Genomic DNA, 227,084 nt, shown 5'->3' with positions numbered 1-227,084 from the left:
GATGCGACAAATATGTGAACAATTCTTTTAAAAAAAAAATCAAATAGTCATTGAAAGTTCTGTTTTTTTTTCGCATGTTACTCTCAAAATCAACGAGCCTCTAAATATATAATTTTTAAGTTAAAAATGGGTTTAAATTCACATTCTTTTCGGGTCCGATATGCAGAAACCGACCAAATGGGAGTCGTTTATCACGGCAATTATGCACAGTATTTTGAGATGGGCCGGGTGGAGTGGTTAAGGGCCTTGGGAATTACTTACAAAAGTATGGAGGAGAATGGGGTTATGTTGCCCGTAATTTCCTTACGTATTGATTACAAAAAGTCTGCGCTTTACGATGACCTTATTACGGTTAAAACAAAGCTGAAATCCAAACCCATGGTCAAGATAGAGTTCGATTACGAGCTAATAAATGAATCTGGTGAGCTGTTGGCCGTTGCAAATACAGTTTTGGCCTTTATGGACAAGAAAACGGGAAGACCCATTAAGTGTCCGGAATATATCTTGGAAAAACTGAATGATGGATTCTTAGGTGAACCGTAGGAGGAATTCAGATGTCAGTAATGGGTAAAGGCTTTGAGTTACTGGATATTTTATCAATTATGTAATGGGCGTTATGGCCACAGCTTGCATTTCATCGAAAATTTGAAACACGTCTTCGGACTCACTTAACCGGACGGAAATAACAAAATCACAATCCAACTCCATTTTTTGTGAAACAAGGTCCAGATTTTTCTGTTTGATGATACGCATCACCTTATCCATGTCTGCATAACCAAATTGCAACCGGTATTGCGACCTAATGATTTTTTTTACGATTTTGGAATTTTCCAGGGCCATTTGTGCTGCAGTTTTGTAAGCCTGTATCAACCCTCCGACCCCAAGTTTGGTGCCGCCAAATATGCGGGTCACGGTGATGAGTACATTGGTAACATCAAAAGATTGTATTTGGCCATAAATGGGCATGCCGGCGGAGTTGTTCGGCTCCCCATCATCATTGACCCTATAGATTGGATTTTCCGTTCCCAATTGCCATGCATAGCAAACATGGTTGGCCGTATGGTATTTTTTTCTCAGCTCCTCTACGATGGGTTTTACATCATCTTCGGATCTAATGGGGAAAACCTGTGCATAGAATTTACTCTTTCTATCCTTATATAGTATCTCCTCGGAAGGTCGATGTAAAGTTTTGTAGGTATCCGGTCGCTCCATTAAAACAAAGCTACCAATATTATACTCAAAACGGAGAGTGCTACACCTGCCCAGTTTTTAGGTGTCAGTTTTTCCTTGAACAGTAGAATACCGATCAAGGTAGATAGCATAACGATCGCCACATTGTTTATGGTAAATATAGCGGCACTGCCCAATAGGTCCGACCGTAGCGCACGGATAAGAAAATAGATGGAAAAGTAATTGGGTATGCCCAAGGCAACTCCGCCCAGTACATTTTTCATGTTCAATTTCATTTCCTTTTTGTTGGGTCTAATAGCGATAAATACCAATCCCGATAAAGCTGCGAACCCAAAGATCATGGATGAAAAAATTGGAATTTCAGGGTCCGATAAATGTTCTTCTTCAAAATACTTAATGCTGGAATCAATAACCCCGGAGCCTAAAAATACCAATATGGGCAGTATTAAATGTTTATGGTCCACATGGATTCCCTTTCCCTTACCGGACACCAAATACACTGCGGCCAATGCCAACAGGATACCTATGGTCTCGAATGCACTTAACTGCTCCCTATATAATAGAACGCCTAGCAATACCGGTATTACAAGCGACATTTTTGTGGCCACAGATGCTACCGATACACCGGCAACCTGCGATGTTTTTGCCATTAAATTAAAAATAGTGATGAAAAGCACCCCCATAAATATGGGTCCCCATATCCAAGATGCGCCCAAAATTTGTTGTATTTCCAATGGTTGGTCGTACAGGAGCAATCCAACCGAGCAAGCCGTAAAGTAATTCACTATAATGGCGATCAGGGTTTGTACTTTGTACACATCGTACAGTTTAAATACCACAAAAATCCAAGTGGAACTCAGTACACTAAGGGCTAGGTAGAGCATTTATAATTTCGATTTTAATTCGGTTATGTCCTCTTTCCCTATAGCTAAGTTCCAAGTATTTATGCCCAATGCGGCGGCGGCATCGGTATTCTCGCTCACATCGTCCACAAAATAAGTTTCTTGGGGCACTAGGTTGTTTTCCTGTAATACAAATTCGAATATTTCGCTGTCCGGCTTTCGCATGCCAATTTCGTAGCTTAGGTAGAACACATCAAATGCATTTTTGAACCTATTATAGCGTTCCATCCCCATTTCTTGCTTTACACATTCTATATGTAAGTCGTTCGTATTGCTCAGCAATAACAGTTTGTATTCGTTTTCTGCGGCCAACTGCTCAATAAAGTTCAATCGCCTTTCGGGAAAATCCAGTAATATGGAGTTCCAGGCATCCACTAAATATTCTCTGCTAGCATTTGGGAAATAGGAGGAAACAGTGTCCAAAAACTCCGAAGAATCCAATAGTCCTTTCTCATAATTCTGAAACAGCTGTTCCAAATCTGGCGTTATGCCTCTAAAACCATGTTGGACCATGGCTTTTGCGGTGGCAGGTTTATCTAAATTAATAAGTACATCACCAAAATCGAGAATTATATTTTTAATCATTTATATATATGGATAGGGTGTCGGTTAAAATTTGTGTTCTTTTTTGCAATATTCCTTGATGTTTTGGTGCGGGCAATCCATTTTTAAAGCGAACGGAACCTTTAAAGACCCGTGCTTCGTCCCATAAATTTTCATCTATAAAGGTTTGAAGTGTTCGTGAGCCTCCTTCAACAATTACACTGTTGATGTTGTGCCTGTATAGAGCATTGCAAATTTGTTGAGCCAAAGGTTTTGAAAAATCAACCAAGGCGTAATCCACTCCTTTAATATATTTTTTTTCATCGGTAACCTCGGTCAACACGATTGTTTTTACGGAGGCATCCAATACGTGAAAACGTTGGTCTAATTTTAAATCACGGTCCAATATCACACGAACCGGGCTTTTGCCTACCCAATTGCGAGTGGTCAAACTTGGGTTGTCTTCCAAAACCGTGTTGGTACCGACCAAAATTGCTTGTTCTTGACTTCGCCATTGGTGCACCAACTGTTTGGAATGGGCATTGGTGATCCAAAAAGGTTCAGGGTTGTCACTTCGCTTAGCGGTATCTGGAGCTAAAAAACCATCATCGGAAGCGGCCCATTTTAGAATTATGTAAGGCCGTTTTTTCTCCATATAGGTCAGAAACCGCTTGTGGTGTGCCCTACATTCGTTTTCAAGAATGCCGACCGTAACCTCACATCCGGCAGCTTGTAATTTTTTGATGCCTTTTCCGGCTACTTTATCATGTGGATCCTGTAACCCAATAAAAACCTCTTTTAGTTTATGTTTAGCAATTAAATCCGCACAGGGAGGTGTTTTTCCATAGTGGGAACAGGGTTCTAAAGTAACATATAAAGAGGCTTCTTTCAGCAAAGTTTTGTCCTTTACCGAACGTATGGCGTTTACCTCTGCATGTGGACCACCATAAGGATCGGTAAAACCCTCTCCAATAATTTTGTTATTATGCACGATAACACAGCCCACCAGAGGGTTTGGAGCTGTAGTTCCCAGACCTTTTTTGGCCAGTTCAATGCAGCGAAGGATGTATTTTTGATGTATCTTCACCCGGCAAAAATAGAACAATAATAGCACAAAATGGGAGATATGGCGATTCGTGAAATAACCCCCGATGACAACCCTCAGGTGGCCCAGGTAATACGCAAAGTTTTTGAAGATATGGGAATTCCCAAAGTGGGCACTGCCTATGCCGATAAATCCTTGGATGATATGTTTTCAGCTTACAATGTGCCCAAAGCAGCTTATTTTGTGGTGGAGCACCAAGGAAGGATTGTCGGATGCGCCGGTGTAGCACAACTGGACAACTACGATGGCAACGTATGCGAGTTGCAAAAAATGTATTTTTTGGAAGAGGCCAGAGGGAAAGGGTTGGGCGCGCAAATGATCCATGTATGCTTGAAAAAAGCAAAGGAGTTCGGTTTTGAGGCATGTTATCTGGAAACCATGCCTTATATGGAAGCGGCGCAAAAACTGTACAAAAAGAACGGATTTGACTATATCGATGCCCCAATGGGCAGTACGGGACATTATTCCTGTCCGGTCTGGATGCTTAAAAAATTATAATGCAACTAAAAGAAGTCAAAAACATTTTCCATAAGGAATTGGGCGAGATTTACCCAAAAGAAGAGATCGATTCTTTTTTTTACTCTTGTATAGAGCATTATCTAAATCTGCAACGTTTTGTTTTGGCCATACAGCCCGGTTTAACCGTGTTAAAAGAAGAGGAGCAGCCGCTTTTTGAAGCTTTGTCCGAACTAAAAATGGAGAAACCCATACAGTATATATTGGGAACTGCCCATTTTATGGACCTGGAATTACAAGTAAATAAAAATGTACTGATTCCACGGCCCGAAACAGAGGAATTGGTTCATTGGATTCTGGATGATTTTCCAGTGAAAAAACCGTCTAAAAAGGACGCTGGGCGAAGTCGAAGCGTAATTTCGACCCCGCTCAATGACCGTTCGTTTAAAATTCTTGACATTGGAACAGGAAGCGGGTGCATTGCAATAGCATTGGCCAAACATCTACCGGGTGCTAAAGTATATGCACTGGATGTTTCCGAGGGAGCGTTGAGCGTTGCTCGAAAAAATGCGGAAATGAGCGAAGTGGATATTACATTTTTGCACCATAACATTCTGAATCCTGGACTTGAACTTGAGCCTGAACTTGTGTTTGATGTAATTGTATCCAACCCACCCTATGTCAGGGAGTTGGAAAAAAGTCAAATCCATAAAAATGTGAAAGATTTTGAACCCCATACGGCGCTATTTGTCCCAGATAACGACCCATTGGTGTTTTACAGGGCAATTACAGATTTTGCTGAAAAATATTTATCAAAAAAAGGAAAGTTGTATTTTGAGATCAATCAATATTTGGGAGACGAGACCAAAGCGCTTTTCCACACCCAGCACTTTTCAGAAATTGAAATGCGCAATGATATTTTTGGTAACCCGAGAATGCTAAAAGCTGATAGAAAATGAACATTCAAGAACAAATAGCATCGCTTCGTAACGAACTTCGAGAACACAATTATAAATATTATGTGCTCGACGAGCCTTCCATTTCCGATTATGAGTTCGATATGAAGCTCAAGGAACTCCAAAAATTGGAAGAAGAACATCCGGAATATTATGATGCCGCATCACCAAGTCTGCGAGTAGGTGGTATGGTCACCAAAAATTTTGAAACCGTTGCCCATGAACATCGTATGTATTCTTTGGACAATTCGTATTCCAAGGAGGATTTGGAAGATTGGGAAAAACGTATCCAGCGGATTTTGGGCGATGTGGAAGTAGAATTCACATGTGAACTCAAGTATGACGGGGCCTCTATCAGTCTAACCTATGAAAATGGAAAATTGGTCAAAGCCGTTACCCGTGGCGATGGTTTTCAGGGGGATGATGTAACCAACAACATCAAGACCATAAAATCCGTTCCCTTGCAGTTAAAAGGGGATTATCCATCAAAATTTGACATTAGGGGCGAGATTATTTTGACACTCGAAGGTTTTGCTAAAATGAACGCCGAGCGGGTGGAAGCAGGGGAAGACCCCTACATGAACCCGAGAAATACGGCTTCCGGCAGTTTAAAATTACAAGATAGTGCCTTGGTGGCACAGCGTCCGTTGGAATGTCTGCTATATAGTGTGGTTGGCGACAATTTGGGAATCAATTCGCAGTTCGAGATGTTGGAGAAAGCGCGTTCTTGGGGATTTAAGGTCCCAACCGTGGCCAAATTGTGTAAATCCACCGATGAGGTGCTTCAATTTGTAAATCATTGGGACACAAACCGCCATCATCTGCCCTACGAAACGGATGGTGTAGTGGTCAAGGTGAACAGTTTGCAACAACAAGAGGAATTGGGTTATACGGCGAAGTCGCCCCGTTGGGCCATGGCCTATAAATTTAAGGCTGAGCAGGCCGTAACCATTCTCAATAAGATAACCTATCAAGTGGGGCGTACCGGCGCGATCACCCCTGTTGCCAATCTTGAACCGGTTTTGCTGGCAGGGACTACGGTAAAGCGCGCATCCTTGCACAATGCGGACCAAATAGCCAAGTTGGACGTTCGCGAAGGGGATACCGTTTTTGTGGAAAAGGGAGGAGAGATTATTCCAAAAATTGTGGGGGTTGATTTTACCCAACGCAGTCCAGACTCAAACCCCACCCAGTATATTGCCCATTGCCCTGAATGCGGAACGGAACTGATCCGAAAAGAGGGCGAAGCCCAACATTTTTGCCCCAATGATGTAGGTTGCCCGCCGCAGATAACCGGCAGGATCCAACATTTTATTTCGAGAAAAGCCATGGATATTGAAGGTTTGGGGGGAGAAACCGTGGAATTATTGTTTAAAGAGGGTTTGATTCAGAACTATGCTGACCTTTACACGTTGACCAAAGAACAAATTCTACCATTGGAACGAATGGCGGATAAATCTGCTGAAAATTTGGTGAATGGAGTGCAAGCTTCAAAAACCATTCCGTTTGAACGTGTCCTTTTTGCTTTAGGAATTAGATATGTTGGAGAAACCGTGGCCAAAAAATTGGCAAAGGCATTCAAGGATATTGATGCTTTGATGACTGCTTCTCACGAAGAGCTTGTGGCTGTGGATGAAATTGGTGATAGGATAGCGGAAAGTGTACTCGATTTTTTCTCAGAACCTGCAAATGTTCAGGTGGTAGATCGATTAAAATCTTACGGTCTTCAGTTTTCGTTGTCCGAGGAGCAATTGGAAAATCAAACAGAGCTGCTAAAGGGGCAGACATTCGTTGTTTCTGGAGTATTCGAGACGATTAGCCGAAACGATTTAAAGAAGATGATAGAGGATAACGGAGGAAAAGTCTCTTCTTCCATTTCTTCAAAAACCAGTTTTTTGGTCGCAGGCGATAAAATGGGTCCCAGTAAACGGACCAAAGCGGAAACCTTAGGTGTGCCCATTATATCGGAACAGGAATTTTTGCAAAAATTGGAAGTATGAGGCCAAAGACTTTTAAGCAATTTGCTTCTAGCTTAGATTTGGATGTGCCGCCAAACGATTGGCCCGAAGCTTTACAATCTTTATGGTTCGACGCCAAGGGAGATTGGGAAGCGTCCCATAATATAGCCCAAGACCTCCCTACGACCATGGGTAGTTGGATCCATGCCTACTTGCACCGTAAGGAAGGGGATAAGTGGAATGCCGGATATTGGTACGATAGGGCAGGCCGTTCTTTTCCAAATTATAGTTTGGAGGAGGAGTTAGAAGAGTTGGTGGAGGCTAATCTATAGCCTTATTGGTTCTACTGATTTTCCTAAACCCTAATACTCACTCCCTTGGCAGAGGCTTTACTATCGGCATCAAAATAAAAATCGATTCGCCCTACATTGATACCGTAGCAGCCCACTTGGTTCACCAGTACTGAATTGCCGTTTTGGTTGATACGCACATCGGGCTGGTCCAAAAAGGTGTGGGTATGCCCACCAATGATAAGGTCGGTGTGGTACGTTTGCTGTGCCAATCGAGTATCGCACGGTCTATCCGGTTCTTTGTAGTCATAACCCAAATGAGAGAGGCAAACGATCAAATCACATTGTTCCTCCTCTTTTAGTTTTTTTTCCATGTCCAAGGCGATATCAAAAGGATCCAGATATTGGGTTTCCTTGTACAGTTTTTTGGTTACCAGACCATCTAACTCTATCCCGAGTCCGTAAACACCTATTTTTATGCCATCCACAGTATAAATTTTGTAAGGCTTCACGTAACCATCCATTACGGTATTGGAAAAGTCGTAATTGGCCGAGATCATTTCAAAGGAGGCATTGGGCATTTGGGCCAATAAGCCATCAATTCCATTATCAAAATCATGATTGCCCACCGTGGCGGCATCATAGTTAAGGGCGCTCATTAGTTTAAACTCCAATTCACCACCATAAAAGTTAAAATAGGGAGTACCTTGAAAAATATCCCCGGCATCAAACAACAGCGTGTTCGGATTTTCGTTGCGAATTTGTTCCACTAAGGTGGCCCTGCGGGCCACTCCGCCCAAATTAGGATATTTGGAATGGGAATTGGGAAAAGAATCGATATGGCTGTGCACATCGTTGGTGTGCAAAATCGTGATATGCTTTTTGCCCAGGTTGGTGCATGAGGCCAAGCTAAGGCCGCCAAGCCCCACCAATGTGGAGGCAGCGGTGGTATTGGTTATAAAATCTCTTCTTTTCATTTAATCCAATTGTTTTATGCGGTCGTCTACTTCAGATTTTAGGGTATCCACTTTTTTTAGGTGGTCGATGATGGCATTGCGCAGAAGATAATCGATTTCTGTTGTGGAAACGATTTCGTCGAAAAAGCCAACGCTCGGACCTCCATTTACCAAGTAATCGGAGGTGGCCACGTAGTAATTTCGACTTTCATCAAAAGGTTGCCCTTTAATATTTACGGACTCCAAGGAACGGTTTTTGTCCGTTAAAATCTGTAATCGGGAAACGGGGTGGGGTCTCGAAGATTTGGCTACAAAATCAATAAGTTTCCTAGCGGCCGAACCGCTCAGTTCTACTACCACGATATAGTTTTCAAAAGGCATTACTTCATATGCGTTTCTTGCACTTACGTTGCCCTGCGAGATTATGGAGCGAACACCACCGGCGTTAAGTACAACAAAATCCAGTTCTTTTCCGGTTCTGGAATTAAATACGGGCGCAGTTTCTTCAAAAACGATATCCGCCATTAGGTTGCCCATGGATGTGTTGCGTTTCCCATCGTTCAATAAAAGAGGTTGGGGGGCGTAGGCCAATGTACTGTCCAGTACTTCATTTATCCTACTTCGGAAAGGAGCAATATACTTTTCAATGGAATCGTTTCCGGTAAAGGTGGTGTCCACAGGAATCTGCTTTCCCTTGATTTCTGTTAGTTGGACAGCATCATTTTTGCATGAAACCACAACAATCAATGTTATAAATATAACAAAGTGTTTAATTTTTAAAATCTTCACAAGCGTATCTTTGTTAAGTCGTCTTGGTATAATATTTACCTTTGTAAAAATCATCAAAAATATGTTTTTGAAAGGACTCCAAGACAAATTTAAAGTTAAATCCGGGCTAAAATATTTAAAGGAGGAAATGGAAAAACCTCCTAAGTCCGTGACCAGGGAGAAGGGAGTTGCCAGCATTGGCTGTATAGTGGATGTGGACAGTTTCTCCAAAGCGGAGGTCTTTTATGAACTGATCGAAGAGTTTTCGTTAAGGCCCAATGCCATTAAGATCATCGGCTATAAAAGTGAGTACGATAAAAACTCGCCCTACGCCATTCAAATGTTTTCGGACAAGGATCTTGGCTGGAAAGGGCAAATAGAAAATGGCTATGTTCTTGAGTTTTTGGGACGGGAGTACGATATCCTTATCAATTATTACGAAAGAGATAGTTTAATGATGAAGCTGTTGTCCGTTAAAACACCTGCCCGGCTAAAGGTCGGTCTCGCTGCCCAAGACCCCAAGGTCAACGATTTGATTTTAAATACACCCTTGAACGATTTTGAATTGTTCAAGAGCGAATTAAAAAAGTATTTAAAGGTCTTAAAAGAAATTTAATAAAATGGAGCAGTTTGTTGGAACAGGTGTGGCCTTGGTCACTCCTTTCAAAGATGATTTTTCGGTGGATGCAAATGCACTGGCAAAAATTGTTGAATACAATATTCAGGGCGGCACGGATTATTTGGTGGTATTGGGCACAACGGCCGAAACGGCCACACTTTCCCCGGCCGATAAACAATTGGTGGTCGATGTTGTAGTACGGACCAACGCGGGTAGACTGCCGTTGGTTTTGGGTGTTGGCGGGAACAATACGATGGCTGTGGTCAAAGATCTGCAAATGTTAGATCTTTCCGATTTTGATGCGATCTTATCTGTTTCGCCCTATTACAACAAACCAACACAGGAAGGGATTTATCAACACTTTAAAAAGATTGCCAGCACATCGCCCGTTCCAATAATCCTCTATAATGTACCCTCGAGGACAGGAAGCAACATGTTGCCCGAGACAACGTTGAGATTGGCAAAGGATTTTCCCAACATTGTGGCCATAAAAGAAGCATGCGGGGAAATGGCTCAGATAGATAAGATCATTCAGCAAAAACCAGAGGGATTTTTGGTGATTTCCGGAGACGATTCCACAGCTTTACCTACCGTTCTGGCAGGTGGGTCCGGTGTGATTTCCGTTTTGGGCCAAGGTTTGCCCTCCCTTTTTTCTGAAATGATACAATTGGGATTGGATGGTAGCGCCAAGAAAGCATTCCAAATCCATCATACATTATCTCCGTTGATGGGTCAGATTTTTGAAGAAGGAAACCCGGCAGGAATCAAAAGTATCTTTGAGCATAAGGGAATCTGCACAGCCGCTGTTAGGTTGCCATTGGTCGAAGCCTCCCAAAACCTTAAGGAGAAAATCAACAATTCATTGAAAAAACTGGACAAGGCCGCTGTTTAAAAATAGTTAAATGTTGCACAAATTGTTGTGTGTTGGCCAATGTACCCTTTACATTTGAGAGGTAAAATTCATTTTTTATATCCATTCAATATCACTAATTTTGCAAAATGTTTTTGAAAATGAGGTCAATACTTCTCTTCTGTTTAGTAGCAGTTTTTCTCGTATCCTGCAGCGAGTACCAAAAGGTACTTAAGGAAACCGATGTAAAGGCCAAGTACGATATGGCCGAAAAACTTTATAACGAAGGTGATTATAAAAGAGCGGTGCGTCTGTTCGAACAGATAGCGCCAAAGTATGTGGGCAAACCACAAGGGGAGAGGGTTATGTTTTTCTTTGCGGATTCTTATTTCAAGAACAAGGATTATTATTTGGCCGGATACCAGTTCGAACGTTTTGTAAAGTCGTATCCACGTAGCGATAAAATCCAAGAAGCCAGTTTCTTGGGCGCAAAAAGCTATTATATGCTTTCCCCGAGGTATTCGCTGGATCAGTCGGAAACAGATAAGGCATTGGCAAAACTCCAGACATTCATCAATAATTATTCGGAATCGGAGTATTTTGAGGAAGCCAATACAATGGCCAAGGAGTTAACGGCGAAAAAAGAAAAGAAACAAATTGAGATTGCCAAGCAGTTCAATAAACTGGGAGAATTTAACTTGCCGGTTTTGGTTTCCGCCATCACGGCATTCGACAATTTTATCACAGATAATCCAGGTTCCATTTACAGGGAAGAAGCGCTATACTACAGGATAGAAGCTTCCACTCTGTTGGCATTGAACAGTACGGAGGATAAGAAAAAGGAGCGCTTGGAAGACGCGCTCAGTTCCTATAAAAATTTAATGCGTTATTTTCCAGAAACGCAGTTTAAGAAAGAAGCTGATAAGCTCGCGGAAACAGTTCGAGAAGAATTGAGCGCTTATCAAAATACCACATTGTCCAAATAAAAATTAGTTTTTAAACCACTGCACATGCAAGATTTGAAAAACACCAAGGCACCGGTTTCCACTGTTACTCTTAACAAAAACGAGTTCGACGCAAAGACCGAAAATGTTTATGAAGCCATTTCGATTGTGGCAAAAAGAGCGGTTCAGATCAACTCCGATATTAAAAAAGAGTTGTTGGAAAAGCTAGAGGAATTTGCCACGTACAGCGATAGCTTGGAAGAGGTATTCGAAAACAAGGAGCAAATAGAGGTTTCCAAGTTTTACGAGAAACTGCCAAAACCACATGCGCTTGCCGTACAAGAGTGGTTGGAAGATAAAATCTACCATAGAAACACAGAGAAAGACTCTTAAGTAATGCTGGGCGGTAAAAATATCCTTTTGGGAATTTCCGGGGGAATTGCCGCGTACAAAACCACATTTCTGGTAAGGTTACTGATCAAAGCTGGTGCACAGGTCAAAGTTGTTATGACCCAGAGCGCCAGCTCTTTTGTTTCTCCACTTACGCTTTCCTCCCTTTCCAAAAATCCGGTCTTGCTCGATTTTATAAATGAGGAAGACGGGAGTCTGTCATGGAACAACCACGTGGAACTTGGCCTTTGGGCGGATATCATGATCATAGCCCCGGCCACGGCCAATACCCTTTCCAAAATGGCCAATGGAACCTGCGACAACCTGTTGTTGGCCACATATTTGTCAGCTAAATGTCCGGTATATTTTGCACCGGCGATGGATTTGGATATGTACAAGCACCCTTCTACCGAGGCTTCTATAAAAAAACTGGAATCCTATGGAAACAGTTTGATTCCTGCCGAGTCTGGCGAACTTGCCAGTGGTTTGCATGGCGAAGGCCGAATGGCAGAACCTGAAAATATAATTTCTTTTGTACAAAATGATTTAAGCAAAGGACTTCCTTTGTCTGGCAAGCAAGTATTGATTACCGCAGGACCAACACACGAGGCAATCGACCCTGTTCGCTTTTTGGGCAATCGTTCTACTGGCACCATGGGTTTTGAATTGGCCAAGAAAGCGGCCGACCTGGGGGCAAATGTAATTTTAGTGTCAGGTCCAACGCATTTGAACGTAAATCATAATAATATCCAATTGATTCGGGTGGCCTCTGCACAAAATATGTACGAAGCCTGTCACGAACACTATGGGGATGCCGACATTGCTATATGTGCTGCCGCGGTGGCAGATTATCGTCCTAAGTCCATTGCTTCCGAAAAATTGAAGAAGAAGGACGACGATTTAAATATTGAACTGGAACGTACACCGGATATTTTAATGTCGCTTGGGGAGGTAAAGACCACCCAGTTCTTAGTAGGTTTTGCCTTAGAGACTCAAAATGAGCTTGAAAATGCCAAAAACAAACTCAAAAGAAAGAATTTGGACGGCATTGTGCTAAATTCATTAAAAGACGATGGCGCGGGATTTGGGGGGCACACGAATAAAATTACCTTTATAGATAAGAATTCGGGGATAAAAACGTTTGATTTGAAAACGAAGCCCGAAGTGGCTTCCGATATTTGGGAAGAAATTATCTCCAGAATCCATGCGTAACATACTTTTTGTCATTTTTCTTTTGTTTGCTGTCTTAAGGACCTATTCACAGGAACTCAATTGTCAGGTGACTGTAAACTCGGACCAAGTAGGGCAGACCAATCAGCAGATATTCAGGACACTGGAGCGTTCGCTCAATGATTTTGTGAATAAGACCAAATGGACGAATAGGGTGTACAGGGAAAACGAACGGGTCAATGCCCGTATGTTCATCACGGTTACCCAATACGAATCGGACCGTTTCGAGGCCAATATCCAAATACAGTCCACCAGACCGGTGTTCAATACATCTTACGAAAGCCCTGTTTTTAATTACAAGGACAATGCCTTTAATTTTCAATATCAGGAATTTCAGCCTTTGGTATACAACCCAAACTCATTCGATTCCAATTTGGTTGCGGTAATTTCGTATTATGTTTATGTTATGTTGGGTTTGGATGCCGATACTTTTTCTTTGGAAGGGGGCAACGATTTTTATCGTAGGGCGCAGAATATCGTAACTCAGGCACAAAGCTCCAGTTATAGTGGATGGAGTCAAGAAACCGGGGATAGGAGCCGTTTTGAACTTGTGGACAATCTTTTGAGCAATTCTTTCAGGGAGTATCGGATTGCCATGTACAATTACCACAGAAAAGGACTCGATATTTTGGCGGACAATAACAGTACGGGAAAACAAATCATTATGGGGAGCCTTCGCCTGTTCGAAACATTGATCAGTAGAAGACCGAACGCATTTTTGATTCAAACTTTTTTCGATGCCAAATCCGAGGAAATCCAAAACATCTTTTCCGATGGCCCCAAGGTGGATGTTGTAAAACTTAAAGAAACCTTGAACAAGGTGGCCCCATTTTACTCTAGCACTTGGAATGAGATAAAATACTAGGGCAGTTCTATAAAGAGGATTATCTTTACGGATAAATTCTTCAATATTGTTAGCAAATCTTTCCATTCAAAATTATGCGCTCATCGATGATGTAAGTGTGTCATTTTTCGACGGTTTTACAACAATTACCGGGGAGACCGGAGCAGGAAAATCCATACTGTTGGGAGGTTTGTCCCTAGTTTTGGGAAAACGAGCCGACTTATCCTCTCTAAAAAGCAAGGACCAAAAATGTGTGATCGAAGCTGAATTCGATATATCCAAATACCAGCTTAAATCATTTTTTGAGGAAAATGACCTTGATTATGAGGAAACCACTATCCTGCGCAGGGAAATATTGCCCAGTGGCAAATCCAGGGCGTTTGTAAACGATTCCCCTGTTACCCTTGATGTAATGCGATCGTTGGGCGATCAATTGGTAGATGTACATTCCCAGCACCAGACCATGCGGCTTACCGATAACGATTTTCAGATGAAGGTGCTCGATGCCCTTGCAAACAATGCAGAATATCTTTCTAATTATGCCAAGTCCTTGGATGAGCTGAAAAAGGTGTCGAAAGAACTCCAAAAATTAGTGGATTTCCAGTCCGAGGCGGATAAAGAGCAGGATTACAATACCTTTTTGTTGAAAGAGCTTGAGGATGCCAAGTTAAAGGAAGGCATGCAGGAAGAACTGGAGGAGGAATATGAGCAACTGAACAATGTGGAACAGATTATGGAGCAATTGTCCGCAGGGCATCAGTTGTTGAACGATGAGCAATTAGGGGTCGTGGGGCGCCTAACTGACCTAAAACGGGCATTCCAAGGCTTAGTGGATTTTGGAACTGACTATAAAACATTGTATGATAGAATTCAATCCGTTCTGATCGAGACCGATGATATTGCTTCGGAACTGGAACGATTAAAAGATGGAGTGGAGGCCGATCCGGAACGGTTGGAAGTGGTTAACGGTCAATTGCAACAATTATACGATCTTCAGAAAAAACACCATACCGATTCGGTAACGGATTTAATCGAAATTCGCGAGGAACTGGCCAAAAAGGTCGAAACCGTGGCCAATATCGAGGATAGTATAGGACAAAAACGAGAAGAGGTAGATATGCTCACGCAAAAAACGGATGCTTGGGCAAAAAAAATAAGTGAAGGCAGAAAAGCTGTAATTCCAAAATTGAACGAAAGGCTGCAAAAAAACCTGGCATCGCTCGGCATGCCGTCCGCTACATTTAAAATTGAGGTAAACTCTTCTAAATCATTTAAAACCAATGGAAAAGATGATTTGGTATTTTTGTTTTCAGCTAATAAAGGTTCCAATTATGGAGAGTTGAAAAAGGTAGCTTCGGGAGGGGAAATGTCCCGTATAATGTTGACGATAAAATCCATTTTGGCGGAATATGAGAGTTTGCCGACCATGATGTTCGATGAAATAGATACGGGCGTCTCAGGTGAAATATCCAACCGTATGGGGGAAATTATGCAACAAATGAGCAGTACCATGCAGGTGTTCTCTATTACGCACTTGCCGCAGGTCGCATCTAAAGGAAGCTATCAATTTAAAGTTTACAAACAAGAAAGCTCAGAAGGTACAAGTACGCACATTAAACAATTGAGCAAGGATGAGCGTATCCAGGAATTGGCAGAGATGTTGGGGGGCAAGTCCTTATCCGAATCCGCCTTGGCACACGCCAGGGAGCTGCTGCAGTAAAACCATGGGATTTATAGAAATTTCACTATCAAAATTGTTGATCATTACCTTGTATTTAGCTCAGGGCCTTATTAAAAAAAAGCATCTGAAGATGTTGTATGCACAAACAAGTTGAGTATAACTGGAATCTATATACTCGTGCAGGATTAACATTCAATTAGTTTAAATATCTTTGTCGAACAATTAACAATCGCAAAAAATTATGGCATACAATCTTTTAAAAGGTAAAAAAGGAATCATTTTTGGGGCTTTGGATTCGAATTCCATTGCTTGGAAAACCGCAGAACGCGTTCATGAAGAAGGAGGTGAGTTTGTTTTGACCAATGCACCCATTGCCATGCGAATGGGACAAATAAACGAATTGGCAGAAAAGACCAACTCTCAGATTGTTCCTGCAGATGCCACCAACGAGGAAGATTTGAAAAATCTCGTTGAGCAGTCCATGGAAATTTTGGGCGGAAAACTGGATTTTGTGCTACATTCCATCGGAATGTCCGTAAACGTTCGAAAAGGAAGACATTACACGGACGAGAACTATAGCTTTACCGAAAAGGGTTGGGATGTGTCCGCATTGTCTTTTCACAAAGTAATGCAATCGCTATACAAAGCTGAGGCCATGAACGAGTGGGGAAGTATTGTTGCCTTGACCTATATGGCGGCTCAAAGAACATTTCCGGACTATAACGATATGGCCGATAACAAGGCGTACTTGGAGTCGGTTGCAAGAAGTTTTGGATACTTTTTTGGAAAAGAACACAAAGTAAGGGTGAATACCATTTCGCAATCACCGACACCCACTACGGCAGGGCAAGGGGTTAAAGGCTTTGATGGATTTATCAACTATGCGGAGAAAATGTCACCCTTGGGCAACGCATCAGCAGACGATTGTGCAAATTATACGGTATCTCTTTTCTCTGATCTGACCAAAAAGGTTACCATGCAGAACCTATTCCATGATGGTGGATTCTCCAATACAGGTGTAAGCCAAGAGGTGATCGATGAATTTTCAAAGTAAGATTACATTCCAATAAATCAAGATCAATTCGAGCGTAGCCCAAATATTTGTCAAACCAGGCAATGAAATTTTGGATTACGCTCGTACTGATGTTTCGCCACAGAACCTCGCTTTTTGATGAACACATTTTTTTCCATAATAATTCCGGTTTACAATAGGCCCGAAGAGGTTCGTGAGCTATTGGAAAGCTTGCAATCGCAGAATTATGCCGAGGATTTTGAAGTGGTTATTGTGGAGGACGGATCTGCCGATAGTTCTGAGCAAATTGTAAACTCTTTTCGGGAAAACCTTCAGATTTCCTACTATTTCAAAGAAAATTCCGGGCCTGGCGACTCCAGAAACTACGGAATGGAACGCGCAAAAGGGAATTACTTTATAGTTTTGGATTCGGATTGTATTCTCCCCAAACAATATTTGTCCGAGGTCGATAAAGAACTTAAAAAAGAGTTTGTCCATTGTTTTGGCGGTCCTGATGCCGCCGACACTTCTTTTACTACAATTCAGAAGGCCATCAACTATGTAATGACCTCTTTTTTGACCACAGGAGGGATTCGTGGGGGGAAAAAAGCAGTAGGCAAATTTCAGCCCCGTAGCTTTAACATGGGCATTTCCCGAGAGGCTTTCGAAAAGGCCGGAGGGTTTGGCAGGATTCATCCCGGAGAAGACCCTGACCTTACTTTTCGAATTTGGAAAGCAGGTTTCGATACAAGGTTGTTTCCAGATGCCTACGTCTACCACAAGAGGCGTATCGATTGGAACAAATTTTATATTCAGGTGAATAAATTTGGCAGTGTACGCCCCATTTTGAACAAATGGCACCCCGGAACGGCGAAACCGACCTATTGGTTCCCTACTTTGTTCATACTGGGACTGAGTGTTGCGATCATTCTTTCAATCTTTGGACTTTGGTTGCCATTATTGCTCTATGTATTCTATTTTTCGATCCTGTTTTTGGATGCATTGATCAAAAGTAAAAACCTAATTGTGTCATTTTTGGCCATATTTGCTGCTTTAATTCAGTTTACCGGATATGGAATTGGTTTTTTCAAGTCCACAATGTTGCTTAACTTTAGTAGTAAGGAGCCAGAGGAACTGTTTCCAAAATTGTTTTTCAAGAAAAAGTAAAAGTGTTCAAAAGGGTATTGCATGGCCTCAATAAAAAGAAAGTGAAGGTGTTTTCACTTTTCTTGTTATGCTCATTTTTGGCATGGTTTATCAGTAATCTTTCCGAAACCTATGAGTCCCGGACAATTTTTACATTAAATTATCGCAATTTGCCAGATTCATTATTGTTGGGTAAGAATGCCGAAAATCAAATAGAAGCAAAACTACGGACCAGTGGATTCCAGTTTTTATACTATAAAATTTTTAAACGACGAATTGATGTGGACCTGTCCCAAGTAATTTATAGCAATGGCGGTTATGTTATAGGCGAAGATGCCCTCAAAAAGCAAATGGATCAGCAATTGTCCCAAAATATTTCTCTGTTGGAATTGGACAGGGACCCGTTGGAAGTAGATCTGTACCAAGTGAATTCCAGAAAAATACCAATACAGCCTAAATTGGACCTTAAGCTTAAACAGAATTATATTTTGGACGGTAAAATCTCAATGTCTCCCGATTCTGTGGTGGTCAAGGGGCCTAAAAATGAAATCGATACTATTCAAACCATAAAAACCGCTATTGTTCAGCTTAGTGATGTAAGCGCGGATTTTTCGAGAACTGTATCCTTGACTTTTCCAAAAGGTCTAGATAATAGTATTTTTTCGATCTCCACCGCTACAATGAGTGGCAAGGTGTCCAAGTTTTCTGAAAAAATATTCGAGGTTCCGATCAGTGTCGTTAACGTGCCGGAAGGCTATCAGATTAAAACCTTCCCGAATACCGTCACCATACTTTGTAAGGCCACTATAGATAGATTGAAGGAAATCGCCGCATCTGACTTCGAAGTTGTGGCCGATTACGAACAACTGGCAGGTTCCGGCAGTAGCACCTTGTTTCTGGATGTGGTACAGAGTCCTTTAAAAGTATATGACATTAAATTGGAAGATAACAGTGTAAACTTTGTTTTGGAACAACAATGATGATAGTTGGACTTACAGGGGGTATAGGCAGCGGTAAGAGCACAGTGGCCAAAATGTTCAAGGAGCTTGGAGTGCCCGTGTACGATTCGGATAAAGAAGCCAAAAAGTTGATGGTGGACTCCAAAGAAGTAAGATTCAAAATTGAGCAGTTGTTGGGTAACAATGCCTATGCTAATGGCGGTTTAAACAGACAATATATTGCCGGTAAGGTGTTTAAAAGTCCGGAACTACTTCAAAAATTGAACAATATTGTGCATCCGGCAGTTAGAACCCACTTTTTGGAATGGGCCAAAACGCAAGAAAGTCCCTATGTAATCCAAGAGACTGCATTGATTTTTGAGAATGGGGCGCAAGAAAAATATGATCGTACCATTTTGGTGACCGCTCCGGTCGAAAATCGAATTCAAAGGGTCATCGATAGGGACAATGTGGGCAAGCAAGCGGTTTTGGACCGAATGGAAAATCAGCTGAACGATGAAAAAAAGCAAAGAATGGCCCATTATTCAATAGAGAACCTGGACTTGGAGAAAACCAAGGAAAAGGTTAAAGAACTACACCTCAAACTTTTAGCAATGGCCATTAAATTTTAACATTTATGTTAAGTTTTGGTTAAACGCTCAAATTACTAAATGTTAAATTTTTAATTTTACCCCAATGAACAAGAAGCTATTCGTTCTTCTGGTTGTTCTTATGAGCTTATCCCTTTTAGGGATAATTTTTGTGCAGGTATATTGGATTCGAACATCCATAAACGACAAGGAAGAACAATTCTCAAGAACAGTTACGGACATACTGGATAAAGTAGCGAGTAGGGTGGAGAAACGGGAGATGAAGGAGTACTCGGACCGTTTGGCTTCTCTTGCAGATAGTGTTGGTGAGCCAAAAAGTGCCCATTACAAAAATTTTATGTTTGTAGAAAGGGACCTTAATTCGGACGAAATCCTTTTCTACTCACATGGTATCCTGGAAGAAGATTACACAATAACCTCGGCGTTCTTTGATAATGGATTGGGTGGAAACGATTCCACTACATTTAAAAACTTTACCAGCCGAAGAACCAAAAGTGTTTTTAAGGAAGAATTTGGTATTGATGGTAAAAGCTATAGTTTAACTCCAATTGAGAAAGTAACCAATATCGGTAAGCTAGACAAAATCGAGTTGGCTGCATGGGAAGATGTGTTTATGGAGTATTCCAAAACACAACCCATACACAAACGGGTTTCCAATCAAGAACTGGAACTTCTCCTTGGTCAAGAATTGAGCAATAGGAATATTGATATCGATTACGAATATGGTGTTTACAGTCAAGGCTATCCTACTAAAATAAGATCCAGAAAGTTTAAGTTCTCTGGCTCTAAAATGTACAAAGCCCCAATTTTCAAGGATAGTGGGGGAGTTTCCAATTTCTCATTGCTGTTAACCTTCCCGAGTATGAAGAAATACATATTCAGTTCGGTGATGGGAATGGCCGTATTGTCCTTTGTGTTCACGTTGGTAATTTTATTGGCGTATTCCAGTGCCATTTACCAGTTGATCAAACAAAAACGGATTTCGGAGATCAAATCCGATTTTATCAACAACATGACACACGAGTTTAAAACGCCCATTGCCACCATAAATTTAGCGGTGGAGGCCATTAGGAACCCAAAATCCATTGAGGATAAGGAAAAGGTGTTGCGATATTTGGGCATGATTCGTGATGAGAACAAGCGCATGCATGCGCAAGTAGAAAATGTGCTGAGAATATCCAAGTTGGAGAAAAACCAATTGGACATAAGTAAAGATAGGGTAAACATGCACGATATTATAACCGATGCCATCGCCCATATCGAGTTGATTGTTCAGGATAGAGGGGGGTATGTAAATGCCCATCTCGATGCAGAAAGGTCGGAGGTATTGGCCAACGATATGCACTTGACCAATGTGGTGGTCAATATTTTGGACAATGCCGTAAAATATTCACCGGAAACACCAAAGATTGATGTGTTTACCGAAGTGGCAAAGAACAGCATAATAATAAAAGTACAAGATCAAGGCTCGGGAATGAGCAAGGCAGTACTCAAAAAAGTATTTGAAAAATTTTACCGGGAACATACCGGCGATATACATAACGTTAAAGGTCACGGATTGGGATTGGCCTACGTAAAACGAATAATAGACGATCATCAAGGCGAGGTTTATGCCGAAAGTGAAAAAGGAAAAGGAAGCACTTTCTTTATAAAACTCCCTTTAATTTAAAAAGCGAACTATGGATACAGAGAAAAAGAAGATACTATTAGTGGAGGACGATCCAAATTTTGGAATTGTGCTAAAAGATTATTTGAACATGAACGACTTTGATGTTGTTCTGGCCAAAAACGGAATGGAAGGTTTCGAAAAATTCAAAAAGGACAATTTTGATGTTTGTATTTTGGACGTAATGATGCCTTATAAAGACGGATTTACCCTAGCACGGGAAATCCGTGAAAAGAACGAAAATGTTCCGATTATCTTTTTAACGGCCAAGACCATGAAAGAAGATGTATTGAAAGGATATAAAGCAGGTGCGGACGATTATTTGAACAAGCCTTTCGATTCTGAAGTATTGCTTATGAAGTTGAAGGCGATTCTGCAAAGAAAAGCCTCTAGTTCCTTGGCCGACAGCAAACAGTTCGAGTTCGAAATTGGAAACTTCCATTTAAACTCCAAACTACGTTTTCTAAAATATAAAGAAGAGGAGCCCATTAAACTATCACCAAAAGAAAATGAACTTTTACGTTTGTTGGCGCTTCATGAGAATGATCTAATGCCACGAGAATTGGCACTAACAAAGATTTGGAGAGATGACAACTACTTTACATCCAGGAGTATGGATGTTTATATCGCCAAGTTGAGAAAATACCTTAAGAAAGACGATTTGGTCGAGATTTTGAATATTCACGGCGAAGGTTTTAGACTTGTGGTAAAAGCCGAAAACGAGCAATAAAAAAGGTTTTCAGACCAAAAAAAGCCACCTTTTATGGTGGCTTTTTTTATGCAAAGGCATAAATTATAGAAACGGTCAGTACCCCAACAAAAGCCAATATAGTGGTCATTATGGTCCAAGAACGGAAGGTCTGCTTTTCCGTTATGCCCAAATACTGACCGACCAGCCAGAAACCACTATCGTTGACATGCGAAAATATACTGGCGCCGGATGCAATTGCAATAACCAAACAGGCAAGTTCAATAGAGTTTAAACTGCTATTGACCAATAAGGGGGAAACCAAACCTGCCGCGGTAATCATGGCAACTGTGGACGAACCCTGAACAATACGGACTATAGCAGCACTAATAAAGGCAAAGGCCAAAACAGGAATTCCTGCATTACTTAAAGAGGAGGCTAAAAGTTCGCCTGCCCCTGTATCTGTCAACACTTGTTTAAAAACGCCTCCTGCACCCGTCAAAAGGATTATGGTTCCTGCTGGGGCCAAGGATTTGGTGGATATCTTTAATAGTTGGTCTTTGGTAAATCCTTTTTTTAGCCCAAAAAAGTACCAGGCCAATAAGTTCGCAATGATCAATGCAGAAAATGGATGGCCGACCAATGCGATAATATTCAATAAATTGGTATTTAAAGTTCCAAAAGTTCCCGCAGAAGCCATTGTATTCAACAAAATCAAAACGATGGGCAGCCCTATAATTAGTAATACTTGAGTAATTGGGGGGAGTTTAGGGTGGTTTTCTTCTTCAATTTCTTCCGGTGCTGCAACAAATATCTTTTTCGAAATGTGTTTTCCGAACCATAGCCCGGCGATCAATGCTGTTGGAATTCCTGCGGCAAAGCCCATCAATATTACCCAGCCCAGATCTACTCCAATAATGTCGGCCACTGCTATTGGTCCTGGTGTTGGGGGGATAAAAGCGTGAGTAATAGCCAAACCTGCCAACAGGGGTATGGCATATAGGAGAAGTGATTTACCGGTCCTACGCTGTAGGGCATAGATCATGGGGACCAATATGATAAAAGCTACATCGAAAAAAACGGGAATAGCAATCAGAAAACCTGAAATTACCATAGCTGAAGGAGCTTTTTTTAATCCAAACTTGGCAACCATAAAATCGGCAATGGCCTTTGCACCGCCCGATGCTTCCAAAATTCCACCAAAAATAGCGCCCAAACCTACCACCGTTGCCACAAAACCCAAGGTCCCGCCCATCCCTTTCTGTACCGTTCCGGTGATCTGGCCGGGATCCAGCCCGGCAATAAGGCCAACGGTAATACTACCGATCAATAAAGCAACGAACGCGTGAATGCGGAGTTTCAAAATCAGGAATAATAGAATGGCTATTCCAATAAGAACGGCCAACAGTAGATTAATTTCCATGGTTAGTTAAGTTGTTTGAGTATGTCCTTGACAATACCGTCGGGAGACTTGTCAATGGAAACCGAAATTTCGTTGGAAGGAGGTTCCAATGTATCGAACTGTGATTTTAGCAGGTCCATGGGCATAAAATGGTCTTTTCTGGTTTCCAATCTGGACCGAATTAATTCAAAAGTGCCGTTCAAATAAACAAACGCCATACAATTTCCCATTCCTGCTCGTAAGATGCTCCTGTAGTTTTTTTTAAGTGCCGAACATGCTATTATTGCACCGACTTTTTTGTTTTTCAACGCCAATTTATTGAGTTCGATAAGCCATTCTTTTCGATCGTTATCGTTCAATGGGGTGCCGGAGCTCATTTTTTCGATATTGGCTTCGGGGTGAAAGTCATCGCCATCATAAAAAGGCAAGTTGAGTTTTTTTGAAAGCAGTTTGCCGATTTTGGATTTACCGGAGCCACTGACTCCCATAACTACGAGCACGGTTTTATTATGAGGCATAAAGGTCGGTTTTTAATTGGTCTGTAACCATTTGTATCACTTTTTCCGGCTTACCATCAAAAGGGACCCACAAAATAGAATTATTTTTTCGCAGCCATGTTAGCTGCCGTTTTGCAAATCTTCGGGTATTTTTCTTGATTTCAGATACGGCAAATTCCAAAGTGCAATTATCGTCAAGATATTCAAAAAGTTCCTTGTAACCAACAGTTTGCAGTGCATTAAGTCTTTTATGCTCGTGTAGTTTTCTGGCTTCGTTCAATAATCCGGCCTCCATCATTAGATCTACGCGCTTATTTATTCTTTGGTAAATGATTTCCCTGGGGGCATCAATTCCAATATAGAGTGTTTTAAAGGGTCTTTTGGCTTTGGGTCGGTTTAGAAAAGAAGAATAAGGTTGATTGGAAGTTCTGCAAACCTCAAGGGCACGGATCAATCTATGCGGATTTTCCATATCCACTTTTTGGGCGTATTCCGGGTCTCTCTTTTTAAGTTCGGTCTGAAGGCTTTTTAAGCCTTCCTTTTCCAAAGTTTGGTTCAGTGCCAGTCTAATTTCCGGGTCAACATGGGGAAATTCATCCAGTCCGTTGACCACGGCATCCACATACAGTCCGCTGCCACCAACCATTACGGCAATATTGTTTTCCTTAAATAGGTGTGTGAGCAATGCAATGGCATCTTTTTCAAAATCGCCTACGGAATAGGGTTCAAAAATGCTTTTATGCTGAATACAATGATGGTTGGCTTCTTGTAGCTCCTCCAGGGAGGGCACTGCAGTTCCGATATTCATTTCCTTAAAAAACTGACGGGAATCTGCCGATATGATCTCCGTATCGAAATATTTGGCCAGTGTAATGCCCAACGCTGTTTTGCCGATTGCAGTTGGGCCAACTATAGCAAGTAGGATCTTAGTGCTCATAAACCATGTCCGCAGTTATAACAATGCGATGCATCGTCTCTGTGCCCCCCAATACCACAGCATGGACAAGCTTGTGTATTTACGTGGACCATGGGTTCTTTATCAATATCCTTTTTGTCATCTTTACCGCTCTTGGCAATTTCTGCGGTCACAATTCCAGTGGGCACCGCAATAATACCATACCCCAAGATCATAATAACCGTGGCCAAAAACTGTCCTAAACTGGTTACAGGCGTAATGTCGCCATAGCCTACGGTGGTCAGGGTAACAACGGTCCAATAGATACTCCTTGGGATACTCGTGAAACCAGCTTCGTTTCCTTCAACAATGTACATCATAGTACCCAGGATCACCGAAAGGATCAAGACCACATAAATAAATACTGCGATTTTAGTTCTACTGGCTTTTAGTGCTTTTTTTAGCTGTGAGGCTTCCCCAATGAACTTGACGAGCTTTAATATCCTGAAAATCCTTAGCAAGCGAAAAGCCCTTACCGCCAAAAGTACTTGTGAGCCGGCCAAAATATAGGAAAGGTACAAGGGAATGGTCGATAAAAAATCTATGATGCCATAAAAACTAAAGATGTATTTCCATGGTTTTTTTATACTGATGATCCTTGCAATATATTCGATGGAAAAAAAGATGGTCACAATCCATTCCATTGCAAGAAGGCTCTTGTGGTACTTCTGATCGATTTCCTGAACACTTTCCAGCATTACCAGAATTACACTGATAATGATCAATACAAAGAGCATCAGGTCAAAAAACTTGCCCGCAGGGGTATCCGCTTCATAAATTATTTCATGAAGGGTATTTTGCCATTTGGGAAGTGGTTTATTGTCCATAAGAAGGTCAGGTGGTTAACGGTATGGTTTTTAGTCGATGGTTTTTTCTTAAGTAGGTTTCCACTATAAAAGTAGTGTTTTCATCGCTACGCAACGGAGTCATAATCGATTCTAAGATATGAATATTATTGATCTGATGATTGAGTTCAACGTACCCAAATCCTTGAAGCTTACCATTTTTAACCAAAACAAAGCTTCGTTCCCCGGTCTCGCGCCCACGATCTGTTAATGCAATGTTTTTATCTTGAATACTGTACTTTTCAAAAACGGACAATACTTTTTTGTTGCAACAATCTGGATTGGATCGATTTTCCTTTTCTTGGTTATTGGTTTCCCATCCGAGAGACGCGGGGCACAGGTCAAACTCTTCAGCAACTTTTTTTAAAAAGCTTTTTGCAGCTTGCGTTCCGTTGAATGCCATTTTTTTGTATTCCAAAGCCTTGCTTTTTTCCACGTCCAGAATTATGTGGTCCGTTCCGTTCCGATTAAAGTCTATGGTGTGGGTAAACAGTTTCTTTCTGGAAACATGATTGTACCGTGGTTTGGTTCTCGTTTGCTCTAAATATGCTTTTAGAATGGCAATAAGTTCACTGCCCGTAGTTTCGTAGGTAACCTTTTTGGTTTCTTTTTGCAGTTTGCGAGCTAATTTCCCAACATTGGTAAAATGCTGGTTCACACGCTTTTTAATGTTTTTTGTTTTTCCTAAATAGATGATTTCGCCATCCTTGTTGTGCATATAGTATACACCGGTATCGGATGGGAGGTTAAAAACCATGTCCAATTGATTGGGGGATAGTTCTCCGTGGGTTTCTTCGCGTATGACTTCGGTAATGATCTTTTTTTCCGAGTCCTTGTTCAGCAACAATTTAAAAAGCTTCAAAGTAGCAAGGGCGTCGCCATTGGCACGGTGCCTATCGCTCATGGGAATACCCAGTGATCGTGCCAATTTACCCAGACTGTGCGATTCTGCTTCGGGAATGAGTTGTTTGGAAAGGTCCACGGTACAAAGTGTCTTGCGTTGAAAATCATAGCCCAATCGCCTAAATTCCGTTCTAAGGATGCGATAGTCGAACTGGGCATTATGTGCCACTAGAACAGCTCCTTCGGTAATTTCAACGATACGCTTGGCCACTTCATGAAATTTTGGCGCCGACCGCAACATTTTATTGTTGATACCGGTAAGTTTGGCCACAAATGGCTGTATTTCCCTCTCTGGGTTGATCAAGCAGATAAATTTATCGACTACCTCGTGCCCATTGAACCTATGGATGGCAATCTCTGTAATGCCCTCCTCGTTATATTTTCCTCCGGTGCTTTCAATGTCGAGTATCGCGTACATGGAAAATTACTGGTTATGAATAGTTTCTAGCCCCAAATATACTGCTTCCGATCCGCACCATGTTACTGCCTTCCTTTATGGCTAATTGGTAATCACCGCTCATTCCCATGGAAAGAATGCCGATGTCGGGCAATTCTGTTTTAAGATCATCAAACAAAGACTTAAGTAGGGCAAATTCCTTACTAACTTGTTTTTTGTCATCCGTAAAAGTTGCCATGCCCATCAAACCAACAATTTTGATGTTTTCCATGGTCTTAAATTCCTCGGAATTGATGAGTTGATCGAGTTCGTTCTTATCAAGACCAAATTTAGTGTCCTCTTCGGCAATATGTATTTGTAGTAAGCAAGGTATTACACGGTCATGCTTTTTTGCCTGTTTGTTGATTTCCTTGAGTAACCGAGGGCTGTCCACCCCATGGATCAAGGAGACAAACTCGGCCATGTATTTTACCTTATTGCGTTGTAGGTGGCCTATCATGTGCCATTCGATGTCCTTGGGCAAATCTTGCCATTTTTGGACCATCTCCTGTACTTTATTTTCTCCAAACACCCGTTGTCCGGCATCATAGGCTTGCATAATATCTTTATTGGGCTTGGTTTTGGAAACGGCAACCAAGGTAACCCCTAAAGGGAGTTCGGATTTTATTTTATCGAGATTATCTTTTATGGACATAGTTTTCTATAATTCATAAATCGCCAGCCCGCTGCGGAGCTTAGGCTCAATATACGTGCTTTTTGGGGGCATTACCAAACCTGCATCGGCAATGGCCTTAATTTCTTCTATGGTTGTGGGAACAAGGCTAAAACCAACGGCAAAAGCTCCCGAATCCACCATATCTTTCATTTGGATCAGGTTGTTTTTGCCATAACCGTAACAAATCCGGTCGTCGTTTCGTAGGTCTGTAATCCCCAAAATGGGTTCCAAAACAGTTTTGTACAAAATTTGAGTGTCCAATTTACTCAAAGCATCGGGAAAAACGTGATTGGTTTTTCTAAAATGAAGGGTATAAAACTCTCCGGCCAAATACATGCTGAACTCATGTTTTTTGGAGGGTTTTCTCAGTCCGTCCATTCTTTTCTCGATACGGAAATGTTCGTCCAACTGGATAAGGAATTCTTTCTTGGAAAATCCGTTCAAATCCTTCACCATTCGATTGAACTCAAAAATTTTCATCTGGGACTCAGGAATCAGATAAGCCATAAAATAATTGTAGGCTTCCTCTCCGGTATGGTTGGGGTTTTCGGTCTTTTTAATATCGGCCAACAAACTGGAAGAGGCGCTACGGTGGTGTCCGTCCGCTATGTAGAGCGAGTTTAGGTCTCCAAAAGCACTTTCCAGTTTTTTTATGCCCTCGGGGTATGAAATTTTCCAAAGCTTGTGGTTTACTTTGTCCGTAGTGGTAAAATCATATTCGGGCTCGCGCTGTATTTTTCGTTGGAATATTTCATCTACCAAATCACTGTCCTCGTAAGTCATTAAAACCGGTTCTGCATTAAAACCTACGGTGTGCAGGTAATCTGCAAAAAGTTCTTCCCGGTCTTGTATGGTGTCCTCATGTTTTTTGATGACGTTGCTCCTGTAATCATCCACGCTACATGCACAAAAGAAGCCTAAACTCTTAAAATCATCCTTTTCTATTTGATAGAGATAAAAACTGGGCTCTTCGTCTTTCAAAAAGATGTTTTCTTCCAAAAACTCCAAATACCGATTATGTACAAGTCCAAAACGCTCCTTACCCTTAATGTTTTTATCGAACTTGAATCCTGGATTGATGATATGTAAAAACGAGAACGGGTTGTACTTCAGTACAGCCTTGAGCTCTTCTTTTGAATATTCCTCGTAGGAGCGCGATGCAACAAAAAAAGCTTTGTCCTTTGTGGGGCGAATGGCCTTAAAAGGCTTAACTATGGCCATGAAATTCCTTATATAGTTAAAAGAGGTGCTTCCCTCTAATTATTAATTATCGCTACTTAATTTCAAAATACTTGGTCTTCTTTGTCATTTCGAATGTAGTGAGAAATCTCGGTAGTGATTTAAAGTTATGAGATTCCTCGTCGCTTTGTTCTGTTGGAATAACGATCAAATTCTTTTTAATCCTATTTAAATTGTGCGGAAACGTTTTCGGCTTTTCTGGACTCGGAATAATCGTAAAAGCCTTCACCTGATTTTACCCCTAATTTACCGGCCATCACCATATTCACAAGTAGAGGGCATGGGGCATATTTTGGGTTTTTGAAACCATCGTACATCACATTTAGGATGGAAAGACATACATCCAATCCAATAAAGTCGGCAAGTTGCAATGGGCCCATGGGGTGAGCCATTCCCAATTTCATTACCGTATCTATTTCTCTAACGCCGGCGACACCGTTGTACAAGGTTTCGATAGATTCGTTGATCATGGGCATTAAGATCCTGTTGGCCACAAATCCAGGATAATCGTTTACCTCGGTCGGGATTTTGCCCAATTTCTTGGATAGCTCCATAATGGTTTGGGTAACGTCGTTTGAGGTACTGTAGCCCCTTATGATCTCTACCAATTTCATAATTGGCACAGGATTCATAAAATGCATTCCGATTACTTTTTCCGGGCGTTTGGTGGCCGCTCCTATTTGTGTTATGGAAATGGAAGAGGTGTTGGTTGCCAAAATGGTTTCGGGCTTGCATATTTCATCCAAATCCTTGAAGATCTTTAGTTTGATGTCCAAATTTTCCGTAGCTGCCTCTACCACAAGATCGGTATCGTTTACACCGTCCTTTACATTGGTGTAAGTGGTTATATTGGCCAATGTACCCTCTTTTTTGGCTTCGTCTATCACTTCCTTGGCGATCATACGGTCCAAATTTTTGGTTATTGTGGCCATTCCTTTGTCCAAAGATACTTGGGAAATGTCCACAAGATTTACATGATATCCGTTTTGTGCGAATACATGGGCAATTCCATTACCCATGGTTCCGGCACCGATTACAGCTATTTTTTTCATTGTATTTAGTTTGTATGGCTTTGTTCTCGGAACGGAGAACAACACTGAGTTAATTTTTAAAGGATTCGATTATTTGAAGGGCCACTCTAAGGGCATTGGCACCTTGCTCCAAGCTCACGATCGGTGTAGTATCGTTGTTGATGGCATTGGCAAAGGTTTCCAATTCGTCCAAAATGGCATTGTTGGCGTCTATTTCGGGGTTTTCAAAATAGATCTGCTTTTTATCGCCCTCGGCATTCTGGAGAATCATATCAAAATCACCAGGGTTTTCTGGTGCGTCCTTCATTTTTACAACCTCTACCTTTTTCTCTAAAAAGTCGACGGATATGTAGGCATCGCGCTGAAAGAACCTGGATTTACGCATATTTTTTAAGGAAATCCGACTCGATGTTAGATTGGCGACACAGCCGTTCTTAAATTGGATTCGGGCGTTTGCTATGTCTGGGGATTGACTGATCACCGAAACGCCACTTGCGTTTATTTTTTCGACTTCGGATGGAACAACGCTTAAAATAGCGTCAATATCATGGATCATTAAATCCAAGACCACGGGAACATCGGTTCCCCTGGGGTTAAATTCTGCCAAACGGTGCGTTTCTATGAACATGGGATTGTCGATCTTGTCCTTTACGGCCAAAAAAGCAGGGTTAAATCGCTCCACATGTCCCACTTGCCCTTTTACGCCATGCTGTTTGGTAAGTTCGAGCAATTCTTCGGCTTCTTCAAGTGTGTTGGTGATAGGTTTTTCAATAAATATGTGCTTGCCTTTTTCAATGGCCTTTTTGGCACAATCAAAATGTGAAAGGGTAGGGGTTACAATATCTACAACATCAACGGCATCGATCAATTTATTGATGTTCTCAAAATAATTATATCCAAATTCCGCTGCGACTTTCTTGGCGTTGATCTCATCGGGGTCATAAAACCCGACCAGTTCGTATTTGTCCGATTGGTTTAGGAGCCTCAGGTGTATTTTCCCTAAATGTCCTGCTCCAAGGACACCAACTTTTAGCATATTTCCTGTTTTCGTCAAAAATAAGGATATGATGTCAGTTTCCATAAATTTTTGATCGGAAGTAGAGGGATATTTTTAGGGAACTTTTTAAATTCGTGCCTCCAGACCACAGACCATGAAGGATACGCTCAAACATAGGGGAATGCGCAAGAACTTGGCAGAAGTTGTAGCGGCCAAGGGAATTACCGATCAAAAAGTTTTAGAGGCCATAAAGACTATTCCAAGGCACTTGTTTTTAGATAGCAGTTTTGAAGATCATGCGTATCAGGACAAGGCATTTCCCATTGGTGCGGATCAAACGATTTCCCAACCGTATACCGTAGCTTTCCAGACGGAATTGTTGCAGGTTGAACCCAATGCCAAGATTTTGGAGATAGGTACCGGGAGCGGGTATCAAACTGCTGTTTTATTGTATTTAAGGGCTAAAGTGTACACCATTGAAAGACAATCGGAACTGTTTAAATCCACCCGATTGTTTTTTAATAAAATGCACTATCGCCCCAAGAAGATGATTTTTGGGGATGGATATAAAGGATTGCCGCAAGAAGCTCCTTTTGATGGTATTATTGTTACTGCTGGCGCCCCAGAAGTGCCCAAACCATTATTGTCCCAACTAAAAATAGGTGGTAGGCTGGTAATCCCGGTGGGTGTTGACGAGCAGATCATGACACTATTTGTGCGTAAGTCTGAAAAGGAATTCGAGAAAAAGGAATTTGGGTCGTTTCGGTTTGTTCCGCTGTTGGAAGACAAAAATTAATTGTTGAAACTCTTTTTGATCCGGGAGAGATTGCGCTTATTGTCACGATCCTTTATGGTTTCCCGCTTATCGTACAGTTTTTTCCCCTTGGCAAGTCCAATATTCATTTTGGCGAGACCTCGATCATTTATAAAAACATTTAAGGGAACAATGGTCAATCCGGTTGTGGCGACCTCTTTTTGAAGTTTTTTCAACTCCCTTTTGTTGAGCAATAATTTACGTTCTGCTTTTGGTCTATGGTTGTAATGCCCACCATGGCTATACTCATCGATCTGCATATTGATCACAAACAGCTCGCCCTTGGGATTAAACTCACAAAAACTTTGCGAAATAGAGGCTTTGCCCAATCGAAGGGATTTAATTTCGGTACCGCCCAAAACTATACCTGCTGTGTAGGTATCCAGGATTTCGTAATCGAACCGGGCTCTTCTGTTTTTTATGTTGATATTTTTCTGCATTGGGGACAAAAATATAAACTCTTTAGCAAGATTTTTGTAATGTTACGTTAGATTTTACGAATAAGTATCAAAACTCATCTATGAAAAGAATTTTATCCCTGCTCCTCTTAGTTATTGTTATTGGTTGCAAACAAGAACCTAAAAAAGAACTGACCGCCCAAGATATTGTAAATAAATCCATTGAAGATAGCGGGGGTAAACTGTTCGAAACCCATGAAGTGACCTTCGATTTTAGGGATTTAAAATATAGATCGGAAAATATTGACGGTAATCGGGTTTATACGCGTACAAGGGATTTGGACTCGGTTATCGTAAAAGATATTATGACCATGGATAATTTTGAGCGATACATGAACGACTCCTTGGTAAAAGTCAAGGATTCCATGGCTCAACTTTACACCAACTCCATTAACTCTGTCCACTATTTTGTGCGGTTGCCATTGGGGTTGAACGATGCCGCAGTAAACAAAGAGCTATTGGGCAAGGAGACCATTAAAAATAAAGAATACTACAAGATCAAGGTAACATTCGACCAACAAGGAGGAGGGGTCGATTTCGAAGATACTTATGTGTATTGGTTTAATACAGAATCATTTAAACCTGATTACTTGGCCTATAGCTTCCATGTAAACGGTGGTGGACAGCGATTTAGAAAGGCATATAACGAGCGTTATATTGGCGGTATCCGTTTTGTGGATTATGAAAACTATAAACCCAAACAAGAAGGAAGCGATATATTGGAAATTGGCCAGTTGTTCCATACGGACGGGCTGGAACTAATATCCAAAATAGAAACTAAAAATATTACCGTTACGGACGAATCGGAATAAAGCTATCTTTGGTCAATACAATTTTTTTGGAATAGAATTGGTTAATCCATTTTTAGTCGAATGTCGGTTGGGACACCATCGATAAAACGAACAATAAAAAGACTGCTGTTGTCCGAGTCGTCCATTTGATCGTATTTTTCCAAGCCTAAAATTTTATTTACCAGCATGGGGGTGGTATTGCTGTGGCCTACCACTAATATGTTCTTACCTTCATTAAGAAGCTTAAACTCCTCAATATCCAAAGTTTGTGGATCGTAGTACTCAATATCGATATCTTTTTTGATAGAGGTCGGCGCAGCGGTCATGGATGTGCGCTCGTAATTGGTGGAATACACTTTGTCCAAAGAAATAGGGTCGAAAACTTCTGCCCAGCGAATAGCTCTGTCGAGACCATCTTGATTTAGCTCCGGGTCCGGGTTGTCCGGATCGGTCCTGTCCTTTTCTGCATGACGAATAAAATAAAAGGTGGAGATAACAGGGTCTTCCACAATTTTTGTATCTTTTTTGCATCCGATACTTCCAACGAGTATAATTGCAAGAGCAATTAGCGGTTTGATGGTTCGCATAGTTCTATTCAAAGTTCCCTAGTTTTTATTTGTACGTTTAAAAGTAACGTTTAATTTTTATTTTCTTGTATGCGAAAATTAGTGGTTTGTATTTTGGTACTGGTAAATTTCTGGTTTAGTAGGGGGCAAGAACTTGTTTTGCCGTCGGATTTTAGGCAACATACGCTCACTCAGTTCAATGCCAGTTTGTGGAACCCTACCTATTCCCTGGATTGGAACAGGCCGAACTCACTATCCATTTGGACGCGTTGGCAATGGCAGGGTATCGACGGAGACCCAACATCTATCTTTGTAAATTATACCCATCAATTAAATCCGATGGCCGTTGTCGCAGGTGGTTTTTTGCAACATAATACGGGCTTATTTTTATACACGGGAGGCAATTTGAATTTTGCGCAAACTTTTCAGCTCGATGATGGGGTCGACCTAATGGCCGGACTAAATACATTTGCTTTTAGGCAAACCGTGGCAGATGAGCGGTTTGGGCTGGAAGACGAACTGACACCTGAGGAATTGGAAGATCTTGAGGGGTTTAGGGTCCAATTTTCACCAGCTCTTCGACTAATGGTCAATCGTTTTAGTGTTGGTGTGGCATTTGAAAATGCTGTGGGTTTTAGTGTATCCGGGAATGGCGAGAATATGGATAGTTTTCAGGTGGTTACCGGAACATTGGCCAACGACTTTCCAGTAACGATATCAGATGCTTTTGGGGACAGTTTTGTTCGGCCTGTGGTGTATGTAAAATCTGTGCCAGAGGGCGATACCCAATATGGCATTAATGGGCTTTTGTCCACATCCAAGTTTTGGGTGCAGGGCGGGTATAATAGTTTTTATGGTGCATCCGGAGGGCTGGGTGTTACTATAGCCAATACTTTTTCCGTAGGTGGGCTTATGGAATTTGGAACAGACGATCTATTGACCGATGAAGATACTACCATAGAAATTGTAGCGTCTTATCACTTTGGAAAAACAAAATCCAGGGAAAAGCATCAAGACCCTGAAGATGACAAAGAAAAATCAAGGCAGCTCGAAGAAGAAATCGAGCGACAACGCAAAGAAAAGGAACAAAGGGAACTCCAAGCTAGAAGAGAGATGGAGCGAGAGAAAGATTCGTTGTCCGAAATCCAACGAAAGAACGGGCAATTGGAGCTTCAACGTAAAAAAGATAGTATTTCACGTTTACAGAATCAAACAGTGGAAGTAAAACCCAATGAACGATATGAGGAAGTTGAAAGCGAAGACGGTCTGCAAGCCGGTTTTTATCTGATCGCCAATGTGTACGGCACAAAGAAATATTTCGAGAGTTTTATGGAAACGGTCCGTGAGATGGGACTAGAGCCCAAATCTTTCTACAGAAAATCCAATAGATATAATTATGTATACTTGGAAAGGTATAACACCATGGAAGAGGCCAGAAAAGCAAGGGACAGTAAATTTTATGGTAAATACGTGTACAAAACATGGATTTTTAGGGTGAGAGGGAATTAATTCTATTCAACTATCCATGTTTGCCTCAAGTTGTAAGTCATCGATAGTGGCGAAAAGGGGGGCTGGTCGCAATGCATTCTTTCCTGTCCGAACCATTTTGAAAGCAACCAAAGGATTCGTCTTATTTTCTAAGCTCTTGTTTTATCAAATATTCCAAATAGGTGATGGTGTTCATCAAATATTTGCGATCCTGTGTCATCGTACTCATTGCAATGGCGCCTTGGATCATGGTGAATAATTGCTTGGCAAACTGCAGAGGAGGGACCGCAAGTCTGATTTCGTTTTGTTTGGCACCGTTTTCTAGTACGAGTGCGATTTTGCCCTCGACCTCCTTTATGGTTTCTTTTACGGCAGCGGCCAAGAGCTTGTTGTTTCCTTGTGCATCAACACCAACATTTAGCAGTGGGCATCCACCCATGGGCAGTGTAAATACGTCATATTGTTTGTAAAAACCCAGTAAGGAGTACAGTTTATCCAAAGCAGCCGTTCCAAACTCCAGTTTATGGTCTATGGCCGACAACAACAAATTTCTATTGTACTCGAAAGAAGAAAGGGCCAGGGCCTCTTTGTTTTCAAAATTACCATAAATAGCACCTTTGGTCAGGCCGGTGGCCTCTGTAAGATCACTCATACTGGTGCCCACGTAGCCATGTTTGTTGAAAATGGGAGCCACGGTTTCAATAATGTACGCTGTGGTCCTTTCGGCTTTCTTGGTCATTTTAGTAAAGGTTGGTATTGGTGGAAACTAAGATATAAAAAATCAGATACTGTCTGGTATTTTCCAAAACAAAAGCCCCTACTTTAACAAAGTAAGGGCTCGTTTTAAGGGCGATTTAATGTTATTCCACCAATTCGTTCTGATTTCTGAACACCAATTGGTCGTCAAAAGAATCCAGTAGAACAATACTGTCCGAACTAATTTTGCCCGAAAGCAGTTCTTTGGACAAGCTGTTCAATACTTCTTTTTGAATCAATCTTTTGACCGGTCTGGCGCCGTATTGGGGGTCGTAACCTTTCTCTGCCAAATAAGCGATGGCTTCTTGTGTGGCATCCAACGTAATATTTTGCTTGGACAACATTTTCTTTAAGTTTTCCAATTGAAGCCCTACAATGTCCTTGATATCCGATTTGCTCAACGGGGTAAACATGATAATGTCGTCTATTCGGTTCAAAAACTCTGGCCTAATGGTTTTCCTTAGTAATCCCAGCACCTCTACTCGAGCTGCATCGGAAGCACTTTCCACATCCACGGCATCTTCGAACTTCTCTTGGATAATGTGGCTGCCCATGTTACTGGTCATTATAATAATGGAGTTTTTAAAATCTGCCACTCGACCTTTGTTGTCGGTCAGTCTTCCCTCGTCCAGCACTTGCAAAAGGATGTTGAACGTATCTGGGTGCGCTTTTTCTATCTCGTCCAACAGGATTACCGAATAAGGCTTCCGCCGCACGGCTTCCGTTAATTGTCCACCTTCATCATATCCTACATACCCCGGAGGGGCCCCGACCAACCTGCTAACGGAATGGCGTTCTTGGTACTCGCTCATATCGATCCGTGTAATTGCATTTTCATCATCGAACAAGTATGAGGCCAGGGTTTTTGCCAACTCGGTTTTACCTACCCCTGTTGTACCTAGAAATAGAAAAGAGCCTATAGGTTTTTTGGCATCTTGCAATCCGGCTCTACTTCTTCGGATGGCATCGGAGACGGCAATTATTGCCTCATCTTGGCCCACTACGCGCTTGTGGAGTACATCTTCCAATTTTAAAAGTTTCTCCCTTTCGCTCTGCATCATCTTGTTGACCGGGATACCTGTCCATTTGGCAACTACTTCCGCAATATCCTCATAGGTTACTTCTTCTTTGATCAGAGTACCAGCGGTTTGCTGCGTTGCAAGCTCTTCTTGTAACTTGTCCAATTTTTCCTGGGCTTCTTTGATCTTGCCATACCGCAATTCTGCTACCTTACCGTAATCGCCGTTGCGTTCGGCACGTTCGGCCTCTACTTTATAGTGTTCGATATCCTCTTTGGTTTTTTGGATATTGTCCACCACGGTTTTTTCACTCTCCCATTTGGCAAAAATTTCGTTACGGTCTTCCTTAAGGTTGGCCAGTTCCAAATTCAACGACTTTAGTTTGGTCGTATCGTTTTCTCGTTTAATGGCTTCGACCTCAATTTCCAGTTGCATGATCTTTCGGTCCAAAACGTCCAGTTCTTCGGGTTTGGAATTAATTTCCATTCGAAGTTTGGAAGCGGCCTCGTCCATAAGGTCGATTGCCTTGTCCGGCAAAAAACGATTGGTAATGTAGCGTTGAGATAGTTCCACGGCGCCGATCACGGCATCATCCTTAATTCGGACCTTGTGGTGGGCTTCGTACTTTTCCTTTATACCTCTAAGTATGGAAATGGCACTTTCGGTATCGGGTTCGTCCACGATTACCTTTTGGAACCTGCGCTCCAGGGCTTTGTCCTTTTCAAAATATTTTTGATATTCATCCAAAGTTGTGGCTCCTATGGCTCTGAGTTCACCACGTGCCAACGCAGGTTTTAGAATATTTGCAGCGTCCATTGCACCCTGTCCGCCACCTGCACCTACCAGTGTGTGAATTTCATCTATAAATAGTACAATATTGCCATCGGAGGAGGTAACTTCCTTGATTACGGCCTTAAGGCGCTCCTCGAACTCGCCCTTGTATTTTGCCCCTGCAATGAGGGCACCCATATCGAGCGAATAGATTACTTTGTCCTTTAGGTTTTCCGGTACGTCTCCTTGAATAATTCGGTGCGCCAGACCCTCCGCGATCGCGGTTTTACCTACCCCGGGCTCACCAACGAGCATGGGATTGTTTTTTGTTCTACGGGACAAAATTTGCAGTACCCTTCGAATTTCTTCGTCCCTCCCGATTACGGGGTCCAATTTGCCGCTATCGGCCATTTGGTTAAGGTTGTTTGCATATTTATCCAAGGAATTATAGGTGTCCTCGGCACTTTGCGAGGTAACCTTTCCACCTTTTCGCAGTTCTTGAATGGCAGTTTTAAAATCTTTCTCCGTAGCACCCTGATCTTTTAAGATCTGGGCAATTTTACTTTTGGATTTAAAAATGGCCAATAGCAAATGCTCGACCGAAACATATTCATCGCCCATGTTTTTTGCAATGATGCTGGCCTCGTTCACCGTTTTACCTGCTTCTCTGGATAGCATTGTTTCCCCTCCCGAGACCTTGGCAAAACTCTGCAGTTCTTTGTCCAATATTTGGTTGATGAGGTTGGTATTGACGTTCAATTTTTTTAGTATGAAAGGCAATACGTTTTCATCGACTTCGGCAATAGCCTTGAACAAATGCTCGTTTTCGATTTGTTGATGCCCAAATTCTTGGGCCAACTGTTGAGCCCTTTGAATGGCTTCTTGTGATTTTATGGTAAAATTATTAAAGTTCATAGTTGTTGTTTTTTTTAAATTAAGTCAACAACCTTACCACGAAGAAGATACCGTCAAAATGTCTGTAAAACTCAATAAAAATAAGACATTTAGTCAGTTGTAAGCTTTTTGTTCCCCGCCGACTTATCCTGTAAATTTGTAATATGGGATTATTTGACAGTGTTTTCGGAAAAAAGGAGAAAACCAATACGGAAAAGAAGGAATTGCCCTGGGTTCCATTGGAGTCATTGGAGCAATTGGAGACGATTAAGGAGAAATCAAAAGAGAGACCCCAAATTGTTTATAAGCATTCCAGTACATGCGGTATCAGCAGAATGGTATTGGGCATGTTTACCGAAGGATATGATATGGATTTGGAGGTCGATATTCATTTTTTAACGATTCAGCGCAATCGGGATGTATCGAACGCGATAGAGGACCAGTTCAAAGTACGGCATGAGTCGCCACAATTGCTAGTAATCAAGAATGGCGAAGTGGTTTTCCATACATCCCACGGAGCTATTTCGGATGTAGATTTGAAACAGTACCTGTAGGTTTTGAATAGGTTTCGACTCGAGCGTGGCCAAGAACGTTAATACATCTCGACCATGCTCGATACGTAACCATTTTTTAATTGAACTGGTACTTGGATACAATGTTCTTTAGGCGTGCTTTTAGATCTTCGCCTGCATCGTAGACCATTTGCTCGTTCGACGGAAAGGGAACTTCCCTAGCGTTCAGGTACAACAAAAGGTCGTCTTCCAAGGCTCTTTTGTCTCCTTGATAATTGGCGAAGATATGTTCAAAAATAAATTCGCTCGATAGGGGGTAGGAGTTGATTTCCTGTCCGCTCCGTAAATCTGTAAAACTCACTTTTGCGCCAATTTGAGCACTTTTGGTCTGGGTAAACTGGAACAATTTACAAGTAACCGTTCGCATTTTATCTACTTTTATTTTGTTTCCCAAACTATCCTTTACCACATTGCCATCGTTGTCCAAGAGGTATTGCCAACCGTCTTTGATTTGTCTCTCTTTTATCACTTGGGTTTCGTTAATACGCTCCGGAGACACGTTGATCTCCATAAAATCCAAGTTCATGGCATAATCATATTTTACATTTTTCAAGGGGTTGGTGTGGTATTGCAACCAGAAGTTATCAATGCCAAAGGCATTAAAATCCAAAAGCTCCGACTCCAATCGCTCCGGGATGATCTGTTGTGTCTGATTTGCAATGTCCACCCTTACGAATTCCAAACCTTTATTGTAGGCTTCATCCATTTTTGCTACCGTTTCCCGGTAGCCCGGGTTAATTTCCTGCAAATATTTTAAATCATCATAGGCATTTCTGTAATCCGATTTATACTTGGCCGTGGATAGTAGGTTCAGGGCATTTTGGTATAAATGCTCGGAAAGTTCGTCCTTGGTATTTAAGATATTGTTATCGTAGTTTACAAAATTGAACTCGGCGTTTCTTCCTTCATCTGAAATATACAAAGGTAGTAAAGGTCTTATACGCTGTTGGATTTGTTTTAACTGTAAATATTTATTGTAGATGTTTTCCAAATTCGCGGGATTGCCATCATTCTGAAGAAATGAAATTTCTTGTTGCTCCCTCGCGGCATTTTTAGCAAAGGCCTCTTCCAATAAAACAATGTACTGTTGATGTCCTTTTTTGGTCTTGTTCTCGGCCAGGTTCTTTATGGCCTTGTTCATTGCTGTAATGTAGTTGCCCGTATTGAGGGCCTCCTGTGTTTTCTTTACGCCGCTGCAAGCGCTAAAAACAATTATTGCGGTTAAGAGTAAAATTTTTTTCATAGGTTCAACTTTATTGGTTTGATTAGGGGGAATTCAATAGCTGTGCCAAAATTCCCCAATTTATAAACGAAAAAGGTCGAAGGGTAGTATATCTTGGACCAAAAGGCTTAAAAACAGGGTTTTTATTACTTTTTGGGATTTGGCACATTGTTAACTGTTGTTTAATAAAAATACACAGCTAACGGTTTTTTATAGATAAAAATCTACTGGCAATTCGTAATTTTACCGCTTATTAAAAACAAAGGCAAATGCAACGAGACCACAAAATTTTTGAACTAATAGCACAAGAAAAGGATAGACAATTGGAAGGTATTGAATTGATAGCTTCAGAAAACTTTGTAAGTCCACAGGTAATGGAAGCTGCAGGTTCAGTACTTACCAATAAATATGCAGAGGGATATCCTGGAAAGCGCTATTATGGTGGTTGCGAAGTGGTGGACCAAGTAGAGCAATTGGCCATTGACAGGGCCAAGGAACTTTTTGGAGCGGCATACGCCAATGTACAACCACATTCGGGTTCGCAGGCCAATGCATCGGTTTACCATGCATGTTTAAAGCCGGGTGACACTATTTTAGGTTTCGACCTCTCCCACGGCGGGCATTTAACTCATGGTTCGCCCGTAAACTTCTCCGGAAAATTGTACAACCCGGTCTTTTATGGTGTGGACGAGGAAACAGGCATGCTGAACTACGACAGAATTCAGGAGATTGCTGATAAGGAAAAACCCAAATTGATCATTGCCGGGGCATCTGCCTATTCGCGCGATATGGATTTTAAACGATTTAGGGAAATTGCCGATAGTGTAGGCGCTATTTTGTTGGCCGATATATCGCACCCGGCAGGATTGATCGCAAAAGGAATTTTGAACGATCCTATTCCGCATTGCCATATTGTGACTACCACTACCCACAAAACATTGCGTGGTCCGCGTGGTGGCCTTATTTTAATGGGTGAAAATTTTGATAACCCATTTGGCATACGATTAAAGAATGGTAACCTTAGAAAAATGTCGGCACTTTTGGACCTAGCGGTTTTCCCAGGAAACCAAGGAGGCCCACTGGAGCATGTGATCGCTGCCAAAGCGGTTGCTTTTGGTGAAGCACTTTCCGACGAGTTCTTACACTATATGGTACAGGTGAAGAAAAATGCCGCTGCCATGGCCAAAGCCTTTATGGATAAGGACTACAAAGTAATATCGGGCGGTACGGACAACCACATGATGTTGATCGATTTGAGGAATAAAAACATATCCGGCAAGGAAGCCGAACAAGTTTTGGTAAAAGCGGATATTACTGCCAATAAGAATATGGTACCTTTTGATGATAAATCACCATTTATAACCTCAGGTATACGTTTTGGAACGTCGGCAATAACCACAAGAGGCCTTAAAGAAGAAGATATGGAGACCATTGTTGGGTTCATCGATGAAATTTTAATGGATGCTGAGAACGAGGCCAAAATTGCCCAGATAAAACAAAAGGTCAACGATTTAATGAAATCGAGACCCTTGTTCAGTGTTTAGTAATCGCTAGCGTAAAGCGTTATTCGTACAAGAAAATACTTTCGTCGAACAGTTTTTTCTTTCGTAGGGAATATATTAGGGCCTTGTGCTTTTGTCCTTTATCAAAGTAAAGGCCCCAATAATCGTAATAACCGCATTTTGTTCTTAGTGTAGAGGTTTTCTTTTGGATAGCGGCGTTATTGTCTTCAAAAACAGGAACAAAAATCTCATACGGCATTTCGGTCAATCCTTTGGTAAAATAGACAAAGTGTTTGCCTATGGCCGTTAAAATATTGCTGGCCTCTTCGAGGATGCTGTTCTTGTGCAAACGGGTTATAACGATAGAGGTATCCTTAAAATGGAGAGATAGCTCTAAAATGTCCATGGGATAGGGACTTTTATTGTTCAGGACCTCCAGTGCTTTGTCCAACGATTTGGATATGTCCGAGTGGGTCTCTTCTACAAAATTATAATTGCCCCAATCGCCATTGTTAAAATGACGTAGGCATTCCCCTATACCAAAATTATGATGAAGGTCGATGACCAGATTAGTGGAATGGTTTTTTGAATCGTGCCTGCAAATTACTTTGGCAGTAGCGAAAAAATACTTTTCGAGTACGCGTAAAAAATCATCCAATCCATCGGTGGCCAAATAGGTTTTTGGACCAGATTTTTTATGATTGTTATTTGGTTTATTTGATGATGACATGTGGAGTTGATTGAACTTCGTGATTCCTTCAACATAAAATTAGGATGAATCTTTTGCATGGGATTACAGATTATCCTTAAAAATTCTGGGGGTTTTCCCTTGTTTGTAAGTTTTTTTTGATTTTTTGAGCCTAAACCAACCACAAAATCGTCACAACGCCTTATTTTACGGTATTCGAGCCTAAATAAAACCTCGGTTTTTTGCGGCTAAGATAAGGGCAAGATCGTTTTCGTTTTCGGTTCCGAACAATGTCTTTAGGTGCCTTTTTCTATTTTCAATGGAAGATGGGGAGAGCCTGATAAATTTTTCCAGATCCTTGTTCTTTGTTCCTTTGGAAAGGTGATATAGTATTTGTTTGTCCTTCTCGTCTATTTCTATGTCATTGGCCATCTTTTTTCTTATGGCCCCCAATGCCTTGGACGAATAATAAGGAGGCTCTGTCATTATGGTTCTAACGGCTTCTTCCAGCGTTTTGGGGTCAATATCCGTTTTAACCAGGTAACCATCTGGATCCACGGATTTCAATATACTGTTGATCCTAAAGTTGTCGCTAAAGGAAGACATAAAAACAATTTTACTCTCGGGAACAATTTTACGGGCCAAAATACCAAGATCCTCACCGGTATAGGGCTGGTCTTCATTTGGGGCAAAAAGTTGGACATCCAAAAAAAGGATATCGTATTTAAAGGTATTCACGGAATCCTCTATCAGTTTTTTACCTGTGTGGTAAGAGGTAGCTGTATCGACTATAATATTGTGGCCATCGAATTCTATGCCTTCGAGTATAAACTTGTACCCGAGCATGGTCATTTCATGGTCGTCTATTGCAAGTATTCGTAGTGTTTTCATCGTAGGTATTCTTATTAATTTGGGGGACTATGCGTTTACAACATGGTTTTGGTCCGTTGTTTCGAACTCAACATATTTGGCCGGCATGGTAACCATTATAGAGGTGCCTTTCCCGGGCCGACTGTCAATGTCCAAAACTCCTTTAACTTTTTTAACTCTGGAAACAATGTTCCTTAACCCGATTCCTTTCTTTTTTCTACTGGGATCAAAACCAACACCGTCGTCGGTTATGGTTAGTTTTAATCTGCCGTTGGTTGATTGAAAGGATATGGATACATTTTGACTTTTTGCGTGTTTTACACAGTTTTTTAATGATTCTTGAACTATTCTATAGGCATTGATCTTAATGTCTCCCAGCAAATTGTCCCAATTTAATTTTTTGTCGTAAGCAAAGGAACAATTCATGCCGGACGATTTCTCAATTTCGTTGATCATGTCTTCCATGGACACGATAAAATTATGAAATTTTTCATAGGATGCATGGTTCAGTTCATGGGAAATTGTGCGAATTTCCTCTTCAACAAGACGTAGTTTTTCTATTAAATTGGTTCTTTGGTCAATTGAGGCTTGGTCGTTTCTTTCGTTCAATCCACTTAAAATAAGTCGTATGCCCAGCATTTCTCCCAAAATACCATCGTGCAGCTCTTCGGATATTCGTTTTTGTTCCAATTGTTTACCTTCTTTAAACTTTCCTTGTTGGGATAGCATTAAATTGTAAATTTCTTGATTGCTCTCCTGTAGGCGCTGTTTCGATTTTAATTGACTGTTGCTCACATAAAGGGAAATAATGATCAAAAATCCGATACCAAAAGTTATAAAAAGAGCGGTAAAGTATATCCAAACTTGTTTTTCCTTGATCAAAATTTGGTTGGCTTCGATAACTTGATCGGTTTCCAATCGTATTCTGGCAAATTTATCTCGTTTGGTTCGTTCCTCTACCTTTATAATATCGCTTAATTGGGCATATTCCTCAAAATACGATTTAGAATTGGCCGGATCTAGGCCGTTCAACAACCGCAGTGCGTCCAACATACGGTCGTTGTTGTAGGTTTCTTTGGCAACCTCGAACGATTCCTTGGCTTGGGCAATAGCTTGTAGGGTGTCTTTTTTAGCGGCCAAGACCTCTGCATAGTAATAATTAAGGCGGGCACGATCGTATAAATCGCCATATTCTGCGTTTACCACAAAAGCTTCGTTTAGGAGCTGTTCTGCTTGCTCGGCATCGTTGTCCAGTTTTAAAACAGTGTAGGCAAAACTGCCCAAGGCTTTTTGGTATGTGCCCGGTAAGTTTTGCTTAAAAGCATTATCCGATAAAAGCTGTTTGTATTCTTGCTTAGCTTTTTCATAATCCCCTGCATTTAAATACACACTGGCGATATTGTTTTGGATAACCCATTTCGATTTGTTTTTACCGGGATTATCTGATTTATCTAGATATTCGAGGGCTTTATTGTAGGATTCAATCGATTTTTCGGTATTTCCCAATCCTTTGGCAAGCACACCTAGTAAATTGTAACTACTATGAAGTCTATAATTATCTTCCAGGTCATCGAATATTTTTATGGCGGCAGTGGTGCTGATCTCACCGCCCAAATAATCCTTGTAAGAGTCTTGTACCCGAGCCATTCCGTAATACATTCTTGCGCGGAGTGATTTTGAAGTGGAGTCCACAGGCATTTTTTCGAAACTTTTTAATGCATTGCGATAATAAAACATAGCACTGTCCATAACGCCTTTGGATTGTAAAAAAAGAGCCAAGTCCCAATTGGAATAGCCCAACACCTTGTTTGATTTAGCGTTCTGCGATAGCTTGATCAATTCTTGATTGGATCTCCTAAAATTTAAAGAGTCCCTTAGTTTTAAATAGGCCAAAGAAATTTTAGAGAGTTGTTCAAGCTTGATGGAGTCGTTCGAAAGGGCCATGGATTTTTCTTCCGCTTGTTTTAAATAGACCTTTTTGTCCTCCAAGGACAGCTCTTTTGCGGTCTTGGCAATGTTTACCAGCTCCTGTATGGAATCTAGTTCCGGGCTGGTAGTTGCCTCGGTTTTAGGGGACTGCTTGGTGCACCCCCAGATCAATACTGCCAGTATAGCAAAGGTTACGTTCTTCAAACTAATGTGATTTATTTAACCAAGGTAACAAAAAAAGCCCCAAAGCAGTTTAGTTTGGGGCGTGGTTTTATAGTATTGTTACATTGGTTTTAGCGAATATCCGTGGGGCTTTGTTGTAACCTTATAAGGCTATTCTTTCTCAGGCCCATTTCAATTCTTTGTTGTAACGATATCTCTTGTTGACTTAATTCAGTGGTAAGCGCTAGGCTCTGCTCCAATTTCTCGTCTTTTTTATATAAAAGTATGGTCAATACAATCAGAACTAAGGCAAAAAGTTTATTTATGTGAGGTTTTGGCATAATTAGCAAGATCAATTATTCGTTGTCACCACGTCCGTCAGGAGGAATAACATCATCATCGTTTGCGCTCTCGTCAATGGTAAGTTGTTCGAACAGGGCCTCGGTTTCCTGTACATCCGTTTCGGTTTCACAAGAGTAGAATCCTACTGTTAACAAGGCCAATGCTAAAATGCTAAATACTTTTTTCATAATATTAGGTTTTTGGTATAAATATTAGGTTTATACCGGCTAAATTATGGGGCATTTTAAGTAAGCGAAGTAGTTTTGGCCGGGGAGTAGTAAAGCCAAGGTTTCTGCTAGAATTTGATTATGATCTGTTAGAATTCTGTTAATTAAGGGCCTTTGTTGCTGTTTTGGAGAGTGTTTGCTTTAAAAGATCCACCTTGTCCTTGTAGGTCTTGGAAAAAGGAAGTTCCTCTACTTTACCATAATTAAGGCTGCAAATGGATTTGCCATAGTTTATCCGAGAAACATATCGGCTGTTGATGATATAACTCTGGTGTACCCGGATAAATTGCCCTGGCAATTGTTTTTCGAAAGATTTCAGGGTTTTAAAAGCGCTGACAACGCTCCCGTCCTTCATAAAAAAATCGGTAGAGTTGTTATCGGATTTTAGATATAGGATGTTGTTCATATCCAAGTATCTGTAATCTTTATATGATTTTAAACAGATAGTGGAGGGGGTATCTTGCTTTGGATGCATCTTGCGCAAACGCAAAACTGTTTTTCTTATATCAAACTCGTTATGGGGCAGGATCCAATAATCAAAAAATCCGCTCTTAATGGCATTGTATGCATATGCCTTGGTTTTGGCGTACCCTATTATTAAGGGAAGTGTCTGCGTATATTGGTTGAGTTCCGCGACCATTTGGAAGTAATCCACACCATCTTTACCTAGATTGATAAGCACCACATCGGGGTTGAACTTTAAAATGGAATTTAGACCTGCCGAGGCATTGGTGTCGACACTTGTGCACATAAAATCATCGTATTCCTCCAAGTACAGCTGTAACTGTAGCTTAGAAGATGCATCCGAGTCTATTATGTTATAGGTGTATTCCATTTACAAATTGCTGATTGCAAGTTACTAACGCACGAAAAAAACTCATTGCAGTTTTCCCTTAAAAAAACTAGGGATTTCTTCCTAAAACGGGTTATTTTCCTACAGTTTTCCATAAAAAAACGTTAAACAGGAAATAACTGTAATTTTTCTTGGAGAATTTTTAACCCAAATTTTAGGTCAGAATTAATGGTGGTCCACACCCTTTTTTATTACAAGTTTTTTAAGAAAAAATCAAAATAGGGTTTGGAAAGATGTGTGTTTAGTAGGTTCAATAAATAGCTTTGGTTTATGTTTGGTCTACTACTATATTACAATTTGTACTATAAGGCTCAAAATTTTAATCGGAAGAATTTCGGTTTTGCCCTATAAATTCGATGAACTGCTGTTTTTTAATGGGATCAAAGCGAAAAAACATGGTCAAAACTTTGTTTTACAGAGTCTTAGTCGTACAAGGGAGAGGTGTTGTTATTCAAAAAGTGCTTTGATTTCTTCAGGAATTCGTTTGGGACGGAAAGTCCTTGCGTCCAACAGGCACCATTCCGTTACACTTTTTACCAAAAGATCTCCCGTTTTGCGGTCTGTAATTTCCACCACACGGGTCGATATGGGCCCTTTGCTGCTTTTTATGTACGTTTTCAGGTGTAGGGTATTGCCCAATAAGGCGGATTTATGGTATGTGATATTGTGGTTGCGGACCACCCAGATCATACTCTTTTGAGTTCCTTGCGACGTAGCAGAAGTCCAATGTTTTTTGGAAATATCCTGAATCCATTCAATATACCGGATATTGTTTACGTGGTTCAGGTCGTCCAGATCATTTTGGACAACCTTTAAGGTTTCGGTATAACTCCGCATTACTACTTCTTAAGGATTTTTACCTCAAAAAGTTTGTCCCAGTTTTTACCGGTCACAAAAAAAGTTTTCTTTTCTGGATGATAGGCAACCCCATTGAGCACCGAATTGTTATCGTCCCATTCAGCACCTTTCTTCACTTTATTTTTTAGACCTCCAAAATTAATTACACCCTCTATAGCACCGGATGTTGCATCTATGATCATCATGCTCTCCTTTTGGTACACGTTGGCATAAATTTTTCCGTTCACATATTCCAGTTCGTTGGCCTTATTAAAAATTGATTTGTTGGTCGCTATCTCAATGTATCCGGTTTCTTCAAGGGTATCTGGGTCCAAGAACCATATTTTTTCGGTGCCGTCGCTCTTGAATATTTTATCGCCATCGTTGCACAGGCCCCATCCTTCGCGACTTTTACCATAGGTAAAGTTTTTGATTTTTTCCAAATCGCCAATGTTGTACACAAAGCCGATACCGCTCTGCCAGGTAAGTTGATACAATTTATCGTTCAGTATAGTAATGCCCTCTCCGAATATAGAGGCATCCATATCGATCTGTTGCATAACTTCTCCCGTCTCAAAATTGACCTTTCGCACAGTGGAAGCTCCTTTTTTGCCTGTACTCTCATATAAAACTCCTTCATGAAACTCCAGGCCCTGTGTATAGGCCCCGGTATCGTGGGGGTAGGTGTTCAAAATTTCGTAGGTGTAAATTTCTGGTGCCGACTCCGCCAATACCCTGATCTCTTTTTCAACTTCTACGGTTTGATTTTCAATATTGAACTTGGCAATAAGTGTTTTGGTGCCCAAAGTGGGCAGGGCCATGGTCAATTTTCCATTGGTGAGGGGCATTTCCTTACCATCTATTAAGTACTGCAGATTCGAAATTTCGATGTCCTTTTTGTTCTTTAAAGCAACACCCACCTGCTGGTTTAGCTGTATTGATTTGTTTTCCAGCTGAATGGAGAAGTGCTTGGCCGGGTCGGGATTACCGCCACAGGCCAAAAAGAAAAGCAATGTAGTTGTTGCGAAAAAAAGTTTGCCCATGGTTTTGAGTGTTTGTGTCATAGCAAGTTATCAAGAATCTTCGAAATTAAGAATGAAATGGGATTGCCACAAATTTTAAAAGGTCGTATATTTGCACTCGGCAAGTCCTACACGACCAGCTCCTGCAGAATCCCCCAGGGCGGGAACGCAGCAAGGGTATGTGGTCGTAGCGGTGCGATGTAGGTAGCTTGCCTTTTTTTGTACCCAAAAATCAGATGATCATGGATAAAAAAGTTGTACTGATCACAGGCGGTTCTTCAGGAATTGGTAAGTCCATTGGCTCATTTTTGACCCAAAAAGGCCTTACGGTTTATGGTACTACGCGAAATCCTAAAAATTATCCCGACTTTGATCATTTTGAACTGGTCCAATTGGACGTGAAGGACGTGGAAAGTATACAAAAAGCAGTTTCTTACGTTATTTCCAAGGAAAACCGATTGGATGTTTTGATCAACAATGCCGGTGTCGGCATTACAGGGCCTATTGAAGAGACACCACACGAGGAAATTCTACATGTTTTCGATACAAACTTTCATGGTCCAGTACATGTAATGAAGGCGGTATTGCCACAAATGCGCCAACAGGGTGGGGGTACCATCATCAATATAACCTCTATTGCAGGATATATGGGATTGCCTTTCCGAGGATTCTATTCTGCCACCAAAGGTGCTTTGGGGCTAATCACAGAGGCATTGCGTATGGAGACCAAAGATTTTGGCGTTACCATTACCAATGTCGCACCAGGGGATTTTGCGACCAACATAGCCTCTGGCAGGTACCATTCCCCGGTTATCAAAGGTTCGGCTTATGCAGAAAAATATGGTCAAACCCTTAAAGGGATCGATGAAGATGTGGATAGTGGGGGGGACCCCGTTCAAGTAGCTGAGGCTGTATATAAGATCATAAACCAAAAGAAACCCAAGGTCCATAATCCGGTAGGGGCATTTTTACAAAAATTTTCACTTAGGTTAAAGAAGATATTACCCGATAAAGTCTACGAAAAATTACTCCTCAACCATTATAAATTGTAATTTTATACCTCTTACGAACCTATATAAATACTTAGAAATGAAGTTTTTTATCGATACTGCCAATTTGGACCAGATTAAGGAAGCCCAAGAGTTGGGCGTACTGGACGGTGTAACCACCAATCCCTCCCTAATGGCCAAAGAAGGTATTACTGGAAAAGATAATATCCTTAAACATTATGTGGACATTTGCAATATTGTGGATGGTGACGTTTCTGCCGAAGTGGTGGCCACGGAGTTCAACGAAATGGTGAAGGAAGGTGAGGAGCTTGCCAAATTGCACGATCAGATCGTGGTAAAAGTCCCTATGATAAAAGATGGGGTAAAGGCATTGAAATACTTTTCCGATAATGGTATCCGTACCAATTGTACTTTGGTTTTTTCACCAGGGCAAGCGCTGTTGGCCGCTAAAGCCGGAGCAACTTATGTTTCCCCTTTCTTGGGTAGATTGGACGATATTTCCACCGATGGACTTAACCTGATCGCGGAAATCCGTTTGATTTATGATAACTACAATTTTGATACCCAGATATTGGCAGCATCAATCCGTCACACGATGCACGTAATCGACTGTGCAAAGTTGGGTGCCGATGTAATGACCGGCCCATTGTCCTCAATCGATGGATTGTTGAAACACCCCTTGACCGATATTGGATTGGAAAAATTCTTGGCGGATTATAGAAAGGGAAATTCCTAATAGAAAAGAATAAACAATTAAACAGGCCCTGAATGAAAATCGTTCGGGGCTTTTTTATTCGCTATAAGGAAGTGTAAAGATTGGCAAACCCATCTACTATTACCGTATCCTTGGCAATAACGCATTTGTTGAGCCCGTCAATGATCATGGCCATCTGGAGCTCCTTAAAGTTTTCTCCAAAATACTGTTTATTGGTGTCCAACTGATACTCTTCCATTAGCTGTTGCCATTGGTTGTAATTGGTTCTTAGGTTAATCCCTATAAAATTGTAATGCGGGTATTTTTCTTCAAGAGATGTAATATGCTGGTTTACATTTCTAAAATGTCTTTTTTGCTCAGCGGTCCAGAAGTAAAACACCGTATTCTTTTTGTTGTTGGCCAGTTCCTTTATGGACACTTCCTCATTGTTCATGTTTTTGACCAACAAATTGGGCAGAGCCGTGTTCGGCTGCAAATTTTTGATGCCTTTGTAAAGTAGATCGATCTCTTCCTTGTGTTGATCGTTGGATGATAGCTTTTTGAACTTCTCGATAAAAGCTGATGCCTCCTCGCTGGTTTTGTGTTCCCTCAATAAGTAATCCATGGCAACATTTCTAAATAAAATGTCTCTTAGCTCTACCTGATGCACCAAACTGTCAACAAGGGCCAATTTATGTTTGTTAAAGTGCAATCTATCTACAACAGGCTCTTTATTGTCGGAAGTACAATCTTCCAAACAAGCGGTATAGGACATATTGCCAAAATGCCATTTCATAAAATCAAAATAGGGTCTAAAATAAGTCAGGTCCTTATTGTTTAGATCTATCTTTTTTCGGTATTCGTAAAAGCTGTCGTCCAACTCGTGGATGGTTTCCTCCCCGGTTCGTTTTTTATGATAAAAAGGATATTTCTCTTTGGTAATGTAGGTGTTGTAATCTATGGAAGCCTCCGCCATTGCATAAGCTCGATCGGAGAATTCGTTCTCCAGGGCCAAATCTTTTAAGTGATTCATTTTAGCGGTATGCAATGAATCTATTTTTTTGCTAAAAGTTTCTGGATCCATTACGTAAAAATCTTTAACGATATCCTCCTCTTTTTCGTTCTTGAGGAAAACCTCGATCAAGAAATTATTGATTTCGCTTCCTTTTCCGGAGTAGACCAAAGATTCGTCGAACTCAACCGTGTTCAGTCTGGCCAAAAGACTATCCCCTTTGCTTAAATAGACATACTGTAGTTCTGGGGCATGATCAAAATGATATAGCCCTTCTTCTATGTTATCAAACCTGAAAGCAAAATGGTTGTTGTTGTCCAACTTTACGGAATCAACATAGGCATCGTTGTGATACAGCACCACATAATCACTAGTGGGGTTCACAATTTCACCCCCAAAATAGATGGAGGATTTGTTTTCTGACGTACCAGAACAAGATACAAGTGAAGAAAGTACAGTGAGGCCGAGTAATAATCTTACCATATATAGCTAAGGATACAATTGAATCAAAAATAAACAACCCGATTAGCCTAACTTGTTAACGTGTAGTTAAATGTTGTTAAACGGTTATTTTTGATCGGTTAAATATGGGCATTTAAATTAGAATTACGAATCCTATTTAACTATTTTTGCAAAAAATAAAGATAGTTGCATGTTATCAGTATCGAATTTATCCGTACAGTTTGGCAAAAGAGTTTTGTTCGATGAGGTCAATGTAACCTTTGCCCAGGGAAATTGTTACGGTATTATTGGCGCCAACGGCGCTGGAAAATCCACTTTTTTAAAGATTTTATCGGGACAGATAGATCCCACCTCGGGACATGTGCACTTGGAGCCCGGCAAGCGTATGTCCATTTTGGAGCAAAACCACAATGCCTACGATGAGTTTCCTGTGTTGGAGACCGTGGTAATGGGCAACAAGCCTTTGGCCAAAATTAAAAAAGAGATCGATGCACTGTACGCAGACTATACAGATGAAAATGCAGAAAAAATCGGGGAGCTCCAGGTCAAGTTCGAGGAAATGAACGGCTGGAACGCCGATAGTGATGCTGCCGCCATGCTTTCCAATCTAGGAATTACCGAAGATTTGCATTACACCAACATGGGCGATCTGGACCCCAAGTTAAAAGTACGGGTACTTTTGGCACAGGCCCTTTTTGGAAGCCCGGATGTATTGATCATGGATGAGCCGACCAACGATTTGGATTACGATACCATAAATTGGTTGGAAAACTTTTTGGCCAATTACGACAATACGGTGATCGTGGTTTCCCACGATAGGCACTTTTTGGATGCCGTTTGTACCACTATTGCCGATATCGATTTTGGAAAGATCAACCTGTTTTCCGGAAACTATACGTTCTGGTACGAGAGCAGCCAATTGGCAGCCCGACAAAGAGCACAGCAGAACAAAAAAGCGGAAGAAAAAGCAAAGGAGCTCAACGAGTTCATACAACGTTTCAGTGCGAACGTAGCCAAGAGCAAACAGGCTACTTCCCGTAAAAAAATGTTGGAGAAACTAAAGGTCGAGGACATTAAACCGTCCAGTCGAAGGTATCCGGCCATCATCTTTGATCGCGAACGCGAGGCTGGGGACCAGATTCTGAACGTAGAAAAGCTCTCTGCGATCTCTGATGATGGAGACCTTCTGTTCAAAGATGTCAACATCAATTTGGCGAAAGGGGATAAGGTGGCCATTTTGTCCAAAGACTCCCGTGCCACTACGGCATTTTACGACATTGTAGCCAATAAGATAAAGCCCGAGAGTGGTAAATTTCAATGGGGTGTAACCACCACACAATCGTATTTGCCGGCCGATAATTCGGATTTTTTCCAAGAGGACGTCAACCTTGTGGACTGGCTGCGTCAATGGGCCAAAACCGAAGAAGAAAGGGAAGAGGTGTACATTAGGGGATTCCTGGGCAAGATGTTGTTCAGTGGAGAAGAAGCCCTAAAAAAGTGTACGGTACTTTCAGGTGGTGAAAAAGTGCGTTGTATGCTAAGCCGTATGATGATGCTCCGTGCCAACGTACTTATGCTGGACGAACCAACGAACCACTTAGATCTAGAAAGTATAACGGCGTTCAACAATTCCTTAAAAAACTTTAAAGGCACCATACTGCTCACCACGCACGATCATGAGTTCGTTAACACGGTAGCGAACAGAATTATTGAGCTTACACCAAACGGTGTTATCGATCGCTATCTGAGTTTTGACGAATATATGTCGGATAAATCCATTAAGGCCCAGCGCGAAAAAATGTACGCAGTAACCGCTTAGGCGTTAAAATATTTGCTTTTCCAGATAGCGGGGTTAAAGTTTTTTCCAAGGGCAAATCCATAAAAAATAACTATGGATGCGATACATTTGAACATAAAAAAGAAGATAAGGAAAAACTCCGCTGTGGAACTTTTTTTGGAAAAAAGTCCTTCAGGGACCAATAAGGTTGTCAAATAACTGATCAACAATACCAGAACGATCAGATTCACCATATTTTTGAACGGCCAAGCAAACCATTTGCGCAAGGGGTGAAGGTCGTTGCCCCATTTGTGGATCAAATAATAATAATTGTTACCTATTGGTGCGAACAAAAGAGGGTCGTCCTTGTCCTCTAATTTGAACAACTTGGAAGGAGCTATGATCTTAAATCCTTTGAGTTGGGTTTGATGCATAGCTTCCAAGTGCTTTATTTTTGAAATGGCCTCCTGTGGAATGTCACCTTTAAATAGAGAACTGTCCAAAAAGCGTAATCTGTAGTCGATACAGATATCCTTAATTTGATCAATGTGATAGATTTTTTCTGTTTCCAAGAGCTCAAAATCAAAGGTATTGGCCAAGGTGTTGCTTGGTGCATCAATACGCGTGGCAATTTGCTCTTCGTTAAGTGCGTCTTCATTTAAAATACGTTGCACTTCAGCTAGAATGTTATTGTCGTTTTTGGCTCTACGTTTTCTGTCCTTAAGTTTTTGTTCGATGTTTGTTCCTTTCAAAATCATGCTATTTTTTTTGGTAATCTTCTCAAATTTAAGCATTTGATTTTTTGATCATGACATCCATCATAAACCATGAATGTTAAGTTTGTGTTAAATGAAATCTTGGTTGTAAAAAAGTACTTCGTTCTCTCGTAAAAAGATGTATCTTATCGAAGTTTTTGGCATTTAATCGTATAACAGTACCTTAAAATATAAAGTTTCGGCTTTTGATCGCAGTATAATGAAGACCCCCATCTCTAAATTCCTACTTGGCCTTGGTTTGGCTTTTAGCCTTTTTGCCTCTGCACAAAATACATCGAACGCATTGGCCTATGGGTCAGATAAACTCGATAATCACAAAATCTTGTTCAATGCTGTAAATGCAACCGAATTGGGGTCTCTTCTTGCTAAATCGGGCCCATTTACCATATTTGCACCTTCCGATGCAGCGTTCGCTAAGTTTTCCAATAATAAGATAACGGAATTGATCAATGCAGAGGATAAGAGTGCGTTAAAATCATTGTTGGCCTACCATATTGTAGCTGGCCAATTAACGGCATCAAGAATGTTGAGAGCTATCGGTAGAGGAAATGGCACAGCGGCTTTTACCACAGTTCAGGGCAAAAAGCTCACGGCTCATTTGGATGGTTACGACATTGTACTGACCGATCCGGTCGGAAACACGGCCAGAATTACTACGGCAGACTTAAATCTCGAGAACAAAGGGGTTATCCACGAGATTGACAGTGTTATTTTGCCTGCACAAATGTAATTATCGAAGTTCAGCTCCCAGTTGCTTCTGGTATTGGGTCAATAATTTCCCCATTATTTTGTCGATTTGCTTATCGGTAAGGGTTTTGTTTTCGTCCATAAGGGTGAAGCTTACCGCATAGGATTTTTTACCATCAGGAAGATTTTTACCTGTATAAACATCGAATAGGTTTACCTTTTTAAGTAACTTTTTCTCCGTGCTCCAAGCAATATCGTACACCTTTTTAAAAGTAATGGAGTCGTCCAATAACAGGGCGAAATCCCTTGTTACCTCTGGGAATTTTGGAATTTCTTTAAAAGTAATATTGTTCCTGTTAACGGCATTGAGAACGGAATCCCAATCCAAATTGGCATAGAATACCTCTTGCTTAATATCAAAACGTTTCAATACTGATTTAGCCACCAAACCAATGGAAGCTATTTGATTGCTGCCCTTCACAAAGGTAATGCCCTCGGCAAGATTATCGTCAGTAGCTGGCTCAACGTCCAAGTTTCCTAGACCAAGGCGTTCAAAAAGAATTTCAACAATTCCTTTTAAATAGAAAAAATCGGATTTTCGTGAACTTGTTGCCCAACTATTTTCCGTGCGTTCTCCCGAGATAAAAATGGATAAATGCTGATTTTCTTGGAAACCTTCATCCATTTTGTGGTAGGTTTTCCCAAATTCGAACAATTTTAGGTCGTTTTTTTGCCTATTATGATTGTAGTTCACAGTTTGTAGACCAGAGTGCAGCATGGAGGTTCTTAAGATGGATAGGTCCGAACTTAATGGGTTCAACATTTCCACGGCAGATGTATTTTCCTCAACAAAATCCGAAGAAACCAAGCTATTGGTCATGATCTCATAGAATCCCTTTGCAGCCAAGGTATTCCCGATGATATCCTGTAATCTGTGGTTTTCAAAGCGGGAAGATTTGGCAATGGATGCGTTTAGTTTTTCCTTAAAATCAACATTATTGTATCCGAACACCCTTAAAATTTCCTCAATAACATCCACCTCTCTTGTTACGTCGACTCTGTAGGTAGGGATGGTAAGACCCAATCCGGACTCTGTTACATTGTTGATGCGTATTTCTAGCGAGGATAATATCGATTTTATGGTATCTTGGGGTATCTCCTGTCCAATTAGTGAGTTTATTTTATTAAAAGTCAAGAAAACCTGTCTGTCCTGTGGTTTTTTAGGGAAAAGATCAATAATATCCGAAGTGATATATCCCCCAGCTATCTCCCTAATAAGCAAGGCGGCTCTTTTTAGTGCATATTTGGAAAGGTTGATATCGATACCTCTTTCAAACCTGAAGGAAGCATCCGTGCTCAGACCATGTCTTTTGGCTGTTTTCCGGATGGATACAGGGTCAAAATAAGCGCTCTCCAGGAAGATAGATGTAGTGTGCTCGGTGACCCCGGAGTGAATACCTCCAAATACACCGGCAATACACATGGGCTTTTCACCATCACAGATCATGAGGTCGTCCTCGTGCAATTCCCGTTCCACCTCGTCCAGAGTAGTAAACTTTGTGCCTGCTGGTAGTGTTTTGACCTCAACTTTGTTGCCCTTTATTTTCGAAGCATCAAAAGCGTGCAAAGGCTGTCCTAATTCGTGCAATACATAATTGGTTACATCCACTACATTGTTAATGGGGGTAAGTCCAATGGATTTCAAGCGATTTTTTAGCCAATCTGGCGACTCCTGAACAATCAAGTTGCTAATAGTGACCCCGCAGTATCTTGGTGCTAGATCACTATCCTTGACCTCAACATCAATTTTTAAAGATCTATTGTCAACGGAGAAGTTACTGGTAGATGGTGTAACCAGTTCTTTCTGTATCTCTTGTTGTTCCAGCCCGGCCTTAAGATCGCGAGCCACACCAAAATGGCTCATGGCGTCGGCACGGTTAGGGGTCAGTCCTATTTCAAAAACCTCATCGTTCTCAATATCAAAAACTTGGGCGCATGGAGTTCCGGGAACCAAGTCATCATTTAGGACCATAATACCATCATGACCGTCACCAAGACCTATTTCATCTTCTGCACAGATCATACCTTGGCTTACTTCGCCTCGGATTTTTCCTTTTTTAATCGTCCAAGCCTCACCTTCTTTAGTGTACAATGTGGTCCCAACGATGGCAACCGGTACCTTTTGGCCGGCAGCTACGTTTGGAGCGCCACATACAATCTGCAATGGGGCTTCTTGTCCAACATCTACGGTGGTCAGTTTAAGTTTATCTGCATTTGGGTGCTTTTCGCAGGTCAGAACTTGTCCGACCACTATGCCCTTTAAACCACCTTTAACTGATTCGAATTGGGCAATACCCTCAACCTCCAGGCCTAAATCCGTTAATAGCTCACCTGTTTTATGAGCATCCCAATCAATTTGCACAAATTGCTTTAACCAGTTGTAAGAAATCTTCATACCCCATTTTTAGAGGGCACAAATATATAACAATAGAGCAACAGATTCAACGATTATAATGACCTTAGACCGTAACTGATTCTTCAAATTAAAATGTAATTGCTACATTTAAGAAAAATCTCTCACTATATGAATAGGATAGCCTTGGTAATGGCTGGACTTTTTTTGTTATTGGCCTCTTGCAAGAATAATAAAACACCAGAGCTTAAGGAGGGGCAATGGCTTGCCGAAATCGAAGTTTCGAATGGGCAACGCTTGCCTTTTGAGTTTACTTTGTCCAAAAACATGGACAGTGGTTACGTTATGAAAGTTTTTAATGCTGAAGAAGTAATTACCATTGATGAATTTGAATTTAATGGTGATTCCATTGATATCCGTATGCCCATTTTTGAGGGTCACATATCCGGAACATTTACTGATGAGCAGATCACGGGACAATTTTTGGAAGAAAGTAAAGGCAGGAGTGTGCCGTTTAAAGCTACTTATGGTTTTTCCGAACGCTTTAAAACTGCAAAAGACGCTCAAGTGAACATTTCCGGTATCTGGGAAACCTATTTTAATGTAAATACCGAAGGGGAATACCCTGCCAAGGGTATTTTTATGCAAAATGGAAACAAAGTAAAGGGCACCTTTAGGACCAATACGGGAGATTACCGTTACTTGGATGGGGTGGTTACGGGAGATAGTCTAAAACTATCCGCTTTTGATGGTTCACATGTATTTTTGTTCTTGGCCCAAGTGACCGATAGCACCCTAAACGGTACATTTTACTCTGGAGAACATACCGTTCAGGAGTTTATGGGAGCAAGAAACGAAGCTTTTGAACTGCCCGACTCGAATAGTTTAACTTATTTGAGGGAAGGCTACGATAGATTCAATTTTTCTTTTCCCAATACAGAAGGGGTAGAAGTGTCCTTGGACGACCCCATGTTCAAAAACAAGACAGTTTTGGTGCAAATTATGGGTACTTGGTGCCCCAATTGTTTGGATGAGACGCGTCTTTATGTGGATTATATAAAAAACAATCCAGAACTGGACGTACAATTTGTTGGGTTGGCTTTTGAGTATGCTAAAACCGAGGAAAAAGCATTTGAAGGGATTCAACGCTTAAAAGAAAGGGAAGAGGTCCCTTATCCAATTTTATTGGCGCAATACGGAACATCCAATAAGCAAAAGGCGAACGAAAAATTACCTATGTTAAACCACATTTTGTCCTACCCAACAACTATTTATATAGATAAAAATGGGGATGTAAGGAAAATCCATACAGGTTTTAACGGCCCGGCAACTGGAGATAAGTTTGTTGAATTTAAAAAGGAGTTCAACAAGACCATACAGGAACTGGTCAATACCGAAGATGTTAATTTAGGTAATTGATCTATATAATGGTCGACTTGCCTAAATCTATATTTTCATCGTTCATAAGGGTGTCGTCCTCAAAGTCGACTATACTATGCGCTATAAAGTCCCCGACGTGATTGGTGCCGTATGGGCTATCCTTCTTTAAGTCTGGGGTGACTATTCCTTTTTTCAGTGATTTATCCACTGCTTTTTTAACGGCCAAAGCCTCTTCGTTAAGGCCAAAATGCTCCAAAAGCATGGCTGCGGAGAGTATAGATGCGATCGGGTTGGCAATATCCTTGCCCTTGGCTTGTGGGTAGGAGCCATGTATGGGCTCGAACAATGCATTTTCCTCTCCTATGGAGGCGGATGCCAATAACCCAATAGAACCACCAATTACACTGCCTTCGTCGGAAATAATATCCCCGAACATATTTTCTGTCAGGATAACATCAAACTGTTTGGGATTCAATATAATCTGCATTGCCGCATTGTCCACAAATAAATAGTCCAATGTAACCTCCGGATAACTTTCGCCGATTTTGGTCACCACTTTGCGCCATAAACGCGAGGACTCCAGTACGTTGGCCTTGTCAACCAAGGTAAGTTTCTTATTTCGGCCTTTCGCAGCTTTAAAGGCCAAATGTGCAATTCGGCTTATTTCTTCTTCGGTATATTCGCAAAGGTCGGATGCTTTAGTGCCTTCCTCGTTCAGTTTTTTCTCGCCAAAATATATACCTCCGGTAAGCTCTCTGTAGATTACAAAATCCGTTCCCTGGATTACTTCTTTTTTTAAAGGCGACCTGTCCAAAAGAGTTGGGTAGGCATTAACCGGCCTAATGTTCGCAAACAATTCAAGTTCCTTGCGTAATTGCAATAAACCTTGTTCCGGACGAACCTTGGCCTCAGGGTCATTATCGTACTTTGGGTCGCCAATGGCACCAAAAAGTACAGCATCTGCCTCTTTGCACAATTTTAGTGTGTTATTGGGTAGGGGAACTCCTTTTTTGTCTATGGCGATAGCGCCTACCGGTGCCTCTTTAAAAAGAAAATGTTGATTGAATCTTTCTTCGACCGCCTCCAAACATTTCACCGTTTGGGCCAAAACTTCCGGTCCAATACCATCTCCGGGGAGCAATGCTATTTTTAATGCCATATACAATTGTTGTTATGCTAAACTCTTCATTCCAATATTGCTGGTTTCCACAATTTCGTGAATGTCCTCGTCCATAATTTCCTTTTTTCTATCGGCATACTGTAAAAAGTTCTGATATACCGTATCCAATTGAAGCTTGGTGAGTTCGTAACCAATATTTTTTGCTCGATAGGCGAGGGCAGCACGCCCGCTACGTGCCGTAAGCACAATGGATGATTCGCTCACTCCTACATCTTTTGGATCTATGATCTCGTAGGTCTCTCTTTGTTTGATCACCCCGTCTTGGTGGATTCCAGAACTATGCGCAAATGCATTGGACCCCACAATGGCTTTGTTCGGTTGAACCGGCATACCCATTTTTTGTGAAACCATGGTACTGGTGTCCCAAAGCAATTTGCTATTGATGTCCGTGTCCAAATTTAAGTAAGGATGTTGCCTCATGATCATTACCACTTCCTCCAAAGAAGTGTTCCCGGCTCTTTCCCCAATACCGTTTATGGTACACTCGATTTGCCTGGCACCATTGATAACTCCCGCAATGGAGTTGGCCGTGGCCAATCCCAGGTCGTTGTGGCAGTGACAAGATAGAATAGCTTTGTCGATTCCGGTTACGTTCTCCTTCAAGTACTTCATTTTTGCACCGTACTCTTCGGGCAGGCAATAACCCGTGGTGTCTGGAATATTGAGCACTGTGGCCCCTGCTTTGATCACCGCTTCGCAGACTCGGGCCAAAAACTCATTGTCGGTTCTACCTGCATCTTCTGCATAAAACTCAACGTCCTCCACAAAAGACCTCGCATAGGAAACGGCCTCAACGGCACGTTCAATAATTTTATCTTGTGTGGAATTGAATTTATATTTAATATGGGATTCGGAAGTTCCGATTCCAGTATGAATTCTAGGTCTTTTGGCATCTTTTATGGCTTCGGCGGCAACTTCAATATCTTTTTTTACCGCGCGGGTCAATCCACAGACCGTTGCATTTTTGACCAATTTGGCAATTTCGTTGACAGATGTAAAATCACCTGGGCTAGATATGGGGAACCCTGCTTCGATTACATCAACACCAAGCTCATCCAGTCTTTCGGCAATGATTAATTTTTGTTCGGTATCCAGTTTACAGCCTGGTACCTGTTCTCCATCCCGTAGCGTTGTATCAAAAATTTCTACCTTATCTTTACCCATTATATCAACCTGTTTTTTTCTATGACTTACGAAAATAGAGAAGGAGGGCTGAAGACGAAAAGCAATTGCGTAACCGTTACAACGTTAAACTGCTTTTAGGTTGATTCAATACGCTGATAATCAATTGTGTAAATAATATTTTTTACGATGACAAATGCCCATAAGGATGCTTTGTTCGTTTTGGTAAAGTCGCTATCAAAATCCGAAAAACGCCAATTTAAGCTGTATGTTGGGAGATTGGGTGTAAACGCCGATGCTAAATTTTTGGCATTGTTCAATCTTTTGGACAAACTCCGTAAGTATGATGAAAAGCAGATTTTGGATAGTGGCATTGTCAAAAAATCACAACTCTCCAACCTCAAGGCACATTTGTACAAGCAAATATTGGTGAGCCTGCGATTGAATCCGGTAAACCAGAACGTCCGTATCCAAATTCGGGAACAATTGGATTTTGCTACAATTCTATACCAGAAGGGACTGTACAAGCAAAGCTTGAAGATTTTAGAGAAAGCCAAAAGCTTTGCTATCGAAAACGAGGAGAAAAATGTGGCATACGAAATTGTAGAGCTGGAAAAAGTAATAGAGACCCAATACATTACCCGAAGTATTCCCGATAGAGCGGACGAACTTGCTGTGGAAGCCAAGGAATTGTCGGAGCTCAATGTGTTGACCAGTAAGCTTTCCAACCTGTCTTTACAATTGTACGGAATGATGTTGAAAGTTGGCTATGCAAGAAGTGACGAGGATCTTAATAAGGTCAAGACGTATTTTGATGCACATATGCCGGACTATACAATTGAGAAAATGGGTTTTCGGGAAAAATTATGGCTGTACAAAGCTCATTTATGGTACAGTTTGTTAATTCAGGACTTTTTGTCAGCCTATAAATATTCCAGCAAATGGGTGGACCTTTTCTATGAGAACGATCATATGATATCCTTGAACCCAGTATTCTTTTTAAAAGGGAACCATTATCTGTTGGAATCTCTTTTCTTCGTAAAATATGCATCACAGTTTAGGGAGACGCTGGAGCGTTTGGAACAACAGGTAGGTGATGACAGGTTCCCCAAGAACGACAACATTGCCTCGCTTGCGTTTTTGTACATCAATACCAATAAATTGAACCTTCATTTTTTGGAAGGCACGTTCGATAAAGGCATTTATTTGGTCAATATTATAGAATATGGTATCAAAAAACATCGGCAACAGATAGATGAGCACCATATTATGTTGCTCTATTATAAAATCGCGTGTTTGTATTTTGGAAATGGAGATAACAAGAACTGTATTGCCTATCTAAAAAAGATAATATCCAACAAGCAACTTAAAATGCGCGAGGATTTGATGTGTTTTGCAAGGGTCTTGAGCCTTGTTGCGCATTATGAGGCCGGTATGGATTATCATTTGGAAGTACAACTTAAAAGTACGTACAAGTTTTTGTTGAAAATGAACGATTTACATGAAGTTCAAAAGGAGATGATAAAGTTTCTTCGAAACCTTGGGGACATCTATCCGACCGATTTAAAAGGCGAGTTTCAGAAATTGTACAACGAGCTTAAAAAATATGAGAACCATCCTTACGAGAAAAGGGCATTTCTCTATTTGGACATTTTATCTTGGCTGGAAAGTCATTTGCACAACAAACCCGTTTCCGAAGTCATCAGGGAAAAAGCCTTGGCTCTTACTCGTTAAGGCAAGCGCTCCAAACAGGATCGATCGGTGGTGGGGCCAAAAATGCAATCGGTTCTTTTTTTACCGGGTGCAACATGGCCAAACTTCTGGCATGTAAATGGATTCCACCATCTTTGTTGCTGCGGTCAGCGCCATATTTTAAATCGCCCTTAATAGTGTAGCCGATAGCTGCCAATTGCGCCCTTATTTGGTGGTGTCGGCCAGTTTTAAGGTCAATTTCCAATAAATAATAACTATTCAATTTTTTAATAACCTTATATTCTAAAATTGCTTTTTTGCTATTGGGCACCTCCTTGTTATGGGCATAGGATTTGTTCTGTTTTGGATTCCTGACCAACCAATGGGTCAGCGTGTCTTTTTCTTTTGGAGGTGCATCCTTAACGACCGCCCAATATATTTTTTTGGTATCACCCTCTGCAAACATCTTATTTAAACGGGGCAAAGCCTTCGATGTTTTTGCAAAGAGAACTATTCCAGAAGTAGGCCTGTCCAATCGGTGCACAACACCCAAATACACATTGCCAGGTTTGTTATATTTTGCTTTTATGTACTTTTTTACGACTTCGCTCAAAGGGTCGTCCCCGGTTTTGTCGCCCTGGACGATATCCCCGACACGTTTATTTACAACGATGAGATGATTGTCTTCAAAAAGCACTTGAAGGTTGGAGGGGACGGAATACTCTTTATTGCTAACTGACAATTGTAAATTGTAATTTAATACGATTCTTCTTCATTCGGGAAATCCTGACTTTTAACATCATCCACATATTGGGAAATGGCATTGCTCATTTCATCGTAGAGGTTTAAATACCTTCGTAAAAATCTTGGGTTGAATTCATGCGTCATTCCCAGCATATCGTGCACTACCAGAACCTGCCCATCTACATCGCCCCCTGCACCTATTCCGATTATGGGAATGGAGACGCTTTCTGCCACCTCTTTGGCCAATTTTGCAGGTATTTTTTCCAAAACAATGGCAAAACAGCCCAGTTCTTCCAATAATTTGGCATCGGACTTTAATTTTTCGGCCTCTTCTTCTTCTTTGGCGCGTACCGTGTAGGTTCCAAATTTATAGATGGATTGTGGGGTAAGTCCCAAGTGCCCCATTACAGGGATGCCCGCCTCAAGAATTCGGCTAATGGATATCTTTATTTCTTCACCACCTTCCACCTTTACGGCGTGGGCCCCACTTTCCTTCATAATTCGGATAGCGGAACGTAATGCCTCTTTGGAGTCACCTTGGTAACTGCCAAAAGGGATGTCCACCACGACCAATGCCCTTTTTGCCGCTCTTACAACAGAGGTGGCATGATAGATCATTTGATCCAAGGTTATGGGCAAGGTAGTCTCGTGTCCCGCCATAACATTACTGGCGGAATCGCCTACCAAAATAGCATCCACATTGGCACCATCCACAATCTTTGCCATTGAATAGTCGTAGGAGGTAAGCATGCTTATTTTTTCTCCATGCTTTTTCATTTCCACCAACGATTTTACCGTTACCCTCTTGTATTCTTTTTTAGCTGTAGACATCGAAATTATTTTTGATGGTTAAAAGTAAGCAGATTTGTTTAATTTAGGAGGTAATCAAAAAACTAATAAAATGAGAAAACTGTTTAGTACCGTGATTTTTTTTGCGGTAGTGTTATTTGGAAACGCCCAAGGTCCAAACCCATCTAGCGAAGAAACCAAAGCCGAGGTAAAACAGGTTATCGAAACTTTTTTTGATGGATTCCACAAACAGGATTCTACGATTATAAAAAGTACCGTGGCGAATAATGTTGTTTTGCAGACCACGGGTAGGAATCCTGATGGGAAGACTCTGTTCAGAACGGAGGAATTTTCAAATTTTCTAAAATCGATAGTGGGTATTCCGGACACGATGAAGTTTGAGGAGAAACTTACTTCTTTCTCCATTCAGGTGGACAGGACCATGGCCAACGCCTGGGTGGGCTATGAGTTTTGGTTGAACGGGGAGTTTAGTCATTGCGGAATTAATTCTTTCCAATTGATCAATTTTGATGGCGAATGGAAGATTATTTACCTTATTGATACCAGGGGCAAGGAAGGCTGTATGGACTAGCAGTCGCTCAAAAACACACCCACAGCGAGACCACCTTCCGAGGTTTCCTTGTACTTGGAACTCATATCTTTTGCGGTTTCCCACATGGTATTCACTACTTTGTCCAAAGGTACTTTACAATCTTTTGGGTCGGTGTCCAAAGCCAACTCCGCCGCATTTATGGCTTTAATGGCCCCCATTGCATTGCGTTCTATACAAGGAACTTGGACCAAGCCGCCAATGGGGTCACAGGTAAGCCCTAAATGATGCTCCATGGCGATTTCGGCAGCGATCAATACTTGTTCCGGGGAACCGCCCATCAATTCGGTTAAACCAGCTGCGGCCATAGCGGAAGAAACTCCGATCTCGGCTTGGCAACCGCCCATAGCCGCGGAAATTGTGGCACCTTTTTTAAAAATACTGCCCACTTCGCTCGCAACCAACAAAAATTGCTTAACATCGTCAAAGTCGGCGTCGTGGTTCTCGATAACCATGTAGTACATTAAAACGGCAGGAATAACACCTGCACTGCCATTGGTTGGGGCAGTGACCACTCGTCCGAGCGAAGCATTCACTTCGTTTACGCTCAGAGCAAAGCAGCTTACCCATTTTATGATCTGTCGGAATTTCACTTCGGTATCCCGTATGCTCTCCAACCACTCCTGCGGGTTGGAGTAGGGTACATCGCCCTTTAACTTTTGATGAATCTCGAAAGCACGCCGCTTAACGTTCAATCCGCCCGGAAGCTTTCCTTCGGTATGGCAACCTACATACATACATTCCAGCATGGTATTCCAGATTCGCGCAATACCTTCGTCAATTTCGGGTTCCGTTCGCAATGAAAGTTCGTTTTCCATCACGATCATTGAAATGGATTTGTTTTGTAAACTACAGTGTTCAAGAAGTTCGTTGCCGGTTTTTACTGGGTGGGGGAATGCTTTAAAGGTCTCTTTGTTTTCCTTGGCATGGGTTCGCTCTTCCTTTACCACAAAACCGCCACCAATGGAATAATAGGTTTCGGAAATTACATCTCCGGTGTTCAATGTTGCTTCGAACAACATTCCGTTGGCATGGAATGGCAAAAACTCTTTTTTAAAGAGAATATCGTTCTGAAAGCTAAAGGGAATTGTTCTTTTTCCGCCAAAACTTAATTGGTTTTCTGCTTTTATTCTGTCAATACTTCCTGCAATACTGTCAATATCCACAGTTTCTGGGTCGGTTCCCAATAGTCCCATGACCACGGCAATGTCGGTGGCATGTCCCTTTCCTGTTAGGCATAGTGAGCCATAAAGATGCACTTTTATATGTTGGACGTTGTCAAAGACATTTTGTTCTTCAAGTTCGGCGATCCACCTTTCGGCTGCACGCCATGGGCCAAGTGTGTGGGAGCTGGAAGGTCCCACGCCTATTTTTAGCATATCGAACACACTAATACACTCCATAAACTCAATTTATAGTTTCAAATATAGGAAGCTAAGAAATACAAAAATGAGAATTTTTAAATATTGAGAGTCACATTTTGTGACAATCCGAACAAACCTTGCTGTAACAGGGTTAAAATCAAATAATCCTCAAAAATATGACAGCTTGTCATATTACGGCCCGTGGCATGAACATTGACATTTAAAGAGCAAACAAAAATATTTTTAAACAGACATAACTTTAGATACGATGAGCAAAATTATAGGTATAGACTTAGGTACGACCAACTCCTGCGTCTCTGTAATGGAAGGTAACGAGCCTGTGGTAATTCCAAACGCCGAAGGTAAGCGAACCACTCCATCGATGATTGCATTTGTTGAAGGAGGGGAAATCAAGGTAGGTGATCCGGCAAAAAGACAAGCGGTAACCAACCCTCACAAAACGATTTACTCCATTAAGCGGTTTATGGGCAACAAATACTCAGAATCCAGCAAGGAAGCCAATAGGGTTCCTTATAATGTGGTAAAAGGGGACAACGATACGCCACGGGTGGATATCGATGGTCGTTTGTACACACCTCAAGAATTATCCGCAATGATTCTTCAAAAAATGAAGAAGACGGCAGAGGATTACTTGGGGCAAGATGTTAGCAGAGCGGTAATCACCGTTCCTGCATATTTTAACGATTCACAAAGGCAAGCTACCAAAGAAGCTGGAGAAATAGCGGGTCTAACCGTAGAACGTATAATCAACGAGCCAACCGCAGCATCCTTGGCGTACGGATTGGACAAAAAAGACACGGACCAAAAAATAGTGGTATTCGACTTTGGAGGTGGTACGCACGACGTTTCCATTTTGGAATTGGGCGATGGTGTTTTTGAAGTATTGGCTACAGATGGCGATACCCATTTGGGTGGTGACGATGTGGACCAAAAAATAATCGATTGGTTGGCAGAAGAGTTCATTAAGGATGAGGACATGGACCTTCGTAAAGACCCGATGGCCCTTCAGCGTTTGAGGGAGGCTGCCGAAAAGGCCAAAATTGAATTGTCTTCTTCTGCACAAACAGAAATCAATTTACCTTATGTAACCGCCACGGCATCAGGTCCAAAGCACTTGGTGAGAACATTGTCTCGTTCCAAGTTCGAGCAATTGATCGCGGATCTGGTAAAAAGAACGATCGATCCATGTGAGAAAGCATTGAAATCCGCTGGACTTTCCAAAAGCGATATCGACGAGATCATATTAGTGGGAGGTTCTACCCGTATTCCTGCGGTACAGGAAGCTGTTGAGAAGTTCTTCGGCAAAAAACCGTCCAAAGGTGTAAACCCGGATGAGGTTGTGGCCGTTGGTGCTGCAATACAAGGTGGTGTGCTGACAGGAGATGTAAAAGATGTTCTTCTTTTGGATGTTACCCCGCTATCTTTGGGTATCGAGACCATGGGAAGTGTATTCACCAAATTGATCGAGGCGAATACGACCATCCCGACCAAGAAGTCACAAGTGTTCTCCACGGCGGCGGACAATCAACCTTCGGTTGAAATCCACGTGTTGCAAGGAGAGCGCCCAATGGCAGCCGATAACAAGACAATAGGTAGGTTCCATTTGGATGGAATTCCACCTGCGCCAAGAGGTACGCCTCAGATTGAAGTGACCTTTGATATTGATGCCAATGGTATCATCAAGGTTTCTGCTACCGACAAGGCTACTGGAAAATCCCAAGATATCCGTATCGAGGCTTCTTCTGGTTTGACCGAGGAGGAAATCAAAAAGATGAAGGCGGAAGCCGAGGCAAATGCCGAAGCAGATAAAAAAGCGAAGGAAACTGCCGATAAATTGAACGAGGCCGATGCGATGATCTTCCAAACAGAAAAGCAACTGAGCGAATTTGGTGATAAATTGTCCGACGACAAGAAAAAGCCAATCGAAGAGGCTTTGGAGGAGTTGAAGAAAGCTTATGAAGGCAAGGACCTTGCGGTGATCACACCAGCTTTGGAAAAAATCAACGAGGCATGGAAAGTTGCTTCCGAAGAAATGTACAAAGCACAGGCCGAAGCGCAAGGTGGTGCCGCAGGAGCATCTGCCGGTGGAGCTGAAGGTGCTGCCAATAATGGTGGAGCAGCTGAAGGCGACAACGTGGAAGATGTGGACTTTGAAGAAGTGAAGTAAATCAAATACGTTTTACTATATAGAAAAAACCCTGACGATTATGTCAGGGTTTTTTGTTTAATGAAAGTTTCCGGTTTACGCGGCGTTCAATTGTTGTGTCTCCATTTCCTTGATTTTTCTCAACGCTTCCGATTTTGAGTTCACATTTAACTTTACATAAATGTTCTGTATATGAAAATTCACGGCGCTGGGTGTAACAAATAGCTTGTCCGCAATCATTTTATAGGTAAAGCCCTGGGTGAGCAACTCTATGATCTCGTTCTCCTTTTTAGAGAAGACATCGAACGATTTTGTTTGGAACGAATCGATGATTTTTTTTGCCACATCCAGTTCCAGGGCAATCCCGTGCCGGTCCAGCGCATCGAGGGCATTTAACAACCTATCTTTGGTAATCGGTTTGATCAAGTAGCCATTGGCACCCTTCTTAAAGGCTTCCTTTATGAGTTGAAAATCGTTTTTTCGACTCATCATCAAAACCTTAAGGTCCTTGTTTTTACGATAAAAATAATCTAGGCCCTCTATTCCAGAAATACCGTTGAGCATGGTTTCGCAGATTATAATGTCCGGATGGGAACGAACAAAACTAGATAATAGACCATGAACCGAGGTGTAGACCCCGAGAAGTTCGTAGTCTTCAGTTTCTTGGAAGTACTGGGTGTAAATGCCAGCAAGCGTGTCGTCATTGTCGATGACAGCAATTTTTAATGCATTCTTTTTCATGATAAGAAAGATTTGGGGGTAAACTGTTACATAAATTTTTGTAGGTTAAGTTTAGGACAATATCGTCCGCATCCACAATTTTGAAGTTGGGACGAACCAATAAAATGCTTTACTGCATTGCCCAATACAAGGGCAACAACAGTATGAACACCATATTGGGTTCTCCAAAATTGGGTCTGATCCCTAAAGGGATCAAGAGCTATACATTGTGTAGTTGAGGATTTTACTCGTCAAAAAAGTAAAGTAAAAAGAGGTTTTGGGACGCCTTTTTTTAGAGTGTTGTAATTTTTTTTCATGACATAATAGATTTGGGATTGTATTATTTCACTAACGAATTTAGAAAATTTTAACTATCGCATATAATATTTGTAGTCATTTTCGTTCAAATGCACTTTTTTACATTTGCTCCAAAGTGGTTTTTATATGATCTAACACACTATAAATTAGTGTAAATAATATATAATCAAGTAGTTGTAAAAAAAAATAGGATGCCGTCCCATCAGCATCCTATTCTTGAAGTAAATCGGTCAGATTGAAATAATACAACCCGCTATTATGATAGTCTGTCAGTTTCCCCCTGTCTTTCTTATCATTGTCATGAGTGTTTCTAATCTCGGCTATGAAACAGTTTCACAAGACACGTATCAGGTTTATTGACCGATTCAGTATGTAAATTGTAACCTATTATTGTTGATCTTGGAAAGACGTATCCGCGTATTCACGGGTATCATCGTTCAGCACAGTTTCGAATCCGGCGTTATTGCTGGCAACATCGATATACTGTTTCTGCTTACTTGAACGTCCGTAGGCTACAGTATATTGTGATACCGTGTTGTTGAAACCTCTATTGGACACCACAAAACCCATTTTTTTCTCTGGACTTAGCTGTATCGCGTATTCGTCGCTATCACTATTAATATGGGCGCCAAGGTTTACGGATGCGGTGAGTGTGTTTTTTACCACCTGTGAGGCATATAGGTCTAATCCTCCATATCCATCTCTTCCTTCGGAAGCAAAAAACAGTAGAGTTTCATTATAGATGCTTGGGTAAAGTTCATCTTCTTTGGTATTGACTTTGGGGCCCAAGTTTTTGGAAACGCCCACGGAGCCATCGGCTGCAATCTCCGTAACGTAAATATCGTACTTGCCAAATGATCCCTTCATGTTCGAGGCAAAGAACAAACGCTTGCCATCTGCGGTAACAGTAGGATGTTTGGCAGAGTAGTGTTTTGAGCATACCTCCAATTGGGTAATATTGGTCCACTCACCGTTCACTTTTTCGGCACGGTACACGTGGTATACCAATTCTTTTTTGGAAAAAACACCATAAAGGGGCTTCTGGTAAGTGCCCTTGCTAAAATAAGCAGTTTTTCCATCTTCCGTTATCGACATGGAAGGCACATAACCATCAATAGTGGAAACGCTCCCGTTCATCGTATCGTTTATTATTTTTTCGTCTGCCTGTGCAAAAGTAGTCTGGCTGGTTAGCATTAATCCTGAAACAAGTAGGCTGTAAATAGTAGATCGTGTCATGATGTATAGATTTGGGGGTTAATACACAGCAAAGATCAAAAACAATTGCAGGGAATACTTATCAATTTTTCATAGGTTTTTACTTTTAACGACTAAAAAGTGCATTTCACCGATTATTTTTTAGCTATTTAACACGGGTGTCCACTTAAAAATGTATTTAAACGTGGTTTTTGTGTTTTTTGACGACTGTCGCGATAATTTAAAAATCAGCCTTTAAAAACTAAAACTTGATACATAGGATTGGTTCGATTGTTTATTATGGAGCTAAAATCAAACTAATTGAATTAACTTCGTGATTCTGAAAATTCAGCAAATAATTGATGTTGTCTGTTGTCCTACTTTAAATCCTTGCTACCATATGAACATCACCATAGAAAACATCATATTAATAGGTTCGGTATTACTGCTGATCAGTATTTTGGCCGGTAAGACCACCTATCGGTTCGGTATTCCCACTTTATTGTTGTTTTTGACCATTGGTATGTTGGCCGGATCGGATGGAATAGGGGGTATTTATTTCGATAATCCCAAAATAGCGCAGTTCGTGGGTGTTGTATCCTTGAACTTTATATTGTTCTCGGGCGGACTGGATACCAATTGGCAGTCTGTAAAACCGGTGTTGAAGGAAGGAATTGCACTGTCCACCTTGGGAGTGTTGTTAACGGCTGTAGGGTTAGGTTATTTTGTGTATTTGATAACCGATTTTACCTTATACGAAAGTCTTTTGTTGGGGGCAATTGTGTCTTCTACGGATGCAGCTGCAGTATTTTCGATATTACGAGGCAAGAATTTGGCGCTAAAGAAAAACCTAAGGCCCACACTAGAGCTGGAAAGCGGGAGTAACGACCCCATGGCCTATGTGCTTACCATTGCTTTTTTAACCTTGGTGCAGTATCCCGAAAAAAACATTGTATCGGTTTTGCCCATGTTTTTACTACAAATGGTGCTCGGTGGAGCAGCTGGCTTTTTGTTCGGAAAGCTAAGTAAGATCATTATAAATAAGATTCGGTTGGATTTTGAGGGGTTGTACCCCGTGCTTACCATTGCTTTGATGTTCATTACTTTTTCGGCTACCGATTTTATTGGGGGCAACGGCTTTTTGGCAATTTATATTTGTTCCGTATACCTTGGTAATCAGAATATAATCCATAAAAAAACCATCATGCGAATGTTCGATGGACTCGCATGGCTTATGCAGATTGTTTTGTTCCTTACCTTGGGCCTGCTGGTATTTCCAACAGAAATAGTGCCTTTTATTGGAATAGGAATAATGATCTCCCTATTTCTGATTTTTGTGGCCCGGCCATTGGCCGTACTGATTTCCCTTTTGCCTTTTCGTATGAAGATGAGACGACGATTCTACATTTCTTGGGTCGGGTTGCGGGGAGCAGTGCCCATTGTATTTGCTACCTATCCGCTTTTGGCAGGAATAGATAAGGCAAACGTTATTTTTAATATTGTCTTCTTTGTTTCGATCACATCCGTTTTAATTCAGGGGAGTACGCTGTCCATTGTGGCCAAATGGCTCCATGTGGGATTACCGGAGCGTGTAAAACCCTTGTCCGCTACGGATGAGTTGTTGTCCGAGCACCCAAAGGCGATAATGAAGGAAATAAAAATAACGAAAACCTGTCCTTCCAATGGAGTTAAGATCGTTGATCTTGGATTTCCAAAAAATGCCATTATCGCCATGATCGAACGCGATGGAAACTATATTACCCCGAATGGACTTACCGAAATAGCGGCAAACGATAAATTGGTAGTATTGACCGATAAGCCCGAAATCCTCGATAAGGTATACGAATCCCTCTCTTTAAAAAAGAAAGAAGAAGAAATTGGAGATTAGGTTATTGGTCTATAGTGTTTCGACCTGTCAAAGGTTTAAAAATTTTTTGTACAAACTTAGGAGGGTCAAACCGGTAACCTATATAAACTGAACCGTAGAGCTGGTCGTTTTCAGTTGATGAAACTTTGTCTTCGTTGTACCAGTCTGCACTAAATGTAAAGTTCAACCCATAAATTACCCTTTTTGAGCTGTATCCCACATTAAGACCACCAGCCAGTCGGCGCACAATATAAGTATTGTTTTCAATAATGGGATTGCTGTCAACTTCCGATTCTGTTTTGGAAAATCGCAAACCTAGTGAAGGGGACATGTTTGCAGATAAAAACCAATTATCACGAAGTACAAATGTGTAATAATAGGCAGGTTCCAATCGTACATTAAAAAACTTTTCCCTGCTTATTATCTCTTCTTCATTTAAATCAAAAATGCTGTAGTCGTAATGCAATGAGCCTATTAGACTTCCACTGCTTATCTTTTGCCATTCGTTTTGGTAAACAATGTTTCTATAGGAAAAATTAGGGTTAAAAACATAGGAAGTGGACATTCCGAATACCTCACTGAACAAATTGTTGAACTGTAAGTAAGGGTCTGTCCCTTTGATCCAATTAGGGGCAAAATCCTTAGTGTTCCGAATATAATATCCTGAAATTTTACGGTAATGGAGCCCTTGAACCCATTTGCCAAGAAAAAATCTGAACTGATAGTCCGAGAAAGTAGATTCTCCTTTTAGGTTTTCATCGTTGTTTGCATCCAGGAATTTTGGCACAAAACCGACACTAACTCCTAAAAACTCGTAATCTAGGGATAAAAACAAGCGGTATCTAGTATTGGGTTTTAAGTGAAGTCGGGTGTTTTCTTCTTTGTTTCTATAGAAAAATGCATCGTTTCGGGTATCGATGTTGGCCTTTACAATAATTTTATCCGAATAGTTGATAAGTGCGACCGTATCATTCTGTGCATTACAGTTGAACCCATACCCAAAAAGGAATAAAATAGTGCACCCTGCAAAGTAATGGATAGATGGACAAAAGTTAGTGTAAAAAGCCATACCCATACAAGATATGTTGTTATTTGGTAAAATTCGGTTTTTACATGCTATTTGTTCAAATATGGGATTTGATTTCGGTTGACCCAAACAAGAATTACGCAGAAAATAAAAGTAACCAAAGCTAGGGTAAAAAGTACACCTCCATCATTTTGTACCACTATACCCAATTCTGTAATATGGGAAAATATGGCGCCCAGCATAATGCCAATGCCCAAAATGGCACCTATCCAAGTAGTTTTCGGAACCAAAATAAGAATGGCTACGATCAGTTCGATTACGCCAAGACCAATTCTGCCATAAGGCTCCAAACCGAGTGTTGTAAAAATATGGACGGATTCCGGGGCTGCCGAAAATTTAAAGTAAAGCGTTTGTAAAAGGATAGCTGCTGGAACCAATCTTAAAATTAAATGGACAATGTTTTTTGTTTTCATAATGTTACTGTTTGTGTTGAATGATAGATTGGTCGTTACAACATGGGGTAAATAACCGTAAATCAGTAAATAAGTGTCCGATCTGTGAATTTTTCATTCTCTGGTCAAGCTATTTTTAGAGTTAGGGAAAGAGTAGAATCCAAAGCAGAATTGGTTACTTTTATGACCATGAAAAATTCACTGAAACTTCTCATTTTAGTTCTGTTCGCATTGCATTCCTGTTCGGATACTCCATGGCTTTCAGGGTCTCTTCATTTGGAAAATTCAGAAAATTGGAAGCCTATGATTTATGTGGTCCATCCAGAAAAATTTAACGATATCGCCCAAAGTTTTGTGGGAAAGGTATTGGATTCGGCCGAAGTAAACAGCGATGGGAGCTTTCAATTGGGAAAATTGCCAGACTTTAAAGATAAAACGGTGTTGATGCTTGTGGTGCAGAAAAGAGGGGAGAAGTACCCCAATAAATTACTGAACGAAAACCCGAGTACGGACAATTATTTTCCGTTGGTGTATGAGCCAGGTACTTCTTTAAGGGTTGATGCCGAGATGGCAAATTTTCAATCTAGCTTCTCCATTGCGAATCCATCACCTGCCAATGCAGCGATGTTGGAATTGAGGGATTTGCGTAGGGATGCTTATAAATATCACTTTGAAAAGGAAAACAGCTCGAACTTAACCGATGAGGGATTATTGGAGCGCGAGAAAAATCTAAAAGCATATCAAGGCAAGTTAATTGATTTTGCGGATACCACAGCGCACCTATTGCCAGCCTTAATGGCCATTCGTTGGGCGAGTCCGGAAGGTAATTTTGAGCGTATTGCGGAAATGGTCTATGCACAATCCCTAAAATGGAGCAACTTATATCCTGGTCATAAATGGGTACAACAATTTACAGTAACAGTCGATAAAAAAAACTTACCAGTTCTTATAGGGGATTCGATTCCAGAGATACATTTACCCATGATGGATGGAACGGAAACTTCTTTGCGGCAATTGTCCAAAAACAAAAAACTGATATTGTTGGATGTTTGGGCATCTTGGTGCGCACCCTGTAGAGTGGAAAATCGAAATGTACTGGTGCCTTTGTGGGAAAGGTATGGTTCCAAAGATTTTATGATCGTGGCCTATGGTTTGGAGAGTAGCAAGAAAGCATGGGCCAAAGCTATTGAAAAAGACGGAGCATATAGGTGGTTACATGCTTCACATGTGCAAGGCGACCAGAGCCCTGTAATGGAGGAGTTAAGGTTAAAGACAATTCCGGCCAATTTCTTGTTGGACCCAGAGGGAAAAGTCTTGGCCAAAAATTTACATGGTCAGGATTTAGTTCGGTTTGTTGACGAATATATGGTTAAGAAGTAATGTATGTTACAAAAATTGATAGTAATAATTGAAGGAAAGCTCGATTATGGTTCCTAAAACAAAACTGATAATAAGCTCGGGCACGGAAATTTTTCCAAGGTTATACGTATTGGAAAAAGCCAAGTATAATGCCCAAAAAGAACAGCCCAGCAGGATAATTGTGGCATAAACAGGTACGTTGGAAGTAAAAAGACCTGCTAAATCAAAAATGGGGTCCAATACTGCGGTAAAAGCGAACAGGGCAAGCGTAAAATTACTTTTTTTATGCCCTTTGAACAGATAAATGCCGGCAATGAACAATTCAATACAAATGGCAATAGGCCCAAACTGATTGTAAAATTGAGGTTTAAAGTAGGCCTCAAAATCTTTCGGAAAAATACTGTTTGCGTAAAACAGAGCACCCAAAGCAAGGGCAATTGCCATAAATAGTATAGCGTTTAACTTTCTTTTCATCATAATTTGGTTAAGGTATTTCCGCAATCGCCGGAACAGTTTAACCCATTACTCACCAGATTTCCAAATAAAGTTTGGAGCCTGCTGATAGGTATAGGTGTCATCGGTCAAAATTTTCAATTCTTTGGTTTCCCAATTCATCAATCCTATATGAAATTGGGATTGCTCGTTGTCGAAGAGCTCAATGGCCAACCAATTACCATCCGGACTCCAATCGTGCCAGCCTTCATTTTGCTTGTTCTCAGTAAGTTTCCAACTTTTATTTCCATCAAGGCTCACCGCATACAGACTATATTTCCCATTTTGTTTGCTTTGATAGGTCACGAAATTTTCGGTAGGGTGCAATTTAGGAGCTCCCGCCCTGTATCCGTATTGGGCGGCAGTGGTGTCTTGTTCAGGATAATGGGTGAGTTGTTTTAGGTTTTTTCCGTCCTCATCAATTATGTAAAGTTCTTCATTGAATCCTTGGACTCTTTTGCTGTTGGTGCGACCGCCCCTAAAAACAATCTGTTCTTCATTATTGACAAACAACGGATCGGCTGCAAATGGTAGTCCCGTTTCCAGTCTTTTTATGATTTTTCCGTTTTTGTTGAGCACATAAAAAGTAGATTCATCAATAAGTTTGGGTTTAACGATGAGTTCGGAGCCATTATGTCTAGTACTCATCCAACTATCGGCCAACTCCAAATCGGATACTTTTTGGATATTTTTGCCATCAAAGCTGCTTTTGTAGAGAAAGTAGCAGCGTTTACAGGCATTTCTATCCGAAATAAAATATAAGGTGTCCTCTTGAGAAAAGTAGGTCCATTCCAGATCGGGCCGATCGGTAATGTTCGTTTTGTTGGAACCATCGAGTTCCATGGAGAACACCTCATAATTATCAATATCAGCATCCAACAAAACATTATATACCAACCCTAATTCGAGTTGATTCTTTTGTTTGTCCGTATTGCAAGACATCAAAAGCAAAACAATTCCAAGGGAGGTGATAACTTTGACCATGATTCTTCTATTTTTAAGAATATCAGGCTGAAGTTACTAAACTCCCCGAAATATTAAAATGCAGGTACTCTATTAAGCCTTCACTGTTTTATGCGTAAAATATTTTTTCTTGAGCCAAAATGAAACTTTCACCAATAAAATTAGTGCTGGCACCTCTACCAATGGTCCAATAACTCCCGTAAATGCCTGTCCGGAGTTAAGGCCAAAAACGGCAATGGCCACGGCAATGGCCAGCTCAAAATTGTTTCCCGCAGCTGTGAAGGCAACTGCAGCAGTTTTGTCGTACTCGGCTCCCATTGCTTTTGTGATGAAAAATCCAATAATGAACATAAGCGCAAAATAAATCAACAAGGGTACGGCAATGATCAATACATCCATTGGTATTTCAACAATAAGCTCTCCTTTTAACGAGAACATCACAACAATGGTGAACAATAGTGCAATCAAGGTAATCGGTGAAATGGCAGGAATAAAGGTTTCCGTATACCAATCTTCCCCTTTAAGTTTCACCAAAATTTGGCGGCTTAAAATCCCCAATAAAAAGGGTATCCCTAGGTAAATGGCCACACTCTCGGCAATGGTACCAATGGATATATCTACGATCGCACCTTCAAATCCAAAATAGGGAGGGAGGACGGTAATGAAAATCCATGCGTAAAAACTATAGGCAAATACTTGAAAAATACTGTTCAGAGCTACCAATCCGGCACCATATTCGCTGCTGCCTTCGGCCAAATCGTTCCAAACCAAAACCATGGCAATACAACGAGCCAAACCAATTAAAATAAGCCCGACCATATATTCAGGGTAATCCCGCAGAAAGATTATGGCCAGTGCAAACATCAAAACAGGCCCCACGATCCAATTCAGAAAAAGTGATATGGAAAGAATTTTGGTGTTTTTAAAAACCTTTGGGAGCAAGGAGTATTTTACCTTGGCCAATGGCGGATACATCATTAAAATCAATCCAATGGCAATGGGAATATTGGTAGACCCGCTGCTGAAAGAATTTACTAAATCCGGAAATGTCGGAAAAAAGTAACCTATTCCGACCCCAATGGCCATCGCCACAAATATCCAAAGAGTTAGATTTCTATCTAAAAAGCTTAATTTTTTGGTTGCCATTATTTTTGTATTTGAGAAAAAACATAAAACATTTCAGTTGCGATTTGCTCGCTTCGTTCCCTGTATTTTTGAGCCTGTTCGGGTGTGCCATCAAAAGCTTTGGGATCCTCGTATGTAATTGGAATCCGCTTTTCTGCACCCGGAACAAACGGACACCCCTCATCAGCCTGGGAACAGGTCATGATGGCCGCGAAATCTGATTTTGGGTTGAAATCATCATCCATTTTTTTGGAAAAACAGATGACAGGGTGTACGTTTTCGGAAAACTTGATGCCATACACTGGGTTTTTTCCTTCGGAGAGCATGTTTATTTCAAACCCGCAGCTTGCTAAAGTTGAAGCCACCATCGGAAATAGGGCAGTGGCTTCTGTTCCCCCGGAAAAACAGCTCACATTATCAATCCCAAAATAATGGGCCATGGTCTGTGCCCAAACTTGAGATAAATGACTTCTACGTGAGTTGTGGGTGCAGATTAAATTCAGTCGAATGGGTTGGTGGTTATCCAATTTTTCCTGAATGTACTCCACAAGAGGTGATAAGGTTTGTTTTCTTTCCTCAGCAATTGATGTTGTATCCAAATCGGAAACAAATTGGTTTAATTTTTCAAAAAGTGCCATAAGTTGGGTTTTAGCAGCATCCACTTCCAGGAGTGCAAGTTTGTGTGTTTTGCAATTCGGATAACTTTACTTTGGGCTTTTCGGTTGGGATACCACAATTGTCTTTGGCCAAACAGTCGGTTTGTTTGGTGGTCAATAGAAAGTTGGTTCCGTCAAAATCAAGAGCGAATTTTTCAATGGTCTGCCCTTGGTATTCCACTTCTACTTCTAGATTACCGATGCCCAATGTTTTTTGGGACAATTCTATAATATGGACCAATTTCTCTGGATGCAGTCTATGGTCGTAATCATCGGCGTTCCAAAGTTGAAAGTTGACCACCTCCTCGTTGCGAACTGTTCCACCACAGTCAATGAAGTGCTTTGTGATTTTACCCACTTCGGTAACATGAAAATGGTTGGGAACCAAATTTCCGTTGGGTAATTTAAAGGCGATGATGTTCAATTTGCTCAAGGCGGATTTAACTTCTTCTAATTTCATATCTATATATTTATTGTAATATTGCGATTAATTGTTTTAAATTTTTTTAGCAACACTCTTTGGTTTTGGTATCTTGATTCAGAAAATCGGACATTACGGATTTCATTTGTTTCCATTCGTCCTCATCAATACAATAACAGACACTTGTGCCCTCGACATTTCCTTTGATTAGGCCAATTTTTTTCAGTTCCTTCAAATGTTGGGAAATAGTGGGTTGTGCCAAACCAATTTCATCTACCAAATCACCGCACACACAGGTATTGAGCTTAAACAGGTATTGCAAGATAGCCACGCGGGCTGGATGTCCAAAAGCCTTGGCGTACTGCGCAATCCGATTTTCTTTCTCGGTAAATATTTCTGTTTTGGCTAAGCCCATTATCTTATTTGTATATTGCAATATTACGATTAAAGAAGTGCATACCAAAGAAAATAGCTAAATTATTTTAAAACGAAATTTAAAACTCTGTGCAAACTCTTATTATTCTTAGTACATTGCGTTATGTACATCTATGCATAACGCTAAATTCTTGAAAGTAACACGTAAAATATATTTGGATTATAATGCAACCACACCCACCGACACAAAGGTAGTGGAGGCCATGCTGCCGTATTTTACCCAAAATTTTGGCAATGCGAACAGCGACCATTCTTTTGGTTGGTATGCTGAGGACGCAGTCGAAACTGCTAGAAATCAAGTTGCCAAACTGGTAAATTGTAGGGCAACTGAAATAACATTTACATCTGGAGCTACGGAAGCCGCCAATCTGGCTTTGTTTGGATTTTGCAAAGGGAACAGGAATAAGGGAAATCATATCATTTCCTGTAAAACCGAGCATAAAGCACTTCTAGAATCTTTGGAAGCATTGGAATCTGATGGTTTTGAAGTCACTTATTTGGATGTGGACAGACAAGGAAACTTTGATCTGGATGTATTGAAGGCAACGATAAAGCCGTCCACAATTTTGGCGTGTTTAATGTTGGCCAACAACGAAACAGGCTTGATTCATCCGATTAAAACCATAGCCGAAATAGCGCATTCCAAAAATGTTCCTGTGATGTCCGACATTACGCAAGCTGTTGGTAAAATTCCTGTTGATTTACAAGAATTGGGAATCGATATCGCTATTTTTTCATCACACAAACTCTATGGACCTAAAGGTGTTGGCGCACTTTACTTGAATAAAAGAAAAAATATTTCCATTGATAAACACCTTTATGGAGGCAGTCACGAAAAAGGAGTCAGACCAGGAACTTTGAATGTTCCTGGCATTGTTGGTTTTGGTGCAGCTTGTGAAATTGCAAAGCAAAGCTTGGTAGAGAATCAGCAAAAATTCAAAAGTCTTCAAAACCAATTGGAGGAGGGGTTGTTGACAATAGAAGGAGCAACCATTAATTGCCTGGATGAAGAACGGTTATCCAATACCACAAATGTGTCGTTTAAAGTAATTGATGGCACCAAGCTACTTCGTTATTTGAACACGTTGGCCGTTTCTCGGGGTTCTGCGTGCACTTCAAATCAAGTAAATACGTCCCACGTGCTAAAAGCGATGGGAATTGAAGATGAAACGGCCTTGGCCAGTCTTCGTATCAGTACAGGGCGAAGCACCTCTTCGGAAGACGTTGAAAAAGCCTTGTCTGAAATCAAAAAAGCCGTTAACCAACTAAAAACAATTGCTGTATGAGAGAGTTGGACATGATCATATCAAAGTATCAAGAGCTCAGGTTGCAAGAAATCCGTTGCATTTTGGCCACCGTAGTACATGTTGAGGGCTCATCATATCGGAGAGCCGGTGCACGAATGTTGGTGGACGAATATGGAAATATCACAGGAGCTATAAGTGGAGGTTGTTTGGAAGGTGATGCGCTCAGAAAAGCACTTTTTGCATTGGACCTACAGGAAAACAAATTGGTCACATACGATACCAGCGATGAGGATGATGCGGTAATCGGTGCACAATTGGGCTGTAATGGAATTATTCAAGTCTTGTTCGAGCCCATTAATTATACCGATAGGCATAATCCCTGTGAGCTATTGAGAACTGTTGCCGAACAGGAAGTTCCAATGGCGGTGTCTGTTGTTTTTAATTTGGATAAATCCCAACAACAACTGGGAACCAGTTTGGTTACGGATGAAAATCAGGCAGTTTCAGGACAGCAGCTTCCCGATGATTTACAACAAGCTTTGCTTGTTAAAAGTAGAGAGGTCATCAATGAAAATGCATCTTGTTTTGCAGAGCTCACAACGGAAGAGAAAACAGATTTTGTGTTCATCCAAATCCAACAACCCCCAGTAAAATTGATTTTGGTAGGAGCAGGGAACGATGCCCAAATCCTGGCGCAACAGGCTGATTTGTTGGGATGGAAAGTAACCGTTACCGATGGTAGACCAACACACGCCAATAAAAAACGTTTTGTCGGATCATGTCAAGTTATTGTTACTAAACCAGAAGAAACACTAAAAAACATCAATATAGATCAACGCACTTGTTTAGTGTTGATGAGCCATAATTATAATTATGACCTAGCGGTACTCAAGTTATTGCTTGGAAATGCAGAGACACCATATATCGGTATCCTTGGGCCGTTAAAAAAGTACAATCGTATGCTTAACGAGCTTTTGGATGAAGATATTGAAGTGTCAAAGGAAGATCTAGCCAAAATCCATGCACCCGTAGGGTTGGAAATAGGCTCAGAGACCCCAGCCGAAATCGGATTAGCCATTTTGGCTGAGATTCAGAGTGTATTGACCAACAAGGGAGCGCGACCCCTAAAACAGAAAACTGAGCCGATTCACGATACAAAACAGAATCAATTTCAAAAAATAACCCTATGAGTTCAGAAGAAAACATTGCGGTGGTTGTTTTGGCAGCAGGTGGCTCTACCCGTTTAGGTCGACCAAAGCAGTTGGTTGAATTCAAAGGGAAAACACTTTTGGAGCATACCCTGAAACAAGTGATTATGCTTGGCTTTGAACACAAGATTTTGGTACTGGGCGCAAAACATCAAGAGATACAGGAGCAAACCGATACAGATGGGTTTACAGTGGTGGTTAACCCCGATTGGGAACAAGGAATGGCATTAAGCATAAAGCTGGGCTTAAAAACCGCCTTGACAGTGAAAGAATTGGACCATGCACTCTTTCTGGTATCCGACCAACCCTTTTTGGAACACATCAACTTAACCAAACTGGTGCAAGCTCAACTCACCAAGAAACCAAAAGCGACCTATTCCAAATACGACGATAGTATTGGAGTTCCCGCTATTTTTAACAAGGAGGCATTTCCGTTGTTGATGGAATTGGAAGGAGACGAAGGAGCGAAAAAGTTGATTTACGCAAAAGAATTCGACTATGGTACTGAAACCTTTAACAAAGGCGGGTTTGATGTGGATACGGAAGAGGATGTTCGACAATTAAAGAAAATGGAAGCATGAATGTGACGATAAAATATTTTGGTTTGGTGGCGGAAGCCGCTGCAAAGTCGGAAGAGATTTTGGAACTGCACGGAGCGATTACCGCTTCGGAGCTGAAAGTACAATGTTTGAACGGATTGGCTATAGCGGACAAAGATTCGGTACAGATAGCCGTGAACCAAAATTTGGATGATACCATATCAATTAATGATGGAGACGAAGTGGCTCTATTGCCACCGTTCGCAGGAGGATGAGCAGGTACGACAGACAAATAAAACTAACGGAAGTTGGACTCGAGGGCCAAGAAAAGCTTCGCAATGCCAAGGTGTTGCTAGTTGGTGTTGGAGGATTGGGCTGTCCTGCTGCGATGTATTTGGTAGGTGCAGGAGTAGGTAAAATTGGTTTAATGGACCATGATAAGGTCGATATGTCCAATCTGCATCGACAAGTTTTGTTTCAAGAATCGGATGTTGGAAAATCGAAAGCTGCGGTGGGTAAACAACGCTTAGAAAAACAAAATAGTGAGGTGCGGTTTGAAGTGTATAAAGAGCCGTTGACCATGGCTAATGCTGAAAACATCATACAGCAATATGATGTTGTTTTGGATGGTACGGACAATTTTGAAACAAAGTATCTCATCAACGATGCTTGTATTTTGGCAGATAAACCTTGGGTATTTGCATCCATTTACAAAAATGAAGGGCAATTGTCGGTCTTCAATTATAAGAATGGCCCTACCTATCGTTGTGTGTTCCCGAAAAGTACGCGACAGAACATCAGTTGTGAGGCTACAGGGGTTTTGGGTGTATTACCGGGCATCTTGGGAACGCTTCAGGCTGCCGAAGTCCTTAAAATCATCCTTGGGGAGGGAGAGGTGCTTTCTGGTAAGCTAAAGTTGATCAATATGATGCAAGCTAGCGAGCAGACCATCAACATAAACAAACGCCCTGCAGAAGTAGAAAAAATTTGCAAAAACGGAATAGCGCCCGTTTACATCGATTGTGATTTAAAAAACAAAGAACATTGGTATCTCGACGTGCGAGAAGTGTTCGAACAACCCAAACCGAAAGGCAAAAAGGTGCTGAGCATTCCAATGGGGGATTTAACATCTCGATACCAAGAAATACCAAGCAATCAGGACGTTTTTGTGTTCTGCCAGTCAGGAAAACGAAGCAAAAACGCCATAGAAATACTTAAAAACGAATTCGGCTTTCACAATTTGAAAAACGTAGAAGGCGGTATAGAAACAATTATTGATGGATAAGAAGAAACCAAAAAAAGTATTTGTACAAGGAGCGATTCCTCCCGAAAAAATAGCAACTTCGGTGGCGAACCACCAGAGCAAGACCAATATTGGCGCCCATAGCATTTTTTTGGGGCAAGTAAGAGCGGACAAAGTGGATGGCAAAACCGTCACCGCAATTGATTACACGGCTTATGAAGAAATGGCGGAAAAAGTGTTCCATGAAATTCGGGAAGAGGCCTTTGCCAAGTTCGATATAACCTGTGCCCATATTTATCATAGTTTGGGCAAGGTAAAGGTTGGCGAGTTGTGCTTGTTCGTGTTCACCTCTTCGGCACATCGAAAAATCACTATTGAAGCGACCAACTTTTTTGTGGAGGGAATAAAGGCGAAAGTACCTGTGTTTGGCAAGGAGATTTTTGAAGACGAAACCCATCAATGGAAAGTAAATAGGTAAATGGTAGACATTACACATAAAGTAACCACTTTGCGGGAAGCCACCGCAGAAGCTATCGTAAAAACGAGTAGTCAAACTACGATTGATGCGATACAAAACAATGCCGTTCCCAAAGGGAATGTGTTTGAAATGGCAAAGGCAGCCGGCTTGTTGGGTGTTAAAAAAACACCAGATTTGTTGCCTGATTGTCATCCCTTGCCCATTGAATACACGGGAATCGATTATGAAATCAACGGCTTGGAGATTATCATTTCCATGACAGTCAAGACCATTTACAAAACAGGGGTAGAGGTGGAGGCGATGCACGGAGCCAGTATAGTAGCACTCACCATGTACGATATGCTGAAACCGATTGATAAAAACGTCGAAATAAGCACCATTCGGTTGAAATCCAAAAAAGGAGGGAAGTCCTCGTTTAAAATAAACTCAGAGGGATTGACTGCTGATGTGGTGGTCTGTTCCGATACCATTTCGAAAGGAAAAGGGGAGGACAAAGCAGGCGAAGCCATTATCGAGAAATTGAAGTCTTTGGGTGTGCCATCCCAAAAAAGCATCATTCCCGATGAAGCTGACGAAATCATCCAAAAATTGAAAAATACCAAAGCCGACCTGTTGATTTTTACAGGAGGAACAGGTGTAGGACCAAGAGATGTCACCCCACAGACCTTGGAGCCCTTGTTGGACATCAAACTAAAAGGAGTAGAAGAACAAATACGAAGCTACGGGCAAAACCGTATGCCGTATGCGATGTTTTCACGTTCCATCGCGGGCATAAAGGACGGCAAATTGATATTGGCACTGCCGGGCTCCACCAAAGGTGCGGCAGAGTCCATGGATGCGATTTTCCCCCACGTGCTGCATGCATTTAAAGTGATAGAAGGAAAAAGGCATGATTGACAAAAAACCACAAATAATAGACAATTTCGGTAGGCCACATACCTATCTGCGTATTTCATTGACGGACCGTTGCAACCTGCGGTGCTTTTACTGTATGCCCGAAGAAGGTATTGAGTTAATGGAAAAACCCAGCATCATGACCTTGGAAGAAATCATTGAGATTACAGGGACATTTCGGGATTTAGGGGTGGATACGGTACGGTTGACGGGCGGCGAACCTTTGGTTCGGAAGAATTTCGGCTATTTGGTCGAAGAGTTGGCCAAGTTGGGTGTCACCCTAAAATTGACTACCAACGGCATTGTGCTGGACAAATATTTGGACTTGTTTGATAAAATTGGCCTGCGTAAAATCAATTTTAGTTTGGATACGTTGGACAAGGCAAAATCGATATTCATCACCAAACGGGATTATTACGAGCGCATTATGCGCAATCTCGAAATGGCGCTCGATATGGACATGCACATCAAACTAAATGTGGTATTGATCAAGGGAGTTAACGATAATGAGATCAACGATTTTATTGCACTGACCCAACATAAAGATTTAAGTGTCAAATTTATTGAGTTTATGCCTTTTAAGGGGAATAAATGGGACTGGAGCAAGGGAGTTTCCAAAGAAGAAATTTTACAGACAGTCGGAGACAAATTCGGGGAAATAGAGACTTTGCAAAACCCAAAACACAGTACGTCCACCAACTATAAGGTGAAAGGGCACCAAGGCAGTTTTGGGATTGTGAGCACAATTACCAATCCGTTTTGTGATGAGTGCAACCGTATTCGATTGACGGCCGATGGAAAAATGAAAAATTGCCTTTTTGCCACCTCCGAAACCGATTTATTGACCGCGTTTCGCAATGGAGAACCCATAGAAAACATCATTTTGGAGTCCATCAAATCCAAAAAACATTCCCGGGACGGTATGGACGTAAAAATGGATGCAGAACACTACGAGCAAAACCGTTCAATGATTTCAATAGGAGGCTGATGGTTACGATAGAAGAAGCACTTCGTATTATAGAAGACCAGAAAATTGACCTGAAAACTGAGGTTAGACCTCTTGAGGCATCACTTGGGTATGCCCTTTCTAAAAATATTATATCGCCTTTTGATGTCCCCGAGTTTGATAATTCCGCCATGGATGGATATGCCCTGTGTGGACTTTATCAGGAATATAAATTGGTAGGTGAGGTGGCTGCTGGCGATTCCAAGGAAGTTTCATTGCAAAATGGCGAAGCGGTTCGGATTTTTACTGGTGCGAAGGTGCCTGAAAATACTACGGCTGTGATGATGCAGGAGAAAACCTCCGTTAAAGACAAGACGCTATTTCTTGATGAAATGCCCAAAGTGGGTCAGAACATCCGAAAAAGGGGCGGTCAGTTGGCGGAAGGGCAAGAGGTTTTTGAAAAAGGACATATGTTGAATCCACCCTCTTTGGCGTTAATGGGCAGTTTGGGAAGGTCTGAACTGGAAGTTTTTTCCAAGCCGCGAGTCAACATCATCACAACAGGGAATGAACTCGTAAAACCCGGTCAACCAAAGTTGGTGGGACAGATTTACGAATCCAACAGCTACGCGATTGCAGGAGCTTTGCGACAATTCGGATTTCAGTACCATCAAAAGACACAGATACAAGATGATTTTGAGGCCACAAAAGCAGGCATCAAAACCGCATTGGAGTCTTGTGATGTGTTGATTATTTCTGGTGGAATTTCGGTCGGGGATTATGATTTTGTAAAACAATCCCTCGAAGAAAACGGAGTTAAGGAGTTGTTTTACAAGGTGTTTCAAAAACCGGGAAAACCGCTCTATTTTGGACGAAAGGAAAATCAATTTGTGTTTGCCTTACCAGGAAACCCGGCATCCTCGTTGACTTGTTTTTATGTGTACGTGCTTCCGTTGCTTCACAGATTATCGGGATATCGGAGGACTGGTTTGCCAACCTATCAATTCCCAATAAAACATGGGTATGAAAACCGTTTTGGGCGTCCATCCTTTTTAAAAGCTGCCGTTATTGACGGAAAAGTAGAGATTTTGGACGGTCAAGGCTCGTCCATGATTCAATCCATGGCCAAAGGTAACGCGCTCGCTTTTGTGGATGATGGCGAAAAGTTAACAGTGGGTGATTTGATTCGATGTAAGCTAATTTCCTAAACGATGAGCGTCGAATACCTGCCCATGGTCTTCTTTTTGATCGCGCTGTTTTACAGTTCGGTCGGCTTTGGGGGTGGGTCCAGTTATTTGGCTATCCTCAGTCTTTTTTTGACGGACTTTTACGAGATACGCTCCACTGCACTAATTCTGAATATTTGCGTGGTCAGCATAGGAACACTATTTTATATTAAGAATCGGGTGTTCAACCTTAAAAAGTTTTGGCCTTTTTTGGTGGCAAGCATTCCATTGGCCTATCTGGGTGCGCAATTGCGACTTTCAGAGGCTTCTTTCTTTTTAATTTTGGGAACTGCATTGATCTTGGCAGGTATTTTTATGCTCTTGCGTTTTGTGAAGAAAAAAATGGACACCAAAGCATTTTCAAATCCCAATAAAGTGATATTGGGAGGGGGTATAGGATTACTTTCAGGGATTTCGGGGATTGGTGGGGGTATTTTCCTTTCTCCGGTATTGAATCTATTAAAATGGGCGAATCCAAGAACGGTAGCTTCGTTGGCATCTGTTTTTATTTTGGTCAATTCCATTTCTGGGTTGATCGGTCTGAATATGTCGGGGACCTTTACATGGAACAGTGAATTGATATGGCAGCTCATAGTTGCCGTTGTGATCGGTGGGAGTATTGGTTCCTATCTGTCCAACAAAAAATTTAATCTTAAGTTTTTGGGAATGCTCACCAGTATTTTGGTGCTCTATGTGGGTTTTCGTTTGATATTACTTCACGGATTTGGTATCCGTATTTAAATCAGCTCTAACATTTCTTGAGTGTGTTGCTCCACAGTTGCCTGAATCTGGGTATTCATCTGTTGAAAGGCAGATAGCACCTTTTTGCCCCTTGGTGTCAATTCGGCGCCTCCACCTTGAGTACCGCCTTTATGAAGTTTCACATAAGGCTGTTGTCCCCGTTGGTTCATATCCTCCACCATGGCCCATGCTTTTCGGTAGGACATGCCCATTTCCTTGGCCGCTTTGGATAGGGAACCGTTTTTATCGATCAAAATCAATAGTTGTGCTCGCCCTGGTCCAAAAAACTTTTTTCCATCGATATCGATCCAGCATCGTACTTTGAGATCTTTTTTATCTGTCATAGTAGTCCAATTTAAGAATCAATTGCAAAAAATAAGAAGAGTTTGGTATAAAAACCACCACTGGGCGAATATGAAACTGAAAGTGTTTAATGTATAGCTAAAAAAGATAGCATCAAGCTTTTCCAGAATAAAAAATATTTTGAAGTAAGTCGAGATAAAATATTTATCTAAAGTATTGTTTTATAACCGATAAGAATTAATATCTGTTTTTACGCATATTAGTCATTCTAATTTATAGCTAATATTCAATACTAAAGGCAAGGGTAATCCGTTTAAGTACTTTAAATCAAGAAAAAGACTACAGATAATATAAGATATTCTCATTTTATTTATTGTAGAAGCATAAACCAAAGTTCCCTTACATGATAGAACCTTACTAACCACACCACCCAAATCCGAAAGTTTTATTCCACTCCCCATAGTTGATATATCCATTGTGGCGGAACCAACATAGTTGCCGATAGGTGACCTGGATTTCTTGTGTCCTTACCTGGGCAGTTTATTTTAATATTTAACCAACAGTAATGCAATCAACCATTATTTAATATGAAGCAACTTTTAACTCCTATTTTATCCTTCTTTTTTCTGATTCTACTATATGGGTCGGTAAATGGACAGACCGTAACATCCGCAACCTCTTGTGGTGAGTTAACTACAAATTACACGGATAGTTCCCATTCGGGAAATACCAACGATCCGATTTTTCTTTTTGAGGGCGGCACTAGTTCGGGCGAACTCTCGTTCGAAGAGGTGGTTGGGGCCACTTATGACTGGTATATCTTTAACCCTTCCACAAACTCCTATGACGAACACGCATTGAATTCAACCCCGACCCAAACCAACTTGTCAGACGGCGGCTACCTAGTGGTAAGGACAGATGGTGGAGGTACCATTACAGAAGGCAGAGCTTGGGTATGGAGCACTAGTATAGTGGCGGATGCAGGAGCCGATATCAATATTTGCAATGGGTCCAGCACTACCATCAATGGGTCAGGAACCGTTCTTAACCCTAGTTTTACGTATTATGATCCTGTCCCGAGACCGTTTAAAATAGATAACAATACCATAATTACAGTAACATTTGATGCTGTTCATAGCTATGTCTCCGATTTGGCCTTCTATTTAATGTCGCCGGATGAGGCAACTATTGTGACTTTAGGTGTGAACGAACCAGGAAATGCTTGTAATGGAGGCAGTAATGTTTCCAATTTGAGTTTTACCAATGACCCCTCCATTGGAACACAAATTTTTGATCTATGTGGAACGGGAGCTCCATTAACGGGCACCTATAACCACTATTATGTCGATTATTCGCCAGCATCGGGCGCAACTGCTATAGATATGTCTTCATTAATTGGATATGATGCCGGACAAGGGGGCTGGAAAGTAATGATATATGATTGTGAAATGTTGGACACAGGCAGTCTTACTGGCGCGTCCATTACTTTTAATGATGGTTTGGGCAATACCAGAACATATAGCAGTGGGGCAATTAATGTAGCTATTAATGACAACTCTTGCAGTTCCGGTTCAGCCTCAATTTTTGAAGTCCCATATATTACAGCTGCCCCAGCATCGGAAACCTTGACGATTGCCACAGGTACAGGTGTTAATAGTACGGGTGGTTTTGAATGGTCTTCGAGTACAGTAGGGCCAAACGGTCCTTGGGGGGCATCATTCAATAATTCAACGGCATCGCCGGTTATAAGTCCCGATCAAACAACTTGGTATCGATTGCAAATCGATAATGGTCTGGGTTGTAGCTCCGAAGATGTAATACAAGTCTCAGTTACCGATGCTCCAAATTCTGGAGTGGGAACCGATACGCAGGCATGTATTGGGGATACTGCGATAGACTTGAATGGTTTGCTATCGGGAGAGGACACCGGTGGTGTTTGGTCAGTTTCAGGAACTTCTGTCGATGTACCAGGTATGGATTTCGATGCAGCGGCCGGTACGTATGACCCTACAACAGCAGGTGCCTATACCTTCGAATATAACGTAACAGCGGTATCACCGTGTACCATCGATGCCATTACATCGGTAACTGTTACTGTATCATCATTATCGGACACGGGAACGGATCAGCAACTTTCTATAACAAATGCATCTGGCACTATCGACCTATTTTCTAGTTTGGGAGGTGCTCCGGATGTTGGAGGTATTTGGTCTATGGATGCCACGTCCACCGATGCGGGATCAAGTTTCGATGCAGTTATGGGAACGGTGGATACTTCCGGACTTTCCTTTGGAACTTATGTGTTTAACTATACCATTGCCAGTTGTATTACATCGGTAAGTACAATCACCTTGGAGTACCCAAATCCTTGTGGGGCCGTGGACACCGATGGTGATTTAATTAATGATTTATGTGATGATGACGACGATGGAGATGGGTATTCGGATATTATGGAGATGGCTGAGGGCACAGACCCAAAAGATGAAAATAGTGTTCCCTTGGACACGGATATGGATGGGGACCCCAATAGTACCGACCCCGATGATGACGGGGATGGCACTACGGATGCCAATGATGCCTTTCCGTTAGATGATTCGGAAGATACTGACACCGATGGCGACGGAACAGGGGACAATGCCGATATTGATGACGATGGAGATGGATATTCGGATATTGTGGAGATGGCTGAGGGCACAGACCCAAAAGATGAAAACAGTGTTCCCTTGGACACGGATATGGATGGTGACCCCAATAGTACCGACCCCGATGATGACGGGGATGGCACTACGGATGCCAATGATGCCTTTCCGTTAGATGATTCGGAAGATATTGACACCGATGGCGACGGAACAGGGAACAATGCCGATACTGATGACGATGGGGACGGATTTTCGGATCAGGCAGAAATTGATAGGGGAACAGACCCTCTGGATGCTACAAGTTTTCCACAAGAGGATGATCTTGAAGAAGAACCAATTGTTCCCGAATCAAAAATAGTGCCCGCCCAGGCATTTACTCCGAATGGTGATGGAAATAATGATTTTTGGGTCGTACCAGGTTTGGCAAATTACCCTAACAATCGAGTAACTATTTTCAACAGGTCGGGCCATGAGGTTTTCAAAACGCAATCCTATCAGAACAATTGGGGGGGCTTTTATAAGAATAACAATAAAAAACTACCAGCTGGCTCATACTTCTATATAATAGATTTAGGTGATGGCAGCGCACCGCTTCAAGGCTGGATTTTCATCAATTACTAATACATACCAAATAACCAAAATGATATTTTTAAAAAATAAACCACAAGTTTTAATCATGGCCCTGCTATTTACGATTATGGCAGCAGGTCAACAAGACCCCAATTATTCTTTTTATCGATATAGTATGAATATTATAAACCCTGCATTCGCAGGTAGTTCAGAGACTTCTGAGCTGGTGTTGGGTTTTAGGAGTCAATGGGCAGGTGTGGAAGGCGCACCAGAAAGCCAAAGTGCTATTTTTGGCATGCCTGTTGGCAAAAAACTTGGATTGGGAGTATCTATCCTAAACGACCAGACCTTTATTGAGAAGCAAACATGGTTGGCTGTGGACGTTTCGTACTTTATTCAACTTAATGAAGAAATAAAACTATATTTTGGTTTAAAAGGTAGTGCAAACTCCTATAAGGCCAATACCGATGGATTAGTAACATACGGGGTAGGGCAAGATGCAGCTTTAACTAACGTAGATAGCCGATTTACGCCGAACATTGGAGCAGGGACCTACCTCCAACATGAGCGCTATTTTATTTCCTTGTCCGCGCCCAAGCTTTTGAGCTCAGACCGTTTGGAGGAACGTGATGGCAATGCGTATCTAAGTGAAAACCGATTGCATGCCTATTTGAGCGGTGGCTATACATTTTTATTGGGCAAGACCTTGGATTTGAAAACCTCTGGAATGTTTCGTTATGTAGATGCATCGCCTATTTCTTTAGAATTGACCGGTATCCTTGATTTTGGGGAACGGTTTGAGTTCGGAGCTTTGTACAGATTCGATGAGAGTTTTGGAGGGCTGGTGCTGTTCAATATCAGCAACGGTTTTAATATTGGTTATGCCTATGAAGCATCTACCAGTAAAAACATTGATAATCTTAGCAACAATACCCATGAAATGTTCATGAGGTTAAAAATGTAGTAGGTCGATAAACCTACGTTTAGGCCCCATGAACTTCATGGGGCTTTTTTATGTTGATTAACGGATAAATATGGATTACCTTAGGTTTTCCATATTGATACATTTTGCAAATGCAACTTTGCATTGCTTTTGAATCCTCATCTTAAAAAAACAAAATCCCGTTCAAGAAAACTTGACGGGATTTATTTTTTCAAGCAGAACCAAAGTTGCGCTTGATTGCGGAGGAAGAGGGATTCGAACCCCCGGAGGTGTGACCCTCAACAGTTTTCAAGACTGCCGCATTCGACCACTCTGCCATTCCTCCTAAGCGGGTGCAAATATATAAAGGTTTTTGTTATCCCAAAAGACCTTTTTATAATATTCTGAAAATAAATTCCCCATCCTGCCATCTTTACAAATCACCTTCAAACTTTGGTAGATTCATAAAGCTATTTTAAGGCAATGGTCATACCTTTGCTGTTATGCTAGAATGGTATCATTATTGCCTCTTGGTCGCAGTCGGATTTGCAGTTGGATTTATTAACACTGTTGCAGGAGGAGGTTCCTTGCTCTCCTTGCCCACACTTATATTTTTGGGATTGCCTCCCGCTATGGCCAATGGCACCAATCGTGTGGCTATTGTGATTCAGAACGCTATGGCCACCGCTGGGTTTAAAAGCAAGGGGATCAGTACTTATCCATTTAATATTTATTTGGGGATTTCCGCTTTTTTGGGGGCTATAATCGGTGCATATATTGCAGTGGATATTGATGATGAAACCTTCAATAGAATATTGGCCATAGTGATGATGGCCGTGGTGCTCATCATTATTTTTAAACCTAAAATGAGGATAGATGACATTCAAGAGCGACTTACGGGAAAATATCTGTGGATTGCCATTATCGTATTCTTCTTTTTTGGAATTTATGGAGGCTTTATCAATGCGGGCCTCGGGTTTTTAACAATACTTTTTTTGCATTATTTTAATCATATGAGTTTGGTGCGGTCCAATGCTACCAAAGTTGTTGTGGTATTGATATATATGTTATCGGCACTGGTCGTATTTGCTTATAACGATAAAGTAGACTGGAAATTAGGTCTTATACTCGCCATTGGAAATGGCTCGGGCGCGTGGTTCGCCAGTAGGTTTTCGGTAAATAAGGGAGACGGATTTATTAAAACATTTTTAGTTATCGCCGTAGTTTTAATGGCCATTAAACTATGGTTCTTTTAAAATAAGATTAGTATGCCAGGATTTGAACTTTTTGGAGACAAGGAAAGAAAAGAAGTACAGGACGTTATGGACTCCGGAGTGTTAATGCGCTACGGGTTTGATGCCATGCGAAATGGACACTGGAAAACCAAAGAGCTGGAGACTGCTTTGGCGAAAAGAATGCAGGTTAAATATGCCCACGCAGTAAGTAGTGGAACAGCCGCTTTAACAGTGGCGTTGGCCAGTGCAGGAGTAGGGGCGGGTGACGAAGTAATAATGCCAACGTTTACATTTGTCGCAAGTTTTGAATCCATATTGGCACTTGGAGCTGTACCGATTTTGGCCGATATTGATGATACGCTAACATTAAAACCCGAAGCCGTTGAAAAAGCAATCTCTCCAAGAACCAAGGTAATTATGCCCGTACATATGTGCGGATCTATGGCCAATTTGGATGCGCTGAAAGCCATTTGTGATCAATATGGATTGTTGTTATTGGAAGATGCTTGCCAAGCGATTGGGGGCACCTACAAAGGTAAACCTTTGGGTAGTATTGGTGATATGGGATGTTTTTCGTTTGATTATGTTAAGACCATTACCTGTGGTGAAGGCGGAGCCATAATCACCAATAATGGCACATATTATGAAAATGCCCATAAATATGCCGATCATGGCCACGACCACATAGGAAACAACAGGGGAGCAGAAGAGCACCCATTTTTAGGATATAATTTCCGTATTTCTGAAATGAACTCAGCAGTTGGGGTGGCTCAACTTTCTCGGCTGGATGAGTTTTTAAATATTCAAAAACGGAACTATAGTATTTTGCGAGAAGCATTGTCCAGCATTCCCGAAGTGGTTTTTAGAACCGTACCGAACGGAGGAGAAGAGAACTATTCATTCCTAAGTTATTTCCTTCCTTCGGAAAATCTAGCCCAAAAAGCGCACCAAGTGTTAGGTGATAAGGGAGTAGATGGATGTTTTTATTGGTATAACAACAATTGGCACTATTATAAAAAGTGGGAGCATTTGACCAATATGAAGTCGTTGGGAAATCTTCCAAAAGATGTAAAGGAGGTATTGCCAGATTACAACGAAGCTGATTTCTCTGAATCTGATAAATGGATGTCCAGGAACATTTCCTGTTTGATCAAATTGGGATGGTCGGAAGAGGAGGTTAAAACACGGGCCAAGCAAATGGTCGATGCCATCAAGGCAGTGTTATAAGTGGTCTGTTATCGATTGCATCTAGTTCGGTGATGTTGAACTTTCGAATCAGTATTTTACATACTCCACGATTTCCAAGCCATAGCCTACCATACCAACGCGCCTGGTTTGCCCAGAATTGGTAAGCAAACGGATCTTGGAAATATTTAAGTCGTGTAAAATTTGTGCGCCGATTCCAAAATCCTTGTTGTCCATTTCAATTTTTGGAGCCTTGTTTATGCCTTCTCCTTGTAGTTTTTTAAATTCGGACAACCTGCTCAATAAATTCATGGATTGGTTGCCTTGATTTATAAAGATCATCGCACTTTTGTCTTCTGTGTTCAAGGCATTGAACATACGCTGTAAAGTTTCATCGGGATTATTGGTCAATGTCCCCAGAATATCGTTGTTTACCAAGGTAGAGTTGATACGGGTCAATACTGGTTCACCGCTCTTCCAATTACCTTTCAACAAAGCAACGTGCACCTGGTTGTTGGTGGTTTGCTTGTAGGCCCGCAAACGAAATGCACCAAACCTGGTATTTATGGTAAACGACTCTTTGAGCTCGATAAGGCTATCGTGCTCCATACGATAGGCGATCAGATCCTCTATCGAAACAATTTTTAGGTCAAACTTTTTGGCAACTTTCATTAACTGTGGCAAACGGGCCATAGATCCATCTTCGTTCATGATTTCCACAATTACCCCGGCCGGTTGCAGTCCGGCCAATCTGGCAAAGTCAATGGCAGCTTCGGTGTGGCCTGTACGGCGCAGTACCCCTCCCTCTTTGGCAATCAACGGAAAAATATGTCCTGGACGCGCCAGTTCGTGGGGTTTGGTTTCCTCTTTGGTCAGTGCCAGAACCGTTTTGGCCCTATCGGAAGCCGAAATCCCTGTGGTAACCCCATGTCCTCTTAAATCCACAGAAACAGTAAAAGCGGTCTCCAACGGGTCGGTGTTGTGATTTACCATTTTATGTAGCCCCAGTTCTTTACAACGACCCTCGGTAAGAGGTGCACAGATAAGGCCCCGGCCATGTGTGGCCATAAAATTGATGGTCTCCGGAGTAATCAGTTCTGCCGCCGCCAAAAAATCACCTTCGTTCTCTCTGTTTTCATCATCCACTACAATTATTACCTTCCCTTCCCTAATATCGGCTATAGCATCTTCTATGGCATCCAATTCTATTTTTTTGTCCATGGCGATCATTGGTCTTCTTCTGTGTCTTTCTTTTTAAATAATGATTTGATGCGGTCTATAAAATGACCGAATCCTACCAACCCTTTATCCGCAGTTGCACGCCTGGTAAGCGAAATGCCCAAGGGCAGCATGATCAACGTGGGCAGCCAAGCCCCAATTGCGGGGTGAATGTTTCCTTCTTTGGCGTAATTTCCGGCAAATACACCGATAAAGTAATACGTCAAAAATAAGATTATTGCAACGACCATGGGCAATCCCAGTCCTCCTTTTCGAATAATGGCCCCTAAGGGCGCCCCAACGAAAAACAAAATGATACAGGATAGGGCAAGAGCATACTTTTGGTGCAGGGACAAAATATGGCTATTATAAAATTTATACCTGCTTTGAAGTTCGTTCTTTTTTGATTTTACTGTATTTAAAATACTTGAAATCTCATTTTGGGCCTTTTTCATTACCTGGATCTGTTCCCATTGTTCCAAACTTTCAATAAACCCATCGATGGTTGTAATGGAGTCCTCTTCTTTTTCTGTATTTTTCTTGATTTCGGGTTGGATGAGTTCCAATTTTTTTTGGGTAGTGTCCCGTGGTCTTTTAACCGGAAAAGCTCCCATTCGATTGGTCACGTTTTTGGAAAAGGCTTCCACTTTTTCCAAATTGTTTTCACGTAATGAGTCGATATCCTTTATCAATCGACCTACATTTTTCATTTTGTTGGTCGTAATATTTTGATCTTCTTCCAGGTCCTGCTCATCGAGCTCGGAAATATCGATATTAATGGTGTACTTTTCAAAATCTGCCCTGGCAAATGGCTGTTTTCGGCGCTCCTTGGAATCTTTTGGGAGATGTTCGAGGTAATAATTTCCATCCTTAAGCACCAGTTGAATGATATCGGATTCCTCACTACTGATCAATTCACCGGATTTCGCCTTGATCACCGTGTTGTTGATGTTTTGTTTCGTTTTTTTATGGATGATCACATTATCTAAAAAACGGTCCTGTTCACCATATTTTTTATCAACTTTTATGTTCATGCCCTCACCTGTTCCTTCAAAATCACTAAAAACACCTTCTGTAATAGCTGCTGCCGGTTTTACTTTGGCTATATTTTTTCTGAGGTTGAACATTTTCTGCTCCGATTTTGGGATTACATCATTTGCAAAAAAGAAAGTGACCAGGCCAAGGAACAGTACAAAAACAATCAAGCTTCGCATTCCCCGTTGCAAAGATATTCCCGAAGCTTTCATTGCCGCAAACTCATAGTTTTCGGCAAAAGTACCAAAGGTAAGGATGGAGGAGAGGAGCACCGTTAAAGGTAACACCTTGTCCACCAAAGTTGGGATAAAGTAGAAAATAAACTTGCCAATAATAACCATGCCCAGTCCTTTTCCCGCAAGATCATCTATGAAAAGCCATATTCCCTGAAAGATGAATATGACGATCAGAATGAAGAAGGAACTGAAGAAGTTGTATAAAAATCTTCTTAGTATATACTGATCAAGTATTTTCAATGCCTAGTTTCTTATAATATAGTACCCTTTGTCCTCGTACTTTTTCTCGTCAAAGGTAAACAGAGTACTTGAAATGGGCTGATTGGTTTTGAAAGAATTAACGGTGATAGTGGTTTTTGTACCGTTGTTTCCCGTTTGGATCAATTTATAAATGTGCTTGGTCTGTGTGTCGATACCCAGCAGAACGGATTTGATCTCGGTGTTGGAGTCGATGGGGATCAATTTAACGTACTGTATTTTTCTTCCGCCCACATTTTGTAGGATGTCCCATTTATAGTTATGTCCCGTTTTGTAGAAGGTCAACATTTTGGAAGGGCTTACGTTGTCGTTGTCCTCGTTGACATTTTCTATGGTCACTTCTTCATTTTCTGGAACCACGGTGTACACTTTTTTTCCATCGTAAAGTTGATTGGCCCCGAAATAGTTAAGTACATATTTTTCGCCGGCAAGGGTTACGTTACCGTTGGTTTCCTGTTTTAGGTTCGCTTCTGTGTTTTCCAAAGTGGATTGGAAATCAATATGTATGTTGTCGTAACTTTGAACTTTGTTGTAAACTTCATCCAAAAGTGCCTTGGCTTTTTCCGAGTTTTGGCCGTAAGAAAAAAGCCCTGTGGCAAACAATACAATTAAAAGAATACTTTTCTTGATCATCATGGTCTTATTTTGCTTCATTTTCTAATAGTTGATCTAGGGCGTACATGTCGGGAATCAGAACTTGTCTTGCCTTGCTTCCTTCGAATGGTCCAACAATTCCTGCTGCCTCCAACTGATCTATGATTCGACCAGCTCTGTTGTACCCTAATTTTAATTTACGTTGGATCAAAGATGCGGAACCCTGTTGGGCCGTTACGATAACCTCGGCAGCCTCCCTGAACATGGCATCCCTGTCCGCGATATCATTATCAAGACTTGTGCCACTTTCTTCACCGACATACTCTGGTAGTAAGTGCGCTTCAGGGTAAGCCCGTTGGGAGCCTATGTAGTCCGTTATTTTAGCTACCTCGGGCGTGTCCACAAAAGCACATTGCAGCCTTGTAACATCGTTTCCTTGTGTATAGAGCATATCTCCGCGACCGATGAGCTGGTCGGCACCTTGTGCATCCAAAATAGTTCTGGAGTCAATCTTAGAGGTTACCCTAAAAGCTATCCTTGCAGGGAAGTTAGCCTTGATTATACCGGTGATCACATTAACCGATGGTCTTTGTGTAGCAATGATCAAGTGGATTCCGATGGCTCGTGCCAATTGTGCCAATCTGGCAATTGGGGTTTCCACTTCCTTGCCGGCCGTCATGATCAGGTCGGCGAACTCATCAATGACCAATACAATATAGGGTAAAAACTTGTGCCCATCATTCGGGTTTAATTTTCTTGCCTTGAATTTTGCATTGTATTCTTTAATGTTCCGGACCATGGCAGTTTTTAACAGCTCATATCTATTGTCCATTTCAATACAAAGCGAGTTCAAGGTATTGATCACTTTTGTGTTGTCCGTAATAATGGCCTCGTCGGAATCGGGCAATTTGGCCAAAAAATGACGTTCGATTTTATTGTAAAGGGTCAATTCCACCTTCTTGGGATCTACGAAAATAAACTTGACCTCTGCTGGGTGTTTTTTATAGAGCAAAGATGTAATTACAGCATTTAAACCTACGGACTTTCCTTGTCCCGTAGCACCGGCCATGAGTAGGTGGGGCATTTTGGCAAGGTCGACCACAAATGTTTCGTTACTGATTGTTTTTCCAAAGGCAATAGGTAGTTCCATTTCGGCCTTTTGGAACTTATTGGATGCAATAACCGACCTCATGGATACAATGGTTGCGTTTTTATTGGGTACCTCGATACCTACCGTTCCTTTGCCGGGAATCGGGGCAATGATCCGAATGCCCAGTGCAGCCAAAGAGAGAGCGATGTCGTCTTCCAGGTTTTTGATCTTGGAGATACGGATTCCGGCTTCGGGAACAATTTCGTAGAGGGTAACAGTTGGTCCAATGGTAGCCTTGATCTGTGCAATCCCGATTTTATAATTTTTGAGGGTGCTTACAATCCGGTTTTTGTTCTCCTCCAGTTCTTCTTGATTGATGGTAATGCCTCCCGAAGCACCGTGTGCCTCCAAAAGGTCCATTGTTGGAAATTTATAGTTCCCCAATTCCAATTTTGGGTCGAACTCACCAAAGTCTTCTACCAATTTGGCAGCCTTGGCATCGGTTTCTTCTTCGACAGGGGTTTCCTCTACTTTTAGGGATATATCGGATTCTTCCTCCTCGGGAATGTTTACGTCGAGCCCAGCTACATCCAATGGAGGAATATCTTTCTTATGGGTATAGGTGTCTACTTTTTCGGGCACGGTATCCTCTGTGGTCAATACCAAGCCGTCTTCTTCATCTTCAATAGGGGATTCCGTGGTTTTTGTTGATGGTTCGTCCTTCAAGTCCGATTGTATTTTCTGTTTTTGCCTTTTAAAGAAATTGGCAAATCCTTCTGGAGTAAAGTTGAACAATTGCACCAATATTACCATGAGAACAAAAACCAGAATTAAGAAGACTCCGATCTTACCGGTATAGTCCTGAAGAAAATCGTTTATTTCGTAACCAATAAGACCACCCAAAAGAGGAAAATCGGCAGCAAAGAAACCAAGGGCCACAGCCCCCCAGATTACTCCGACCAATCCCCATACCCATTTAGAGACCAATCGTTTAGTGTTTAGGCCAAGAAATAGGTACAATCCTGTTATGGCCAATAAAAACGGAAATGTAAAAGAGGCCAGCCCGAATCCTTTGTACATAAAAAAGTGGCTCACATTGGCCCCAAATTTGTTGAGCAAATTACTGGCCTCGGCATTGCGGTCCGCAAATTGGGACAGCATACTTTGATCCTCTTGCCAAGTAAAATAAAACGACATAAATGAAAAGAAAAGCGCAATGCTCAGAACAATCAATAGGCTACCAAAAATAATCTTGTTCTGCTTGGAAAGTGTAAAGGACACTTTCGTGTTGGCAGTTTTGGAGGTCTTGCTCGATTTGGATTTTGTTCTTTTTTTGGCCATCAATCGGTTTTAAGCGGGGCTAAGTTACAAATTTACGTTGCTTATTGGGTTGTTGGATTTTTTCTAAAATATCTTGGGTACATAGATAATCAATCCAATGATGCTCGCAATTATGGACACTATCATAACGGCTCCTGCCGAAATATCTTTTATTAGACCAATTTTAGGATCTAAATTCGGTTGAACATAGTCACAGATTTTTTCAATTGCAGTATTTGCGCCTTCAATTCCCATAACCATACCTATGGATAAAAGTTGTAAGGCCCATTCGGTTTCCGTTATTTGAAAGTAAAACCCAAGGGCCGTAACTATCAAAGCGATAACAAACTGGATTTTTATGCTGGGTTCTGTCCGTAATAACAAAAACATGCCCTTGAGGGCGTAACCCACGCTTTTGATCCTATTCTTTAAGAAAGATTCTTTAGGCATCCATCAATGCTTCAAGGGCGGCTTTGTAATTGGGTTCGTCCACAGTTTCCGCCACTTGTTCGGAATAGACTACTTCCCCATTTTCGTTGACCACTACTACCGATCGAGAATGTAGGCCTTGCAATGGGCCATCGGTAAATTCCACATTGTAGGATTTACCAAAGTTACCATCCCTAAAATCGGAAAGGGTCTCTACTTTATCAATTCCTTCTGCACCACAAAAACGTGCCTGGGCAAAGGGAAGATCCTTGGATATGCACAATATTTTGGTGTTTTCCAATTCGGCCGCTTCTTGGTTGAACTGGCGCACGGATTGTGCACATGTTCCCGTATCGATGCTCGGAAAAATATTGAGAACGACCTTTTGTCCTTTGTAGTTGGATAGGTCTACGGTTGAAAGATCATTTTTTACTAAAGTAAAATTCGGTGCTTGGGCACCTATTTCGGGTAGATTCCCGAGGGTATGAATTTCGTTTCCTTTTAATGTTACAGTTGCCATATTCGTAGTTTTGATTCGAATCCAAAAATACTAAAAAAACCTTCCCGAAGTCTGTTACGGGAAGGTTCTTATTTCTACTTGCAATTCAATGTCCGCTACTTGTCTATTGAGCCGAGTACCCTGGACATAAAACCATTCAGGGCTTCTTTCTTGGGAGTCCCTTTTTTGATTTCGTTGGATACCTCTATGGCACCATAAAGATTGGAAATCAACTCGCCGATAATGTCCAGTTCCTCATCTTTCAAGCTGGAAACCTCACAAACACTTTCCAAAGTGTCCGCCGTTTCTTGAAGATAATCCTCATCGTGCTCTTCGGCAAAGTTGACCATTTGTTTAATTATGGGCAATTTCATTGATCAAGTCTTTTAAAACATCGTACTTATTGGTCTGTACCTGATTTTTCAAGGATCCCTTGGAGAAAGTGGCAAAAGTGGGCAGGTTGTCCACATTGGCCAATTTTCTGGATTCCGGGAATTTTTCGGCATCGACCATTACAAACTTAATATTCTCGTTCAACGAAGCTTCTTTTTTGAACTTCGGCTTCATGATCCTGCAGTTGCCGCACCACGATGCGCTGTATTGCACCACAACGTTGTCATTGCCGGCAATGACCTCACTCAAATTGTCTTTGTCCAATTCTAGAACCATATCGTCTTAGTTTACGTGGTTGGCCAAGTAATTGGATACACCAGCTCTGTCGGCGTTCATGGCTTCTTTACCTTCTTCCCAGTTTGCTGGACAAACCTCGCCTTTTTCTTGTACGTGGGTATATGCGTCCACCAAGCGCAAGAATTCGCTAACATTTCTTCCCAATGGCATGTGGTTGATGCTCTCATGAAAAACGGTCCCTTCTTCATCGATCAAGTAAGTGGCTCTGTAGGTTACATTGTCGCCCTCTACCATTACGGAATTGGTTTCCTCGTTATAGTCTTCCTTCATAATGTCCAATATCCCCAAGGCAGATGCCAAATTCCTGTTGCTATCGGAAACTAGGGGATAAGAAACACCTTCGATTCCACCATTGTCCTTTTCAGTGTTCAACCATGCGAAATGAACTTCGGCAGTATCGCAAGAAGCACCGATCACTATGGTATTTCTTTTTTCAAACTCGCTTAAGTTTTGCTGAAAGGCAAAGAGTTCCGTTGGGCACACAAAAGTGAAATCTTTAGGGTACCAGAACAACAATACTTTTTTGTTCTCTGCCTTGGCTTTCTCTAAAATATTGATTTTGAACGTATCGCCCATTTCATCGATGGCGTTTACCTCAATACTTGGAAATTTTCTTCCTACTAAAGTCATTTATTGGATTTTTTTTGATTTTCTAGTAGCAAAAATAGAGTGGTTTTATGGCTTTTTCAAGAATGTAAATTGCTATTTCTTATAGCTGGATAATCCGTTACTATGCCATAAAAAAGAGGTGTTTAAATTGAGCATGTCTCAAAAATGAGCAACATATTTTGAAGAGTTCTCAATAAAATAAAGTTGTTTAAAAACCAGAACGAAAATTTATTCTCCGCTTGGAGTGGCCAGTTGTTTTATCTTGATTCTAAAAGCGGCAAAAAGTAATGTCATAATCGGACTTAACCAGTTAAAAATAGCATATACCGCATATTCGGCTACTCCTACACCCAAAACACCGCTATGGTATGCCCCGCATGTATTCCAAGGGACCAAAACAGAAGTTACGGTTCCCGAATCTTCAAGGGACCTACTCAGGTTTTCGGGGGCCAGTCCCCTTTCTTCGTAAGCTTTGGAGAACATTTTGCCGGGTACTACAATTGCTAAATACTGATCGGACGCTGTTACATTCAATGCCAAACAGCTACCTACTGTACTGGCAAACAGCCCAAAAGTGGTCTTGGCCAATTTTAAGAGCGATTCCGTAATGCGTTCCAGAGCTCCGATACCATCCATAATACCGCCAAATACCATGGCACATACAATTAACCAAATGGTACCGAGCATACCCGACATACCGCCTGAGGAGAACAAATCGTTCAATACGGGATCTTCGGTCGTAATTGCAGCATCAACAGTTATGGCATTTAAAATGCCTTTGTAGCCTGATTCGAAATTTAGGGAGGTCCCGCCACCAATGTTGGCAACAATGTCCGGCTGAAAAATTAGTGCGAATACGCCACCCAGCAAGGTTCCTATCAAAAGCGCCATTAACGGCGGGGCTTTTTTAACGATCAATGCGATTACGGCCAAGGGTACGATAAAAAGCCAACCGTTTATGTTAAAGGTAGAACCTATATTCTCGAGCAGATAACTTGTATCCGCCACTCCGGATGTATCAATGGTGAAACCAAGAATAATAAAAACGATCAGGGTTACCATAATAGTGGGAACTGTGGTGTAGGTCATGTAGCGTATGTGGGAGAACAAATCCCCACCGGCCATGGCGGGTGCCAAATTGGTCGTATCGCTCAAAGGAGACATTTTATCTCCAAAATACGCTCCAGACAGTACGGCACCGGCCGTCATTCCCAACGAAATGCCCAAAGCATCCCCGATACCGATCAAGGCAATACCAACGGTAGCTGCAGTGGTCCAACTACTTCCCGTGGCAATGGAGATTATGGCACAGATTACAACGCTGGCGGCCAAAAATATGGTAGGATTCAATATTTGAAGGCCATAATAGATCATTGCCGGAATAATTCCGCTGATCAACCAAGTGCCGGACAAAGCACCTACCATTAAAAGGATAAGTAGGGCACCTGTGGTGGACCGAACATTTTCGGCCACTTCTGCAATCATACTTTTGTACGATACCTTATTAAAAATACCAACTACCGCTGCAACGGCACCGCCCATTAAAAGGATAAACTGGTTGGAGCCACTAAGGGCATCGTCCCCAAAAACATAGACATTGTATGCCAACATGGCAACAAGAGCAATAACTGGAATCAGTGCTTCCCCAATTGACAAATTTTTATTTTCTACTATGTTTTCATCTTCCCTAAATTTAGGCTTTTCCGTATTTTTCGGCATTTGGTCTGAGTTTGTTAGAAGGTAATATTACGATTTTGCACTATGTTGTGCAAGCCCCTTACGCTCGAGAACTAGGCCAAAACTCGTATCTGGAGCCAAGATTCCCAGCTCTTCCATGCACTCCCGCATGGTTTTGTATGTTTTTTTTATATCGTTGTCCAAACCAATGGAAAAGCGGATAAGTCCTTGCGATAGGCCAAGTTCTTTTTGTTCCTCTTCCGGAATTTCGGAGGAGGTCGATGTGCCAGAAGCGCTGAAAAGGGTCTTGTAAAAGCCCAAGCTTACAGCTAAATACCCGAGTTTTTTTCGTTGCATCGATTCCATTAGGGCGTTTGCTTTTTCCACTGACCCAACATCTAGGGTGAGCATTCCCCCATAACCGTATTCGGGATTCATTTGGGCGTTCATCAGATCATGGCCAGGATGGTTTTCCAATCCGGGGTACACAACTGTTAAACCATCGTTCAGGAACTGTTTTGCCAAATAATCGGCATTTTCGCTATGCTTTTTGATCCGAATGTGGAGGGTTCGCATATTTTTCAAAATGGAGGCGGCCCTCAAACTATCCATAGTGCTGCCCAACAACATACCAGCTCCGTTGTTCACATCTTTTAGGCTCAAGCAAAAATCGGTAGAGGCACAAACGGCACCTGCAACACAGTCACTGCTTCCGTTTATAAATTTGGTTAGACTGTGCACAACAATGTCGGCCCCCAATTGTGCAGCGCTTATGCTCAACGGGGAAAAGGTGTTGTCCACTACGAGCGGTATACTATTTTTCTTTGCGATTTTGGAGAGAGAAGGGATGTCCGCTATTTCCAAAAGAGGATTGCTTATCGCTTCGCAATATATCATTTTGGTTTTTGGTGTGATGGATTTTTCGACCGTATTTAAATCGGTGATATCGATAAAGGATACCGAGATATTGAACTTTTTTACGAAATTTTTCAAAAACGCGTAGGTACCCCCATAAATGGTTCTACTGCAAACAATGTGGTCGCCAGAATCGCATAATTGAAGGATTACCGCAGTTATCGCTCCCATACCACTTGCATAAACATTGGCCGATTCGGTACCTTCCAATTGTGCCATGGCCTCGCCCAAATACAAGTTAGAAGGGGAGGAGTGACGGCTATACAAATAGCAGCCTTCGGTATTGCCTTCGAAGGTATCGAACATGGTTTTTGCAGACAGGAATGTGTAGGTTGATGAGTCTGATATAGAAGGGTTTATACCTCCAAATTCACCAAAATATTGAAGGTCCTGTATGTGTTCTGAAGCTTTATAGTCCATAATGAGTTGTTTTTTGATAAAAATAAGATATCACAGGAATATTGTCAATCCTTTGAGATAAATCAGGAACTATGTTCTTTAAAATGATAAATATTAGGAAATTGTTCTTAAATGACGCAATTTAGCCAAGCATGTTAGAAAAATTGACGTTATGAAATTGGATAAATTGGATATTGAATTGATCAGATTGCTTCAAAATGATAGTAAAAAAACCACAAAACAATACGCGGATGCTCTGCATTTGTCCAAAACTGCCGTTTATGAACGAATCCGCCGTCTGGAGCGCAACGGAGTAATTACGCAATACACTGCTTTGGTGGACAAGCACAAAGTCGGCAGGGATTTTATGGTGCTCTGTCAAATACGGTTGATCCATCATACCAAAGAAAATGTACTAAAATTTGAACAGGAGATTTTACAATTGAAAGAGGTTTCCGAATGCTTCCATGTCGGGGGGGATTACGATTATATTCTGAAAATCTATGTTGCCGATATGAAAAGTTATCGAGACTTTATGCTCACAAAGCTTACTGCCATTGCCAATATTGGCAACACCCAAAGTTCTTTTGTGATCAACGAGGTAAAGAATAGTCCATCCGTTCATATCTAATGCACAATCAACAATTATCAATTGACAAAAACCAAACAATCCCACTTTGTATTTTTTTAAACGAATCTGCATTGTCGGTAGACAGGTTTCAAAATGCTCAAAGGTTTATGATTCTTTATGTATTACAAAAGGACTGTTTGCTGACAACTGTTCACTAGCAATCTCTCACTTCATACCTCTTACTTCGTACTTCCCCCATCACCACTTTTAACGATTTCAATCGGCAGCAAATTGTTAAAAAATCCTCATCCGTCAATTCAAAACGGTCATCCGTCAATTGAGAGGGTATAAACAGGGTCTTTTTGAGTTGTTTTGCTCAAAATCTTTAAAACTTAGAATAATTATTATGATGAGAAAAAAACCATGTAAAAATGGGTGCAATCATAAAATGAGGTTCTTCACCGGCCTATTTGTTTTATGTGCGGCGCTTAGTTTTACGGATTCCAGGGCTCAGAGCGCTGAGATCGAAGGAGAACTTGCCATTGGCGCCAAAGTAGGTATCGGATTTAGTCAATTTAGTCAGCCAGGAAATGTGGTCGCTGCTACGGCCGGAGGTTTTGTTCGCCGTCAGTTTCTACCATATTTACAGGCCGAAGGGGGATTGTCCTTTGACCTATATGGGGGTGGGCGTGCAGACATGGACAGGGATCTCGGCCTTCTTTCAGGGCAATCATCTTTCTATGGAGCTAATGGTAACATCAGCCGACTGCAATACCTTAATCGTCAGGTATTGCTGCATGCAGCCAAGGCACATGTATCTGCCCGATTGGGGCTTCCAGAGCTAAAAGATGCGCCAATGGTACCTAAACTTATTGTTGGTGGGAGCAGCTCTTACATTTTTAGGGCAGTAGAAAACCACGATTCCTATTTTGTTTTTACAGATAATACAAGCATCATCCTTTCCAACCAATGGGAAAATGTAGGCGGTGACTACGACAGTTTTGATTTTGCCGTGCACTTTGGCTTTGCCCTGGACTTTAAAATGCCCAATGGTCAGATTTTCTCCTTGGAAATCATCTATGAAAAGGGGTTAAAGGATATCAACAACATAATGGTGGGGCAGCCCGCGAACATAACCGAACTGCGTGTGCAACGGTTAGGGTTCAATTTTGCATATACCATCTTCTAACACTACAACGAGTTCAATATAAACTATATCCAAATTCCATTACAATTATTTTAAATACACAAATCATGAAAAAAATTATGAAAAAAAGCATGAAAAAAAACAGGCTCATATACAGTTCCATTTTGGCATTGGCCAGTGTGGTATTTGTATCTTCCTGTCAGGATGATTTCTCTGAAGGAGATCTTCTAGAATTGCAGAACGACCTTGCCAAAGAATCCGATTCAATTGCCGCGGCCAAGTCTTTGGAGGCGCTCAACGCCGCTGGTGAAATGGTGAGCTTTCAATTTAAGGTCGTTGATACGGATGGCCTAGGGGTAGAAGGGTTGAATGTATCCATGGTAGCTGCAGCCGAGAGTGGTACGGCAGACAACCAAACCTTGGTGACCGATGCTTCGGGATCCGTGTTCTTTGATCGTGTGGCAGTTGGTGGAAACACGGTTACGGTATCAGGAGAAAGCATTATCGATGTCACGCTTAATGTGGATTTTGGTCAAATTCAGGAAGGGAAGCACTTCCAGATCGTTGATCAACAGATTATTCCAACGCCCGTGACCGAAAATGCGATCATTACCGTTTTGGGGGGCAATTCGGCTACGGCAACCGTTAAAGGTGTGGCCACTATTGAAACTGATTTGACAAACGATACAAAAGAGGTGCCACAGGACATAAGGATTTTGGCCAATTTTGATGATAGCTTGGTAAGCCAGGGTTCAGTTGATATAGACTATTTTTATGCAACCAATGACAATGCATTAAGTTTAGGCTCCGCTATGGTGGACAATGCCACCGGGGAGTACACCATGGAAGTTCCGGCCGGAGTGAATTTTGATTTGATTGTTCCCGAGGTACAGGCAGAGCAGCGTTTGGCCATAAATGGTGTTGACGGAAAGGATCTGGACCAACCGGAATACCGAAATATACTTACCAACTATGGTCCTCAATATGGAACTGATTTTATTCCTACCGTACCTGGCGCAAGAATTGTTTTTGATCAACCAGAGAGTGCCGGAGGCGAAGGCTTTACATTGGCTTTGAGTAAAGTAGGTCGCACTTTGCCAGTGGTAAGCATTTCATCTTCAACACCGCAGATTAACAATTATATGATCAATCAGTTTACAAACCGTGGCTCGGGCTATATAGCATCACCCAAAGTAAGTGTTAGCGATCCAACGGGTTATGGGGCTTACGTAAGGGCTGAAATTAGAGTTAATTCAATTACTGGTGCTACTTTGGCGAATGCTGGTACCGGGTACGTTGCCAATACTGAGTATGACTTTGATTTTGAAATAGATTACACCAATGCAAATGGTGATATCTTTACGTATGAATATCCTTCAGGTGACAACCTAATCGCAGTTACTACCAATGGTACAGGTGAATTTACACAAGCGGCTTTTGATAATGCTTTATCTACTGCTACAGGTAACTTTTTCGATAACCCCATCAGTATATCTAATTTTGATGTTGTAGAAATGAGGATTGTCCAAAACGATAATGCTAACGGAGATGCGGTATATATTGTAACAGCAGCTAATTCTGAAGTGTTTGAGATTCAAGTTATTGATGGGGGTGAAGATTATACCGGTCCTTCGTTCACTTTTGATTCTGGTAGTGCAGCGATCACAACGCACGCTTTTGGTACTCAATGGAGGTATGATGTGGATAATTCTGGAGTAACCGCCCCATATACTTTGGTGCCTTCTGATATTAGTATTCATTACCAACCAGTATCAACAGCTAGTGTATGGGAGGATTATGACTATTTGGATATGTCCGATTTTACCGTAGATGCAAATGGTAATGTTCAGTTTCAGGACCCATTGGCCGATGACCATATAACAGAATTTTTCTCTTCAGAAATGCCAAGAATAACGGTGGTTGAGCCAGAGTCCACGTCTGCATCCAAGTATATCAATTCTTTCGATATTAATGAAGATGGACAGGTTGAAGACATAAGTACGTATAGCGATGAGTTGAATGATTTCTCTAACAGCAACGGGGAAGGTTATACTGATAACTTTGGGGCGGCCATAGTACCAACTATTGAGGGAGCGCCAGGTAGCGGTGCTACAATAGAAATCACAGATGGAATTTATTACTCTAACGGAGAATATCAGTGGTTTGGAGATTATATTATCACCGACCAAGGTAGCGGATACTTGCAGAACCTTAATGTACAGAATTCTACATCTAGCTATAGTTTAGGTGGTGATGCAACAAATGTTACGCTGGAAGAAGGAACTACCCATGTAGTGAACATTAGGTATGGTACAGGTAATAAGAGTGAAGATGTCTATTAATATTTAAAGTGAATTTTTTAGAGTTTACTTTTATAAAAGCCGGATCGTATGGTCCGGCTTTTTCTTTAGATAAGGCCTCAATGGGTTAGTTAAGTGTTATTTGATTGTAGTTTAAAAGAGATTGTCCCAAAACAAGAAGGCAATCTCTTTTTTTTGTTTTGATCAAATCCGTAAAGAAGCTGTGCTATTCGGATAAACATTGTTATTTTTGTTTTGTTTATCGAATCGAAAATAATACTATGAATCAATATGATGTAGCTATCATCGGCTCTGGACCAGGAGGCTATGTAGCGGCCATTCGATGTGCCCAATTGGGGATGAAAACGGCAATAATAGAAAAATATGCCACACTTGGGGGAACCTGTTTAAATGTAGGTTGTATCCCATCCAAGGCGTTATTGGATTCTTCCCACCATTACGAAGATGCCATAAAACATTTTGAAGAGCATGGAATCGAAATACCCGGCGAGATAAAAGTCAACCTCGAGCAAATGATTGCCCGTAAACAAGGTGTTGTGGACCAGACTACAAAGGGTATCGAGTTTTTAATGGGCAAGAATAAAATAGATGTGTATCACGGTATCGGTAGTTTTAAGGATGCCACCCATGTTATCATTGCAAAAGAAGATGGCGAAGAGACGATTGAGGCGAAAAATATAATTATAGCCACAGGTTCCAAACCTTCTTCCTTACCCTTTATCGAAATTGATAAGGAGCGAGTGATTACCTCTACCGAAGCCTTAAAGCTGAAAGAGGTTCCCAAGCACTTAATCGTAATCGGAGGTGGAGTTATTGGATTGGAGCTCGGTCAGGTGTACAAAAGATTAGGGGCGGATGTGACCGTGGTGGAGTATATGGATCGAATTATTCCTGGAATGGACGGGGCACTCTCCAAAGAACTTACCAAAGTGATGAAAAAGCAAAAGGTAAAGTTCAACCTTTCCCACAAAGTAAAATCTGTTGAGCGCAAAGGTGATGAAGTAATTGTAAAAGCCGACGATAAAAAAGGAAACGAGGTTACCATTACTGGCGATTACTGCTTGGTAAGTGTTGGTCGTAAACCTTATACTGATGGGTTGAATGCCGAAGCCGCCGGAGTGAAATTGGATGATAGGGGAAGAGTAGAGGTGAACGAACACCTGCAAACCAATGTGTCCAATATTTATGCCATCGGCGATGTGGTGAAAGGAGCTATGTTGGCGCACAAGGCCGAGGAAGAAGGAACTATGGTCGCTGAACTATTGGCAGGACAAAAACCACATATTGATTATAACTTGATTCCCGGTGTGGTTTACACTTGGCCGGAAGTTGCTGCTGTTGGCAAAACCGAGGAACAGCTAAAGGAAGAAGGGGTGGAGTACAAAACAGGGCAATTCCCTATGCGCGCCTTGGGAAGAGCAAGAGCCAGCATGGATATCGATGGTTTTGTAAAAATCCTTGCAGATAAAAATACCGACGAAGTATTGGGAATCCACATGATCGGGGCACGTTGTGCCGATTTGATCGCAGAAGGTGTTACCGCTATGGAGTTTAGGGCGTCTGCGGAGGATATTTCTCGAATGAGCCATGCGCACCCAACTTTTGCAGAGGCAGTTAAAGAAGCGGCATTGGCAGCGACCGATGATAGGGCACTGCACGTGTAATCAAAAAAGTAGGGTTGAATTTGATTCTAGTATCAACTTAGAATATACTCGCAAATAGATAGAAGAAGCTAAGTACAAAAAGAGCATTCAATCTTAGGATTGGATGCTTTTTTTAGCTCCGAACAGTTCGTAATAATCGTCGCAAAAAGAGCCTAAACCGTACATAAAGTTCACGGAAAACAGGGATTGACACCTCTCTTAATTCCAGTAGCTGGATTCGGGCGAACCTAGCGCCCAAAACAACCTGAGATTTAATAAGCGTCTCGTACTTGTTGTATTGCAATGCAAAATAACTACAAGCTATCATAAAAAGGATTGCTCCGGGTATAATTATTTCAGGGGATAGCGAACGATTAAAAAATCGGTGCAGCCCCAACCCGGTAAAACTGCCGTATAAAATAATGAAGTGTATTACATAAATGGATAAGGTGCTTGCCCCGATTTTTAAAATCGTTTTATTGGTCATTAACTGCCTTAGGACCATAAACACGGCAAAAACGACAAAAACATTGCCCAATCGTATAAATAGGTAGTTATTGAACAATATCAGTTTAAGGAATTCAAACCCGGTCCAATCGTATAGTAGGGCAAACGCGTCGGTGGATTGATAAATTAGCAGGTATCCCATTCCCAGTGAAAGTGCAATGGCGGAGGGATATAAATATTTAAAATCCTTATAACGGGTAAACAATACCGAAATAAAAGCACCTAAAGTGGCATAACCGAACCAAGGTATTATAGTGAACACAGAGCCATTCGCCTTTGTGAAATAGTTGGCAAGGAAATCGGGTAAAAATGCAAAAGACCAATCCTTATAAACCCTCTCAAAAAGGAATAGAATCAAGGTGAAGCTGATCAAAACCAAAGGGAACACCCATTTTTTTCTTTTCGATGTGAATACATAGATTCCAATAAGTCCCAAGATGGACATTCCAATACAATGTAATACGTCGACCAGATAGAAAGCATTGTAAATCTGACCTTTAAATAGTCCTCCGAGGTTTAATCTTAGCAAATATCCAATGGCCAGAAGTTGTAATCCCCGTCGAATTCCTTTGGAAACCCTGGGATTTTCCATACCCGATTGAGGCACTCTAATGAGCAGGTATGTAAATATAAAACCCGATACCGTAAAAAATACCGGAGCGGTAATTCCTCGAAAATACAGCCAAATGCTGTAAACCGGATTGTTCGGGTCTCTAAAAACAGGGTCGAGCAAACCGTCGATAAAGTGACCTTGGAGCATCATTAATATGGCCCAGGCCCGCATGGCATCAATAAAAAATAACCTATTACTTTTGGCTGTCATCTAAATTTACTTCGACCTATATACTTGTTTTGCAGTATGTTTGGATGTTCTGTGCGTCAAAAATATACAAAATAGTCGCATCTCTGCTTTGATCGAGGTATTTTAGCGAAACAATCAACAATTTTATACTATGGCTGCAATTTTGGCACTGGCCGGAAGCAATTCTTCAACATCCATCAATTTTAAATTGGTAAAGCATACGGTTTCATTGGTGCAAGACAGTGATATTCAGGTGTTGAACATGGCAGAACACCCTTTTCCGATGTACAGCGAAGATCATGAAAAAGAAAATGGTTTTCCAAAGCAAATACAAGAACTACAAACTAAGATCAAAAATTCCGAGGCGCTTATTTTATCCGTAAACGAACACAATGGAAATCCTTCGGCTTTTTTTAAGAACGTATTGGATTGGCTATCTAGATCGGACAGGGGTTTTTTGGAAGGAACCAAGGTTTTTTTAATGTCAACATCCGGGGGAAAAAGAGGAGCCAAGGGCTCTATTGAAGTTGTAGGGAATATGTTGCCGAGATTTGGGGCAGAGATAACAGCGACCTTTTCCTTGCCTTCATTTTATGATAATTTTGATGGTACAATTGTTGACAAGGCTTTAAAGGAAGATCACCAAAAGGCACTCGACACATTTTTAGATTCGTTAAAATAAATAGGTATTGCGGACGAACCGTTCTTTTAAGATAAGCCCTGACTTACAAAGTAAAATGGCGTTGCTACAGTGGTCCAGGTCGAACAGGGAAGTGGTTTGGCTGGACAGTAACCGGCACCAAGACCCATACTCCACTTTCGAGGCATGTTTGGCAGTTGGCGCTCAAGAATGGGTCAATACCGACGCCGAACTTCAAACATTTATAGAACGAAGAAGGGATTGGTTGTTCGGCTACTTTTCGTATGATTTTAAAAATGAACTTGAAGACTTAACGTCCAACAATTTTGATGGACTTGGACTCCCTTTACTTCGTTTTTTTTGCCCCAAAAAGATCATCATTATAGCAGACGGACAACTTAGGTTCAACTATTTAAACGATTATGCCTGCGAAATTGATAGCGACTTGGCCAAAATTCGGGAATACGGCTCTCTGGGTCTACCCAAAAGTGATGCCGAGCCCATCAAAATAAAAATGCGGATCCACAAGGATGCCTATTTTGAAAAAGCCAATCGCTTTTTGGAACATATCCATCGAGGAGACATTTACGAGGCCAACTTTTGTCAAGAATTTTATGCAGAAGACGTTGTTATAGAACCATTGGAAACCTACATTAGATTGAACAGTATATCCGAACCCCCGTTCGCGGCGTATGTAAAAATGCACGATCAATATTTAATGTGTGCCTCACCGGAACGCTATATAAAAAAGATAGGCCAAAAGGTAATCTCTCAACCGATCAAAGGAACTGCCCCGAGGGGAAAAGATGCCAATGAGGATGAAAAAATTAAGGATGAATTGGCAAAAAACAAGAAAGAACGGGCAGAAAATATTATGATTGCCGATTTGGTGCGCAATGATCTTTCCAAGAGTGCCATAAAGGGTACCGTTAAGGTTGAGGAATTATGCAAGGTATACACTTTTAAGCAAGTACACCAATTGATTTCAACAATAATTTCAAAAGTGGAAGAAAATAAAAACCCAGTTGAAATCATAAAAGAAACTTTTCCGATGGGCAGTATGACGGGGGCCCCAAAAATTTCCGCCATGAAGATCATTGAAGACTTGGAAGAGACCCGAAGAGGGTTGTACAGTGGAACGGTCGGATATTTTGATCCTCAAGGTAACTTTGATTTTAATGTGGTGATCCGAAGTATTTTGTACAACGCCGAAAAAAAATATATTTCTTATTCTGTTGGCGGTGCCATAACTGCAGAATCCAAACCAGAGATGGAGTATCAGGAATGTCTGCTCAAGGCCAAAGCAATGCGAACCGTTTTGGAGGAAGGCTAAGGTTTATTCGTAAATTCGCACTATGTTTTTAAAATTCAATGAGCATATTGCCAAAAAATTACCTTTTTTAAAGGATAAAAGGCTATTGTTGGCTTGTAGTGGCGGATTGGACAGCATGGTGCTTGCACATTTATGTCTTGGACTGGGATTGGATATAGAATTGGCCCATTGCAATTTTAAGCTCAGGGGAGCAGAGAGTAACGGTGATGAAGATTTTGTTCGTAATTCGGGAAGGCAATGGGGGGTTCAAGTCCATGTAAAACATTTTGAAACAGAAGAGTATGCCAGGAATCATGGCATTTCCATTCAAATGGCGGCACGTGACCTTCGCTACCAATGGTTTACTGAGATATTGGACAACACAAGTTGTGGGTATGTGCTTACGGCGCATCATGCAGACGATAGTCTCGAAACCTTTTTGATTAATTTGTCACGTGGAACAGGACTCGATGGGCTGTCTGGAATTCCTGAAATCAATGGAAAGGTGATACGTCCTCTCTTGCCATTTTCTCAAAAAGAACTTTTGGGATATGCTAAATCAGAAAATATAAATTGGCGAGAGGATAGTAGCAATGCCAGCACCAAATATCTTCGAAATAAAATTCGCCATCAAATAGTTCCTCTCTTAAAGGAACTGCACCCTACTTTTCTTCAAAACTTTTTGCGTACGCAGAATAATCTGGGCCAATCCAACGGTATTCTTAAAAACTCCATACTAGAATTAAAGAATCGCGTGTTCCAGCCTTGGAAAGGTGACATCAAAATAAGAATTGAAGATTTACGGCAACTCGACCCATTGGATGCCCATCTATATGGCCTATTTAATGATTTTGGGTTTACGGAGTGGGATGATGTAAAAGGTCTACTGTCCGCGGAGAGTGGAAAACAAGTGTTTTCAAGAACTCATCGGATGGTAAAGGATAGGGATTGTCTAATCCTGTCAAAACTGCAAAGTAATGCGGGTCAATCCTACTATGTCCATATAGCGGACACTCGCATTGATCGACCTGTTAAATTACTGTTGGAAGATGTGCGATGCATTGATGAAAGGGCTAAAAATGTCGTATTTTTGGACAAGGAAAAGTTAAACTTTCCGTTAGTGTTAAGGAATTGGATAAATGGCGACTATTTTTATCCATTCGGCATGAAAGGAAAGAAAAAAGTGTCCAAATTTTTCAAGGATGAAAAAATGGATCTTGTTTCCAAAGAAAAACAGTGGCTTCTCTGCTCGGACAACAAAATTGTTTGGGTTGTGGGCAAACGGGCCGACGAACGATTTAAGGTTGATGATTCAACCCGGAAAATACTTAAGATTACCCAAATTACATGAGATTAGCAGTACTCTTTCTAGGATTTCTCTTTATTAATTTTACCATTTTTGCCCAAACCGATGAAAACCCTGCAGTTTGGAGCCACGAAGTGCATAAAATTTCGGATACCGAATACGAATTGGTGTTCAAAGGGAAGATCATGGACGGGTGGCATGTGTATTCCCAATATACCGCAGAAGGAGGTTCACTGCCCAGTGAGTTTACTTTTGAAAAGGCAGGAGAGGATTACGAGCTTTTAGGAAAGACCCAGGAAAGTGAAACTATCAAAGAGTACAGCGATATTTTCGAAGTTGAGGAGACCTTTTTTAAAGAGGAAGCCATTTTTACCCAAAAAATAAAACTACTGGATACCTCCGTCAATCAAATTTCGGTGAACCTTTTTTATCAAATCTGTAAAGAAGTTTGCCTTCCAGTGGATGAATATTTTCAAATATCGTTGGACGGTAGCGGTTTTGTGGCCGAAGAAACTGCTTTGGACGACCGGAGTGCTGCTCTTGGGGAGTCTCTTAAAGTTGATTTTAAAAACAAACAGTTGTTGAACCAAAATGGAGTAGGGGGATCTGATGGAAAATCCAGTCTTTGGGTGATTTTTGGGCTTGGATTTTTGGGAGGTCTGATTGCTTTGTTGACCCCATGTGTTTTTCCAATGATTCCATTAACGGTTTCCTTTTTCACCAAACAATCGCAGAATAGGTCTAAAGGAGTGGGCAATGCCATATTGTACGGTTTCTTTATTGTGTTGATCTATTTTCTGTTGAGCCTGCCCTTTCATCTGTTCAATTCGGTCGATTCTCAAATATTGAATACCATCGCCACCAATATTTGGCTCAATGTGTTCTTCTTTGTCATTTTTGTGTTCTTTGCCTTTTCATTTTTTGGTTATTACGAATTGACGTTGCCAAGTTCATGGGCCAACAAAATGGACGCCGCCTCGTCCAAAGTAGGAGGTGGGTTGGGCATCTTTTTTATGGCGTTGACCCTTGCCATCGTATCCTTTTCCTGTACCGGGCCCATTTTGGGAGGACTTTTGGGGAGTACAACATTGGCAGAAGGCAATGTGGCCACAAATCTAACCATGGGAATGGTAGGGTTTGGCCTGGCTTTGGCGCTCCCCTTTGCTCTGTTCGCCATGTTCCCGGCCTGGTTAAATTCTTTGCCCAAGTCCGGCGGTTGGATGACCACAGTTAAGGTGGTTCTCGGATTTTTGGAATTGGCCCTCGCATTCAAATTTTTGTCGAATGCTGATTTGGTGGGCAATTGGGGTATTTTTAAAAGAGAAATATTTATTGGGATATGGGTCGTACTTTTTGTGTTGACCACACTGTATTTGTTCGGTGTGATTAGATTTCCTCATGACGGACCAAGAAAAAATCTTTCACCAGCACGAAAGCTAACGGGAATAGTAAGTTTGGTTTTTACGGTGTATTTGGTTCTAGGGCTATTTAATGTCAACCAATTGCAATTGTTGAGCGGTTTCCCGCCACCAAGCTTTTATAGTGTAGTGGAAACGGAAAGTGATTGTCCCTTGGGATTGGATTGTTTTAAGGATTTTGACGAGGGCGTGGCCTTTGCCAAAGAAGTAAACAAACCCATTCTGCTCGATTTTACGGGATGGGCATGTGTCAATTGCAGAAAAATGGAAGAAAATGTATGGAGCGATCCAAGCATCTATCCAATTCTAAAAGAGGAATACGTGCTAATTTCACTTTATGTAGACGATAGAAAGGAGCTGCCTAAATCGGAACAGTTCAATTTTAAATTCGACTCCGGAAGAATTAAAGCTATCGAGACCATCGGTCAAAAATGGGGTACCTTCCAAACTGTTAACTTTAATGCGGCCTCTCAACCCTATTATGTGTTATTGTCCCCAAATATGGAAATCTTGAACCAAGCGGTACAATATGTAGATGTGGAAACCTATGGGGCATGGTTAAGATCGGGATTGGAAAAGCATAACCTTTCCATGGGAAATTAGTTGACATTCGTTAAATTTTTTTAAGTGGATTAAGAAAATAATTATAACTTAGGATGGACAAATTGACTTAACCCATCTTCGTGAAAAAACTCAAAAAGGTACTCTTTGTACTTCTAGGATTACTTCTACTAACAATTATTGGCGTTGCCATATTTTTAAACAGCCTTAAACCCGATTATGGAGGAAAAAAAACGTTGCCTGGCATATCTAGCGAGGTAACCACTTATTTTGATCCATACGGAATACCTCATATTTATGCCAAAAATGAAAAAGATGCCCTAAAAGCGCTTGGATATGTACACGCACAGGACAGATTGTGGCAAATGGAGTTGTTGAGACGTGTGGCAAAAGGAAGGCTGGCAGAGGTTTTTGGTGAAGATATGGTTAAAACGGATAAATTTTTTCTATCCCTTGGCATTGATGACCATACCAAAAAAACAGTTAGTGAACTGGATAAGGATAGTGAGGCAATTGTACTTACGCAAGCCTATTTGGATGGTATTAACGAATTTATAAAAAATGGTCCGACCCCCATCGAATTTTATTTAACGGGTCTGGAAAAAGAGCCATTTACCATTGACGATGTCTACAATGCCGTAGGATATATGGCCTTTAGTTTTGCCATGGCCCACAAAACGGACCCCTTGTTGACCAGTATGCGCAATAAATTGGGAGACGATATTATAAAGGACCTGGCGATCACGTCCGATACTTCTACCGTTTGGATAAAAAATTATAAAGGAGTCAAAACCGATACACTGGGCACTCAAATTACCGCAAGTGTCACGGCTGCCCTAGAAAACCTGCCGATTCCAATGTTGGAAGGAAGCAACAGTTGGGTATTGGCGCCCGATAAGACCAAAAACGGTAAAGTCCTTTTTGCGAACGACCCGCATATAGGATTTGCACAGCCATCCGTTTGGTACGAAGCGCACATTAGCACGCCTACCTACGAGAAATACGGGTATCATATGGCAGGGATTCCTTTTCCTTTATTGGGTCACGATAGAAACTTGGCCTACGGTATGACGATGTTCGAAAACGACGACATCGACTTTTACTACGAGGAGACCAATCCCACCGATAGCACGCAGTATAAAACAGTTGAAGGCTGGAAAAACTATGAGGTCGTTAACAAGACCATTAAAGTAAAAGATGGGAAAGACGTTGCTTTTACTTATCGGAAAACACATCACGGTCCTATTTTAAATAATATAGCGGATCAAATTACGGGCGATCGACCCGTTGCCATGTCCTGGATTTATACCAAGCCAAAAAATAAGGTAATGCATGCATTGCATGGGATCAGCCATGCAAAGAACATGGAGGAGTTTAAAAGTGCTTTGCCCAATATACATGCGCCCGGACTTAATATTATGTACGGCGATGCAGAAGGGAATGTTGCTTGGTGGGCGAGCGCTCAGCTGTACCAAATGCCGGATAGTTTATCTACAAAATTTATTTTGGACGGAGCCTCGGGAAAAGACGAACCCTTGCGCTATTTGGACTTTTCAGAGAATCCAATGGCCGAAAATCCACCCTGGAACTATGTGTATTCGGCGAACAATCAACCCGATTCCATCTCCGGCATGTTGTATCCTGGGTATTATCTGCCCGAAAACAGGGCCAAACGTATAGTTCAGCTGCTCGATGCCAAGAACGATTGGGACAAGGAAGCCATGTCGGAAATGATTCTGGATGTAACCTCCCCGGTAAACAAAGAAGTTATCAATGAGTTGATCAAGTTGTTCGATGTTACCCATTTGTCCGGTAAACAATTGGTCCTATTGGACTCCTTAAAAAATTGGAACGGAGAATATACGCTTAACTCAACAAGCCCGGTAATATATCACCGAACATTGTACCAAATGGTCAAAAACACAATGGAAGATGAGATGGGGCCAGAGATGTTCAAACAATTCTTGTCCACCCATTTATTCAAAAGACAGATTGCCTGGGGTGCCCAAATGAAGGAAGGTGAATGGTGGGATAACATTAACACGCCCAATGTGGTCGAAACCAGGGAAGATATTGTAATGATATCCTTTGCACAAACTTGGGAATCGCTGGTCAAGGATTTTGGAGACGACCCGAGCCAATGGACCTGGGACAAGGTACATACTTTGGAGCACCAGCATCCATTCGGGCAAGTGGAATGGCTCCGTAAGTATTTTAATGTAGGTCCTTTCCCCATTGTAGGAACAAGGGAAGTAATCAACAACCTAGCTTTTCCTTATGATGAAACTGGTTTTTACAAAGTAAACTCGGGACCATCTACCAGAAGGATCATCGATTTTTCAGATATTGAGAACAGCATCAGTATTTTACCTACCGGTCAATCCGGGAATCCATTGAGCAAGCATTACAAAGATCAAGCGGAAATGTATGTGAACGGCGAATTCCGTAAAATGATGATGAACAAACAAGAGATCGAGGAAACCGCAGAATCGGTATTGATCTTTTATTGATCCAGATGGGCCATCCATCAATTCAAAACAGGGCATTCATCAAAAAGCGATTCTTTTTGAAACAGGATTGATTACTTTTTCAATCATTTTCAACAAGAATGCTTATGCTCATAAAAGTTTACGGAAGTGCCGTGTTTGGTATCGAGGCAACTACCATTGCTGTGGAGGTCAACATCGATAAGGGAATCGGGTATCATTTGGTAGGATTGCCGGACAATGCCATAAAAGAAAGTAATTATCGAATTGCTGCAGCACTCCAAAACAACGGTTTCAAAATACCGGGAAAAAAGATTACCATAAACATGGCCCCGGCCGATTTAAGAAAAGAAGGCTCGGCCTACGACCTTACTTTGGCCCTGGGTATTTTGGCGGCATCCAACCAGATAAAATCCGACAACATTGAAAACTATTTAATTATGGGCGAGCTTTCGCTGGATGGTAGTCTGCAACCCATAAAAGGAGCCCTGCCGATAGCTATAAAAGCCCGGGAGGAAGGCTTTGAAGGATTTATCCTCCCTTCCGAGAACGCAAGCGAAGCCGCCATAGTGGACGGTCTAAAAGTTTACGGGGTTGAAAATATTGAACAGGTCATAAATTTTTTTGATACCAAGGCTCCTTTGGTGCAAACCCATGTGGATACTCGCCAGGAGTTTTATGAGCATCTTCAATTTCCAGAATTTGATTTTGCCGATGTAAAAGGACAGGAAAGCATTAAACGTTGCATGGAAATAGCAGCGGCCGGTGGGCATAATATAATTTTAATCGGTCCGCCTGGAGCCGGTAAGACCATGCTCGCCAAAAGGTTGCCATCCATTTTACCGCCCATGACCTTGCATGAGGCTTTGGAAACCACTAAAATACATAGCGTTGTCGGCAAGGTGAAAAATAAGGGGCTGATGAGTCAGCGGCCTTTTAGAAACCCACATCACACCATAAGTTCTGCCGCTTTGGTAGGGGGAGGAAGTTATCCTCAGCCGGGAGAGATCTCTTTATCGCACAATGGTGTTCTTTTTTTGGATGAACTCCCAGAATTCGAGCGTCGGGTGCTGGAAGTAATGCGACAACCTATGGAAGATAGAGAAGTGACCATTGCCAGAGCGCAATTTACGGTCACCTATCCCAGTAGTTTTATGCTAGTAGCGAGTATGAATCCAAGTCCAGGAGGATATTTTAACGATCCGGACGCTCCGGTTACTTCATCGCCGGCAGAAATGCAACGGTATTTGAGCAAAATATCGGGCCCGTTATTGGATAGGATAGACATACACATTGAAGTGACTCCGGTTCCTTTTGATAAATTGTCCGATGAACGTAAGGGAGAAAGCAGCGTTGTAATAAGAAAAAGGGTAGAGGCGGCTCGAGAAATCCAAACCAAAAGGTTTGTGGACATAGAAAGTATCCATTACAACGCCCAAATGGGAACCAAACAAATTCGTACGTATTGTAAGTTGGGTCCTTCTTCTAAAAATTTATTAAAAGAAGCCATGCAACGCCTCAACCTATCGGCCAGAGCATATGATCGTATTTTAAAGGTGTCCCGAACCATTGCAGATTTGGAGCAATCCGAACAAGTTCAAGAAAATCACATTTCCGAAGCCATACAGTACCGAAGTCTGGATCGCGAAGGATGGTTGGGTTAAAGCCCCCAAAGAACCCGACCATAAGATTGATGTGAGATCAAGGTCCAATTTGGAATTCGTGTGTATCAAACACACAAGGTCGGAAAAATTGAAAAGGTAAAATCTACAATAGGCTAAATGGCTTTAATATTGGCTTTTAGTCCAGAAATGATTCCCAAAATATTTTCTACGGTTTCGTCCAAATAATATTTAATGGCCAAATGGGGTATTCTGACTGTGGTAAATCCATTTTTAAAGGAATGCATGGCATCTTCAAGATCATTTATGGCCTGTTCATGGGTTATCATGTTGTAATCTTTGTCAATCTCTATATTGAGCTTAACTCGCGAAATGGCAATATCCACGGATTTTTTACCGTCCCACCATTCCAACATGGGATGGACCCCGGCTTCCTTTAATGCATAAAATAGGTGTATAGCCTCAAGCGGGGTGTTGTTATCCAGTATTACCCTCTTGATTAGCTTTGAGTGTCTTTCGCAAAGTGTAATGCCAAGAGAGTCTTTGGATGCCTTATATTGTTGGGGGCCAATAGTTTTGCCGCAATCCTTACATGTCATAAGTTTTTGTCAGGTTTAAGTCTAAGTATGATTTGGGACTATTATAACTTTCAGAAAGTTGAAATAGTATAAAAAATCGATGTACCGCACCCTACTTTTAGATGAAATACGCTTTTTTGGATGAAATGCACGATTTGTCCATTTATCCTATTAAATTGAAGGCTTCAAAAAAAAGAATATAATGTTTAAAAAAATTGGGCCAGGTGTTTTGGTCGCGGCCGCCTTTGTCGGACCTGGGACCATTACCATGTGTACTTTGGCGGGAGCCCGTTTTGGCTATGCCCTAATCTGGACTTTGGTGGTCTCCATTATTGCAACCATTGTTTTACAGGGAATGGCCGGTAGAATAGGGCTTGTTACCCAGAACGGACTGGTGGATGTGGTTAGGTCTGAATTAAAAACACAGTGGGTCAAGAATATGGTAATAATTATTGTCTTGGGGGCCATTTTAATTGGAAATGCGGCCTACGAAGCAGGAAATATTGGAGGTGCTACCCTTGGGTTGGAGCAGCTATTGCCCCAGCCACAATTAAAACCATTTTTACCCGCATTTATTGGGGGCATCATTTTTTTGCTATTGTGGTTTAGCGGTTATAAAACATTGGAAAAAATATTTGTGGGCCTGGTGGGGATCATGGGTGTGAGCTTTGTGGTTTGCGCCATTATAACAAAACCATCGATTTATGGAATATTAAAAGGCATGTTCGTGCCCAGATTACCGGAAGATGGGCTATTGACCGTGATAGCTTTGGTAGGCACAACGGTGGTTCCCTACAACCTATTCTTGCACGCATCTTTGGTAAAGGAGAAATGGAAAAACAAATCCGATTTAAAAGCTGTGAATTGGGATACCATAGTGTCCATTGGATTGGGAGGGTTGGTTTCCATAGCCATTTTGATAACCGCCTCTGCGGCACCCATTTCCGATATAAACAATGCCTTGGACATGGCATTGGCACTGGAGCCCTTGTTTGGTAAAATGGCATTTTTGTTTATGGCAGCTGGGCTCTTGGCCGCTGGTATAACATCCGCCATAACGGCACCTTTGGCCGCAGCCTATGTGGCCAGTAGTTGTTTTGGTTGGGAAGGTGGAATGCAGAACAAAAAGTTTAAAATGGTATGGGGAAGTATTGTGCTGTGCGGAATAGTCTTCCTTTCGTTTGATATAAAACCCATCGAAGTTATTCAGTTTGCACAGATTGCCAACGGTATTTTATTGCCCGTAATGGCCTTGTTGCTTTTATGGATTGTGAACAAAAAATCGGTGATGGGAGAACACCAAAATTCTGTGATTCAAAATGTGTTTGGTATCGCAATCGTCGCTTTTGCCATTTTTCTCGGTGCAAAAAGTATTTTAAAAGTCATAGGTTTGTTGTAAATGGATCAGTTTACCATAGATATCAATTGTGATGTAGGTGAAGGAGTAGGCAATGAGGCGGACATTCTTCCTTTTATAAGTTCCTGCAATATTGCCTGCGGCGGACATGCTGGGGACAGTGAAACCATGGGGCATGTGGTTGCTTTGGCCAAACGGCATCATGTTAAGGTAGGTTCACATCCATCTTACCCGGACAGAATAAATTTTGGAAGGAAAGTGATGCATATTTCAAACCATGAGTTATCAAAAAGTATTAAAAAACAATTGGCGGACTTTGATGAGGTTTTAAAACAGCAGAACGTTTCTTTACATCATATTAAAGCCCATGGGGCACTATACAATCAAACTGCAAAGGACGAGGATTTGGCAAATGTATTTTTGAGTGCCATTGATGGTTATAAAGATAGGGCAATACTCTATGTTCCCTTTGATTCGGTAATAGCAAAAATTGGAGAAGAACGCGGTTTTAAAATTTGGTTTGAGGCTTTTGCCGACAGGAATTATAATCGCGACCTATCCTTGGTTTCCAGAAAAGAGAACAATGCCCTAATCGAAAATCCCGAAGCGGTATTGGCGCATATATTGCTCATGATCAAAAAACAAGAGGTTCTTACCATAGAGGAAGAAAGGCATAATATTCAGGCCAAAACATTTTGCGTTCATGGTGATACGGTTTCTGCCTTGAAAATATTGATGTATCTTTCAGAAAAATTACCCCAAAACCAGGTGCACCTAAACTCATGAAAAGTTACCCCATAAGCATCAAACCCTTTGGAGAGCGAGCCATTTTAGTGGAATGGCCCAAAGAGGTAAACGAAGCCATACTGGCCGATATCCTGGATTTTATGGATGCCTTTAAGGAAAAGGGCATTCTTGGCTGGGAAATGTCCGTAGCCTACAATTCCGTTACTATGGTGTACAATTTTGGTCCGGTGGATTTTGATGAAACCAAGGTCGTAATCCAAGAGTGCCGTAAAAATCAAACAAAGTCCAAGACCCAACGCATTCAGCATTTATGGACACTGCCGGTGTGCTACGATCTCGAGTTTGGCCTGGATATGGAAAATGTCGCGAGAACTTTAAACCTATCCACCGACGAATTGATCAAGCAGCACACTTCGCATGAGTATGTGGTGTATGGCATTGGTTTTTTGCCCGGATTTATGTATTTGGGAGGACTGCCATCAACTTTGGAAATTCCACGACGCGCCGAACCGAGACTAAAGGTCGAGAAAGGGGCTGTTGGATTGGCGGGCAAACAAACAGGAATTTATCCTCAGGAGTCTCCCGGCGGTTGGAACATTATAGGAAACTGTCCGGTGAACCTTTTTGACCCCGATAAGTCAACCCCTTGTTTTATAAATGTGGGGGATAAAATTCGATTTACGAGTATTTCCGAGGCGGAGCATAAACTTCATAAAATAGAAGGGGAGGTGGGTATTTATAAACCGGAAAAAATTGCTCTCAATGCTTAAGGTGCTAAAAGCAGGACTTTATTCGAGCATCCAAGACCTTGGCAGGTTCGGGTATCGCGATATAGGTGTGCCGGTAGCTGGAGCAATGGATAGCGAATCGGTAAAAAAAGCCAATCTTTTGTTGGACAATGAAGAAAACGATGCCGTTATGGAAATTACCATGACAGGACCCACGCTTCAATTCAATTACGACACCTATATAAGTTTGTCTGGCGCACAAATAATGGCCACTTTGAACAATGAACCCGTGTACAATTATACCGTAATCAAGGTAAAAGAGGGAGACATATTGTCTTATGGGCGACTCGAAACAGGTTTTAGGGGATATTTGGCCATCAAAGGAGGGTTTAAGACCGGAAAAGTACTGAATAGCCGCTCACATTTTTATCCGGTTACAAAAATGGGTAGAATAAAAGATGGTGATGAATTACCCTACGAAGCCACTCAAAACTATGCCCCTAAAATTTCTGGGGTCAAAATTGAAGAGCTATTTGGCCTAGGCACCTTAAAGGTGTTTAAAGGACCGGAGTTTTCCTTGTTGTCCGATACACAACTTGCCGATATTTTCACAAGAACCTTTGGGGTTTCCAAGGAAAACAACCGAATGGCCTATCAGCTTGCCGAATTGATTACCGGACATTCCCATTCCATATTGACTTCCGGAACTTTACCGGGAACCATTCAGTTGACCCCTGCAGGGCGTATGATCATTTTAATGAAGGATGGTCAAACCACCGGCGGTTACCCACGTATTTTGCAACTTTCAGAAGCGTCCATCTCCATTTTGGCCCAAAAGAAATACGGGGATGAATTGCGGTTTAAGCTTGTTTAAGATATTTACAGCCAATTCATTACTTAAAACAGCCATATCCCACACCGATACAGGCCTTTTTTATTTCCAATAAAATTAATTGAATGTTGGATTTTTAATCAGTCTAAAAATCTGATAATAAGATAATTAAGTTTATTATGTTTCCAGTGGATTTGAACAGTGTACAACTGTTAAAAATCTAGGGCTTTTTAAACATTTATCTTTGAAATTCGGTATAAATTAAGAAGAATACCGTGTTTGAATGAATATTTGATAATGGAATTGAACAAGTTTAGCAAAAAAGTAACCCAAGACCCAACGTTGCCAGCAGCACAGGCCATGTTACATGCCATAGGTTTAACGGATAATGATCTTCAAAAACCCTTAATCGGAATTGCCAGCACGGGATACGAGGGAAACCCTTGTAATATGCATCTTAACGATTTGGCCCTCGATGTAAAAAAGGGTGTCGAGTCCTCCAATTTAGTGGGACTTGTCTTCAATACGATCGGGGTGAGTGATGGAATATCCAATGGCACTCCCGGAATGCGTTACTCATTACCATCAAGAGATATTATTGCAGATTCCATTGAAACCGTGATCCATGCCATGAGCTACGATGGCCTGGTCACTGTGGTTGGTTGCGATAAAAACATGCCGGGCGCCCTAATGGCCCAATTACGATTGAATCGTCCATCCATTTTGGTATACGGGGGAACCATTGCACCAGGATGCCACAATAACAAAAAGCTAGATATTATTTCTGCATTCGAGGCTTACGGGCAAAAGGTCGCAGGCGCTATAGACGAAAAAGAATACAAAGAGGTCATCCATAAAGCATGTCCGGGTGCCGGAGCTTGTGGAGGAATGTACACCGCAAATACCATGGCGTCGGCTATTGAGGCTATGGGGATGTCCATGCCTTTTAATTCTTCCATTCCAGCGGTGAACGATAAAAAACAAGCAGATTGTGAAGCCTCTGGTGCTGCATTGTACCATTTGCTCAAGGAAGATATAAAACCAAGGGATATTGTGACCAAAAAATCTTTGGAAAACGCCTTTAGGTTGGTAACGGTACTTGGCGGGTCAACCAATGCCGTACTTCATTTTATGGCCATTGCACACGCTGCAGAAGTTGATTTTACCTTGGAAGACATTACAAAAATAAGTGAGTCAACCCCATTACTGGCCGATCTAAAACCTAGTGGAAAATACTTGATGGAAGACTTGCATAAGGTGGGAGGAGTTCCGGCGGTATTAAAATATATGTTGAAAGAAGGTATGCTTCATGGTGATTGTATTACGGTTACAGGGAAAACCTTGGCCGAAAATCTGTTGGATGCTCCAGATTTGGCCGAAGGACAGGATATCATTAGAAAAAAAGAACAGCCCATTAAGGATACGGGACATATACGAGTTTTGTACGGAAACTTGGCATCTGAAGGAGCGGTAGCCAAAATCACAGGCAAAGAGGGGCTGGAATTTACTGGAACCGCACGTGTTTTTGATAGTGAGGCTGATGTAAATGAAGGTATTCACAATGGAAAAGTTCAAAAAGGAGATGTAGTGGTTATTCGTTACGAGGGGCCAAAAGGAGCTCCCGGAATGCCAGAGATGCTGAAACCCACTTCCGCCATTATGGGCGCCGGCCTTGGAAAGGATGTGGCCTTGATCACCGATGGCAGGTTCTCCGGAGGCTCTCACGGATTTGTGGTAGGGCATGTTTCACCAGAAGCTCAAGTTGGTGGTGGAATTGCCTTGGTAAAAGACGGCGACGAAATTACCATTGATGCGGTTAAGAACACCATCAACATCAACATCTCCGATGAAGAGCTGGAGCAGCGAAGAAAAGAATGGAAACAACCCGAACTAAAAGTAAAGTCGGGCAGTTTGTACAAATATGCAAAAACGGTATCGTCTGCAGCTAAAGGCTGTGTTACCGATATGTTTTAATACTATAGGGAAGATATCCCCAATAACATGCTTATGGAAACATTAAAAGCACAGAAAAAGAAGAATCAAAATAAGGAGACAATGCGGATTACGGGAGCAGAAGCCATTATCCATTGTTTGCTGGCGGAAGGTGTGGATTTGATCTATGGATACCCTGGAGGGGCCATTATGCCGGTTTACGACGAATTATATAAGTTCCAAGACAAACTCACCCATATTCTCACTCGTCACGAGCAAGGCGCTACACATGCGGCGCAAGGCTATGCCCGGGTAACCGGTAAGGTGGGGGTGGCCATGGCAACGTCGGGACCTGGTGCCACCAATTTGGTAACGGGTTTGGCAGATGCTCAGATAGATTCAACACCAATGGTCTGCATCACCGGACAAGTGCCGAGACACTTATTAGGTTCCGATGCTTTTCAAGAAACCGATATTGTTGGGATATCAACTCCTGTGACCAAATGGAACTATCAGATTACAAAAGTGGAAGAAATCCCAGAAATTATAGCCAAGGCATTTTACATTGCAAAATCCGGAAGGCCCGGACCTGTATTGGTCGATATCACTAAAAACGCACAGTTCGATGAGCTGGATTTTGTTTACGAAAAATGTACCAAAGTAAGAAGCTATAAACCTGTGCCCAAGCCAGAACCAAACAGTCTGGAGAAAGCAGCGGAATTGATCAACAATGCCAAAAAGCCGTTTATTGTATTTGGACAAGGTGTTATTTTAGGTGAGGCCGAAGCCCAACTAAAGGCTTTTGTGGAAAAAACAGGGATTCCTGCTGCATGGACCATATTGGGCCTATCCGCGATGGATACCGAGCATCCTTTAAACGTGGGTATGGTGGGTATGCACGGTAACTATGCGCCCAATATCCTTACCAACGAATGCGATTTGCTTGTAGCCATAGGAATGCGTTTTGATGATAGGGTAACCGGAAATCTGGATACCTACGCAAAACAAGCCAAAATTGTGCATTTTGAGATAGATCCGGCCGAAGTGAACAAAAATGTAAAGGTAGATGTTGCTGTTTTGGGCAATGCCAAAGAAACATTGGAAAATATTTTGCCCTTACTGGACAATAAAGAGCATGCTGACTGGAAAGCTGAATTTGATAAGCTTCATAAAATCGAATACGATACTTTGATCAAAAAGGATATTCATCCGACCAAAGAAGGTCTTACCATGGGCGAGGTTATTGAACAGATAAATGTGGCTTCCGCGCAAAAAGCGGTGATTGTTTCCGATGTAGGTCAGCACCAGATGATCGCTTGTCGCTATGCCAAGTTCAAACAATCCAAAAGCAATATTACTTCGGGAGGACTGGGAACCATGGGGTTTGGTCTTCCAGCGGCCATTGGAGCCAAAATGGGAGCCATGGACCGCGAAGTGGTCGCTATTATAGGCGATGGAGGGTACCAGATGACCATTCAAGAGCTCGGTGTTATTTTCCAACATAATGTACCGGTGAAAATCGTGGTATTGAATAATGATCACTTGGGGATGGTACGTCAGTGGCAAGAACTTTTCTTTGATAAGAGGTACGCCTCAACTGTGATGACAAATCCTGATTTTGTAAAGATTGCCGAAGGATATCATATCAAATCAAGAAGAGTGACCGAAAGGGGCGACCTTCAAGATGCAGTACAAGAAATGATGGCATCCAGGGACCCATACTTTTTGGAAGTGAAAGTGGAAAAAGAGGATAACGTATTTCCCATGATTCCATCAGGGGCGTCCGTTTCCGACATCAGATTAAAATAAATACAGATAGACCTTGATTGAAAACCTAAAGGGTTGTCTTAAGGGCTTTAGCATACAAATCACTATGGAAAAACAATGGTATACCATTTCGGTGTATTCCGAAAATCATGTGGGATTGCTCAATAGGATATCCGGGATATTCTTAAAGCGACATATTAATATAGAGAGCTTAAATGTTTCAAAATCAGAAATTGAAGGTGTTTCCAAATTCACGATTGTAGTTTTTACCACCGAGGATTGGACACGAAAGATTGTTGGTCAAATCGAGAAACAGATTGAGGTCATCAAGGCATACTATCATACCGACGATGAAACTATTTATCAAGAATCCGCCTTGTTTAAAATCGCTTCGCATTTGTTGTTCGATGAGCGTCAGATTCAGAATATTATCAAAGAGAGCAATGCGCAGATCGTAACGGTTAATCGTGAATTTTTTGCCTTGGCCAAAACAGGTCGTAGACACGAAATCGACGAAATGTACGATGCGCTGGAACCATACGGTATAATGCAGTTTGTTAGATCGGGCAGGATAACGGTGACCAAAGCAACCATGCCGATAACCGAAATGCTTCAGGAATTTCAAGAAAACTAAATAGATAAAATCAAATATCAAAAATGGCAAATTACTTTAATTCACTATCACTTCGCGAACAATTGACCCAATTGGGAAAATGTAGATTTATGGATTCCAGCGAGTTCGCTGATGGTGTTACCGCACTAAAAGGAAAGAAAATTGTAATTGTTGGATGTGGCGCCCAGGGATTGAACCAAGGGTTGAACATGCGCGACTCTGGATTGGATATTTCGTATGCCCTACGTCCAGCGGCTATCAAAGAACAAAGACAATCCTATAAAAATGCCGTTGAGAACAATTTTGTGGTGGGAACTTATGAAGAGTTGATTCCAACAGCCGATTTGGTCATCAATCTTACTCCGGACAAGCAACACACTAATGTGGTGAGCACTGTTATGCCCTTAATGAAGAAAGGAGCGACCTTGTCCTATTCCCACGGTTTCAACATTGTGGAAGAAGGAATGCAAATTCGTGAGGACCTTACCGTGATCATGGTGGCGCCCAAAAGTCCAGGTTCCGAGGTTCGTGAAGAGTACAAAAGAGGTTTTGGTGTACCGACCCTGATCGCCGTTCATCCAGAAAACGATCCAGAAGGAAAAGGTTTGGAACAAGCCAAAGCCTATGCTGCAGGAACAGGTGGAGATAAAGCGGGAGTTCTTGAATCATCATTTGTGGCGGAAGTAAAGTCGGATTTGATGGGTGAGCAGACCATTCTTTGTGGTTTGTTGCAGACAGGATCTATCCTTTCTTTCAATAAAATGGTTGAAAAAGGTATCGATGAAGCCTATGCATCCAAATTGATTCAATACGGATGGGAAACCATTACAGAAGGATTGAAACAAGGAGGAATTACCAATATGATGGACCGTTTGTCCAATCCAGCTAAAATCAAAGCTTTTGATTTGGCAGAAGAGTTGAAAGAGATCATGCGTCCCTTGTTCCAAAAACATATGGATGACATTATGAGCGGACATTTTTCCAAAACCATGATGGAAGATTGGGCCAATGGAGACAAAAACCTATTGGATTGGAGGGCTGCCACTGGCGAGACCGCTTTTGAAAAAACACCGGCAGGCGATATGGACATCTCCGAGCAAGAATATTACGATAATGGGGTCTTGATGGTGGCTTTTGTAAAATCTGGTGTGGAATTGGCCTATGAGACCATGACCGAATCCGGAATTATTGGCGAGTCTGCTTATTACGAATCTTTGCACGAGACGCCATTGATTGCCAACACCATTGCAAGAAAGAAATTGTTCGAAATGAACCGTGTAATCTCCGATACGGCGGAGTACGGTTGTTATTTGTTCGATCATGCATGTAAGCCGCTTTTGACCGATTTTATGAAGAAAGTGGAGACTGATATCATTGGTAAGCATTTTGGTGAAGGCAAAGATAATGGTGTGGACAACGTAAGATTGATAGCCGTAAACAAAGCTATCCGTGAGCACGATGTGGAAGTGGTTGGCTCCAGATTGCGTGCATCGATGACGGCGATGAAGCCGATCGGATAAAAACCTTTGGTCCCATGAGCAAAACTGTGGAAACATATTTTCCGCAAATAGCGGATATTTACCAAGCAGCGAAGACCATTGCCCAAGTGGCGGAGGAAACGCCATTGCAACGAAGTATCCGCTATTCCAAAGTTTATGGGGCCAATATTTTTCTTAAACGCGAAGACCTTCACAGAGTACGCAGTTACAAAATCCGTGGTGCGTACAATAAAATTAGCTCCCTAAGTCAAAAACAACTGGATAGTGGTGTGGTCTGTGCCAGCGCAGGGAACCACGCTCAGGGCGTTGCCTTTGCCTGTAGTCATTTACAAGTAAAAGGGACTATTTATATGCCGGTAGTGACGCCAAAACAAAAAATAGACCAGACCAAGATGTTTGGAGGGGAGTGGGTAGATGTGGTCCTGGAAGGGGATACCTTTGACGATTCCAAAAAGGCAGCTGAATTTTTCTGCAAACAGAAAGGCAAAACCTTTGTCCATCCGTTTGATGATGAAAAAACGATCGAGGGGCAGGCAACTGTGGGTCTGGAGATTTTACAGCAATCCAGCGAGCCGATCGATTATGTTTTTGTGGCCGTTGGCGGCGGAGGATTGGCATCGGGACTTTGTGGTACGTTCCAAGCATTGTCGCCCAGCACCAAAATAATAGGAGTGGAGCCCGAAGGGGCACCGTCCATGCTCGAATCCATTGAAAAAGGGGAATTGGTGGAACTTGAAAACATCGATAAGTTCATCGATGGGGCGGCGGTCCAGAAAGTCGGTTCGCTGACATATCCTATTTGCAAAGAATATCTGCACAAAATGGTAACCGTTCCCGAAGGGAAAGTATGTCAGACTATATTAGATCTTTACAATAGGGATGCTATTGTTGTAGAACCTGCTGGGGCTTTGACCATTGCTGCATTGGACTATTTTAAGGAAGAAATAAGGGGCAAAAATGTGGTTTGTGTGGTGAGCGGAAGCAATAACGATATTACCCGTACTGCCGAAATTAAAGAAAGGGCTTTACTCTATGCCCAACTTAAGCATTATTTTATTGTGAGGTTCCCTCAGCGACCCGGTGCGCTAAAGGAATTTGTTGTCAATATTTTAGGTCCAGATGACGACATCACGCATTTTGAATACTCCAAAAAATCGAGCAGGGAAAATGCCCCAGCCATTGTTGGGGTGGAACTAAAATCACCAGATGATTTGGAGCCTTTGATTCAGCGGATGAAAAGCAACAATTTTTTTGGGGATTATCTTAACAATAAACCTGATCTGTTCCAATATTTGGTGTGATGCCGCCAACATTTTTAAATAGTATAATTAAAATTTTGTTTCTCCATCGATATAGATGTTCATTAGGTGTAAAACCAAGTGTTCTTAGCTTTTTTTTATGCTAGATTTGTGTGGATGGGATGACAGATATAACACCGGAATTCAAATAAAAAGAACATTAAATGGCAACAAAAGCAATACCAGAAGCATTTCAGATTACTGAAGAAATTCATCAAAAAACATATTTGGTCAACGGGGAGTTGCGCAAATGGGACGGAGCAACCAGTTCCGTGATTTCCACGATATCCTCAACTGAGGATTATGCCCCAACTACTTTGGGAAGTGTGCCCGACATGGGGGAAACAGAAGCTTTGGAGGCTTTGGATTCGGCTTTAGCGGCATATGATAGGGGTCAAGGTCTCTGGCCTACCATGAAGGTAAAAGATCGAATTGAATGCATGGAAACCTTTGTGAAGAAAATGGAGCAGAAGCGCGAGCAAGTGGTTAAGCTTTTGATGTGGGAAATTGGTAAATCCAAGCCCGATTCTTATAAGGAGTTTGATCGTACCGTAGAGTATATTTACGATACTATTGAGGATTACAAACAATTGGATAGGGATTGTGCCAAATTCCAGAAACATGATGGGGTATACGCGCATATCCGAAGAGGGCCTCTTGGTGTGGTTTTATGTCTTGGGCCCTATAATTATCCCTTGAACGAAACTTTTGCTTTATTGATCCCAGCCATAATTATGGGGAATACCACCATTTTTAAGCCGGCAAAGCATGGGGTTTTATTGATCACGCCCCTTTTGGAGGCATTTCAGAGTAGTTTTCCCAAAGGAGTGGTAAATATACTTTTTGGTAGGGGCAGAGCCGTTGCGGCGCCCATAATGCAAACAGGCAAGGTAGATGTATTGGCACTGATAGGGAACAGCAAGTCGGCCAATGCTTTACAAGAGCAGCACCCTAAAAGCAATAGGTTGCGTTTGGTCTTGGGCTTGGAAGCCAAGAATCCGGCCATTGTACTTCCCGATGCCGAGTTGGATTTGACCATTAATGAGTGTATTTCGGGCACCTTGTCCTTCAATGGGCAGCGCTGTACCGCTCTAAAGGTAGTCTATGTCCACGATGAAGTAAAAGATGAGTTTTTAAAGCGATTTGCTGAAAAAGTAGATGGATTAAAATTCGGAAATCCTTGGGATGACGGTGTGAATCTGACCCCGCTTCCGGAACCCGATAAGCCTGCATATATTCAGGAATTGTTGGACGATGCCTTGGCAAAAGGAGCTAAAATCATCAACAAAAAAGGAGGAAAACATTTTGATAATTATATATGGCCAGCTGTATTATATCCAGTGACAAAAGATATGCGAGTGTACCAAGAAGAGCAGTTTGGGCCAATTATCCCAGTACTTTCGTTCCAAGATATTGAAGAGCCCTTGGACGATATGGCGGAATCCAACTATGGGCAACAGGTAAGCTTGTTCGGAAAGGATGTCTATACCCTTTCGCCACTTATCGATACGTTGGCAAACTTGGTGTGTCGTGTAAACCTGAACAGCTCTTGCCAACGTGGGCCAGATGTATATCCGTTTACAGGAAGAAAAGATTCTGCGCAATCTACATTAAGTGTTCACGATGCTTTGCGTTCGTTCTCCATCCGAACCTTTGTAGCATTTAAGGACAACAGCTTGAACAACCAGACCGTAGAACAATTAATGGAAGCCAAAGTGAGCAACTTTTTGAGTACGGACTATATTTTATAAAAAAGCATCGAGAACGGCAAAAAGTTCTAAGCAAAATAGAATTATTGTCAACCTGAACTCGTTTCAGGTTCTCACTTAGATAGGAATACTAAAGTGATGAGATTCTGAAATAAATTCAGAATGACGCATCGTGATTGTGGAATAGTAAAAAAATAATTGAAGATTAAATTTTTTATAAAAATAAGAAAGCCCCGAACCTCGGGGCTTTCTTTTTGGTTTTTATGTGGGGTTGATTAAATGTGTTCAGCCAACCAATTTCCAACTTCGCTGGTTTTGTAAGCTTTTCCACCATCGGCAAGATCTTCGGTCACAACTCCTTCGGCCAAGGACTTGTTCACTACTTCGCGAATAGCTTCAGCTTCGTCCTTAAGTCCAAATGCCGTTTCAAACATCATTGCTGCAGAAAGTACGGTGGCCAAAGGATTGGCAATGTCTTTTCCGGCAGCTTGCGGATAAGAACCGTGGATGGGTTCGAACAAAGATGTTTTTTCGCCCAATGATGCAGAAGGCATCAATCCCATAGATCCTGAAATCACCGAAGCTTCATCCGTTAAAATATCACCAAACAAGTTTTCTGTAATCAGTACGTCATAAGCACTTGGCCATTGCACCAAACGCATGGCCACGGCATCCACAAATTCATAGGATACTTCCACTTCTGGATAGTCCTTTTCCAATTTCTGAACTGTTTCCCTCCACAAACGCGAAGTTTCCAAAACGTTGGCCTTGTCCACGCAACAAAGCTTTTTGGAACGTTGCATCGCCATTTCAAAGCCTTTTTTGGCCAGGCGCTCCACTTCGGCACGTGTATAGGTGCAAGTATCGTAAGCAGTATTGTCGTTGTCTTCGCGACCTCGTTTTCCAAAGTAGATGCCTCCGGTCAATTCTCGAAGAAACACTAGATCAGTTCCTTCGATACGCTCTCTTTTCAATGGTGATTTGTCTATCAGTGATGGAAAGGTGAAAGTTGGTCTAACATTGGCGAACAATCCCAATTTTTGACGCATTTTCAACAAGCCTTGCTCAGGCCGTACCTTGGCGGAAGGGTCATTGTCAAAACGCGGATGACCAATGGCGCCAAAAAGAACGGCATCGGCTGCAACACAGGCTTCGTGGGTTTCGTCCGGGTAAGGTTCGCCAACGGCATCAATCGCTGCGGCACCTGTTAGGGCAGGGGTCCAGCTTATTTCGTGACCGAATTTTGCGGCTACGGCATCTGATACTTTTACGGCTTGATCAATTACTTCGGGGCCAATTCCATCTCCGGCCAAGAGCGCTATGTTTAGTTTCATTTTTTCTTGTTATTCGATTATCGTTGTTGGTTGATAGTTATCTTTTTTAGTGTCAAACCAGATTGAGCATTTTTTCTGTGGCCTTGATGGCAGATACCGTTTGGTCTGAATCGAGCCCACGGGTAGTAAAGTCTTTTTCTTTGGTCTGCCATGTTATGATGGTCTCACAAAGTGCATCGGAATTACTGCCCGGAGGTATGCGCACAGCATAATCCACTAATTTGGGCAATCCCCTTCCTTCTTTTTTATACACCTTTTTCAATGCATTGATAAAAGCATCAAATTGTCCATCGCCCTGGGCATTTTCCTCATAGGTCTTCCCTTCGATTTCTATGGAAAGGGTAGTAGAGGGTTTTAAACCTTTGGAATGTGTCAGTACGTACGATTTCACAAAAACCTTTTGTTGGTGGAGGTCGCTATCGAGAACATCTGAAATGATATAAGGGAGGTCATCTTTGGTGACGCGTTCTTTTTTGTCGCCAAGCTCGATGATTCGCTCCGTGACTTTTTTCAGTTCGTCATCGTTCAAGGTCAGTCCAAGCTCTTGAAGGTTCTTTTGAATATTGGCTTTTCCTGAGGTTTTGCCTAGGGCATATTTGCGTTTTCTACCAAAACGTTCGGGTAATAGGTCATTAAAGTAAAGATTCTTTTTACTGTCGCCATCCGCATGTATACCAGCAGTTTGTGTAAATACGTTGTCTCCAACAATAGGTTTGTTGTCAGGTATGCCGAAACCGGTAAAGGCAGACACCAATTTACTTACTTTGTATAGAGATGATTCCTTTACACCAATCTTGATCTCCGGTAAAAAATCGTTGATTACCGCCACGGCGCTAGCCAAAGGAGCATTGCCTGCACGTTCTCCCATTCCATTAACAGTTAGGTGCAATCCGTGGGCACCAGCTTTCAATGCTTCCATCACGTTCGCTACACTCAAATCGTAATCGTTATGTCCATGAAAATCAAAATGGGTGTTTGGATACCTTTCAATTATTTCCTTGAAAAACGCGCCGGTTTCCGTATGGGTCAATACGCCCAAGGTATCTGGAAGCAGAACTCGCTTGATGGGTTGTTGGGTCAAAAAATCCAAAAACTGAAAAACATAGTCTTTGGAATTTCGCATTCCATTGCTCCAATCCTCCAGATACACATTGGTTTCAAAGCCCAATTCTTTAGCTTTTTCAATTACTGATTGAATTTCACTAAAATGCTGTTCTGGAGTCTTTTTGAGTTGATGGGTTAAATGGTTTAATGAGCCTTTTGTTAGCAAGTTCTGAACTTTTGCCCCGGCTTCTTGCATCCATTTAAGGGACACCCCTTTATCCACGAATGTCAAAACCTCCACTTTGGAGATATAACCTTCTGCCGCCGCCCAATCTGTAATGTTTTTAACCGCCTGTAGTTCTCCTTCCGACACACGGGCAGAGGCCACCTCAATACGGTCTACCTTGAGTTCTTCCAGCAGGAGTTTGGCCAAGGTGAGTTTTTCCGAGGCCGAAAAGGAAACCCCAGAGGTTTGTTCACCATCCCGTAGGGTGGTGTCCATTATTTCTATGGTGCGTGCTTTCATTTTTTAATGCCGTAGTGTTCCAGGCGATGGGTTATAAAGGCGTACTTTCGGCGTATTTCTCAATGTCTTTCTGGATATTCAACAAATAGTCGATATCATCAAAACCATTGAGCATATTGTCTTTTTTGTAATTGTTGATGTCGAAATTTTCACTTTCACCAGAAGCCAAAATGGTAATTTTCTGTTCCGGGAGATTTACCTCTAACTCGGTTTTTGGGTCAGCTTCAATGGCCTTGAATATTTTATCCAAGAACTCAGGACTTACCTGAACAGGAAGCACTCCTATGTTTAGGCAGTTGTTTCTAAAGATATCAGCAAAAAAGCTGGAAACTACACAGCGGAATCCGTAGTCGTATACAGCCCAAGCTGCGTGCTCCCTAGAGGAACCGGAACCAAAGTTTTTTCCTCCTACCAATATTTTGCCAGAATAGATAGGATTGTTGAGTACAAATTGTTCTTTGGGTGTGTCATCAGAATTATATCTCCAATCACGGAACAAATTGTCCCCGAAACCTTTACGCTCGGTAGCTTTTAGGAATCGTGCGGGGATGATCTGGTCCGTATCCACATTCTCAATAGGTAATGGTACCGCGGAACTTGTTAGTATGTTGAATTTATCGTAAGCCATTTTTCTTTTAATTATCAGTTATCAATCTTCAATTACCAATGGATTGTTCATTGATAATTGTTTATTGCTCATTGTAAATTTTTATTATTAAGCTAAAACTTCTTCTTGCATTAATTCCCTTGGGTCGGTTACTTTTCCGGTAACAGCTGCTGCTGCGGCCACCAAAGGACTTGCCAACAAGGTACGGGCTCCTGGCCCTTGTCGCCCCTCAAAGTTTCTGTTGGAGGTGCTTACCGCATATTTGCCAGCGGGAATCTTATCATCGTTCATGGCCAAGCAAGCAGAACAGCCGGGCTCTCTCAATTCAAATCCGGCTTCGGTCAAAATATCCAAGATGCCTTCTTCTCTGATAGCTTCTTCCACTTTGTGTGAACCGGGAACCAACCAAGCGGTCACGTTGTCCGCTTTTTTCCTTCCTTTGATGATAGAAGCGAAAGCTCTAAAATCTTCAATTCTACCGTTGGTGCAGCTTCCAAGGAACACAAAATCAATGGGTTTGCCCACCATGGCCTCACCTTCATTATAGTCCATATATTCCAAGGATTTTTTGTAGGTGGCAGCTGAGCCATCAATACTTGCAGCGGTAGGAATGTCCTTGCTAATTCCGATGCCCATTCCTGGGTTGGTACCAAAAGTGATCATGGGTTCTATCTCGCTGGCATCAAAAGTAATTTCTTTATCGAACTCTGCATCGTCATCAGAATATAGAGTACTCCAGTAGTCCATGGCCGTATCCCAATCTTTACCTTTTGGGGTGTACTCTCTTCCTTTAATGTACTCAAATGTGGTTTCGTCAGGGGCGATCATACCTCCGCGCGCGCCCATTTCAATACTCAGGTTGCAGACCGTCATACGACCTTCCATAGACATATTTTTGAAAACATCGCCAGCATATTCGGCAAAATAGCCGGTGGCGCCGGATGTGGATAATTTGGAAATGATGAAAAGCGCCACATCTTTTGGTGTTACGGCTTTGCTCAATTCTCCATTTATATTGATGCGCAAACTTTTGGGTTTTGGTTGCATGATGCACTGCGTGGACAGTACCATTTCCACTTCGCTGGTTCCGATTCCGAATGCAATGGCCCCAAATGCGCCGTGGGTAGAGGTGTGGGAATCCCCACAAACAATCGTTGCCCCGGGCAGTGTTATTCCATTTTCCGGACCAATTACGTGTACGATTCCGTTTTTCTCATGACCCAGTCCCCAGTAGGGGATACCGTGTGCATTGGCATTCTCTTCCAAGGCCTTTAACTGATTTGCGGACAAGGGGTCCTTAACGGGCAAGTGTTGGTTTCGGGTAGGGGTGTTGTGATCAGCGGTTGCAAAGGTGCGTTCCGGATATAACACTTTTATTCCTCTATTTTTTAAGCCTAAAAAGGCTACGGGGCTCGTTACTTCGTGAACTAGGTGCCTATCTATAAAAAGTACATCCGGGCCATTCTCGATATGTTTTACCACATGCGAATCCCAAACCTTATCAAATAATGTCTTGCTCATTGTGTCATCGATATTTTGTAAGCCTACGAAGTTAAAAATTGTGTATAGAAATGAATTTTGGTCAGTATTAAAATTACGATGTTCAACCGCTATTTCAATGAGCTGTTTTTAAATTGACTAAATCTAACGAATTGATTTTTAGTTTGTAACGAAGAGATTGGTAGGATTGTGCAATTTGTTGATTACAAACCTAAATCGCTGTTAACTTATATAATTCCAAATGGTTTTATTGGCCATCATTTTGGAATAGGCATTTAAAATGGGTGCATTTTCCACTTTTTCCAGTCTAGGGTCGTCTTTCAGCAACTGGATGGCATGGTAACGGGCTGTTTTCAAGATTTGATTGTCTTTTACAATATCAGCAATCTTAAGATTGAGCATACCGCTCTGCTGTGTGCCCATTAAGTCGCCGGGTCCACGAAGTTTAAGGTCGACCTCCGCAATCTCAAAACCATCATTGGTGCGCACCATGGTCTGTAAACGGGTCTTGGAATCCTCGGAAAGTTTGTTGCCCGTCATTAAAATACAAAAGCTTTGTTCGGCACCTCGGCCTACACGCCCTCGAAGCTGGTGCAATTGGGAAAGGCCGAAACGTTCAGCACTTTCAATGATCATTACAGAGGCATTGGGTACGTTTACACCTACCTCGATTACCGTTGTAGCAATCATGATCTGGGTTTCTCCTTTAACAAAACGCTCCATTTCATAGTCCTTGTCGGCAGGCTTCATTTTACCGTGCACAATCGAAATTTGATACTCGGGCTGAGGAAAGTCGCGTACGATGCTCTCATAGCCGTCCATTAAATCCTTGTAATCCAAAGCTTCGGACTCTTGGATCAGTGGGTATACTACATAAATTTGTCGTCCTTTTTTAATCTCATCTTTGATGAACCTGAACACTTTTAACCGATTACTGTCAAAGCGATGTACTGTTTTAATGGGTTTTCGGCCAGGAGGGAGTTCATCAATTACCGAGATGTCCAAATCCCCGTACAGACTCATGGCCAAGGTTCTCGGGATCGGAGTCGCAGTCATCACCAAAATGTGAGGGGGCGTCTGATTTTTATGCCAAAGCTTGGAGCGTTGCGCCACGCCAAAACGGTGTTGTTCGTCCACGATGGCCAAGCCGAGGTTTTTAAACTGGACTTTATCCTCCAAAACCGCGTGGGTGCCTACCAAAATGTTCAAGTTCCCATTTTCCAGTTGATTGTGGAGCAAGGTGCGTTCGGATTTCTTGGTGGAACCTGTCAATAGGGCAATTTTGACGTCCATTTGTTCTAAAAGTTCCTTGAGGCCGTTGTAGTGTTGTGTGGCCAAAATCTCCGTTGGCGCCATCAAACACGTCTGGAAACCATTGTCTATTGCCAATAGCATGCACATTAGTGCCACAATAGTCTTTCCCGAACCCACATCGCCCTGTAAAAGTCGGTTCATTTGGGCGTTGCTGCCCAAATCGTTCCGGATTTCCTTAATGACCCTTTTCTGGGCGTTGGTCAATTCAAAAGGGAGATGGTTCTCAAAAAACTCGGTAAACCTTTCACCTACGGCATCAAACGGCATTCCTTTGATTTTTTTCTTGCGGAGCATTTTTTTGGAAATGAGCTGTAATTGCACAAAAAACAACTCTTCAAACTTTAACCGAAACTGTGCTTTGGCAAGGAGCTCCTGGTTTTTCGGAAAATGTATATTAAAAAGAGCGGAACTTTTCGATATCAACTTCAGTTCATCTAGAATACCGCGCGACAAAGATTCTTGAAACTTGCCCCCGCATTCCAAAAACAATTGTTGGATCATTTTGCCCAGTACGCGGTTGGTAATACCCTTATTACTTAATTTTTCTGTGGAAGGATAAATGGGCTGCATGGTCAATTTTACACCCTGCTCATGCTTTTGCAAGGTTTCCATTTCGGGGTGTGGCATGGAGAATGTACTTCCATATTTGTTTACTCTACCAAAAACCACGTAGGGTTCGTTCAATTTTAAATTTTCCCTGATCCATTTATGGCCCCGGAACCAGACCAGTTCCATTTGTCCGGTTTCATCCACAAAAGTGGCTACCAAACGCTTTCCACGTTTTTGCTCTACGGTTTTTATATGCACAATTTTACCCACTACTTGTACATCGGCACCGCTGGGTTGCAATTGATTGATCTTGTAGTAGCTCGTCTTGTCCAAATAGCGATTAGGGAACAGATGGAGCAGGTCCCTAAAGGTCTCAATGCCCAATTCGGTCTTTAGGGTATCGGCCCGATTGGGACCGACACCTTTTAAATAGGCGATGGGAGTTTGTAGAAAATTGGGATTCATCGAACTAAAATATGTATTTTGGATAGACTTTTGATAAGATGATGGTATGAAGCTGAGCCCCGTAATCGTTTTTTTCTTGTTTTCACAGTTTTTGTCCGCTCAGATCCAGGATAAAGTGGATTTTCTGCGAGCCGATATTTTAATTGAGCCCACACCTGTCGATAAACAGATAAAGGGTAGTGTTTCTTATCATTTTAATGTGCTCGAGGATGTGGATTCCGTTTTTTTTGATGCTGTGAGCATGGATTTTTTTAATGTTTCTTTTGATGGTGTAAAAATCGATTTCGATTACAACGGCAAGAGAATTATAATCAAAAACGAAATGAAAGAAGGGGAGGACCATATCGTTTCCATGGATTATGTGGCAAAACCTGAACAAACGGTATATTTTCTAGGTTGGGACGATGCCGTGGATGGCAATGAACAGGTATGGACGCAAGGGCAGGGCAAGTACACCAGTCATTGGTTGCCCAGTTTTGATGATATGACCGAAAAGGTAGAGTTTGATCTTAAAATCATTTTAAGAGAGGATTGTACCGTAATCGCCAACGGTAATCTTCTCAAGAAGGAAACATTGCCCAATTCCAACGGATATATGTGGCAGTTTGATATGGAGAAGCCCATGAGCAGTTATTTGATTGGTTTTGCCATTGGTAACTATAAGATGGAAACCATGGAATCATCCTCCGGAATCCCCATGGAACTCTATTATGAGCCTAAGGATAGCCTTAATGCGGAACCAACTTATCGGTACAGTAAGCGCATATTCGATTTTTTGGAAAACCGAATTGGCGTGGCCTATCCTTGGCAAAATTACAAGCAGGTGCCTGTTCACGATTTTCTGTACGCTGGGATGGAAAACACAACGTGCACAATTTTTTCAAATCAATATGTTGTGGATTCAACTGCTTTTGTGGATAAAAACTATGTTAACGTTAATGCCCACGAACTCGCCCATCAATGGTTTGGCAATTTGGTAACGGAGACCAGTAGCGAACATCATTGGCTGCACGAGGGGTTTGCTACATTTTATGCCTATTTAGCAGAAAAACACATTTTTGGCGATGATCAATATTATTGGAAATTGTTGGGGACCGCAGAAGCCTTGAAAAGCTTTTCCGAAGAGGATCAGGGCGAGGCGCTTTGGAATCCGAATGCAGGGAGTCTTACCTTCTATGAAAAAGGAGCATGGGCATTGGTCATGCTTCAAGAGCGGGTAGGGAAGATGGCCTTTAAAAAAGGAGTGCGCAAATATCTGAACAAATTCGCCTTTAAAAATGTGACCATACCCAATTTTATAGAAGAAATGGAAGAGGAATCGGGCACTGATCTTTCGGATTTTGAAGCATTGTGGCTGGAAAACCCGGATTTCCCCTTTGAAGAAGCCATTATGTTTTTGAAAGATAGAAATAACTCAATCAGAACGTATTTTGAACTTAACAAACAGATAGCCCAAGAACCGGAGGGCACCGAGGAAATTTTGGTAAGAAACTGGAGCACTTTATCTTCAATCCACTTAAAGGAAAACCTTATTTTAGATTATGGAGGAGCAATGCCAACTCAATTATTAAGTGAAATTATAGCTTCCGAAGATATAAAGGCAAGACAGGCCGTGGTACTTTCCTTAAATAAAATACCACCGGAGCTAAGGGTGAGTATTGAGAATCTTTTGCGGGATAAAAGTTATACGACCATTGAAGCTGCCCTGTACCGTTTATGGACAGATTTCCCGGAGCACAGAACCAAATATCTTGATGAAACGGATGGAATTAAGGGCTTTCCCAACAAGAATATTCGAATACTATGGTTAACGTTGGCCTTGGTAACTCCCGAATACAGGCCGGACACCAAAGCAAACTATTTTAACGAGTTAAGCGAATTAACGGGAGCTGAACATCATTTTGAGACCCGTATGATGGCTTTCCAGTATTTAAAAAATATCGGTGGATTTAACGATATGGTACTGAAAAACCTGATAGAAGCATGCGGGCATCATGTTTGGCATTTTAAAAAATCGGCCAGAAGCCTCTTAAAGGAGTTTCTGCAGTCCGACGAAAATACGGCAAGGATTAAACGCATGTACCCTTTGCTAAGTCAGCAAGAAAAACAATATTTGGAAAAAACTATAGGTGAATGAGGGCATTGGTGATTTCGGGAGGAGGTAGCAAAGGAGCCTTTGCGGGCGGTGTTGCCCAGTTTTTGATCCAAGAGGCCAAGCACGAGTACGATCTGTTCGTCGGCACATCCACTGGTAGCTTGTTGATTTCCCATTTGGCGCTGAACAAACTGGATAAGATCAAGAATATTTATTCCAATGTGAACCAGGATAGCATCTTCAATAACTGTCCGTTTATTATCAAGAAAAAACACGGTGTAGAGATCATAGCCATAAACCATTGGAACGTGATTCGAAATTTTATTAAGGGGAAAAAGACCTTCGGAGAAAGCGAAAATCTTAGAAAATTGATACGACGCTCTATAACCGAGGACGAGTTTAATGAGTTAAAACATGGTAATACGGACGTAGTGGTCACGGTGTCCAACCTATCCTTGAACCAAGTGGAATATAAGTCGATTAACGATTGTACTTACGAAGAATTTTGTGACTGGATTTGGATCTCTTCCAACTATACGCCGTTTATGAGCTTAGTGAAGAAGAACGGATGTGAGTATGCAGATGGTGGATTGGGCTCATTGGTACCCATTGAAGAGGCCTTAAATCGTGGCGCCACGGAGGTTGATGTTGTTGTGCTTCATACCGAAGTAAATCATTTGAACCGTATGTCCTCCAAAAACCCCTTTGATCTGATTACTACCATTTTTGGGTTTATGCTGGATCGGATAGAAAATCAAAATATTAGAATAGGAAAATTGGTGGCGAATCAAAAAAATGCCATTATCAATTTTTACTATACACCTACCGTTCTCACCACAAACTCCTTGGTGTTCAATAAGGACCGAATGACCTTGTGGTGGAAACGGGGATATTTATATGCCAAGAACAAGAACGATGAAACAAGCCCAATTGAGCCAGAAAAGCAGGAATAGCTTATTTCCAAAGATCGCTCACCTCTTTTTTAACATAGGCTAAAGCAGCGTTGGATGGGGATTCTTTCTCCATGGTCTGGTTAAGAATGTCCTCCCTAAGCTTGTCCGGAGAATCTGTCTCGCTCATTCCGGCCGATCGAATAATTTGAATGGTCGTATTTTTTGCAGTTTTGATAATGTTCCAGCAAGAATCGGACATGTATATCTGTTGGGACAGATTATGCTCAAATTCATTCTCGATTTGTTTGATCAATAGATTTTCGTAATCACTTTTGTTCTTGCCTTTGGGAGCGACCCGTACCACAAGATTGTTCAAGGTGATCCGCTCCAAGAATAGCGCCATACGTTCGTACGCCTGTAACCGGATGGGCAATGTTTCCTTTTGCGAATCTTTATGCAGTAAAAAACGTCTGCGCCCGTCTTCGTTTCGGGTGTGCAATCTAAAAAAGTAGAAGGCTACGGCACCGGTAACAACCGCTGGTAACAAATAAGCAAATAACTGAAGGATTTGATCTCCACTCATAAGGTAGTTTGGTTTTTGTTGATTTTACACTACCTACAACGCATCAAAATTCTAAAAAGTATTTTTTTAATAGGTTATTGCGCTGCCTTGGCGCTTTCTTTGGCCTGTGCGTAAAATGCTTTGTAGTTGGGCTGGAGCTTAATATTGATTCCTTCTTTGAAATTGCCATCTTTTGCAGAAATTGCAATGTTCTCTGCTGGGATTTCCAAATTCGTCACCAGTTCCGTAGCTACCGATGCCACTTGATTGTACGTTGATCCGAATTCACCTGTAATGTTCAATCCCTCCACTTCGGCCTTAAAATTGGGGTTGCTTTTAATAATATTGGCTATTCCGGCCAACCAGGTTTTTCCCTCCGCTGTCAATTCGGACGATGTATCGGAGCCAAAAAGAATTTTTAAACTGCTACTAACGCTAATTATACCTCCTTCTACAGCTACTTTGGCATTTTCTCCCAAGGTTTGTTTTATCCGTGTCAAAGACACAATGGCTGTCGAGTCGTTGGCGGATATCATGTCATTGATACCACTAAGTTGCTTTTCTTTTCTAGCGAGGGCCGCCATGGCCTTGTTAACGTTTTCTGAGTTTTGTTTGGATAGTTCCGAAAAGTTGCTCAAGTTGCCCAAAAGGGTGGCATTGGCATCTCGTAAACTTGCATTTTCTGTTTTAAGGGCCTCGGCTTCGGCACTGCTGGATGATATTTCTCGTTTTGCCTTTGCCAATTCCTGTTCTACTTGAGAGATTCTACTTTTAAGGGTATCGATTTCGGCAAATAGTTCACTTTTTCGTTGAGAAAATGTACTTGTCGAAACAACTAAAAATAGGATTGGGAGTAAACTTTTTTTCATAAGTAGCGTAATTGTATATTTAAAATTATTTGGGTTTGGATCATTAAACTTTTTCCATTGCTGCTTTTCCACCAAGGTGCTCACATTCGTAAAATTCTTGCATGGAATTAAAAGGTACTTTCTCTTTTTGATATTTGTACACTCTTCTAATGTCGCTGCTAAGATAATCATCATCCACATTTACCTGGACATCTTCCATATTAAATTGACAAGGATGCTCGTAACCGGCAGCATGGGTAATTTCCAAAAATTCTTTTTTAAAAGTGTTAAAGTATTGTGCCAGCCTATCGGATTTTAAAGGGATATTGATCCCGCTCTGGCGCCATTTACTCTGTGTGGCGACACCAGCAGGGCACCTATTGGTATGGCATACCTGTGCCTGAATACATCCGATGCTCATCATGGCCTCTCGGGCAACATTAATGCAATCCGCACCCATGGCAAATGCCATTGCTGCTTTTCCAGGAAAGCCCAATTTTCCACTTCCGATAAACACGATCCTATCTGTTAATCCATGTTCCAAGAACAATTTGTACACCGATGAAAATCCGTAGGACCACGGTAGCGATACATGATCGGCAAAGCTCGGAGGGGCAGCTCCGGTTCCCCCTTCGCCACCATCAATGGTAATAAAGTCAGGGCCTTTGCCCGTTTTCTTCATCAAATCGGCAAGTTCTTGCCATTGGTCTATTTTCCCGATGGCGCCCTTAATTCCTACGGGCAATCCTGTTTCCTCGGCAATGGATTCAATAAAGTCCATTAACTCCGGAATTGTGGAAAATGCTTTGTGAGTGGGAGGAGAAATTACGTCCTTGCCAACCTCAACACCTCGGATTTCCGCTAGTTCCGGGGTAATCTTAGATCCTGGCAGAACACCCCCTTTTCCGGGTTTGGCACCTTGCGAAAGTTTTATTTCTATAGCTTTGATGCATGGGTTTTCATCTACCAAAATTTTAAGTTTTTCCATGGAAAACCCACCATCTTTTGAGCGGACACCAAAATATCCTGTCCCAAAATGAAAAATAACGTCCCCTCCTTGTTTGTGATAGGGGGATAGGCCACCTTCTCCCGTATTATGGTAGGCTCCGCACTTTTCCACACCGCGGTTCAAAGATTCGATGGCTGCGGCGGACAAAGAACCAAAACTCATGGCCGAAACATTGATAATGGACGCGGGTCGATAGGGTTTTCTTCGTTTATTATGGGCGCCCATCACTTTGGCGCAGGGTAAAAAGTAGGGATGTGCGTGGTTTGGATGGTTTTCCGGCATTTGGAAACCGATCATCGCATTCTTTATAAAAATATGTTGGTGTTTGTAGATGTCCCTATCGGTGCCAAAGCCTTCATAATTATTTTCTTTTTTTGCCGAAGCATAGATCCAGCTGCGTTCAATCCGGTTAAAAGGCAGTTCTTCCCTATTGTTGGCCACAAAATACTGTCGCATTTCCGGACCTATACTTTCGAGCCAATACCGTAAATGTCCAACTATAGGGTAATTGTGACTGATCGTATGGGCTTTCTGAAGAAAAATGTCCCGAATAGCGACCAAAACCAGAAATAGTAATACCCAAGCCCACCAGGGCATTCCGGCAAAAAAATCAAGAAATGCTTCCATTGACGTCGTATAAAGTATAGTTACAAATATGAAGCCCCAATATTCAATTTCCAAATGTTGGTGAATATTGGGACTTGTTTAATTATAATCGGATATTATTTGCTTCTGTCCAGGTAATCCAGTGCAATTTCAGTCATGGCCTTAACGCCCAATTGAAGTCCGCTATCATCAATTTTAAAATCTGGGGTATGATGGGGAAAGTGTTCGTCTGGGCCGGCATTGGGGTCTTTTCCACCCAAAATATAAAAGAAGCCGGGTATTTTTTCCTGATAAAAAGAAAAATCCTCAGCTCCTGTAATTGCTTTGATCAAGTGTACATTTTCTGTACCTGCTACTTCTTGAAGGCTGGAGAGTGAGCTTGCGGTAAGGTCTGGGTCATTGTAAGTGATTGGCACACCTTTGGCTATTTCCACTGTGGCTTCGGCTCTGTAGGCTTTGGCGATGGTCTCTGCCATTTCCTTCATTCTTGTATTTACCTGCTTTTGCATATCGTAATCCAACGTTCGGATGGTTCCAACCAATTCGGCACTTTCCGGAATGATATTGTTACGAACACCACCAGAAATCTTTCCTACCGTGATTACGGCCGCCTCCTTGGTCAATTCCAATTCTCGGCTAATAATGGATTGAAAGCCATCTACTATTTTGGAAGCCACATAAATGGGATCTACACCGCCCCAAGGTTGTGAGCCGTGCGATTGTTTTCCTTTTATCTTTACAACAAAACGCTGTGCTGCTGCCAAAGCGCCTCCTGGTTTATATGCAATATGGCCAACAGGCAGGTAGGAACCAATGTGCAAACCATAAATGGCATCCACATTGGGGTTTTCGAGAACTCCTTCTTTCACCATAAGTTCTGCGCCACCTTCTTCTCCCGGAGGGGCACCTTCTTCGGCCGGTTGGAATATAAATTTGATGGTTCCATGAATTTTGTCCTTATTGTTGGATAAGACTTCAGCTACCCCCATCATAATTGCGATATGGGTGTCGTGCCCGCAAGCGTGCATTACCCCGACTTCCTGTCCCAAAAATTCCGAGGTGACTTCAGATTTGTAGGGAAGATCGTTTCTTTCGGTAACAGGCAGCGCATCGATATCAGCCCTAAGGGCCACTACTTTACCCGGGTGGTCACCTTTTAAAAGACCTACTACACCTGTATGGGCCACTCCGGTTTGAACATCGATTCCTAAGGATTTTAGATGCTTGGCAATTTTTTCGGCGGTTTTAAATTCCCTGTTGCTCAATTCCGGATTTTGGTGAAAATCCCGGCGCCACTCGATTACTTTTGATTCAACAGCGGCAATGTCTTTTTCGAGCCCATGGTCTTGGCCATACACGGTTAAACTTGCGGAGCATAGTGCAAGTAGTAGTATTTTTTTCATAATTGAATAGGTTGGTTATAATTTAATAGGCCTATATCCATTGTTCTGCAACTGGATATTTGCCGTCATTGCAGAGAGGGCAATCTTGACTCCGGGAATCAATTCTTCCTTCGGAAGACTTCTGGTTTTGGAAGATTGTCCGCACATGATTACTTCCACACCCGCATCCAATAAACTTTTAACAAGTTCAAGGTTCGGGTTGGCTGCTTCATACCTTTTTTTGTAGGCTTCGTTCGTTAATAAGTTTCTTGCGGCAGTTCCGTGGACTATTAGTGCTGCTTTTATTTGAGAAACCGGTACGCCGCTCTGGGCATGCATGTTTAAAAAACGCGCAACCGTATTGATATTTCGATTTAATTCGGTATCCGACTCAGGCCCATCCTTTACATCAAAAGCTACTTTGAACTCCTGTGTTGTTTCGGTCCCAAAATCAGGATTGTCTATCTCCCATACCGCACCATAATCTTCAATGATCGGGCCGGCCTTGGTAGATTGGGAATATCCATAAAATGTAAACAGAATTAAAACGAACAGGGGTAATCTTTGAAAATTCATTAGCAAAATAAGTTGAGTTGTTAAATATATTCAAAATTACATCCAATTCCGAAAACACTGTTTATAAAAATTGAAAGCTAGATTTTAGCAAAAGATCATTTATGGCTAATTTCACACCTACTTTTAAAAGCTTCTGGCCCTTGAGTAATTTTATAGATGAATTGAACGATGCGCAGCGGGCCCCCGTACTGCACAAAGATGGACCATTAATGGTAATTGCCGGTGCCGGTTCCGGAAAGACCCGAGTGCTTACCTACAGGATCGCCCACCTAATGGAACAGGGGGTAGACTCTTTTAATATTTTGGCACTGACCTTTACCAATAAGGCGGCTCGCGAAATGAAAAAGCGGATTGCGACCATAGTTGGGAACTCCGAGACCAAAAACTTATGGATGGGGACGTTCCACTCCGTTTTTGCCAAATTATTGCGATATGATGGCGATAAACTTGGATTCCCGAGCAATTTTACCATATACGACACGCAAGATTCGCAACGTTTGATCGCATCGATTATTAAAGAAATGGGGCTGGATAAGGATATTTACAAATATAAGCAAGTCCAGAACCGAATTTCGTCCTATAAGAACAGTCTCATTACGGTAAAGGCCTATTTTCAAAATCCTGAGCTGATGGAGGCCGACGCCATGGCCAAACGGCCAAGGCTGGGAGAAATTTATCAAAATTATGTGGATCGCTGCTTTAAGGCCGGTGCTATGGATTTTGACGACCTGCTCTTGCGCACCAATGAGTTATTGACCCGTTTTCCCGAGGTGTTGATGAAATATCAGGACCGTTTTAGATATATTTTGGTAGATGAGTACCAAGATACCAACCACTCCCAGTATTTGATCGTAAAAGCACTTTCGGATAGGTATCAAAATATTTGCGTGGTAGGAGACGATGCGCAGAGTATCTATTCTTTCCGAGGAGCGAATATCAGCAACATCCTTAACTTTCAGCGCGATTACGACAATGTGGCCGTGTACCGTTTGGAGCAAAATTATAGATCTACCAAGAACATTGTAAATGCGGCCAACTCCATAATTGCGAACAACAAGAACCAGTTGGAGAAAAATGTATGGACCTCCAACGACGATGGTGGTCTCATAAAAATACATCGCAGCCCCACCGATGCAGAAGAAGGACGTTATGTGGCAGGATCCATTTTTGAGAACAAGATGCAGCATCAAATGCAAAATGGAGAATTTGCCGTGCTGTACCGGACCAATTCACAATCCAGGGCCATAGAGGATGCCCTACGAAAACGGGATATTCCCTATCGAATTTATGGGGGCTTGTCTTTCTATCAAAGAAAAGAAATCAAGGACGTTTTGGCCTATTTACGGCTTGTCATCAATCCAAAAGACGAGGAAGCCCTAAAACGTGTGATCAACTTTCCTACAAGGGGGATTGGCCAGACAACTATCGATAAGCTTGTGGTCGCTGCCAACCATTACGGACGATCTATTTATGAGGTAATGGACAACCTGGACCGGCTCAACCTGAACATTAATGCCGGAACCAAGCGTAAACTGACGGATTTTGTTACCATGATCAAAAGTTTTCAGATCATGAACGAGGGGTCGGATGCGTTTGCCCTAGCCGAACATGTGTCCAAAAAAACAGGCTTGCTATTGGAGTTTAAAAAGGACGGTACCCCAGAAGGGATTGCCCGAATGGAGAATATTGAGGAACTCTTGAACGGAATCAAGGACTTCGTGGAAGGGCAAAAAGAAATTGCTGATGCTACGGGGAGTTTGACCGAGTTTTTGGAAGATGTGGCCCTGGCAACAGACATGGACAAAGATGTTGAGGATGACGATAGGGTGGCTTTAATGACCATCCATTTGGCAAAAGGACTGGAATTTCCGTATGTATATATTGTGGGGATGGAGGAAGATCTGTTTCCATCCGCGATGAGCATGAATACACGAAGTGAGCTTGAAGAGGAGAGAAGATTGTTCTATGTGGCACTCACCCGGGCCGAAAAACAGGCTTTCTTGACCTATACCCAAAACCGATACCGATGGGGTAAATTAATAGATGCCGAACCCAGTAGGTTTTTGGAGGAGATCGAGGAGAAATATGTAGAAAACCTGACTCCTGTAAACGATGGGTACCGATATAAATCCATGATCGATAAAAATATTTTTGGAGAGGTGGATAAAAGTAAACTTCGACAAATGAAACCGAAGAACGGTACCCCGCCAAGTGTGCAAAAACCCAACGAGGATCAGCTTAGAAAATTGAGAAAGCTGAAACCAGAGATATCTTCACCCACCAGTTCGGCCGATATAGACCCCGGAATAGTTGTAGGGGCCAGAGTGAACCATACCCGGTTCGGGAGAGGCAAAATATTGAATATCGAAGGTGTTGGCAACGATAGAAAAGCGGAAATCGGTTTTGATCAAGGTGGCATTAAAAAACTGCTGCTACGTTTTGCCAAATTGGAGGTGCTGGACAACGCTTGATCCAGTTTTGTACTTCGCTTTAAAAAGAACACCATTGATTTGTGGGTTTTTAAAGAATGACATAAAATTTGTGAGTGGATAAAATTGATTAAATTCAGAGCTTATATTTTGAATTTAACCACCAAACCAACCACTCACCAGATGAAAAACCTCTTTTTAAAACCTGTTTTTTTAGCTGTTGCCCTACTAATTGTAATCTTATTCGGGGTTGCCGGTTATCACTATGCCATCGGGTACCCTGCTTGGGTCACGATGGTTTTGGGAATACTCATTGGAGCTGTTCTGCTGGTCATTATAAAACTACTGCTCAGTTGGCTGGTTCCGTTGTTCAAAAAAATACCGCTTCCTTTTTTTACGTCGGTGTTGGCAGGTTTAATTTCTCTAGTAATTATGAGGATGTATGCTTTTGGTTGGCCATCCCTACTGTTTTATAGTTTGGTGTTGTTTGGTCTTGTCTGTTTGATTTTATTCACAACGGGTATTTGGCAAATCATTCAAAAACAGAATGTGAAAGTAGGAGGTATTCTTGTGGTTTCGAGCATTATACTAGTTGCTTTTGGATTTTATGGATTCAATTCTTTGGATGGTGACCCTTACTCGGAATCCACACAGGTAATTGATGGTGAAGGAATCACTACACTCAGCGATATGGGAGTCGATGACCCTTCGACCAAGGGGAATTATGAAGTTGAAGTCTTTACATATGGCAGTGGAACGGATTCCAAAAGATTAGAATATGCGGAGGGGGCAAAAATAAAAACCCCTACCGTAGATGCATCTTTACTGCTACCAGAATGGAAGGGCAAAAAGAAAAAGTGGCGCGAAAAATATTGGGGTTTCGGTGTGGACAGTTTTCCGTTGAATGCCCGTGTGTATATGCCCAAAGGCACTGGGCCTTTCCCTATGGTTATGATGGTGCATGGGAACCACAGCATGCTCGACTATTCCGATGGAGGCTATGCCTACCTTGGGGAATTGCTGGCAAGCAGGGGAATTATTGGTGTTTCTGTAGATCAAAATTTTATCAATGGACACTGGTCCGGGGACTTTAGAGGAAAAGAAATGCCGGTTCGTGGTTGGTTATTGCTCAAACATTTGGAACAATGGAGCAAATGGAACCAAAACACTACATCGGGTTTGGCTGGTAAAGTGGATTTGGACAACGTCGTCCTTGTAGGACATTCCAGGGGAGGGGAGGCGGTATCCATTGCTGCTGCTTTTAACCAACTGGACAGATTTCCGGATAATGGTAATGAACAGTTCGATTTTGGATTTGGGATAAAAGGTGTGATCAGCATTGCTCCAACGGATTACAGGTACGATCGAGAGATTAGTTTGACCGACATTAATTATTTGTCCATTCAAGGAGCATATGACTCGGATGAAACCAGTTTCTGGGGTATGAGGCCATACCATCGTTTGCAGTTTTCGGAAGGTTTCGATGGATTTAAGGCTGGGCTGTATATGAATCATGCAAATCACGGTCAGTTTAACTCCACTTGGGGCCGCTCGGACTTTGGAGCACCTATGAAATGGTTGCTCAACCTTACCCCATTGGTAACAGGAGAGGAACAGCGAAAAGTTGCCAAGGTATATATTGGTGCTTTTGCCGAAGTTGTTCTTAAGAAGAACAAAAGTTATTTGCCAATGTTCAAGAATATGGAACTGATCCATAATTGGTTGCCTAAAGAAACTTATAGAATTCAGTATGCGGACAATTTTAAAAATGTTCTGGTGGATTTTGAAAGGGATTTGGACCTTTCCAATGGATTGGATGGTATAAAACTCAATGCCGAACATTTTAACATTTGGCGGGAAATGGAATTATTGGCCAGAGACGGTGGTAGTCAGCAAAACAATGCTTTGGTACTTGGGTGGAGACATAGTTCGGATATTCAAAGTGATTCAATTCCCGTTTATTCCATTGAGCTGCCGGAAGCATTGAAGAATTTTGGGGAAATGGATACTTTGGCACTTTCCTTGGCCATGGGCGATTTATCTGAATTGGCGATAAATGAAGAAGGAGAAGAGAGGAATTTGACTCCAAAAAGTGGTTTTAATTTTAGCATTATGCTTAAGGATAGTTTAGGAAATTCTGCTTCGGTTCCTTTGGCAGAGAACAATAAACTTCCGGGTGTGGTCAAAAGCAAGTTTACCAAGTTTGATTTTTTGGATAGGAATATGATAGGTGATGAATCCGAGACCCAATTAAAAAGCTGTTTTGTTCCGATCTCCTCTTTTTTAAAACAAAATAACAGTCTAAACATGAACAATCTGAAAAGCATTGATCTGGTTTTTGATAAAGATACCATGGGAGTTGTTATTTTGGATGACATCGGGTTTTATCAAAAAAGAATAGATTGATACTGGAACTACTGATCCTCCATTTCTGAAATGGTGTGATTATGAGATAGTGGACTTATGAAGAGAAACTTTTGATTTATGCCAAGTACCAATATATCTTATCTTTGTGATAAATGCCTTGTACATTAACTAGTTTGTAAATAGATGGCGGAGCTGATTAGACTATATGAAGAAAATCCAAATCCTAAGCAGGTTCAAAAAGTAGTGGATGTGCTAAAAAAGGGTGGATTGGTCATTTATCCGACCGATACGGTTTACGGTCTCGGCTGCGACATAACCAACTCAAAAGCCTTACAACGGATAGCCCGTATTAAAGGAGTAAAGCTGGCAAAGGCCAATTGGTCTTTTATCTGTGCCGATTTGAGCAATCTTTCGGATTACGTTCGACAAATAGACAGTCCTACTTTTAAAATTCTAAAAAGAACACTTCCGGGACCTTATACTTTTATACTCCCGGGAAACAATAATCTTCCCAAAGATTTCAAAAAAAAGAAAACGGTGGGTATCCGTGTTCCGGACAATGCCATTGCAAGGGCATTGGTTACCGGGCTGGGGCATCCAATTGTATCTACATCTATTCGTGATGATGATGATATACTTGAGTATACTACCGATCCGGAGCTTATTTTTGAGAAGTGGCAAAATCTTGTAGATGTGGTCATCGATGGAGGGTACGGTGACAATGTAGCCTCTACGGTCATAGATCTTTCGGGAGACGAACCAGAGGTAATACGTGAAGGTAAAGGGAGTTTGGATATCTACTAATAAAAAAAGCGGCCAAATGGCCGCTTTTCTTTTTAAGCTTTAGCTTCTATTTTCTTATTTACCGGTTCCACCGATAGCAGGATCTTTCATTCCTTCTTCGATCATGTTATAGAACTGATCGATTTTTGGAAGTACAACAATTCGTGTTCTTCTGTTCTTAGCTCTGTTGGCAGAAGTGTTGTTGTCCACAAGTGGTACATAGTGGCTACGTCCAGCAGCAGTCATTCTAGATGGTTCTACACCAAAATCGTTCTGAAGGATTCGAACAACGGAAGTTGCTCTTTTTACACTCAAATCCCAGTTATCTGCTAGTTCGGAAGTTTTAATTGGCACGTTATCCGTGTGTCCTTCTACCATAAACTCAAAGTCAGGCTTGTTGTTTACGACTTTCGCCACTTTACCCAGTACTTCTTTTGCAGCGTTGGTTACGTTGTAGCTTCCGCTTCTGAACAACAATTTATCGGAGATGGAAACGAAAACAACACCTTTCTCTACGCTGATCTCAATGTCCTCATCATCCAAGTTGCCCAATACACCTTTTAAACTCTGAACCAAGGCAAGGTTTACAGAATCCCTACGGGTAACGGCATCTTGTAATTTTCTGATGGTAAGGTCTTTCTCGCGAAGACTTTCCAAAGATTTTTCAAGGTTCTCGGCACCTTTAGTGGTAAGGGTGGTCAAGTTGCCCATGTTGTTGATGAGCTCTTGGTTGTTTGCTTTAAGGAAGGCATTTTGGTCTTCGAGGGTTTTTAGCCTAGAGTCTGCAGTTGCTTTTTCTTCCAAGCAATCGTTTAGTTTAACGGTTGCAGAATTCAATAGGTCTTGGGTTTCTTTGTGTTTGGCCTCTAGTTCGGAATATTTCTTCTGCGATACACAAGAAGATAATAGAACTGTCATTGCCAATGCTCCTAGAAAAACTTTTTTCATAGTTCAGAATATAATTTAAGGATTGTTAGATTTATCAAATGTTAAAAAACTACACCAAAATTAGATAAAAAGCAAGGTCCCTATATTTCGGCTTCGTTAATCTTTTACTAAATTGTTAAAATTCTCTACCTGATGTACGAAATAAGACCATACTATGGATGTCGCGGCGTAGTACTTTAATAAAAAATTAGCTTTTTCGCGCTTTTTGTACATTTTTGCAAAGTTAGCGTAAAAACTTAAATGAGCTTTTAAGATAGCGGAACAGTGATCGAACTTCAATTGAAAAATAAAACGCAGAGCAGCGATACCATCTAGCAATAAGCGGGCAAAAACCAAAGGAAGCGCCTTTTTTCTTGGAAGGTTTTTGGTTATGGAGTAGAGGGAGTTCCTAAAATTAAGGAAGGTTTTTTTCGGATTCATATTGGATAAGGTGCTGCCCCCTAAATGGTATACGTGGCTATGGCCTACATAATACACTTTATGTCCGGCATTTTTTGCTCTCCAACATAGGTCTATTTCTTCTTGGTGGGCAAAATAGTCTTCATCAAACCCATTAAGCGATCTAAAAACCTCACTTCTTATAAACATACAGGCACCTGTCGCCCAGAATACCTCTTGGATATCGTTATACTGGCCTTCGTCCTTTTCTATGGTCTGGAAGACCCTTCCTCTACAAAAGGGGTAACCGAACATATCGATGAAACCTCCCGCCGCCCCTGCATATTCAAAATGGTCCCTTTTGTTCAAATCCAATATTTTTGGTTGGATTATGGCCGCATTCGGAAGTGTTTCAAAGGCATTTTTTATAGGCCCCAACCAATCAGGGGCTACTTCAACATCGGAATTGAGCAAACAGAAGATATCTGCCTTTATGTTCTTCAACCCGTCGTTATAGCCCTTTGCAAAACCACCATTGGTGCTGTTTTGTACAATGCCTACCGTGGGATAATGTTGTTTTATAAAATCTACCGAACCATCGGTGCTCGCATTGTCCACTACATAAATATCGGCACCTTGGGAATATTCCATCACAGAGGGAAGAAATCTCTCCAGCAGAGCTTCTCCATTCCAATTGAGTATGACTACGGCGATTTTCAAAACGGAGGCAAATTAACGGCTAAATTCAGGAATATCCTCTAAAAACATGTATTTTTCATTCTTATGATCCATTTCGCAATAATAATGCGCCAACCCATTGGTGACCATTAGATATTTGGATTTTAATTGGAGGTTGTACCGAGCTATCTGATCAAAAACCGCTTGGGTAATGTTCACCTCGGGAGCTTTACATTCTATTAATAGAAAAATAGAACCGTCGGGATTGAACACGACCACATCGTAACGTTTTTTTAAGTTGTTTATGGTAAGTTGTTTTTCCACATTGATCAGGCTCTTCGGGTAGTTTTTTGTGAACACCAGATACCGAAGCACATGTTGCCGGACCCATTCTTCGGGTTGGAGGACCACAAATTTTTTACGTATCCCATCGAAAATGTACTGCCTATTTTGGCTATTTTTGATTCGGAACGAATAAGGTGGAAAGTTCAAATCTTGCATTTTACAAAACTGGTGATATAATTTGAATGGACAAAGTAAAAGAGATCGTAGGGGAAATCAATAAGGGCAATCCAAAGCCCATTTATTTTTTGATGGGGGAGGAGCCATATTATATTGACCGAATTTCCCAGTACATTGCAGAAAATGTGCTGACAGATGACGAAAAAGGGTTTAATCAGATGGTGTTGTACGGGAAGGATACCACGGTGGACGAAGTTGTTGCCAATGCCAAGAGGTTCCCGATGATGGCAGAATACCAGGTTGTGATCGTAAAAGAGGCGCAGCATCTTTCCAGGACCATAGAAAATTTATCCTCTTACGCAGAAAACCCCCAACCGACCACCATTCTTGTGCTTTGCTACAAATACAAAAAGTTGGACAAGCGAAAAAAATTGTACAAGACCATTAAAAAAACGGGAGAGCTCTTTGAGAGCAAAAAACTGTACGATAATCAGGTGGCGGATTGGATCAGAAGAACCTTGGCCAGCAAAAAATATAAAATATCGCCCAAGTCCTGTGTTATGCTAGTGGAGTTTTTGGGCACGGATCTGAGCAAAATAAGCAACGAGCTGGACAAACTCACGTTGATCGTGCCTCCATCAACGGAAATTACGCCCGACCTTATCGAAGAGCATATTGGCATTAGCAAGGATTTCAATAATTTTGAATTGAAGAAGGCGATCGGAGAGCGCAACGTAAAAAAAGCGTCCAGGATCATTGATTATTTTGCCCAAAATCCCAAGGACAACCCTTTTGTGGTCACCATAACCCTTCTGAATACATTTTTCACGCAATTATTGCAATATCATGGACTGAGCGACCATTCTCCCGGGAATGTGGCCAAAGTACTCGGTGTAAACCCATATTTTGTAAATGAGTATGTTGTGGCGGCTCGAAACTATCCCATGAAAAGGGTAAGTGGCATCATCTCCAATTTAAGGGTATTGGATTTAAAAAGTAAAGGAGTAGGAGCCAGTAACATGGCACAGGCCGATCTGTTGAAAGAACTCCTATCTGAAATAATCTAAACGATTGTTACTTTTTATCCACGCTGTATTTGCCAGGCCCCAATAGCATTATAACCACAAATACGGTAAGGTAAAGCAAAGCTTTTTCCTTTGTGCCGAATGGATCAGCACCGTGAATCATAAAACCGGCAACGAACATGGTAATTGCGGTGGGTATGGCAGCCCATCGGGTCTTAAAACCAATAATGATCAATAGCGGGCATATAAATTCGGCGACAACGGCCAAAAAAAGTGAAGGCGCCTGCCCAATTCCAAATGGGTTCGCGAATTCTGTGTTGCCATTGATGAGATTCATTAATTTGGGGTAACCATGGGTTAGCATAAATGCAGATGGTACAATCCTTAAAAGTGCCAGCCCAAAGTGGATCAAAGTGTTGTTTTTCATGTGGGGAAAAAATTAATCCCCGTGAAAATATAAATTATGTTTCTAAAAACACAACTTTAATTGACGAAAGGTACTTTTGAGTTGATCTTTATGAGAAACTACCGCAGGGCGGGATAAGTTTGTGGGTCGGATTCGTGCATTATGTGGTACACTTTTTCAAAAATATCCTCCGCATTTGGTTTTGAAAAATAATCTCCGTCCGATGCATAGGCCGGTCGATGTGCCTTGGCTGTCAACGTTTGTGGTTTGCTATCCAAATAGCGGTAGCCTCCTTGTTTTTCCACCACTTCTTGCATCAGATATGCCGAACATCCGCCTGGTACATCCTCATCGATAACCAAAAGCCTATTGGTTTTTTGCAGACTTTTTACCACATCGTGTTCCAAATCAAAAGGCAACAAGGATTGGGCGTCTATAACTTCGGCATCAATACCAACTTCCAAAAGATCTTGGGCTACTTTTTCTACAATCCTTAAGGTGGAACCGTAAGATAGCAGGGTAACGTCCTTGCCCTCTTTTAATGTTTCGACCTTGCCGATTGGTGTACAGTACTCACCTAAGTTGTCCGGTTTTCTTTCTTTTAGGCGATATCCGTTCAAACTTTCAATGATCAAGGCCGGTTCATCACTCTTCATCAAAGTATTGTAAAAGCCTGCAGCCTGTGTCATGTTCCTTGGGGCCAGAATATACATGCCCCGCAATAAGTGCACCAGACCGCCCATGGGTGAACCGGAGTGCCATATTCCTTCTAAACGGTGTCCTCTGGTACGAACGATCAACGGTGCTTTTTGTTTTCCTACGGTTCTGTACATTAAGGTAGCCAAATCGTCGCTCAAGGTTTGGATCGCATACAGGATATAATCCAAATATTGTATTTCCGCAATTGGGCGGAGTCCTCTAAGGGCCATACCGATTCCCTGACCAATTATAGTGGTCTCGCGGATACCCGTATCGGCGACCCTAAGTTTGCCAAACTTTTTTTGAAGTCCTTCCAGACCTTGGTTAACATCGCCAATATTGCCCGTATCCTCGCCAAATACCAAAGCTTCTGGATATTTGGTGAACAGTTTGTCAAAATTGTCCCTAAGGATTACACGTCCGTCAACTTCTTCGGCATCTTCAGAATAGATGGGGGGTACCGGTGCAATGGATGTTGCTTTATTGCCAATTTCGTTATAAAGATGCGAACCATACTCATATTCACCATTTTTAATATAGTTGTCCACCCACTGCTGAAGCGCTTTCTTTTCCGGGCTTGTTTCGCCCAAGAGATAACGCAATGCCTTTCGGGATTTAGTGGCCAAATCTTTTTTAAGGGGCTCCTCAATTGCGATCAAGTCATTTTTTAGCTTAGTGATAAAAGCTCTGTTCGGACTTTTGCTTGCTGCTTGGTCCAATAACTGAACCAATACTTTTTTAGCTTGTATTTGAGGGCTCAGGAATTCGGTCCAAGCTTCTTTTTTGGCAGCCCTTACCTTTTGTTTGATCTCCCTCTCCGTTTTTTTGAGTTCTTCTTCGGTGCTAATACCGTTTTCTATGATCCACTCCCTAAAACGCTTGTTACAATCGTTTTCGCGTTCCCACTCCAAACGCTCGGAAGATTTGTATCTTTCGTGTGACCCAGAGGTAGAGTGACCCTGTGGCTGCGTAAGTTCCGTTACATGTAAAATTACGGGTACATGTTGTTCCCGAGCAATGTCGGAGGCATTCTCAAAGGTGTGGATAAGTGCCGTATAATCCCAACCGTGTACTTTTAAAATCTCAAAACCATTCTTTTCTTCGTCCCTTTGCAGTCCGCTAAGTGCTTCAGAAATACTTCCTTTGGTGGTATGGAATTCGGATGGGACCGAAATGCCGTACTCATCGTCCCAAATACAGATAACCATGGGAACTTGCATTACCCCGGCAGCATTGAGTGTTTCAAAAAAATGCCCTTCGCTGGTACTTGCGTTTCCTATAGTGCCCCAAGCGACTTCATTTCCATTGTTGGAAAAATTCGATTGTTCTATTCCTTCTACGTTTCGGTAAATTTTGGAAGCTTGTGCAAGTCCTAGCAAACGAGGCATTTGACCTGCGGTGCACGAGATATCGGCACTACTGTTTTTTTGTTCGGTCAGGTTTTTCCAAGTTCCATCCTCGTTTAAGCTGTGGGTACCAAAATGGCCTCCCATTTGACGGCCTGCACTCATAGGTTCTTTTTCCAAATCTGTAGTGGCGTATAGGCCATGAAAGAAAGATTTTGGGTCCAAATAACCCAATGCCATCATAAATGTTTGGTCGCGATAGTATCCGCTCCTAAAATCCCCATTCTGAAAAGCCCTTGCCATTGCCAACTGTGGGAGCTCTTTTCCGTCCCCAAAAATTCCGAACTTGGCCTTGCCGGACAGTACTTCCCGTCTTCCCATTAAACTACATTCCCTGCTGGTAACGGCAATCTCATAATCTTTAAGGATCTGCGTTTTGAAATCGTCAAAAGAAATATCGTTGCTAGTACTTGGGTTGGGTTTCATAAGGTATTGAAGATTTCTGCAAAAGTATTAAAAACGAGTCAAAATAGCAATAGCAATCCGCACTAATAAATTGAAAAAAAGTTAAAAATACACTGAAAAAATCTATTATATGTTAATTATATAACCAAAAAGAAGTGTTCAATTATCAATATGATAATCAAAACCACTTCCTTGTGAAGAGCCCGATAAGGGTTTTCGGGCTTATGGTGACTATAAAACGGATTCTTTCTTCGTAATTGTCCTGGGCGATTTCCCAACCTCTATTTGAATATACGGGAAAGTAAAGCTCAAAGTAATCCGTAACCAAATTTAGGCGAACACCGGAGTCGTATACAAAACGGGTGTTTTGGCCTTTATTTTTAATGAAGCCCAAATCGCCATAGGCTTCCACCCAACGCCATATGTTCGTGCTCGCGTTGGTCGTAGCTATCCAATCGTTGGCATATGGATTTTCGAGTTTCGATTTAAACCCTCCTTCGGCAATAATTACCTGTTGGCTATATATTCCAGAACTTTCGGACCTTCCCAGATAGTTTAGGTCGAACATATAGTCCGTGGGTCTGTCCAGCGCAAAGCTGAAAAAATCGGATTCGGTTGTGTTCCTCAAGAATTTTCCGGCATACACTCGAAGGTTCAATTGTCTATTGCTTTGGAACAGTTTTCTGTATTCCCATTCAAACGCAACTTTAGTGAAGTCACTGGAATGTTGGGCATCAATAAACCAAGAGGAATAATTCAAAATGTTATTGTCCACATCGGTAAACCGAACATTCATAACACCATAGTCGGGTTCCGTGTCCAATTGGCCTTCCAAATTCTCGTCTATATTCCTAAAAACGTTCCTGTACCTGAACAATAAGTATTGTCTTCGGTTGGATAAAAGGTCGTCCGGTCGCCACCCAAAACTAACGGCAGGTGTCAATGTGGTAAATCTGGAATTTTCCTGAAAGTGCGATGTAGATGTGGAAAACGAATAATTGGTTACAAACAATCCAGTTTTGTTATGGTACTTGCGATAGCGTAAACTGGCCTTTCCCACCAAGGTGCGCTCCAAAAAGGAATACGTCGGGGAAATATCGTATTGGAAAGGGCGTTCCAAAAAGGTTTTGTTATAGAGGCGTAATCCTGGGGTTATCCCGTCGTATAAATTAAAGTTGACTATGGGCACATAAAATATCTGGTTGTAATAGGGGTCTTCCGTATCCTTGAAAAATTGAAACTTGAGCTTTTTGTTACTGGAAAAAAAACCGTTCAAGGTTTTCCAATTGTCCCTTTGGTTGAACTCAGGTATTTTTTGATCATAGTTCAGCACTAAACGATCTTCACCTTGTCTTGGTATGGTAACGCTCTTGGTGGTATCAATTCCGGAAAACCAATATTGCGAAACCACGGAATCCTTTTCGAGCCCAAAAACGGATATGGGCACATTGGTTCCTCGTTTGTTCTTTAGTACAAAAGTGATGGAATCCTCTGTTTTTTTGATTTTTTTGATTTTGAAATCGATTTTTTTGTCCGTGTTCACATAAGAATCAAAGAACCAATCCACTTCTTTATCCGCATATTTTTTGATTGTGTTATGAAAATCTTTAGCGGATACGTATTGTTTCAGTTTATGGTTCTGATAAAAATCAAGTACGGTACTGTCCACTTTTTTCTCGCCCAAATAGGCCGATAAATAGGACATGCCCAGCCCGGCCTTGTAACTATTCGCGATCTTTTGGTTGAATTTGATTAGGGAATCGTTTCGGGTGGTCAGGGCCTGATCGATGTTTTTCCTTGCCGAGAGCATACTAAATAGTGCGTATTGCTCATTAAAATCCATTTGTGCAAAATGAAAGTTCTTTATGCCCCAAATTCGTGATAGCTTTCCTGCCAGTTTTTGATCGGGATAGTACTCTTCCACATATTTTATCATAAGGTAGTAACCGATTGCATCGTTCACCCAGCGTTCTTCGCGCGGATTTAGGTACAAAGACTCTTTCAGATAATTGCGGATGGCCGTTTTTAGGAACTTCATTTCAAACTGAAATTGCTCCTCGTACGGCCTAATAAATGAAGGGAGTTGGCTTATGCCATATAAAGGTGATTTGCTATAGTCGAACTCGCTGACCAATAGGTTGCCATGGGGGTAACGGCCCAAATTTTCGTTTAAAAATTGCGAAACCTTATTAATGGAAATACCTTGGGCTATTTCGCCATATTTGTTGGATTCTATATCTGTGGTTATGGTAACGTGCTCGGTAACATGTTTGGTGAATCTATCATCAGCTGTTAAGATAATCTCGCAATTTTTTCTATTGTCCCCGAGAAGCTGTACATGATGCCCACCAGGAAAATTGGAAATGTTGGATGTGCGATAGTTGGACGCCAAAAACAAGTCTTCGGGATAGGTGAAATTGATTCTGGTATCGGTAACATCGGTATATAGATCATCCAAGTTAATGTTGTTGTACAATTTCCAATCATCATCGAAAACAGCAGGGGTAAAATACCAATCCTTAAGGTTGAAACCTTGGTTGTTTAAATGGCCATAGCCGGTAAACTTGGCATCGGGCAATCTAATGGTATAGGTAAAAAACAGTTGGATCGATTCCCCCGGTTTAAGTACCTCATTAAGGGAAACGGCGATATAATCCATGTTACCTATTCGATTCCAGTCGAGCCCGGCATAGTTTTGATCAACTATGGTCCTTATCGTGGTTTTTCCCCTTTCCCTATCTTTTGCCAAATGGAGACTGCGGTTAAACTCTTCCGCGAACCTTTTTGCCAATGCGGTATTTTTATTGGAATAGGCATGGTTCCAATCGTTAAAATAAAGGGTGGAAAGTCCTTTGTCCGATTGGTTTACATAGGTAAAATGTTGCCGTATTCGTATTTGATGGGTAGGTCCATCGAGGGTAGCCACAATTTCATTGGTATGTTGCGCCGATATATTCGGGCACAACAAAATGCATTGCAGCAGAACGCCAAAAAATACGAAACGATAAGCCAATGTGGTAATGTTAAAAGTTTGGGCTTAAGGTTCGGCCTTTGTAGAAAGCATCTATTATTTCCACAACTTCATCCTCTGTATCGGCCAATTTAATCAAATCTAGGTCTTTTGGACTTATGTTCCCTTCCTCGACCAAGGTGTTCTTGATCCAATCGAGCAGACCTTTCCAAAATTCACTGCCCACAAGAATTATAGGGAATGTATGGATTTTATGTGTCTGGATAAGTGTCAGGGCCTCAAAAAACTCGTCCAATGTACCAAAGCCTCCGGGCATCACAACAAAGCCTTGTGAGTATTTTACGAACATTACCTTTCTAACAAAAAAGTAATCAAAATCCAGACTTTTATCATCGTCGATATAGGGGTTATCGTGCTGTTCGAAGGGTAGGTCTATATTTAAGCCCACAGAAGTACCGCCGGCCAGGTTGGCTCCTTTGTTTCCCGCTTCCATAATTCCGGGTCCACCGCCAGTAATGACTCCATAACCCGCTTCCGCGATTTTTTGTGAGATCCGTACGGCTAAATCGTAATATTGATGTCCCGGTCGTACCCGCGCCGATCCAAAAATGGATACACACGGCCCGATTACGCTCATTTTTTCGAATCCATTAACAAATTCGCCCATAATTTTAAATATGGCCCACGAATCGTTTGTCTTAATTTCATTCCATCCTTTGGAATGTTGTTCTTTGCGCATTTGCATAGTTGTATAGTGTTTTAAACTGCGTGTTTTATTTTTTGTTTTGTGTTCTCCAACTCCTTTTTCAAAAATTTGGCGGTATAGCTCTTTTTGTCCTTGGCCACTTCTTCGGGGGTACCCTTGGCAACTACCGTTCCGCCGCCTCTACCACCTTCATGCCCAATGTCTATAATGTGGTCCATCATTTTTATCACATCCATATTATGCTCGATGACCAAGATGGTATTGCCTTTGTCCACCAATTGGTTCAGTACCTCCATAAGTACCCTGATATCTTCGAAATGAAGACCGGTGGTAGGTTCGTCGAGGATGTAAAAAGTATTTCCTGTGTCCCGTTTGGACAGTTCGGTGGCCAGTTTGACCCGTTGTGCTTCACCTCCGGATAGGGTAGTGGACTGTTGCCCCAATGATATATAACCCAAACCTACATCTTTTATTGTCTTTAGCTTTCGGTGGATTTTTGGAATGTTCTCAAAAAAATCCACAGCTTCATTGATGGTCATTTCCAGGACATCGGCAATGGATTTGCCTTTGTACCGGATCTCCAAGGTTTCCCTATTGAAGCGTTTGCCGTTACAGGTCTCGCATTCTACGTACACATCGGGCAAAAAATTCATTTCAATTACTTTGAGCCCACCTCCCTGACAAGTTTCACATCGTCCACCGGCAACGTTAAAACTAAATCTACCTGGTTTGTAACCACGGATGGTTGCTTCGGTGGTTTTGGCGAACAGGGATCGAATTTCACTAAAAACCCCGGTGTACGTGGCCGGATTGGACCGTGGTGTGCGCCCTATCGGGGATTGGTTGATATCGATGACCTTGTCTATATGTTCCAAACCTGTAATTTTTTTGTAGGGCATCGGTTTTTTTACACCATTAAAATAATGGGCATTCATAATAGGGTAGAGGGTCTCGTTCACCAAGGTGGATTTACCACTTCCCGATACGCCGGTTACCCCGATCAGTTTTCCCAAAGGGAAATCAACAGTTACATTTTTTAGGTTATTGCCCGTACAACCAGATAGAGTTATCTTTTTACCGGTTCCTTTCCGACGTTTTTCTGGTACGGGAATTTCCATTTCGCCGGTAATGTACTTTGCTGTAATCGTGTTTTGACCCAACATTTCTTTTGGGCTTCCTTCGGAAATAATTTTACCTCCATGTTTACCTGCCCGTGGCCCTATATCGATTACATGGTCGGCACATTCGATCATGTCGCGATCATGTTCCACTACGATTACGGAATTGCCGATATCACGCAGCGCTTCGAGAGAATGTATCAATCGCTCATTGTCCCTTTGGTGAAGTCCTATGCTGGGTTCGTCCAGGATATAGAGAACACCCACCAATTGAGAACCTATTTGGGTGGCCAATCGGATACGTTGTGCCTCACCTCCAGAAAGTGATTTGGAGCTTCGGTTCAATGATAGATAATCCAGGCCTACATCCAATAAAAATCCAACACGGGCACTGATTTCCTTTATAATCTCGTTCGCAATGATCTTTTGGTTGCCCTCCAAGGTATCATCCAAGTGTTTGAAGAAATCGGCCAACTCTGCGATATCCATTTGCGCGAGTTCCGCAATATTTTTGCCATCAATTTTAAAATACAATGATTCTTGGCGTAACCGCGATCCATTGCAACTTGGGCATTCCACTTTGTCCATATAATCTTTTGCCCATCTTTTTATAGATGTTGAGTTGGCTTCATTATATTGGGTTTTGATAAAGTTGGAGATGCCCTCGTAATCGATTTTATATTGTCTTTTAACCCCTAGACTTTTAGAATCCACCTCAAAACTTTCCTTACCACCGTTCAAAATAACGTCCATGGCTTCTTCTGGAATTTTTTCAATGGGATCGGTCAATTCAAAATTGTAGCGCTGCGCAATAGTTTCCAATTGTTTAAAGGCCCAAGACTTTTTGTACTCTCCCAAGGGAGCTAGGCCTCCGGATTTTATGGATAATTTTCTGTTTGGAATGATTTTATCCACATTTACCTGGTATACATGCCCCAAACCACTGCACTCTGGACACATTCCTTTAGGTGAGTTAAAAGAAAAGGTGTTGGGTTCCGGTGTTGGATAGGAGATACCTGTGGTCGGGCACATTAGGTCCCGACTGAAATATCTTGGCACCGTTTCCCCTTCTTCCAAGATCATAAGAACATTTTCACCACTGTACATCGCCGTATTTATGGTCTCGCTCAAGCGTTTATGGAAATCCTCGCTATTTCCCACTTTTAAACGATCTATCACAATTTCAATATCGTGGGTTTTGTAACGGTCAACCTTCATTCCTTTGGTAATGTCGGTAATTTCCTCATCGACCCGCACTTTTACAAATCCTTGCTTTGCAATCTGCTCAAAAAGTTCGCGGTAGTGTCCTTTTCTGGATTTGATCACGGGAGCCAACACATTTATTTTTTTGTCCTGGTAAGACTCAATGATCAAATCCTTGATCTGTTCATCGCTGTAACTCACCATTTTTTCACCCGTGTTATAGCTGTATGCATCGCCTGCTCTAGCAAAAAGTAGACGTAAAAAATCGTAAACCTCTGTAATGGTTCCCACAGTGGAACGTGGGGATTTGGAGGTGGTTTTCTGCTCTATGGCGATCACAGGAGAGAGCCCATCGATCTTATCCACATCCGGGCGTTCCAAACCGCCCAAAAACTGTCTGGCGTAGGCCGAAAAAGTTTCAATATATCTTCGTTGCCCCTCGGCATAGATCGTATCAAAGGCCAAAGAGGACTTTCCACTGCCCGAAAGTCCGGTGATGACCACCAATTTTTCACGTGGGATCGTAACATCAATATTCTTTAGATTATGGACCCTTGCGCCCTTAACCTCAATATGTTCTTCGTAATTGATCATAAATCATAGCAAACTTCAAAAGTAGCGATTTGAGATGTAAAAAGGAAGTGGCCTTTTGGTTTCGTTTTTGTTTATTGATGGTTTATTTTTACCCTGTACATTGTCACCTCGAGCGCAGTAGATAGGTGCTTGTTTATCCAATGTTGGGTCTGGACTGCGCTCGACCTGACAGAATAAAAAGAAACAAATATGAAATTACTAGGCATAGGCTCAAGAATAGATCACCCAGAATATGGAAAAGGGGTGGTGACCAATGTATCTTCCAAACATTATTGGGTGACATTTTTGGAAAACGGATTGGAAACCATTGATTTGGATTCAAATTTTGAAGTTATTGAAGCTGTGGAAGATGAAGTGGACAGTGTAAGTTTTTTTGATGTGGAGCGATCTTTGGTGAAAATATTGGAAAAATGGAGCGACACCCACGAAAAAGTGGCCATGGCCGATAAATGGAAAGGTGGAAAATTGGTTTTGGAACCCGGTGACTCAACTGCCAATAAGGAAATGCCCATTGATACTTTTTTCCATAAAATTGTGATGGTGCGCGATCGTATCCGTGTAATGGAACAAAAAATCAACAGTAGCAAAAACTTGGACGATCAAGAAAAAGTGGACCTACAACAATATATTACCCGAATATATGGCAGTTTGACCAGTTTCAACGTACTGTTCAAGACCAAAAGCGACCATTTTGTGGGGGAGAGGAGTAAATAGTTATTTGGAATGTATTCTGTTTAAGGTGTCAGTAAGTAATTCTCCGGTTTCCAATGTCCCCTCACTTATAAACTCTTGTTTTTTTGGAGAATAGGAAATATATCTGAAATCATAGTCTGCATCTTTACACCAAAAATTTGCAGAAACCAAATACTCTTGATTTTTGTGAAGAACTGTAAAAGTAATAGGTATACTTATGACTCTTACTAAGACTTTATCACTAGAAATGGAGCATACAAATTTATCTCCCAATGTATCTTTTTGAAGTACAAAACTATTAGAGTTTTCAATTCGATTAATATTATAAACCTCCACAATAAAGGAAATCTTGTCAGCTGGAATTACAGAATTATTTTTAATACTAACTGTAATTTCATCTATATCATCTGAAATTTTTTGAATTTTGAAGTCAGCTGATAACTCGGGTTTCCTCCTTTTTTCAAAAAGAGACTGCACTAATCCATGAGGAGCGGGTTTAGCTTCTCTTTCCATTCTAATATAATACCTACCATCTGAACTGCATTGATGAGGAGGTGTGCTACTTTGAGAAACTTCAATAATAAAAACAGCTCCTTTTTCGCAAAAAAACTCTTTAATTTTCAAATTGGTAGGTATTGGACTAATGTTGGATGCTATTTTTTGCATTATCCAATCTTTATTCCTGAAAGAAGAAAATGTTAAAGCTCCCTTACAAATACTCTTGTGATTTTTTCCAACTAGAATTTTTTCTTCTCTTGGAGCACCGATAATTAAAATCCCTCCTTCAGTATTAAGGAACGCCGTTATTTCCTTATAAATATCAATTATTTCAACTTTACCACTTTTAAATTCTAAAATGTCCGTTTCTTCTTGTTCTTGAAGGAAGAAGTCCTCTAAATCTTTTAAAGAAATATTGTCCAAGGATTTACCAAAAATCTTCTGAATGGCGTTATTGTTTATCATAAAGGCAATTTACTAAACTGCTTCCTTTTTCTCGCTCAAATACTTCCAATAGCGTTTAGGTACGTGCTGCGTATGTAATTTTGGGTTGATGCGCGAGGCAATATTCGTACTTTTAAAATAATTGTTCCAAAGGGTCTGGTATTCGTATTCCTCGGTGGTAAAGGCATCACTTTTTATAGTTTTGTTGTGGTGGATGTCTTTCAAATTGAGGGATACCATTTCTACGTGGTCCAAATTATAATAGATGCCATATTTACGTTTTACATCATAAATTAACCATTTTTGGTCCGCATAGCGATCACGGAAATGTTTGGAAATTAAGGGGAGTACATCAAAATCGGGTTCAATGTTGGCAAAGTAAATGTCGTCCTTGGTCAATTGAAACCTGACAAAGGCTTCCATCCGATGTTTTTCGCGTCCCACTTTTTTGGCCAATTGCGCGATGTGCAATACTGTCGGGTCCGAATAGTCCAAATACTTGCCATTTTTGGTGCGCATTAATTTTTGGATGTAAGAGTAAAGCATCATTTCCACTCCTTCGGTTTCACTTAAAAAAGCAAAATAGACACTGGAAATGGCATTGTTACTCTTATTTCGGATACCGTTCCAAACCCTTTTGGCCTTTTCCACATGGGTAAATACGGTTTCAGAATCCGAAAATAACCCACTTTGGGTCTGATTGTTCTTTTGGATGTCGGCCACATTGATTTTTTCGTCAAAAGCGACAAATACGGCGGTGAGGAAGCCATTAAAGCTACCGTCATAAACTAAGGTTGTTGAAGTATTCATAGTGCTATCGTTTTTTTAGACGTCATTTCGAAGGAATTTATGACTGAGAAATCTAGGTGTCCCAATACTATCTCGACTACGCTCGACATGAAAGTTCGAAATGACTTATCTGTTAATTGAACAAGGACAATTGCGTACTGTATTGATTCCGGAATTTCCCTTTGGAATTCTTAAGAATCATCCCTTTTATCTTATCCGCATCCAAGTCTCGGCGCTCCCAATCTCGCGATTCGCACACCATAAAATATTGGGCACGGTTGAGGGCCACACCAATTTTTTTGAGATGGTCCCAGTTCAGTTTTCTAAATTTTCTAGCCTTTATAATTTTTGATACGGACTGCATTCCAATACCAGGGATTCGTGCCAATAGTCGCTTGTCCGCAGTGTTCACATCCACTGGAAAATAGTGTAGGTTGCGCAGTGCCCATGAGAGTTTAGGATCTACGTCCATATCCAGATTTGGATGTTGCTTGTTCAAGATTTCACCAATGGAAAACCCATAAAAGCGCAATAGCCAATCCGTTTGGTACAATCTGTTCTCGCGTAACATGGGCACCTCTGAACCTATCGATGGCAATCTGGAGTCCTGGGTTACGGGCACATATCCGGAATAATATACACGCTTCATATGATATTTTTTGTAATAGTATGTCGCTGAATACATTATATCCTTATCCGATTCTCCTGATGCACCCACGATCATTTGTGTACTTTGGCCTGCAGGAGCATATTTCGGGGTACTCTTTATGATTTTTCGCTCTGATTTGTATCGTACAATTTCATTTTTTACCTTTTCCATGGGTTTGGTGAAATCTTCGTGCTTTTTGTCCGGAGCCAACAATTTTAGTCCAGAAATGGTGGGTACTTCGATATTGACGGAAAGACGGTCGGCGTACAATCCAGCTTCATACATTAACTCATCGCTCGCTCCAGGAATGGATTTTAAATGGATATAGCCGTTGAAATTTTCTTCTTCGCGCAGTTTTTTGGCAACAGCTACCAAACGTTCCATGGTGTGGTCGGCGCTTTTAAAAATACCGGAACTCAAAAAAAGACCTTCGATATAGTTTCTTCGATAAAAATTGATGGTAAGATCAACAACTTCCTGCACCTTAAAAGCGGCCCTGGGAACATCGTTGGATTTACGGGTTACGCAATAGGCGCAATCAAAAATACAATGGTTGGTGAGCAAAATCTTTAGTAGCGATACACAACGGCCGTCCGCGGTGTAGGTATGGCAAATACCCATTTTGGACGCATTGCCCAATCCTTTATTGGAATTGGTGCGATTGCTGCCACTACTTGCACACGAAACATCATATTTGGCAGCATCGGCAAGAATGTTCAGTTTATCACGTATTCTGTCAAAATTCATAACTTGGAAATATTCCAATCAAAAATATGGAAATAATCCAATTAATGGAAATAATCCATAAATTATTTTGGAAATAATCCAAAAGTGGTATATTTGAGAATAGATTGTCTGTATGATTGTTTTCGATAATAATTAATTTTTAAATATCTCGACTGCTTTCGACACGACATTATTTACTTGATGATGGAAAATGAAATAACCCTAAAACGATTTACCGATATCCGAAGGGAACTAGGTTATACACAAACTGATTTTGCCAATTTGCTGGGCGTTAAAAATACCACTGCGGATATTGAGCGGGGGAGAACCAAGCTTTCCGGAAAGGTGGTTGCCGAACTTTTGAAACAATTTAAGATAAACCCATTGTGGTTATTCGGTGAGAGCGACCAAAAGCACTTGGATACTTCCAAGACAAGCGTTATTCCTAAAGTGGTTACGGTGGACAATAGTGAAAATGACAACATGGTGATGGTGAACGCCAAAGCTGCGGCAGGATACCCCCAAAATATTTCCGATACGAGCTGGTACCGGCAACTACCCGCTTTTGATATGCCCATTCCCGAGTTTAGAAATGCCACCTATCGGGGTTTTCAGGTAGAGGGGGACAGTATGCTGCCCAATTTGAGGCCCAACGATTGGGTGTTGGCGCGGGCCATAGAGCATATAGATCATGTAAGCTCCAATAAAATGTATGTGGTGGTTTTACAGGACTCGGTAATGGTGAAGAAAATAGAGCGAAAGCCCAATTCCAACAACATTACCCTTGTTTCATTAAACGAAACCTATCCACCTTACGAAATCAAGCCCTATCAGATCCAAGAAATCTGGGAAGTGAGCAGTAAACTTACCTTTAACGTGGATGCTACTACCGAAACAGGCTTATTGAAACAATTGCAACAGTCCATGGAGGAATTAAAAAAGCAGATTGCCAAATAGTTTTAAGAGAAAAACTTGGCTTTAATGGTCTTGGCAAGGGTGTTTGCAGCTGTTGGGTTTAGACGAAACCATAATTCCGGTTCAAAAATTTCCAGTTCGGCCAAGGCCCAGTTACCCTCGTTATCCCTAAAGATATCCACTCTGGCATAAACTGGTAATTCTGGTGCTGCCTTAACAATGCTTTGGGCAAATACGATTTGTTCTTGATTGGGGGTATACTTTTGAACAGTTCCGCCAAAATCATCCTGAACCCTAAAATCCCCGGGTTTGGCTGTTTTTAAAACTGCATGGGTAAACGCTCCGTTAAAGACCATCATGGATATTTCTCCTTCCGAAACAATGTTTTTTTGAAACTCCTGTAGCATCATTGCTTCTTTGGCAATTAATTCCTGGAAAATACTTTCATGTTCTATAATCTTATTTTTTTCAATTTTATAAGTGTGCCTTGCCGATGCGGAGACACAGGGTTTTAAAATAAAAGTATCAGCATTGAACCTGTGGTTCGCTTCGGAATTTGAAATTGCATCTGCCAGCGTGGTGGTTGTGCCTTTCTCGATAAAAACTGTTTTGGGAATTGTTACTCCGTTGATTGATAGGTCTTGTAAATAATGCTTATCTATGTTCCAATGAATGAGTTGCTGGGAATTAATGAACCGCGTTTTTTTCGAGGCCGTTTCCAACCATTTGGAAAATTCGGAATATCGGTCAAAATAATCCCAAGTGGTTCGAAACAGGGCAAGTTTTGTAGTCGACCAATCAAAACTGGGGTCGTCCCACGATTTTCGACCTACTTTTAAACCCTGATTTTCCAAAGCTTCCAAAACCAACCGGTCTTCGAGCAATACATTTTCATTATAAGGGTTACTTCTTTTGGGGGCCACATACCGATGATCCGTCAAAATAACAACATCAAAATCCATTGAAAAGATGTTTAATAACCAACCGCTGCATCATCTCCACGTTTGTCTGCGCCACCTTCCAATTTTCCGTTGGGAAGCACACGAATGGCATCCACTTTGCCAATGATCGGGGTTCGCTCTTCATTAATGATATATCCTTTGGATTTTAATTCTGCCTTAAGTTCTTCGGAGAAGCCTTCGGGTTCAAAAATCACCATATCGGGCAACCACTGGTGGTGAAAGCGTGGCGCGTTCACGGCTTCTTGCATACTCAAGTTAAATTCGTAAACATTTAAAATGGTCTGAGCAACTGCGGTAATTATTGTAGAACCTCCTGGGGTGCCCACAACCATATACAGTTCCCCATCCTTTTCAACAATGGTGGGCGTCATACTGCTTAACATGCGTTTTTCCGGAGCAATGCTGTTAGCTTCGGCACCGATTAGCCCGAACATGTTGGGAACTCCGGGCTTGGCACTAAAATCGTCCATTTCATTATTGAGAAAAATTCCTACTTCTTCACAAAAGAGTTTGGAACCATATCCTCCATTGAGGGTAGAAGTGACGGAAACTGCGTTACCTTCACTATCCACAATAGAAAAATGTGTGGTCTGCTCACTTTCGATAATTTCAACCTCGCCATGGCTAACATCTGATGAAAGTGTGGCTTTATCAAAAGAAAAATTGGACATTCTGCCCTCTAGATATTCATCGCTCAACAGCATATCGTAGGGAATGTCCACAAAATCGGGGTCGCCCAAAAAATAGTTTCTATCGGCGTAGGCCCTTCGAGAGGCTTCGGTAAACAATTGAATGGTCTTGGTTGAGTTGTGACCAAATTTTGAGATATCGTAGGGTTCCATCATTTTAAACATTTGATTGATCGTGACCCCTCCGCTGCTGGGCGGGCTCATGGAGATGATCTTTACTCCTTTATAATCAAAAACAATGGGATCTCTCCATACAGCTTCATATTTGGCCAGATCTTCCTCGGTGATCAAACCACCGTTTTCTTGCACAAAAGCAGCCAATTTTTGCGCCACTTCGCCTTTATAGAAACCATCACGCCCTTCTTCCATGATTTTTTGAAGGGTTTTGGCGTAGGCCGGATATTTTATGGTGTCGCCCGCTACAAATGGAGAGGCGAATTTAGAGCTATCCCCATTGGCTTTAATAAATTGTTCTCTGTAACCTTCCAATCGCCGAGCTTGTTTATCGGTAACCACCACGCCTTGGTTGGCAAGCTCTATAATTGGTTGAATGATATCCTTTAGCGGTAATTTTCCAAATTTTTTATGGACCTCGAGCACACCGGCAACGGTTCCGGGCACACCAATTGCTGTTCCGCCAAAGGTGCTCAGACCAGGAATTACATCGCCCAAAGAATCCAGATACATATCTTTGTGCGCTGCGAGCGGAGCCTTTTCCCTATAATCGATTCCACCGACCTCTCCATTGCTTTTACGGTAAACCATAAATCCACCACCACCTACACTACCTGCAAAAGGGTAAGCAATTACCAAAGTAAGCTCCGTAGCGACCATGGCATCAAAAGCATTTCCGCCTTCTTTCATAATATCTACGGCCAGTTGAGAGGCTTCTTTACGAGCAGAGACGGCCATGGCCTTGTCTGCCACCAATCCGGTCGGACTAGCTGGTTGGGGCTGCTGTTTACAATGTACAAAGAGAAGTAGGGGCAGAAGGAGAATCAGTTTTCGCATAGAGCATTAAATTTTTGTTTGGAAAAGGTAATCAATTCTTCAAAAAAAGAGCAGAATTCATTTTCGAACTCTGCATAGTATTCCTCCAGATCTAAAATGGCAAAATTCATTCTGGACTTGTTCTTGGTACGTCGGTTCATACCATTGAGTACGCGTTCAATGCCTTCGAGGTTGGCATAGTTGAGCAACCAGTTGTCCGCGATCATATAGGGCATCATTCGTTTGGTGGCAATGGGCAAGATATCGTAATTATCGCCCAATAAGTCATAAAACCCTTCTACATATTCAGCTAGGGGTACGTTGGAATAATTGTCCCAATTTTTGGCGAGGAAATGATCATAATAGATATCGACGATGACCCTGCTGTAATGATGATAGTTTTTATGAAGCCGTTTGCTGCTTTGTTTAGCAATGGGGTGGGCATCCGTAAAGGTGTCGATTTCCCTGTGCAATAGAATCCCTTTTTGAATTCTATCGGGAAAGTGTTTGAATTTATTTCCACGGATATGGTCGGCAAAAAAATTGCCCAAGGTAATTTCCGGGTCATCAAAAGATAAGTAGATATGTGCTAAGAAGTTCATCGGGACAAATTCCTTTTCTGTCGAAATTTACAAATTCAAAACATGGAATCGGATATGCCCCACTATATTTGCAAAAACTTTTTTAACAATTATGACACTGATCAAATCAATTTCTGGAATACGAGGAACCATTGGAGGAAACACAAACGACAACCTTACTCCTGTAGATGCGGTTAAATTTGCTGCAGCTTACGGTACTTGGTTAAAATCGTATGCCAACAAGAAACATTTGAAAGTCGTAATTGGCAGGGATGCCCGATTGTCCGGGGAAATGATCCAGAATTTGGTGGTTTCCACATTGGTTGGTCTGGGCATCGATGTGATTGATTTGGGTCTTTCTACTACGCCCACTGTAGAAATAGCGGTTCCATTGGAAAAAGCTGACGGGGGAATTATTTTAACAGCAAGCCATAACCCAAAACAATGGAACGCTCTTAAGTTGTTGAACGAAAGAGGGGAGTTTTTGGATGCAGAACAAGGAGCCAAAATATTGGCTTTAGCGGAAAAAGAGGATTTTGAATTTGCTGAAGTGGACAATCTGGGTGAGATCACAAAGAATGATTCGTATATCGATATCCATATTGATGAAGTCTTGGAATTACCTTTGGTGGATGCGGAGACCATTAAAAAAGCCGGTTTTAAAGTTGTTGTGGACGGTGTAAATTCAACAGGGGGCATTGCTATCCCCAAACTATTGGAAGAATTGGGCGTAGAAGTAGTGAAACTCTATTGCGATCCCACGGGGCACTTTCCGCACAACCCTGAACCACTAAAAGAGCATTTGGGTGACATTTGTAAAAAAGTAGTGGAGGAAAAAGCCGATTTTGGCATTGTGGTGGACCCAGATGTGGACCGTTTGGCCTTTATAAGTAATGATGGCGAAATGTTCGGGGAAGAATATACCTTGGTCGCCTGCGCGGATTATGTGCTATCCAAGACCAAAGGGAATACAGTTTCCAACTTGTCGTCTTCAAGAGCTCTGCGCGATATTACCGAAAAACACGGAGGAACATATGAAGCAGCAGCCGTTGGAGAGGTGAACGTGGTGACCAAGATGAAGGCAAACAATGCCATTATAGGAGGAGAGGGCAATGGAGGAATTATTTACCCAGAGAGTCATTATGGGCGAGATGCATTGGTGGGAACAGCGTTGTTCTTGATGTTGATGTCTGAGCGTGGAGGAACCGTTGCCGAACTCAAGGCCAGTTACCCCAGCTATTTTATGAGTAAAAAGAAGATACAATTGACTCCCGATCTGGATGTGGATGCCCTTTTGGAGGCCATGTTCAATAAATATAAAGATGAAGAGGTATCCACGATCGATGGAGTCAAGATTGATTTTCCAGAAAATTGGGTGCACCTGAGAAAGTCCAACACGGAACCGATAATACGAATTTATACGGAGGCTAAATCACAGGAAGAAGCCGATGCCTTGGCAGATAGAATCATTGGTGAAATAAAAGTGGAGGCGGGAATTTAGAACGCCGACACCCAATTGCATCCCTATTGGAACTTTTGGGGCATCTTGTCCTTGTGTTTCCAGCGTTTGTGGGTCCAAAAGTAATATTCGGGCGCTTCGTTTATGGATTCTTCAACAAGGGCCAAGAATGCTTTGGTAAGCGCAAACTCTTCCATTTCTTTTGGATTTTCGGTAATTAAAGAAAAGGTACCGCTGTAGTGACCACGTTTTTCCTTGCTCACTTTTAAATATACGGCCGGTAGGTCCAATTTTTTGCACAGCATCTCCGCACCTGTATGCGCCGGAACGGTAATACCCATAAAAGGGGTCCACAACAAAGCCTTTTTTATCATTGGGGATTGATCGCTCAAAATACCGTACATGCTTAAATTACCTTCCTTTTTATTTTGGGCCACAATATCCCGGGTATCCTTGGTGGTGATCAATGTAGTGCCGAATTTCTCCCGGATGTCCCTGACCAATTTATCAAAATACCTATTGCCTATTTTTTGATAGATGGCATATCCTTTTGAGGCAATGTGGGCATCTAGCGCAATTACCCATTCCCAACTGGCATAATGTGGGAACATGAGTATTATGCTTTTGTTCTTTGCTTCGAGCTGATGCAATACTTCCAAATTGGAAAAAGTAAACCGTTGTTGAAGTTGTTTGTTGGAAATGCCCATGGTCTTGATCATTTCCAAGAACATATCGCACATATGCTGGTAGAACTTTTTCTCTATCAAGATCCGTTCAGCGTCCGATTTATCTGGAAACACTAATTTTAAGTTGCCGCGGACTACTTTTTTACGATAGCCGATTACTTTATAGAGCAGCACATATATGCCATCGGAAATAAAATATATAATTTTAAAGGGAAGTCTGGAAATCAACCAGAGCAAAGGATAAACAAGGATATAAACTACCAGCTGCATAGACTATTCTTGTCTGCAAATATAGCTATATTTGAACCCAAACCTTTGTTTACATGCTCAATTTACATATTGCGACCATTGTTATAATGGCAGCCAATGTTTTGGTATCCATCCGAGGATTCAATAGTATGGCTTTCTTTGATCGGTATAAGTTCAGTATCAGTGCAATTCAGGCTGGACAAAAGGAAAGAATGGTCTCATCTGGATTTTTACATGTGGATGTATCTCATTTGTTCCTGAATATGTTCACCTTGTATTTTTTTGCCCCGGTGGTTATAAGTTGGTTGGGATCGGGAAAGTTTTTGATCATTTATTTTGTGAGTTTGTTCGCCGGGAGTCTTTTGGCGCTGTTTTTCCATAAAAACGAACCGTTTTATAGTGCCGTTGGTGCCAGTGGAGCGGTAATGGGTGTTTTGTATGCTGCCATTCTTCTTAATCCGGATATGCAATTGGGAATAATGTTTATCCCGATACCATTGCCAGCCTACGTACTGGGCATAGCTTATCTATTGTACTCCATTTATGGGATGAAGAGCAGGCACGGCAACATAGGGCATACCGCGCACTTTGGTGGTGCCGTGGGAGGGTATGCGACCACTTTGCTTTTTAGGCCCGAACTTTTTGTTACGGATACATTGATTGTTGTTCTTTTGGCCATTCCTATAGTTATTCTTTTTGTTCTGGAGAAATTGGGCAAAATATAATTCAATAAAAAAAAAGCCTGGAACAATCCAGGCTTTTATTTTTTTGCGCTTTGTCGACTCAATTATTAATTGAGCAGTTCCGATACTTTTTCTTCCAGCGCTGGACCTCTAAGGTCTCTTGCCACTATAACCCCTTTATCATCCAATAAAAATGCTGCAGGGATTGCGTTGATATTGTACAATCGGGCAATAGGATCTTGGAAACGTTGTAGGTTGGAAATATGGTTCCATTCCAATCCGTCGGATTGGATGGCTTGGTTCCAATGGTCCGCATTGTTGTCCAAGGATACCCCCAGAACATCGAAACCCTTTTCGCGGTATTTTTTGTACACCGCCACAATATTTGGATTTTCTGCCCTACAAGGTCTGCACCATGCTGCCCAAAAATCGACCAAGGTAAGTTTGGCATTGCTTGTTACATCGCTGAGGGCCAATACATCGCCGGAAGGCGTTGGGGCAGAAAAATCTGGAGCTATCGAGCCTATTTGAGTGGACTTTAAGTTTTCCAACTGTTCTGCAATCTGTTTTCCGGGCTCGGTCGCCTTCATTTCTGGGGAGAGCGCTTCGAACATGGAACGGATTTCCTCAACGGGCAATGTTTTGGTGGCCAATAAGTTTCCAATGATCAATACGGATACGTAGGCATTGGGATGCTCTTTGGCGTAGGTGGTGTTGAAATTTCTAGCGTCCTCTTGGAATTCGATGAATTCCTCGCGCAAAGCGGTTACCGTTGCAGTATCCCTCTGTTGTGCAGCTACGCGCATATCGTCCTGCATGGATCTTGCTCGCTGCGAAAGTTTGCGGGTTTCCGTTAGAAAGTCCATGAACATGTCGTTTTGTTCTGTGCCCTTGATCTGAGCTTGATCAATACTGTCCTTTTGGAACTTTACCTCAATAGATCCGTTCTCTACGATCACGGGGACATTGCCGCGAAGTTGGTCAACAAAAATATAGTGCATTTTTGGCTCCACTTGATTTCCGGTAAAACTAAAAAGTCCATTCTCCACTTTTACGGTGTCAATGTCCACCAATTGATTTAGGGAATCCGTGGTCTTTAAAAATATTTGGGTGCCGTTTTCGGTTTCCCCGGTTATGGTACCACTCAATGTATATCCTTTTGGGTCTGATTTACAGGAAGCTATAAATACGGCCACTAAGGATAGAACAAATAATTTTTTCATGTTTAATTGTTTAAGTCCGCTAAGGTATTCAATACTTATGGCAAAAAAAAACCCTTGGCTATTGGATGGGTCAAGGGTTTTTGGTAAAATTTTCTTAATTAGAACTGATAGCGGATTCCAAGCGCAATATCAAAATCAAAATCGTTATCAAAGCCATCGTACCCTATAAGGCCTATTTCCGGTCTAAAATCCAAGGATAGCAACAAGGGGATATCAAAGTCGTATTCAATCCCGATATCACCTGCTGCAAAAACAAAAAGGCCGTCGTTGTCCTCGTCAAATCCGGGATAATCAAAATCAACGCTTCCCAGTCCTCCACCTACACCATAGTACCAGTTAAAGTTTCCATCCAGTTGATGCACCCATTGGTAAACGCCTGTAAGTTTAAAGGCGTCAAAATCCCTACTGTCCCTCCAACCTAGGTCAAATTCGGCCCTGTTGTAACGCCCGATGGATTTTTGATAGGATATTTCGGCACCAAAACCATCACTATCGCCCAATCTTAGGCCAAGTGCATGTTCGGATATATTTTGAGCGCTAAGGTTTGCTGTAACAAACAAAATAAATACAGAAAATAATGTGGTAATCTTCATGAGGTTCTCGTTAAGTTAAAAATTAGAGATAGTTTTGTACTAGATTTACGATTGAAAAACATTTTTAGTTCCCAAAAAGTATTCCAAATTGGATAAATATTTGTTAAAAGACCTTTCCCAAAACTTGAAAGGCGAGCTCTTGTTCGATGATTTAAGTAAAGCCCTATATGCCACCGACGGCTCCGTTTATCGCATTTTGCCGTTGGCGGTGGCCTATCCTAAAAACGCGGAAGATATAAAAGTACTGGTTGATTTTGCCAATACCAACAAAGTTGGTCTCATACCACGAACGGCAGGAACGTCTCTGGCCGGACAGTGCGTGGGTCCTGGCATTGTAGTGGATGTGAGCCGATACCTTACCAAGATAGTTAGTTTGAACAAGGAGAAAAGGCAGGTTACCGTACAACCTGGTGTGGTTCGGGATGAGCTCAATCAGTATTTGAAACCGTTCGGCCTGTTTTTTGGGCCAAATACCTCAACCTCCAACCGTTGTATGATCGGGGGAATGGTCGGGAACAATTCCTCGGGGACTACATCGATACAATATGGGGTAACAAGGGATAAAGTGGTGGCCATGCAATGTATTTTGTCCGATGGCAGTGAGGCATACTTTTCGAGTCTCACCAAAAAGGAATTCGATGCAAAGAAACAGACTGATTCCCTTGAGGGAAGAATCTATCACAAATTATATGAAGAGCTTTCCAATCCCGATATTCAGGGCAACATAAAGGCAGAATTTCCGAAACCCAGTATACATCGAAGAAATACAGGGTATGCGGTGGACGAATTGCTCAAGAACAACATTTTTGGCGAAGACTCGGATGAATTCAATTTATGTAAATTACTTTCGGGTAGCGAGGGAACTTTGGCTTTTACTACCGAGGTTACACTTCAACTGGATGACTTACCTCCCCAGTTTTCTGCTATGGTGGCCACGCATTATAAAACCTTGGAAGATTGTTTGGCGGATGTGGCCCCAGTAATGGAACACAAGCTCCATTTATGCGAAATGATGGACAAAGTGATTCTAGACTGTACCAAAAACAATAGGGCGCAATCGGCCAACCGTTTTTTTGTGGATGGCGATCCTGTAGCCATTTTAATGTTGGAAGTAAAGGCCGAAACGGAGGAGGATCTCGAAAAACAGCTGGAATTACTCTTGAAAACCATCGTAAAGTCCGGGTTGAGCTATGCCAGCCCTGTTCTTTATGGGGACGACATCAATAAGGCCATAGAACTGCGCAAAGCTGGTCTGGGACTTTTGGGAAATATGGTGGGCGACAAAAAAGCTGTTGCCTGTATTGAGGATACCGCCGTGGCATTGGAGGATCTAAAGGATTTTATAGGAGAGTTTACCAAGATCATGAAAGGCTATGATCAAAGTGCGGTTTATTACGCCCATGCGGGTGCGGGCGAACTGCATTTGCGACCAATTCTGAATTTGAAAAAATCCGAAGATGTGGTCCTTTTCCGTAGCATAACCACCGATGTGGCAAAACTCACCAAAAAATATCAAGGTAGTTTTAGTGGGGAGCACGGCGATGGGATTGTACGTGCGGAGTTTATTCCCTTAATGATCGGGGAGGCCAATTATCAATTATTAAAAAGAGTAAAGAGCTTATTTGATCCCAACGGTATTTTAAACCCCGGTAAAATTGTGGATGCCTACGCCATGGACGAATCTTTGCGGTACGAGGTGGACCGTGAAGAGCCCGAGGTAAAAACGCTCATGGACTTTTCGGACAGTGAGGGCATATTAAAAGCGGCGGAGAAATGTAATGGTAGTGGCGACTGCAGAAAGAGTCATCATATGAGCGGAGCCATGTGCCCAAGTTACCAAGCAACAAAAAACGAAAGGCATACAACCCGTGGAAGAGCCAATGCCTTGCGAGAATTTTTGACCAATTCCCAAAAAACCAATCGTTTTGATCATAAAGAGCTTAAAACCGCATTCGATCTATGCTTGAGTTGTAAGGCTTGTGCCAGTGAATGTCCCAGTAACGTGGATGTGGCCGCGCTTAAGGCCGAGTTCCTGTACAATTATCAAGAAGCCAATGGATATTCTTTACGGAGCAAGTTGTTCGCCCATAACACTCGATTGAACGCATTGGGCAGTAAAATGCCCGGCATTACCAATTGGATGTACAAATCCAAATCGGTGGGTGCATTGCTCAAAAAAGCATCGGGGGTAGCCCAAGAGCGAAGCTTGCCAGAAGTAGGTCGTTTTAATTTTACCAAGCATTTAAAAAAACATCGGGTAAAACGCACGGACCTTTCCAAAAAACAAGTCATCCTTTATGTAGATGAGTTTGTTAAATATTTGGATATCCAAGTAGGTAAGGATGCGATTGAACTGTTGTGCAAATTAGGTTACGACGTTGAACTGTTTTATGGTGAAAGTGGCAGGACATATTTATCTAAAGGGTATTTAAAACAGGCGAAAAAACTGGTTGCCCAGAATATGGAGCGTTTAAAGGATATTTTGAACCGAGGTCTACCCATTGTTGGGTTGGAACCATCGGCCATTCTATCGTTCAGGGATGAGTACCAGCGATTGTACGATGATAAGGAGCAATTACGGAAGTTGGCTTCCCAATCATTTTTGATTGAAGAATTCTTAGCAGCCGAAATTGCAGAAGGGCATATTACATCCGAAAGTTTTACCGATGAGGAGAAGACCATCAAAATACATGGACATTGTCATCAAAAAGCATTGAGCAACCAAAAAGTAACTTTTGATATGCTGAACCTGCCCAAGAATTACAAAGTAACGATAATAGCATCTGGATGTTGTGGTATGGCAGGTTCCTTTGGGTACGAAAAAGAACATTACGAGACCAGCATGAAGGTGGGCAGTCTAAAATTGTTCCCTGCGGTAGCAAAGAGCTCGGAAGAGACCTTGATCGCAGCGAACGGCACAAGTTGTAGGCATCAGATTATGGATGGGACAAAAAGGGAGGCACAGCACCCGGTTTCAATCTTGAGACAGGCCCTTGTCATCTAAAAAATCTCGATCGACACTTTCTTCTTCAATTTCGCTGATGTGCTCTTGGGTAATATCTTCGATATCGACCTCTTTATCGGTAATGGAGGCGATCAGTTCGTTCATGTTCATTTCCTTTAGGTCTTCGTCCACAAAGAAAGGAGAAAGTCTATCGTGGTTGTAATGGTAGACTCTCCATCGCTTAAAGGAATACTCCAAAGCAGTGAGGTTCTCAACCCAATCACCCGAATTTAGATAGGTGCAGCTGCCATATTTGTTCTGGTATATTTCTTTTTTTGGTTGATGGATATGGCCGCAGATCACGTAGTCGTAATCATTTTCAATGGCAAGCTCTGCAGCTGTCTTTTCAAAATTGTTGATATATTTTACGGCGCCCTTTACGCTATTTTTAATACGTTTGGACAATGAATATTTTTCGCGCCCCATTTTGGCCAGGCACCAGTTGAGGAAGCTATTGATCAAAATAAGAAGATCGTAGCCATAACCGCCCAGTTTGGCCAACCATTTGGCATTTTGGATGGAAACATCAAATACATCGCCATGAAAAATCCATGCCTTTTTGCCGTCCAAGTTCAATACCAATTTGTTCATTATCTTAAAATTCCCCATTGAAGTATCACTGAACTTACGCAGCATTTCATCATGATTTCCAGTGATATAGAACACCTCTGTGCCTTTGGAGGCCATGCCTATGATCTTTCTCAGTACCTTTAAATGTGATGGGGGGAAATACCTTTTACTGAACTGCCAAATATCGATAATATCCCCGTTCAGAATCAGTTTTTTGGGCTGTATACTGTTCAGGTAGGTAATAAGCTCATCTGCATGGCAGCCATATGTTCCTAGGTGAACATCCGAGATGACTGCTAAATCTATCTTCCTTTTTTTCAATCTGATAAGGTTTATTACAAAATAAAGGAGTGGGAATAACATAGAAATCAACACGAGGTCAATAATTTATGAGCATATCGTTAAAAAAATATCACCTAAGAATGAAATATGTTATAATAACATTAAGCCAAAGGCTTGTTTTTGAATTAACTTTGTAAGCTCTACCTTTGATGGCATCATATTTTATACCGAATGGCAGGAAATTCTTTTGGACAACTTTTTAGGGTTACCACTTTTGGCGAATCCCACGGAAAAGCATTGGGCGGCATTATTGATGGCTGCCCTGCAGGAATAGAATTGGACTTGGAGCGAATCCAATTGGATTTGAACCGAAGAAAACCAGGGCAATCGTCCATAGTTACCCAGCGAAAAGAACCCGATACGGTAGAGATATACTCAGGTATTTTTGAAGGAAAGACCACAGGGACTCCCATTGGCTTTGCTATTCACAATACCAATCAGAAATCAAAGGATTACTCCCATATCAAGGATTCGTACAGACCATCGCATGCAGATTATGTGTACGATAGAAAATATGGTTTCCGAGATTATCGTGGCGGAGGTAGGAGTTCTGCCCGGGAGACTGCAAGTAGGGTAGTGGCCGGTGCTATTGCCAAACAATTTTTACATGGTGTCCAAATAAATGCTTTCGTGTCGCAAGTGGGGGGCATGAAGCTGGATAAACCTTATCAAGAATTGGACTTTTCCAAAATTGAATCCAATGCAGTTCGTTGTCCCGATACGGAAATGGCCCAAAAAATGGAAGATTATATCAAATCCATTAAAAAGGAGGGCGACACCATAGGGGGTGTGATCACTTGTGTAATCCAAAATGTACCGGTTGGTCTTGGCGAACCGGTTTTTGATAAACTCCACGCCAAATTGGGCGAGGCCATGCTGTCCATTAACGCGGTAAAGGGATTTGAATACGGAAGCGGATTTGCCGGGGTTGCCATGAAAGGGAGTGAGCACAACGATGCGTATAATGCCGATGGTACCACCAAAACCAATCGGAGCGGAGGAGTGCAAGGAGGTATTAGCAATGGAATGGATATTTATTTTAATGTAGCTTTTAAACCCGTCGCAACAGTTTTACAATCCTACGAAACCATTAACAAGGACGGAGAAAAAGTTGCCACCCAAGGCAAGGGAAGGCACGATCCATGCGTGGTTCCAAGAGCTGTGCCCATTGTGGAGGCCATGGCGGCAATGGTATTGGCCGATTATTCCCTGTTGGCCCGTACCAACAAAATCTGATTGACCCATTAGGAGGTTTCCATACAATAAAGTATATTACCCTCAATAAATATACTTTATGAAGAAATTGGAATTGCACTGGCAGATTCTTATCGGAATGCTTTTAGGTATTCTTTTCGGATTTGCAATGACCCAAATTAGCTGGGGCAAGGAATTTGTATCTGATTGGATCCAACCATTGGGGACCATTTTTGTAAAACTTCTTAAACTAATCGCCATACCATTGATCTTGGCATCCTTGGTAAAAGGTATCTCCGACCTAAAGGATATATCAAAATTCAGAAATATAGGGCTAAGAACCATAGGGATTTACATCCTTACAACTGTAGTTGCGATTACCATTGGGTTATTGTTGGTAAACGTGATGAATCCGGGCAGTGGCATTTCCGAGGATACGGTAACAAAGTTAACTGACACTTATGCGGGAGATGCAGGTGTTACATCCAAAATAGAGGAAGCATCCCGACAGAAAGATAGTGGGCCATTGCAATTTATTGTAGATATGGTCCCCGATAATGCCATGGCGGCCATGACGGACAATGCTTTGATGTTGCAAGTAATATTTTTTACCATTTTCTTGGGAATTTCCATGTTATTGATAGGCGAGAAAAAGGCAAAGCCCTTAAAGGATTTTTTTGATGCCCTGAACGATGTGGTACTAAAAATGGTAGACCTGATCATGCTTACGGCACCCTATGCCGTGTTTGCCCTTTTGGCGGGAGTAGTGGTATCTTCCAGTGACCCCGATTTATTACTGGCGTTGCTTAAATATGCCGGCGTAGTCGTTTTGGGTCTTGCCCTAATGATTGTTTTTTATGCAACAATAGTAGGTGTAGTTACCAAGAAAAACCCATTCTGGTTCTTAAAAGAGATCAGTCCTGCCCAATTATTGGCGTTCTCGACAAGTTCCAGTGCGGCCACTTTGCCAGTTACAATGGAAAGGGTAGAGGAACACATTGGTGTAGATAAAGAAGTGTCCAGTTTTGTATTGCCCGTGGGAGCAACCATTAATATGGATGGTACCAGCCTGTACCAAGGGGTCGCAGCAGTATTTATATCACAGGCACTCGGATTCGACCTTACTTTTGGAAATCAGTTGACCATTGTTTTGACTGCCTTATTGGCATCCATTGGATCGGCGGCGGTACCCGGAGCGGGAATGGTTATGTTGGTTATTGTATTGGAATCCATTGGTTTTCCTTCCGATAAATTGGCCATTGGACTTGCACTGATTTTTGCAGTAGATAGGCCTTTGGACATGTGTAGGACCATTGTAAATGTCACTGGTGATGCAACAGTTTCCATGGTAGTGGCCAAATCAGTAGGTAAATTGGGAGAACCGCACGTGCAAGAGTGGGACGATCATTACGATGAGGTGAAATAAATCAATCTAAGAACTTCGCTCTTAACTCAGGGGTCGGAATCATGCAGGACTCCTGTTTACCAAACCATTTATAGCGGTTTTTTGCCACAAAATCGTAAATGCGGTTTCTTATGGTTGCAGGTATCCAGGAGAATATGGCGGATAATTTCCATAATCCGCCCAAATCCTGTGCAATTTCCAGGGCAGCGTCGGACTTGGTATAATAGGCTACTCCCGGCTCGATGAGGATAATGGAGTCCACGGCAATGGTGTCTATATGACGCTGTTTCAATAACTGCTGGCCCACATCACTCTGGAGTGCCGCATAGCGGAATACATCGTTTTTATCCCGTTTTATTACAAATTGGACAGAGTTGTTGCAGAGGTTACAGACCCCATCGAACAAAATTATTTTTTTACCGTTTTCCATGCTATTGATGTATAGCTAGCATTATTTTATTGTATAGACCGCCTTCTTGTGGTTTTTGAATACCCTGGAATAAGTGTGCAAACTCCAATTACCATATTTTTGCAAGACTCCTTATTTCGAAATAAGGATTGCTGTGCAAAGATAGGACGTATTGGTGTCAAAGTACGAGCTGGTAAAGCAATATCTTCTGTTTGTTCACTAAGGCTCATATTGCTTGTTAATAGTTTCAATAGTTGGAGTTCTAGCGCTTTCAGCAATTCTACATTGTTCAAAATACATTTCGGGATAAGCTTCATTTGCCCAATCACTTAACATTCTTAAAACGGGCAAAAGTCCAACTGCTTTTTCTGTTAATGAATATTCAACTCTTGGTGGAATTTCTGCAAAGGACTGTCTTAAAAGCAAACCATCGTTTTCTAATTCTTTAAGTTGATTGGTAAGCACCTTTTTTGAGATTGTAGGTATTAAAGTATTCAGCATCCCAAATCGCATAGAACCATTTGATAATAAATATAAAATAATCGGTTTCCATTTATTGCCAATTATGTTCATCGTATGCACAAGGGAACAAGCATTCGGGTTGTCTATATATTTTCTTGCCATTAGTTACTTTTTGGTTACCACTATTTGTTCAGATGAAAGCATAATAGTTTCTTTATTGAACTAATATTAGTTTCTTTGTGAAACAAATGTAATCAAAATTTTAAAATGAAAAATATTTTTATCATCAACGGTCATCAGAAATACCCATTTTCTGAAGGAAAATTAAACGCAAGTTTAACTGAAAAAGCAGAAAGCTACTTTAAAAGTAATGGTTACATCATTAAGAAAACTACTATGGACGATGATTATGATGTTACTGAGGAAATAGAAAAATTCAAGTGGGCAGATGTGGTCTTTTTTCAAACTCCTTTAAACTGGATGGGTGTAAGTTGGTCGTTTAAAAAATACATTGATGAAGTATTTTCGATGGGTATGATGGGCGAAATGTCTGATGGTGATGGTAGAAGCAAAGAAGCACCGAAGAAGAATTACGGATTAGGTGGAAAGTTAAATGGAAAGTATATGATGTCAGTAACCGCTAATGCACCAAAAGAAGCTTTTAATAATCCAGAGGAATCATTTTTTAATGGAATAAGCGAAGATGAACTTCTAAAACCAATGCATCTAAATTTTAAGTGGTTTGGTTTTGAACCATTACCAACATTTATGGCATATGATGTAATGAAAAATCCAGAAATAGATAAGGATTTTGAGAGATTTCAAAAACATTTAGAAAACAATTTTTAAAATATTAATTATGAATAGACCAACACCAAAGCATACAGCACCAGATTTACAATTTCCATTATTAGATGGAAGTCAATGGCATTTAGCGGACCAAAATCCAGACAATTTTACTTTAGTTGTTTTTTATCGAGGGTTACATTGTCCATTATGTAAAAAGTACTTACAACAATTACAAGAATTGCTACCCGAATTTGAGCAAAGAGGCGTTAATGTAGTAGCTGTAAGTATGGATACCGAAAAGAGAGCTAGACTTTCTCGTCAAAAGTGGGAATTGTCTAATCTTACTTTGGGCTATGGTTTATCTGAAAAATCAGCAAGAGATTGGGCTTTGTATTTAAGTGCAGGTGTAAAAGATGGTGAACCAAGTGAATTTAGTGAACCAGGATTATTTTTAGTTGACAATAGTAATCAAGTTTATTATTCAGCCATTAACAGTAACCCTTGGGGAAGACCATATTTGCCGTCTTTTGTAAAAGCGGTAGATTATATAGTTCAGTCAGGCTATCCTGCAAGAGGTGAAATGCTATAAATCTGTGATATGGATATTAAGACAAAAGAAAGATTGATAAAATTGGCAGAAGAAGAAATCCCAATTCATAAACATTTTGGATTAAAAGTTGAAATTGTAGAAAAGGATTTCATTAAAGTACGAGTGCCATTTAGAAAAGATTTAGTCGGTGATATTCGCACTAATCATTGGCACGGTGGAATTATTGCTACAATTTTAGATTCCGTTGGTGGCGCTATAGGAATTGCCAATTTCAATTCGTCAGAAGATAAACTGTCAACAATAGACTTGAGAGTAGATTATCTGAGGTTTGCTGATGGAAAAGATTTAATGTTTGAAGGAAAATTGGTCAGAATGGGAAATCGGATAATGGTCACCAAAATGAAGGCTTTCCAAGATGATGTTCTGGTTGCAGAAGGTAAAGGAGTATATAACTTTATAAGGGCATAAATTTTAAAAATACATGTTCCTTCTAAGCTGGGGCTCGTATAACACGTACCTACAGTCCGGACAGTTTATAAATTTCATCGGGAGTAAGTTCGCTGAGTTCAAGAACGTCTTTGCCTGAATTGGTCATCGCTTTTCTAATCAGGTAGTTTCCGGTTCTGTAACCAACGGCCTGTCTGCCATCGGGGTGTTGGAACATCCAATGTTGATAGTTCGCATTTAGGGGCAAAGACCTGATCTCTTCCGCCCACTGCTCCGCAATGGCTGCTTCTGGTGGGGTATCCGCTTCCATGGCTTTACCGGTATATTCCTCAGAGAAAACAACGGCCAAACCTTCGTTTATGGCAGCTGTGGAAATACCAGGCCCATATTTGTTGTCCTGAATGGCCCAACCTCGGTACAAATGGTGGAATTCATGGTAAATTGTGTGTTTTAGAGCTACATGCACGGCATTGGTAATGCCCCCTGGATATTTATCAGAGATTTGAATCATCACTAATGGTGGGGAATTGGATTCGGTACGTCCGGTAACACCTCCGACCACATCAAGGTCCCAATCCACAATTTCCAGGGATACGGTTATACTGTCCGGTAGGGTCGGTATTAGGGGTCGAATTTCTTGTTCCGATTCCAGTACTGTTTCTCGAATGAGTTCTTTTTCCGATGTGGTAAATTTACCACCATCTTCGGTAAAGGTGACCATAGAACTTGCTGCTTCTGTACTGTTCGGGCTCTTCTTGCAATAGCTGATAACTAATAACGCAAAAAGGAATAATAGGATTTTGATTGATTTCATTGATGTTCGTTTTACTTGTAGACTCCATAGCCCCAATAATGTTACATCCAAAGAAAAAGACATCAAAACCGGTCATAATGTGGCCAATCATCAGAACGTATGAGAAATTTAGATTTCTACATCGATACTTTCCATTTCATGTCGAAAAGACCTCGAGGGTGTTAGTGCCAGGGCAAAACACGATTACATAACGTTGACATAATTGGTGTAGGATAGGAGGTGACTATGGATTATAGCCAGTTTTGACAACCTCTTTAATTTCTGAGTCGGACCGTTTCTAATTTCCTCAAGATTTTGAAGTCTCTTTGGGCCATTTCCAAGCATACCAAACAATTAGGGCAGTGAGCACGCTTTCCAAAAAAGCTAAAAACACATAAAAAAGGTACCATTCATGGGTGGAATACAATCCTATAATCACCATCATTAGGGTAAACATGGTACCAAATAGGATGTTCAGAATTCGGTTTATTTTTGGTTTGACAAGCACCGATACCACAACCATAAGTGACGAAATAGCCAAAATTATTGATGCGGTCAGTAGTTTGATGGGACTGTCCAGATTATTTTCGCCGGAAATTAAGCTATTCACTTTATCCGGTGTGTATAGCTCAAAGTAGTCTCCATATAAATAGCACAAGGTAACAGAGGTCCACAATACCGCTAGTTTAATTTTAATATTGATTTTTGGGTTTTCAAGCATCCTTAATTGTTTTACACGTCTCTAATTATAAAGACGTGAATTTTGTTTAAAAGGTTGCCTGAATCTTATTCTGTATTACTAATTTTTTTTTCTTTTTCCACGAACAGTTTTGAAATTTGCTTATTGTAGGTGGTGATCACAATTCCAATAAGAATGTTTAGTCCTGACGTAATCCACCAATTATAGTCGATATATTGATGAAAAATAACACCCTCTATTTCATCAAGTCCATTTGCTGAAACTTGTTTTTTGAAAGCCCAATAACAAAAAATTATAAAAGGAGCCAAGTTCTCTACAATCATAAAAATACCAATGATTACCAAACCGAATTTGATTAGTCCGTCGGTATTCAAATTCCTTATTTCAATGGTAGGTGAGTCAAATCCTTTTTGTAGTCTAAATAGTTTAATCAATTTGTCGGTTTGAGATAGAAATAGAAAAGCCATAAACCCCATGACCAGCATATAGATGAGATTAAAAACAAAATTGAATGAATCAAAACCCCATGTTACGGAAAGGCTAGGCAGTAATTGAAATAGCGCATTTATCAAACAATAAAGCCCAAAGATTTTGATAACAACTCTGAAAAGATCGGTTTTGGTCATATTATGGGATTTTCAAATTATTTCGAAATCGCTGGAAATAGAGTTAATTTTATTAAAATAGCGAATTGGTTTTGGAAGGAGTTTGCAAAGGATTTTATTTAGGAGTGTTATGTTTCAGTATCACTTATTCTTCCTCATTATTTATTAAGTCATTAAAATTATTTAATTTTTCTAATTCAAAACCAAAATCATTTGCCTTTTCAACAATCCATAGCATCGCTTGTTCTATAATTCCTTCTGTTATTTTATTCATCCAAAATGAAGCACCAATTTTTTGGCTTTGGGGAACAAAAGAATCATGGTTGCCGATTGTTAAACTTATAGTTTTGTCTTCCTCCTTATTAACTTTTCTAGCTGCAAAGAACAATTTGCTGTCTAAATGTATAAATGAACTTCCAGCATCATAAATTTTTGCGACCCATTCATAACCCTCAATTTCTGAAATTGAATTCTTTAAAAAGTTATCTGTTAAACTTTTTAACTTTCCATTGTCTCCACTTACTGTAGATTTGAGATTATTAATTTTCTTTTCTTCAAATATTACTTTGCGTGCAAATTCGTTAAACTCTAAATTGGAAACCCTGGGAGCATATAATCTTAAATATGTATCAAGATTTATTCGAACTAATGGGGCAGCTGCGATGAAATTATTATTCTTGGAAAGTTCAATAAATGCTCGATTTAAATTGATAGTTCTGTTTAATGCGGCAATTAAAAAGAGGTCAAAATGATAAAAGTTAGGTGTAATTGCGTGAAGTTGTCATCCTAAATTTTTAGTTGCACTACTCAACCTTTGCAATTCATCAAGATATACTACCTGTTTTTTATTCATTTTTAGGTTGTACTAATTACACATAACATGTTTTGTCAGTACTAAGTTCACCGAAATTTCTTTCAAGAACAATGTATCAACCCTCTTATTTGTAAGAAGTTATTAACTAAGAACAGTTAGTTTTGAGGTATAGTAGTTGAAGGCTATTCTCCCACAATGGTTCTTACTATCCGCACGATTATTCGCAATCCTCGTTCAGTTTCTGATATTCGGATAAGGTCACCGTAGGTATTTCCTGTCCGCTTTTTATTTTGATACAGCTTAAGTTCGGATTTCTATCCACACGTAAATCTATCAGCGCTGGATTTTGACTTACGTCCAATTGCGTCATCATATTGGAAGAGGCATAAAAATACAGCAAGTTCGGGTTATCTGCCAGATGGATGCCCTCGAGGCTGTTGTCCGATATTACCAAGGTTTCTAAAGACGGATTGGAACTGAGGTCCACTGAGCCAAGTTGATTGGTGGTCAATAGAATACTTTTTAGATTGGGCACTCCGGAAGAACTAAAAGAGGTCAGCACATTATTGCTGATGAGCAAATGTTCCAGTGACTCGTTGGTAATGCTAAAACCCTCAAAGTAGTTGTAGGACAGGTTCAAAAATTTTAATCGCGTTGCTTGCTCCAATCCAGAAACGGCATTCAACTCATTTTGCAATACATTCACCAAGATCAAACGGGTATTTTTACTTAAATCGATGGTTTTCAGGTTGTTGTTTTGAAGATACAAGGTGTCCAATTTTGTGTTGGAACTTAAATCGATTTCCTGCAGGTTCTGACCGATCGCGGACAAAAAAGTAATGTTTACAAACCCTTCGACGCCCGTTAGGTCCTCTATATCCCCAAAGTGACTGTTCAGGTTTATATCCAGTCGCTCAATTTTTTCGGCATCTTCCTGTAACATTTGTCCGTTAAGTGTACCATCGGTATCGATTCCCTGATCAATAAGTAATTGCTCAAAATGGTTGTCCGGGATAAGAAGATACTGGTCATTTACCAAATTATCGTCGGCACTGTCGTTGGAGCACGAGCCCAAAAGCGCTAAGGAAAAAATACAGGTAAGGGCAAAGCATGTATTTGCCATTTTACGGATGGTCATTCTGATTGTTTTTTGATGATGAATCCATAGGACTCAAGATCATCAAAAATGTTACACTTTTTTAAATAGAATTTAAAATATCATTGAGGACGGTGAGCAAGAATTACCACTAAGTAGAGGATTACATCAATGCATTTATTCACTGTCGGTCGCTCAAGTGGTGTTCAACCATTTTATGCCGGCAGTTTTTATTTCTTTGGAATGCTCATGGCCGAATCCCCAATATTTTGTTGGTTTCAGAAATCAACTGGGTAATTTTTCCTTCATCATAGGCATCGGGATGGGCATTGCCAAAGGACCCTTTGTCGTTGTCAAAATATTGCCCGCTACTTTGGTTATAAACATCCGATAAGGCTAAATCACATAATATTTCTACACCCTTGCTTGCTGGCGACCAATGCTGCCCGAATGCTTCTTGTGCCATTTTGGTGTTTAAAAGCGAGCCTGGGTTCACAGCGATTACATTCAGGGATTTTTTTGTTTTTGCCAAATAAAAACTCCACATGGTCAGTGCCAATTTACTCTGTGCGTATGCCTTTTGCTCCGTTAGCAATTCTTTTCCCATCAAGGCATTGAACGATACCGGGGATTGCGCAGCGGAACTCAAATTAATGATCCGTGGGGCACTGCTTTTTTCCAGAAGTGGTATAAGTCCATAAGTTAAAAGGTATGGAGCAAAATAATTTACGGCAAACCGCATGTCCAATTGGTTTGAGTTAACTCTGTTGGGACTGACATAAATCCCTGCATTGTTGATCAAAACATCGATGGCTGAAACTTCTTTCGAAATTTCACCGACCATGTGTCGTATGCTTTCAAAATCTGATAAATCCGAGACGAAACCGATTATATTTTCATGGTTGGCTGCTTCCTTTAGTTCAGTGATCGTCTTTTCCAATTTCTTGGGGTTTCTCCCATGCAACAGAATCCGGTTTCCATTTTTGGCCAACGCAATGGCCGTCAATTTACCGATACCGTCCGTGCTCCCTGTAACCAAAATTGTTTTCATTGCTAATCAATATTAAGGGAACCATTGGTTCGTATGTACAGGATTGTTTCCTTATCGGAGGTGTTGGCAATGGAATGTAAAGCCCGATCGGACGAAGTAAAGTAACTACCGATATCCAATGCTTTAATTTCGTTTGTCTGCGGCAAGGTGTAATCCAAACCGCCCTGGACCACCACCGCATGAAAAATATTTCCAGTACTGTGGAGCTTACCGTTGAATCTTTTTGGAAGCTTAACGAATACGCCTTGGAGCGCATTATCTGTATGGCTTTTCCATAGAAAACTGATTTCCGCTTTGCTGTCCTTGGCAAGCCACTCGCTTTTTTCGTAGTTCAACCAAACCACATTGGAAGCATCTATATTGATGGGCCTTTCGCCATTGTCAAAAGCTTTATCCGTGGGCTTTACCAAATAAGGGCCATGATCAATTTCCACATAAGCAATGTTTTCGTCGCCTTTGGCCGATGTAATGTGTGCTTCTCCTTGCGGTTGTGTCCAAAAGCTGCCAGGGGTCATCCACATATGTTCCGCTTTGGGGTCATCATTGTGTATGGAGCCTTTTAATACCACTGCCCTGTAGGTTACATTGTGAATGTGGGGAGGAGAGGAAAATCCATCCGTAAATTTCGCTAGAAAGCCAGTGGCGACCTTTCCATTCCTATTGCCCCATATTGTGCCCGCCTGTGGACTTTGGTCCCCACGTGCGGGATTCAATTTTTGCCAAACAATATCAGAGCTCAACACTACCTTGTTTGTGGGTTCAATTGTCTTTTCGGTAGCCCCACTGTTTTTAGGTTTTACAGATTCTTTGTGTTGGTTACACCCAAGCGCAATGAATAAGGATGTTATCGCTATAAATGTGTTTGTTCTTGTGTGCATGGTACTCTATATCTCTGTGAAAATTTCCGTTTTCGGCAATCGGGACTTTGGTAAGCTGGCATTAAAATCGTTTGCTGATCTATAGCCCAAACCTACCATCACAAGTGAGGTATATCCTTTTTCGCGCAGTCCAAACTCTTCGTCCAGGGCCTTTACATCAATTCCTTCCATTGGGACAGCATCAATGCCAAGGGCCGCAACGCCAAGAAGGAAATTGCCAATGTTCAGATACACTTGTTTTTCCATCCAATGTTGGGCATCCTTCAGATCAAACCTGTGGATGTTGGTAAACAATTGTTTTGCCCCAAAATTCTGTGTTTTGAACTCTTCCTTTGCAAATCGGCCGTCTGCATCCTCGATATCCGTTACATGCTGGAGGTAATCATCATGTATATCCGTTTTGGAGCAGAACAGAACCACATGCGAGGCATCTAAAACCTTTGGTTTGTTGAAACTGAAAAAACCTTCGGTCCCCTTCGCCAGTCTTTGTTTGCCTTCATCCGTGCTGGCAATTATAAAATGCCATGGCTGTGAGTTGATGGACGAAGCACTCATTTGCAGCAATGCTTTAATGTTGTCTTCGTCTTCTTTTGCGATTTTTTTGGTTGGATCAAACTCTTTTGTGGTATACCTCCAATTCAGTACTTCTTTTAAATCAATTTGATTATTAACTTTTGCTTCCATTTCTATATACAAATATTAGTTGCTATACTATTTATAGTTGCAAACGTAAGTATAGTATTCTATCTTTGCAATAACGGTCATAAATGATAGTATAGCCTTATGGAAGAAAATGAACCAAAGATGCTCAATTATAAAGGGACCAAATATCCATGTTGCGCCAGTTTAACGATGGGGCTGATCGGCGGTAAATGGAAAACAGTGATTCTTTATCATTTAATGCATGATACTTTAAGGTACAGTGAGTTGCGAAAAACAATGCCCGCGGTAACCGAGAGGACCTTGAGCCTACAATTAAAAGCCTTGGAAGAGGATGGTTTGATCAAAAGAAAGGTGTACACTTCAAAACCGCCGTTAAAAGTGGAATATTCGTTGACCGATTTTGGCAAAACTTTAATACCCTTGATCCAATCTATTGCGGATTGGGGAGATTATGTTGTTGAAAATTATTCAGATGCGTAAAATTTGACCTTGGAAGAGCTGTGGCGTGGCTATTTCTTTTTAGCCTCGACCAAATCCAATTGGTCAACACTTACATTAGTGGTAAACATACCGTAATTTACAACGGCTTTGCCTTTTTCCAAAGTGTCAATGGTGCCCACTGCCTTGCCATCTAATAAACGGACACGATCGCCTACTTTGAACACGGGGCGGGGTTTGTTCTTTTCGGCCTGGATTTCCTTTTTCTTTTTTATTTTCTTTTCTACACGGACCTTCTTGATTTTTTGCTCCAGCTCTTGGGCCACTTGCTTCTTTTCTTCTTGTTGGGCCTTGGCCTTTTTGGCTGTGGTTTTTTTACGCTTGCTGTTCTCGGTTTCCACGATTCGGAGCATTTCCGATATCAATGGTCGTTTCTTTTTGTCAATAAAATATTTTTCGGCAGCTGTGTTTACTTTATTTCCCAATTGGATCATGCGCTGGTTGTGGTCGTACATTTCCTGGTAGCTCTCCAACTTGGATTTGATTTTGGAGTTTAATTGTTCCAAGCGCTCGGATTCCTCCCTGGCCTTAATTTCTTCTTCCTTTAATTTAGAGCCGGTTTCCACCATTTTGCTGCGTTCTTTTTGCAGCTTGGCAATAGTAGCATCAAAACGGACCTTGCCACGTTCAATTTTCTTTTTCGCCTTGTTGATCAGGGAGTAGGGGATGCCGTTCTTTTGCGCCACCTCGAAAGTGAAGGAGCTTCCTGCTTCTCCCAACACCAACTGAAAAGTAGGTTCCAAGGTTTTGGAGTTGAACAACATATTCGCATTGGTTGCATGGGGCAATTCGTTGGCCAAAGCCTTTAAATTGGCATAGTGAGTGGTGATAACGCCATAGGCTTCACGCTCGTAGAATACTTCCAAGAATGCTTCTGCCAAAGCCCCACCCAATTCAGGGTCGCTACCTGTACCGAACTCATCGATCAGGAACAAGGTTTTATCGTTGCATTTTCTTAGAAAATGATTCATGTTCTTAAGTCGATAACTGTAGGTACTCAAATGATTTTCAATGGATTGATTGTCTCCGATATCCGTTAATATCTTATCAAAAAAGCAAACTGAACTGCGCTCGTGTACAGGAATCAGCATACCGCTCTGGAGCATTACTTGAAGCAACCCGATTGTCTTAAGAGTGATACTTTTTCCACCTGCATTGGGGCCGGAAATTACGATAATTCGATTTTCCTGGTGCAGTTTTATGGTCTGCGGCCAGGTTTTTTCGTTTTTTCTTTTATTGGATAAAAAGAGTAGTGGATGGTAGGCATCACGAAGGAACAATTTCCTTTCTTCGTTGACCTCGGGCAAAATGCCGTTCATCTCGTTGGCATATTTTGCCTTGGCTGCGGTGATATCCGTATTGGACAAATAGGTTTGATAGTCCATTAGTACATCCCGATAGGGCCTGATGGTATCCGTAAGCTGGTTCAGTATGCGCTGTACCTCTTCTTTTTCCTCAAACTCCAAATTACCAAGTTCCCTGGTATAGGTTAGCGTAGCTTCTGGCACAATGTACACGATACTCCCGGTTTTGGACGTACCCATTACGGTACCTTTCACTTTTTTTCGGTGCATGGCTTTTACCGCCAAAACCCGGCGGTTTTCCACTACGGACTCACGGATTTCATCCAGAAAATCCAAGGACTGATATCGTCCGAGGGCAGCCCCAAAACTCTGATTGATCTTACCGCGGACTTCGTTGATCTGGGTCCGAATGTACCTCAGTTCAGTGGAGGCGGAATCTTTGATTTCTCCAAATTTGTCGATAACTTCATCGATGGCACCGGGAATGTCCGGCTGTAGCTCCAAAGCATCAATTTTTTCAAAAAGCAATGGGTAGTATTCCTTGAACTTTTTAAAGAATTTTTGATGGATCGCCACAGTTTTGCAGATGCCGCCAATTTTTCGGAACCCTGCAATCTCCAAGGTGCTGTTGTCTATCTTTAAAAGACCAAGTTCACTATTGATTTGGTCGAAGCCGTGGTTAGGAATACGGTTGTCGTTGGAAAAGGAAGCCAAATACTCCGAAGTTTCCCCCAGTACATGCATAAGTTCCTCTTTTTGTTTAAATGGAACCATGTTCAAGGCATCTGCTTTTCCCAGTTCCGTATTGCAGCGCAAGGCTATTTGGGTCAATACAGTTGGGAATTCTAAATCTTGAAGTGTTTTGGGGTGTATCTGTTGCATCTATTTCTTCTAGCATCGCAAAGATATGATTTTGATGTGTTTTTAAAGACACGCCCTTTGGCAAAAACAAGTTGGTTTGTGTACTTTTGATTGCAGCTTAATCCTTTACATAGATCTAAGTTAAAATGAGGGGCGACAATACCGTTATTTATATTATAGCTGGGGTGATATTGCTACATTTTGTGGTTGGAATCGGGTATTTGATCTATAAACTGACCAAAAAGAAGTAAAGTTATCACATGGACGTAAACATTGGGCCTAGTTGGAAAATTCAACTTCAAAAGGAGTTTGATAAACCTTATTTTAAGGAGTTGACCGGATTTGTAAAACAGGAATATCAGCAATACACTTGCTACCCAAAGGACCAAGAGATTTTTTCGGCTTTTAATCATTTTCCGTTTCACGAAACCAAGGTTGTTGTGATCGGTCAAGATCCTTATCATGGCCCCGATCAAGCCAATGGGCTGTGCTTTTCGGTCAAAGACGGGATTCCACATCCGCTATCTTTGATGAATATTTTTAAAGAGATCAATATGGATTTGGGCAAACCTTATCCAGAAAGTGGTAATCTGCAACGTTGGGCCGATCAAGGGGTTCTATTGTTGAACGCTACGCTTACGGTAAGGGCGCAACAGGCCGGAAGCCATCAAAAAAAAGGTTGGGAGCAATTTACCGATGCGGTGATACAAACAGTTTCAAATGAATTGGAGGGCGTTATTTTTTTGCTCTGGGGTGGATTTGCCAAGAAAAAATCATCATTGATCGATACAACGAAGCATCACATTTTGACCTCCGGTCATCCATCGCCATTGAGCGCCAACCGTGGACTGTGGTTCGGCAATCAGCATTTCAGCAAAACAAATACATTATTGGCCCAAATGGGCAAAACGCCCATTGATTGGTAGGACGGTACTTTTGCCCCAACTGGATCTTATTTCCAAAGAAAGGTTTTCGGCGATTTTACTTCGTCAATCAAGTTTAGATCAAATAGTCTGGATTGAACCTCATTTACGGTTTGTTCAGGCAATTGCTTTTGTCCCCAAGTGGTTTTGGAAAGCCATTCTTTTATGTCTTCCAGTTTTTGCCCGTATCTGTTGGACAATGTCCTGTCTATACTTGGAATTTGCTTAAATTCTGAAGTATAGGTGTTGATGATATCCAGAATATGAGCCAGGGCACCGGCGTTTTTGGAAATAAATGTGTCCGTGGCAGCAATCACAAAACAAGGCCAAGGGGTAGGGCAGTCGCCCAAACGCCTAAAGGTGCCATTGTCCACAAGTGGTTTTGTGGTAAAATGTTCCCACATAAAATAAGCGTTGGAACCATTTGATAGGTTTTCTACTGCTCCATCCAAATTATTGATGATTTCAAACTCCAGGTTTTCCGTATCCCAGCCACTGTCCTGTGCATGGATATAGGCCATTAAATGACTTCCACTTCCCATTCGGCTAATGGCAACTTTATCATCTTTAAGAGCTGCGACAGAATTTCGTTCACTGTTGGCATCCACATGAATGCCCCAAAGTAGGGGAGAGGATACATATTCTTGCACAATTTTTACGGGATTTCCCTGTGAAATACTTTTAATGACCCCTTCGGTGAGGATTACGCCAAGGTCCGCTTCGCCGTGTTGAAGCATTTGGGTCATTTTTCCGGTACCTTCAGGTATATCGGTCCACTCGAGTTGGATGCCCCTATCCTTAAAGGCATTGTCCTCGAGTGCCAGGTGCCATGGCAGGTTAAAATGTTCTGGAACCCCAATAATCTTTACTCTTTTCATTTGGCGATTTTTTTCATGGTTTGTTTCATAGGGTTCCGGTCGGTATATTTTAAAAAACTGAAGATATAAAATTATACCAGTTAACTTTTGACTATGCACTCCAAGGTATATTGTATCAACTCATCTATGGTCTTTTTTCCATCCTTGGAAAACTCGCTTGTTGCCCTATTGGCAATTATGGCATTTAATGAAATAGCTCTATGTCCATGTAATTTGGCAATACCGTACATGGCAGCGGTTTCCATTTCCAGATTGGTGATCTTTAGGTTTTTATAGGTAAAACCAGCAAGTTTTTCGTTAAAGTCAGGAATTGCCGGTTGTAGTCTTAATACTCTTCCTTGAGGCCCATAAAATCCTGAATTTGTTCCTGTTATACCCAATCGTATACGATTTGAACGCATTACTTCACCTAATTTTTCATCAAAATCGACCACATACGGGTGTATATGGTAATCGTCCCATGACAAGTAATTGGTAAGATGAGATTCCAGTTCGGTGTTCCGAATATCCGTACTATCATAAAAGTGCATCAGGTTGTCAAAACCTATTCCTGCAGCACTCATCAAAAAAGAGTCAACGGGAATATCGGCTTGTAGTGAGCCAGATGTACCGACCCGTATAAAATTAAGCTGTTTCTTTTCTGATTTAATTTGTCTAGAAGTAAAATCTATGTTTACGAGTGCGTCGAGTTCATTAAAAACAATGTCGATATTGTCGGTACCGATGCCTGTGGAGATTACTGTAATCCGTTTACCGGAACAATATCCGGTATGTGTAACAAATTCGCGTTTACTCTTTTTTACTTCAATGGAATCAAAGTATTTGGAAACTTCATGGACTCGATTTTGATCGCCCACGGTAATTATGGTATGGGCAATGTCACCTGGGTGCAGGTTCAGGTGATAGATACTTCCATCAGGATTCAGAATAAGCTCTGAGTTGCCCAAAGATGAATCCATTTTGGTTACAATTTAAGAATGCGGTTTGTATCGGTATTGTATAAGAAGTTATACTTTAAGGAGCCTCCCAAATACATTTGATTATCACGTATTTCTGAATAATAATTAGTGTCCTGCTTTAAAACATCCAGTCCCTTTTTTGTAAGTTTTACCGGGTCAAAAGAACTAAAAAGCGGTTTTAGGGATAAAATCATTCGTTCGTACTGTGTATCACCAAAACCATAAAATCCTTGATTTGTCAACAACTCGCGCATCAATTCCTTTTTGGATTTAGGTTTTTGGCTCTTTGCGGTTTCCAAAATATGGTTCTCAAGGTCGTTCAATCCATTTTTAATGGTAGGGAATCGTTTAAGATGGGTTTTGAGGGCATCGGAGAGGTATTCGAATTGGAAATCGTTGTTGGCAATTTGATTTTCTAATCGGATAGGGTTGTCGCTACAATATAATTGCCAAATGTAGTCCGCATATTCAATGTCATCCTGGGTCAGTACCTTTCGATTATCGTAAAGCTCCAATAATTTGTCATCGCTCAGTTCGTTAAGACCGTATAGTCTGCCGGAATTGTCTTCTTTGCCACTGCATACAAGAGATACTTCGGCATGTCTTCTATGAGTTTTTAGCCAGCTCAATACCGCCAGCATATTTATTTGACAAAAAAGATCGTATTCGAACCACAAAACAATTTGATCTTGTTGTTTATGGTTGCATAGAGATCTATATTCCTTTAAGGTTTTTTCAATAAACCAAGACTTGGAGACTTTGTAATTTTTATTGAGGAATTCGAACCTGGTTTTCCAGAACGATTCGCTCCCTACTGTGGAGAGTGTTTTGCCTTCGCAAAGCATTTCCCTCCATGTAATTACATCTCCTTTTAACTGTAAAGACTGTAGTTTGGATGTGAAACTGTCCCCGTTGGTTATGTGCAACAGTGATTTCATTTTCAGCTTTATTTTCGTTGGTTAGGAATAATAAAAGTAAGACTTAAAGCAACAACACAAAAATTTTTTAAAAAAACATTGGTGTCCCCGGGTTGCTTGACTATCAATAAATCCACTTTATTCTATTGCGGAATGGTTGAACATCATCCACCGACGCGTTTTACCGAAAACCCATTTTCCTTTAGGAAATCCATTATTTTATCCCTGTAATCCCCTTGTATGATTATGGTTTCGTTCTTAAAACTGCCGCCTACCCCTAAAAAAGTTTTTAGGTCTTTGGTCAATTTTTTGAAGTCACTGTTGGCTCCATTGTACCCTTCAATAATGGTTATGGGCTTGCCTTTGCGTTTTTCATATTTGCAGATAACAGGTTCATCCTGCAGCCAATATGGCGATTTTCCCTGTTCTTTATCGGGTTCTTCTTCTGGAACGTGGTCTGGAAATAGGTTTTTTAATTGGTCTCCCAGGTCCATATTTATTTCTTTATCAGTCCTAAATCGATTAATCTTTCGTGCAAAAACTCTCCCGCAGTAATGTCATCAAATGCTTTCGGGTGCTCTTCGTCGATGCAATTTTCCAAACAATTTAAAGGCATATCGCTCACTGGATGCATAAAAAATGGAATGGAATAGCGCGAAGTGCCCCAAAGTTCCCTTGGTGGGTTTACTACCTGGTGAATAGTGGATTTTAGCTTATTGTTGGACAATCTGGACAGCATATCACCGACATTGATCATCAACTGGTCGGGTTTGGCAATGGCATCCACCCAATTGCCTTGGTGATCTTTTACTTGAAGCCCCTTGCCATGGGCGCCCATCAACAAAGTAATAAGATTAATGTCCCCATGGGCCGCAGCTCTTACCGCATTCTTGGGTTCTTCGGTAATAGGAGGGTAGTGTATGGGTCTCAAAATGGAATTGCCATTTTTAATGTAATCATCAAAGTAGTTTTCCTCTAGCCCTAGGTGCAATGCCAGGGCACGCAACACATATTTTGCTGTTTTTTCCAGCATTTGGTATGTTTCTTTACCAACACTGTTAAAGTTGGGCAGTTCTTTGACCGTTACATTATCCGGATATTCAGCTTTTAGTTTTGGGTTGTCCTCAACGTATTGGCCAAAATGCCAAAACTCTTTAAGGTCGCCTTCCTTTTTCCCCTTGGCGTGTTCTTTTCCGAAGGAAGTGTAGCCTCTTTGCCCCCCAATGCCCTCTATCTCGTATGTGTCTTTAACTTCTTGTGGTAGCTCAAAGAATTTTTTAATCTCGGAATAAAGACTTTCGACCAGTTCATCGGATAAAAAATGTCCGCCCAAGGCAACAAAACCGATATCCTCGAAAGCGGTACCAATTTCTTTCACAAATTTATCCTTTCGTTCTGGATCGCCCGAAACAAAATCTTTCAGGTCCACGCTTGGTATAGCACTCATAATATCATCTTTGGAATAATATCAAAAATAGGAAATTCTGCTTTAGGATTTTCTTTTCTTAAGAGTTTGAACGGCTTTTTACTACATTTACCGAACAGAATTTTATTGTATGAGATATCATGTGGGCAACTTGGAAGAACATAAGTTGCTGGATTTGTACAAAGGTATGCTGAAGCCTAGAATGATAGAGGAAAAGATGCTGATTCTACTTAGGCAGGGCAAAATTTCAAAATGGTTTAGTGGTATGGGCCAAGAGGCCATTTCTGTAGGGGTTACACAAGCTCTTAAGGAAAACGAGTACATTCTGCCCATGCACCGAAATCTAGGGGTTTTTACCTCGCGCAACATCCCATTGAACCGACTTTTTTCCCAATGGCAAGGCAAGCAGAACGGATTTACACAAGGTAGGGACCGAAGTTTCCATTTTGGAACCCAAGAATATAAAATCGTGGGGATGATCTCCCATTTGGGCCCACAATTAGGTGTTGCCGATGGAATTGCATTGGCCGATATGCTAAGGAGAAAAAAGCGGGTAACGGCTGTTTTTACAGGAGAAGGGGCGACCAGCGAAGGGGATTTTCACGAAGCGTTGAACGTAGCCTCCGTTTGGAATTTACCTGTGTTGTTCTGTATCGAGAACAACGGTTATGGCCTGTCCACACCCACAAACGAACAATATAATTGCGAGCACCTGGCGGATAGGGCCAAAGGATATGGCATAGAGTCCAGGATCATCGACGGAAACAACATTTTGGAGGTCTTTACTAAAGTTGATGAGCTTTGCAGGGCAATTCGCAAAAGACCGAGACCTGTATTGTTGGAGTTTAAGACATTTAGGATGCGGGGGCACGAAGAGGCCAGTGGCACCAAATACGTTCCGGATAAATTAATGAAAGAATGGGGAGGGAAAGACCCTATTTCCAATTACGAAAGCTTTTTGTTGGAGGAAGGTGTACTGACCAACGAAATGATCGAGACATTAAAAACTGAGATTACCGAGGAAATCAACTCTAATCTTCAGTTGGCTTTTGATGAACCGGCCGTGACCTGTATTGAAAGTAAGGAGTTAAAAGAAGTATATCAAGAATTTGATTATCAAGATATTGTTCCTGAAAAAAATGCAACTGAAGAAATTCGGTTCGTAGATGCAATCTCCCAAGGCCTGGAACAATCCATGTACAGGCACAACGAATTGATTATAATGGGGCAGGACGTTGCCGATTATGGCGGAGTTTTTAAAATTACCGAGGGTTTTGTGTCCAAGTTTGGAAAACGAAGGGTTAGAAATACACCTATTTGCGAGTCTGCTATAGTATCTACTGCGATGGGCCTGTCCATAAACGGGATGAAAGCCGTAATGGAAATGCAGTTCGCCGATTTTGTTAGTTCGGGATTCAATCCCATTGTCAATTACTTGGCCAAGGTGCATTATCGTTGGAACGAAAATGCCGATGTAGTGGTAAGAATGCCATGTGGTGGTGGTGTCGGAGCAGGCCCGTTCCATTCGCAGACCAACGAGGCCTGGTTTACCAAAACACCGGGGTTAAAGGTGGTGTACCCGGCATTTCCGGTCGATGCCAAAGGCTTGCTCAATACCGCAATTAACGACCCCAACCCAGTTCTATTTTTTGAGCATAAGGGATTGTACCGTAGTGTAAAGGGCGAAGTCCCTACGGATTATTACACGCTCCCGTTTGGTAAAGCAAATATTTTGAAGAAAGGAAATGCAATTTCCATTGTTACTTATGGTGCCGGTGTGCACTGGGCTTTGGAAACGTTGAAAAACCACCCGGAGATCGATGCGGACCTGATAGATTTGAGAACCTTACAGCCGTTGGATACAGATACCATTTACGAGTCTGTGAGAAAAACGGGTAAATTGATAATTTTACAAGAAGATACCTTATTTGGAGGGGTGGCAAGTGACATTTCCGCCATGGTCATGGAAAATTGTTTTAAATACCTCGATGCCCCGGTAAAAAGGGTGGGAAGTTTGGAAACACCGGTACCTTTTGCCAAACCGCTCGAAGAGAATTATCTGCCAAAGAAAAGATTTGAAACAGAATTAATTGAGCTGTATCAATATTAATATGAGTGGTTTACCTATTTTTTTAATACTTTAACAACTGTAAATACGTCCCCAATCGTATATTTTTTGAACATTAACTTAATACTTATGATGAAACGATCACTATTATTAATTGCCGTGATGGGGCTTTTGCTCACATCATGTTCCGTTTCCAAGAGCGCGAGAACACAAAGAAATTTGTTCAGTGGAACTTGGAACTTGGACAACGTTTACTACGAAAACAATTCAGGTAACTTTAAATCCACCATCTTTAACGATGCAGAGGATATCTGCTTTGAGGATAGCGAGTGGTTTTTTAGGGATAACAACAGTACTGGCCGCTACACGATCAAGCAAAGTTCGCTTTGCCAAGGCGGTGACCGCTTTTTTAGATGGTCCGTTGTAGAGCCCCAACAAAATTACCAAAGCCAATTGCAATTTAAGTTTATCGACGAAAAACGAAAGGATATATCCGGAGGATACGGATACCGTTTGAACATCGTTGATCTAACGGAACAATCCATGACACTTAAATCCAATGTGTCCGTTGGTGGTCAGCCTGTGACCGTAGTTTATGAATTCTCAAAAAAATAATTACATGAAAAATATACTTTTAAAAAGTGCAACGGCTTTTTTGGCCCTGACACTAATCATTAGTTGTGATGCCGTTAAAAATGCCAACAATACCCAAAAAGGTGCTGCGATCGGTGCAGGAGGCGGGGCTGTGATCGGCGGAATTATAGGAAACAATGTAGGAAAAGGAAATACTGCCCTGGGCGCCATTATCGGAGCCGTTGTGGGTGGAGCGGCCGGTGGCTATATAGGTAATCGTATGGACCGCCAGGCAGAACAAATCGAAGAGGAAATCCCTGGTGCCGAGGTACAAAGGGTAGGAGAGGGCATCAATGTTACCTTTAGTGGGGAGAATGGTGTTTATTTCGACACTAACAAATCCGACATTAAAGGCGCTTCTGCAGCAACTTTGGATAAATTGGCGGGAATTTTTAAAGAATATCCTAAAACCAATATTCTAATTGAGGGGCACACCGATAGCGATGGCGCGGCCGAATACAATATGGGCCTATCTCAGCGCCGGGCACAATCCGTAACCAGCTATTTAGTTTCCAAAGGAATTTCCAGTGGTCGCTTTACCACGAAATGGTATGGCGAAGAACAGCCTATAGAATCCAACGAAACTGCCGCGGGAAAAGCGGCCAACAGACGAGTGGAGCTTGCTATTATAGCGAGCGATGAGCTAAAACAGGAAGCCTACGAGAAGACCGAAAACTAGGATTCATCTTTTATAACACATCAAGGTCCGGTACTATATCGGACCTTTTTTTGTTTACGGATGTTAAATAAACCATTAAATGTGGGTTAAACTAGCACAATTTGAAAGAAATTATGTAAATTATCTAGGTAAAAGGTTAAAAATGAAACCCTTGAGTTGCCATGGAAAGTAAAGCACCAAAAAGTATTCAAAATCAGCAAGAAATGTTGCTGTTGAGGGTTGAAAGAAACGATAGAATGGTTCAACGGCTTTCCCAAAAATTAAATTCTTATACCTATGAACCAAAATGTCCACAGCGGTTCGAAAAATTCCATGAACTAAAAGATGGCATCCATAATTTTAGAAAGCATCAAAAAAGCCTGATGCAAAAAGTGCAGCAAAAGAAGAACGATTTCTCCCATGGTCTGGAAAAGGAAATAAGGGTTCATTTAGATCGCTTCAAAAAATTGGAAAGCGATTTTGCATCCTATTTGTTCAGCCTTGACCGACCTTTATAATACCTAAGATCCTTTTTTACGTTTATTTTGTTTGGAAGTACTTCTTTACACCATAAACATGCGTAATATTGCAGGACGGTAAAACTGTCGTGGAATGGGAAAATCATCAAACTCTGCATTGGTCGTATTGGCTTTTTTTGCCATCTATGTAATATGGGGGTCGACCTATTTGCTGAACAAGATCGCAGTATTGGAACTAGCTCCGTTTATGTTGGCCAGTTGCAGGTTCACATTGGCGGGCCTATTTATTTTTCTTTTGGCCAAAATAATGGGTATCTCTCTTCGGATTACCAAAAAGCAAGCACTAAACACTATAATTGCCGGAATACTTTTTTTAAGTGTGGGCAACGGTCTTGTGGTTTGGGCGTTGCGTTATGTGGATACCGGTTTTGCGGCCTTGGAAATTTCTTCCCAACCTCTGATCATACTTTTAATGATGCGAGTTTTGCAGGGTAAAAAAATTCAACCCATGTCTGTAGTTGGGGTGGTCTTGGGGATAATTGGCATTTATTTGTTGGTAAGCCAAAAAGAGATCATTACTCAAGAAGAATCGATTTTGGGCATGATGATGATTTTCTTTTGTATGGTCTGCTGGGCCTATGCCAGTCTTTTTGTGGCCAAAGCGGATTTACCGAGCAATTACTTTGTAAATACCGGCTACCAGATGTTTTTTGCAGGCCTTATTCTTAGTTTAATGAGCATGGCCTTTGGTGAGGAGTGGTCCTCTCCATTGGTTTGGAGTACAGAAGTGCAGATTTCCATGGTATTGCTCATTATTTTTGGAAGTATTGTCGCATTTACCTCTTTCAATTATTTGTTAAAGACGGTTTCTCCCGAAAAAGTGGCTACCTCCACCTATGTTAACCCCATTGTTGCCTTACTATTGGGCTGGTATTTTTTGGATGAGAAGATTACACTGCAATCGGTAGCTGCGGCCGCCATTCTTTTAACAGGAGTATATTTCATCAACACCAAAAAAACCTTGGCCATATTTGAGCGGTTCAAACGTTAACGCACCGTTATTTCTTTCGGATTTGATGTCAATATTTTGTATTTTATCGGTAACAATGCTGAAATCGATGAAACCATTACAAAAATTCATACTTTATTCGCTGTTATTGTCTTTGGTGGCTTGTGCCTCTTCACAAAACAAAGCTACACCGGAACAAGTATCGGCACTGGAAGAAATGGTCGCAAACAAGCATTTTGAAATCAGGGCGCTCTGGGCGCAACCATTGGTCACGCAAAGCATGAACAGTATCGCAAATGCAGGCTTGTTGCCTCCGGGCAGCACTGCAAACCGCATTGAAATTACAGGTGCTGCAAATTATTTTAAAATGGTAGGGGACAGCGTTATGGCCGATCTGCCCTTTTTTGGAGAACGTAGAATGGGAGGTAGCTACAATCAAAATAAGGGAGGTATTGTTTTTGAAGGCATTCCTAGGGACTTGACCATAGTTCCAACAAAAAAAGATAATGGGAAAACCATCCGTTTTTCGATCAATGGTGATTCCGAAGGGTATCAGGTAATTGCCCAATTATACCCTAACGGTACCGCCAGGCTCAATATTTCCAGTACCCATCGGACCAATATGTGGTTTCAGGGGGATCTTGTCCCATTCAAAGAGGAATAAACGGTTTATCAAAAAAAGTAATGCGCAGTGACGCATGGTTTTCTTCATTTTGTTTTAGCTTTATCAATTCAAAACCACAACACTTAAAAAATCACTATGAAAATGTACGCGCTGACCTTTAGGTCATTATGTTTGCTCACATTTGCGATTATTACGCTTTCCTGCAATGGAAAAAAAGAAGACAAAGACAAAAAAACTTCCGAAGAGATCACCGAGAACACAGAAGAATCTAATGGCGATTTACCCTTGGAAAGGCTGAATCTTCCCGAGGGCTTTAATATCGAGTTATATGCAGAAAACCTCGAGGGAGCGCGCTCCATGGCCATGGGAGCCGATGGCACCTTGTTCGTGGGAACTCGTAACGAGGGAGTGGTGTATGCATTGAAGGACACCGATGGTGATTATAAAGCGGACAAGACCTACACCATTGCTTCCGATTTGGAGCAGCCCAATGGTGTGGCTTTCAAGGATGGTGATCTGTATGTGGCCGCAGTAAGCAGACTCTTCAAGTTTTCTGATATAGAAACACAATTGGAAAACCCTGCGGAACCAGAATTGATCTATGATGATTATCCAACGGAGTTCCATCACGGTTGGAAATATATTGCATTTGGACCAGACGATAAACTCTACGTGCCGGTTGGAGCGCCCTGTAATATTTGCGATAGTTCAACGGTAGATAAACGCTATGCTTCCATAACACGAATGAATCCCGATGGGAGCAACCGGGAGATAGTGGCACATGGTGTGCGAAATACGGTTGGCTTTACGTGGCACCCGGATACCAAAGAGTTATGGTTTACCGATAACGGAAGGGATATGATGGGAGACGATATTCCTCCCGGTGAGTTGAACAAGCTTACCGAAACCGGGCAACATTTTGGCTATCCGTTCTGCCATGGGGGAACCGTAAAAGATCCTGAGTTCGGCGATCAACGACCTTGTTCCGATTTTGTACCTCCTGTTCAACCTTTGGATGCGCATGTAGCCGCTTTGGGCGTAAAATTTGGGAAAGGACCCATGTTCCCGGAGTCGTATCAAGGACATGCTTTTCTGGCAGAGCACGGCTCATGGAACCGCTCGTCTAAAATTGGCTATCGGGTAACTTTGGTAAAATTGGAAAATGGCAAGGCAATAGGTTATGCTCCTTTTATCGATGGTTGGTTAAACGAAGAAACCCAAGAGGCATTTGGTAGACCGGTGGACCTGTTGTTTTTGGAAGATGGCTCGCTGTTAATTTCGGACGATTATGGAAACGCCATATATAGGGTTACCTATAAAGGTTAGGGCAATAATATCATAAATTTAAAAGGTACTTGGGAATGGTCAATTCGTTCATTTTCCAAGTACTTTTTTTTTGGTCTTTGCTCACCACTTCAACAAAATAGTAATTAATACCGCCCTCAATTTTGGAGACCAAATGTTCTATGGTAAAAGTGGAGCCTTCGTGGTGGAAAACATACTGTGTAATTCTTTTGTTTGGGTTTTTGGTGACCTGCCCGTTCCTAAGGATCAATTGGGGCCTGCCCAAAATGCTGCTCTTATTGTGCCAGCATAGGTAGCGGAATTCTCCGGTACGGAGCCTATCGATCCTTATAGTGAACTGCTCATCGCCAAAATAGGCCAGTATACGATCAAGTGATGGGTCGCTCCAAAAAATAGCTGCGTAGGTTTAAAATGATTTGGAATTAGTGGTAACGGCAAAACAGGGCATTATATTACACCCTGTGTCTGGATCCCCAATGGGCACCGGCCAACCAACCGATCATAAAAATAATAATTCCGGCCATGATCAAACAAAAGATCTGTAAGGCATTTATAGTTTCGAGTGTAGTCATATTCCCGTTTTTTTAGCAAGCTACACGTTGTGCAATTATTTTACGCAACCAATTGACGAATGTAGGTTTTCAATTGATGAATACTGCATTTGAATATACGGATAGCTGTTCTTTGCACTTAAAAATTCCGGAAAAGGAAAATTGTCCATTTACTGGCGAACTCTGTCCATTTTTTAAGCCTCTTCATTACCGGAACTTTGTCTCATCAAAATTTAAGTTTAATCAGTTAAAGAAAAATAGAATGAAAAATTTAATGCGAACACTTAGCGTGTTTATGATCACCATTTCGGGGCTACATGCCCAATTGCCAGAACCCGGTTTTGTAATCGATGGCTCTACCGCCATTGTGATCACCGATCCACAAAACGATTTCCTTAGCCCGGACGGAGTGGCTTGGGGGGCCGTAGGGCAAAGCGTACAGGAAAACAACACTATCGAGAACTTGGAGACCATGTTCAAATTGGGAGAAAAGTATAACATTCCTGTGTTTATTTCTCCCCATTACTACTACGAGCACGATCACCAATGGAAATTCGAAGGAACCCTGGAAAAGTTGATGCACAACATTACCATGTTCGATCGTGGAGATCAATTGAACGTAAAAGGATTTGAAGGCTCTGGCGCCGACTGGTTGCCACGGTACAAAAAATACATTAACAAGGATAGGGTAGTGGTTACCGGTCCCCATAAAGTGTTCGGTTCCGAATCCAACGATTTGGCCCTACAGCTAAGAAAACAAGGGGTGGACAAGGTGATCTTGGCCGGAATGTCCGGTAACCTTTGTGCAGAATCGCACATGAGGGAGTTGGTGGAAAACGGTTTCGAGGTAGCTGTTGTCGGCGATGCCACAGCTTCTGCCAAGCTACCTGGGTTGGATGGCGACCAAGCTGCTCAGACTAATTATAAAATGATCTCCAGTAAAGTGTTTACCACGGACGAATTAGTGAAAGAACTAAAAATGCACGGCATAAAGTAAGACTTAAGTGTTTGTGATGTTGCAGTAGGTTGACAAGGGGTTCGATGTAGATCGGGCTCCTTGTTTTTTTATGGTTCGATGGTAGTGGAATCAACAAAAATTGTCCAGACCATTGGAATACATCAATCTTAACCTGCTTATTGGCAAACAGGTTTAGCGCTATTGCACAACCTTTTTTGTGATTGGCTTTCAGGAGTTTATCATAATTGGGGGAAAATTGTCCAAGGACTGGCGAAATCTGTCCATTTTATACTAGCTATCATCAACGCACCTTTGTATCGTCAATAAAGACAAAGCATTTACGAATTTAAAAAACAGAAAATTATGACACGTTTACAAGCATTAGATCCAAAGGAAGCAACCGGAAGATCAAAAGAATTATTTGAAGGTATCCAATCCAAATTGGGAATGGTTCCCAATATGATGAAAACCATGGGGAACTCCTCTGTGGTGTTGGAAAGTTACCTAAACCTTAGCGACACATTGGGGAAAGGCTCTTTGGGCGGAAAATTGGGCGAATTATTGGCCTTGTCCGTAGCAGAGTCCAACGCCTGTAACTATTGCCTTTCCGCACATTCTTTTATAGGTGAAAAATTGGTAGGGATAGACACAGATACCTTACAGGCCGCAAGAGGTGGTGAAAACGGGGACGCAAAAATCGAGGCAGCGCTTCAATTTGCAAAAACCTTGATCGCCAAGAACGGACGGGTTTCTGCAGAAGATGTGGCAGCTGTTAAAGATGCCGGATATACCGATGGCGCCATCGGCGAGATCGTTGCCCATGTGGCCTTGAACATTTTTACCAATTATTTTAACAATACGGCCAATACCGATATCGATTTCCCAGTAGTGGAAGCTGCAACGGTATAACCGATCATTACAACTTAAAATCAAAAACAGATGAAAACATTTAGAAATCTATTTCTTGTGGCATTCACATTGTTTGCAGCCATAAGTGTACAGGCCCAGACCCCTCCGGTAGACGATAACGGTCTTGCCATTGGTGGGTACGATGTAGTCTCCTACTTTTCCGGAGAAGCCAAAAAAGGAAGCAAGAGTTATGCGGTAAAGCACCATGGGGCTACCTATTATTTTGCCAGCAAGGCAAATCAGAACGCCTTTAAAAAATCGCCCAAGAACTATTTGCCCCAATTCGATGGGTATTGTGCGTGGGGCGTAGGCGCCAAAGACGCCAAGTTTCCCATCAATCCGGAAACCTATACGGTGATCGATGGAAAATTGTACCTGTTCTTTAACGGACCCTTTAACGGAGAGCCCTTTAATACGTACCAAGATTGGGCACAACGCACCACCGAGCTTAAAAAAGCGGCGCATGCCAAATGGCCCAAAGTAAAAAATAGCAAGTAGGTTTTAATTACCTGAGAGGGGTGGGGTCGTAAAGGTCCTGCCCTTTTTTAATCTAAAAAACACGATTATGGAAACAGAAAAGAAATATCCGTTGCCTCCCTTTACCGAGGCAACCGCAAAGGAAAAAGTACAATTGGCCGAAGATGCCTGGAACAGCCAGAACCCGGAAAAAGTGAGCAAGGCCTACACTGTGGATACCGAATGGCGCAACCGTTCCCAATTTGTGAACGGACGAGAAGAGGTGGTTGCCTTTTTGACCGAAAAGTGGCAAAAAGAAAAAAACTACAAACTACGAAAGGAACTATGGGCCTTTACCGACAATAAGATTGCAGTTCGTTTTGAATACGAATACCAAAATGCCGAAGGAGCTTGGATACGCGCATACGGGAACGAGAATTGGGAGTTCAACGAGCACGGGCTTATGCAAAAGCGCTTTGCCAGCATCAACGATCTGCCGATAACCGAATCGGAGAGAAGACTTTAATTTCAGACGTCAGATATAAGATTTCAGATTTTTAATTACTGAAAACTGACCACTGATAACTGATCATTGATAATTGACAACTGATTATTGAACATTGATATGGACATCTACAACACCAACACACTTATTAACGAACAGACCGGGAACTTGGCCTTTAAACTCTCCGAATTTGATAATAGCTGTCAGTTTTGCGATACCCATCGGTTCAATTACTATTCCCTGATCTGGATAAAAAAGGGGAGGGGCACCGCCCAAGTGGATTTTACGGAATATCCCTTTACCCCGAACACGCTTTTTGCCGTAACGCCCTATCAACCCTTTACCTTTACCGAAGAAGAACCTTTGGAGGGCGTGGTTTTAAATTTTCACCCCGATTTTTTCTGCATTCACAAACACCACGAACAAGTGGCCTGCAACGGGATCCTTTTTAACAATATCTATAGCCCGCCCATGCTCTGTGTTACGGACGATATGAAAAACGAGCTGGAACGCATTATAGAGCAGATGTATGCCGAAGTACAAAAATCCGAATTGGCACAGTACGAACTTTTGGTATCCTATCTTAAAATATTTTTGATATCCGCCTCCCGCGCCAAGGCCAAGCAACAGCCCGAAGCCTTGGAGGGCAGCACCGACGAAAAAGAGCCCTTTATATTACAAAAGCTCAAAAACCTGATAGAGACCCATTACAAGACCATGCACTCCGCAGGCGAATATGCCGATCTGCTGAACATTAGCCCCAAGGCCCTGGCCAAAATGACCAAGAACCATTTTAACAAGACCATGACCAACCTGATCAGCGAACGGATCATTATAGAGGCCAAGCGGGAGCTGTACCTTACTAACAAAACGGTAAAGGAGATTGCCTACGACCTGGGGTACGACGATGAGCACTACTTTAGCCGATTTTTTAAGAACAATGCGGACATTTCGCCCAAAACCTATCGCGAAACCGTGGGCTTTGCCCGTGCCGCCTCCGCGTAAACCTTATTTATGAAAGCACATGTAATACGCCAAACCGTGCCCGTGCCCTTTGGGCAGGTGTACAAAACCTTGAAACAACGAATTACGGAGCAAGGTTTTTTGCTCCTGCACGAAATAGACACCCAGGCCATTGTGGCCAAACATGGGGTAAGCATAGCGCCCTTGCGGCAATTGCTCTTTTTTCACCCGAAATATATTGCGGAGATCATGGCGAACGATCCTTTGGCCATAAACGATATTCCCCTAAAACTGGTACTGCACCAACTGGATGAGACCACCACCCAACTGAGTTTTAAAAACCCAGTGCACAGCTTACAAGATTATGGGTTAAAGCCTGAAATGGCAGTCGAGTTGCTGAACCGGGTGCAGGCAATACTTTCTTTTTAAGGAGAGTTGGATTTTTTAGAATGTTGGAGAAAGCCCTTTAGGGCTTTTTTTATTTGATTATGGAAAACCCCCAGTTTTTTTAAGGTTTTCATCTATTTGGTTTATAAGTGATTTTAATATATTTAGTCTTTATAATTTCACCCCATACTTCCTATTAATGATTTTAAACCTATCAAAATCAACCATTCCTTTTTAAATAATGAGAAGTATTAAAGAAAGAACTCAGAATTTAATACATCACTTTAAGCTTTCAACTTCAGGTCAAATCCATGGTAAGGATTCATATCATTTGGATTATGAAGGAGGAGTATGTAGACAAGATGAATTATCTAAACTTATTCGAGACACAGTTATTTTTTTTGCATTATCATCAAAAGAATTAGAATCGCTTGATTCGGATTCATTGGCTAAACTTCAAAAAAGAGCTTGGGGAAGAATTTCTGACCGTAAATCTTCGATGAAAGGAGATTATGGGGAATTATTACTTTTCTTAATTCTGGAGGTTTATTATCCAGCAAAAAAGTTTGTAACTAAAGCTAGGCTTAGAAGTTCTAAAGGGGATGAAATTAAGGGATATGATTGCGCTCATTTTAGTATTGAGGATGATGGTGAAATATGTTTGTGGTTGGGAGAAGCAAAGTTCCATCAAAGTTTCAGTTCTGCAATTACAAAGGCTACAGAATCTATAAATAAACACCTCACAATAAAATCTATTAAAGATGAACTAAGTATTCTTGAAGGAAACATTGATATTCAAGGGGAAGAAGCGGAAAAATTGGAGGATTTTTTGAATAGTGGAAAATCAATAGATAAGATAAAATTTAAAATACCAATTCTATTAACCTATGATAGTTCTGTTGTTCAGTCTAATTCTTCAATATGTGAGAAGTTTTCCGATGAACTAACAGAGGAGCTAAATTCTCATTACTTAAATATAGAGGGTAAAAAATTTACAAATCCAGAAAACTTTGAACTTCATTTTATTCTACTTCCCTTGAAACAAGTAAAAGAAATAAAGGATTTTCTTGAGATAATTGAAAAAACCCACAAATGATATATTCTTCAAAAGACAACAATCTTAAGGTTTTTGAGATTCTTGAATACATAAAATCAGGAGAATCAATAGATTTCTCTAGTTTAAAAGAGCTTTTAGAAAGAACATATCATCTTCTTAAAAATGAATCAGAGCACTTTGAAAATTACAATTTAGGATTGTCAACCATATGTCATGTTGCTAATATGGGAATTTCAGACTCCTTTCTACTTAAGTTATTGAATGACTGTGTGGTTCAATCTCGAGTGTTTCTTTATAATTCTATGATCCAATCAAAGTTATCTCAAAATGAAGTGCCATCTTTTTCCTTAATAGATGAAATAGCAAAAGAATTTTACACCTTAGAGGAAACTGATACTATATTAACAAGAGATCAGAAGAGATTGTTTGATTTGTTTCACGATAAAAAAAGGGTAATCGTCAGTGCTCCTACTTCTTTCGGGAAATCTAGGATTGTACAAGAAATAATCATTCAAGGCAGTTATAAAAACATTCTTATTGTTCTGCCTACTATAGCATTGCTTAACGAAACATTTATTAGGTTTAAAACTAACCTAAAAATAGCAGACAGGTATCATATTTATAATACGCTTGGGGCAAGAGACCATGTGTTTAGTATGACAGGTAATATTTTTATTCTTACACCTGAGAAAACGGATTTATTATTAGATCAGAACCCCGAGATTTTGTTTGATTTTTTCACCATGGATGAAATTTACAAGATTCAAGATGGTGATGAAAGAAGTAAAGTTTTTACTAATTGCCTTTATAGATTATCTAAAATTAAGGAGATTCATTTTTACTTAATAGGCCCGTATTTTAGTGGTTTTAGCCAAAAATTTATTGAAAAGACACATTCTGATTTTGTTCTTTTTGAATCAGAAATTGTCCAAAAGGACGAAATTGACTTGAGTAAACTAGAGAAAGGAGAAAATTATATTGTAAACGGCAAAACTTATAAATATCTAGTTGATAATAGACGAAATCTTAGAAATATATTTAATGCCGTTGAAGGCCAATCTCTTGTTTATAGGGGAGCACAAAGAGACTATGCTGAGTCTTTAGCAAAATTCCTAGTTGAGTTTAAAAAACGAGATTGTAATATAGAATTGATTGAATATATAAAAGAGAATATATCACCTGAATGGTCTTTAGTAAAATGTTTAGAATCGGGAATCGCATTTCATCATGGAGCATTGCCCAAGTATATTCAAACTGAAATTATAGATTCATTTAACAATAATGAACTTGATTTAATTGTCTGTACTTCTACAATTGTGGAAGGAGTTAATACCACAGCAAAAAATGTTATAATATTTGACGAATTCAAAGGAAGAAATGAATTAGATGGCTTTGATGTGAAAAATATTAAGGGTAGAGCAGGTAGATTCCTTGAACACTTTATTGGTAATATTTATTCATTGGTCTCATTAAAAGATGACCAAAATAAAGGTGAAATTGAATTTAGTTTTTATGATGACGAAGTTTTAGATGTTGAAGATACTATTCAAGTTGAAAAAAACGATTTAACTGGAAATAATATAAATATTAGGGAAAATGTTGAAGACTTGTTAAAAAAGGAAGGAATCCCTTTATCTGTTATTAAATCTAACAAGTTTATTAAAGTTCATAAACAAATTGAATTGATAAATGCTTTGCGAAATGACATTTTCATAATTGATACATTACATTTTACAAGTAATCTTCCAACAAAGGATCAGCTTGATTTGATATTACATATGTGTTATGAATATCTTTTTACGGACCAACATTATAATGACAGAAATTATACCATAGGACAATTAACAAGATTTACTAAATACTATGTTTATTTAAAGCCAACAATAAAAGAACTAATTTACGAGCAGACACATACAAAATATATAGATACCAAGGTGAGAAATACTTTCACCTTAATTTCAAAATATTTTGAGTTCGCATTGCCTAAATACCTTACAGCATTTGAAAATTTATACAATTTTGTTTATGAAGAAAAAAACAATACTGATAAAGGCATTAGTCTCTCATATTTAATTACAATACTTGAATTCGGTCATTCTGAGGAACATGAAATTGCATTAAAAGAAGCAGGGTTGCCAAATGAAATAATAAAGAAAGTTTCAAAACGTTTCGACGATTGTTCAAATTTAGAAGAGATAAGATTAAAATTTCGAATGAACCCTTATCTTATAAATTCTCTAAGTAATTTCGAAAAGAAAATATTTAACAGATATATTTGATTTAGTGAAAGTTAATCTATAAACAAAATTAAGGTTATGTATAAATGTGAAAAAGGATGTCGTCGTAATTCTGGTTCAGATGGAGAGGCAAGAATACGAGTGGGTGAAGATGGAGAAAAAATAGTTACTTATAATTGTAATATCTGTGGACATGTTACTGTTATCACGGAAAAATAAAGTTCAAATCCCCCCAATCGTCTTTAAACTCAACCCCGTTACTTTTTTAATCACATCGTCCGTTAACCCTTCACCCTTCATCTTTTTTGCAACTTTCAACAATTCCTCTTTCCGTGCCCGCTTTTTCTCGGTTTCAATCTTAAATTGTTCCAGTTCTTGCTTTTCGGGTCCCATAATTTCAAAAAGGCCACTTTTTTGCAGTTCGTCCATTACGCCTTGGTCGGTAAAACTGGTGTAGTTGGTTTCGGTGATCACCAAATGGTCGAGCACTTCCACTTTTATGAGTTTCCCCACTTTTAGCATGTGGTCGGTAAAGGTAATATCGGCATCGGTAACCTCGTGTGAGCCGCTGGGGTGGTTGTGCACCAAGATCAGTTTACTGGCCAGTTTGTAGATCGCCATCCGAAACACATCGGGCGGGTCGGCATTTACGCGGTTACTGGCCCCCAGACCTATGAGCTCCACAAACAATATTTTGTTGTTGTGGTTGAGCCCCACCACCCAAAAATGCTCTTGGTTGCGGCGTATCTTGTTTTCGCGCAGCAGAACCTGTTGCATGATCGCATATATGTCCGCAGAGTTGAGCACTTGTATCTTTTGTTCTTTGGTAAGCCGTACGTTCATGGTAGGTGTTTGTAAGTTTTGGGTTGGGGAAAGGTAGTCCATGCCCGTGAAAAAAACAAAAATGCGATTTGGGCATAAAAAACCGCTCCAAACTATGTTCTTGGGGCGGAGGAATTTATTTTTTATAGCTGAGGATCATCTCTTAAATTTAAAGGACCATTTTTCAGCTTACAAAAACTAAAATTGGGGAAGGAATAATAAATCCTCAAGGAATTTGTATTTTTTCGGAGCAGACCCTCCTCAAACTAAAAGTTATGAACCCTAAAGTCGATTTCTTTTTTGAAAAACCATCCCAATGGCAAAATGCATTCAGGGAATTACGAAGAATTGCACTCGAAACAGGTTTGACCGAAGAGCTTAAATGGGGCAAGCCCTGCTACACCTTAAATGGCGGCAATATATTTTTAATACATGGATTTAAAGAGTACTGTGCCTTGTTGTTCCATAAAGGAGCATTGCTAAAGGATACCAAAGGTATTTTGTTTCAGCAAACAAAGAATGTGCAATCCGCTCGGCAGCTGCGCTTTACCAATGTAGATGAGGTTAGGGAACAAGAAAAGGTGATAAAGACCTACATATACGAAGCCGTTGAGGTGGAAAGGGCAGGGCTACAAGTAAAAATGAAGAAGACTTCCGAGTTCGATTTGCCCGAGGAGCTTGAACATAAACTGGAAAAGGATAAAGATTTTAAAACTGCTTTTAAAGCATTGACCCCGGGACGGCAGCGTGGGTACATGCTGTACATTTCTGAAGCCAAACAATCCAAAACCCGCGAAAACCGCATCGAGAAATGTGTTCCTAAGATTTTGCAGGGCAAAGGATATAACGAAAGGTAGATGATCAGCGATGGCCCTTGTACAATAAACCAATAACCTTAAAACCAACCGAACTATGACCCAACGTAGAAAATTCCTGAAACAAGGTGCAGCGGCGATGATGTCCCTGCCCTTCCTGTCTTTCGACCATCAAAAAGAGTGGTCGCTGACCCCATTGCAAACCAATTCCCCAAAGGATGAAACCTATTGGGGCATGGTACGCAAACAGTTTCCTTTAAAGGAAGGTCAGACCTATTTTAACAACGGAACTATGGGGCCTACATCGGGCTATGCCCTGGACAAAATGTTCCACCACATGATGCACTGGAACGTGGAAGCCGCTACGGTGGACTATAAAAACGGCTCGGGCCCCGAACTGTTGACCGGCTATTTTCCATACGAGGAACTTCGTACCAAATTGGGCAACATTATCAATTGTGATTTTAAGGAGATCTCCTTGGTGCAGAATGCCACTTTTGGAATGAACTACGTGGGTATGGGCCTCGATTTAAAAAAAGGCGACGAATTGCTCAATACCAATCAAGAACATGGCGGTGGTTTTGGGGCTTGGCAATTGCTCGCCAAGCGAAAGGGCTGCGTGTATAAACAAGCCATTATGCCAGAACCTGCCAACGACCCACAGGAAATTGTGGATGCCATTTTTAAGGAAGTCACCCCAAAGACCAAGATAATCGCCATTCCACATATTATTTCCGGTTTTGGAACGGTAATGCCGGTAAAGGCCATTTGTACCGAAGCCAAAAAACGTGGCATTTTTACCATTTTGGACGGAGCGCAATGTGTGGGCCATGTTTCGGTGGACGTTAAGGATATCGGTTGCGATGCCTATTACTCCAGTCTGCATAAATGGCTGTTGGCCCCTGCAGGCAGTGGGTTGTTGTATATTAATAAAGAGGTGGTGGGCGATATTTGGAGCACCATTGCCAGTTATAATTGGGACAATAAGGATGACCATGGTTTTCGTTTGATGCAAAACGGAACGGGCAATGCCGGACTTATGGCCGGTTACGATGCCGCCGTGGACTTTTTCAACACTATTGGCCAAGATGTGTGGTTGGCCCGAGTGAAAGAATTGGGTAAATACCTGCGCGATGGCCTTAAAGAAATAAAGCATGTCACTTTTTATTCATCCACTAACGAAGAACTGGCAGCGGGCATCACCACCTATGGTGTTAGTGGCATGAGCGGCCCTGAGCTTCAGAAATATATGTGGGAAAAGGAACGTTTGCAGCCACGCTCGGTGGGCAACGAAATGTTGCGCCATTCCGTCCATATTTACAATTCCAAGGCAGAGATCGATACCGCTCTGAGATTGATAGAGGGGTTGGGCTGATTTTTAAGGCCGTCGTATCAATTTCAAATATTTTGAAAACTCTTGCTTCACTTTAGGGAACAGGATGAGTAACCCTATCATGTTGGGGAAAACCATGGCCAGGATCATGGCATCCGAAAATTTGATCACAGCATCCAAGGTAATGGCCGCGCCGAGCACTGTAAACAACAGAAATATGATCTTATAGGCAAGATCTATCCATTTTCCGCGGCCAAAAAGGTATTTCCATGCCTGTAAACCATAGTAGGACCACGACAAGATCGTGGAGAAGGCAAAGAGACAAACGGCGGCCATAAGTACATAAGAGGAGCCGCTTATCGAATTTTCAAAAGCCATGGAGGTAATGTTCACGCCGCCCAAGCGGTTGCCATCGTACATTAAAGCCTGACCATTTACCACATCGCCATACACGAACATGCCATCCATATTAAAAAGGATGATCACAATGGCCGTCATGGTACAGATCAGTACGGTATCGATAAAAGGTTCCAGCAGTCCCACCAGACCTTCGGAAGCAGGGTGCGCCGTATTTACCGCAGAGTGTGCAATAGCGGCCGAACCGGCTCCGGCTTCGTTGGAGAAGGCGGCCCTTCTGAATCCTTGGATCAGCACGCCTACAAATCCGCCCGTAATGGTGGCCTTGGGGGTAAATGCTTCGGAAACGATCAGTCCAAAGGCATCGTCGACCCATTCGATGTGGGAAAAAATGATAAAAAGCGAAGCGCCCACATATAGAATGGCCATAAAGGGCACCACTTTTTCGGTCACTTTGGCAATCCGTTTAATGCCGCCAATGATCACAATTCCTGCCAAAAGGGCAAAAACAAGCCCGATAATACTACCGGAAGAAGCTCCGCTGAGCCCAAAACGCTCAATGATCTGTGCCGCAGCCTGATTGCTCTGGAACGCATTTCCGCCACCAAAGGAAGCACCCACGCAGAGTACTGCAAAAACAACGGAAAGGAACTTGCCCAACTGCGTTAATCCCATTTCTTTTAATCCTTTGGACAAATAGTACATGGGGCCACCGAACACATTTCCCTTACTATCGATATCCCTATACTTTACGCCCAAGGTACATTCCACAAATTTGGAGGACATGCCGAGCAGTCCCGCCAAGATCATCCAAAAAGTGGCACCGGGACCACCAATGGAAATGGCTACCGCCACCATGGCAATATTGCCCAGGCCCACTGTGCCAGAAACTGCTGTTGCCAGTGCCTGAAAATGGTTGACCTCGCCAAAGTGGCCTTCATCTTTAATGGTATCCTTTAAGTCTCCTTCGACCTCAAAAACGTGTGGTTGTAATAGGGGTTGATTTTTTTCTAGGTCATCGTACTTGCCACGTACCACTTGAATGGCGGTTGGAAAATGCCGGATGTTCACAAAACCAAAATAAAGGGTAAAAAAAAGTGCACCCACTATCAAAATAATGAGAACTACCGGAATGCTATGACCAAAAATGGGGATTTCTGCCAACACTAGGCTTTCCCACCAAACGGCAAATGGCATAAAACCATCATTGATTTTTTCATCCAACCCTTTGGTTGAGGTTGATGCTAACAATGTAGTACTGGATAGTGATAATAAACTGAATAACAGCGTTCTGCCCATGACTTGAAATTTCCCTGAATTTCTATCCCTGATTTGGATTTTTGGGCAATTGTCGGAAAGAATCCTAAAATGTCAGTAATGCCAAAACTGACAAATCATGCCTAAGTCACTCATTTTCAAAATAAATATTTTCTTTGGGCAATTGAAGACGAATTTTTCGTTCTCGGTTTTCCGACATTTCGAACAAGGTGTTTTTTAGGGGGATATAGTGTTTGTCCTTGGTCCAATTTTGTTTGCCAAAGAGTCCGTTGAGCAAAGCTTGTAGCAAACGCTTCAGCTCATTGTGGTCGTTTATATCGTAATTTTTGGAGCCATCAAAATTTTTAGGTTTGATCTCGAGCCAATCTTCAGTGGGGGCCAATCTACGTTCCGCAAAAGTTTTGAGCAATTTGTACAATGCAGGTGTCAGGGATATATTTCTATCTGTTTGGCCGGGAAATCCTTTTAGGATGACTTCGCAGGTATTGCGATCCCCTTTTTTAAAATTCAGCCGTAATTGATATGCGGTTGGGATAACGGTTTCGGTGAGCTCTTTTACCCAACTTAGGGCCAGGGCGAAAAAGAGCATGATCAACGATGTTTTAAAAATGGCCGAGAACAATAACAAATTAATGGTATTGTCCATAAGCTTATATACTTGTGCTACCAAGGTAATCAATACCGTGAACAAAGAGAGTATCCCAAGTAATGGTAGCCTACGTTTTGTAAAGGATTCCCAGAGTACAAAACCCAAAAAAACAAGGGTCATAAGGGCATAATATACATCCAGTTCGTTTATGGCCGATGCGGACCGGCCCAATATCATTTTATGAAGGGTAGGGAGCAGGGCAAAAACAAAGGGTATTCCAATAACAAAGGGCCAGAACTTGTTTTTTATTAAACCAGAGAACGGTTTGGGCAAATATTTGAACCAAGGGAGGGCCATAAGGATAAATAGGCTGTTCAATAGGGAAAAAACACTCCGAAATCCTTCCTTGGCCGTGGAGCCCCAACCATTTTCGTTGGGCAACAATACCTCCGATAGGCCGGAAAATGCCCAACAGAGTATGGAAAGTGCTAGCCAAACGGGCCCAAAATCCCTTTGCCTTCGACCAATGTGGTACCAAATGGACATAAGGGCCATAAAGGCAAAAAGGCAGACAGCAAATTGCCACCAGCCATAAAATTTGGATATCTCCAAGGCGGAGGCTGCGATGGACCATGCTTTTTGGTATGCTGGACTAAGTAGAAACAATTGGGTCGGTTATTGTTTGTGCAACAATATATGAAAATAGTAGAGGATAGGGATTTTTAGTTCTTTCATTATTAGTATATTGGCCGTTAACCATTAACGAATCCTTTTTTTTGAAAAGCAAACTCAACATTTGGCTGTTGGTCAGTTTTCTTATAGCAGGCATATTAACGCTGTGGCTCTATTTTAAATTGACCGGATATATTTGGGACATTTCGTATGATGAAGCAGTAGATTCAGAGGAATTCAGTCCCTGCGGAGAATATAGTATTTACCCCTATTATCATGTCGGTACGTATCATCGAGGAGGTAAAAAGCATATCAAAAAGAAGCTGTTATCAAAAATAAATACAGAAGGATTACCGTCAAACGGTTTGTTAACGGTTCGTTTTGTAGTGAATTGCAAGGGTGAAACGGGCTACTTTAGAACCAAGATGACCGATGCGGAGTTAAAAGAAATCAATGTACCAACCAGTACATTGGAACATTTTTACAATTTAATTTTGGAATTGGAAGAATGGATGCCGGGAAAAATTAAGGGCACGGCAGTGGACAGTTATGCACAGATCGTTTTTAAGGTGGAACAAGGTAAGATTACGGATATTTTTTAGATGAGGATAGTTTTAAAAATCATAAAAATAGTTCTGGCTACGGTATTTACGCTTTACGTTGGCTTAATTGCTTATCAACTGGTGTTCCAATCCAAAGAAGCACGATTTAAACTTGCCGCAGGTGCGCAGGGAAATAATCTTTCGCAGGCCATATTCGGGATACTTAACTGGCAGCACCCGGAGTATGATGCAGCATATTTTGAGCGATCGGTACCTTTCAATAAAAATGGCGACTACGAAACCGGTTTTTCCTATTTGAACAGGGCTGTGGAATTGAACCCCTTGAACCATCTTGGGTATCGCGGGTACATGAAGTTACGTTTCTTAAGGGACTACAATTCGGCCTTGGCCGATTTTGACCGATTGGATGCCTTGACACCCGAGGTTGTGGATGCTCCCTGGGG

211 protein-coding genes, 1 tRNA gene and 1 other RNA gene (1 of these 213 only partly in view) are annotated in these 227,084 nt (G+C 41.5%); 105 read left to right on the top strand and 108 right to left on the bottom strand.

Annotation, left to right across the window (positions count from 1 at the left end; translation table 11 throughout):
- The first annotated feature begins 126 nt into the window (after positions 1-126).
- Positions 127-543 (top strand): acyl-CoA thioesterase, encoded by a 417-nt coding sequence (locus MJO53_RS16610; RefSeq protein ID WP_252079945.1) that lies wholly within the window; start codon positions 127-129, stop codon positions 541-543.
- Positions 544-600: 57 nt separating this feature from the next.
- On the opposite strand, the gene MJO53_RS16605 is transcribed toward MJO53_RS16610, so the two are convergent.
- From MJO53_RS16605 to ribD, 4 genes are read right to left on the bottom strand one after another with little or no spacing between them, the layout of a single operon-like run.
- Positions 601-1,212, bottom strand: coding sequence for an IMPACT family protein (locus MJO53_RS16605; RefSeq protein ID WP_252079944.1), 612 nt, complete (start codon positions 1,210-1,212; stop codon positions 601-603).
- Positions 1,212-2,075, bottom strand: coding sequence for a GRP family sugar transporter (locus MJO53_RS16600; protein ID WP_252079943.1), 864 nt, complete (start codon positions 2,073-2,075; stop codon positions 1,212-1,214). The genes MJO53_RS16605 and MJO53_RS16600 overlap by 1 nt, the downstream gene beginning before the upstream one ends.
- Entirely contained in the window at positions 2,076-2,678 is a 603-nt protein-coding gene (locus MJO53_RS16595) for an HAD family hydrolase (protein ID WP_252079942.1), read from the bottom strand. It lies immediately after the preceding gene.
- Entirely contained in the window at positions 2,671-3,723 is a 1,053-nt protein-coding gene (ribD, locus tag MJO53_RS16590) for a bifunctional diaminohydroxyphosphoribosylaminopyrimidine deaminase/5-amino-6-(5-phosphoribosylamino)uracil reductase RibD (RefSeq protein WP_252079941.1), read from the bottom strand. The genes MJO53_RS16595 and ribD overlap by 8 nt, the downstream gene beginning before the upstream one ends.
- A 30-nt stretch (positions 3,724-3,753) precedes the next feature.
- Here ribD and MJO53_RS16585 point away from each other — a divergent pair, with 30 nt between their 5' ends.
- The 4 genes from MJO53_RS16585 to MJO53_RS16570 are packed head-to-tail and all read left to right on the top strand — an operon-like array spanning position 3,754 to position 7,443.
- Positions 3,754-4,239 carry a GNAT family N-acetyltransferase gene (locus tag MJO53_RS16585; protein ID WP_252079940.1) on the top strand — a complete coding sequence of 162 codons (486 nt, stop codon included), beginning with the start codon at positions 3,754-3,756 and terminating at the stop codon, positions 4,237-4,239.
- Positions 4,239-5,156: a peptide chain release factor N(5)-glutamine methyltransferase gene (prmC, locus tag MJO53_RS16580; RefSeq protein ID WP_252079939.1), complete on the top strand. Its 918-nt coding sequence runs from the start codon at positions 4,239-4,241 to the stop codon at positions 5,154-5,156. The genes MJO53_RS16585 and prmC overlap by 1 nt, the downstream gene beginning before the upstream one ends.
- A complete protein-coding gene (ligA, locus tag MJO53_RS16575) occupies positions 5,153-7,153 on the top strand; it encodes an NAD-dependent DNA ligase LigA (protein ID WP_252079938.1) in 2,001 nt (666 codons plus the stop codon). Before prmC ends, ligA begins: the two co-directional genes overlap by 4 nt.
- Positions 7,150-7,443 (top strand): hypothetical protein, encoded by a 294-nt coding sequence (locus tag MJO53_RS16570; RefSeq protein WP_224836691.1) that lies wholly within the window; start codon positions 7,150-7,152, stop codon positions 7,441-7,443. The genes ligA and MJO53_RS16570 overlap by 4 nt, the downstream gene beginning before the upstream one ends.
- Positions 7,444-7,466: 23 nt before the next feature.
- On the opposite strand, the gene MJO53_RS16565 is transcribed toward MJO53_RS16570, so the two are convergent.
- Positions 7,467-8,378: a metallophosphatase gene (locus MJO53_RS16565; protein WP_252079937.1), complete on the bottom strand. Its 912-nt coding sequence runs from the start codon at positions 8,376-8,378 to the stop codon at positions 7,467-7,469.
- The gene (locus MJO53_RS16560) at positions 8,379-9,200 is read right to left on the bottom strand and encodes a 5'-nucleotidase C-terminal domain-containing protein (protein ID WP_252079936.1); all 822 of its coding nucleotides are present in this window, start codon (positions 9,198-9,200) and stop codon (positions 8,379-8,381) included.
- A gap of 7 nt (positions 9,201-9,207) precedes the next feature.
- Here MJO53_RS16560 and MJO53_RS16555 point away from each other — a divergent pair, with 7 nt between their 5' ends.
- The 13 genes from MJO53_RS16555 to MJO53_RS16495 all read left to right on the top strand — a co-directional run bounded on the left by MJO53_RS16555 (position 9,208) and on the right by MJO53_RS16495 (position 21,786).
- Positions 9,208-9,741: a DUF6913 domain-containing protein gene (locus MJO53_RS16555; protein WP_252079935.1), complete on the top strand. Its 534-nt coding sequence runs from the start codon at positions 9,208-9,210 to the stop codon at positions 9,739-9,741.
- A gap of 4 nt (positions 9,742-9,745) precedes the next feature.
- Positions 9,746-10,636 carry a 4-hydroxy-tetrahydrodipicolinate synthase gene (dapA, locus tag MJO53_RS16550; RefSeq protein WP_252079934.1) on the top strand — a complete coding sequence of 297 codons (891 nt, stop codon included), beginning with the start codon at positions 9,746-9,748 and terminating at the stop codon, positions 10,634-10,636.
- A gap of 107 nt (positions 10,637-10,743) precedes the next feature.
- On the top strand, positions 10,744-11,580 hold the full coding sequence (locus tag MJO53_RS16545) for an outer membrane protein assembly factor BamD (protein ID WP_420485535.1): 837 nt from the start codon (positions 10,744-10,746) through the stop codon (positions 11,578-11,580).
- A gap of 24 nt (positions 11,581-11,604) precedes the next feature.
- On the top strand, positions 11,605-11,931 hold the full coding sequence (locus tag MJO53_RS16540) for a DNA-directed RNA polymerase subunit omega (protein WP_224836697.1): 327 nt from the start codon (positions 11,605-11,607) through the stop codon (positions 11,929-11,931).
- A gap of 3 nt (positions 11,932-11,934) precedes the next feature.
- A complete protein-coding gene (coaBC, locus tag MJO53_RS16535) occupies positions 11,935-13,140 on the top strand; it encodes a bifunctional phosphopantothenoylcysteine decarboxylase/phosphopantothenate--cysteine ligase CoaBC (protein ID WP_252079932.1) in 1,206 nt (401 codons plus the stop codon).
- Positions 13,133-14,023: a DUF4835 family protein gene (locus tag MJO53_RS16530; RefSeq protein ID WP_224836699.1), complete on the top strand. Its 891-nt coding sequence runs from the start codon at positions 13,133-13,135 to the stop codon at positions 14,021-14,023. The genes coaBC and MJO53_RS16530 overlap by 8 nt, the downstream gene beginning before the upstream one ends.
- Positions 14,024-14,069: 46 nt before the next feature.
- A complete protein-coding gene (gene recN / locus MJO53_RS16525; RefSeq protein ID WP_252079931.1) occupies positions 14,070-15,722 on the top strand; it encodes a DNA repair protein RecN in 1,653 nt (550 codons plus the stop codon).
- Positions 15,723-15,924: 202 nt separating this feature from the next.
- On the top strand, positions 15,925-16,737 hold the full coding sequence (locus tag MJO53_RS16520; protein WP_252079930.1) for an enoyl-ACP reductase FabI: 813 nt from the start codon (positions 15,925-15,927) through the stop codon (positions 16,735-16,737).
- A 117-nt stretch (positions 16,738-16,854) separates the two neighbouring features.
- On the top strand, positions 16,855-17,862 hold the full coding sequence (locus tag MJO53_RS16515) for a glycosyltransferase (RefSeq protein ID WP_252079929.1): 1,008 nt from the start codon (positions 16,855-16,857) through the stop codon (positions 17,860-17,862).
- 149 nt (positions 17,863-18,011) lie between these two features.
- The gene (locus MJO53_RS16510; RefSeq protein WP_252079928.1) at positions 18,012-18,821 is read left to right on the top strand and encodes a YbbR-like domain-containing protein; all 810 of its coding nucleotides are present in this window, start codon (positions 18,012-18,014) and stop codon (positions 18,819-18,821) included.
- The gene (gene coaE, locus MJO53_RS16505) at positions 18,818-19,411 is read left to right on the top strand and encodes a dephospho-CoA kinase (RefSeq protein WP_252079927.1); all 594 of its coding nucleotides are present in this window, start codon (positions 18,818-18,820) and stop codon (positions 19,409-19,411) included. The genes MJO53_RS16510 and coaE overlap by 4 nt, the downstream gene beginning before the upstream one ends.
- 64 nt (positions 19,412-19,475) lie before the next feature.
- Positions 19,476-21,059, top strand: a complete 1,584-nt coding sequence (locus tag MJO53_RS16500) for a sensor histidine kinase (RefSeq protein ID WP_252079926.1) — start codon at positions 19,476-19,478, stop codon at positions 21,057-21,059.
- Between the two features lie 10 nt (positions 21,060-21,069).
- On the top strand, positions 21,070-21,786 hold the full coding sequence (locus tag MJO53_RS16495; RefSeq protein ID WP_224836706.1) for a response regulator transcription factor: 717 nt from the start codon (positions 21,070-21,072) through the stop codon (positions 21,784-21,786).
- Positions 21,787-21,832: 46 nt separating this feature from the next.
- Here MJO53_RS16495 and MJO53_RS16490 read toward each other — a convergent pair whose 3' ends face one another.
- The 9 genes from MJO53_RS16490 to MJO53_RS16450 all read right to left on the bottom strand — a co-directional run bounded on the left by MJO53_RS16490 (position 21,833) and on the right by MJO53_RS16450 (position 30,764).
- A complete protein-coding gene (locus MJO53_RS16490) occupies positions 21,833-23,167 on the bottom strand; it encodes a GntP family permease (protein ID WP_252079925.1) in 1,335 nt (444 codons plus the stop codon).
- Positions 23,168-23,169: 2 nt separating this feature from the next.
- Entirely contained in the window at positions 23,170-23,664 is a 495-nt protein-coding gene (locus tag MJO53_RS16485; protein ID WP_224836708.1) for a gluconokinase, read from the bottom strand.
- Positions 23,654-24,580: a tRNA (adenosine(37)-N6)-dimethylallyltransferase MiaA gene (miaA, locus tag MJO53_RS16480; protein WP_252079924.1), complete on the bottom strand. Its 927-nt coding sequence runs from the start codon at positions 24,578-24,580 to the stop codon at positions 23,654-23,656. Before miaA ends, MJO53_RS16485 begins: the two co-directional genes overlap by 11 nt.
- Positions 24,577-25,425, bottom strand: a complete 849-nt coding sequence (locus tag MJO53_RS16475; RefSeq protein WP_224836710.1) for an ion transporter — start codon at positions 25,423-25,425, stop codon at positions 24,577-24,579. Before MJO53_RS16475 ends, miaA begins: the two co-directional genes overlap by 4 nt.
- Positions 25,426-25,432: 7 nt before the next feature.
- Positions 25,433-26,764 (bottom strand): exonuclease domain-containing protein, encoded by a 1,332-nt coding sequence (locus MJO53_RS16470; protein WP_252079923.1) that lies wholly within the window; start codon positions 26,762-26,764, stop codon positions 25,433-25,435.
- A 13-nt stretch (positions 26,765-26,777) separates the two neighbouring features.
- Positions 26,778-27,437: a YggS family pyridoxal phosphate-dependent enzyme gene (locus MJO53_RS16465; RefSeq protein WP_224836712.1), complete on the bottom strand. Its 660-nt coding sequence runs from the start codon at positions 27,435-27,437 to the stop codon at positions 26,778-26,780.
- A gap of 6 nt (positions 27,438-27,443) precedes the next feature.
- On the bottom strand, positions 27,444-28,679 hold the full coding sequence (locus MJO53_RS16460; RefSeq protein ID WP_252079922.1) for a DUF1015 domain-containing protein: 1,236 nt from the start codon (positions 28,677-28,679) through the stop codon (positions 27,444-27,446).
- A gap of 182 nt (positions 28,680-28,861) precedes the next feature.
- Positions 28,862-29,749, bottom strand: a complete 888-nt coding sequence (locus MJO53_RS16455) for a 3-hydroxybutyryl-CoA dehydrogenase (protein ID WP_252079921.1) — start codon at positions 29,747-29,749, stop codon at positions 28,862-28,864.
- Between the two features lie 49 nt (positions 29,750-29,798).
- Positions 29,799-30,764, bottom strand: coding sequence for a Gfo/Idh/MocA family protein (locus MJO53_RS16450; RefSeq protein WP_252081252.1), 966 nt, complete (start codon positions 30,762-30,764; stop codon positions 29,799-29,801).
- Positions 30,765-30,879: 115 nt separating this feature from the next.
- Here MJO53_RS16450 and MJO53_RS16445 point away from each other — a divergent pair, with 115 nt between their 5' ends.
- On the top strand, positions 30,880-31,521 hold the full coding sequence (locus MJO53_RS16445) for a protein-L-isoaspartate(D-aspartate) O-methyltransferase (RefSeq protein ID WP_224836715.1): 642 nt from the start codon (positions 30,880-30,882) through the stop codon (positions 31,519-31,521).
- On the opposite strand, the gene smpB is transcribed toward MJO53_RS16445, so the two are convergent.
- Positions 31,518-31,979, bottom strand: a complete 462-nt coding sequence (gene smpB, locus MJO53_RS16440) for an SsrA-binding protein SmpB (protein WP_224836716.1) — start codon at positions 31,977-31,979, stop codon at positions 31,518-31,520. The genes MJO53_RS16445 and smpB overlap by 4 nt on opposite strands.
- A gap of 80 nt (positions 31,980-32,059) precedes the next feature.
- Here smpB and MJO53_RS16435 point away from each other — a divergent pair, with 80 nt between their 5' ends.
- Complete coding sequence (locus MJO53_RS16435) at positions 32,060-32,809, top strand: DUF6503 family protein (RefSeq protein WP_252079920.1); 750 nt, start codon at positions 32,060-32,062, stop codon at positions 32,807-32,809.
- A gap of 41 nt (positions 32,810-32,850) precedes the next feature.
- Here MJO53_RS16435 and MJO53_RS16430 read toward each other — a convergent pair whose 3' ends face one another.
- The gene (locus MJO53_RS16430) at positions 32,851-33,375 is read right to left on the bottom strand and encodes a SixA phosphatase family protein (RefSeq protein WP_252079919.1); all 525 of its coding nucleotides are present in this window, start codon (positions 33,373-33,375) and stop codon (positions 32,851-32,853) included.
- 69 nt (positions 33,376-33,444) lie between these two features.
- Here MJO53_RS16430 and MJO53_RS16425 point away from each other — a divergent pair, with 69 nt between their 5' ends.
- Positions 33,445-34,863, top strand: a complete 1,419-nt coding sequence (locus tag MJO53_RS16425) for a PorP/SprF family type IX secretion system membrane protein (RefSeq protein WP_252079918.1) — start codon at positions 33,445-33,447, stop codon at positions 34,861-34,863.
- A gap of 121 nt (positions 34,864-34,984) precedes the next feature.
- Here MJO53_RS16425 and MJO53_RS16420 read toward each other — a convergent pair whose 3' ends face one another.
- Entirely contained in the window at positions 34,985-35,581 is a 597-nt protein-coding gene (locus MJO53_RS16420) for a TetR/AcrR family transcriptional regulator (RefSeq protein ID WP_252079917.1), read from the bottom strand.
- A 121-nt stretch (positions 35,582-35,702) separates the two neighbouring features.
- The gene (gene clpB, locus MJO53_RS16415; RefSeq protein ID WP_252079916.1) at positions 35,703-38,303 is read right to left on the bottom strand and encodes an ATP-dependent chaperone ClpB; all 2,601 of its coding nucleotides are present in this window, start codon (positions 38,301-38,303) and stop codon (positions 35,703-35,705) included.
- A 143-nt stretch (positions 38,304-38,446) separates the two neighbouring features.
- Here clpB and ytxJ point away from each other — a divergent pair, with 143 nt between their 5' ends.
- A complete protein-coding gene (gene ytxJ / locus MJO53_RS16410) occupies positions 38,447-38,836 on the top strand; it encodes a bacillithiol system redox-active protein YtxJ (protein WP_252079915.1) in 390 nt (129 codons plus the stop codon).
- Positions 38,837-38,912: 76 nt separating this feature from the next.
- Here ytxJ and MJO53_RS16405 read toward each other — a convergent pair whose 3' ends face one another.
- Entirely contained in the window at positions 38,913-40,097 is a 1,185-nt protein-coding gene (locus MJO53_RS16405; protein ID WP_252079914.1) for a hypothetical protein, read from the bottom strand.
- Between the two features lie 248 nt (positions 40,098-40,345).
- Here MJO53_RS16405 and glyA point away from each other — a divergent pair, with 248 nt between their 5' ends.
- Positions 40,346-41,620, top strand: coding sequence for a serine hydroxymethyltransferase (gene glyA, locus MJO53_RS16400; RefSeq protein WP_252079913.1), 1,275 nt, complete (start codon positions 40,346-40,348; stop codon positions 41,618-41,620).
- Between the two features lie 19 nt (positions 41,621-41,639).
- Here glyA and MJO53_RS16395 read toward each other — a convergent pair whose 3' ends face one another.
- From MJO53_RS16395 to MJO53_RS16365, 7 genes are all read right to left on the bottom strand, one after another.
- Complete coding sequence (locus tag MJO53_RS16395) at positions 41,640-42,308, bottom strand: hypothetical protein (RefSeq protein ID WP_252079912.1); 669 nt, start codon at positions 42,306-42,308, stop codon at positions 41,640-41,642.
- A 180-nt stretch (positions 42,309-42,488) separates the two neighbouring features.
- Positions 42,489-43,157 (bottom strand): histidine kinase, encoded by a 669-nt coding sequence (locus tag MJO53_RS16390; RefSeq protein WP_224836725.1) that lies wholly within the window; start codon positions 43,155-43,157, stop codon positions 42,489-42,491.
- Between the two features lie 27 nt (positions 43,158-43,184).
- The gene (locus MJO53_RS16385) at positions 43,185-45,269 is read right to left on the bottom strand and encodes a tetratricopeptide repeat-containing sensor histidine kinase (RefSeq protein WP_252079911.1); all 2,085 of its coding nucleotides are present in this window, start codon (positions 45,267-45,269) and stop codon (positions 43,185-43,187) included.
- Between the two features lie 314 nt (positions 45,270-45,583).
- The gene (locus MJO53_RS16380) at positions 45,584-45,757 is read right to left on the bottom strand and encodes a hypothetical protein (protein WP_252079910.1); all 174 of its coding nucleotides are present in this window, start codon (positions 45,755-45,757) and stop codon (positions 45,584-45,586) included.
- A 139-nt stretch (positions 45,758-45,896) separates the two neighbouring features.
- Positions 45,897-46,631, bottom strand: coding sequence for a LytR/AlgR family response regulator transcription factor (locus MJO53_RS16375; protein WP_252079909.1), 735 nt, complete (start codon positions 46,629-46,631; stop codon positions 45,897-45,899).
- 465 nt (positions 46,632-47,096) lie between these two features.
- Positions 47,097-47,486 (bottom strand): acyl-CoA thioesterase, encoded by a 390-nt coding sequence (locus MJO53_RS16370; protein WP_252079908.1) that lies wholly within the window; start codon positions 47,484-47,486, stop codon positions 47,097-47,099.
- A gap of 2 nt (positions 47,487-47,488) precedes the next feature.
- Entirely contained in the window at positions 47,489-48,529 is a 1,041-nt protein-coding gene (locus tag MJO53_RS16365) for a glutaminyl-peptide cyclotransferase (RefSeq protein ID WP_252079907.1), read from the bottom strand.
- A gap of 98 nt (positions 48,530-48,627) precedes the next feature.
- Between MJO53_RS16365 and ffs the strand changes: the two genes are divergently transcribed.
- From ffs to fsa, 3 genes are all read left to right on the top strand, one after another.
- Positions 48,628-48,726, top strand: an RNA gene (gene ffs, locus MJO53_RS16360) — signal recognition particle sRNA small type.
- A gap of 24 nt (positions 48,727-48,750) precedes the next feature.
- The gene (locus MJO53_RS16355; protein WP_252079906.1) at positions 48,751-49,560 is read left to right on the top strand and encodes an SDR family oxidoreductase; all 810 of its coding nucleotides are present in this window, start codon (positions 48,751-48,753) and stop codon (positions 49,558-49,560) included.
- Positions 49,561-49,597: 37 nt separating this feature from the next.
- Entirely contained in the window at positions 49,598-50,254 is a 657-nt protein-coding gene (fsa, locus tag MJO53_RS16350; protein ID WP_224836732.1) for a fructose-6-phosphate aldolase, read from the top strand.
- Between the two features lie 61 nt (positions 50,255-50,315).
- Here fsa and MJO53_RS16345 read toward each other — a convergent pair whose 3' ends face one another.
- Entirely contained in the window at positions 50,316-51,707 is a 1,392-nt protein-coding gene (locus MJO53_RS16345) for a TlpA family protein disulfide reductase (protein ID WP_252079905.1), read from the bottom strand.
- 169 nt (positions 51,708-51,876) lie between these two features.
- On the opposite strand from MJO53_RS16345, the gene MJO53_RS16340 reads away from it, so the two are divergent.
- A complete protein-coding gene (locus MJO53_RS16340; RefSeq protein WP_252079904.1) occupies positions 51,877-53,505 on the top strand; it encodes an ABC-F family ATP-binding cassette domain-containing protein in 1,629 nt (542 codons plus the stop codon).
- On the opposite strand, the gene MJO53_RS16335 is transcribed toward MJO53_RS16340, so the two are convergent.
- Positions 53,502-54,221 carry a hypothetical protein gene (locus tag MJO53_RS16335; protein WP_252079903.1) on the bottom strand — a complete coding sequence of 240 codons (720 nt, stop codon included), beginning with the start codon at positions 54,219-54,221 and terminating at the stop codon, positions 53,502-53,504. The two genes, MJO53_RS16340 and MJO53_RS16335, sit on opposite strands and share 4 nt — an antisense overlap.
- A 217-nt stretch (positions 54,222-54,438) precedes the next feature.
- Between MJO53_RS16335 and MJO53_RS16330 the strand changes: the two genes are divergently transcribed.
- Complete coding sequence (locus MJO53_RS16330) at positions 54,439-54,969, top strand: fasciclin domain-containing protein (RefSeq protein ID WP_224836735.1); 531 nt, start codon at positions 54,439-54,441, stop codon at positions 54,967-54,969.
- On the opposite strand, the gene pheT is transcribed toward MJO53_RS16330, so the two are convergent.
- Positions 54,970-57,381 carry a phenylalanine--tRNA ligase subunit beta gene (pheT, locus tag MJO53_RS16325; protein WP_252079902.1) on the bottom strand — a complete coding sequence of 804 codons (2,412 nt, stop codon included), beginning with the start codon at positions 57,379-57,381 and terminating at the stop codon, positions 54,970-54,972.
- 129 nt (positions 57,382-57,510) lie between these two features.
- Here pheT and MJO53_RS16320 point away from each other — a divergent pair, with 129 nt between their 5' ends.
- Positions 57,511-58,758: a peroxiredoxin family protein gene (locus MJO53_RS16320; RefSeq protein WP_252079901.1), complete on the top strand. Its 1,248-nt coding sequence runs from the start codon at positions 57,511-57,513 to the stop codon at positions 58,756-58,758.
- 1 nt (position 58,759) lies between these two features.
- Here MJO53_RS16320 and leuB (MJO53_RS16315) read toward each other — a convergent pair whose 3' ends face one another.
- Both leuB (MJO53_RS16315) and MJO53_RS16310 read right to left on the bottom strand, forming a co-directional pair.
- Entirely contained in the window at positions 58,760-59,878 is a 1,119-nt protein-coding gene (gene leuB / locus MJO53_RS16315; protein ID WP_252079900.1) for a 3-isopropylmalate dehydrogenase, read from the bottom strand.
- Between the two features lie 12 nt (positions 59,879-59,890).
- Complete coding sequence (locus tag MJO53_RS16310) at positions 59,891-61,063, bottom strand: 2-isopropylmalate synthase (RefSeq protein ID WP_252079899.1); 1,173 nt, start codon at positions 61,061-61,063, stop codon at positions 59,891-59,893.
- Positions 61,064-61,210: 147 nt separating this feature from the next.
- Between MJO53_RS16310 and MJO53_RS16305 the strand changes: the two genes are divergently transcribed.
- Entirely contained in the window at positions 61,211-62,755 is a 1,545-nt protein-coding gene (locus tag MJO53_RS16305; protein ID WP_252079898.1) for a hypothetical protein, read from the top strand.
- On the opposite strand, the gene MJO53_RS16300 is transcribed toward MJO53_RS16305, so the two are convergent.
- Together MJO53_RS16300 and panB are read right to left on the bottom strand one after the other, a co-directional pair.
- Complete coding sequence (locus MJO53_RS16300; RefSeq protein ID WP_252079897.1) at positions 62,745-63,455, bottom strand: RluA family pseudouridine synthase; 711 nt, start codon at positions 63,453-63,455, stop codon at positions 62,745-62,747. The genes MJO53_RS16305 and MJO53_RS16300 overlap by 11 nt on opposite strands.
- Positions 63,456-63,469: 14 nt before the next feature.
- The gene (gene panB, locus MJO53_RS16295; protein ID WP_224836742.1) at positions 63,470-64,288 is read right to left on the bottom strand and encodes a 3-methyl-2-oxobutanoate hydroxymethyltransferase; all 819 of its coding nucleotides are present in this window, start codon (positions 64,286-64,288) and stop codon (positions 63,470-63,472) included.
- 70 nt (positions 64,289-64,358) lie between these two features.
- Here panB and MJO53_RS16290 point away from each other — a divergent pair, with 70 nt between their 5' ends.
- Complete coding sequence (locus MJO53_RS16290) at positions 64,359-64,838, top strand: nuclear transport factor 2 family protein (protein WP_224836743.1); 480 nt, start codon at positions 64,359-64,361, stop codon at positions 64,836-64,838.
- Here the strand turns inward: MJO53_RS16290 and MJO53_RS16285 are convergent.
- Complete coding sequence (locus tag MJO53_RS16285; protein WP_252079896.1) at positions 64,835-66,259, bottom strand: L-serine ammonia-lyase; 1,425 nt, start codon at positions 66,257-66,259, stop codon at positions 64,835-64,837. The genes MJO53_RS16290 and MJO53_RS16285 overlap by 4 nt on opposite strands.
- 229 nt (positions 66,260-66,488) lie before the next feature.
- On the opposite strand from MJO53_RS16285, the gene dnaK reads away from it, so the two are divergent.
- On the top strand, positions 66,489-68,408 hold the full coding sequence (dnaK, locus tag MJO53_RS16280; protein WP_224836745.1) for a molecular chaperone DnaK: 1,920 nt from the start codon (positions 66,489-66,491) through the stop codon (positions 68,406-68,408).
- Positions 68,409-68,483: 75 nt separating this feature from the next.
- Here dnaK and MJO53_RS16275 read toward each other — a convergent pair whose 3' ends face one another.
- Together MJO53_RS16275 and MJO53_RS16270 are read right to left on the bottom strand one after the other, a co-directional pair.
- Positions 68,484-69,128 carry a response regulator transcription factor gene (locus MJO53_RS16275; protein ID WP_224836746.1) on the bottom strand — a complete coding sequence of 215 codons (645 nt, stop codon included), beginning with the start codon at positions 69,126-69,128 and terminating at the stop codon, positions 68,484-68,486.
- Positions 69,129-69,812: 684 nt separating this feature from the next.
- On the bottom strand, positions 69,813-70,661 hold the full coding sequence (locus tag MJO53_RS16270; protein ID WP_252079895.1) for a hypothetical protein: 849 nt from the start codon (positions 70,659-70,661) through the stop codon (positions 69,813-69,815).
- Positions 70,662-71,019: 358 nt separating this feature from the next.
- On the opposite strand from MJO53_RS16270, the gene MJO53_RS16265 reads away from it, so the two are divergent.
- The gene (locus MJO53_RS16265; protein ID WP_252079894.1) at positions 71,020-72,507 is read left to right on the top strand and encodes a potassium/proton antiporter; all 1,488 of its coding nucleotides are present in this window, start codon (positions 71,020-71,022) and stop codon (positions 72,505-72,507) included.
- 1 nt (position 72,508) lies between these two features.
- Here the strand turns inward: MJO53_RS16265 and MJO53_RS16260 are convergent, their stop codons facing one another.
- Both MJO53_RS16260 and MJO53_RS16255 read right to left on the bottom strand, forming a co-directional pair.
- Positions 72,509-73,555, bottom strand: a complete 1,047-nt coding sequence (locus MJO53_RS16260; protein WP_252079893.1) for a DUF4421 family protein — start codon at positions 73,553-73,555, stop codon at positions 72,509-72,511.
- A 47-nt stretch (positions 73,556-73,602) separates the two neighbouring features.
- Positions 73,603-73,986: a DoxX family protein gene (locus MJO53_RS16255; RefSeq protein WP_252079892.1), complete on the bottom strand. Its 384-nt coding sequence runs from the start codon at positions 73,984-73,986 to the stop codon at positions 73,603-73,605.
- 84 nt (positions 73,987-74,070) lie between these two features.
- Between MJO53_RS16255 and MJO53_RS16250 the strand changes: the two genes are divergently transcribed.
- The gene (locus MJO53_RS16250) at positions 74,071-75,345 is read left to right on the top strand and encodes a thioredoxin-like domain-containing protein (RefSeq protein WP_252079891.1); all 1,275 of its coding nucleotides are present in this window, start codon (positions 74,071-74,073) and stop codon (positions 75,343-75,345) included.
- A gap of 6 nt (positions 75,346-75,351) precedes the next feature.
- On the opposite strand, the gene MJO53_RS16245 is transcribed toward MJO53_RS16250, so the two are convergent.
- From MJO53_RS16245 to MJO53_RS16220, 6 genes are all read right to left on the bottom strand, one after another.
- Complete coding sequence (locus MJO53_RS16245; protein WP_252079890.1) at positions 75,352-75,801, bottom strand: hypothetical protein; 450 nt, start codon at positions 75,799-75,801, stop codon at positions 75,352-75,354.
- A 45-nt stretch (positions 75,802-75,846) separates the two neighbouring features.
- Positions 75,847-76,800 carry a TolB family protein gene (locus MJO53_RS16240; protein ID WP_252079889.1) on the bottom strand — a complete coding sequence of 318 codons (954 nt, stop codon included), beginning with the start codon at positions 76,798-76,800 and terminating at the stop codon, positions 75,847-75,849.
- A gap of 72 nt (positions 76,801-76,872) precedes the next feature.
- Positions 76,873-77,925, bottom strand: coding sequence for an ACR3 family arsenite efflux transporter (gene arsB / locus MJO53_RS16235; RefSeq protein WP_252079888.1), 1,053 nt, complete (start codon positions 77,923-77,925; stop codon positions 76,873-76,875).
- Positions 77,925-78,542: a low molecular weight phosphatase family protein gene (locus MJO53_RS16230; RefSeq protein WP_252079887.1), complete on the bottom strand. Its 618-nt coding sequence runs from the start codon at positions 78,540-78,542 to the stop codon at positions 77,925-77,927. Before MJO53_RS16230 ends, arsB begins: the two co-directional genes overlap by 1 nt.
- Before the next feature lie 10 nt (positions 78,543-78,552).
- Complete coding sequence (locus tag MJO53_RS16225; RefSeq protein ID WP_252079886.1) at positions 78,553-79,020, bottom strand: DUF6428 family protein; 468 nt, start codon at positions 79,018-79,020, stop codon at positions 78,553-78,555.
- Positions 79,021-79,066: 46 nt separating this feature from the next.
- Positions 79,067-79,396, bottom strand: a complete 330-nt coding sequence (locus MJO53_RS16220) for an ArsR/SmtB family transcription factor (protein WP_224836756.1) — start codon at positions 79,394-79,396, stop codon at positions 79,067-79,069.
- Between the two features lie 151 nt (positions 79,397-79,547).
- Here MJO53_RS16220 and MJO53_RS16215 point away from each other — a divergent pair, with 151 nt between their 5' ends.
- From MJO53_RS16215 to MJO53_RS16170, 10 genes are read left to right on the top strand one after another with little or no spacing between them, the layout of a single operon-like run.
- The gene (locus tag MJO53_RS16215; RefSeq protein ID WP_252079885.1) at positions 79,548-80,702 is read left to right on the top strand and encodes a cysteine desulfurase family protein; all 1,155 of its coding nucleotides are present in this window, start codon (positions 79,548-79,550) and stop codon (positions 80,700-80,702) included.
- Positions 80,699-81,853 carry an XdhC family protein gene (locus MJO53_RS16210; protein WP_252079884.1) on the top strand — a complete coding sequence of 385 codons (1,155 nt, stop codon included), beginning with the start codon at positions 80,699-80,701 and terminating at the stop codon, positions 81,851-81,853. The genes MJO53_RS16215 and MJO53_RS16210 overlap by 4 nt, the downstream gene beginning before the upstream one ends.
- Entirely contained in the window at positions 81,850-82,452 is a 603-nt protein-coding gene (locus tag MJO53_RS16205; RefSeq protein WP_252079883.1) for a nucleotidyltransferase family protein, read from the top strand. The genes MJO53_RS16210 and MJO53_RS16205 overlap by 4 nt, the downstream gene beginning before the upstream one ends.
- Complete coding sequence (locus tag MJO53_RS16200) at positions 82,449-82,685, top strand: MoaD/ThiS family protein (RefSeq protein ID WP_252079882.1); 237 nt, start codon at positions 82,449-82,451, stop codon at positions 82,683-82,685. Before MJO53_RS16205 ends, MJO53_RS16200 begins: the two co-directional genes overlap by 4 nt.
- Positions 82,682-83,695, top strand: coding sequence for a HesA/MoeB/ThiF family protein (locus tag MJO53_RS16195; RefSeq protein ID WP_252079881.1), 1,014 nt, complete (start codon positions 82,682-82,684; stop codon positions 83,693-83,695). The genes MJO53_RS16200 and MJO53_RS16195 overlap by 4 nt, the downstream gene beginning before the upstream one ends.
- Positions 83,688-84,131, top strand: a complete 444-nt coding sequence (locus MJO53_RS16190; RefSeq protein WP_252079880.1) for a molybdenum cofactor biosynthesis protein MoaE — start codon at positions 83,688-83,690, stop codon at positions 84,129-84,131. Before MJO53_RS16195 ends, MJO53_RS16190 begins: the two co-directional genes overlap by 8 nt.
- Positions 84,132-85,028, top strand: a complete 897-nt coding sequence (gene moaCB, locus MJO53_RS16185) for a bifunctional molybdenum cofactor biosynthesis protein MoaC/MoaB (protein ID WP_252079879.1) — start codon at positions 84,132-84,134, stop codon at positions 85,026-85,028.
- Positions 85,021-86,013, top strand: coding sequence for a GTP 3',8-cyclase MoaA (gene moaA / locus MJO53_RS16180; RefSeq protein WP_252079878.1), 993 nt, complete (start codon positions 85,021-85,023; stop codon positions 86,011-86,013). The genes moaCB and moaA overlap by 8 nt, the downstream gene beginning before the upstream one ends.
- On the top strand, positions 86,013-87,179 hold the full coding sequence (gene glp / locus MJO53_RS16175; RefSeq protein WP_252079877.1) for a gephyrin-like molybdotransferase Glp: 1,167 nt from the start codon (positions 86,013-86,015) through the stop codon (positions 87,177-87,179). The genes moaA and glp overlap by 1 nt, the downstream gene beginning before the upstream one ends.
- A gap of 3 nt (positions 87,180-87,182) precedes the next feature.
- Positions 87,183-87,938 (top strand): sulfite exporter TauE/SafE family protein, encoded by a 756-nt coding sequence (locus MJO53_RS16170; RefSeq protein ID WP_252079876.1) that lies wholly within the window; start codon positions 87,183-87,185, stop codon positions 87,936-87,938.
- Here MJO53_RS16170 and MJO53_RS16165 read toward each other — a convergent pair.
- Positions 87,935-88,282 (bottom strand): winged helix-turn-helix domain-containing protein, encoded by a 348-nt coding sequence (locus tag MJO53_RS16165; protein ID WP_252079875.1) that lies wholly within the window; start codon positions 88,280-88,282, stop codon positions 87,935-87,937. The two genes, MJO53_RS16170 and MJO53_RS16165, sit on opposite strands and share 4 nt — an antisense overlap.
- Positions 88,283-88,828: 546 nt before the next feature.
- On the opposite strand from MJO53_RS16165, the gene MJO53_RS16160 reads away from it, so the two are divergent.
- The gene (locus MJO53_RS16160) at positions 88,829-91,501 is read left to right on the top strand and encodes a gliding motility-associated C-terminal domain-containing protein (RefSeq protein ID WP_252079874.1); all 2,673 of its coding nucleotides are present in this window, start codon (positions 88,829-88,831) and stop codon (positions 91,499-91,501) included.
- Between the two features lie 55 nt (positions 91,502-91,556).
- The gene (locus MJO53_RS16155; RefSeq protein WP_224836769.1) at positions 91,557-92,414 is read left to right on the top strand and encodes a type IX secretion system membrane protein PorP/SprF; all 858 of its coding nucleotides are present in this window, start codon (positions 91,557-91,559) and stop codon (positions 92,412-92,414) included.
- 219 nt (positions 92,415-92,633) lie between these two features.
- Here MJO53_RS16155 and MJO53_RS16150 read toward each other — a convergent pair.
- Positions 92,634-92,718 (bottom strand) — tRNA-Ser (locus MJO53_RS16150).
- A 157-nt stretch (positions 92,719-92,875) separates the two neighbouring features.
- On the opposite strand from MJO53_RS16150, the gene MJO53_RS16145 reads away from it, so the two are divergent.
- Together MJO53_RS16145 and MJO53_RS16140 are read left to right on the top strand one after the other, a co-directional pair.
- Entirely contained in the window at positions 92,876-93,628 is a 753-nt protein-coding gene (locus MJO53_RS16145) for a sulfite exporter TauE/SafE family protein (protein ID WP_252079873.1), read from the top strand.
- A gap of 12 nt (positions 93,629-93,640) precedes the next feature.
- Positions 93,641-94,834, top strand: coding sequence for a DegT/DnrJ/EryC1/StrS family aminotransferase (locus MJO53_RS16140; RefSeq protein ID WP_252079872.1), 1,194 nt, complete (start codon positions 93,641-93,643; stop codon positions 94,832-94,834).
- Positions 94,835-94,882: 48 nt separating this feature from the next.
- Here MJO53_RS16140 and ribB read toward each other — a convergent pair whose 3' ends face one another.
- The 11 genes from ribB to MJO53_RS16085 all read right to left on the bottom strand — a co-directional run bounded on the left by ribB (position 94,883) and on the right by MJO53_RS16085 (position 105,782).
- Positions 94,883-96,013 carry a 3,4-dihydroxy-2-butanone-4-phosphate synthase gene (gene ribB / locus MJO53_RS16135; protein ID WP_369884636.1) on the bottom strand — a complete coding sequence of 377 codons (1,131 nt, stop codon included), beginning with the start codon at positions 96,011-96,013 and terminating at the stop codon, positions 94,883-94,885.
- Between the two features lie 5 nt (positions 96,014-96,018).
- Positions 96,019-97,521, bottom strand: a complete 1,503-nt coding sequence (locus MJO53_RS16130; RefSeq protein WP_252079870.1) for an LptF/LptG family permease — start codon at positions 97,519-97,521, stop codon at positions 96,019-96,021.
- Positions 97,522-97,524: 3 nt separating this feature from the next.
- Positions 97,525-98,172: a LolA family protein gene (locus tag MJO53_RS16125; RefSeq protein ID WP_224837042.1), complete on the bottom strand. Its 648-nt coding sequence runs from the start codon at positions 98,170-98,172 to the stop codon at positions 97,525-97,527.
- Between the two features lie 7 nt (positions 98,173-98,179).
- On the bottom strand, positions 98,180-100,564 hold the full coding sequence (locus tag MJO53_RS16120; RefSeq protein WP_252079869.1) for a DNA translocase FtsK: 2,385 nt from the start codon (positions 100,562-100,564) through the stop codon (positions 98,180-98,182).
- Between the two features lie 63 nt (positions 100,565-100,627).
- Positions 100,628-100,993: a diacylglycerol kinase family protein gene (locus MJO53_RS16115; protein WP_252079868.1), complete on the bottom strand. Its 366-nt coding sequence runs from the start codon at positions 100,991-100,993 to the stop codon at positions 100,628-100,630.
- Entirely contained in the window at positions 100,986-101,492 is a 507-nt protein-coding gene (tpx, locus tag MJO53_RS16110) for a thiol peroxidase (RefSeq protein WP_252079867.1), read from the bottom strand. The genes MJO53_RS16115 and tpx overlap by 8 nt, the downstream gene beginning before the upstream one ends.
- Before the next feature lie 95 nt (positions 101,493-101,587).
- Complete coding sequence (locus tag MJO53_RS16105) at positions 101,588-101,845, bottom strand: DUF6952 family protein (RefSeq protein WP_224836777.1); 258 nt, start codon at positions 101,843-101,845, stop codon at positions 101,588-101,590.
- Positions 101,826-102,140, bottom strand: a complete 315-nt coding sequence (locus MJO53_RS16100; RefSeq protein WP_224836778.1) for a thioredoxin family protein — start codon at positions 102,138-102,140, stop codon at positions 101,826-101,828. Before MJO53_RS16100 ends, MJO53_RS16105 begins: the two co-directional genes overlap by 20 nt.
- A gap of 6 nt (positions 102,141-102,146) precedes the next feature.
- On the bottom strand, positions 102,147-102,791 hold the full coding sequence (locus MJO53_RS16095) for a peroxiredoxin (RefSeq protein ID WP_224836779.1): 645 nt from the start codon (positions 102,789-102,791) through the stop codon (positions 102,147-102,149).
- Positions 102,792-102,998: 207 nt separating this feature from the next.
- Positions 102,999-104,489 (bottom strand): Na+/H+ antiporter NhaC, encoded by a 1,491-nt coding sequence (gene nhaC / locus MJO53_RS16090; RefSeq protein ID WP_252079866.1) that lies wholly within the window; start codon positions 104,487-104,489, stop codon positions 102,999-103,001.
- A gap of 27 nt (positions 104,490-104,516) precedes the next feature.
- On the bottom strand, positions 104,517-105,782 hold the full coding sequence (locus MJO53_RS16085; RefSeq protein WP_252079865.1) for an aminotransferase class I/II-fold pyridoxal phosphate-dependent enzyme: 1,266 nt from the start codon (positions 105,780-105,782) through the stop codon (positions 104,517-104,519).
- Positions 105,783-105,933: 151 nt separating this feature from the next.
- Here MJO53_RS16085 and MJO53_RS16080 point away from each other — a divergent pair, with 151 nt between their 5' ends.
- From MJO53_RS16080 to lpdA, 4 genes are all read left to right on the top strand, one after another.
- Positions 105,934-106,392, top strand: coding sequence for an Lrp/AsnC family transcriptional regulator (locus MJO53_RS16080; RefSeq protein ID WP_252079864.1), 459 nt, complete (start codon positions 105,934-105,936; stop codon positions 106,390-106,392).
- Positions 106,393-106,738: 346 nt separating this feature from the next.
- Positions 106,739-107,521, top strand: coding sequence for a PorT family protein (locus tag MJO53_RS16075; protein WP_252079863.1), 783 nt, complete (start codon positions 106,739-106,741; stop codon positions 107,519-107,521).
- Positions 107,522-107,586: 65 nt separating this feature from the next.
- Positions 107,587-109,821, top strand: a complete 2,235-nt coding sequence (locus MJO53_RS16070; RefSeq protein WP_252079862.1) for a hypothetical protein — start codon at positions 107,587-107,589, stop codon at positions 109,819-109,821.
- Between the two features lie 239 nt (positions 109,822-110,060).
- Entirely contained in the window at positions 110,061-111,464 is a 1,404-nt protein-coding gene (gene lpdA, locus MJO53_RS16065; RefSeq protein WP_224836785.1) for a dihydrolipoyl dehydrogenase, read from the top strand.
- 112 nt (positions 111,465-111,576) lie between these two features.
- Here the strand turns inward: lpdA and MJO53_RS16060 are convergent, their stop codons facing one another.
- On the bottom strand, positions 111,577-112,773 hold the full coding sequence (locus MJO53_RS16060) for a heparan-alpha-glucosaminide N-acetyltransferase domain-containing protein (RefSeq protein ID WP_252079861.1): 1,197 nt from the start codon (positions 112,771-112,773) through the stop codon (positions 111,577-111,579).
- A gap of 130 nt (positions 112,774-112,903) precedes the next feature.
- Between MJO53_RS16060 and MJO53_RS16055 the strand changes: the two genes are divergently transcribed.
- From MJO53_RS16055 to MJO53_RS16030, 6 genes are all read left to right on the top strand, one after another.
- Complete coding sequence (locus MJO53_RS16055; protein WP_252079860.1) at positions 112,904-113,434, top strand: NADPH-dependent FMN reductase; 531 nt, start codon at positions 112,904-112,906, stop codon at positions 113,432-113,434.
- A gap of 55 nt (positions 113,435-113,489) precedes the next feature.
- The gene (locus MJO53_RS16050; RefSeq protein WP_252079859.1) at positions 113,490-114,725 is read left to right on the top strand and encodes an anthranilate synthase component I family protein; all 1,236 of its coding nucleotides are present in this window, start codon (positions 113,490-113,492) and stop codon (positions 114,723-114,725) included.
- Positions 114,726-114,747: 22 nt separating this feature from the next.
- Positions 114,748-116,055, top strand: a complete 1,308-nt coding sequence (gene tilS / locus MJO53_RS16045; protein WP_252079858.1) for a tRNA lysidine(34) synthetase TilS — start codon at positions 114,748-114,750, stop codon at positions 116,053-116,055.
- Positions 116,052-118,031 (top strand): protein-disulfide reductase DsbD family protein, encoded by a 1,980-nt coding sequence (locus MJO53_RS16040; protein ID WP_224836790.1) that lies wholly within the window; start codon positions 116,052-116,054, stop codon positions 118,029-118,031. Before tilS ends, MJO53_RS16040 begins: the two co-directional genes overlap by 4 nt.
- A gap of 80 nt (positions 118,032-118,111) precedes the next feature.
- Positions 118,112-120,499 carry a penicillin acylase family protein gene (locus MJO53_RS16035; protein WP_252079857.1) on the top strand — a complete coding sequence of 796 codons (2,388 nt, stop codon included), beginning with the start codon at positions 118,112-118,114 and terminating at the stop codon, positions 120,497-120,499.
- Between the two features lie 104 nt (positions 120,500-120,603).
- A complete protein-coding gene (locus MJO53_RS16030; RefSeq protein ID WP_224836792.1) occupies positions 120,604-122,139 on the top strand; it encodes a YifB family Mg chelatase-like AAA ATPase in 1,536 nt (511 codons plus the stop codon).
- A gap of 113 nt (positions 122,140-122,252) precedes the next feature.
- On the opposite strand, the gene MJO53_RS16025 is transcribed toward MJO53_RS16030, so the two are convergent.
- Positions 122,253-122,696, bottom strand: coding sequence for a hypothetical protein (locus tag MJO53_RS16025; RefSeq protein ID WP_224836793.1), 444 nt, complete (start codon positions 122,694-122,696; stop codon positions 122,253-122,255).
- Positions 122,697-122,877: 181 nt separating this feature from the next.
- On the opposite strand from MJO53_RS16025, the gene MJO53_RS16020 reads away from it, so the two are divergent.
- The 10 genes from MJO53_RS16020 to MJO53_RS15975 all read left to right on the top strand — a co-directional run bounded on the left by MJO53_RS16020 (position 122,878) and on the right by MJO53_RS15975 (position 135,199).
- Entirely contained in the window at positions 122,878-124,074 is a 1,197-nt protein-coding gene (locus tag MJO53_RS16020) for an Nramp family divalent metal transporter (RefSeq protein ID WP_252079856.1), read from the top strand.
- Positions 124,075-124,818 (top strand): 5-oxoprolinase subunit PxpA, encoded by a 744-nt coding sequence (gene pxpA / locus MJO53_RS16015; protein ID WP_252079855.1) that lies wholly within the window; start codon positions 124,075-124,077, stop codon positions 124,816-124,818.
- Positions 124,815-125,549, top strand: coding sequence for a 5-oxoprolinase subunit PxpB (gene pxpB / locus MJO53_RS16010; RefSeq protein ID WP_252079854.1), 735 nt, complete (start codon positions 124,815-124,817; stop codon positions 125,547-125,549). Before pxpA ends, pxpB begins: the two co-directional genes overlap by 4 nt.
- Positions 125,542-126,381, top strand: a complete 840-nt coding sequence (locus tag MJO53_RS16005; protein WP_252079853.1) for a biotin-dependent carboxyltransferase family protein — start codon at positions 125,542-125,544, stop codon at positions 126,379-126,381. Before pxpB ends, MJO53_RS16005 begins: the two co-directional genes overlap by 8 nt.
- A gap of 255 nt (positions 126,382-126,636) precedes the next feature.
- Positions 126,637-128,313 carry a dihydroxy-acid dehydratase gene (ilvD, locus tag MJO53_RS16000; protein ID WP_252079852.1) on the top strand — a complete coding sequence of 559 codons (1,677 nt, stop codon included), beginning with the start codon at positions 126,637-126,639 and terminating at the stop codon, positions 128,311-128,313.
- Positions 128,314-128,346: 33 nt separating this feature from the next.
- Complete coding sequence (ilvB, locus tag MJO53_RS15995; protein WP_252079851.1) at positions 128,347-130,080, top strand: biosynthetic-type acetolactate synthase large subunit; 1,734 nt, start codon at positions 128,347-128,349, stop codon at positions 130,078-130,080.
- A 64-nt stretch (positions 130,081-130,144) separates the two neighbouring features.
- Complete coding sequence (gene ilvN, locus MJO53_RS15990) at positions 130,145-130,672, top strand: acetolactate synthase small subunit (RefSeq protein ID WP_224836800.1); 528 nt, start codon at positions 130,145-130,147, stop codon at positions 130,670-130,672.
- Positions 130,673-130,695: 23 nt separating this feature from the next.
- On the top strand, positions 130,696-132,171 hold the full coding sequence (gene ilvC, locus MJO53_RS15985; RefSeq protein WP_224836801.1) for a ketol-acid reductoisomerase: 1,476 nt from the start codon (positions 130,696-130,698) through the stop codon (positions 132,169-132,171).
- Positions 132,172-132,185: 14 nt separating this feature from the next.
- The gene (ilvA, locus tag MJO53_RS15980; RefSeq protein WP_252079850.1) at positions 132,186-133,451 is read left to right on the top strand and encodes a threonine ammonia-lyase; all 1,266 of its coding nucleotides are present in this window, start codon (positions 132,186-132,188) and stop codon (positions 133,449-133,451) included.
- 161 nt (positions 133,452-133,612) lie between these two features.
- Positions 133,613-135,199 carry an NADP-dependent glyceraldehyde-3-phosphate dehydrogenase gene (locus MJO53_RS15975; RefSeq protein ID WP_252079849.1) on the top strand — a complete coding sequence of 529 codons (1,587 nt, stop codon included), beginning with the start codon at positions 133,613-133,615 and terminating at the stop codon, positions 135,197-135,199.
- A gap of 233 nt (positions 135,200-135,432) precedes the next feature.
- On the opposite strand, the gene leuB (MJO53_RS15970) is transcribed toward MJO53_RS15975, so the two are convergent.
- The 5 genes from leuB (MJO53_RS15970) to recG all read right to left on the bottom strand — a co-directional run bounded on the left by leuB (MJO53_RS15970) (position 135,433) and on the right by recG (position 142,496).
- Entirely contained in the window at positions 135,433-136,491 is a 1,059-nt protein-coding gene (leuB, locus tag MJO53_RS15970; protein ID WP_252079848.1) for a 3-isopropylmalate dehydrogenase, read from the bottom strand.
- Positions 136,492-136,543: 52 nt separating this feature from the next.
- Positions 136,544-138,061 (bottom strand): alpha-isopropylmalate synthase regulatory domain-containing protein, encoded by a 1,518-nt coding sequence (locus MJO53_RS15965; protein WP_252079847.1) that lies wholly within the window; start codon positions 138,059-138,061, stop codon positions 136,544-136,546.
- 31 nt (positions 138,062-138,092) lie between these two features.
- Entirely contained in the window at positions 138,093-138,689 is a 597-nt protein-coding gene (gene leuD / locus MJO53_RS15960; protein WP_252079846.1) for a 3-isopropylmalate dehydratase small subunit, read from the bottom strand.
- Positions 138,690-138,776: 87 nt separating this feature from the next.
- Positions 138,777-140,189: a 3-isopropylmalate dehydratase large subunit gene (gene leuC, locus MJO53_RS15955; RefSeq protein WP_252079845.1), complete on the bottom strand. Its 1,413-nt coding sequence runs from the start codon at positions 140,187-140,189 to the stop codon at positions 138,777-138,779.
- 201 nt (positions 140,190-140,390) lie between these two features.
- On the bottom strand, positions 140,391-142,496 hold the full coding sequence (gene recG / locus MJO53_RS15950) for an ATP-dependent DNA helicase RecG (RefSeq protein WP_252079844.1): 2,106 nt from the start codon (positions 142,494-142,496) through the stop codon (positions 140,391-140,393).
- 46 nt (positions 142,497-142,542) lie between these two features.
- Here recG and MJO53_RS15945 point away from each other — a divergent pair, with 46 nt between their 5' ends.
- The gene (locus tag MJO53_RS15945) at positions 142,543-144,633 is read left to right on the top strand and encodes a M1 family metallopeptidase (RefSeq protein WP_252079843.1); all 2,091 of its coding nucleotides are present in this window, start codon (positions 142,543-142,545) and stop codon (positions 144,631-144,633) included.
- Complete coding sequence (locus MJO53_RS15940; protein WP_224836810.1) at positions 144,630-145,544, top strand: patatin-like phospholipase family protein; 915 nt, start codon at positions 144,630-144,632, stop codon at positions 145,542-145,544. Before MJO53_RS15945 ends, MJO53_RS15940 begins: the two co-directional genes overlap by 4 nt.
- Position 145,545: 1 nt before the next feature.
- On the opposite strand, the gene MJO53_RS15935 is transcribed toward MJO53_RS15940, so the two are convergent.
- The 5 genes from MJO53_RS15935 to MJO53_RS15915 form a co-directional block, all read right to left on the bottom strand.
- The gene (locus tag MJO53_RS15935) at positions 145,546-146,067 is read right to left on the bottom strand and encodes a hypothetical protein (RefSeq protein ID WP_252079842.1); all 522 of its coding nucleotides are present in this window, start codon (positions 146,065-146,067) and stop codon (positions 145,546-145,548) included.
- Between the two features lie 74 nt (positions 146,068-146,141).
- Positions 146,142-146,915 carry a hypothetical protein gene (locus MJO53_RS15930; protein ID WP_252079841.1) on the bottom strand — a complete coding sequence of 258 codons (774 nt, stop codon included), beginning with the start codon at positions 146,913-146,915 and terminating at the stop codon, positions 146,142-146,144.
- Between the two features lie 43 nt (positions 146,916-146,958).
- Positions 146,959-148,530 (bottom strand): FMN-binding glutamate synthase family protein, encoded by a 1,572-nt coding sequence (locus MJO53_RS15925; protein WP_252079840.1) that lies wholly within the window; start codon positions 148,528-148,530, stop codon positions 146,959-146,961.
- A 95-nt stretch (positions 148,531-148,625) separates the two neighbouring features.
- The gene (locus tag MJO53_RS15920) at positions 148,626-149,912 is read right to left on the bottom strand and encodes an amidohydrolase (RefSeq protein ID WP_252079839.1); all 1,287 of its coding nucleotides are present in this window, start codon (positions 149,910-149,912) and stop codon (positions 148,626-148,628) included.
- A gap of 15 nt (positions 149,913-149,927) precedes the next feature.
- Complete coding sequence (locus tag MJO53_RS15915; protein WP_252079838.1) at positions 149,928-150,467, bottom strand: DsrE family protein; 540 nt, start codon at positions 150,465-150,467, stop codon at positions 149,928-149,930.
- Positions 150,468-150,568: 101 nt separating this feature from the next.
- Here MJO53_RS15915 and MJO53_RS15910 point away from each other — a divergent pair, with 101 nt between their 5' ends.
- The 3 genes from MJO53_RS15910 to MJO53_RS15900 all read left to right on the top strand — a co-directional run bounded on the left by MJO53_RS15910 (position 150,569) and on the right by MJO53_RS15900 (position 156,067).
- Positions 150,569-152,938, top strand: coding sequence for an ATP-dependent helicase (locus MJO53_RS15910; RefSeq protein WP_224836816.1), 2,370 nt, complete (start codon positions 150,569-150,571; stop codon positions 152,936-152,938).
- 141 nt (positions 152,939-153,079) lie between these two features.
- Positions 153,080-155,302: a hypothetical protein gene (locus MJO53_RS15905; RefSeq protein WP_252079837.1), complete on the top strand. Its 2,223-nt coding sequence runs from the start codon at positions 153,080-153,082 to the stop codon at positions 155,300-155,302.
- 144 nt (positions 155,303-155,446) lie between these two features.
- Complete coding sequence (locus MJO53_RS15900) at positions 155,447-156,067, top strand: L-threonylcarbamoyladenylate synthase (RefSeq protein WP_224836818.1); 621 nt, start codon at positions 155,447-155,449, stop codon at positions 156,065-156,067.
- A 54-nt stretch (positions 156,068-156,121) separates the two neighbouring features.
- Here MJO53_RS15900 and MJO53_RS15895 read toward each other — a convergent pair whose 3' ends face one another.
- From MJO53_RS15895 to MJO53_RS15885, 3 genes are all read right to left on the bottom strand, one after another.
- On the bottom strand, positions 156,122-156,994 hold the full coding sequence (locus MJO53_RS15895) for an OmpA/MotB family protein (RefSeq protein WP_224836819.1): 873 nt from the start codon (positions 156,992-156,994) through the stop codon (positions 156,122-156,124).
- A gap of 96 nt (positions 156,995-157,090) precedes the next feature.
- Positions 157,091-158,092, bottom strand: a complete 1,002-nt coding sequence (locus MJO53_RS15890) for a glycosyltransferase family 2 protein (RefSeq protein WP_252079836.1) — start codon at positions 158,090-158,092, stop codon at positions 157,091-157,093.
- Between the two features lie 12 nt (positions 158,093-158,104).
- Positions 158,105-158,551, bottom strand: a complete 447-nt coding sequence (locus MJO53_RS15885; protein WP_252079835.1) for a type I restriction enzyme HsdR N-terminal domain-containing protein — start codon at positions 158,549-158,551, stop codon at positions 158,105-158,107.
- A 26-nt stretch (positions 158,552-158,577) separates the two neighbouring features.
- Between MJO53_RS15885 and holA the strand changes: the two genes are divergently transcribed.
- Entirely contained in the window at positions 158,578-159,579 is a 1,002-nt protein-coding gene (holA, locus tag MJO53_RS15880; protein WP_252079834.1) for a DNA polymerase III subunit delta, read from the top strand.
- Positions 159,580-159,586: 7 nt separating this feature from the next.
- On the opposite strand, the gene MJO53_RS15875 is transcribed toward holA, so the two are convergent.
- The 5 genes from MJO53_RS15875 to uvrA all read right to left on the bottom strand — a co-directional run bounded on the left by MJO53_RS15875 (position 159,587) and on the right by uvrA (position 169,045).
- Positions 159,587-159,964 (bottom strand): DoxX family protein, encoded by a 378-nt coding sequence (locus MJO53_RS15875; RefSeq protein ID WP_224836823.1) that lies wholly within the window; start codon positions 159,962-159,964, stop codon positions 159,587-159,589.
- A gap of 98 nt (positions 159,965-160,062) precedes the next feature.
- Positions 160,063-162,474 (bottom strand): alpha-ketoacid dehydrogenase subunit alpha/beta, encoded by a 2,412-nt coding sequence (locus MJO53_RS15870; protein ID WP_252079833.1) that lies wholly within the window; start codon positions 162,472-162,474, stop codon positions 160,063-160,065.
- Positions 162,475-162,631: 157 nt separating this feature from the next.
- On the bottom strand, positions 162,632-165,379 hold the full coding sequence (locus tag MJO53_RS15865) for a metalloprotease (protein ID WP_252079832.1): 2,748 nt from the start codon (positions 165,377-165,379) through the stop codon (positions 162,632-162,634).
- 97 nt (positions 165,380-165,476) lie between these two features.
- Positions 165,477-166,163: a TIGR00730 family Rossman fold protein gene (locus MJO53_RS15860; RefSeq protein WP_252079831.1), complete on the bottom strand. Its 687-nt coding sequence runs from the start codon at positions 166,161-166,163 to the stop codon at positions 165,477-165,479.
- A gap of 20 nt (positions 166,164-166,183) precedes the next feature.
- On the bottom strand, positions 166,184-169,045 hold the full coding sequence (uvrA, locus tag MJO53_RS15855; RefSeq protein ID WP_252079830.1) for an excinuclease ABC subunit UvrA: 2,862 nt from the start codon (positions 169,043-169,045) through the stop codon (positions 166,184-166,186).
- A gap of 189 nt (positions 169,046-169,234) precedes the next feature.
- Between uvrA and MJO53_RS15850 the strand changes: the two genes are divergently transcribed.
- Positions 169,235-169,759: a hypothetical protein gene (locus MJO53_RS15850; RefSeq protein WP_252079829.1), complete on the top strand. Its 525-nt coding sequence runs from the start codon at positions 169,235-169,237 to the stop codon at positions 169,757-169,759.
- Here the strand turns inward: MJO53_RS15850 and MJO53_RS15845 are convergent, their stop codons facing one another.
- The 3 genes from MJO53_RS15845 to MJO53_RS15835 all read right to left on the bottom strand — a co-directional run bounded on the left by MJO53_RS15845 (position 169,760) and on the right by MJO53_RS15835 (position 172,865).
- A complete protein-coding gene (locus MJO53_RS15845; RefSeq protein ID WP_252079828.1) occupies positions 169,760-170,701 on the bottom strand; it encodes a helix-turn-helix domain-containing protein in 942 nt (313 codons plus the stop codon).
- Between the two features lie 12 nt (positions 170,702-170,713).
- Entirely contained in the window at positions 170,714-171,490 is a 777-nt protein-coding gene (locus MJO53_RS15840) for a TIGR03915 family putative DNA repair protein (protein ID WP_252079827.1), read from the bottom strand.
- A gap of 112 nt (positions 171,491-171,602) precedes the next feature.
- Positions 171,603-172,865, bottom strand: a complete 1,263-nt coding sequence (locus MJO53_RS15835) for a putative DNA modification/repair radical SAM protein (RefSeq protein WP_252079826.1) — start codon at positions 172,863-172,865, stop codon at positions 171,603-171,605.
- Positions 172,866-173,048: 183 nt separating this feature from the next.
- Between MJO53_RS15835 and MJO53_RS15830 the strand changes: the two genes are divergently transcribed.
- The gene (locus tag MJO53_RS15830) at positions 173,049-173,801 is read left to right on the top strand and encodes an XRE family transcriptional regulator (RefSeq protein ID WP_224836831.1); all 753 of its coding nucleotides are present in this window, start codon (positions 173,049-173,051) and stop codon (positions 173,799-173,801) included.
- 2 nt (positions 173,802-173,803) lie between these two features.
- Here MJO53_RS15830 and MJO53_RS15825 read toward each other — a convergent pair whose 3' ends face one another.
- From MJO53_RS15825 to MJO53_RS15815, 3 genes are read right to left on the bottom strand one after another with little or no spacing between them, the layout of a single operon-like run.
- On the bottom strand, positions 173,804-174,721 hold the full coding sequence (locus MJO53_RS15825; protein ID WP_252079825.1) for an ATP-grasp domain-containing protein: 918 nt from the start codon (positions 174,719-174,721) through the stop codon (positions 173,804-173,806).
- A gap of 11 nt (positions 174,722-174,732) precedes the next feature.
- The gene (gene ggt, locus MJO53_RS15820) at positions 174,733-176,421 is read right to left on the bottom strand and encodes a gamma-glutamyltransferase (RefSeq protein ID WP_252079824.1); all 1,689 of its coding nucleotides are present in this window, start codon (positions 176,419-176,421) and stop codon (positions 174,733-174,735) included.
- The gene (locus tag MJO53_RS15815; protein ID WP_252079823.1) at positions 176,409-177,002 is read right to left on the bottom strand and encodes an ACP phosphodiesterase; all 594 of its coding nucleotides are present in this window, start codon (positions 177,000-177,002) and stop codon (positions 176,409-176,411) included. Before MJO53_RS15815 ends, ggt begins: the two co-directional genes overlap by 13 nt.
- A gap of 91 nt (positions 177,003-177,093) precedes the next feature.
- On the opposite strand from MJO53_RS15815, the gene glmM reads away from it, so the two are divergent.
- Positions 177,094-178,482, top strand: a complete 1,389-nt coding sequence (glmM, locus tag MJO53_RS15810; protein ID WP_252079822.1) for a phosphoglucosamine mutase — start codon at positions 177,094-177,096, stop codon at positions 178,480-178,482.
- Positions 178,483-178,505: 23 nt separating this feature from the next.
- On the opposite strand, the gene MJO53_RS15805 is transcribed toward glmM, so the two are convergent.
- Positions 178,506-179,396 (bottom strand): lysophospholipid acyltransferase family protein, encoded by an 891-nt coding sequence (locus tag MJO53_RS15805; RefSeq protein ID WP_252079821.1) that lies wholly within the window; start codon positions 179,394-179,396, stop codon positions 178,506-178,508.
- Between the two features lie 53 nt (positions 179,397-179,449).
- Here MJO53_RS15805 and MJO53_RS15800 point away from each other — a divergent pair, with 53 nt between their 5' ends.
- The gene (locus tag MJO53_RS15800; RefSeq protein WP_252079820.1) at positions 179,450-180,100 is read left to right on the top strand and encodes a rhomboid family intramembrane serine protease; all 651 of its coding nucleotides are present in this window, start codon (positions 179,450-179,452) and stop codon (positions 180,098-180,100) included.
- Between the two features lie 65 nt (positions 180,101-180,165).
- On the opposite strand, the gene MJO53_RS15795 is transcribed toward MJO53_RS15800, so the two are convergent.
- Positions 180,166-181,281 carry a TlpA disulfide reductase family protein gene (locus MJO53_RS15795; protein WP_252079819.1) on the bottom strand — a complete coding sequence of 372 codons (1,116 nt, stop codon included), beginning with the start codon at positions 181,279-181,281 and terminating at the stop codon, positions 180,166-180,168.
- A gap of 98 nt (positions 181,282-181,379) precedes the next feature.
- Positions 181,380-181,874, bottom strand: a complete 495-nt coding sequence (locus MJO53_RS15790; RefSeq protein WP_224836839.1) for a hypothetical protein — start codon at positions 181,872-181,874, stop codon at positions 181,380-181,382.
- Between the two features lie 88 nt (positions 181,875-181,962).
- On the opposite strand from MJO53_RS15790, the gene MJO53_RS15785 reads away from it, so the two are divergent.
- A complete protein-coding gene (locus tag MJO53_RS15785; protein WP_252079818.1) occupies positions 181,963-184,878 on the top strand; it encodes an FAD-binding and (Fe-S)-binding domain-containing protein in 2,916 nt (971 codons plus the stop codon).
- Here the strand turns inward: MJO53_RS15785 and MJO53_RS15780 are convergent.
- Complete coding sequence (locus MJO53_RS15780; RefSeq protein WP_224836841.1) at positions 184,849-185,769, bottom strand: UDP-2,3-diacylglucosamine diphosphatase; 921 nt, start codon at positions 185,767-185,769, stop codon at positions 184,849-184,851. The two genes, MJO53_RS15785 and MJO53_RS15780, sit on opposite strands and share 30 nt — an antisense overlap.
- A 192-nt stretch (positions 185,770-185,961) precedes the next feature.
- On the opposite strand from MJO53_RS15780, the gene aroC reads away from it, so the two are divergent.
- Together aroC and MJO53_RS15770 are read left to right on the top strand one after the other, a co-directional pair.
- Positions 185,962-187,026, top strand: coding sequence for a chorismate synthase (aroC, locus tag MJO53_RS15775; RefSeq protein ID WP_252079817.1), 1,065 nt, complete (start codon positions 185,962-185,964; stop codon positions 187,024-187,026).
- A 58-nt stretch (positions 187,027-187,084) separates the two neighbouring features.
- Positions 187,085-188,410 carry a dicarboxylate/amino acid:cation symporter gene (locus tag MJO53_RS15770; protein WP_224836843.1) on the top strand — a complete coding sequence of 442 codons (1,326 nt, stop codon included), beginning with the start codon at positions 187,085-187,087 and terminating at the stop codon, positions 188,408-188,410.
- A gap of 1 nt (position 188,411) precedes the next feature.
- On the opposite strand, the gene MJO53_RS15765 is transcribed toward MJO53_RS15770, so the two are convergent.
- Positions 188,412-188,819, bottom strand: a complete 408-nt coding sequence (locus tag MJO53_RS15765) for a thiol-disulfide oxidoreductase DCC family protein (RefSeq protein ID WP_224836844.1) — start codon at positions 188,817-188,819, stop codon at positions 188,412-188,414.
- 198 nt (positions 188,820-189,017) lie between these two features.
- Positions 189,018-189,422 carry a winged helix-turn-helix transcriptional regulator gene (locus MJO53_RS15760; RefSeq protein WP_252079816.1) on the bottom strand — a complete coding sequence of 135 codons (405 nt, stop codon included), beginning with the start codon at positions 189,420-189,422 and terminating at the stop codon, positions 189,018-189,020.
- A 105-nt stretch (positions 189,423-189,527) separates the two neighbouring features.
- Here MJO53_RS15760 and MJO53_RS15755 point away from each other — a divergent pair, with 105 nt between their 5' ends.
- Genes MJO53_RS15755 through MJO53_RS15745 form a run of 3 tightly spaced genes read left to right on the top strand, consistent with a single transcriptional unit; the run spans position 189,528 to position 191,067 of the window.
- Complete coding sequence (locus MJO53_RS15755) at positions 189,528-190,109, top strand: NAD(P)H-dependent oxidoreductase (RefSeq protein WP_252079815.1); 582 nt, start codon at positions 189,528-189,530, stop codon at positions 190,107-190,109.
- 10 nt (positions 190,110-190,119) lie between these two features.
- The gene (locus tag MJO53_RS15750) at positions 190,120-190,638 is read left to right on the top strand and encodes a peroxiredoxin-like family protein (protein WP_252079814.1); all 519 of its coding nucleotides are present in this window, start codon (positions 190,120-190,122) and stop codon (positions 190,636-190,638) included.
- A 9-nt stretch (positions 190,639-190,647) separates the two neighbouring features.
- Positions 190,648-191,067 carry a hotdog fold thioesterase gene (locus MJO53_RS15745; protein ID WP_224836848.1) on the top strand — a complete coding sequence of 140 codons (420 nt, stop codon included), beginning with the start codon at positions 190,648-190,650 and terminating at the stop codon, positions 191,065-191,067.
- A gap of 49 nt (positions 191,068-191,116) precedes the next feature.
- Here the strand turns inward: MJO53_RS15745 and MJO53_RS15740 are convergent, their stop codons facing one another.
- From MJO53_RS15740 to nfsB, 8 genes are all read right to left on the bottom strand, one after another.
- Positions 191,117-191,860 carry a DUF2268 domain-containing putative Zn-dependent protease gene (locus tag MJO53_RS15740; protein ID WP_252079813.1) on the bottom strand — a complete coding sequence of 248 codons (744 nt, stop codon included), beginning with the start codon at positions 191,858-191,860 and terminating at the stop codon, positions 191,117-191,119.
- A 286-nt stretch (positions 191,861-192,146) separates the two neighbouring features.
- Positions 192,147-192,560: a DUF6326 family protein gene (locus MJO53_RS15735; protein ID WP_252079812.1), complete on the bottom strand. Its 414-nt coding sequence runs from the start codon at positions 192,558-192,560 to the stop codon at positions 192,147-192,149.
- Positions 192,561-192,625: 65 nt separating this feature from the next.
- Complete coding sequence (locus MJO53_RS15730; RefSeq protein WP_252079811.1) at positions 192,626-193,165, bottom strand: hypothetical protein; 540 nt, start codon at positions 193,163-193,165, stop codon at positions 192,626-192,628.
- 124 nt (positions 193,166-193,289) lie between these two features.
- A complete protein-coding gene (locus MJO53_RS15725) occupies positions 193,290-193,532 on the bottom strand; it encodes a hypothetical protein (RefSeq protein ID WP_252079810.1) in 243 nt (80 codons plus the stop codon).
- 643 nt (positions 193,533-194,175) lie between these two features.
- Positions 194,176-195,096: a hypothetical protein gene (locus MJO53_RS15720; RefSeq protein ID WP_252079809.1), complete on the bottom strand. Its 921-nt coding sequence runs from the start codon at positions 195,094-195,096 to the stop codon at positions 194,176-194,178.
- A 205-nt stretch (positions 195,097-195,301) separates the two neighbouring features.
- Positions 195,302-196,105 (bottom strand): SDR family NAD(P)-dependent oxidoreductase, encoded by an 804-nt coding sequence (locus MJO53_RS15715; protein WP_252079808.1) that lies wholly within the window; start codon positions 196,103-196,105, stop codon positions 195,302-195,304.
- Between the two features lie 2 nt (positions 196,106-196,107).
- Positions 196,108-196,983, bottom strand: a complete 876-nt coding sequence (locus MJO53_RS15710; protein ID WP_252079807.1) for a DUF4437 domain-containing protein — start codon at positions 196,981-196,983, stop codon at positions 196,108-196,110.
- Between the two features lie 6 nt (positions 196,984-196,989).
- Positions 196,990-197,667 carry an oxygen-insensitive NAD(P)H nitroreductase gene (nfsB, locus tag MJO53_RS15705; protein ID WP_252079806.1) on the bottom strand — a complete coding sequence of 226 codons (678 nt, stop codon included), beginning with the start codon at positions 197,665-197,667 and terminating at the stop codon, positions 196,990-196,992.
- A gap of 99 nt (positions 197,668-197,766) precedes the next feature.
- Here nfsB and MJO53_RS15700 point away from each other — a divergent pair, with 99 nt between their 5' ends.
- Positions 197,767-198,126: a winged helix-turn-helix transcriptional regulator gene (locus tag MJO53_RS15700; RefSeq protein WP_252079805.1), complete on the top strand. Its 360-nt coding sequence runs from the start codon at positions 197,767-197,769 to the stop codon at positions 198,124-198,126.
- 29 nt (positions 198,127-198,155) lie between these two features.
- Here MJO53_RS15700 and MJO53_RS15695 read toward each other — a convergent pair whose 3' ends face one another.
- On the bottom strand, positions 198,156-200,330 hold the full coding sequence (locus MJO53_RS15695; RefSeq protein ID WP_252079804.1) for an endonuclease MutS2: 2,175 nt from the start codon (positions 200,328-200,330) through the stop codon (positions 198,156-198,158).
- A gap of 239 nt (positions 200,331-200,569) precedes the next feature.
- Here MJO53_RS15695 and MJO53_RS15690 point away from each other — a divergent pair, with 239 nt between their 5' ends.
- Positions 200,570-201,235 carry a uracil-DNA glycosylase gene (locus MJO53_RS15690; protein WP_252079803.1) on the top strand — a complete coding sequence of 222 codons (666 nt, stop codon included), beginning with the start codon at positions 200,570-200,572 and terminating at the stop codon, positions 201,233-201,235.
- Between the two features lie 26 nt (positions 201,236-201,261).
- Here the strand turns inward: MJO53_RS15690 and MJO53_RS15685 are convergent, their stop codons facing one another.
- The 5 genes from MJO53_RS15685 to MJO53_RS15665 all read right to left on the bottom strand — a co-directional run bounded on the left by MJO53_RS15685 (position 201,262) and on the right by MJO53_RS15665 (position 205,433).
- Positions 201,262-202,110: a substrate-binding domain-containing protein gene (locus tag MJO53_RS15685; RefSeq protein WP_252079802.1), complete on the bottom strand. Its 849-nt coding sequence runs from the start codon at positions 202,108-202,110 to the stop codon at positions 201,262-201,264.
- Between the two features lie 80 nt (positions 202,111-202,190).
- On the bottom strand, positions 202,191-203,069 hold the full coding sequence (locus MJO53_RS15680; RefSeq protein WP_252079801.1) for a nucleoside phosphorylase: 879 nt from the start codon (positions 203,067-203,069) through the stop codon (positions 202,191-202,193).
- Positions 203,070-203,074: 5 nt separating this feature from the next.
- Complete coding sequence (locus MJO53_RS15675) at positions 203,075-204,007, bottom strand: DUF1835 domain-containing protein (protein WP_224836859.1); 933 nt, start codon at positions 204,005-204,007, stop codon at positions 203,075-203,077.
- A gap of 143 nt (positions 204,008-204,150) precedes the next feature.
- A complete protein-coding gene (locus MJO53_RS15670; protein WP_224836860.1) occupies positions 204,151-204,480 on the bottom strand; it encodes a translation initiation factor in 330 nt (109 codons plus the stop codon).
- 2 nt (positions 204,481-204,482) lie between these two features.
- The gene (locus MJO53_RS15665) at positions 204,483-205,433 is read right to left on the bottom strand and encodes an isopenicillin N synthase family dioxygenase (RefSeq protein ID WP_252079800.1); all 951 of its coding nucleotides are present in this window, start codon (positions 205,431-205,433) and stop codon (positions 204,483-204,485) included.
- Between the two features lie 109 nt (positions 205,434-205,542).
- Here MJO53_RS15665 and MJO53_RS15660 point away from each other — a divergent pair, with 109 nt between their 5' ends.
- The 7 genes from MJO53_RS15660 (at position 205,543) to MJO53_RS15630 (ending at position 212,210) form a co-directional block, all read left to right on the top strand.
- The gene (locus MJO53_RS15660) at positions 205,543-207,522 is read left to right on the top strand and encodes an alpha-ketoacid dehydrogenase subunit alpha/beta (protein ID WP_252079799.1); all 1,980 of its coding nucleotides are present in this window, start codon (positions 205,543-205,545) and stop codon (positions 207,520-207,522) included.
- Positions 207,523-207,609: 87 nt separating this feature from the next.
- Entirely contained in the window at positions 207,610-208,095 is a 486-nt protein-coding gene (locus MJO53_RS15655) for a lipocalin family protein (RefSeq protein WP_252079798.1), read from the top strand.
- A gap of 4 nt (positions 208,096-208,099) precedes the next feature.
- Positions 208,100-208,792: an OmpA family protein gene (locus MJO53_RS15650; RefSeq protein ID WP_224836864.1), complete on the top strand. Its 693-nt coding sequence runs from the start codon at positions 208,100-208,102 to the stop codon at positions 208,790-208,792.
- A 161-nt stretch (positions 208,793-208,953) separates the two neighbouring features.
- A complete protein-coding gene (locus tag MJO53_RS15645; protein WP_252079797.1) occupies positions 208,954-209,289 on the top strand; it encodes a hypothetical protein in 336 nt (111 codons plus the stop codon).
- Between the two features lie 94 nt (positions 209,290-209,383).
- Positions 209,384-210,301: an EamA family transporter gene (locus MJO53_RS15640; protein WP_224836866.1), complete on the top strand. Its 918-nt coding sequence runs from the start codon at positions 209,384-209,386 to the stop codon at positions 210,299-210,301.
- A 67-nt stretch (positions 210,302-210,368) separates the two neighbouring features.
- Entirely contained in the window at positions 210,369-210,923 is a 555-nt protein-coding gene (locus MJO53_RS15635) for a DUF4251 domain-containing protein (RefSeq protein ID WP_252079796.1), read from the top strand.
- 96 nt (positions 210,924-211,019) lie between these two features.
- Positions 211,020-212,210: a PQQ-dependent sugar dehydrogenase gene (locus MJO53_RS15630; protein ID WP_252079795.1), complete on the top strand. Its 1,191-nt coding sequence runs from the start codon at positions 211,020-211,022 to the stop codon at positions 212,208-212,210.
- 10 nt (positions 212,211-212,220) lie between these two features.
- Here MJO53_RS15630 and MJO53_RS15625 read toward each other — a convergent pair whose 3' ends face one another.
- Positions 212,221-212,454, bottom strand: coding sequence for a hypothetical protein (locus tag MJO53_RS15625; RefSeq protein ID WP_224836869.1), 234 nt, complete (start codon positions 212,452-212,454; stop codon positions 212,221-212,223).
- Positions 212,455-213,002: 548 nt separating this feature from the next.
- Here MJO53_RS15625 and MJO53_RS15620 point away from each other — a divergent pair.
- The 8 genes from MJO53_RS15620 (at position 213,003) to MJO53_RS15585 (ending at position 220,254) form a co-directional block, all read left to right on the top strand.
- Positions 213,003-213,737 (top strand): cysteine hydrolase, encoded by a 735-nt coding sequence (locus tag MJO53_RS15620; RefSeq protein ID WP_224836870.1) that lies wholly within the window; start codon positions 213,003-213,005, stop codon positions 213,735-213,737.
- Between the two features lie 324 nt (positions 213,738-214,061).
- Positions 214,062-214,607, top strand: a complete 546-nt coding sequence (locus tag MJO53_RS15615; RefSeq protein ID WP_224836871.1) for a carboxymuconolactone decarboxylase family protein — start codon at positions 214,062-214,064, stop codon at positions 214,605-214,607.
- 30 nt (positions 214,608-214,637) lie between these two features.
- Positions 214,638-215,105 (top strand): YHS domain-containing (seleno)protein, encoded by a 468-nt coding sequence (locus MJO53_RS15610; RefSeq protein ID WP_252079794.1) that lies wholly within the window; start codon positions 214,638-214,640, stop codon positions 215,103-215,105.
- Positions 215,106-215,172: 67 nt separating this feature from the next.
- A complete protein-coding gene (locus MJO53_RS15605; RefSeq protein WP_252079793.1) occupies positions 215,173-215,589 on the top strand; it encodes a nuclear transport factor 2 family protein in 417 nt (138 codons plus the stop codon).
- A gap of 99 nt (positions 215,590-215,688) precedes the next feature.
- Positions 215,689-216,573, top strand: a complete 885-nt coding sequence (locus MJO53_RS15600) for a helix-turn-helix domain-containing protein (RefSeq protein WP_252079792.1) — start codon at positions 215,689-215,691, stop codon at positions 216,571-216,573.
- 9 nt (positions 216,574-216,582) lie between these two features.
- Positions 216,583-216,960, top strand: a complete 378-nt coding sequence (locus tag MJO53_RS15595; RefSeq protein ID WP_252079791.1) for a DUF302 domain-containing protein — start codon at positions 216,583-216,585, stop codon at positions 216,958-216,960.
- A 199-nt stretch (positions 216,961-217,159) separates the two neighbouring features.
- A complete protein-coding gene (locus tag MJO53_RS15590) occupies positions 217,160-218,014 on the top strand; it encodes a DUF1837 domain-containing protein (protein ID WP_252079790.1) in 855 nt (284 codons plus the stop codon).
- Positions 218,011-220,254, top strand: coding sequence for a DEAD/DEAH box helicase (locus MJO53_RS15585; protein ID WP_252079789.1), 2,244 nt, complete (start codon positions 218,011-218,013; stop codon positions 220,252-220,254). The genes MJO53_RS15590 and MJO53_RS15585 overlap by 4 nt, the downstream gene beginning before the upstream one ends.
- Positions 220,255-220,434: 180 nt before the next feature.
- Here the strand turns inward: MJO53_RS15585 and MJO53_RS15580 are convergent, their stop codons facing one another.
- Complete coding sequence (locus MJO53_RS15580; RefSeq protein ID WP_252079788.1) at positions 220,435-221,055, bottom strand: JAB domain-containing protein; 621 nt, start codon at positions 221,053-221,055, stop codon at positions 220,435-220,437.
- A gap of 254 nt (positions 221,056-221,309) precedes the next feature.
- Here MJO53_RS15580 and MJO53_RS15575 point away from each other — a divergent pair, with 254 nt between their 5' ends.
- Positions 221,310-221,891, top strand: a complete 582-nt coding sequence (locus tag MJO53_RS15575; RefSeq protein ID WP_252079787.1) for a YdeI/OmpD-associated family protein — start codon at positions 221,310-221,312, stop codon at positions 221,889-221,891.
- A 55-nt stretch (positions 221,892-221,946) separates the two neighbouring features.
- Positions 221,947-223,224 (top strand): aminotransferase class V-fold PLP-dependent enzyme, encoded by a 1,278-nt coding sequence (locus MJO53_RS15570; RefSeq protein WP_252079786.1) that lies wholly within the window; start codon positions 221,947-221,949, stop codon positions 223,222-223,224.
- A 3-nt stretch (positions 223,225-223,227) separates the two neighbouring features.
- Here MJO53_RS15570 and MJO53_RS15565 read toward each other — a convergent pair whose 3' ends face one another.
- Positions 223,228-224,838: an alanine/glycine:cation symporter family protein gene (locus tag MJO53_RS15565; RefSeq protein ID WP_252079785.1), complete on the bottom strand. Its 1,611-nt coding sequence runs from the start codon at positions 224,836-224,838 to the stop codon at positions 223,228-223,230.
- Between the two features lie 106 nt (positions 224,839-224,944).
- Positions 224,945-226,072, bottom strand: a complete 1,128-nt coding sequence (locus MJO53_RS15560) for a hypothetical protein (protein WP_252079784.1) — start codon at positions 226,070-226,072, stop codon at positions 224,945-224,947.
- A gap of 110 nt (positions 226,073-226,182) precedes the next feature.
- Here MJO53_RS15560 and MJO53_RS15555 point away from each other — a divergent pair, with 110 nt between their 5' ends.
- Both MJO53_RS15555 and MJO53_RS15550 read left to right on the top strand, forming a co-directional pair.
- Positions 226,183-226,680 (top strand): hypothetical protein, encoded by a 498-nt coding sequence (locus tag MJO53_RS15555; RefSeq protein ID WP_252079783.1) that lies wholly within the window; start codon positions 226,183-226,185, stop codon positions 226,678-226,680.
- On the top strand, positions 226,681-227,084 hold the 5' portion of the coding sequence (locus MJO53_RS15550) for a tetratricopeptide repeat protein (protein ID WP_252079782.1). Its footprint extends 391 nt past the window's final position; the window shows 404 of its 795 coding nt (coding positions 1-404); it begins with the start codon at positions 226,681-226,683; its stop codon lies off the right edge, out of view.

This window comes from Flagellimonas marinaquae (assembly GCF_023716465.1).
Taxonomy (GTDB): domain Bacteria; phylum Bacteroidota; class Bacteroidia; order Flavobacteriales; family Flavobacteriaceae; genus Flagellimonas; species Flagellimonas alginolytica.
This window is presented reverse-complemented; position numbering and strand designations above follow the sequence as displayed.

What these genes read in the sequence shown, in the direction of transcription:
- MJO53_RS16610 (WP_252079945.1), top strand. Translation starts at nt 127, where the DNA reads ATGGGTTTAAATTCACATTCTTTTCGGGTCCGATATGCAGAAACCGAC.
- MJO53_RS16605 (WP_252079944.1), bottom strand. Translation starts at nt 1,212, where the DNA reads ATGGAGCGACCGGATACCTACAAAACTTTACATCGACCTTCCGAGGAG.
- MJO53_RS16600 (WP_252079943.1), bottom strand. Translation starts at nt 2,075, where the DNA reads ATGCTCTACCTAGCCCTTAGTGTACTGAGTTCCACTTGGATTTTTGTG.
- MJO53_RS16595 (WP_252079942.1), bottom strand. Translation starts at nt 2,678, where the DNA reads ATGATTAAAAATATAATTCTCGATTTTGGTGATGTACTTATTAATTTA.
- MJO53_RS16585 (WP_252079940.1), top strand. Translation starts at nt 3,754, where the DNA reads ATGGGAGATATGGCGATTCGTGAAATAACCCCCGATGACAACCCTCAG.
- prmC (WP_252079939.1), top strand. Translation starts at nt 4,239, where the DNA reads ATGCAACTAAAAGAAGTCAAAAACATTTTCCATAAGGAATTGGGCGAG.
- ligA (WP_252079938.1), top strand. Translation starts at nt 5,153, where the DNA reads ATGAACATTCAAGAACAAATAGCATCGCTTCGTAACGAACTTCGAGAA.
- MJO53_RS16570 (WP_224836691.1), top strand. Translation starts at nt 7,150, where the DNA reads ATGAGGCCAAAGACTTTTAAGCAATTTGCTTCTAGCTTAGATTTGGAT.
- MJO53_RS16565 (WP_252079937.1), bottom strand. Translation starts at nt 8,378, where the DNA reads ATGAAAAGAAGAGATTTTATAACCAATACCACCGCTGCCTCCACATTG.
- MJO53_RS16560 (WP_252079936.1), bottom strand. Translation starts at nt 9,200, where the DNA reads ATGATTTTTACAAAGGTAAATATTATACCAAGACGACTTAACAAAGAT.
- MJO53_RS16555 (WP_252079935.1), top strand. Translation starts at nt 9,208, where the DNA reads ATGTTTTTGAAAGGACTCCAAGACAAATTTAAAGTTAAATCCGGGCTA.
- dapA (WP_252079934.1), top strand. Translation starts at nt 9,746, where the DNA reads ATGGAGCAGTTTGTTGGAACAGGTGTGGCCTTGGTCACTCCTTTCAAA.
- MJO53_RS16545 (WP_420485535.1), top strand. Translation starts at nt 10,744, where the DNA reads ATGTTTTTGAAAATGAGGTCAATACTTCTCTTCTGTTTAGTAGCAGTT.
- MJO53_RS16540 (WP_224836697.1), top strand. Translation starts at nt 11,605, where the DNA reads ATGCAAGATTTGAAAAACACCAAGGCACCGGTTTCCACTGTTACTCTT.
- coaBC (WP_252079932.1), top strand. Translation starts at nt 11,935, where the DNA reads ATGCTGGGCGGTAAAAATATCCTTTTGGGAATTTCCGGGGGAATTGCC.
- MJO53_RS16530 (WP_224836699.1), top strand. Translation starts at nt 13,133, where the DNA reads ATGCGTAACATACTTTTTGTCATTTTTCTTTTGTTTGCTGTCTTAAGG.
- MJO53_RS16520 (WP_252079930.1), top strand. Translation starts at nt 15,925, where the DNA reads ATGGCATACAATCTTTTAAAAGGTAAAAAAGGAATCATTTTTGGGGCT.
- MJO53_RS16515 (WP_252079929.1), top strand. Translation starts at nt 16,855, where the DNA reads ATGAACACATTTTTTTCCATAATAATTCCGGTTTACAATAGGCCCGAA.
- coaE (WP_252079927.1), top strand. Translation starts at nt 18,818, where the DNA reads ATGATGATAGTTGGACTTACAGGGGGTATAGGCAGCGGTAAGAGCACA.
- MJO53_RS16500 (WP_252079926.1), top strand. Translation starts at nt 19,476, where the DNA reads ATGAACAAGAAGCTATTCGTTCTTCTGGTTGTTCTTATGAGCTTATCC.
- MJO53_RS16495 (WP_224836706.1), top strand. Translation starts at nt 21,070, where the DNA reads ATGGATACAGAGAAAAAGAAGATACTATTAGTGGAGGACGATCCAAAT.
- MJO53_RS16490 (WP_252079925.1), bottom strand. Translation starts at nt 23,167, where the DNA reads ATGGAAATTAATCTACTGTTGGCCGTTCTTATTGGAATAGCCATTCTA.
- MJO53_RS16485 (WP_224836708.1), bottom strand. Translation starts at nt 23,664, where the DNA reads ATGCCTCATAATAAAACCGTGCTCGTAGTTATGGGAGTCAGTGGCTCC.
- miaA (WP_252079924.1), bottom strand. Translation starts at nt 24,580, where the DNA reads ATGAGCACTAAGATCCTACTTGCTATAGTTGGCCCAACTGCAATCGGC.
- MJO53_RS16475 (WP_224836710.1), bottom strand. Translation starts at nt 25,425, where the DNA reads ATGGACAATAAACCACTTCCCAAATGGCAAAATACCCTTCATGAAATA.
- MJO53_RS16470 (WP_252079923.1), bottom strand. Translation starts at nt 26,764, where the DNA reads ATGTACGCGATACTCGACATTGAAAGCACCGGAGGAAAATATAACGAG.
- MJO53_RS16465 (WP_224836712.1), bottom strand. Translation starts at nt 27,437, where the DNA reads ATGTCCATAAAAGATAATCTCGATAAAATAAAATCCGAACTCCCTTTA.
- MJO53_RS16460 (WP_252079922.1), bottom strand. Translation starts at nt 28,679, where the DNA reads ATGGCCATAGTTAAGCCTTTTAAGGCCATTCGCCCCACAAAGGACAAA.
- MJO53_RS16455 (WP_252079921.1), bottom strand. Translation starts at nt 29,749, where the DNA reads ATGAAAAAAATAGCTGTAATCGGTGCCGGAACCATGGGTAATGGAATT.
- MJO53_RS16450 (WP_252081252.1), bottom strand. Translation starts at nt 30,764, where the DNA reads ATGCTAAAAGTTGGTGTCCTTGGAGCAGGACATTTAGGGAAAATACAC.
- MJO53_RS16445 (WP_224836715.1), top strand. Translation starts at nt 30,880, where the DNA reads ATGAAGGATACGCTCAAACATAGGGGAATGCGCAAGAACTTGGCAGAA.
- smpB (WP_224836716.1), bottom strand. Translation starts at nt 31,979, where the DNA reads ATGCAGAAAAATATCAACATAAAAAACAGAAGAGCCCGGTTCGATTAC.
- MJO53_RS16435 (WP_252079920.1), top strand. Translation starts at nt 32,060, where the DNA reads ATGAAAAGAATTTTATCCCTGCTCCTCTTAGTTATTGTTATTGGTTGC.
- MJO53_RS16430 (WP_252079919.1), bottom strand. Translation starts at nt 33,375, where the DNA reads ATGCGAACCATCAAACCGCTAATTGCTCTTGCAATTATACTCGTTGGA.
- MJO53_RS16425 (WP_252079918.1), top strand. Translation starts at nt 33,445, where the DNA reads ATGCGAAAATTAGTGGTTTGTATTTTGGTACTGGTAAATTTCTGGTTT.
- MJO53_RS16420 (WP_252079917.1), bottom strand. Translation starts at nt 35,581, where the DNA reads ATGACCAAGAAAGCCGAAAGGACCACAGCGTACATTATTGAAACCGTG.
- clpB (WP_252079916.1), bottom strand. Translation starts at nt 38,303, where the DNA reads ATGAACTTTAATAATTTTACCATAAAATCACAAGAAGCCATTCAAAGG.
- ytxJ (WP_252079915.1), top strand. Translation starts at nt 38,447, where the DNA reads ATGGGATTATTTGACAGTGTTTTCGGAAAAAAGGAGAAAACCAATACG.
- MJO53_RS16405 (WP_252079914.1), bottom strand. Translation starts at nt 40,097, where the DNA reads ATGAAAAAAATTTTACTCTTAACCGCAATAATTGTTTTTAGCGCTTGC.
- glyA (WP_252079913.1), top strand. Translation starts at nt 40,346, where the DNA reads ATGCAACGAGACCACAAAATTTTTGAACTAATAGCACAAGAAAAGGAT.
- MJO53_RS16395 (WP_252079912.1), bottom strand. Translation starts at nt 42,308, where the DNA reads ATGTCATCATCAAATAAACCAAATAACAATCATAAAAAATCTGGTCCA.
- MJO53_RS16390 (WP_224836725.1), bottom strand. Translation starts at nt 43,157, where the DNA reads ATGAAAACACTACGAATACTTGCAATAGACGACCATGAAATGACCATG.
- MJO53_RS16380 (WP_252079910.1), bottom strand. Translation starts at nt 45,757, where the DNA reads ATGAAAAAAGTATTTAGCATTTTAGCATTGGCCTTGTTAACAGTAGGA.
- MJO53_RS16375 (WP_252079909.1), bottom strand. Translation starts at nt 46,631, where the DNA reads ATGGAATACACCTATAACATAATAGACTCGGATGCATCTTCTAAGCTA.
- MJO53_RS16370 (WP_252079908.1), bottom strand. Translation starts at nt 47,486, where the DNA reads ATGCGGAGTTATACCGAAACCTTAAAGGTTGTCCAAAATGATCTGGAC.
- MJO53_RS16365 (WP_252079907.1), bottom strand. Translation starts at nt 48,529, where the DNA reads ATGGGCAAACTTTTTTTCGCAACAACTACATTGCTTTTCTTTTTGGCC.
- MJO53_RS16355 (WP_252079906.1), top strand. Translation starts at nt 48,751, where the DNA reads ATGGATAAAAAAGTTGTACTGATCACAGGCGGTTCTTCAGGAATTGGT.
- fsa (WP_224836732.1), top strand. Translation starts at nt 49,598, where the DNA reads ATGAAGTTTTTTATCGATACTGCCAATTTGGACCAGATTAAGGAAGCC.
- MJO53_RS16345 (WP_252079905.1), bottom strand. Translation starts at nt 51,707, where the DNA reads ATGGTAAGATTATTACTCGGCCTCACTGTACTTTCTTCACTTGTATCT.
- MJO53_RS16340 (WP_252079904.1), top strand. Translation starts at nt 51,877, where the DNA reads ATGTTATCAGTATCGAATTTATCCGTACAGTTTGGCAAAAGAGTTTTG.
- MJO53_RS16335 (WP_252079903.1), bottom strand. Translation starts at nt 54,221, where the DNA reads ATGATTTTGAAAGGAACAAACATCGAACAAAAACTTAAGGACAGAAAA.
- MJO53_RS16330 (WP_224836735.1), top strand. Translation starts at nt 54,439, where the DNA reads ATGAAGACCCCCATCTCTAAATTCCTACTTGGCCTTGGTTTGGCTTTT.
- pheT (WP_252079902.1), bottom strand. Translation starts at nt 57,381, where the DNA reads ATGAAGATTTCTTACAACTGGTTAAAGCAATTTGTGCAAATTGATTGG.
- MJO53_RS16320 (WP_252079901.1), top strand. Translation starts at nt 57,511, where the DNA reads ATGAATAGGATAGCCTTGGTAATGGCTGGACTTTTTTTGTTATTGGCC.
- leuB (WP_252079900.1), bottom strand. Translation starts at nt 59,878, where the DNA reads ATGGCATTAAAAATAGCATTGCTCCCCGGAGATGGTATTGGACCGGAA.
- MJO53_RS16310 (WP_252079899.1), bottom strand. Translation starts at nt 61,063, where the DNA reads ATGGGTAAAGATAAGGTAGAAATTTTTGATACAACGCTACGGGATGGA.
- MJO53_RS16305 (WP_252079898.1), top strand. Translation starts at nt 61,211, where the DNA reads ATGACAAATGCCCATAAGGATGCTTTGTTCGTTTTGGTAAAGTCGCTA.
- panB (WP_224836742.1), bottom strand. Translation starts at nt 64,288, where the DNA reads ATGTCTACAGCTAAAAAAGAATACAAGAGGGTAACGGTAAAATCGTTG.
- MJO53_RS16290 (WP_224836743.1), top strand. Translation starts at nt 64,359, where the DNA reads ATGAGAAAACTGTTTAGTACCGTGATTTTTTTTGCGGTAGTGTTATTT.
- MJO53_RS16285 (WP_252079896.1), bottom strand. Translation starts at nt 66,259, where the DNA reads ATGGAGTGTATTAGTGTGTTCGATATGCTAAAAATAGGCGTGGGACCT.
- dnaK (WP_224836745.1), top strand. Translation starts at nt 66,489, where the DNA reads ATGAGCAAAATTATAGGTATAGACTTAGGTACGACCAACTCCTGCGTC.
- MJO53_RS16275 (WP_224836746.1), bottom strand. Translation starts at nt 69,128, where the DNA reads ATGAAAAAGAATGCATTAAAAATTGCTGTCATCGACAATGACGACACG.
- MJO53_RS16270 (WP_252079895.1), bottom strand. Translation starts at nt 70,661, where the DNA reads ATGACACGATCTACTATTTACAGCCTACTTGTTTCAGGATTAATGCTA.
- MJO53_RS16265 (WP_252079894.1), top strand. Translation starts at nt 71,020, where the DNA reads ATGAACATCACCATAGAAAACATCATATTAATAGGTTCGGTATTACTG.
- MJO53_RS16260 (WP_252079893.1), bottom strand. Translation starts at nt 73,555, where the DNA reads ATGGCTTTTTACACTAACTTTTGTCCATCTATCCATTACTTTGCAGGG.
- MJO53_RS16255 (WP_252079892.1), bottom strand. Translation starts at nt 73,986, where the DNA reads ATGAAAACAAAAAACATTGTCCATTTAATTTTAAGATTGGTTCCAGCA.
- MJO53_RS16245 (WP_252079890.1), bottom strand. Translation starts at nt 75,801, where the DNA reads ATGATGAAAAGAAAGTTAAACGCTATACTATTTATGGCAATTGCCCTT.
- MJO53_RS16240 (WP_252079889.1), bottom strand. Translation starts at nt 76,800, where the DNA reads ATGGTCAAAGTTATCACCTCCCTTGGAATTGTTTTGCTTTTGATGTCT.
- arsB (WP_252079888.1), bottom strand. Translation starts at nt 77,925, where the DNA reads ATGGCAACCAAAAAATTAAGCTTTTTAGATAGAAATCTAACTCTTTGG.
- MJO53_RS16230 (WP_252079887.1), bottom strand. Translation starts at nt 78,542, where the DNA reads ATGGCACTTTTTGAAAAATTAAACCAATTTGTTTCCGATTTGGATACA.
- MJO53_RS16225 (WP_252079886.1), bottom strand. Translation starts at nt 79,020, where the DNA reads ATGAAATTAGAAGAAGTTAAATCCGCCTTGAGCAAATTGAACATCATC.
- MJO53_RS16220 (WP_224836756.1), bottom strand. Translation starts at nt 79,396, where the DNA reads ATGGGCTTAGCCAAAACAGAAATATTTACCGAGAAAGAAAATCGGATT.
- MJO53_RS16210 (WP_252079884.1), top strand. Translation starts at nt 80,699, where the DNA reads ATGAGAGAGTTGGACATGATCATATCAAAGTATCAAGAGCTCAGGTTG.
- MJO53_RS16205 (WP_252079883.1), top strand. Translation starts at nt 81,850, where the DNA reads ATGAGTTCAGAAGAAAACATTGCGGTGGTTGTTTTGGCAGCAGGTGGC.
- MJO53_RS16200 (WP_252079882.1), top strand. Translation starts at nt 82,449, where the DNA reads ATGAATGTGACGATAAAATATTTTGGTTTGGTGGCGGAAGCCGCTGCA.
- MJO53_RS16195 (WP_252079881.1), top strand. Translation starts at nt 82,682, where the DNA reads ATGAGCAGGTACGACAGACAAATAAAACTAACGGAAGTTGGACTCGAG.
- MJO53_RS16190 (WP_252079880.1), top strand. Translation starts at nt 83,688, where the DNA reads ATGGATAAGAAGAAACCAAAAAAAGTATTTGTACAAGGAGCGATTCCT.
- moaCB (WP_252079879.1), top strand. Translation starts at nt 84,132, where the DNA reads ATGGTAGACATTACACATAAAGTAACCACTTTGCGGGAAGCCACCGCA.
- moaA (WP_252079878.1), top strand. Translation starts at nt 85,021, where the DNA reads ATGATTGACAAAAAACCACAAATAATAGACAATTTCGGTAGGCCACAT.
- glp (WP_252079877.1), top strand. Translation starts at nt 86,013, where the DNA reads ATGGTTACGATAGAAGAAGCACTTCGTATTATAGAAGACCAGAAAATT.
- MJO53_RS16170 (WP_252079876.1), top strand. Translation starts at nt 87,183, where the DNA reads ATGAGCGTCGAATACCTGCCCATGGTCTTCTTTTTGATCGCGCTGTTT.
- MJO53_RS16165 (WP_252079875.1), bottom strand. Translation starts at nt 88,282, where the DNA reads ATGACAGATAAAAAAGATCTCAAAGTACGATGCTGGATCGATATCGAT.
- MJO53_RS16160 (WP_252079874.1), top strand. Translation starts at nt 88,829, where the DNA reads ATGAAGCAACTTTTAACTCCTATTTTATCCTTCTTTTTTCTGATTCTA.
- MJO53_RS16155 (WP_224836769.1), top strand. Translation starts at nt 91,557, where the DNA reads ATGGCCCTGCTATTTACGATTATGGCAGCAGGTCAACAAGACCCCAAT.
- MJO53_RS16145 (WP_252079873.1), top strand. Translation starts at nt 92,876, where the DNA reads ATGCTAGAATGGTATCATTATTGCCTCTTGGTCGCAGTCGGATTTGCA.
- MJO53_RS16140 (WP_252079872.1), top strand. Translation starts at nt 93,641, where the DNA reads ATGCCAGGATTTGAACTTTTTGGAGACAAGGAAAGAAAAGAAGTACAG.
- ribB (WP_369884636.1), bottom strand. Translation starts at nt 96,013, where the DNA reads ATGGACAAAAAAATAGAATTGGATGCCATAGAAGATGCTATAGCCGAT.
- MJO53_RS16125 (WP_224837042.1), bottom strand. Translation starts at nt 98,172, where the DNA reads ATGATCAAGAAAAGTATTCTTTTAATTGTATTGTTTGCCACAGGGCTT.
- MJO53_RS16120 (WP_252079869.1), bottom strand. Translation starts at nt 100,564, where the DNA reads ATGGCCAAAAAAAGAACAAAATCCAAATCGAGCAAGACCTCCAAAACT.
- MJO53_RS16115 (WP_252079868.1), bottom strand. Translation starts at nt 100,993, where the DNA reads ATGCCTAAAGAATCTTTCTTAAAGAATAGGATCAAAAGCGTGGGTTAC.
- tpx (WP_252079867.1), bottom strand. Translation starts at nt 101,492, where the DNA reads ATGGCAACTGTAACATTAAAAGGAAACGAAATTCATACCCTCGGGAAT.
- MJO53_RS16105 (WP_224836777.1), bottom strand. Translation starts at nt 101,845, where the DNA reads ATGAAATTGCCCATAATTAAACAAATGGTCAACTTTGCCGAAGAGCAC.
- MJO53_RS16100 (WP_224836778.1), bottom strand. Translation starts at nt 102,140, where the DNA reads ATGGTTCTAGAATTGGACAAAGACAATTTGAGTGAGGTCATTGCCGGC.
- MJO53_RS16095 (WP_224836779.1), bottom strand. Translation starts at nt 102,791, where the DNA reads ATGACTTTAGTAGGAAGAAAATTTCCAAGTATTGAGGTAAACGCCATC.
- nhaC (WP_252079866.1), bottom strand. Translation starts at nt 104,489, where the DNA reads ATGCCGAAAAATACGGAAAAGCCTAAATTTAGGGAAGATGAAAACATA.
- MJO53_RS16085 (WP_252079865.1), bottom strand. Translation starts at nt 105,782, where the DNA reads ATGGACTATAAAGCTTCAGAACACATACAGGACCTTCAATATTTTGGT.
- MJO53_RS16080 (WP_252079864.1), top strand. Translation starts at nt 105,934, where the DNA reads ATGAAATTGGATAAATTGGATATTGAATTGATCAGATTGCTTCAAAAT.
- MJO53_RS16075 (WP_252079863.1), top strand. Translation starts at nt 106,739, where the DNA reads ATGATGAGAAAAAAACCATGTAAAAATGGGTGCAATCATAAAATGAGG.
- MJO53_RS16070 (WP_252079862.1), top strand. Translation starts at nt 107,587, where the DNA reads ATGAAAAAAATTATGAAAAAAAGCATGAAAAAAAACAGGCTCATATAC.
- lpdA (WP_224836785.1), top strand. Translation starts at nt 110,061, where the DNA reads ATGAATCAATATGATGTAGCTATCATCGGCTCTGGACCAGGAGGCTAT.
- MJO53_RS16060 (WP_252079861.1), bottom strand. Translation starts at nt 112,773, where the DNA reads ATGACAGCCAAAAGTAATAGGTTATTTTTTATTGATGCCATGCGGGCC.
- MJO53_RS16055 (WP_252079860.1), top strand. Translation starts at nt 112,904, where the DNA reads ATGGCTGCAATTTTGGCACTGGCCGGAAGCAATTCTTCAACATCCATC.
- MJO53_RS16050 (WP_252079859.1), top strand. Translation starts at nt 113,490, where the DNA reads ATGGCGTTGCTACAGTGGTCCAGGTCGAACAGGGAAGTGGTTTGGCTG.
- tilS (WP_252079858.1), top strand. Translation starts at nt 114,748, where the DNA reads ATGTTTTTAAAATTCAATGAGCATATTGCCAAAAAATTACCTTTTTTA.
- MJO53_RS16040 (WP_224836790.1), top strand. Translation starts at nt 116,052, where the DNA reads ATGAGATTAGCAGTACTCTTTCTAGGATTTCTCTTTATTAATTTTACC.
- MJO53_RS16030 (WP_224836792.1), top strand. Translation starts at nt 120,604, where the DNA reads ATGCTCATAAAAGTTTACGGAAGTGCCGTGTTTGGTATCGAGGCAACT.
- MJO53_RS16025 (WP_224836793.1), bottom strand. Translation starts at nt 122,696, where the DNA reads ATGACATGTAAGGATTGCGGCAAAACTATTGGCCCCCAACAATATAAG.
- MJO53_RS16020 (WP_252079856.1), top strand. Translation starts at nt 122,878, where the DNA reads ATGTTTAAAAAAATTGGGCCAGGTGTTTTGGTCGCGGCCGCCTTTGTC.
- pxpA (WP_252079855.1), top strand. Translation starts at nt 124,075, where the DNA reads ATGGATCAGTTTACCATAGATATCAATTGTGATGTAGGTGAAGGAGTA.
- pxpB (WP_252079854.1), top strand. Translation starts at nt 124,815, where the DNA reads ATGAAAAGTTACCCCATAAGCATCAAACCCTTTGGAGAGCGAGCCATT.
- MJO53_RS16005 (WP_252079853.1), top strand. Translation starts at nt 125,542, where the DNA reads ATGCTTAAGGTGCTAAAAGCAGGACTTTATTCGAGCATCCAAGACCTT.
- ilvD (WP_252079852.1), top strand. Translation starts at nt 126,637, where the DNA reads ATGGAATTGAACAAGTTTAGCAAAAAAGTAACCCAAGACCCAACGTTG.
- ilvB (WP_252079851.1), top strand. Translation starts at nt 128,347, where the DNA reads ATGGAAACATTAAAAGCACAGAAAAAGAAGAATCAAAATAAGGAGACA.
- ilvN (WP_224836800.1), top strand. Translation starts at nt 130,145, where the DNA reads ATGGAAAAACAATGGTATACCATTTCGGTGTATTCCGAAAATCATGTG.
- ilvC (WP_224836801.1), top strand. Translation starts at nt 130,696, where the DNA reads ATGGCAAATTACTTTAATTCACTATCACTTCGCGAACAATTGACCCAA.
- ilvA (WP_252079850.1), top strand. Translation starts at nt 132,186, where the DNA reads ATGAGCAAAACTGTGGAAACATATTTTCCGCAAATAGCGGATATTTAC.
- MJO53_RS15975 (WP_252079849.1), top strand. Translation starts at nt 133,613, where the DNA reads ATGGCAACAAAAGCAATACCAGAAGCATTTCAGATTACTGAAGAAATT.
- leuB (WP_252079848.1), bottom strand. Translation starts at nt 136,491, where the DNA reads ATGAAACTAAACATAGCGCTCTTGGCCGGAGATGGAATTGGCCCCGAA.
- MJO53_RS15965 (WP_252079847.1), bottom strand. Translation starts at nt 138,061, where the DNA reads ATGAAAGCACGCACCATAGAAATAATGGACACCACCCTACGGGATGGT.
- leuD (WP_252079846.1), bottom strand. Translation starts at nt 138,689, where the DNA reads ATGGCTTACGATAAATTCAACATACTAACAAGTTCCGCGGTACCATTA.
- leuC (WP_252079845.1), bottom strand. Translation starts at nt 140,189, where the DNA reads ATGAGCAAGACATTATTTGATAAGGTTTGGGATTCGCATGTGGTAAAA.
- recG (WP_252079844.1), bottom strand. Translation starts at nt 142,496, where the DNA reads ATGAATCCCAATTTTCTACAAACTCCCATCGCCTATTTAAAAGGTGTC.
- MJO53_RS15945 (WP_252079843.1), top strand. Translation starts at nt 142,543, where the DNA reads ATGAAGCTGAGCCCCGTAATCGTTTTTTTCTTGTTTTCACAGTTTTTG.
- MJO53_RS15940 (WP_224836810.1), top strand. Translation starts at nt 144,630, where the DNA reads ATGAGGGCATTGGTGATTTCGGGAGGAGGTAGCAAAGGAGCCTTTGCG.
- MJO53_RS15935 (WP_252079842.1), bottom strand. Translation starts at nt 146,067, where the DNA reads ATGAGTGGAGATCAAATCCTTCAGTTATTTGCTTATTTGTTACCAGCG.
- MJO53_RS15930 (WP_252079841.1), bottom strand. Translation starts at nt 146,915, where the DNA reads ATGAAAAAAAGTTTACTCCCAATCCTATTTTTAGTTGTTTCGACAAGT.
- MJO53_RS15925 (WP_252079840.1), bottom strand. Translation starts at nt 148,530, where the DNA reads ATGGAAGCATTTCTTGATTTTTTTGCCGGAATGCCCTGGTGGGCTTGG.
- MJO53_RS15920 (WP_252079839.1), bottom strand. Translation starts at nt 149,912, where the DNA reads ATGAAAAAAATACTACTACTTGCACTATGCTCCGCAAGTTTAACCGTG.
- MJO53_RS15915 (WP_252079838.1), bottom strand. Translation starts at nt 150,467, where the DNA reads ATGAATTTTCAAAGATTACCCCTGTTCGTTTTAATTCTGTTTACATTT.
- MJO53_RS15910 (WP_224836816.1), top strand. Translation starts at nt 150,569, where the DNA reads ATGGCTAATTTCACACCTACTTTTAAAAGCTTCTGGCCCTTGAGTAAT.
- MJO53_RS15905 (WP_252079837.1), top strand. Translation starts at nt 153,080, where the DNA reads ATGAAAAACCTCTTTTTAAAACCTGTTTTTTTAGCTGTTGCCCTACTA.
- MJO53_RS15900 (WP_224836818.1), top strand. Translation starts at nt 155,447, where the DNA reads ATGGCGGAGCTGATTAGACTATATGAAGAAAATCCAAATCCTAAGCAG.
- MJO53_RS15895 (WP_224836819.1), bottom strand. Translation starts at nt 156,994, where the DNA reads ATGAAAAAAGTTTTTCTAGGAGCATTGGCAATGACAGTTCTATTATCT.
- MJO53_RS15885 (WP_252079835.1), bottom strand. Translation starts at nt 158,551, where the DNA reads ATGCAAGATTTGAACTTTCCACCTTATTCGTTCCGAATCAAAAATAGC.
- holA (WP_252079834.1), top strand. Translation starts at nt 158,578, where the DNA reads ATGGACAAAGTAAAAGAGATCGTAGGGGAAATCAATAAGGGCAATCCA.
- MJO53_RS15875 (WP_224836823.1), bottom strand. Translation starts at nt 159,964, where the DNA reads ATGAAAAACAACACTTTGATCCACTTTGGGCTGGCACTTTTAAGGATT.
- MJO53_RS15870 (WP_252079833.1), bottom strand. Translation starts at nt 162,474, where the DNA reads ATGAAACCCAACCCAAGTACTAGCAACGATATTTCTTTTGACGATTTC.
- MJO53_RS15860 (WP_252079831.1), bottom strand. Translation starts at nt 166,163, where the DNA reads ATGCGCAAAGAACAACATTCCAAAGGATGGAATGAAATTAAGACAAAC.
- uvrA (WP_252079830.1), bottom strand. Translation starts at nt 169,045, where the DNA reads ATGATCAATTACGAAGAACATATTGAGGTTAAGGGCGCAAGGGTCCAT.
- MJO53_RS15850 (WP_252079829.1), top strand. Translation starts at nt 169,235, where the DNA reads ATGAAATTACTAGGCATAGGCTCAAGAATAGATCACCCAGAATATGGA.
- MJO53_RS15845 (WP_252079828.1), bottom strand. Translation starts at nt 170,701, where the DNA reads ATGATAAACAATAACGCCATTCAGAAGATTTTTGGTAAATCCTTGGAC.
- MJO53_RS15840 (WP_252079827.1), bottom strand. Translation starts at nt 171,490, where the DNA reads ATGAATACTTCAACAACCTTAGTTTATGACGGTAGCTTTAATGGCTTC.
- MJO53_RS15835 (WP_252079826.1), bottom strand. Translation starts at nt 172,865, where the DNA reads ATGAATTTTGACAGAATACGTGATAAACTGAACATTCTTGCCGATGCT.
- MJO53_RS15830 (WP_224836831.1), top strand. Translation starts at nt 173,049, where the DNA reads ATGGAAAATGAAATAACCCTAAAACGATTTACCGATATCCGAAGGGAA.
- MJO53_RS15825 (WP_252079825.1), bottom strand. Translation starts at nt 174,721, where the DNA reads ATGGATTTTGATGTTGTTATTTTGACGGATCATCGGTATGTGGCCCCC.
- ggt (WP_252079824.1), bottom strand. Translation starts at nt 176,421, where the DNA reads ATGCGAAAACTGATTCTCCTTCTGCCCCTACTTCTCTTTGTACATTGT.
- MJO53_RS15815 (WP_252079823.1), bottom strand. Translation starts at nt 177,002, where the DNA reads ATGAACTTCTTAGCACATATCTACTTATCTTTTGATGACCCGGAAATT.
- glmM (WP_252079822.1), top strand. Translation starts at nt 177,094, where the DNA reads ATGACACTGATCAAATCAATTTCTGGAATACGAGGAACCATTGGAGGA.
- MJO53_RS15805 (WP_252079821.1), bottom strand. Translation starts at nt 179,396, where the DNA reads ATGCAGCTGGTAGTTTATATCCTTGTTTATCCTTTGCTCTGGTTGATT.
- MJO53_RS15800 (WP_252079820.1), top strand. Translation starts at nt 179,450, where the DNA reads ATGCTCAATTTACATATTGCGACCATTGTTATAATGGCAGCCAATGTT.
- MJO53_RS15795 (WP_252079819.1), bottom strand. Translation starts at nt 181,281, where the DNA reads ATGAAAAAATTATTTGTTCTATCCTTAGTGGCCGTATTTATAGCTTCC.
- MJO53_RS15790 (WP_224836839.1), bottom strand. Translation starts at nt 181,874, where the DNA reads ATGAAGATTACCACATTATTTTCTGTATTTATTTTGTTTGTTACAGCA.
- aroC (WP_252079817.1), top strand. Translation starts at nt 185,962, where the DNA reads ATGGCAGGAAATTCTTTTGGACAACTTTTTAGGGTTACCACTTTTGGC.
- MJO53_RS15770 (WP_224836843.1), top strand. Translation starts at nt 187,085, where the DNA reads ATGAAGAAATTGGAATTGCACTGGCAGATTCTTATCGGAATGCTTTTA.
- MJO53_RS15765 (WP_224836844.1), bottom strand. Translation starts at nt 188,819, where the DNA reads ATGGAAAACGGTAAAAAAATAATTTTGTTCGATGGGGTCTGTAACCTC.
- MJO53_RS15760 (WP_252079816.1), bottom strand. Translation starts at nt 189,422, where the DNA reads ATGGCAAGAAAATATATAGACAACCCGAATGCTTGTTCCCTTGTGCAT.
- MJO53_RS15755 (WP_252079815.1), top strand. Translation starts at nt 189,528, where the DNA reads ATGAAAAATATTTTTATCATCAACGGTCATCAGAAATACCCATTTTCT.
- MJO53_RS15750 (WP_252079814.1), top strand. Translation starts at nt 190,120, where the DNA reads ATGAATAGACCAACACCAAAGCATACAGCACCAGATTTACAATTTCCA.
- MJO53_RS15745 (WP_224836848.1), top strand. Translation starts at nt 190,648, where the DNA reads ATGGATATTAAGACAAAAGAAAGATTGATAAAATTGGCAGAAGAAGAA.
- MJO53_RS15740 (WP_252079813.1), bottom strand. Translation starts at nt 191,860, where the DNA reads ATGAAATCAATCAAAATCCTATTATTCCTTTTTGCGTTATTAGTTATC.
- MJO53_RS15735 (WP_252079812.1), bottom strand. Translation starts at nt 192,560, where the DNA reads ATGCTTGAAAACCCAAAAATCAATATTAAAATTAAACTAGCGGTATTG.
- MJO53_RS15730 (WP_252079811.1), bottom strand. Translation starts at nt 193,165, where the DNA reads ATGACCAAAACCGATCTTTTCAGAGTTGTTATCAAAATCTTTGGGCTT.
- MJO53_RS15720 (WP_252079809.1), bottom strand. Translation starts at nt 195,096, where the DNA reads ATGACCATCCGTAAAATGGCAAATACATGCTTTGCCCTTACCTGTATT.
- MJO53_RS15715 (WP_252079808.1), bottom strand. Translation starts at nt 196,105, where the DNA reads ATGAAAACAATTTTGGTTACAGGGAGCACGGACGGTATCGGTAAATTG.
- MJO53_RS15710 (WP_252079807.1), bottom strand. Translation starts at nt 196,983, where the DNA reads ATGCACACAAGAACAAACACATTTATAGCGATAACATCCTTATTCATT.
- nfsB (WP_252079806.1), bottom strand. Translation starts at nt 197,667, where the DNA reads ATGGAAGCAAAAGTTAATAATCAAATTGATTTAAAAGAAGTACTGAAT.
- MJO53_RS15700 (WP_252079805.1), top strand. Translation starts at nt 197,767, where the DNA reads ATGGAAGAAAATGAACCAAAGATGCTCAATTATAAAGGGACCAAATAT.
- MJO53_RS15695 (WP_252079804.1), bottom strand. Translation starts at nt 200,330, where the DNA reads ATGCAACAGATACACCCCAAAACACTTCAAGATTTAGAATTCCCAACT.
- MJO53_RS15690 (WP_252079803.1), top strand. Translation starts at nt 200,570, where the DNA reads ATGGACGTAAACATTGGGCCTAGTTGGAAAATTCAACTTCAAAAGGAG.
- MJO53_RS15685 (WP_252079802.1), bottom strand. Translation starts at nt 202,110, where the DNA reads ATGAAAAGAGTAAAGATTATTGGGGTTCCAGAACATTTTAACCTGCCA.
- MJO53_RS15680 (WP_252079801.1), bottom strand. Translation starts at nt 203,069, where the DNA reads ATGGATTCATCTTTGGGCAACTCAGAGCTTATTCTGAATCCTGATGGA.
- MJO53_RS15675 (WP_224836859.1), bottom strand. Translation starts at nt 204,007, where the DNA reads ATGAAATCACTGTTGCACATAACCAACGGGGACAGTTTCACATCCAAA.
- MJO53_RS15670 (WP_224836860.1), bottom strand. Translation starts at nt 204,480, where the DNA reads ATGGACCTGGGAGACCAATTAAAAAACCTATTTCCAGACCACGTTCCA.
- MJO53_RS15665 (WP_252079800.1), bottom strand. Translation starts at nt 205,433, where the DNA reads ATGAGTGCTATACCAAGCGTGGACCTGAAAGATTTTGTTTCGGGCGAT.
- MJO53_RS15660 (WP_252079799.1), top strand. Translation starts at nt 205,543, where the DNA reads ATGAGATATCATGTGGGCAACTTGGAAGAACATAAGTTGCTGGATTTG.
- MJO53_RS15655 (WP_252079798.1), top strand. Translation starts at nt 207,610, where the DNA reads ATGATGAAACGATCACTATTATTAATTGCCGTGATGGGGCTTTTGCTC.
- MJO53_RS15650 (WP_224836864.1), top strand. Translation starts at nt 208,100, where the DNA reads ATGAAAAATATACTTTTAAAAAGTGCAACGGCTTTTTTGGCCCTGACA.
- MJO53_RS15645 (WP_252079797.1), top strand. Translation starts at nt 208,954, where the DNA reads ATGGAAAGTAAAGCACCAAAAAGTATTCAAAATCAGCAAGAAATGTTG.
- MJO53_RS15640 (WP_224836866.1), top strand. Translation starts at nt 209,384, where the DNA reads ATGGGAAAATCATCAAACTCTGCATTGGTCGTATTGGCTTTTTTTGCC.
- MJO53_RS15635 (WP_252079796.1), top strand. Translation starts at nt 210,369, where the DNA reads ATGAAACCATTACAAAAATTCATACTTTATTCGCTGTTATTGTCTTTG.
- MJO53_RS15630 (WP_252079795.1), top strand. Translation starts at nt 211,020, where the DNA reads ATGAAAATGTACGCGCTGACCTTTAGGTCATTATGTTTGCTCACATTT.
- MJO53_RS15620 (WP_224836870.1), top strand. Translation starts at nt 213,003, where the DNA reads ATGAAAAATTTAATGCGAACACTTAGCGTGTTTATGATCACCATTTCG.
- MJO53_RS15615 (WP_224836871.1), top strand. Translation starts at nt 214,062, where the DNA reads ATGACACGTTTACAAGCATTAGATCCAAAGGAAGCAACCGGAAGATCA.
- MJO53_RS15610 (WP_252079794.1), top strand. Translation starts at nt 214,638, where the DNA reads ATGAAAACATTTAGAAATCTATTTCTTGTGGCATTCACATTGTTTGCA.
- MJO53_RS15605 (WP_252079793.1), top strand. Translation starts at nt 215,173, where the DNA reads ATGGAAACAGAAAAGAAATATCCGTTGCCTCCCTTTACCGAGGCAACC.
- MJO53_RS15600 (WP_252079792.1), top strand. Translation starts at nt 215,689, where the DNA reads ATGGACATCTACAACACCAACACACTTATTAACGAACAGACCGGGAAC.
- MJO53_RS15595 (WP_252079791.1), top strand. Translation starts at nt 216,583, where the DNA reads ATGAAAGCACATGTAATACGCCAAACCGTGCCCGTGCCCTTTGGGCAG.
- MJO53_RS15590 (WP_252079790.1), top strand. Translation starts at nt 217,160, where the DNA reads ATGAGAAGTATTAAAGAAAGAACTCAGAATTTAATACATCACTTTAAG.
- MJO53_RS15585 (WP_252079789.1), top strand. Translation starts at nt 218,011, where the DNA reads ATGATATATTCTTCAAAAGACAACAATCTTAAGGTTTTTGAGATTCTT.
- MJO53_RS15580 (WP_252079788.1), bottom strand. Translation starts at nt 221,055, where the DNA reads ATGAACGTACGGCTTACCAAAGAACAAAAGATACAAGTGCTCAACTCT.
- MJO53_RS15575 (WP_252079787.1), top strand. Translation starts at nt 221,310, where the DNA reads ATGAACCCTAAAGTCGATTTCTTTTTTGAAAAACCATCCCAATGGCAA.
- MJO53_RS15570 (WP_252079786.1), top strand. Translation starts at nt 221,947, where the DNA reads ATGACCCAACGTAGAAAATTCCTGAAACAAGGTGCAGCGGCGATGATG.
- MJO53_RS15565 (WP_252079785.1), bottom strand. Translation starts at nt 224,838, where the DNA reads ATGGGCAGAACGCTGTTATTCAGTTTATTATCACTATCCAGTACTACA.